The 195,808-nt window shown below is 69.1% G+C and carries 180 protein-coding genes, 4 tRNA genes and 1 other RNA gene (1 of these 185 only partly in view); 70 read left to right on the top strand and 115 right to left on the bottom strand.

Annotated features, from left to right (window positions below):
• Positions 1-505, top strand: the 3' portion of a protein-coding gene (locus B7438_RS02560) for a zinc-binding dehydrogenase (protein WP_085367781.1). 572 nt of this gene lie to the left of the window's left edge; the window shows 505 of its 1,077 coding nt (coding positions 573-1,077); its start codon lies beyond the left edge, outside the window; the stop codon is at positions 503-505.
• Positions 506-596: 91 nt separating this feature from the next.
• On the opposite strand, the gene B7438_RS02565 is transcribed toward B7438_RS02560, so the two are convergent.
• From B7438_RS02565 to B7438_RS02575, 3 genes are all read right to left on the bottom strand, one after another.
• Positions 597-668: transfer RNA gene (locus tag B7438_RS02565), tRNA-Val, on the bottom strand.
• 20 nt (positions 669-688) lie between these two features.
• A tRNA-Cys gene (locus B7438_RS02570) sits at positions 689-762 on the bottom strand.
• A gap of 53 nt (positions 763-815) precedes the next feature.
• Positions 816-888: transfer RNA gene (locus B7438_RS02575), tRNA-Gly, on the bottom strand.
• Between the two features lie 164 nt (positions 889-1,052).
• Here B7438_RS02575 and B7438_RS02580 point away from each other — a divergent pair.
• Positions 1,053-1,125 (top strand) — tRNA-Val (locus B7438_RS02580).
• A gap of 63 nt (positions 1,126-1,188) precedes the next feature.
• Here the strand turns inward: B7438_RS02580 and B7438_RS02585 are convergent.
• Entirely contained in the window at positions 1,189-1,734 is a 546-nt protein-coding gene (locus tag B7438_RS02585) for a type II toxin-antitoxin system PemK/MazF family toxin (RefSeq protein WP_256921837.1), read from the bottom strand.
• Positions 1,735-1,894: 160 nt separating this feature from the next.
• Here B7438_RS02585 and B7438_RS02590 point away from each other — a divergent pair, with 160 nt between their 5' ends.
• Positions 1,895-2,407, top strand: a complete 513-nt coding sequence (locus B7438_RS02590; RefSeq protein WP_143465548.1) for a hypothetical protein — start codon at positions 1,895-1,897, stop codon at positions 2,405-2,407.
• Between the two features lie 325 nt (positions 2,408-2,732).
• Here the strand turns inward: B7438_RS02590 and B7438_RS02595 are convergent, their stop codons facing one another.
• The 3 genes from B7438_RS02595 to zapE form a co-directional block, all read right to left on the bottom strand.
• On the bottom strand, positions 2,733-3,974 hold the full coding sequence (locus tag B7438_RS02595) for an ammonium transporter (RefSeq protein WP_085367783.1): 1,242 nt from the start codon (positions 3,972-3,974) through the stop codon (positions 2,733-2,735).
• Positions 3,975-4,096: 122 nt separating this feature from the next.
• Positions 4,097-5,371 carry an ammonium transporter gene (locus B7438_RS02600; RefSeq protein ID WP_085367784.1) on the bottom strand — a complete coding sequence of 425 codons (1,275 nt, stop codon included), beginning with the start codon at positions 5,369-5,371 and terminating at the stop codon, positions 4,097-4,099.
• Between the two features lie 199 nt (positions 5,372-5,570).
• Complete coding sequence (zapE, locus tag B7438_RS02605; RefSeq protein WP_085367785.1) at positions 5,571-6,620, bottom strand: cell division protein ZapE; 1,050 nt, start codon at positions 6,618-6,620, stop codon at positions 5,571-5,573.
• Between the two features lie 154 nt (positions 6,621-6,774).
• On the opposite strand from zapE, the gene B7438_RS02610 reads away from it, so the two are divergent.
• Positions 6,775-7,674 carry a sulfurtransferase gene (locus B7438_RS02610; RefSeq protein WP_085367786.1) on the top strand — a complete coding sequence of 300 codons (900 nt, stop codon included), beginning with the start codon at positions 6,775-6,777 and terminating at the stop codon, positions 7,672-7,674.
• Between the two features lie 9 nt (positions 7,675-7,683).
• Positions 7,684-8,139 (top strand): SufE family protein, encoded by a 456-nt coding sequence (locus tag B7438_RS02615; RefSeq protein ID WP_085367787.1) that lies wholly within the window; start codon positions 7,684-7,686, stop codon positions 8,137-8,139.
• Here the strand turns inward: B7438_RS02615 and B7438_RS02620 are convergent.
• A complete protein-coding gene (locus tag B7438_RS02620; RefSeq protein ID WP_085367788.1) occupies positions 8,136-9,347 on the bottom strand; it encodes a S9 family peptidase in 1,212 nt (403 codons plus the stop codon). The two genes, B7438_RS02615 and B7438_RS02620, sit on opposite strands and share 4 nt — an antisense overlap.
• A gap of 100 nt (positions 9,348-9,447) precedes the next feature.
• Here B7438_RS02620 and B7438_RS02625 point away from each other — a divergent pair, with 100 nt between their 5' ends.
• From B7438_RS02625 to B7438_RS02635, 3 genes are all read left to right on the top strand, one after another.
• Positions 9,448-10,041: a DUF3000 domain-containing protein gene (locus B7438_RS02625; RefSeq protein ID WP_085367789.1), complete on the top strand. Its 594-nt coding sequence runs from the start codon at positions 9,448-9,450 to the stop codon at positions 10,039-10,041.
• A complete protein-coding gene (locus tag B7438_RS02630) occupies positions 10,034-11,230 on the top strand; it encodes a ribonuclease D (protein WP_085367790.1) in 1,197 nt (398 codons plus the stop codon). Before B7438_RS02625 ends, B7438_RS02630 begins: the two co-directional genes overlap by 8 nt.
• A 71-nt stretch (positions 11,231-11,301) precedes the next feature.
• Positions 11,302-12,492: a thiolase family protein gene (locus B7438_RS02635; RefSeq protein ID WP_085367791.1), complete on the top strand. Its 1,191-nt coding sequence runs from the start codon at positions 11,302-11,304 to the stop codon at positions 12,490-12,492.
• Between the two features lie 84 nt (positions 12,493-12,576).
• On the opposite strand, the gene B7438_RS02640 is transcribed toward B7438_RS02635, so the two are convergent.
• Both B7438_RS02640 and B7438_RS02645 read right to left on the bottom strand, forming a co-directional pair.
• Entirely contained in the window at positions 12,577-12,816 is a 240-nt protein-coding gene (locus tag B7438_RS02640) for a PLDc N-terminal domain-containing protein (protein ID WP_168689584.1), read from the bottom strand.
• A gap of 11 nt (positions 12,817-12,827) precedes the next feature.
• Positions 12,828-13,556: a hypothetical protein gene (locus tag B7438_RS02645; RefSeq protein ID WP_143465550.1), complete on the bottom strand. Its 729-nt coding sequence runs from the start codon at positions 13,554-13,556 to the stop codon at positions 12,828-12,830.
• A 322-nt stretch (positions 13,557-13,878) separates the two neighbouring features.
• Between B7438_RS02645 and B7438_RS02650 the strand changes: the two genes are divergently transcribed.
• Positions 13,879-16,017, top strand: coding sequence for a 3-hydroxyacyl-CoA dehydrogenase NAD-binding domain-containing protein (locus B7438_RS02650; protein ID WP_085367794.1), 2,139 nt, complete (start codon positions 13,879-13,881; stop codon positions 16,015-16,017).
• A 57-nt stretch (positions 16,018-16,074) separates the two neighbouring features.
• On the opposite strand, the gene B7438_RS02655 is transcribed toward B7438_RS02650, so the two are convergent.
• A complete protein-coding gene (locus B7438_RS02655) occupies positions 16,075-16,695 on the bottom strand; it encodes a TetR/AcrR family transcriptional regulator (RefSeq protein WP_085367795.1) in 621 nt (206 codons plus the stop codon).
• Between the two features lie 77 nt (positions 16,696-16,772).
• Here B7438_RS02655 and B7438_RS02660 point away from each other — a divergent pair, with 77 nt between their 5' ends.
• From B7438_RS02660 to B7438_RS02675, 4 genes are read left to right on the top strand one after another with little or no spacing between them, the layout of a single operon-like run.
• The gene (locus B7438_RS02660) at positions 16,773-18,122 is read left to right on the top strand and encodes an extracellular solute-binding protein (protein WP_085367796.1); all 1,350 of its coding nucleotides are present in this window, start codon (positions 16,773-16,775) and stop codon (positions 18,120-18,122) included.
• A complete protein-coding gene (locus B7438_RS02665; protein WP_085367797.1) occupies positions 18,119-19,060 on the top strand; it encodes a carbohydrate ABC transporter permease in 942 nt (313 codons plus the stop codon). The genes B7438_RS02660 and B7438_RS02665 overlap by 4 nt, the downstream gene beginning before the upstream one ends.
• A complete protein-coding gene (locus tag B7438_RS02670) occupies positions 19,057-19,995 on the top strand; it encodes a carbohydrate ABC transporter permease (RefSeq protein ID WP_085367798.1) in 939 nt (312 codons plus the stop codon). The genes B7438_RS02665 and B7438_RS02670 overlap by 4 nt, the downstream gene beginning before the upstream one ends.
• Before the next feature lie 2 nt (positions 19,996-19,997).
• Positions 19,998-22,985 (top strand): glycoside hydrolase family 2 TIM barrel-domain containing protein, encoded by a 2,988-nt coding sequence (locus tag B7438_RS02675; protein ID WP_218775127.1) that lies wholly within the window; start codon positions 19,998-20,000, stop codon positions 22,983-22,985.
• A 73-nt stretch (positions 22,986-23,058) separates the two neighbouring features.
• On the opposite strand, the gene B7438_RS02680 is transcribed toward B7438_RS02675, so the two are convergent.
• On the bottom strand, positions 23,059-24,036 hold the full coding sequence (locus B7438_RS02680) for an aldo/keto reductase (protein ID WP_085367799.1): 978 nt from the start codon (positions 24,034-24,036) through the stop codon (positions 23,059-23,061).
• Positions 24,033-24,413 (bottom strand): MerR family transcriptional regulator, encoded by a 381-nt coding sequence (locus B7438_RS02685; RefSeq protein WP_085367800.1) that lies wholly within the window; start codon positions 24,411-24,413, stop codon positions 24,033-24,035. Before B7438_RS02685 ends, B7438_RS02680 begins: the two co-directional genes overlap by 4 nt.
• A 72-nt stretch (positions 24,414-24,485) precedes the next feature.
• Between B7438_RS02685 and B7438_RS02690 the strand changes: the two genes are divergently transcribed.
• Positions 24,486-25,022, top strand: a complete 537-nt coding sequence (locus tag B7438_RS02690; RefSeq protein WP_085367802.1) for a dihydrofolate reductase family protein — start codon at positions 24,486-24,488, stop codon at positions 25,020-25,022.
• A gap of 44 nt (positions 25,023-25,066) precedes the next feature.
• Here the strand turns inward: B7438_RS02690 and dxs are convergent, their stop codons facing one another.
• Positions 25,067-27,004, bottom strand: coding sequence for a 1-deoxy-D-xylulose-5-phosphate synthase (gene dxs / locus B7438_RS02695; RefSeq protein WP_085367804.1), 1,938 nt, complete (start codon positions 27,002-27,004; stop codon positions 25,067-25,069).
• A 135-nt stretch (positions 27,005-27,139) separates the two neighbouring features.
• Here dxs and B7438_RS02700 point away from each other — a divergent pair, with 135 nt between their 5' ends.
• Positions 27,140-27,829, top strand: a complete 690-nt coding sequence (locus tag B7438_RS02700) for a DsbA family oxidoreductase (RefSeq protein ID WP_143465552.1) — start codon at positions 27,140-27,142, stop codon at positions 27,827-27,829.
• Here the strand turns inward: B7438_RS02700 and B7438_RS02705 are convergent.
• Positions 27,792-28,235: a helix-turn-helix domain-containing protein gene (locus tag B7438_RS02705; protein ID WP_085367807.1), complete on the bottom strand. Its 444-nt coding sequence runs from the start codon at positions 28,233-28,235 to the stop codon at positions 27,792-27,794. The genes B7438_RS02700 and B7438_RS02705 overlap by 38 nt on opposite strands.
• Positions 28,236-28,320: 85 nt before the next feature.
• On the opposite strand from B7438_RS02705, the gene B7438_RS02710 reads away from it, so the two are divergent.
• Positions 28,321-29,001, top strand: a complete 681-nt coding sequence (locus B7438_RS02710) for an SDR family NAD(P)-dependent oxidoreductase (protein ID WP_085367809.1) — start codon at positions 28,321-28,323, stop codon at positions 28,999-29,001.
• A gap of 67 nt (positions 29,002-29,068) precedes the next feature.
• On the opposite strand, the gene acnA is transcribed toward B7438_RS02710, so the two are convergent.
• The 5 genes from acnA to dut form a co-directional block, all read right to left on the bottom strand.
• Positions 29,069-31,882: an aconitate hydratase AcnA gene (gene acnA / locus B7438_RS02715; protein WP_085367811.1), complete on the bottom strand. Its 2,814-nt coding sequence runs from the start codon at positions 31,880-31,882 to the stop codon at positions 29,069-29,071.
• 145 nt (positions 31,883-32,027) lie between these two features.
• The gene (locus B7438_RS02720; protein ID WP_085367813.1) at positions 32,028-34,403 is read right to left on the bottom strand and encodes an HAD-IC family P-type ATPase; all 2,376 of its coding nucleotides are present in this window, start codon (positions 34,401-34,403) and stop codon (positions 32,028-32,030) included.
• Between the two features lie 3 nt (positions 34,404-34,406).
• The gene (locus B7438_RS02725) at positions 34,407-35,180 is read right to left on the bottom strand and encodes a DUF3159 domain-containing protein (RefSeq protein WP_085367816.1); all 774 of its coding nucleotides are present in this window, start codon (positions 35,178-35,180) and stop codon (positions 34,407-34,409) included.
• Between the two features lie 10 nt (positions 35,181-35,190).
• Positions 35,191-35,817 (bottom strand): DUF3710 domain-containing protein, encoded by a 627-nt coding sequence (locus tag B7438_RS02730; protein ID WP_085367818.1) that lies wholly within the window; start codon positions 35,815-35,817, stop codon positions 35,191-35,193.
• Positions 35,814-36,272 (bottom strand): dUTP diphosphatase, encoded by a 459-nt coding sequence (gene dut / locus B7438_RS02735; protein WP_085367819.1) that lies wholly within the window; start codon positions 36,270-36,272, stop codon positions 35,814-35,816. Before dut ends, B7438_RS02730 begins: the two co-directional genes overlap by 4 nt.
• 38 nt (positions 36,273-36,310) lie before the next feature.
• Here dut and B7438_RS02740 point away from each other — a divergent pair, with 38 nt between their 5' ends.
• Complete coding sequence (locus tag B7438_RS02740; RefSeq protein ID WP_085367821.1) at positions 36,311-36,757, top strand: DUF3093 domain-containing protein; 447 nt, start codon at positions 36,311-36,313, stop codon at positions 36,755-36,757.
• 10 nt (positions 36,758-36,767) lie between these two features.
• On the opposite strand, the gene B7438_RS02745 is transcribed toward B7438_RS02740, so the two are convergent.
• Complete coding sequence (locus B7438_RS02745; RefSeq protein ID WP_026307201.1) at positions 36,768-37,061, bottom strand: DUF4193 domain-containing protein; 294 nt, start codon at positions 37,059-37,061, stop codon at positions 36,768-36,770.
• 206 nt (positions 37,062-37,267) lie between these two features.
• Here B7438_RS02745 and sepH point away from each other — a divergent pair, with 206 nt between their 5' ends.
• A complete protein-coding gene (sepH, locus tag B7438_RS02750; RefSeq protein ID WP_085367823.1) occupies positions 37,268-38,413 on the top strand; it encodes a septation protein SepH in 1,146 nt (381 codons plus the stop codon).
• A 53-nt stretch (positions 38,414-38,466) separates the two neighbouring features.
• Positions 38,467-39,747, top strand: a complete 1,281-nt coding sequence (locus tag B7438_RS02755) for an acyltransferase (RefSeq protein WP_085367826.1) — start codon at positions 38,467-38,469, stop codon at positions 39,745-39,747.
• On the opposite strand, the gene B7438_RS02760 is transcribed toward B7438_RS02755, so the two are convergent.
• Positions 39,695-40,831 (bottom strand): alkaline phosphatase family protein, encoded by a 1,137-nt coding sequence (locus tag B7438_RS02760; RefSeq protein WP_256921839.1) that lies wholly within the window; start codon positions 40,829-40,831, stop codon positions 39,695-39,697. The genes B7438_RS02755 and B7438_RS02760 overlap by 53 nt on opposite strands.
• 65 nt (positions 40,832-40,896) lie before the next feature.
• Here B7438_RS02760 and B7438_RS02765 point away from each other — a divergent pair, with 65 nt between their 5' ends.
• Positions 40,897-43,374 (top strand): DNA topoisomerase (ATP-hydrolyzing) subunit A, encoded by a 2,478-nt coding sequence (locus tag B7438_RS02765; RefSeq protein ID WP_085367830.1) that lies wholly within the window; start codon positions 40,897-40,899, stop codon positions 43,372-43,374.
• A gap of 90 nt (positions 43,375-43,464) precedes the next feature.
• On the opposite strand, the gene B7438_RS02770 is transcribed toward B7438_RS02765, so the two are convergent.
• Positions 43,465-45,549, bottom strand: coding sequence for a type IIA DNA topoisomerase subunit B (locus B7438_RS02770; RefSeq protein WP_085367832.1), 2,085 nt, complete (start codon positions 45,547-45,549; stop codon positions 43,465-43,467).
• 212 nt (positions 45,550-45,761) lie between these two features.
• Between B7438_RS02770 and B7438_RS02775 the strand changes: the two genes are divergently transcribed.
• From B7438_RS02775 to alr, 3 genes are read left to right on the top strand one after another with little or no spacing between them, the layout of a single operon-like run.
• Positions 45,762-45,998 carry a hypothetical protein gene (locus tag B7438_RS02775; RefSeq protein WP_055896232.1) on the top strand — a complete coding sequence of 79 codons (237 nt, stop codon included), beginning with the start codon at positions 45,762-45,764 and terminating at the stop codon, positions 45,996-45,998.
• A 54-nt stretch (positions 45,999-46,052) separates the two neighbouring features.
• Entirely contained in the window at positions 46,053-46,736 is a 684-nt protein-coding gene (locus tag B7438_RS20950; protein ID WP_085367835.1) for an alanine racemase C-terminal domain-containing protein, read from the top strand.
• Positions 46,733-47,809 carry an alanine racemase gene (gene alr, locus B7438_RS02785; protein WP_085367837.1) on the top strand — a complete coding sequence of 359 codons (1,077 nt, stop codon included), beginning with the start codon at positions 46,733-46,735 and terminating at the stop codon, positions 47,807-47,809. The genes B7438_RS20950 and alr overlap by 4 nt, the downstream gene beginning before the upstream one ends.
• A gap of 341 nt (positions 47,810-48,150) precedes the next feature.
• On the opposite strand, the gene B7438_RS02790 is transcribed toward alr, so the two are convergent.
• The 5 genes from B7438_RS02790 to B7438_RS02810 all read right to left on the bottom strand — a co-directional run bounded on the left by B7438_RS02790 (position 48,151) and on the right by B7438_RS02810 (position 54,031).
• Positions 48,151-48,867: a type 1 glutamine amidotransferase gene (locus B7438_RS02790; protein WP_085367838.1), complete on the bottom strand. Its 717-nt coding sequence runs from the start codon at positions 48,865-48,867 to the stop codon at positions 48,151-48,153.
• The gene (locus tag B7438_RS02795) at positions 48,864-50,138 is read right to left on the bottom strand and encodes a MurT ligase domain-containing protein (protein ID WP_085367840.1); all 1,275 of its coding nucleotides are present in this window, start codon (positions 50,136-50,138) and stop codon (positions 48,864-48,866) included. The genes B7438_RS02790 and B7438_RS02795 overlap by 4 nt, the downstream gene beginning before the upstream one ends.
• Positions 50,139-50,147: 9 nt before the next feature.
• On the bottom strand, positions 50,148-51,494 hold the full coding sequence (locus B7438_RS02800) for an RNA polymerase sigma factor (protein ID WP_085367842.1): 1,347 nt from the start codon (positions 51,492-51,494) through the stop codon (positions 50,148-50,150).
• A gap of 223 nt (positions 51,495-51,717) precedes the next feature.
• The gene (locus tag B7438_RS02805) at positions 51,718-53,058 is read right to left on the bottom strand and encodes a nitrate/nitrite transporter (protein WP_085367845.1); all 1,341 of its coding nucleotides are present in this window, start codon (positions 53,056-53,058) and stop codon (positions 51,718-51,720) included.
• Between the two features lie 40 nt (positions 53,059-53,098).
• Complete coding sequence (locus B7438_RS02810; RefSeq protein WP_085367847.1) at positions 53,099-54,031, bottom strand: proteasome assembly chaperone family protein; 933 nt, start codon at positions 54,029-54,031, stop codon at positions 53,099-53,101.
• A 109-nt stretch (positions 54,032-54,140) separates the two neighbouring features.
• On the opposite strand from B7438_RS02810, the gene B7438_RS02815 reads away from it, so the two are divergent.
• From B7438_RS02815 to sucB, 3 genes are all read left to right on the top strand, one after another.
• A complete protein-coding gene (locus B7438_RS02815; RefSeq protein ID WP_085367849.1) occupies positions 54,141-55,667 on the top strand; it encodes a leucyl aminopeptidase in 1,527 nt (508 codons plus the stop codon).
• A 109-nt stretch (positions 55,668-55,776) separates the two neighbouring features.
• Entirely contained in the window at positions 55,777-57,150 is a 1,374-nt protein-coding gene (lpdA, locus tag B7438_RS02820; protein WP_085367851.1) for a dihydrolipoyl dehydrogenase, read from the top strand.
• Between the two features lie 64 nt (positions 57,151-57,214).
• On the top strand, positions 57,215-58,786 hold the full coding sequence (gene sucB, locus B7438_RS02825) for a 2-oxoglutarate dehydrogenase, E2 component, dihydrolipoamide succinyltransferase (RefSeq protein ID WP_085367853.1): 1,572 nt from the start codon (positions 57,215-57,217) through the stop codon (positions 58,784-58,786).
• Positions 58,787-58,792: 6 nt separating this feature from the next.
• On the opposite strand, the gene B7438_RS02830 is transcribed toward sucB, so the two are convergent.
• Entirely contained in the window at positions 58,793-60,718 is a 1,926-nt protein-coding gene (locus B7438_RS02830; RefSeq protein WP_143465556.1) for a hypothetical protein, read from the bottom strand.
• A 110-nt stretch (positions 60,719-60,828) separates the two neighbouring features.
• On the opposite strand from B7438_RS02830, the gene lipB reads away from it, so the two are divergent.
• Genes lipB through B7438_RS02845 form a run of 3 tightly spaced genes read left to right on the top strand, consistent with a single transcriptional unit; the run spans position 60,829 to position 63,210 of the window.
• A complete protein-coding gene (gene lipB / locus B7438_RS02835) occupies positions 60,829-61,476 on the top strand; it encodes a lipoyl(octanoyl) transferase LipB (protein ID WP_085367858.1) in 648 nt (215 codons plus the stop codon).
• The gene (gene lipA, locus B7438_RS02840) at positions 61,473-62,462 is read left to right on the top strand and encodes a lipoyl synthase (protein ID WP_179150702.1); all 990 of its coding nucleotides are present in this window, start codon (positions 61,473-61,475) and stop codon (positions 62,460-62,462) included. Before lipB ends, lipA begins: the two co-directional genes overlap by 4 nt.
• Positions 62,463-62,511: 49 nt before the next feature.
• Positions 62,512-63,210 (top strand): DUF4191 domain-containing protein, encoded by a 699-nt coding sequence (locus tag B7438_RS02845; protein WP_085367860.1) that lies wholly within the window; start codon positions 62,512-62,514, stop codon positions 63,208-63,210.
• A 137-nt stretch (positions 63,211-63,347) separates the two neighbouring features.
• Here the strand turns inward: B7438_RS02845 and B7438_RS02850 are convergent, their stop codons facing one another.
• Positions 63,348-63,785, bottom strand: coding sequence for an RDD family protein (locus B7438_RS02850; RefSeq protein WP_085367861.1), 438 nt, complete (start codon positions 63,783-63,785; stop codon positions 63,348-63,350).
• Positions 63,786-63,924: 139 nt separating this feature from the next.
• On the opposite strand from B7438_RS02850, the gene glnA (B7438_RS02855) reads away from it, so the two are divergent.
• Positions 63,925-65,349 carry a type I glutamate--ammonia ligase gene (gene glnA / locus B7438_RS02855; protein ID WP_085367863.1) on the top strand — a complete coding sequence of 475 codons (1,425 nt, stop codon included), beginning with the start codon at positions 63,925-63,927 and terminating at the stop codon, positions 65,347-65,349.
• Between the two features lie 94 nt (positions 65,350-65,443).
• Here the strand turns inward: glnA (B7438_RS02855) and B7438_RS02860 are convergent, their stop codons facing one another.
• The 3 genes from B7438_RS02860 to glnA (B7438_RS02870) form a co-directional block, all read right to left on the bottom strand.
• The gene (locus B7438_RS02860; protein WP_256921840.1) at positions 65,444-65,773 is read right to left on the bottom strand and encodes a hypothetical protein; all 330 of its coding nucleotides are present in this window, start codon (positions 65,771-65,773) and stop codon (positions 65,444-65,446) included.
• Between the two features lie 126 nt (positions 65,774-65,899).
• The gene (locus tag B7438_RS02865; RefSeq protein WP_085367865.1) at positions 65,900-68,923 is read right to left on the bottom strand and encodes a bifunctional [glutamine synthetase] adenylyltransferase/[glutamine synthetase]-adenylyl-L-tyrosine phosphorylase; all 3,024 of its coding nucleotides are present in this window, start codon (positions 68,921-68,923) and stop codon (positions 65,900-65,902) included.
• Between the two features lie 5 nt (positions 68,924-68,928).
• On the bottom strand, positions 68,929-70,266 hold the full coding sequence (gene glnA / locus B7438_RS02870; RefSeq protein ID WP_085367867.1) for a type I glutamate--ammonia ligase: 1,338 nt from the start codon (positions 70,264-70,266) through the stop codon (positions 68,929-68,931).
• A 104-nt stretch (positions 70,267-70,370) separates the two neighbouring features.
• Here glnA (B7438_RS02870) and panB point away from each other — a divergent pair, with 104 nt between their 5' ends.
• A complete protein-coding gene (panB, locus tag B7438_RS02875) occupies positions 70,371-71,222 on the top strand; it encodes a 3-methyl-2-oxobutanoate hydroxymethyltransferase (RefSeq protein ID WP_085367869.1) in 852 nt (283 codons plus the stop codon).
• A gap of 4 nt (positions 71,223-71,226) precedes the next feature.
• Here the strand turns inward: panB and B7438_RS02880 are convergent, their stop codons facing one another.
• Positions 71,227-71,439: an SPOR domain-containing protein gene (locus tag B7438_RS02880; RefSeq protein ID WP_085367872.1), complete on the bottom strand. Its 213-nt coding sequence runs from the start codon at positions 71,437-71,439 to the stop codon at positions 71,227-71,229.
• A gap of 12 nt (positions 71,440-71,451) precedes the next feature.
• Between B7438_RS02880 and map the strand changes: the two genes are divergently transcribed.
• From map to B7438_RS02915, 8 genes are all read left to right on the top strand, one after another.
• Positions 71,452-72,318 (top strand): type I methionyl aminopeptidase, encoded by an 867-nt coding sequence (map, locus tag B7438_RS02885; RefSeq protein ID WP_085367874.1) that lies wholly within the window; start codon positions 71,452-71,454, stop codon positions 72,316-72,318.
• A 38-nt stretch (positions 72,319-72,356) separates the two neighbouring features.
• On the top strand, positions 72,357-73,109 hold the full coding sequence (ppgK, locus tag B7438_RS02890) for a polyphosphate--glucose phosphotransferase (RefSeq protein WP_085367876.1): 753 nt from the start codon (positions 72,357-72,359) through the stop codon (positions 73,107-73,109).
• 206 nt (positions 73,110-73,315) lie between these two features.
• Entirely contained in the window at positions 73,316-73,405 is a 90-nt protein-coding gene (kdpF, locus tag B7438_RS20790; protein WP_247597084.1) for a K(+)-transporting ATPase subunit F, read from the top strand.
• 2 nt (positions 73,406-73,407) lie between these two features.
• Positions 73,408-75,051: a potassium-transporting ATPase subunit KdpA gene (gene kdpA / locus B7438_RS02895; protein ID WP_373270181.1), complete on the top strand. Its 1,644-nt coding sequence runs from the start codon at positions 73,408-73,410 to the stop codon at positions 75,049-75,051.
• Between the two features lie 3 nt (positions 75,052-75,054).
• Positions 75,055-77,187: a potassium-transporting ATPase subunit KdpB gene (gene kdpB / locus B7438_RS02900; protein WP_085367880.1), complete on the top strand. Its 2,133-nt coding sequence runs from the start codon at positions 75,055-75,057 to the stop codon at positions 77,185-77,187.
• 30 nt (positions 77,188-77,217) lie between these two features.
• The gene (kdpC, locus tag B7438_RS02905) at positions 77,218-77,826 is read left to right on the top strand and encodes a potassium-transporting ATPase subunit KdpC (RefSeq protein WP_085367882.1); all 609 of its coding nucleotides are present in this window, start codon (positions 77,218-77,220) and stop codon (positions 77,824-77,826) included.
• Between the two features lie 5 nt (positions 77,827-77,831).
• Positions 77,832-80,333, top strand: coding sequence for a DUF4118 domain-containing protein (locus B7438_RS02910; protein WP_085367883.1), 2,502 nt, complete (start codon positions 77,832-77,834; stop codon positions 80,331-80,333).
• Positions 80,330-81,022 (top strand): response regulator, encoded by a 693-nt coding sequence (locus tag B7438_RS02915; protein ID WP_085367885.1) that lies wholly within the window; start codon positions 80,330-80,332, stop codon positions 81,020-81,022. Before B7438_RS02910 ends, B7438_RS02915 begins: the two co-directional genes overlap by 4 nt.
• Here the strand turns inward: B7438_RS02915 and B7438_RS02920 are convergent.
• The 5 genes from B7438_RS02920 to B7438_RS02940 form a co-directional block, all read right to left on the bottom strand.
• Positions 80,995-81,399, bottom strand: a complete 405-nt coding sequence (locus B7438_RS02920) for a hypothetical protein (RefSeq protein ID WP_085367887.1) — start codon at positions 81,397-81,399, stop codon at positions 80,995-80,997. The two genes, B7438_RS02915 and B7438_RS02920, sit on opposite strands and share 28 nt — an antisense overlap.
• A 49-nt stretch (positions 81,400-81,448) precedes the next feature.
• Positions 81,449-81,831: RNase P RNA component class A (rnpB, locus tag B7438_RS02925), an RNA gene on the bottom strand.
• Positions 81,832-81,855: 24 nt separating this feature from the next.
• Positions 81,856-82,590, bottom strand: a complete 735-nt coding sequence (locus B7438_RS02930; protein ID WP_085367889.1) for a zinc ribbon domain-containing protein — start codon at positions 82,588-82,590, stop codon at positions 81,856-81,858.
• Positions 82,591-82,636: 46 nt separating this feature from the next.
• The gene (locus tag B7438_RS02935) at positions 82,637-83,461 is read right to left on the bottom strand and encodes a Nif3-like dinuclear metal center hexameric protein (protein WP_085367891.1); all 825 of its coding nucleotides are present in this window, start codon (positions 83,459-83,461) and stop codon (positions 82,637-82,639) included.
• Between the two features lie 10 nt (positions 83,462-83,471).
• Positions 83,472-85,592 (bottom strand): cytosine permease, encoded by a 2,121-nt coding sequence (locus B7438_RS02940; RefSeq protein WP_085367893.1) that lies wholly within the window; start codon positions 85,590-85,592, stop codon positions 83,472-83,474.
• A gap of 58 nt (positions 85,593-85,650) precedes the next feature.
• Between B7438_RS02940 and B7438_RS02945 the strand changes: the two genes are divergently transcribed.
• Positions 85,651-86,460: a thymidylate synthase gene (locus tag B7438_RS02945; protein ID WP_085367895.1), complete on the top strand. Its 810-nt coding sequence runs from the start codon at positions 85,651-85,653 to the stop codon at positions 86,458-86,460.
• Positions 86,457-86,939 carry a dihydrofolate reductase gene (locus B7438_RS02950; protein ID WP_085367897.1) on the top strand — a complete coding sequence of 161 codons (483 nt, stop codon included), beginning with the start codon at positions 86,457-86,459 and terminating at the stop codon, positions 86,937-86,939. Before B7438_RS02945 ends, B7438_RS02950 begins: the two co-directional genes overlap by 4 nt.
• On the opposite strand, the gene B7438_RS02955 is transcribed toward B7438_RS02950, so the two are convergent.
• Positions 86,932-87,534 (bottom strand): DUF1345 domain-containing protein, encoded by a 603-nt coding sequence (locus tag B7438_RS02955; RefSeq protein ID WP_085367898.1) that lies wholly within the window; start codon positions 87,532-87,534, stop codon positions 86,932-86,934. The two genes, B7438_RS02950 and B7438_RS02955, sit on opposite strands and share 8 nt — an antisense overlap.
• Positions 87,535-87,641: 107 nt before the next feature.
• Here B7438_RS02955 and B7438_RS02960 point away from each other — a divergent pair, with 107 nt between their 5' ends.
• Positions 87,642-88,946 (top strand): aminotransferase class I/II-fold pyridoxal phosphate-dependent enzyme, encoded by a 1,305-nt coding sequence (locus B7438_RS02960; RefSeq protein ID WP_085367900.1) that lies wholly within the window; start codon positions 87,642-87,644, stop codon positions 88,944-88,946.
• The gene (locus tag B7438_RS02965) at positions 88,943-89,449 is read left to right on the top strand and encodes an N-acetyltransferase (protein ID WP_085367901.1); all 507 of its coding nucleotides are present in this window, start codon (positions 88,943-88,945) and stop codon (positions 89,447-89,449) included. The genes B7438_RS02960 and B7438_RS02965 overlap by 4 nt, the downstream gene beginning before the upstream one ends.
• Before the next feature lie 10 nt (positions 89,450-89,459).
• On the opposite strand, the gene B7438_RS02970 is transcribed toward B7438_RS02965, so the two are convergent.
• The 6 genes from B7438_RS02970 to trpD form a co-directional block, all read right to left on the bottom strand.
• Positions 89,460-90,980 carry a leucyl aminopeptidase gene (locus tag B7438_RS02970; protein WP_085367903.1) on the bottom strand — a complete coding sequence of 507 codons (1,521 nt, stop codon included), beginning with the start codon at positions 90,978-90,980 and terminating at the stop codon, positions 89,460-89,462.
• 3 nt (positions 90,981-90,983) lie between these two features.
• Positions 90,984-92,696 carry an MFS transporter gene (locus tag B7438_RS02975; protein ID WP_085367905.1) on the bottom strand — a complete coding sequence of 571 codons (1,713 nt, stop codon included), beginning with the start codon at positions 92,694-92,696 and terminating at the stop codon, positions 90,984-90,986.
• Positions 92,697-92,796: 100 nt separating this feature from the next.
• Positions 92,797-93,546 (bottom strand): dihydroxyacetone kinase phosphoryl donor subunit DhaM, encoded by a 750-nt coding sequence (gene dhaM, locus B7438_RS02980; protein WP_085367907.1) that lies wholly within the window; start codon positions 93,544-93,546, stop codon positions 92,797-92,799.
• Positions 93,539-94,177, bottom strand: a complete 639-nt coding sequence (gene dhaL / locus B7438_RS02985) for a dihydroxyacetone kinase subunit DhaL (protein WP_085367909.1) — start codon at positions 94,175-94,177, stop codon at positions 93,539-93,541. Before dhaL ends, dhaM begins: the two co-directional genes overlap by 8 nt.
• 26 nt (positions 94,178-94,203) lie before the next feature.
• Positions 94,204-95,205, bottom strand: a complete 1,002-nt coding sequence (dhaK, locus tag B7438_RS02990) for a dihydroxyacetone kinase subunit DhaK (protein WP_085367911.1) — start codon at positions 95,203-95,205, stop codon at positions 94,204-94,206.
• Positions 95,206-95,225: 20 nt separating this feature from the next.
• On the bottom strand, positions 95,226-96,275 hold the full coding sequence (trpD, locus tag B7438_RS02995; protein WP_085367914.1) for an anthranilate phosphoribosyltransferase: 1,050 nt from the start codon (positions 96,273-96,275) through the stop codon (positions 95,226-95,228).
• Between the two features lie 132 nt (positions 96,276-96,407).
• Between trpD and B7438_RS03000 the strand changes: the two genes are divergently transcribed.
• From B7438_RS03000 to B7438_RS03020, 5 genes are all read left to right on the top strand, one after another.
• Positions 96,408-97,046, top strand: a complete 639-nt coding sequence (locus B7438_RS03000; RefSeq protein WP_179150703.1) for a heme-copper oxidase subunit III — start codon at positions 96,408-96,410, stop codon at positions 97,044-97,046.
• A 25-nt stretch (positions 97,047-97,071) separates the two neighbouring features.
• Entirely contained in the window at positions 97,072-97,893 is an 822-nt protein-coding gene (locus B7438_RS03005; protein ID WP_085367918.1) for a cytochrome c, read from the top strand.
• Between the two features lie 39 nt (positions 97,894-97,932).
• Positions 97,933-99,006 (top strand): ubiquinol-cytochrome c reductase iron-sulfur subunit, encoded by a 1,074-nt coding sequence (locus tag B7438_RS03010; RefSeq protein ID WP_085367920.1) that lies wholly within the window; start codon positions 97,933-97,935, stop codon positions 99,004-99,006.
• Positions 99,003-100,622 carry a ubiquinol-cytochrome c reductase cytochrome b subunit gene (locus B7438_RS03015; protein ID WP_085367922.1) on the top strand — a complete coding sequence of 540 codons (1,620 nt, stop codon included), beginning with the start codon at positions 99,003-99,005 and terminating at the stop codon, positions 100,620-100,622. Before B7438_RS03010 ends, B7438_RS03015 begins: the two co-directional genes overlap by 4 nt.
• An 82-nt stretch (positions 100,623-100,704) precedes the next feature.
• The gene (locus tag B7438_RS03020) at positions 100,705-101,526 is read left to right on the top strand and encodes a methyltransferase domain-containing protein (RefSeq protein ID WP_085367925.1); all 822 of its coding nucleotides are present in this window, start codon (positions 100,705-100,707) and stop codon (positions 101,524-101,526) included.
• Positions 101,527-101,542: 16 nt separating this feature from the next.
• On the opposite strand, the gene B7438_RS03025 is transcribed toward B7438_RS03020, so the two are convergent.
• From B7438_RS03025 to B7438_RS03050, 6 genes are all read right to left on the bottom strand, one after another.
• Positions 101,543-102,016, bottom strand: coding sequence for a DUF6194 family protein (locus B7438_RS03025; protein WP_085367926.1), 474 nt, complete (start codon positions 102,014-102,016; stop codon positions 101,543-101,545).
• A 91-nt stretch (positions 102,017-102,107) separates the two neighbouring features.
• A complete protein-coding gene (locus B7438_RS03030) occupies positions 102,108-102,530 on the bottom strand; it encodes a cytochrome c oxidase subunit 4 (RefSeq protein ID WP_085367928.1) in 423 nt (140 codons plus the stop codon).
• A gap of 3 nt (positions 102,531-102,533) precedes the next feature.
• Positions 102,534-104,285, bottom strand: coding sequence for a cytochrome c oxidase subunit I (gene ctaD, locus B7438_RS03035; protein ID WP_085367930.1), 1,752 nt, complete (start codon positions 104,283-104,285; stop codon positions 102,534-102,536).
• Positions 104,286-104,296: 11 nt separating this feature from the next.
• Positions 104,297-105,184: a cytochrome c oxidase subunit II gene (gene coxB, locus B7438_RS03040; RefSeq protein WP_085367932.1), complete on the bottom strand. Its 888-nt coding sequence runs from the start codon at positions 105,182-105,184 to the stop codon at positions 104,297-104,299.
• Positions 105,185-105,327: 143 nt separating this feature from the next.
• Complete coding sequence (gene erpA / locus B7438_RS03045; RefSeq protein WP_085367934.1) at positions 105,328-105,684, bottom strand: iron-sulfur cluster insertion protein ErpA; 357 nt, start codon at positions 105,682-105,684, stop codon at positions 105,328-105,330.
• A 103-nt stretch (positions 105,685-105,787) separates the two neighbouring features.
• Positions 105,788-107,215, bottom strand: coding sequence for a dipeptidase (locus tag B7438_RS03050; RefSeq protein ID WP_085367936.1), 1,428 nt, complete (start codon positions 107,213-107,215; stop codon positions 105,788-105,790).
• Positions 107,216-107,256: 41 nt separating this feature from the next.
• Here B7438_RS03050 and B7438_RS03055 point away from each other — a divergent pair, with 41 nt between their 5' ends.
• Positions 107,257-107,853, top strand: coding sequence for a DUF3043 domain-containing protein (locus B7438_RS03055; protein ID WP_085367938.1), 597 nt, complete (start codon positions 107,257-107,259; stop codon positions 107,851-107,853).
• Positions 107,854-107,855: 2 nt separating this feature from the next.
• Positions 107,856-108,773: a ribonuclease HI family protein gene (locus B7438_RS03060; RefSeq protein ID WP_085367940.1), complete on the top strand. Its 918-nt coding sequence runs from the start codon at positions 107,856-107,858 to the stop codon at positions 108,771-108,773.
• On the opposite strand, the gene B7438_RS03065 is transcribed toward B7438_RS03060, so the two are convergent.
• From B7438_RS03065 to hisD, 3 genes are read right to left on the bottom strand one after another with little or no spacing between them, the layout of a single operon-like run.
• Entirely contained in the window at positions 108,738-109,781 is a 1,044-nt protein-coding gene (locus B7438_RS03065) for a quinone-dependent dihydroorotate dehydrogenase (protein ID WP_085367942.1), read from the bottom strand. The two genes, B7438_RS03060 and B7438_RS03065, sit on opposite strands and share 36 nt — an antisense overlap.
• 26 nt (positions 109,782-109,807) lie before the next feature.
• Positions 109,808-110,290, bottom strand: a complete 483-nt coding sequence (gene nrdR, locus B7438_RS03070) for a transcriptional regulator NrdR (protein WP_085367944.1) — start codon at positions 110,288-110,290, stop codon at positions 109,808-109,810.
• A gap of 54 nt (positions 110,291-110,344) precedes the next feature.
• Complete coding sequence (hisD, locus tag B7438_RS03075) at positions 110,345-111,649, bottom strand: histidinol dehydrogenase (protein WP_085367946.1); 1,305 nt, start codon at positions 111,647-111,649, stop codon at positions 110,345-110,347.
• A 63-nt stretch (positions 111,650-111,712) separates the two neighbouring features.
• Here hisD and B7438_RS03080 point away from each other — a divergent pair, with 63 nt between their 5' ends.
• Positions 111,713-112,273, top strand: a complete 561-nt coding sequence (locus tag B7438_RS03080) for a flavin reductase family protein (RefSeq protein ID WP_085367948.1) — start codon at positions 111,713-111,715, stop codon at positions 112,271-112,273.
• A gap of 7 nt (positions 112,274-112,280) precedes the next feature.
• On the opposite strand, the gene dnaE is transcribed toward B7438_RS03080, so the two are convergent.
• The 21 genes from dnaE to B7438_RS03185 all read right to left on the bottom strand — a co-directional run bounded on the left by dnaE (position 112,281) and on the right by B7438_RS03185 (position 136,342).
• Positions 112,281-115,751, bottom strand: a complete 3,471-nt coding sequence (dnaE, locus tag B7438_RS03085) for a DNA polymerase III subunit alpha (protein WP_373270182.1) — start codon at positions 115,749-115,751, stop codon at positions 112,281-112,283.
• 90 nt (positions 115,752-115,841) lie between these two features.
• On the bottom strand, positions 115,842-116,762 hold the full coding sequence (locus B7438_RS03090) for an RluA family pseudouridine synthase (protein WP_085367952.1): 921 nt from the start codon (positions 116,760-116,762) through the stop codon (positions 115,842-115,844).
• A 2-nt stretch (positions 116,763-116,764) separates the two neighbouring features.
• Complete coding sequence (gene lspA, locus B7438_RS03095; protein WP_085367954.1) at positions 116,765-117,310, bottom strand: signal peptidase II; 546 nt, start codon at positions 117,308-117,310, stop codon at positions 116,765-116,767.
• Positions 117,311-117,341: 31 nt separating this feature from the next.
• Positions 117,342-118,217, bottom strand: a complete 876-nt coding sequence (locus tag B7438_RS03100) for a DivIVA domain-containing protein (RefSeq protein ID WP_085367956.1) — start codon at positions 118,215-118,217, stop codon at positions 117,342-117,344.
• Between the two features lie 150 nt (positions 118,218-118,367).
• Complete coding sequence (locus B7438_RS03105) at positions 118,368-118,664, bottom strand: YggT family protein (protein ID WP_085367958.1); 297 nt, start codon at positions 118,662-118,664, stop codon at positions 118,368-118,370.
• Between the two features lie 112 nt (positions 118,665-118,776).
• On the bottom strand, positions 118,777-119,289 hold the full coding sequence (locus B7438_RS03110) for a cell division protein SepF (protein ID WP_085367960.1): 513 nt from the start codon (positions 119,287-119,289) through the stop codon (positions 118,777-118,779).
• A 63-nt stretch (positions 119,290-119,352) separates the two neighbouring features.
• A complete protein-coding gene (locus B7438_RS03115; RefSeq protein ID WP_085367962.1) occupies positions 119,353-120,054 on the bottom strand; it encodes a YggS family pyridoxal phosphate-dependent enzyme in 702 nt (233 codons plus the stop codon).
• Positions 120,020-121,192 (bottom strand): cell division protein FtsZ, encoded by a 1,173-nt coding sequence (gene ftsZ, locus B7438_RS03120; protein ID WP_085367964.1) that lies wholly within the window; start codon positions 121,190-121,192, stop codon positions 120,020-120,022. The genes B7438_RS03115 and ftsZ overlap by 35 nt, the downstream gene beginning before the upstream one ends.
• Before the next feature lie 154 nt (positions 121,193-121,346).
• Entirely contained in the window at positions 121,347-122,363 is a 1,017-nt protein-coding gene (locus B7438_RS03125; RefSeq protein WP_085367966.1) for an FtsQ-type POTRA domain-containing protein, read from the bottom strand.
• Positions 122,364-122,373: 10 nt separating this feature from the next.
• The gene (gene murC, locus B7438_RS03130; RefSeq protein ID WP_179150704.1) at positions 122,374-123,783 is read right to left on the bottom strand and encodes a UDP-N-acetylmuramate--L-alanine ligase; all 1,410 of its coding nucleotides are present in this window, start codon (positions 123,781-123,783) and stop codon (positions 122,374-122,376) included.
• A 56-nt stretch (positions 123,784-123,839) separates the two neighbouring features.
• Positions 123,840-124,913: a glycosyltransferase gene (locus B7438_RS03135; protein ID WP_085367969.1), complete on the bottom strand. Its 1,074-nt coding sequence runs from the start codon at positions 124,911-124,913 to the stop codon at positions 123,840-123,842.
• A complete protein-coding gene (gene ftsW, locus B7438_RS03140; RefSeq protein WP_247597088.1) occupies positions 124,910-126,154 on the bottom strand; it encodes a putative lipid II flippase FtsW in 1,245 nt (414 codons plus the stop codon). The genes B7438_RS03135 and ftsW overlap by 4 nt, the downstream gene beginning before the upstream one ends.
• The gene (gene murD / locus B7438_RS03145) at positions 126,120-127,661 is read right to left on the bottom strand and encodes a UDP-N-acetylmuramoyl-L-alanine--D-glutamate ligase (RefSeq protein ID WP_085367972.1); all 1,542 of its coding nucleotides are present in this window, start codon (positions 127,659-127,661) and stop codon (positions 126,120-126,122) included. Before murD ends, ftsW begins: the two co-directional genes overlap by 35 nt.
• Entirely contained in the window at positions 127,646-128,758 is a 1,113-nt protein-coding gene (gene mraY / locus B7438_RS03150; protein WP_085367974.1) for a phospho-N-acetylmuramoyl-pentapeptide-transferase, read from the bottom strand. Before mraY ends, murD begins: the two co-directional genes overlap by 16 nt.
• A complete protein-coding gene (murF, locus tag B7438_RS03155) occupies positions 128,755-130,182 on the bottom strand; it encodes a UDP-N-acetylmuramoyl-tripeptide--D-alanyl-D-alanine ligase (RefSeq protein ID WP_085367977.1) in 1,428 nt (475 codons plus the stop codon). Before murF ends, mraY begins: the two co-directional genes overlap by 4 nt.
• Positions 130,182-131,726 (bottom strand): Mur ligase family protein, encoded by a 1,545-nt coding sequence (locus B7438_RS03160; RefSeq protein WP_085367979.1) that lies wholly within the window; start codon positions 131,724-131,726, stop codon positions 130,182-130,184. Before B7438_RS03160 ends, murF begins: the two co-directional genes overlap by 1 nt.
• Before the next feature lie 11 nt (positions 131,727-131,737).
• Entirely contained in the window at positions 131,738-133,486 is a 1,749-nt protein-coding gene (locus tag B7438_RS03165; protein ID WP_085367981.1) for a penicillin-binding protein 2, read from the bottom strand.
• A 20-nt stretch (positions 133,487-133,506) separates the two neighbouring features.
• On the bottom strand, positions 133,507-134,214 hold the full coding sequence (locus tag B7438_RS03170; RefSeq protein ID WP_179150705.1) for a hypothetical protein: 708 nt from the start codon (positions 134,212-134,214) through the stop codon (positions 133,507-133,509).
• Positions 134,211-135,164, bottom strand: a complete 954-nt coding sequence (gene rsmH, locus B7438_RS03175; RefSeq protein ID WP_085367983.1) for a 16S rRNA (cytosine(1402)-N(4))-methyltransferase RsmH — start codon at positions 135,162-135,164, stop codon at positions 134,211-134,213. Before rsmH ends, B7438_RS03170 begins: the two co-directional genes overlap by 4 nt.
• Before the next feature lie 104 nt (positions 135,165-135,268).
• On the bottom strand, positions 135,269-135,700 hold the full coding sequence (mraZ, locus tag B7438_RS03180) for a division/cell wall cluster transcriptional repressor MraZ (protein ID WP_085367985.1): 432 nt from the start codon (positions 135,698-135,700) through the stop codon (positions 135,269-135,271).
• Between the two features lie 252 nt (positions 135,701-135,952).
• Positions 135,953-136,342, bottom strand: a complete 390-nt coding sequence (locus B7438_RS03185; protein ID WP_085367987.1) for a DUF3040 domain-containing protein — start codon at positions 136,340-136,342, stop codon at positions 135,953-135,955.
• A gap of 76 nt (positions 136,343-136,418) precedes the next feature.
• On the opposite strand from B7438_RS03185, the gene B7438_RS03190 reads away from it, so the two are divergent.
• Complete coding sequence (locus B7438_RS03190) at positions 136,419-137,537, top strand: polyprenyl synthetase family protein (RefSeq protein WP_085367988.1); 1,119 nt, start codon at positions 136,419-136,421, stop codon at positions 137,535-137,537.
• Between the two features lie 20 nt (positions 137,538-137,557).
• On the opposite strand, the gene B7438_RS03195 is transcribed toward B7438_RS03190, so the two are convergent.
• On the bottom strand, positions 137,558-137,899 hold the full coding sequence (locus tag B7438_RS03195; protein ID WP_085367990.1) for an Rv2175c family DNA-binding protein: 342 nt from the start codon (positions 137,897-137,899) through the stop codon (positions 137,558-137,560).
• Positions 137,900-138,050: 151 nt separating this feature from the next.
• Here B7438_RS03195 and B7438_RS03200 point away from each other — a divergent pair, with 151 nt between their 5' ends.
• Both B7438_RS03200 and pknB read left to right on the top strand, forming a co-directional pair.
• The gene (locus tag B7438_RS03200; protein ID WP_085367992.1) at positions 138,051-139,187 is read left to right on the top strand and encodes a LysM peptidoglycan-binding domain-containing protein; all 1,137 of its coding nucleotides are present in this window, start codon (positions 138,051-138,053) and stop codon (positions 139,185-139,187) included.
• A 91-nt stretch (positions 139,188-139,278) separates the two neighbouring features.
• The gene (gene pknB / locus B7438_RS03205) at positions 139,279-141,195 is read left to right on the top strand and encodes a Stk1 family PASTA domain-containing Ser/Thr kinase (RefSeq protein ID WP_085367994.1); all 1,917 of its coding nucleotides are present in this window, start codon (positions 139,279-139,281) and stop codon (positions 141,193-141,195) included.
• Positions 141,196-141,282: 87 nt separating this feature from the next.
• Here the strand turns inward: pknB and B7438_RS03210 are convergent, their stop codons facing one another.
• The 3 genes from B7438_RS03210 to B7438_RS03220 form a co-directional block, all read right to left on the bottom strand.
• On the bottom strand, positions 141,283-142,611 hold the full coding sequence (locus tag B7438_RS03210; protein ID WP_143465573.1) for a class II 3-deoxy-7-phosphoheptulonate synthase: 1,329 nt from the start codon (positions 142,609-142,611) through the stop codon (positions 141,283-141,285).
• A gap of 128 nt (positions 142,612-142,739) precedes the next feature.
• Positions 142,740-143,429: a 1-acyl-sn-glycerol-3-phosphate acyltransferase gene (locus B7438_RS03215; RefSeq protein ID WP_085367997.1), complete on the bottom strand. Its 690-nt coding sequence runs from the start codon at positions 143,427-143,429 to the stop codon at positions 142,740-142,742.
• 9 nt (positions 143,430-143,438) lie between these two features.
• On the bottom strand, positions 143,439-144,389 hold the full coding sequence (locus tag B7438_RS03220; RefSeq protein WP_085367999.1) for an ROK family glucokinase: 951 nt from the start codon (positions 144,387-144,389) through the stop codon (positions 143,439-143,441).
• A gap of 146 nt (positions 144,390-144,535) precedes the next feature.
• Here B7438_RS03220 and B7438_RS03225 point away from each other — a divergent pair, with 146 nt between their 5' ends.
• A complete protein-coding gene (locus B7438_RS03225; RefSeq protein WP_085368000.1) occupies positions 144,536-146,365 on the top strand; it encodes a long-chain fatty acid--CoA ligase in 1,830 nt (609 codons plus the stop codon).
• A gap of 12 nt (positions 146,366-146,377) precedes the next feature.
• Here B7438_RS03225 and B7438_RS03230 read toward each other — a convergent pair whose 3' ends face one another.
• From B7438_RS03230 to B7438_RS03245, 4 genes are all read right to left on the bottom strand, one after another.
• Complete coding sequence (locus B7438_RS03230) at positions 146,378-147,223, bottom strand: NAD(P)-dependent oxidoreductase (RefSeq protein WP_085368002.1); 846 nt, start codon at positions 147,221-147,223, stop codon at positions 146,378-146,380.
• A gap of 38 nt (positions 147,224-147,261) precedes the next feature.
• Positions 147,262-147,753, bottom strand: coding sequence for a peptide deformylase (gene def / locus B7438_RS03235; RefSeq protein WP_085368004.1), 492 nt, complete (start codon positions 147,751-147,753; stop codon positions 147,262-147,264).
• A 35-nt stretch (positions 147,754-147,788) separates the two neighbouring features.
• Positions 147,789-149,105, bottom strand: coding sequence for a MinD/ParA family protein (locus B7438_RS03240; protein ID WP_085368006.1), 1,317 nt, complete (start codon positions 149,103-149,105; stop codon positions 147,789-147,791).
• A 128-nt stretch (positions 149,106-149,233) separates the two neighbouring features.
• The gene (locus tag B7438_RS03245; RefSeq protein ID WP_085368008.1) at positions 149,234-152,647 is read right to left on the bottom strand and encodes a pyruvate carboxylase; all 3,414 of its coding nucleotides are present in this window, start codon (positions 152,645-152,647) and stop codon (positions 149,234-149,236) included.
• Between the two features lie 80 nt (positions 152,648-152,727).
• Between B7438_RS03245 and B7438_RS03250 the strand changes: the two genes are divergently transcribed.
• Positions 152,728-153,534, top strand: coding sequence for a ParA family protein (locus tag B7438_RS03250; protein WP_085368010.1), 807 nt, complete (start codon positions 152,728-152,730; stop codon positions 153,532-153,534).
• A gap of 81 nt (positions 153,535-153,615) precedes the next feature.
• Here the strand turns inward: B7438_RS03250 and B7438_RS03255 are convergent, their stop codons facing one another.
• From B7438_RS03255 to B7438_RS03270, 4 genes are all read right to left on the bottom strand, one after another.
• Complete coding sequence (locus tag B7438_RS03255) at positions 153,616-154,161, bottom strand: MerR family transcriptional regulator (protein WP_085368013.1); 546 nt, start codon at positions 154,159-154,161, stop codon at positions 153,616-153,618.
• A 142-nt stretch (positions 154,162-154,303) separates the two neighbouring features.
• A complete protein-coding gene (locus B7438_RS03260) occupies positions 154,304-155,002 on the bottom strand; it encodes a MerR family transcriptional regulator (protein WP_085368015.1) in 699 nt (232 codons plus the stop codon).
• Positions 155,002-155,505: an FHA domain-containing protein gene (locus tag B7438_RS03265; RefSeq protein WP_281727763.1), complete on the bottom strand. Its 504-nt coding sequence runs from the start codon at positions 155,503-155,505 to the stop codon at positions 155,002-155,004. The genes B7438_RS03260 and B7438_RS03265 overlap by 1 nt, the downstream gene beginning before the upstream one ends.
• Positions 155,506-155,518: 13 nt before the next feature.
• Positions 155,519-156,133, bottom strand: coding sequence for a CDP-alcohol phosphatidyltransferase family protein (locus tag B7438_RS03270; protein WP_256921843.1), 615 nt, complete (start codon positions 156,131-156,133; stop codon positions 155,519-155,521).
• A 73-nt stretch (positions 156,134-156,206) separates the two neighbouring features.
• Here B7438_RS03270 and B7438_RS03275 point away from each other — a divergent pair, with 73 nt between their 5' ends.
• The 4 genes from B7438_RS03275 to B7438_RS03290 all read left to right on the top strand — a co-directional run bounded on the left by B7438_RS03275 (position 156,207) and on the right by B7438_RS03290 (position 158,741).
• The gene (locus tag B7438_RS03275; protein ID WP_085368019.1) at positions 156,207-157,043 is read left to right on the top strand and encodes a DUF1295 domain-containing protein; all 837 of its coding nucleotides are present in this window, start codon (positions 156,207-156,209) and stop codon (positions 157,041-157,043) included.
• 65 nt (positions 157,044-157,108) lie between these two features.
• The gene (locus B7438_RS03280) at positions 157,109-157,555 is read left to right on the top strand and encodes a hypothetical protein (protein WP_085368021.1); all 447 of its coding nucleotides are present in this window, start codon (positions 157,109-157,111) and stop codon (positions 157,553-157,555) included.
• Between the two features lie 2 nt (positions 157,556-157,557).
• On the top strand, positions 157,558-157,929 hold the full coding sequence (locus B7438_RS03285) for an RNA-binding S4 domain-containing protein (RefSeq protein ID WP_085368023.1): 372 nt from the start codon (positions 157,558-157,560) through the stop codon (positions 157,927-157,929).
• Positions 157,929-158,741 carry a DUF72 domain-containing protein gene (locus B7438_RS03290; protein ID WP_085368025.1) on the top strand — a complete coding sequence of 271 codons (813 nt, stop codon included), beginning with the start codon at positions 157,929-157,931 and terminating at the stop codon, positions 158,739-158,741. The genes B7438_RS03285 and B7438_RS03290 overlap by 1 nt, the downstream gene beginning before the upstream one ends.
• A gap of 4 nt (positions 158,742-158,745) precedes the next feature.
• On the opposite strand, the gene B7438_RS03295 is transcribed toward B7438_RS03290, so the two are convergent.
• Positions 158,746-159,135: a VOC family protein gene (locus tag B7438_RS03295; protein WP_085368027.1), complete on the bottom strand. Its 390-nt coding sequence runs from the start codon at positions 159,133-159,135 to the stop codon at positions 158,746-158,748.
• An 82-nt stretch (positions 159,136-159,217) separates the two neighbouring features.
• Positions 159,218-160,168 carry a nuclease-related domain-containing protein gene (locus B7438_RS03300; protein ID WP_085368029.1) on the bottom strand — a complete coding sequence of 317 codons (951 nt, stop codon included), beginning with the start codon at positions 160,166-160,168 and terminating at the stop codon, positions 159,218-159,220.
• A gap of 212 nt (positions 160,169-160,380) precedes the next feature.
• Here B7438_RS03300 and B7438_RS03305 point away from each other — a divergent pair, with 212 nt between their 5' ends.
• Positions 160,381-160,761, top strand: coding sequence for a glyoxalase superfamily protein (locus B7438_RS03305; RefSeq protein WP_085368031.1), 381 nt, complete (start codon positions 160,381-160,383; stop codon positions 160,759-160,761).
• Positions 160,762-160,796: 35 nt separating this feature from the next.
• On the opposite strand, the gene B7438_RS03310 is transcribed toward B7438_RS03305, so the two are convergent.
• Genes B7438_RS03310 through B7438_RS03335 form a run of 6 tightly spaced genes read right to left on the bottom strand, consistent with a single transcriptional unit; the run spans position 160,797 to position 165,996 of the window.
• Complete coding sequence (locus tag B7438_RS03310) at positions 160,797-161,684, bottom strand: prenyltransferase (RefSeq protein ID WP_143465558.1); 888 nt, start codon at positions 161,682-161,684, stop codon at positions 160,797-160,799.
• Entirely contained in the window at positions 161,681-162,001 is a 321-nt protein-coding gene (locus B7438_RS03315) for a lycopene cyclase domain-containing protein (RefSeq protein WP_085368035.1), read from the bottom strand. The genes B7438_RS03310 and B7438_RS03315 overlap by 4 nt, the downstream gene beginning before the upstream one ends.
• Entirely contained in the window at positions 161,998-162,384 is a 387-nt protein-coding gene (locus B7438_RS03320; protein ID WP_085368037.1) for a lycopene cyclase domain-containing protein, read from the bottom strand. Before B7438_RS03320 ends, B7438_RS03315 begins: the two co-directional genes overlap by 4 nt.
• Positions 162,381-163,997, bottom strand: a complete 1,617-nt coding sequence (crtI, locus tag B7438_RS03325) for a phytoene desaturase family protein (RefSeq protein WP_085368108.1) — start codon at positions 163,995-163,997, stop codon at positions 162,381-162,383. Before crtI ends, B7438_RS03320 begins: the two co-directional genes overlap by 4 nt.
• On the bottom strand, positions 163,994-164,917 hold the full coding sequence (locus B7438_RS03330) for a phytoene/squalene synthase family protein (RefSeq protein ID WP_085368039.1): 924 nt from the start codon (positions 164,915-164,917) through the stop codon (positions 163,994-163,996). The genes crtI and B7438_RS03330 overlap by 4 nt, the downstream gene beginning before the upstream one ends.
• Positions 164,914-165,996, bottom strand: a complete 1,083-nt coding sequence (locus B7438_RS03335; RefSeq protein ID WP_085368041.1) for a polyprenyl synthetase family protein — start codon at positions 165,994-165,996, stop codon at positions 164,914-164,916. The genes B7438_RS03330 and B7438_RS03335 overlap by 4 nt, the downstream gene beginning before the upstream one ends.
• A gap of 73 nt (positions 165,997-166,069) precedes the next feature.
• On the opposite strand from B7438_RS03335, the gene B7438_RS03340 reads away from it, so the two are divergent.
• Positions 166,070-166,666, top strand: coding sequence for a MarR family winged helix-turn-helix transcriptional regulator (locus B7438_RS03340; RefSeq protein WP_256921844.1), 597 nt, complete (start codon positions 166,070-166,072; stop codon positions 166,664-166,666).
• A 4-nt stretch (positions 166,667-166,670) separates the two neighbouring features.
• On the opposite strand, the gene B7438_RS03345 is transcribed toward B7438_RS03340, so the two are convergent.
• Positions 166,671-168,176, bottom strand: a complete 1,506-nt coding sequence (locus tag B7438_RS03345) for an SDR family oxidoreductase (RefSeq protein WP_085368043.1) — start codon at positions 168,174-168,176, stop codon at positions 166,671-166,673.
• A gap of 71 nt (positions 168,177-168,247) precedes the next feature.
• On the opposite strand from B7438_RS03345, the gene B7438_RS03350 reads away from it, so the two are divergent.
• Entirely contained in the window at positions 168,248-168,589 is a 342-nt protein-coding gene (locus B7438_RS03350; RefSeq protein WP_085368045.1) for an ATP-dependent DNA ligase, read from the top strand.
• Positions 168,590-168,660: 71 nt separating this feature from the next.
• Here the strand turns inward: B7438_RS03350 and B7438_RS03355 are convergent, their stop codons facing one another.
• Positions 168,661-169,572: a sigma-70 family RNA polymerase sigma factor gene (locus B7438_RS03355; RefSeq protein ID WP_085368048.1), complete on the bottom strand. Its 912-nt coding sequence runs from the start codon at positions 169,570-169,572 to the stop codon at positions 168,661-168,663.
• Positions 169,573-169,867: 295 nt separating this feature from the next.
• Here B7438_RS03355 and B7438_RS03360 point away from each other — a divergent pair, with 295 nt between their 5' ends.
• Positions 169,868-171,289 (top strand): MFS transporter, encoded by a 1,422-nt coding sequence (locus B7438_RS03360; protein ID WP_085368049.1) that lies wholly within the window; start codon positions 169,868-169,870, stop codon positions 171,287-171,289.
• On the opposite strand, the gene B7438_RS03365 is transcribed toward B7438_RS03360, so the two are convergent.
• The 3 genes from B7438_RS03365 to B7438_RS03375 are packed head-to-tail and all read right to left on the bottom strand — an operon-like array spanning position 171,286 to position 173,864.
• Positions 171,286-172,251: a DNA topoisomerase IB gene (locus tag B7438_RS03365; RefSeq protein ID WP_085368051.1), complete on the bottom strand. Its 966-nt coding sequence runs from the start codon at positions 172,249-172,251 to the stop codon at positions 171,286-171,288. The two genes, B7438_RS03360 and B7438_RS03365, sit on opposite strands and share 4 nt — an antisense overlap.
• A complete protein-coding gene (locus B7438_RS03370) occupies positions 172,248-173,210 on the bottom strand; it encodes a Ku protein (RefSeq protein WP_085368053.1) in 963 nt (320 codons plus the stop codon). The genes B7438_RS03365 and B7438_RS03370 overlap by 4 nt, the downstream gene beginning before the upstream one ends.
• Before the next feature lie 54 nt (positions 173,211-173,264).
• Positions 173,265-173,864 (bottom strand): DUF1349 domain-containing protein, encoded by a 600-nt coding sequence (locus tag B7438_RS03375; protein WP_085368055.1) that lies wholly within the window; start codon positions 173,862-173,864, stop codon positions 173,265-173,267.
• Positions 173,865-173,933: 69 nt separating this feature from the next.
• Here B7438_RS03375 and B7438_RS03380 point away from each other — a divergent pair, with 69 nt between their 5' ends.
• Positions 173,934-176,396 (top strand): ATP-dependent DNA ligase, encoded by a 2,463-nt coding sequence (locus B7438_RS03380; protein ID WP_085368057.1) that lies wholly within the window; start codon positions 173,934-173,936, stop codon positions 176,394-176,396.
• Here B7438_RS03380 and B7438_RS03385 read toward each other — a convergent pair.
• Entirely contained in the window at positions 176,383-177,900 is a 1,518-nt protein-coding gene (locus B7438_RS03385; RefSeq protein WP_247597092.1) for a bifunctional phosphatase PAP2/diacylglycerol kinase family protein, read from the bottom strand. The genes B7438_RS03380 and B7438_RS03385 overlap by 14 nt on opposite strands.
• Positions 177,901-177,998: 98 nt before the next feature.
• Here B7438_RS03385 and B7438_RS03390 point away from each other — a divergent pair, with 98 nt between their 5' ends.
• Positions 177,999-178,427, top strand: coding sequence for a hypothetical protein (locus tag B7438_RS03390; protein ID WP_085368060.1), 429 nt, complete (start codon positions 177,999-178,001; stop codon positions 178,425-178,427).
• Positions 178,428-178,564: 137 nt separating this feature from the next.
• Positions 178,565-179,830 carry an MFS transporter gene (locus B7438_RS03395; protein ID WP_085368062.1) on the top strand — a complete coding sequence of 422 codons (1,266 nt, stop codon included), beginning with the start codon at positions 178,565-178,567 and terminating at the stop codon, positions 179,828-179,830.
• Between the two features lie 35 nt (positions 179,831-179,865).
• Here B7438_RS03395 and B7438_RS03400 read toward each other — a convergent pair whose 3' ends face one another.
• Together B7438_RS03400 and B7438_RS03405 are read right to left on the bottom strand one after the other, a co-directional pair.
• The gene (locus tag B7438_RS03400; protein ID WP_085368064.1) at positions 179,866-180,522 is read right to left on the bottom strand and encodes a putative glycolipid-binding domain-containing protein; all 657 of its coding nucleotides are present in this window, start codon (positions 180,520-180,522) and stop codon (positions 179,866-179,868) included.
• A gap of 46 nt (positions 180,523-180,568) precedes the next feature.
• Positions 180,569-181,744 carry a citrate/2-methylcitrate synthase gene (locus B7438_RS03405; RefSeq protein ID WP_256921845.1) on the bottom strand — a complete coding sequence of 392 codons (1,176 nt, stop codon included), beginning with the start codon at positions 181,742-181,744 and terminating at the stop codon, positions 180,569-180,571.
• A 63-nt stretch (positions 181,745-181,807) separates the two neighbouring features.
• Between B7438_RS03405 and B7438_RS03410 the strand changes: the two genes are divergently transcribed.
• Positions 181,808-183,091, top strand: a complete 1,284-nt coding sequence (locus B7438_RS03410) for a citrate synthase (RefSeq protein ID WP_085368066.1) — start codon at positions 181,808-181,810, stop codon at positions 183,089-183,091.
• Between the two features lie 36 nt (positions 183,092-183,127).
• Here the strand turns inward: B7438_RS03410 and B7438_RS03415 are convergent, their stop codons facing one another.
• Genes B7438_RS03415 through B7438_RS03425 form a run of 3 tightly spaced genes read right to left on the bottom strand, consistent with a single transcriptional unit; the run spans position 183,128 to position 185,762 of the window.
• Positions 183,128-183,787 (bottom strand): methionine ABC transporter permease, encoded by a 660-nt coding sequence (locus B7438_RS03415; protein WP_085368068.1) that lies wholly within the window; start codon positions 183,785-183,787, stop codon positions 183,128-183,130.
• A complete protein-coding gene (locus B7438_RS03420) occupies positions 183,784-184,809 on the bottom strand; it encodes a methionine ABC transporter ATP-binding protein (RefSeq protein ID WP_085368069.1) in 1,026 nt (341 codons plus the stop codon). The genes B7438_RS03415 and B7438_RS03420 overlap by 4 nt, the downstream gene beginning before the upstream one ends.
• Positions 184,810-184,814: 5 nt before the next feature.
• Positions 184,815-185,762, bottom strand: coding sequence for a MetQ/NlpA family ABC transporter substrate-binding protein (locus tag B7438_RS03425; RefSeq protein ID WP_085368071.1), 948 nt, complete (start codon positions 185,760-185,762; stop codon positions 184,815-184,817).
• A gap of 133 nt (positions 185,763-185,895) precedes the next feature.
• Here B7438_RS03425 and B7438_RS03430 point away from each other — a divergent pair, with 133 nt between their 5' ends.
• On the top strand, positions 185,896-186,447 hold the full coding sequence (locus tag B7438_RS03430) for a hypothetical protein (protein WP_143465561.1): 552 nt from the start codon (positions 185,896-185,898) through the stop codon (positions 186,445-186,447).
• A gap of 51 nt (positions 186,448-186,498) precedes the next feature.
• On the opposite strand, the gene B7438_RS03435 is transcribed toward B7438_RS03430, so the two are convergent.
• From B7438_RS03435 to B7438_RS03470, 8 genes are all read right to left on the bottom strand, one after another.
• Positions 186,499-186,918 carry a VOC family protein gene (locus tag B7438_RS03435; RefSeq protein WP_085368075.1) on the bottom strand — a complete coding sequence of 140 codons (420 nt, stop codon included), beginning with the start codon at positions 186,916-186,918 and terminating at the stop codon, positions 186,499-186,501.
• 67 nt (positions 186,919-186,985) lie between these two features.
• A complete protein-coding gene (locus B7438_RS03440; RefSeq protein ID WP_085368077.1) occupies positions 186,986-187,393 on the bottom strand; it encodes a helix-turn-helix transcriptional regulator in 408 nt (135 codons plus the stop codon).
• 61 nt (positions 187,394-187,454) lie between these two features.
• Positions 187,455-191,000 (bottom strand): bifunctional RecB family nuclease/DEAD/DEAH box helicase, encoded by a 3,546-nt coding sequence (locus B7438_RS03445; protein ID WP_085368079.1) that lies wholly within the window; start codon positions 190,998-191,000, stop codon positions 187,455-187,457.
• Between the two features lie 89 nt (positions 191,001-191,089).
• Positions 191,090-191,425 (bottom strand): nuclear transport factor 2 family protein, encoded by a 336-nt coding sequence (locus tag B7438_RS03450; protein WP_085368081.1) that lies wholly within the window; start codon positions 191,423-191,425, stop codon positions 191,090-191,092.
• Between the two features lie 64 nt (positions 191,426-191,489).
• Positions 191,490-192,059, bottom strand: coding sequence for an HhH-GPD-type base excision DNA repair protein (locus B7438_RS03455; RefSeq protein WP_085368083.1), 570 nt, complete (start codon positions 192,057-192,059; stop codon positions 191,490-191,492).
• Between the two features lie 20 nt (positions 192,060-192,079).
• Complete coding sequence (locus tag B7438_RS03460) at positions 192,080-192,295, bottom strand: SCO4848 family membrane protein (protein WP_085368085.1); 216 nt, start codon at positions 192,293-192,295, stop codon at positions 192,080-192,082.
• A 38-nt stretch (positions 192,296-192,333) separates the two neighbouring features.
• Positions 192,334-193,497, bottom strand: coding sequence for a hypothetical protein (locus B7438_RS03465; protein WP_085368087.1), 1,164 nt, complete (start codon positions 193,495-193,497; stop codon positions 192,334-192,336).
• A 70-nt stretch (positions 193,498-193,567) separates the two neighbouring features.
• Entirely contained in the window at positions 193,568-194,443 is an 876-nt protein-coding gene (locus tag B7438_RS03470; RefSeq protein ID WP_085368113.1) for a LysR family transcriptional regulator, read from the bottom strand.
• Between the two features lie 78 nt (positions 194,444-194,521).
• On the opposite strand from B7438_RS03470, the gene B7438_RS03475 reads away from it, so the two are divergent.
• Positions 194,522-195,796, top strand: a complete 1,275-nt coding sequence (locus B7438_RS03475) for an MFS transporter (RefSeq protein ID WP_143465563.1) — start codon at positions 194,522-194,524, stop codon at positions 195,794-195,796.
• Positions 195,797-195,808 lie beyond the last annotated feature (12 nt).

Below are 195,808 nucleotides of genomic sequence, written 5' to 3' on the forward strand. Positions count from 1 at the left end.
CGTCCTCCTCGCCCTCGCCCGCGGAGCCGGCAGCGTCGCCGCTGTCGGGCGCAACACCGCCGCCCTGGACCGGCTGGCAGCGCTCGACCCCCGCGTACAGCCGGTGCGATCCGTCGGGAACCGCCGCGCCGACGCCGAGGCCATCGTCGCAGCTCTCGGCGGGGAAGCAGACGTCACCCTTGACGCGCTCGGACCGACGCCGACTGCCGACCTCACGATGGCCGGCTTCGACGCACTCGGCCTGGATGGCGCGATGGTGTTGCTCGGCGGGGTGCAGCAGGATCTCCCGATCGTCTACAACGAGGTGATGCGGCGACGGATCACCCTGCGGGGGTCGTGGATGGCGGCGAGCGAGACCGCGTACGCCGTCTGGCGACAGATCAGTTCCGGGGTGTTGGACCTCCGAGGGGTGGACGTCGTCCCCGCCACACTCGACGATCCCGCGACCGTACTCGATCGCGCCGAGCAGACCTCCGGCCTCAGCTTCGTCGCGCTCCGCCCGTGACCGGTGCCGCCAGAGCGCCGATGCGTCGTCCCGCGGAAACGGCAAAACCCTCGGTTTCCCAAGGGTTTCTTCGTGTGGTGCCTTCTCTGTGTGGGCGATACTGGGATCGAACCAGTGACCTCTTCCGTGTCAGGGAAGCGCGCTACCGCTGCGCCAATCGCCCAAGCCTGGATGGTTCCAGGTTGGAGGTGGATACGGGATTCGAACCCGTGTATACGGCTTTGCAGGCCGCTGCCTCGCCTCTCGGCCAATCCACCGTTTGGGTTCACCACCGTTGTGAGAAGCCCGACCTTTCGGTCGGGCTGACTCGAGCGGATGACGAGATTCGAACTCGCGACCCTCACCTTGGCAAGGTGATGCGCTACCAACTGCGCTACATCCGCATTTCGTTCCGCATCTCTGCGGCACTTGAATGACTTTAGCCGATGCCGACGCGGAAAACCAAACCGGGTCATGCAGCCGGGTGTGTCGCGTGCCGGATGTGCGCCGGGCCCCGTTCGTCGGCTAGTATCGAGTCTCGCAGCCGGTTCACGGCAGCGAAACCCCAGGGCGATTGGCGCAGTTGGTAGCGCGCTTCCTTCACACGGAAGAGGTCATCGGTTCGAGTCCGGTATCGCCCACAGCAGGCCACGGGAAACCGTGGCCTTTCCTGTTGCCCCGGTCAGCAGGGAGTGCAGCGCCGCTCAACGCCAGCGGTAGCGGGCGACCAGCGCGTCGCGCACGGTGTCGTAGCGGCGGCGGTCGAGGGCCGTCGCCTCGCGGCGCATCCCGGACTGGTGCACCCGGAAGACGCGGTCGGTGTTGACGTAGCTGGGCCTGCGCTGCGCATCCCACCCTCCCGTGCCGATCGGAACGTACTCCGAACGACCGGGATGCGCCTGGCTGGTGAGCTGGACGGCCAGCACCGTGCCGCCAGGCTCGGCCGCGACGACGAGCACGGGGCGGTCCTTGCCGCGGCCGTCGCGCTCCTCGTACGGCACCCACGTCCAGACGACCTCGCCGGGGTCGGCGTCGCCGTCGGTGGCCGGGCTGTATGTCATCGTCACCCTTCCGATGGCGCGCGGGTCGACCTCGACCGTGGCGGACGAGCCCGTGCGGCCGGGCTCGGCGGCGTCAGCTCGGGATGCCGCCCGGGTCATGGTCGCGGCGGGTGTCGTGTGCTGGGATTTCTTCTGCGTCGGCAGTAGCGCATTCACCATCGCGCGGAGCAGGTTCATCGGGGATGCCATCGGTGGATGGTACCGGAGCGCTGCAGACTTGCCGAATCGAGGAATTGATAGCTAATATTTGTGCGGGTTACATCAGTAATGGTGACCATGCAAAGGAGCACAATGAAGTTCACCTCATTCGCCCAGCGGGCCCGCTTCGGTCGAAATCGCCGCAGCATCAATGGAGCAGTTGCCGCCTGACGTGCGATCGCAAATCGAAGAACTCGAAGCCAACTGGTCCCGGATCGGCGCCGCGTCAACAACCGAGGGCGGCATCGTCACCTTCGACCTCGCCGGCGCTATCGGCAATGGCGTGCCGCGTGAACTCGCACGGGACTTTGCCGAGGGCGTCGCCATTGGAGGCGGTCACGTCGTGAACGACAATGGCGAGTTCCCCTCGCGGCTATCGGCTCGCGCTACCTGCCGTGGCCAGAACGCGTTCTGGTACGACTGGATCGGCTATCACTTCAAGCTGGACTCGTGCATCACACCGAAGGTCGTGAACGCCATCGCAGGCACGGCCGGAGTCGCGGGCGTACTCGGGGCGCTTTCTGCAGCGTTCCCGCCCACGTCTCTTCCTCTCGTCGCAGTCGGCGCGGTCGCGGCGTACTCGGCGTGGTCGATCGATCAGTGCAGCAAGAACGGAACCGGCGTCGAGATGTCCCTCGCCGGCTTCGTCTGCTGGGCGCAATAGCTGGAGGAGACCGTAAGAATAGGGATCGTCATGTTTCGAATCCATTGGATCACCGCCCTTCTGTCCGGCGTCGCACTCGGATTGATTGCTGCTGCGATCTGGCTGTCGATCGCGGCCGGACCCACCACTGAGAGCACCCTCCCCATAGGCGCAATGCTCACCGCGGCAATCGTCATTGCGGCGATTGCGTGGGTATTCGGCACGATCGTCAGCAGAACGGGCTCAAGAAGTCGTTCGAAGCGTTAGCCTCCACGCTGGCGCACGACGGAAACGCCCCGCGGATTGTCCATCGAATCCGCGGGGCGCAGTGCATCCACTGCCAGCGTCAGAGCGGATCGTCACGCCGAACCGGCTCAGCCTGCGACGGCATACCACGCGACGTCGCGCCATCGGCCAGACCATCGCTGGCACCATACCGGAGCCGCGTGAGGCCGATGGTGTGCCGCAGCACCGTCGCGATGACCAGCGACACCACGAACGAGTATGCGCCGACGCCGAGACCCGCGACCGCCTGGGCAACAAACAGGTCGAAGTTGCCGCTGTCGACCATCCCGTCTCCGGTGGCGAACAGGCCGATGTAGAGCAGGCCGACGAGGCTGGCGACGATGTGGATGACGCAGATCGTCATCGGGACGCCGAAGCGTGCGCGGGCGGCCAGGTCGACCATGCTGGCGCAGGCGACGGCGGCCAGGGCGCCGAGCAGCAGGGACCAGCCGATGGTGAGCACGCCGGAGGCCGGAGTGATCGCCACGAGGCCGGCCACCGCGCCGCAGAGCGCGCTGGTGACCGTCGGCCGACGCAGCAGCACCCTGTCGACGATGATCCACATCAGCGCTCCCCCTGCAGACGCCATCAGCGTGTTCAGCGCGATCAGCGGTGCGAAGGCGTCGAGGGCGCCCTCCGAACCGACCGTGAGGCCGAACCAGCCCACCCAGACCAGCGCCCCGCCGACCGCCACCAGCGGCAGGCGCCGCTCTCCGACCACGGGATGGTCGCGGTGACCGCAGGCGAGGATCACCCCCGCCGCTCCGCTGCCCGCCGCCAGGCTGACCGGGATGGCGCCGCCGAAGTCGATCACGTGCATCCCGGAGACCGCCCAGCCGTCGCTGAGCGCGAAGACCGCGTAGCCGGCGGGGAACAGCACCAGCACGCTCCACAGCGCGGAGAACACCGCCCAGGCCCGCAGGGTCACCCGGGAGGCGACAGCGGCGCCGAGGATCGTCACGGCGACGGCGCAGACCGCGATCAGGTAGCCGGCCCTCGCCAGCGGGTACATCGTGGATGCCGCCCCGCTGCCCGGGGTGAACTCCCTGGCGAGCCCCCAGTCCGGCCGCCCGACGACGTGGGCGATGAGCGGATCCCCCGCGAGCATCCCGTAGCCGCCGGCCACCGCCAGGACGACGACGATGGCCGACCCGGTGAGGGCTGCCCTGAACGCCTGGGAGGCCCCGCGCGCGCCGGTCATGCCGCCGTAGAAGAATGCCAGCCCCGGCACGACGGCCATCACGAACGTGGCGCTCACCAGGAGCAGGAGGGCGTCCACCTGCGCGCTCGTGGCTGGCGTCATCCGTCCTCCTCGTCGCGCGAACCGGGCATCAACACACTACTGGCGCGCACGCGAAGCGGGGCGCCGCCCGAAGGCGACACCCCGCTCGCGTGCTGTGGTTACTGCGCTGCTGGTCGGTCCGATCAGACCGTCTCGAGGGCGTAGCCCTCTTCGCCGTGCACGACCGTGTCGACGCCGGCCAGCTCGTCCTCGTTCTTGACGCGGAAGCCCATCGTCTTCTGGATGACCGTTCCGATGATCCAGGCCAGGACGAAGGAGTAGATCATCACGCTGAACGCGCCGATCGCCTGCGCGCCGAGCTGGGCGAAGCTGCCGCCGTAGAGGAGGCTGGAGAAGCCCTTCGTGGCGTCGCCGTCGATGTGGGTGAAGCCGAAGACGCCGATCCAGAGCGTTCCGATGAGACCGCCGATGAGGTGGATGCCCACCACGTCGAGCGAGTCGTCGAAGCCGAGCTTGAACTTCAGGTCGATGGCGACGGCGCAGACGGCACCGGCGACCAGGCCGAGGAGGATCGCGAACCCGGGGGTCAGGATGTTACAGGCCGGGGTGATCGCGACCAGGCCGGTGACCGCACCGGACGCCGCACCGATGGAGGTGGGCTTGCCGTCCTTGAACTTCTCGACGATCAGCCAGCCGATGGTGGCGGCAGCCGGAGCGGCGAGGGTGTTGATCCAGGCGATCGCCGCCACGCCGTCCACTGCGGCCTCCGAGCCGGCGTTGAAGCCGAACCAGCCGAACCAGAGGAGCGCTGCGCCGAGGAGCGTGAGCGGCACGTTGTGCGGCTTCGACATGCCCTTCTGGAAGCCGACGCGCTTGCCGAGCACCAGGGCGAGTGCGAGGCCGGCGGCTCCGGCGTTGATGTGGACCGCTGTACCACCCGCGAAGTCGTTGACGTGCAGGAGGGCGGGCGCCCAGCCGTCGGCCAGGTTGAACACCCAGTACGCGACCGGGAAGTAGACGACCGTGACCCAGATGCCGGCGAACACCATCCACGCGCCGAACTTGGCACGGTCGGCGATCGCACCGGAGATCAGGGCGACGGTGATGATCGCGAAGGTGGCCTGGAACCCGGCGAAGGCGAGGCCGCCCAGGTCGGGGGTCATGCCGTCCTTGCCCATCAGGCTGGACAGGAACCAGTCGGGGGTTCCGAGGAAGTGTGGGATGAGCGGCTTGCCGAACGCGAGGCCGTACCCGTAGAACACCCACAGGACGCCCACGATCGCCATCGCGCCGAAGCTCATCATCATCATGCTGACGACGCTCTTGGCGCGGACCATTCCTCCGTAGAAGAAGGCGACGCCGGGGGTCATCAGCAGAACAAGGGCTGCGGCGACGAGCAGCCACAGGGAGTTGACGGTCCCTGCCTCTGCGTAGTCCGCTGCTGTGTGTAGCAACATACGTTGGTCTACCTCTCTCATGAATGCGCACGGGCCCCGGTCTGGCTGATCGGTGAGCGTTTCGGGGTGTGCCCAGTTTCATCACGGGAGGTTTCCGTGGAGGGATGCTCGTGTTTCGGGTCTGTTACGCATCCACAATGCGTGTAAACATCGTGTTTCGTGCCGCCCGGAATCCGTCGAGCGTCGTCGTCGAGCGTCGTCAGTCGTGCGGGGGGAGCTCTCCGGTGGTCAAAGCGATCATGCGGGAGACGGAGCGCAGGTACTTCTTGCGGTATCCGCCGCCGAGCATGTCCTCGTCGAACACCTCGCTGAGCGGCACCCCGGTCTGCACGATCGGGATCTCCGCGTCGTAGACCCTGTCGATGAACGCCACCAGGCGCAGCGCCGCCATCTGGTCGTGCAGGATGCGCACGCCGGTGAGGCCGATGACGTCGACGCCGTCGAGCAGCTTGATGTAGCGGGAGGGGTGCACGGTCGCGAGGTGCGCGATCAGCGTGTCGAAGTCGTCGCTGGTGACCGTCTCCCCGCGTGCACCGAGGGCTCCGGTGATGCGGTCGTACTCGTCCTGCTCGACGGTGACGGCCCTGCCCTCCGTGTCGCGGCGGCGGTAGTCGAGTCCGTCGATCCGGATGGTCTCGAAGTTGGCGGACAGCGACTGGATCTCGCGCAGGAAGTCGCTCGCGGCGAACCGACCCTCGCCCAGTGCGTTCGGCGGGGTGTTGCTGGTGGCCGCGATCCTGGTGCCGGATGCGACGAGCTCGCCGAGCATCCTGGTCATCATCATCGTGTCGCCCGGGTCGTCGAGCTCGAACTCGTCGATGCAGATCAGTGTGGAGCCGCGCAGCAGGTTGACAGCGCCCGCGTAGCCGAGCGCGCCGACCAGCGCGGTGTACTCGATGAACGTGCCGAAGTACTTGGGGCCGGGAGCCTCACGCCAGAGCGCGGCGAGGAGGTGCGTCTTCCCGACGCCGAAGCCGCCGTCGAGGTAGACGCCCGGCTTGGTCTCCGCCTTCTTGCGGTTGCGGCTGAACAGCCCGGCCGGGCGCTGCGGCTCCCACGACTTCGCGAACGTGCGCAGGATGCCGACGGCCTCCGCCTGCGACGGATAGTCGTGATCGGGACGGTACGACTCGAACGTCGCGTTCTCGAACTGCGACGGCGGGACCAGCGACGACGCGATCTCCGCCCCGGTGATCTGCGGGGCACGGTCGGCGAGGCGCACCAGAGCGCCGGTCTGGTCGATCGTCATGGAAGCTGCACCTTTGTGTCGAAGTCTTACCGCACCGGTTTACGCGCAGATAGCCTGGTACGTAAGTTCGCACAGTGTCGGGGTGTCCAGCCTAAACCGACCGAGCCGATAGTTCCCCTCGCGCCCACGAGGCGCCCCCTGGAGGTAATGCACGATGTCCATCGAGGTCGACCCGTCCCCCGCTTTCGCCGAGTACGCGCATCCCGAACGGCTGGTGAGCACCGAATGGCTCGCCGAACACCTCAGGCAGCCGGCTCTGGTCGTGGTGGAGTCCGATGAGGACGTGCTGCTGTACGAGACGGGGCACATCCCCGGCGCCGTGAAGATCGACTGGCACACCGACCTCAACGACCCTGTTCAGCGCGACTACGTCGACGGCGAGCGCTTCGCCGAGCTGCTCGGCTCGAAGGGCATCGCCCGCGACTCGACCGTGGTCATCTACGGCGACAAGAACAACTGGTGGGCCGCGTACGCGCTCTGGGTGTTCACCCTGTTCGGTCACGAGGACGTCCGCCTGCTCGACGGCGGCAGGGACAAGTGGATCGCCGAGGGCCGCCCGATCACGAAGGACAAGCCGAGCGTCACCCCGGTGGAGTACCCCGTGGTGGAGCGCGACGACACCGTCATCCGCGCGTTCAAGGACGACGTCCTCGCCCACTTCGGGAAGCCGTTGATCGACGTCCGCTCCCCCGAGGAGTACAGCGGAGAGCGCACCGAGATCCCCGGCTATCCGACAGAGGGCGCGCTGCGGGCAGGGCACATCCCGTCCGCCGCGTCCGTGCCGTGGGCGCGGGCTGCCGCTCCGGATGCGACGTTCAAGCGCCGCGCGGACCTCGAGGCCATCTACCTCGGCGAGGCGGGCCTGAAGGAGGGCGACGACGTGATCGCCTATTGCAGGATCGGCGAGCGGTCGAGCCACACCTGGTTCGTGCTCACCCACCTGCTGGGGTTCGAGAACGTGCGCAACTACGACGGGTCGTGGACGGAGTGGGGTTCCGCTGTGCGCGTACCGATCGTCACGGGCAGCGAGCCGGGCGAGGTCCCCGCGAAGTAGCCTTGTCGTATGACTGATCCGGCTTCGACGTCACCCGCCCTCGCACCAGCTCTGGCGGAGATCCGCGACGACTTCCTCGCGCTGGAGCAGCCGGACAGGCTGCAGCTGCTGCTGGAGTTCTCCGAGGAGCTCCCCGACCTCCCCGAGCGGTACCGCGACCATCCGGATCTGTTCGAGCGGGTCGTCGAATGCCAGTCGCCGGTCTACATCTTCGTGGAGGTGGACGAGCACGACATCGTCCACCTCTACGCGACCGCGCCGGAGGAGTCCCCGACCACGCGCGGGTTCGCGTCGATCCTGGCCCAGGGCCTCGCCGGTCTGACCGCCGAGGAGGTGCTGGCCGTTCCGGACGACTATCCGCAGACGCTCGGGCTCACCCAGGCGGTGTCTCCGCTGCGCATCCGGGGCATGACGGCGCTGCTCGGCCGCACCAAGCGGCAGGTGCGGGAGAAGCTGGCGGCCTAGCCTGCGGCTTCTGCCTCTTCCGCCGCCGTCGGCGCAGCCACGTCGATGTGCTCGCTGAGCCAGCCGGCGATGGAGGTGCTCCAGCGTTCCTCGTCGTAGTTCCAGAGCTTGGTGTGCAGGGCGGTCGCGAACGGCACGAGGGTGACGATGTCGCTGCGCGCTGCGGCGAGCGCCCGGGATGCGGTGGACGGCACGAACCCGTCGTCGTCGCTGTGCAGGATCAGCGTCGGCAGGCTGAGGTCGGCCGCGCGGGCGACGAAGTTCATGCTGGTCAGGTCGATCGGCGCTGCCTGGCCGGTGAACGGGCCGCCCCAGGTGGACTCGATCAGGCGCAGGGCGCCCTGGGTGATCGGGTCGGGGAGCCGGAGCATCCTGGCCTGGTATTCGAGGGTGTCGATCCAGTCGATCACCGGCGATTCGAGGATGATGCCGCGGAGCAGGCCGAGCGCCGACGACCGCGTGATGGTCTGCAGCACGACGGCTCCGCCCATCGACCAGCCCATCAGGATGATGGAGGTGGCTCCGTGGTCCTCCGCATATCGGAGCGCCGCGTCGATGTCGTGCCATTCCGTGCCGCCGAGGCCGTAACGGCGGTCAGCGCTGTTGGGGGCGTCCCCGTCGTTGCGGTACGACGCGAGCAGGGTGGTGTACCCCTGGTCGTGGAAGGTGCGGACCGCGCGCAGGCCCTCCTGCCTGGTGGCTCCCCAGCCGTGCACCTGGATGACCCAGCGGTCGCCCGGCCCGTCGTCCGGCGGGAACAGCCAGGCGGGGGCCTCGCCCAGCTCGGTGTCGATGGTGACGCTCTCGACGGGAAGGCCGAGTTCTGACGGTTCGAGGTAGTAGTAGCCGCTGATGCGTCCCCGGCCGGGGCGCAGGTCTCCGAAGGCGACGGACTCCAGCGTGCGGGTCACCGAGCCGTCCTCGCGGGAGATCACGCCGCCGATCTTCGCGTATCCGGTCTCCTCGGCGAACCACAGGCCGTAGCGGCCAGGCACCGACGAGTCCGGCGTCTCGCGCAGCGTCACCGTCCCCGCATCCAGGTCGACAGCCCGGATGCTCTGGTTCTGCGGCCGCTTGCGCACCGGCGTGACCACGGTGCGCGCCACCCTCGTCATGATGAGGACGGCTCCCGCTCCGGCCGCGAGGCCGAGGACTGCGGCCGCGACGACGGCCGTGCGGACGGATTTCGCGAACGTCGAACGCGCCATGCCGTCAGCGTAACCCCGATACGCCGACGGGGTGTTCAGGACTTCCCCAGGCGGCGTGCCTTACCGTCGCCACCCGGCAAAGGACCCTAGTGTTCCTATCGTGCCGACAACACCCTCGACCCCACGCACTCCCCCGGAGTTCGCCGCGGCGTTGGAGACGATCCGCCACGCGACGTCCCGTCCGGAGCTCGTGGTCACCGAGATCCCAGCGCCCGGCCAGCTCGCGCCGTACTCCGTCGCGCTGGCGGCCGACGTGCGGCCGACCAGGCACGGCAGCGACTCCGACCTGGGCACCGGCCGGTTCATCCTGCTCTACGACGAGGCGGAGCCGGAGGCGTGGGGCGGCCCGTTCCGCATCGTCTGCTTCGCGCAGGCGCCGCTCGAGACCGACATCGGGCTCGACCCGTTCCTGGCCGACGTGGCCTGGTCGTGGCTGGTGGATGCGCTGGACGCCCGGCAGGCGAAGTACACCGCGGCGAGTGGCACGGCCACCAAGATCATCTCCACCGGTTTCGGGGAGCTCGCCGCCCAGGGCGACGGGTCGCAGATCGAGCTGCGCGCATCCTGGAGCCCGCTGGAGAGCGACATCTCCGCGCACGTCGAGGGCTGGGGCGAGCTGCTCTGCATGCTGGCCGGGCTCCCGCCGACCGGCGAGGGTGTGAGCCTGCTGACGAGACGGACCCCGCGTGGCTGATCATCACGTCATCGACACCAGGGACGAATACCTCGACGCGGTCGAGACCATCGCGGCGGGCAACGGACCCGTCGCCGTCGACGCGGAGCGGGCCAGCGGCTTCCGGTACTCGCAGCGGGCGTACCTCATCCAGGTCTTCCGCCGCGATGCTGGCACCTTCCTCTTCGACCCTCCCGCCGTCGGCCGTTTCGACGAGCTGAACGCCGCCATCGCCGACGAGGAGTGGGTGCTGCACGCCGCCACCCAAGACCTCACCTGCCTGCGCGAGGTCGGGCTCGACCCGCACCACGTCTTCGACACCGAGCTGGCCGCCCGGCTGCTCGGGATGCCCAGGGTCGGCCTCGGCACCGTGGTGGAGGAGTTGCTCGGCATCCACCTCGCCAAGGAGCACTCCGCCGCGGACTGGTCGACCAGGCCTCTGCCGGAGCCGTGGCTCGTCTACGCCGCCCTCGACGTCGAGCTGCTCCCCGACCTGCGGGATGCGATCGCCGCCCTCCTCGATGAACAGGGCAAGACCGCGATCGCGCAGCAGGAGTTCGACGACGAGCTGGCCCGCGACCTCAAGGTGGTGCGCAACGAGCCGTGGCGGCGCCTGTCCGGCATCCACTCGATCAGGGGCATCCGCAACCTGGCCGTCGCGCGGGAGCTGTGGCTGAGCCGCGACGAGCTGGCCCGCACCACAGACATCGCGCCCGGCCGCCTGGTGCCGGATGCGTCGCTCACCGCCGCGGCGAAAGCCATGCCGGAGACCAAGCGCGGTCTCGCGTCGCTCCGCGAGTTCAACGGCCGCGCCAGCCGCACGGAGCTGGACCGCTGGTGGGAGGCCATCGAGGCCGGCCGCACCACCGACGACCTTCCTGTGATGCGCGGCAACGGGGACACCCTGCCTCCCCCGCGCGCGTGGGCGGACAGGAACCCGGAGGCGGACGCCCGGCTGAAGGCGGCGCGCGCCGCTGTCACCTCCCTCTCCGAGGAGCTGTCGATCCCTGTCGAGAACCTGCTCACGCCGGAGACGCTGCGCCGGGTGGCGTGGGCGCCGCCGGAGTCGCTGGACAGCGCATCCATCGGCGCGGCCCTCGCCCAGTGGGGTGCACGGCCCTGGCAGATTGAGGCAACCTCACAGGCGATCGCCCAGGCCTTTGTGGAAGCCAGCCAAAACGGCCCGGACGCCACGGAAGCGGATTCGTAGAAAGAATCAAACGATTCTTCCGGCGCGCATCGCATCCCTAGGATCGAATCCGACCTGATTTGGGAGGCATTGTGGCCGATAGAACTGATGTCGTCTTCGTCGATGGAGTGCGCACTCCGTTCGGGCGAGCCGGCGAAAAAGGGCAGTACTGGAACACGCGCGCGGACGATCTGGTGGTCAAGGCCATGATCGAGCTGCTGGAGCGCAACCCGAATGTGCCCAAGGACAGGATCGACGACGTGGCCATCGCGGCCACCACGCAGCAGGGCGACCAGGGCCTCACCCTCGGACGCACGGCAGCACTGCTCGCCGGCCTGCCGAAATCGGTGCCCGGCTTCGCCATCGACCGGATGTGCGCGGGCGCCATGACCAGCGTCACCACCCTCGGCTCCGGCATCGCGTTCGGCGCGTACGACCTCGCCATCGCCGGTGGCGTCGAGCACATGGGACGCCACCCGATGGGCTTCGGCGCAGACCCGAACCCGCGCTTCCTCTCGGAGCGCCTGGTCGGCGAGGACGCCCTCAACATGGGCATGACCGCCGAGCGCATCCACGACCGGTTCCCCGCGCTCACGAAGGAGCGCTCCGACCGCTACGCGATGCGCAGCCAGCAGAAGACCGCCGCGGCGTACGCGGCCGGCAAGCTGCAGCCCGACCTGGTGCCCGTCGCCATCCGCTCCGAGAGCGGCTGGGGCCTCGCCACCCAGGACGAGGGGATGCGCCCGGAGACCAACATGGAGTCCCTCGCGACCCTGCGCACCCCGTTCCGTCCGCACGGCCGCGTCTCGGCCGGCAACTCGTCGCCCCTGACCGACGGGGCGACGGCGAGCCTGCTCGCCTCCGGCGACGCGGTGAAGGAGTTCGGCCTGCAGCCGAAGATGCGCATGGTCAGCTTCGCGTTCGCCGGCGTCGAGCCGGAGATCATGGGCATCGGCCCCGTGCCGTCGACCGAGAAGGCGCTCCGCAAGGCCGGTCTCACCATCGACGATATCGGCCTGTTCGAGCTGAACGAGGCGTTCGCCATCCAGGTGCTGTCGCTGCTCGACCACTTCGGCATCGACGACGAGGACCCGCGCGTCAACCAGTGGGGCGGCGCGATCGCCGTCGGCCACCCGCTCGCCGCCAGCGGCGTGCGCCTGATGATCCAGCTCGCCCGCCAGTTCGAGGAGCACCCAGAGGTCCGCTACGGCCTCACGGCGATGTGCGTCGGTCTCGGCCAGGGCGGAAGCGTCATCTGGGAGAACCCCCACTACCGCGGCTAGTCGTGCCCTCCTGCACGACAACGCGAATGCGCCCGATGAAGACATCGGGCGCATTCGTGTTTCCGTGGCTGGCTTCGGCTGGCGCTACTTGGTCGTCCGCGTCACCCGCCCGCGCGTCCGCTCGACCGCAACGGTCGCGAACCAGGCGATGGCGCCGAGAGCGGGCAGAAGGAGCACTGCGAGGAGCCACGCGACTCGCTGCGGCGGCGTCACCGATCTCGAGACCGACACGCTGACGAGCGCCGCAACCACGAGAACAGCCGCGACGAGCGCGATGGCGACCCCGGCAACGTCAAACACCGCGGGAATCTCAGGATTGCTCACCGCAGATCCCTTCAGGAGTTGGTCTGCCAGGCGCGATCGCCGCCGACATTCAACTGTACCCAGACGTTCCAGGTGCCCAGATAGCCGCCGCTCACATCAGCCTGCCACCGCTGATACGCAGCGGAACCGTTCTCGGACTTCTTCCACGAGACGCGGACAGGCGAACTGCACGACGTCGGGTAGACGCAGCGCTGGAACCCATAGCCGCCGTCGATCATCTGATCCGACCCGCCCTGGACCAGGGTGTAGCCCACATTGATCGCGCCGACGAAGATGGTCCCCCACGCGCCATCGATCTGGCAGCCGGTCGCGTTCGAGTAGCCGGACCCGCTCTGATAGCGACACTGCGAGATCGCCCGTCCTTGGGGTCCGCCGCCCTGCTCCACAGCGGGAATCTCGAGCCCGGCGTATGCGACAGAGCCGTCGGCGAACCGCTTCACGTCATACTCGAATCCGTCCTTGACGACACCGCGTTCTTCCGAGACCGGGACGGCATTCGGAGTGCTGGCATCCCACACCTGGCCTGCTCGGGCGCGTGCGATGAGCTCATCTTGCGTCGCGACGGGCACGTCGAACTTCGCGAGCGTTGCGCGAAGAACCTGCGCGTCAGCCGCCGACAGAGGCGACGCCGTCCCTTCGGCAGGCGCTCCCGTAGCGCTCGCTGCGCCCGTCAGCGCGAGGCAAAGAGCCCCCGCTGCCGCCGCGATCGAAAAGAGGGGCCGTCGAATTGCTGTGGTCATTTTCACCTCGTTGTGTCGCATCAGCCTCATTACTGATACGCCGCACTGTAACGTTAATGTTCCAGATGTGACAATTTTACGCATCACAAACGGTCAAATCCGACCCCACGCCGCTCAGCGCCCGTCACCCCAGCCGGACTGTAAGGTTCCGCCAATGCGAAGCACCATCCACGCCCGCGCCGTTGTGCACAGCGGCAAGCGATGTGCGGCACGCCGCCCGGCTCGATAGCCTCCTCCGAGGACATCAGGGCTCTACGACGGCGTCAGTCAGCGCGTGTCGGAGACCCTCACATCACAAAGCGCGCTCGGAAGGCATAAAGACGTGACCGACTATTCCAAGATCGACTTCAGCCCGCTCGTCGACCTCACCTCCGACGAGGTCGTCACCCACTCGTTCGTCAAGGACATCCCGCTGCCGAGCGGCAAGACGCTCGCGCTGGTGACCCTCGACAACGGGCGCGACCACACGCGCCCGAACACGATGGGACCTGCGACCCTCCTCGAACTGGGGAAGACCTTCGACGAGCTGACGGAGCGTGCGGGCCGCGGCGAGATCGACGCGGTCGCCGTCACGGGCAAGCCGTTCATCCTCGCGGCGGGCGCCGACCTCTCCCGGGTGGGCGACATCCCGAGCGTCGAGGTGGCGAAGCTGCTCCCCCAGCTCGGTCACTACGTGCTCGGCAAGCAGGCCACCCTCGGCGTCCCGTCGTTCGTCTTCACCAACGGGCTCGCGCTCGGCGGCGGTGTGGAGATCGGCCTGAACGCCGACTACCGCACCATCGACAGGTCGGCGGCGGCGTTCGCGCTGCCGGAGGTCTTCCTTGGCCTCATCCCCGGCTGGGGCGGCGCGTACATCCTGCCGAACCTGATCGGCATCGAGAACGCCCTCAAGGTGATCGTCGAGAACCCGCTGAAGCAGAACAGGATGCTGAAGCCGCAGGACGTCTTCGACCTCGGCATCGCCGACGCGATCTTCGACTCGGCGAACTTCCTGGAGGACTCGCTGCGCTGGGCGGACAGGGTGCTCACCGGCGAACTCACCGTGAAGCGCCCGAACGTGCCGGGCAAGGTCGAGCGGATGGTCAAGTGGGATGCGGCCATCGGCATCGCCCGCAAGATGCTGGAGAGCCGCATCGGCACCGTGCCGAAGTCGCCGTACGCCGCGCTCGACCTGCTGAAGGCCGCCAAGTCCGGCACCAAGGAGGAGGGCTTCGAGCGCGAGGACGACGTGCTCGCCGAACTCATCTCCGGCGACCAGTTCCAGGCCAGCATCTACGCCTTCAACCTGGTGCAGAAGCGGGCGAAGCGCCCGGCGGGTGCTCCGGACAAGAAGCTCGCCAAGAAGGTCACCAAGGTCGGCGTGATCGGCGCGGGATACATGGCCAGCCAGTTCGCGCTGCTGTTCGTGCGTCGCCTGCGGGTGCCCGTGGTCATCACCGACCTCGACCAGGCGCACGTCGACAAGGGCGTCGCGTACATCCACGACGAGATCGGCAAGCTGCAGGAGAAGGGCCGTATCTCCCCGGATGAGGGCAACCGCCTGCGCGCGCTCGTCACCGGCACGACGGACAAGTCGCTGTTCGCCGACGCCGACTGGGTGATCGAGGCCGTGTTCGAGGAGCTGTCCGTCAAGCAGGACGTGTTCGGGGAGATCGAGCAGTACATCTCCGACGACGCCGTGCTCGCCACCAACACCTCCTCGCTGTCCGTCGAGAAGATCGGCGCGAAGCTGAAGCACCCGGAGCGGCTGGTCGGCTTCCACTTCTTCACCCCGGTGGCCGTCATGCCGCTGATCGAGGTCGTGAACACACCGAACACCGACGAGGCGACCCTGTCGACCGCGATGGTCACGGCGGCTGCCCTGAAGAAGAACGCGGTCATCACCGCCGACACCCCCGGCTTCGTGGTCAACCGCGTGCTGGCGAAGGTCCTCGGCGAGGCGATGCACGCGGTCGACGACGGAACGCCGTTCGAGACGGTCGACGAGGCGTTCGCGCCGCTCGGCCTCCCGATGCCCCCGTCGGCACTGCTCGACCTGGTCGGCCTCAAGGTCGGTGCGCACGTCCTCGACACGCACCACGCCGCGTTCCCCGACCGGTTCTACCGCAGCGAGAACCTGCACAGGCTGGCCGAGCACGGCACCCTCCTGGAGAAGGACTCGAAGGGCAGGGTCAAGGGCATCGACAAGCAGGCGGCGAAGATCGTCTCCGGCGGCAAGAACCCGTGGACCAAGGACCAGATCCTGCGCGGGCTCGAGGACGGCCTCGCCGACGAGATCCACCGGATGCTCGTGGACGACCACGTGGTCGCCGCCCCGGAGGACATCGACCTCTGCATGATCCTCGGCGCGGGCTTCCCGTTCCAGATGGGCGGCATCACGCCGTACCTCGACAGGGTCGGTGCGTCCGAGCGCGTCTTCGGGGACACATTCCAGCATCCCCCCGTGAAGGGCGTCGCGTAGCAGCAGCTGCCAGCGAGATGCCGGTAACTGTGCCGATTTCACCCGATTTCGGCGAAGTTACCGGCTTTTCGTCGTCGCGGGCACGATCACCAGGTCGAGGTAGGCACGCAGTGCGGCCGCCGCATCGATCCGCTCCGGCGTGTACAGCCACTGCAACTGGATGCCCTCCCACAGCGCGATCACGGACGCCGCGGCGAGCGCCGGGTCGACGCCGTCGCGCAGCCGCCCGTCGGCGCGGAGCGCGGCGAACTCGGCCTCGTACTCCGTGCGGAGCGCGTCGTAGCGTCCGAGGAAGTATTCGCGGCCGGGGTGGTCGGCGGTGACCGCCTCGGCGGAGAGCACGCTGTAGAGCGCGATCAGCCCCGGGATGCGTTCGTTGGCCGCCGCCTGCGCGACGATGTGCGTCTCGAACGGCTCGTCGTGCGCCCTGCTCGCCTCCCCGGCTCCGAGTTCGTCGCGGAGTTCGAGCACGGCCAGCAGCACGTCCTCCTTGCCGGAGAAGTAGTGCTGCAGGTTGGAGAGGCTGATCCCGGCCGCCGTCGCGATCTCGCGCAGGGAGCTGGCGTGGTAGCCGCGCGTGGCGAACACGCGGTACGCCTCTTCGACGATCTGGCGGCGGCGCGCTGCGCTCTTCGCGTACGGCCCACGGCGTCGGGGGCGGGAGGTCTGGATGTCCACGAAACCAAATTAGGTCACCCGAGCTAGTTTTGTATATGGTCGGCATACACGTTTCCACTCACGACGAAGTGAAGGACATGACGCAACTCACACGACGAAGTCTCCTCACCCTCGGAGCCGCGGCGGGAGCCACGGCCCTTCTCGCCGGGTGCAGCACCCCCGGCACCACTTCGGTCAACAGCAGGCCGCTCGTGCAGCCGGCAGCGGCCGGCGAGAAGATCACGCTCACGTACTGGGCCTGGCTGAAAGACCTGCAGAGGGTCGCGGACGTGTGGAACGCCACGCATCCGGATGTGCAGGTCGAGGCCGTCTGGATCCCCGGCGGCAACTCGGGCGGATACCAGAAGCTGTACTCGGCGCTGGCCGCGGGAGGCGGTCCAGACCTCGCCCAGGTGGAGCTGCGCTCCGTTCCGGAGTTCATGCTCGTCAACGGGCTGGTCGACCTGGCCAGGTACGGCGCGAACGACTACGCCAACCGCTACGACCCCACGCTGTGGAAGCAGGTCAGCTACGTGGACGGCGTCTACGCCATCCCGCAGGACTCCGGGCCGATGGCCTTCTACTACCGTCCAGACCTGTTCGAGAAGATCGGCGCCTCCGCCCCCGCCACCTGGGACGAGTGGATGCGCACCGGAGCGGAACTCCGCAAGGCCGGCTCCTGGATCGACACCTTCAACTACGCGGACCCGTCCTGGTTCGCCGCGGTCGCCGGGCAGGCCGGCGCATCCTGGTTCGCCGTCGACGGCGACCGCTGGACCATCGACATGACCGACGACGCGACGCTCACCGCCGCCCGCTTCTTCGACACGGCGATCGACGACGGCGTCATCCAGACCGCATACGGCGCGTACACGACGCCGTGGTTCGCCGCCGCCGCCTCGAACACCATCGCCGGGCTGACCAGCGCGAGCTGGGGCGACGCGCTCCTCGAAGGCGTCTCCGGCGGGGAGGGCAAGTGGCGGGTCGCGCCGATGGCCCGCTGGGGCTCCGGCGACGCGGTCGGCTACGGGTCCAGCTACCTCGGAGGGTCGACCGCCGCGGTGCTCGCGAACAGCAAGCATCCCAAGGAGGCGCTCGAGTTCGCCGTGTGGATGACCACGAGCCACGAGGGCATCGACGCGATGATCGCCAACAGCGGCATCGGCTGGTCGCCGTCCGCCGACTACATCGGGGCGAGCAGGCAGAAGCCGTCGAAGTTCTTCGGAGGACAGAACTACAACGAGGAGGTCTTCCTCCCCGCCTCCCGCCAGCAGAACCAGGACTGGTCGTGGTGGCCGATCACGCAGCAGTCGTTCAACATCCTCGCCGACGGCTTCCGGAAGAAGGCGTCAGGGCTGTCCCTCGTGGATGCGATCGCGCAGAGCGAGAAGAACATCATCACCGCGTTCCGCAACAAGGGGCTCAGCATCGAGAAGGTGAACTCGTGAAGGGCGTCCGCACCGCGTGGGCGCCGTGGGTGCTGCTCGCGCCGTTCCTCGCGCTGTTCCTGCTCACGTTCATCCTGCCGATCGTCGTCGCGGTCGGCAGCAGCTTCACCAAGGTGACCAGGCAGGGCGTGTTCGGCGAGAAGGGCGTGACGAGCGAGTTCGCCTGGTTCGCCAACTACGCGCAGGCTCTGTCGAACCCGAACTTCATCGCCTCCATCGGCCGGATGCTGCTGTTCGGCGTCGTGCAGGTCACGTTCATGATCGCGCTCTGCACGGTGCTCGCCCTGCTGCTGGAGTCGGCGTCGGCGCGCTGGCCAGGGATGTTCCGGGCGGTGTACTTCCTGCCGTACGGCATCCCGGGGGTCGTGGCGACCATCCTGTGGTCGTTCCTGTACGTGCCTGGACTCAGCCCGCTGGTCGATCTGGCCGGTGCGTTCGGGCTCCAGGTCGATTTCCTCGGACCGGACACGGTGCTCTGGTCGATCGCGAACATCGTCACCTGGACGTACACCGGCTACAACATGATGATCATCATCGCGCAGCTGAAGTCGATCCCGACCGAGGTGTACGAGGCGGCGAAGGTGGACGGCGCGAGCCCGTGGCGGGTGGCCACGAGCATCCAGTTGCCGCTGATCAAGCCGGCGCTGATGCTGACCACGGTGTTCTCGATCATCGGCACCCTGCAGCTCTTCGCCGAGCCGCAGGTGCTGCAGACGGTCTCCCCCGCGATCGACAGCGAGTACACGCCCAACCTCAGCGCGTACACCACGGCGTTCGCGTACAACGACTACAACGTCGCCGCAGCGCAGGCGGTGCTCATCGCGCTGGTCGCGTTCCTGCTGTCGTTCGCGTTCCTCCGCCTCACGAGCAGCCGCGAGCCGAAGCCCGGCCGCGCATCGCAGCCCACCCTCGCATCGACCACCAGGAGGGCGAAATGACCGCCACAGAGACCCCGACCGGCAGCGTCGCCGCACCGGGCACCTCGTCGATCACCGCGCAGAAGGCGCACGGCACGGGACCGGACCGCTCCGCGGGACGCCGGCCGGGGATGCGCATCCTGGTCACGGGCATCCTGGTCGTCGTCGCCGTCTACTTCCTCGTGCCGGTCTACTGGGTGATCGTCGCGTCCACGAAGACCACGCAGGACCTCTTCGCCACCAACGGCTTCTGGTTCGCGCCGACCTTCGCGCTCTGGCACAACCTCGGGGAGGTGCTCAGCTACGACGGCGGCATCTTCGTGCGCTGGTTCGCGAACTCCGTCCTCTACGCCGGAGTGGGCGCCGTGCTCGCGACGTACTTCGCCGCCGCGGGAGGGTACGCGCTGTCGAAGTACGTCTTCCGCGGGCGCGGCCTGATCTTCGGGCTGGTGCTCGGCGGGGTGCTCGTGCCCGGCACGGCGACGGCGCTTCCGCTGTTCCTCCTGTTCAGCCAGCTCGGCATGGCGAACACGTACTGGTCGGTGCTGCTGCCCTCGCTCGTCTCACCGTTCGGCCTGTTCCTCTGCCGGATCTACGCAGACGCGACGGTCGACACGGCCCTCATCGAGGCGGCCAGGATCGACGGCGCGGGAGAGCTGCGCATCTTCCACACGGTCGGGCTCAGGATCATGGTGCCCGCGCTGGTGACCGTGTTCCTGTTCCAACTGGTCGGCATCTGGAACAACTACTTCCTGCCGCTCGTGATGCTCTCCGACAACACGCTCTACCCGATCACCCTCGGCCTGAACAACTGGCGCAGCCAGACCGACCGGCTGCCCGAGTTCTACGAGCTGACCACCGGCGGCGTGCTGCTGTCGATCATCCCCCTCGCCATCGCCATGATCGTGCTGCAGCGGTTCTGGCGCGGCGGTCTCACCGAAGGAGCAGTGAAGTAGTGCTGACACCCGCCTACCTGTCCGACACCGCGCCCGGACGCGGCGCACGAAGCGCCCCGCGGTCCTGGCTGCACACCGACGCGCCGTCGCTCTCGCTGAACGGCGACTGGGCGTTCCGGCTCTCCCCCACCGCCGCCGTGCAGGACGACGTCGCGGCGACCGACTACGACGACTCCGGATGGGCGCAGCTCCCCGTCCCCTCGCACTGGGTGCTGCACGGAGACGGCGCATACGGACGACCGATCTACACGAACGTGCAGTATCCGTTCCCGATCGACCCTCCGCATGTCCCCGACGAAAACCCGACCGGCGACCACCGGCGGCGCTTCACCCTGCCCGACGACTTCGACGGGGCGGAGCGGGTGCTGCTGCGGTTCGACGGGGTCGAGTCGCTCTACCGCGTCTGGCTGAACGGCGAAGAGGTCGGCATCGGCACGGGATCGCGGCTGGCGCAGGAGTTCGACGTGACCGGCGTCGTGCGTCCCGGAGAGAACGTGATCGTGGTGCGGGTGCACCAGTGGTCGGCCGCCAGCTATCTGGAGGACCAGGACCAGTGGTGGCTGCCCGGCATCTTCCGCGACGTCACCCTGCTCGCGCGCCCGGCCGGCGGGATCGACGACGTGTGGCTGCGCACCGGGTTCCTCGACGGCGCCGGCACCCTGGACGTGGAGTTGACCGCGGCGGCGTCCGCGTACCCGGTGACCGTGCGCATCCCGGAGCTGGGGCTGGAGCAGACCTGGCGGAGCGCGGCGGACGTCACGACGCTGACCCTGGATGCGGTCGAACCGTGGACGGCGGAGACGCCGCGCCTCTACGACGTCACCGTGTCGAACGCGGCGGAGTCGATCGCGCTGCGCACCGGTTTCCGCACGGTCAGGATCGTCGGGGACCGCTTCCTCGTGAACGGCCGCCGCGTGGTCTTCCACGGCATGAACCGGCACGAGACGCATCCGGTGCGCGGCCGGGTGTTCGACGAGGAGCACGCCCGCGCCGACCTGGCCAGGATGAAGCGGTACAACGTCAACGCCATCCGCACCAGCCACTACCCGCCGCACCCCCGTCTGCTCGACCTCGCCGACGAGCTCGGCTTCTGGGTGATCGACGAGTGCGACCTGGAGACCCATGGCTTCGAGGCATCCGGTGCCGAGCACGGCGGCTGGGTCGGCAACCCGAGCGACGACCCGCGCTGGCGCGACGCATACCTCGACCGCATCCGGCGAACGGTCGAACGCGACAAGAACCATCCGAGCATCGTCATCTGGTCCCTCGGCAACGAGTCGGGCACCGGCGCGAACCTGGCGGCCAACGCCGCCTGGGTGCACGACCGCGATCCCGGGCGTCCCGTGCACTATGAGGGCGACTACACCGGGGAGTACACCGACGTGTACTCGCGCATGTACTCCTCCGTGCGCGAGACGGCGGAGATCGGCACGGACGGGTCCCGCTACCCCCTGCTCGGCACAACGCCCGGCCAGGGCGCCCGACAGCGGACGAAGCCGTTCCTGCTCTGCGAGTACGCCCACGCGATGGGCAACGGCCCGGGGGCACTGGATGCGTACGAGCGGCTGGTGCACGAGCATCCTCGCCTGCACGGCGGCTTCGTCTGGGAGTGGCGCGACCACGGCATCCTGACCGAGACGGACGACGGAACCCCGTTCTACGCGTACGGCGGGGACTTCGGCGAGGTGGTGCACGACGGCAACTTCGTGATGGACGGGATGATCCTGAGCGACGACACCCCGACGCCCGGCCTCGCCGAGTACAAGGCGGTCGTGCAGCCGATCCGCTTCGAGGTCGGAGACGGGACGGTGACGCTCACCAACCTGCGCCACACGGCAGACACCTCCGACCTGTCGTTCCGCTGGCGGGTCGAGCACAACGGGCGCCGGGTGGCGCGCGGCGAGCTGCCGGTGGATGCGCTGGCGGCCGGGGAGTCCGTGACGGTGCCGCTGCCGGCGGTGGAGGTCGCCGACGACGCGGAGACCTGGCTGACCATCGACGCCGTGTTGCAGGCCGCGACGCCGTGGTCGGAGGCCGGGCACGTGGTCGCGAGCGGTCAGGTGGACAGGAGCGCTCGCATCCCGAGCGTCGGCGCGCGTCCCGTGGCACCGGCTCTCGTCGCCGGGGTTCCCGCACGGCTGACGCTCGGCCCGGCCGAGTTCGAGGACGGAGCCCTGGTGCGCCTGAACGGGCGCGAGGTGGCCGGTCCGCGCCTGGAACTGTGGCGCGCCCCGACGGACAACGACGAAGGCGCATCCCGTGCGGAGCCCGGCGAGGACGACGCGAGCGTCCCCGGGGTGTCGAGTGCTGCGCTCTGGCGGGCGGCGGGGCTCGACCGGCTGACGCACAGGATCGTCTCCATCGAGCACGCTGAAGACGCCCTCCTGGTGCGCACGCGCGTGTCCGCCGCCAACTCGCCAGCAGCCGTGTGGGTGGATGCGCTCTGGACGCTCGACGCCGACGGCACGCTCACTCTGCGCACCGAGATCGTGCCGTCCACCGGCTGGGACACCGTCTGGCCGCGCATCGGCCTGCGCTTCGACCTGCCGGACGGCGACGCGCCGGTCGACCGCGCCGAGTGGTTCGGCCGCGGCCCGCTCGAGGCGTACCCGGACAGCATGACGGCCGCGCAGGTCGGTCGATACGGCGCGACCGTGGACGAGCTGAACGTCGCGTACGCCCGCCCGCAGGAGACGGGCCACCGGGCCGACGTGCGCACCCTCACGCTCGGAACGGACGGTGCGGACGCCCTGCGCATCACGCTGGTGCCGGATACGGCAGGCCGCCGCCCCGGCTTCAGCCTCAGCAGGCACACGCCGCAGCAGGTGGATGCGGCCGGTCACCCGCACGAGCTGCCGCGCAGCGCGACGACCCACCTGTTCGTCGACGCCGCCCAGCACGGGCTCGGCTCGCGGGCCTGCGGGCCGGACGTCGCCGCCGAGCACGCGCTGCGCCCGCAGGCGAGGACGATCACGCTGCGGTTCGGCTGAGCCGGCCCGCCGAGAACGACCGAGGCCCCGGATCGCGCGCTGGGATCCGGGGCCTCGGTCGTGAGGGTGCCCGCTAGCGGTTGAGCGGCGTCATGTCCGCATACCGGTCCCCCACCGCGGGAGCGACGGCGGCGAGGCGTTCCAGCTGCTCCGGCGACAACTCCAGCTGGTCGGCGGCGACGTTCTGCTCCAGGTTCTCCACGCGGCGGGTGCCGGGGATGGGGGCGATGTCGTCGCCCTGGGCCAGCAGCCAGGCGAGCGCCACCTGGCCGGGAGTCGCCCCGACCTCGCGGGCCACAGCATCCACCTGCTCGACGATCCGGATGTTCGCCTCCAGGTTGTCGCCCTCGAACCGCGGGTTGAAGCGGCGGAAGTCGTCAGGCGCCAGCTCGTCGAGCGTGCGGATCGTGCCGGTGAGGAAGCCGCGGCCGAGCGGCGAATACGGCACGAACCCGATGCCGAGCTCGCGGACCGTCGGCAGGATCTCGGCCTCCGGGTCGCGCGACCAGAGCGAGTACTCGGTCTGGATCGCCGTCACCGGGTGCACGGCGTTGGCGCGACGGATCGTCTCCGGTGCGGCCTCCGAGAGGCCGTAGTGCCCGATCTTGCCCTCGTCGATCAGCTCGGCGAGCGCCCCGACCGTGTCCTCGATGGGTGTGTCCGGGTCCATCCTGTGCTGGTAGTAGAGGTCGATGTGGTCGGTCTGCAGGCGGCGCAGCGACCCCTCGACCGAGAGACGCACGTTCTCCGGCGACCCGTCCAGACCGCGCTCGTCGTTGGTCCTGTGCAGGATCGTGCCGAACTTGGTGGCGATGACCACCTGTTCGCGCTTGCCGGCGAACGCCCGGGCGAGCAGTTCCTCGTTGGCGTACGGGCCGTAGATCTCTGCGGTGTCGAAGAACGTCACCCCGAGGTCGATGGCGCGGTGGATGGTGCGGATCGAGCCGGCGTCGTCGTCTCCTGCGCCGGTGTAGAACGCGGACATGCCCATGCAGCCGAGTCCGAGACGCGAGACTTCGAGCTTCTGCGTGCCCAGTGTGATCTTCTTCATGCGGTTACCTTCTCCTGATAGAGACCGATCTTGTGGTCGATGGCGGCGAGACTGGCCGTGACCTCCTCCAGCTGCCTGGACACGTTCATCCGGTGCACGAGCAGCAGTTCCAGCCGCTCGGCGGTGGTGTCGTCGCCGCGACGTGCGAGCTCGGTGTACTCGCGCATCCGGGCGATCGGCATGGCGGTGAGGCGCAGCTTGGTGAGGAACACGACCCAGTTGACGTCGGCCTCGGTGTACCGGCGGTGCGTGGACGACGCGCGCCCGACAGGCGCGAGCATCAGTCCCTCCCGCTCGTAGTAGCGGAGCGTGTGGGTCGTCAGGCCCGTGCGCTCCGCGACCTCGGAGATCGAGAGTTCCGTCGCTGTATCGGTCATGGTTGCCACGATAAGACTTCGAGTGCACTTCAAGTCAATTCCACTGTCGGATGCTCCTGCTAGCTTCACAGCATGGCTCTCACGAAGTACTACGTCGCGTCCTCCATCGACGGATTCATCGCAGACACCGACGACAGGATCGACTGGCTCCTGCAGTTCGGGTTCGAGGAGTTCGACGAGCACTATCAGCGCTTCATCTCCGGCATCGGAGCCATCGTGATGGGAGCGGCCACCTACGAGTTCCTGCTTGCCGACGACACCACGGAATGGCCGTACGCCGGCCTCCCCACCTGGGTGGTCACGCACCGCGTGCTTCCGCCGATCGCCGGCGCGGACATCACCTTCTTCGAGGGCGACCTCGCCGCACTGGATGCCGAACTGCGCGAAGCGTCGGGCGACCGCGACGTATGGGTGGTCGGCGGCGGGCAGATCGCCGCGCAGTTCGCCGACGCCGGCCTGCTCGACGAACTGCACATCACCTACGTGCCGGTGCTCGTCGGCTCTGGTAAGCCGCTGCTGCCCGTCACCCAGGCGAGCAGCCCGCTGGCGCTCGTCGGCACCACGGCGTTCCCGAGCGGCGCGGTGGAGCACGTGTACCGCGTCGGCTGACAGTAGTTAAGCGGCGCCGCTACGCGGCTCTGCCTCTACCGCCGCTACGCGTCGAGGTGCCGCTCGCTCAGTTCGTCCGCGGGCAGCGGGCGAGCGATCGGGATGCGGCTGCCGAGTACCTGCGCGACCAGGTCGCGGGCGATCTTCTGCGCGGTGAGCCCGGCGTCGTCGAGGATCTGCTCGCGCGTCGCGTGGTCGATGAACTCGTCCGGCAGGCCCAGCTCGTCGACCGCGGTGTCGATGCCCGCCTCGCGCAGGCTCTGCCGCACGCGCGTGCCGATGCCGCCCACGCGGATCCCGTCCTCGATGGTCACCACGATGCGGTGCTCCGCCGCCAGGTCCAGGATGCTCGTGGCCACCGGGACCACCCAGCGCGGGTCGACGACGGTCGCCCCGATGCCCTGCGCGGCCAGGCCGTCCGCCACCTTGAGCCCCAGGTCGGCCATTGGGCCGACGGTCACGATCAGCACGTCCTTGCGGTCGGACTCGTGCAGCACATCCACGCCGTCGTCGGTGCGCCGGACGGCGTCGATGTCCGCCCCGACCGAACCCTTTGGGAAGCGCAGGACCGTCGGAGCGTCCTGCACGGCGACGGCCTCGGCCAGCTCCTCGCGGAAGCGGGCGCCGTCGCGCGGGGCGGCGAGCCGGATGCCGGGCACCACCTGCAGGATCGCGAGGTCCCAGATGCCGTGGTGGCTCGGGCCGTCCGGTCCCGTGACGCCCGCCCGGTCGAGCACGAACGTCACGCCCGCCTTGTGCAGGGCGACATCCATGAGCACCTGGTCGAAGGCGCGGTTGATGAACGTGGCGTAGATGGCGACGACGGGATGCAGTCCCCCGAACGCGAGGCCGGCCGCGCTCGTCGCGGCGTGCTGCTCGGCGATGCCGACGTCGTGCACCCGCTCCGGGAAGCGCTCGGCGAACTTGTGCAGCCCGGTCGGGCGCAGCATCGCCGCGGTGATGCCGACGATCTTCTCGTCCTTCTCGGCCAGCCGCACGATCTCGTCGGAGAACACGCTGGTCCAGGACGGCTTGCTCGAGCTCTCGATCGGCTCGCCGGTCTCCGGGTCGATCTGGCCGACCGCGTGGAACTGGTCGGCCGCATCCCGGAGCGCGGGCTCGTAGCCGCGGCCCTTCTGCGTGATGGCGTGGACGATGACCGGGGCGCCGTAGTTCTTCGCCTGGCGCAGCGCCTCCTCCATCGCCTCGATGTCGTGGCCGTGGATCGGCCCGATGTACTTGATGTCGAGGTTGGAGTAGAGCGCCTCGTTGTTCGAGAACCTGCTGAGGAAGCCGTGCAGTCCCCCGCGGATGCCGCGGTAGAACGACTGGCCGGGTCCGCCCAGCTTGTCGAACGCCTTGCGGCTCGACAGGTAGAGGTTGCGGTAGCTGCGGCGGGTGCGCACGGTGTTGAGGAAGCGGGCCATGCCGCCGATGGTCGGCGCGTACGAGCGGCCATTGTCGTTGACGACGATGATGAGTCTGCGGGTGTTGTCGTCGCTGATGTTGTTCAGCGCCTCCCAGGTCATACCGCCGGTGAGGGCGCCGTCGCCCACCATCGCAATGACGTGCCTGTCGTCCTGGCCGGTCATCGAGAACGCGCGCGAGATGCCGTCCGCCCACGACAGCGAGCTGGAGGCGTGGGAACTCTCGACGATGTCGTGCTCGGACTCGGACCGCTGTGGGTATCCGGCGAGCCCGCCGCGCTGGCGCAGCTGGGAGAAGTCCTGCCGCCCGGTGAGCAGCTTGTGCACGTACGACTGGTGTCCGGTGTCGAAGACGATGGCGTCGCGCGGTGAGTCGAAGACCCGGTGGATCGCGATGGTCGACTCGACGACTCCGAGGTTCGGCCCGAGGTGACCGCCCGTCTTCGCGACGTTCGCAACGAGGAACGCGCGGATCTCCACCGCCAACTGGACGAGCTCCTCTTCCGAGAGCCTGTCGAGATCGCGGGGACCGTGGATGGTCTCGAGGATGCTCATGGTTCGAGTCTAGGCGCGTGCAAATCGAAGGTCGCTCGGAATCGCCAGATCCACCCCATCGCACGCACGTCGATGTGCCTTTTGTACGCCTCGCCGAACACACTCAGAATGACGTTACGAACCAATCGTGAGGTGATGAGTGTGGAACAGAACAGCACGGCCGAACAGGACCAGATCGTCGTCGAGGTCTGGGCGGACCTCGGGTGTCCCTGGTGCTACGTCGGCAAGCATCGGCTCCAGCGCGCGATCGACGCCAGGCCGGATGCGGGACGATTCCAGCTGAAGATCCGCTCGTTCGAACTGAACCCGGACGCGCCGAAGGAGCCGGAGCCCATCGCCGCTGCGTTCATGCGCACGCACGGAGGCGACCCATCGGCCGTCCTCCAGGCGGAGGAGCGCATCCAGGGCATCGCGAACCGCGAAGGCCTGGGGTTCGACCTCGACAGGAAGAACGCCAACACGTTCGCCCTGCACCGCGTGATGCACTTCGCCGAGCAGTCCGGCCGGGGGCTCGAGTTCTTCTCCCAGCTCCAGGACCGGTTCTTCTCCGGCGAGATCGACCCGTACGACGCGGACACTGTCGTCGAAGTCGCGCGCTCCCTCGGCCTCGACGGCGACCGCGTGCGTGAGGTCCTCGCCGGCGACGAGTTCGCCGACGATGTCGTGGCCGACGTCTCCGAGGGCGCCGCGCTGGGCGCCCAGGGGGTGCCGTTCACGGTCTTCGGCCGCCGGATCGCGGCGTCGGGCGCTCAGTCCGTCGCCGTCTACGGTCAGGCTCTCGACCAGCTCACCGCGAGCGTGCAGGCACCGGCCGCATCGGGCTAGGCCTGGCGGACTTCTCCCTGCCGACGCCGGTCAGCTCGTGCGCGCGGCGGCTGGCGGCCACGTCCTCGTGGTGGGTGGCCGCCCAGCCGGCGAGGGTCATCACGGCCTCCAGCAGTGACCGGCCCAGGGGTGTCAGCTCGTACTCGACCCGCGGCGGGACCTCGGCGTATGCCGTGCGGGTGAGGAGCCCATCGCGTTCCAGAGCCTTCAACGTCACCGTGAGCATCCGCTGCGAGATGCCCGGGATGCTCGCCTGCAGATCGGAGTATCGCAGCGGACCGGAGCCCAGCGTGCTGATGATCAGGACCGTCCACTTCTCCCCGATCCGGTCGAGCACCTCACGGATGAAGGCGCTCTCCTCCGGCCAGGCCTGACAGGGCCCGCTGATCGTCCTTGCTCGTGCCATCCCACTGTCCTCCTCCGCGAACGCATGCAGTACATCCAGTCTGCTGCCGCACCACAAGTATGTAAGCCATCGAAAGGAACCAGAAATGCCCACCATCGCCATCGTCGGAGCCGGATCCGGTCTCGGACTGTCCATCGCCAGGGTCTTCGGAAGCCAGGGCTTCTCCGTGGCCCTCGTCTCCCGCACGCAAGCGAAGCTCGACGACCTCGCCGCCCAGCTGACCGCCGCCGGTATCGACGCGGCCGGCTTCGCCGCCGACGTCATGGACCCCGCCTCCGTCGCCGCAGCCTTCGGCCGCATCACGGAGCGCTTCGGCCCCGTCGACGTGCTCGAGTATTCGCCCGCCCCGCACAACCCCGTGCCCGGGCTGCGGAACGCGATCGCCCTCGAAGCCGACCGCGACAGCATCCAGCCGCAGCTCGACTACTACCTCTACGGCGGTATCGCGGCGACAGAGCAGGTTCTCCCCGGCATGATCGAGCGCGGCGCGGGGACCATCCTCTACACGACGGGAGGATCGTCCATGGACCCGCTGGCCGGACACGCCGACTTCGCCGCCACCGCCATCGGATCTGGCGCCCTGCGCACCTACGCACTCACTCTCCACCGGGCCACTGCCGGAACCGGCGTCTACGTCGCCCACGTGCCGATCTTCGCCTGGATCGGATCCGGCGGCCCGGAGACCCAGCCGGACACCATCGCCCAGCACTACTGGAACCTCCACACCACCCGCGACGGGGCGGAGCTGCCGTACGCCGCCGCGTAATCGCGCGACCACCCGAACGAAAAGGGCCGGTGACCATTCGGTCACCGGCCCTTCACTGCTGCACCGCCTAGACGAGGCTCCGCAGCACGTACTGCAGGATGCCGCCGTTGCGGTAGTAGTCCGCCTCACCCGGGGTGTCGATGCGCACCACGGCGTCGAACTCGATGGTCTGCTTGCCGGCGGGCGAGTCTGCACTCGGCTCCGCGACGACGTGGACCGTCTTCGGCGTCGTGCCCTGGTTCAGCTCCTCGAGCCCGGAGATCGAGACGATCTCGGTGCCGTCGAGGCCGAGCGACGCCCAGCTCTCTCCAGCGGGGAACTGCAGCGGTACGACGCCCATCCCGATCAGGTTCGACCGGTGGATGCGCTCGAAGCTCTCCGTGATGACCGCGCGGACGCCGAGGAGGCTGGTGCCCTTCGCCGCCCAGTCGCGGGACGAACCGGAGCCGTACTCCTTGCCGCCGAAGATGACCAGCGGGGTGCCCTGCGCCTGGTAGTTCTGCGACGCGTCGTAGATGAACGACTGCGGGCCGCCCTCCTGCGTGAAGTCGCGGGTGTATCCACCCTCGACGCCGTCGAGCAGCTGGTTCTTCAGGCGGATGTTCGCGAACGTTCCACGGATCATCACCTCGTGGTTGCCTCGGCGCGAGCCGTAGGAGTTGAAGTCCTTGCGCTCGATGCCGTGCTCGTCGAGGTAGCGTCCGGCGGGGCTGTCCGCCTTGATGTTGCCGGCCGGGCTGATGTGGTCGGTGGTGACGGAGTCGCCGAGCTTCGCCAGGACGCGAGCGCCGGCGATGTCGGTGACCGGGGTGGTCTCCAGCGTCATGCCGTCGAAGTACGGGGGCTTCCGCACGTACGTGGACTTCTCATCCCATTCGAACACCGAACCGGTCGGGGTCGGCAGCGACTTCCAGCGTTCGTCGCCCTCGAACACGCTCGCGTACTCGTGGGTGAACATGCCCTCGTTGATCGACGAGTCGATGGTCTCCTGCACCTCTGCGGCGTCCGGCCAGATGTCCTTGAGGAACACGTCGTTGCCGTCCGCGTCCGTGCCGAGCGCATCCACCTCGAAGTCGAAGTTCATCGAACCGGCGAGCGCGTACGCGATGACCAGCGGCGGGCTCGCCAGATAGTTCATCTTCACGTCGGGGTTGATGCGGCCCTCGAAGTTGCGGTTGCCCGACAGGACCGCCGTGACGGCGAGGTCGTTGTCGTTGACCGCCTGCGAGATCTCGTCGATCAGCGGGCCGGAGTTTCCGATGCAGGTGGTGCAGCCGTAGCCGACCGTGTAGAAGCCCAGCTCCTCGAGGTAGCTGGTGAGACCGGCCTTCTCGTAGTAGTCGGTGACGACCTTGGATCCGGGAGCCAGCGTGGTCTTGACCCACGGCTTGGCCTTCAGGCCCTTCTTGGCCGCGTTGCGGGCGAGCAGGCCGGCCGCGAGCATGACGGACGGGTTCGACGTGTTCGTGCAGGAGGTGATCGCCGCGATGGCGACCGCTCCGTGGTCGATCGTGAACTCCGCGCCGTTCTCGGCCAGCGTGACCGGCGTCGGGTTGGACGCGGCCTTGGGAGCGTGGCTGTGGTGGTGGTGCTCGTGGGTGCTCCGCGAGTCCTCCGGGCTCAGCTCGCCGGGGTCGGAGGCGGGGAACGACTCCGAGATGGTCAGGTCGACGATGTCGTGCGAGATCTCGGCGTAGTCGACGAGGTCCTTCTCGAACTGCGCCTTGGCGCCGCTCAGCTCGATGCGGTCCTGCGGGCGCTTCGGTCCGGCAATCGACGGGACGACCGTCGACAGGTCGAGCTCGAGGTACTCGCTGAAGACCGGCTCGACGGAGGCGTCGTGCCACAGCGTCTGCAGCTTCGAGTACTCCTCGACCAGCTTGATCTGCTCCTCGCTGCGGCCGGTGAGGCGCAGGTAGTCGAGGGTCACGTCGTCGATCGGGAACATGGCGGCGGTCGAGCCGAACTCCGGGCTCATGTTTCCGATGGTCGCGCGGTTCGCCAGCGGGACCTCGGCGACGCCCGCTCCGTAGAACTCGACGAACTTGCCGACGACGCCGTGCTTGCGCAGCATCTGCGTGATGGTGAGCACCACGTCCGTCGCGGTCACACCGGTCGGGATGGCGCCGGTCAGCTTGAAGCCGACCACCTTGGGGATGAGCATGGAGACGGGCTGGCCGAGCATGGCCGCCTCGGCCTCGATGCCGCCGACGCCCCAGCCGAGCACGCCGAGGCCGTTGACCATCGTGGTGTGCGAGTCCGTGCCGACGCAGGTGTCCGGGTACGCCAGGAGCTCGCCGCCGACCTCGCGGGTCATGGTGACGCGCGCCAGGTACTCGATGTTGACCTGGTGCACGATGCCGGTTCCCGGCGGGACGACCTTGAAGTCGTCGAACGCGGTCTGGCCCCAGCGGAGGAACTGGTAGCGCTCCCCGTTGCGCTCGTACTCGATGTCGGTGTTGCGCTCCAGCGCGTTCTCCGTGCCGAACAGGTCGGCGATCACCGAGTGGTCGATGACCATCTCGGCCGGAGCGAGCGGGTTGATCTTCTTGGGGTCTCCGCCGAGCGCGGAGACGGCCTCACGCATGGTGGCGAGGTCGACGATGCAGGGGACGCCGGTGAAGTCCTGCATGATCACGCGCGCCGGCGTGAACTGGATCTCGGTGTCCGGCTCCGCTGCCGGGTCCCAGCCCGCGAGGGCCTGGATGTGGTCGGCGGTGATGTTCGCGCCGTCCTCCGTGCGCAGCAGGTTCTCCAGGAGAACCTTGAGGCTGAACGGAAGTCTCTTGTATCCGTCGACCTTGTCGATCCGGAATACCTGGTAGTCGGTCGACCCGACCGTCAGGGTGTCTTTTGCACCGAAGCTGTTTACCGCAGACACGTTGCCCTCTCCTTCATCGGCAGGCCTGGTGACGCATGCCTTCGAATGTCCATCTTGGTTGTCCGTCGAAGTGTGTTTCCAGCAAGGCAATCCTAAGTCGTCCGCTGAAAAAGATATCTTGACGTCAAGATAAATCTACCACGCGTCAGACGCGGTCGAAGACCAGGCCACGCCGCTTGGCGAACCGGTAGAACAGCTCGATTCCCGCCGCTCCCACCGCCCCGACCGCGATCCCCCAGACCAGCTCGGACGACAGCGGCACGTGCATCTGGAAGAACTCGGCCGTGAACGGGATCACGCAGACCAGCACCATCGCGGCGGCCACGGAGCCGAGCAGCGCGAGCCTCGGCCCGCTGAGCGGCCTGGTCAGCACGCACAGGATCCAGAGCGACACGCAGAACAGCGCGATGGTGGTCACGCTCCTCGCCTCCCGCAGCGGGATGCTCCTGTACAGCGGCAGGTACGCCACGATCGCCGTCGCCCCGGCGATCAGCCCGGTCGGGATGGAGTACCTGAGCACGCGGTGCAGCACCCCCGGCGTGTAGATGCGCGCATTCGGCGACAGCGCCAGGAAGAACGACGGGATGCCGATGGCGAGCGTCGAGACGAGCGTCAGCTGGCGAGGGAGGAACGGGAACGGCAGCAGCAGGGCGGCGCTCACCAGCGCGAGCACGATGCCGTAGACCGTCTTCGCCAGGAAGATGTTGGAGACCCGTTCGACGTTCGCGATCACCCTGCGGCCGAAGGCGAGCACATCCGGCAGCCGGTCGAACCTGTTGTCGAGCAGCACCAGCCTGCTCACCGCCTTGGTCGCCGCCGTCGCGCTGCCCATCGCGATCCCGAGGTTCGCGTCCTTGATCGCCATCGCGTCGTTGACGCCGTCGCCCGTCATCGCCACGGTCCTGCCCTGCTCGCGCAGCAGGCCGACGGCCGTGCGCTTCTGCTCCGGGCTCACCCTGCCGAAGATGCTGGCGGTGGTGAGCGCCTCGGCGAGCGCCGCGTCGTCGGCGAGGGTGGACGCATCCACTGCCTCTCCGTCGAGGTGGAGGGTGCGGGCGATCGCGGCGACGGTGACCGGGTTGTCGCCGGACATGATGACGACGCGCACCGCCTGCTCACTGAAGTATGAGAGGGTCTGCCGTGCTTCCGGCCGTACCGTCTCGCTCAGCACGACGAGCAGTGCGGGATGCACGACCCTGCCGTCCAGCGACACGTGCGAGCCGGGTGGCAGCGGCTCTGCGCTGCGCGCCAGGGCGAGCGTGCGCTGGCCGGTGGCCGCGATGGCGTTCGCCTTCGCGAGCTCGTCCTGGTGCGCGGCGAGCACGCGCTCCGGGGCTCCCAGCACCCAGGACGACTCCTCGCCGTCGACGGTCATCACCAGGCCGCTGTACTTGGTGGCCGACGAGAACGGCACCCGCTTCAGCACCCGGAAGCGATCGGAGCGGAACGCGCTCGACAGGATGCCGGATGTGGCGTTGCCCGCGTCGTCGGCGCCGAACGCGGCGAGCGCGATCCTGGCCAGCTCCTCCGGCACGTCCTGGCCGGCGGGTTCCGTCCTGTCGAAGACGAGTTCCCCGGTTGTGAGCGTTCCCGTCTTGTCGAGGCACAGCACATCCACCCTGGCGAGGACCTCCACCGCCGCGAGCTCCTGCACGAGCACCTTGCGGGCGGCGAGCTGGATGGCGGCGACCCCGAAGGCGAGGCTGGTGAGCAGCACGAGGCCTTCCGGGATCATCCCGACCACGGCGGCGACCGCGTCCAGCAGCGCCCGGCGCCAGCGGGCGTCCACGAACAGCTCGCTCCACCCTCCGTATGCGAAGACGCGGCCGACGAGGGTGATCAGGATGACCGGGCCGAGGATCCAGGACAGGTAAACCAGGATGCGGTTGGTCGCGTCGCGCAGTTCGGAGTGCACGAGCGAGTGGCGGCGGATCTCGCTGGTCAGCTTGCTCGCGTACGAGTCGGCCCCCACCGCGGTGACGACCGCGTATCCGGTGCCGGAGGCGACGAGCGATCCGGACAGCAACAGCGCGTCCTCGTCTTTGAAAACGGGGTCTGACTCCCCCGTCAGCATCGACTCGTCGAGCGACAGGCCCGTGCTCTCGACCACGCGGGCGTCGGCGGGGACCTGGTCGCCCGGCCGCAGCACGAGCAGGTCGTCGAGCACGACGCCCTCCACCGGCACGGTGACGACGGCGCCGTCCCTGCGCACCCTGCTCTCCGGCGCGGCGAGCAGTGCTGCACGGTCGAGGACGACCTTGGCCCGCACTTCCTGCACGATGCCGATCAGCGCGTTGACCACGACGACGCCGTAGAAGAAACCGTCGCGCAGGTCGCCGAGCACGATCACCGCCAGGAAGCACACGGTGAGGATGCCGTTGAACAGCGTGAAGATGTTCTCCCGCAGGATGTCGCCGATGGAGCGCGAACTCGGCTGGCGCTGGATGTTGCCGCGACCGTCCCTGTGACGTTCGGCGACCTGTGCGCTGGTCAGCCCCTCCCTGGTTCGCGCATCCAGCATGGCCTACCCCTCTGCTGGCTTCTTCTGCGGAGTCGGGAACTGTCCGCGCACGACGAACCAGGTGATCAGGAGGAGCGGCGCGTAGAGCGGGACCCCCATCAGCAGCTTGGTGAGCGCGAGGGCGCTCGTGGCCGCGTCGGTGTGCGCGAGGTAGAGCGGGACCTGCACGAGCAGCCGCGCGGCGAACAGCAGGAACCAGAAGAAGGTGAGCGCCTGCATCACCCGGAATTTGCTGCGGACGCTGCGCCAGGCGAGCCCGTCGCCCATCAGGTAGCCGGCCGCCAGGCCGATCAGTGGCCAGCGGACGAGCATCGAGATCAGCAGTGCCGCTCCGTATACGGCGTTCGTCCAGATCCCGAGGATGAAGTTGTCCTCTCCCCGCCCGGTGATGAGGGCGAGGATGGCGGAGATGCCGACGCCGAGGAGACCGGCGATGGCCTGGGTCACGGGCGTCTTGCCGATGATGCGGATCGCCGTGAAGATCACCGCGACGGCCACCGAGCATCCGATCGACAGCGGCACGTCCTTGGTGAACGTGAACAGGATCAGGAAGACGAGGCCCGGGATGATCGTCTCGGCCAGGCCGCGGAAGCCGCCGAGCGCACCGAGCAGCGCGACGCCCGTGGGGGTGTCGCTGTCCGCCAGCTGCCCGAGGCCGGACTTCTGCGCCGCGCGGGCGATGGACTCGCCGATGGACGCGGCAGCAGGATTCTCCTGCTCGGACGGGTGCCCGGACGGGCGCTCGTCGTCGTGCTCCCTGCCGGAGCGGTCAGTCACGGTGTCCTGCCTAGAGGGAGGTGTAGCTGTCCGGGCCGGACTCCGGCGCGGTCGGCATCCGGAGCGGGATGAGGTCCCTCGGCGGCATCGGGGAGTTGCCACGGACGACAACGATGCTGCGGAAGAGGTCTTCGACGAGTGCTGCGGCGTCCGGCTTGATGGCCGCATCTCCCGCGATCACGCCGCGGAGGAACCAGCGCGGTCCGTCGACGCCGACGAAGCGTGCGACGCGCGTCTCTCCCGGACCGCCGGCGGGAGCTGCGACCGGGATCTCGGCGACCAGCTCCGGCCCGAACACGCCGTCGCGCTCGGAGGTGCGGCCGCCCTGGCGGTTCACCTGCTCTGTGATCTGCTCGCGGATCTCGTGCCACAGGCCGCTCGACCGCGGCGCGGCGAACGGCTGCACCTGCAGCGTGGAGTTGGCGTAGTCCAGTCCGACGGCGACGACGCGCTGGGTCTCCTCCTCGACCTCGAGGCGGAGGTGCAGGCCTTCGCGCGGGAGGATCTTGACCCCGCCGAGGTCGACGTACGGACGCACGGGGTTGGCTTCGCTCTCGTCGAGCGGGCCCTCCGTCGCGCGATCCTCCGGCGCCGACTTCTCCCAGCTGTCGCCGGTGGTGTCGTTGGTGTCGCTCAAGCGTGTTCTCCTGACTGGGTGGTTCTGTAGCCGGACGACCCGAAACCCGCTGTTCCGCGGTGGCTCTCCGGCAGCCGGTCGACGGGCTGGAAGACGGCCCTGGTGACCGGCATGACGATCAGCTGGGCGATCCTGTCGCCGACGGCGATATCGTACGGCATCGAACTGTCGGTGTTCAGTACGGTCACCCGGATTTCGCCGCGGTATCCGGCGTCCACGGTGCCCGGCGCGTTCACGATGGTGATGCCGTGCTTCGCCGCGAGGCCGCTGCGCGGGACCACGAACGCTGCGAACCCCTCCGGGAGGGCGATGGAGACGCCCGTCGGCACCGTGTGCCGCTGTCCGGGCGCGAGCGTGACGGCCTCCGCCGCGCACAGATCGGCGCCGGCGTCGCCGGGGTGGGCGTAGACAGGGAGGGTGTTCGCGATGATCGGAACGTCAACGGTATCGGTCACGTGTCGAGGGTAGTGCAGAAGTCTGATCGAATAGGAGCATGGACCTGTACCGTGAGCGCCTCTGGCCCGCCCCGTGGCTCTACATCTCGACCGCCCTCGTGATTCCCGCGACCATCCTCGTGTTCGCGCCGATCAACATGATCGTGGGCATCGTCCTGGCGATCGTGTTCTACCTGGCGATCGTCGGGATGATCATGGCCTCCGCCGCGCCCGTCAGGGTCACCAGCACCGAGCTGATCGCCGGGCGTGCCAGCATCCCACTCGAATTCGTCGGGGAGCCGACGGCGTACACCGGGGAGGACGCGTCGCTGCAGCGCGGCCGCCTGCTGGATGCGCGCGCCTGGATGCTCATCCGCGGCTGGGTGAAGCCCGTGGTCAAGATCCCGGTGCTCGACGCCAACGACCCCGCGCCGTACTGGCTGATCTCAACAAGAAACCCGGACCAGCTGGTCCGGGTTCTCGGTGAGGCTCGACTCGCGTCGTGAGCGATCGCTGCTAGGCGGCGCACTCCACGCAGATCGGTCCGAGCTTCGTCTCGTGATCGATCTGCGAACGGTGCTTCACCAGGAAGCAGTTCACGCAGGTGAACTCGTCCGCCTGCGGCGGGAGCACCACGACGTCCAGGTCGAGGTCCGACAGGTCGGCTCCGGGAAGCTCGTAACCACCAGGGTTGTCCGCGTCCTCGACGTCGACAACTCCGGACATCTTGTCCGGGACTCGCTCCTTGAGGGCCTCGATCGACTCGGAGTCGTCTTCGGTCTTTCGCGGTGCGTCGTAATCCGTTGCCATGCCCATCCACTTCTCGTACTTAACGGCCGATTCTTCGCAATCGGCGGCCATAGTTTGCATCATCGGGGTGCGAATAGCAAACCACTCGGGTGCCTCTCGGCTATTGCTCGGTTTTCAACTTCCGGCACGCCACGGTTATTCCCCGGAATCAGGCACTTCCCGTGGCATCCTGGGCCGGTACGTACGCAGCTGGGAAGGCATCCACCATGCAGGATTTAAAGGTCATCGGGGTCGAGAACGGCGCTCTGCTCGCCGTCGGTGACGACGGTGAGCGGTTCCGCATCGCCGTCGACGATGTGCTGCAGTCGAAGATCCGCCAGGTCAGGCAGGAGACGTCGGCCACGGCGCCCAAACTGTCGCCGCGCGAGGTCCAGGCCCACATCCGCTCCGGCATGTCCGCCGAGGACGTCGCGAGCGTCACCGGTGCGCCACTCGACTACGTGCAGCGCTTCGAGGGACCGATCGTCGCCGAGCGCGAGCACATCGTCGCGAGCGCGCTGAGCGTTCCGGTCGTCACCACGGCGGACGTCGATCCGCTCGGCGAGGGCAACACGTTCGGCTCCGTCATCCGCGACAGGCTCGCCTCCCTCGGCGTCGCCGGCGAGCGCTGGGCGAGCTGGAAGGACAGCGAGGCCGGCTGGATCGTCAAGCTGGAGTTCACGGCCGACCAGATCGACCACGACGCCCGCTGGGGCTACGACGCCCGCAAGCACTCGCTCTCGCCGCTCAACTCGGAGGCGACAACGCTCTCCCAGGCGGGCGAGCTGAAGGGCGGCACCCTCATCCCGAGGCTGCGGGCCGTGATGCCGCACGAGGGAGAGCCGGACGAGTCGCGCTTCGACAGCGGAGCATTCACGTTCCCGGAGGCCCCCGACCTGCTCGGCCCGGAGATCACGCAGCCGCTCGAACCGCTGACCTACAACCGTGCCCCGAACGGCGCGAACAACTCGATCGCCGTCTCCGCCATCAAGCGCGCGGACGACGAGACGCCGCGCGACCTGCACCAGACCGCCGACCTGCTGGAAGCCCTGCGCCGTCGCCGCGGTGAGCGCGAGGCCGCCGTGTACGACGAGCCGGTGGATGTGCTCCGCGACGTCCCGGAGGCGGGCGACGCTCCGTTCCGGGTGGTCGACGAGCCGATCGCGATCTTCGACACGCCCGTCGAGCAGGCACCGCCCGCGCCGGAGCAGTCTGCGCCGTCCGCGCCGTCGTCGCAGTCGTCGTCCGCGTCAGACCCGTCCGGATCGTCCGCGTCATCCGCCTCGGCCCGTGCGGGCAAGAAGGGCCGCGCATCCATGCCGAGCTGGGACGAGATCGTGTTCGGTGCCCGCACCGACGACGACCTCGCCTAGTCGCCGTGACCGCCCGGAGCATCCGCTTCGTGGCGGTCGTCTAGGATAATCGGATGCCATCCGCCGACGCCTCCCTGCGCTCCATCGGAGTCGGCCTCCGCGGCCACGACAACGCCCTGGGCTTCATCCGCCTGGTGCTGGCGTTCGTCGTCCTGGTCGACCACAGCTTCCCGCTCGGCGGCTTCGACGAGGGCTTCTCCCGCTACACCGGGGAGCAGGCGAATCTGGGCGCGCTCGCTGTCGGCGGCTTCTTCGCCATCAGCGGCTATCTCATCGCCAAGAGCGGCCTGTCGACCGACCTGCTGCAGTTCCTCTGGCGCAGGGCGCTGCGCATCTTCCCCGGCTTCCTCGTTGTGCTGCTGGTCGCCGCGTTCGCCGTCGGCCCGGTGATCTGGATGCTGGACGGGCACACCTTCCTGTCCTACTTCGCGCTCGCGCCCGGCAGCCCGTGGCACTACCTGGCGTCGAACTGGACGCTGGCGATCGGGTCGTACGGCATCCGGGACATCTTCGCCACGACCACGCCGTACGGACTGCTCACCGGCGCCAGCGTCTTCAACGGCTCGCTCTGGTCGCTGACCTACGAGTGGACCTGCTACCTCGTCATCGCCGTTCTGCTGGTCACGGCCGTGCTGCGCAAGGCGAGGCTCGTCGTCGCCGTCATCGTCGTCGCGCTGTTCGTGGCCCAGATCCTGCAGATCCTCCAGCCGCACGCCGTCGAGTCCGTCTTCCCCCTGCTGACCAGCGAGCTCATGCTGCGCCTCAGCTACCCCTTCATGGTCGGCGCCCTGATCGCGGTGTATTCGCGTTCCGTCCCCCTCGACCACCGCCTCGGCGTGATCAGCGGGATCGTCTACTTCGCGACCCTGTTCACCGGCGGATACGCCGTCTTCGGCGTCCCGGCCGGCGTCTACTTCGTGCTCTGGCTGGGCGCGGTGCTCCCCGCTCCCCTCCGCAGAGTCGGCCGCACCAACGACTACTCGTACGGCGTCTACATCTATGGCTTCCTGGTGCAGCAGACGCTCGCGTACTTCGGTCTGTACAAGCTCGGCTTCTTCCCGTATCTGCTCGGGGCGACCATCGTCACGGCGGCGTGCGCCTGGCTGTCCTGGCACGTCGTCGAGAAGCGGGCGATGATGCTCAAGGACTGGGGCCCCGGCCGCGGCATCGCGCACTGGTATCAGTGGGCGCGCACCGTGCTGCGCATCCGGCCGCGCCATCTGCCGCCCGCTCCGGAAGACCCGAACGAGGCGAGCACGGACGAGGCGAGCGCGGAAGCTTCTAGCCCGCAGCCCCGAAGCGGAGAAGAGGAACCCGCGTCTCGTCGTCGGTGAGCGAGCCGTGCTGGCCGATCATGCCGCGTCCGGTGTCGAGGCGGTCGCGCGAGTCGTAGTACGCGACCCGTTTGCGTGCACCCACGAGCACGTCGCCGATCCGCTGTGCGACCTCCGGATGCACGGTCGGCCCGAACCAGCCGGCGTCGATCGCCTCCTGCCTGGTGGCGATCCACGCCCTGTCGCCCTCGGCGGAGCGCCACCGCTCTGCGACGGTTTCCGCGTCGTCCGCACGGTCGAGGTGCAGGTGCAGGAAGCGCGGCTCCCCCGCGATCAGGCGCACACCGTCGACCAGCTCCGGGGCGGTGTCGAAAAGGACGTGGCCGCTGACCGGAACGTCGACCACACCGTGGTCGGCCGTCAGCAGCACGGCCTGCCGGGGGCCGAGGTGTCGGGCCAGTGAGGCGACAAGCGCATCTAGGGTCTCCAGGGCGGACGTCCACTCCGGCGACTCCCAGCCCTTCGCGTGGGCGAGCTGGTCGAGTTCGGCGACGTAGAGGTAGGTGAGGCCGGGGCCGGGCGTCTGCAGGATCTGCTCCGCCGCGCCGAACCGGTCGGCCATCGTGCGGCCGCCGACGAATTCCGCCCCGCGCAGCACGGCGGCGGTGAAGCCGGAGTCACTGTATTTCGGCAGCCCGATCGCGCGGGTGGCGACCCCCGCATCCCGAGCCTGCTCGAAGACCGTGCGCGACCGCTGCCAGGTGGCGGGGTCGAGGCGGTCGTCCCAGCCGGAGAGCTGGTTGACGATCCTGTCGTTGGCGGCGTCGAGCACGCGGTAGCCCACCAGGCCGTGCTCGCCGGGCATCGTGCCGGTGGCGAGGGTGGCCAGCGCGGAGGCCGTCGTGGTCGGGAAGCCCGCGTCGATGGTCGTCGTCTTGCCGAGCAGCGGGGCGAGGGTGCGGGCGTGGCCCGAGCGGGCGCGCAGCGACGATGCGCCGAGGCCGTCGACCACCACGACCACCACGTGGTCGAGTGGCGGGAGGCCGAGGGCGTTCTGCCCGCCGCCCAGCGCCGCCAGGGAACTTGGCAGAACAGCGGCAAGGCTCGCTCGTGTGGTGAACGCGGCCGGTAGCATGGGGGGCATCCGGCCCAGTTTGTCACACCCGTGACCACCTCGCCGCCCCTCTCTCCCCTCCCGAGATTGCACGAATGACACCAGCAGACGACCAGGCCGCAGCGGGCACCACCGAACGCATCGAAGACGTCGACGTCACGACCGAGATGCAGGGCTCCTTCCTCGAGTACGCGTACTCCGTCATCTACTCGCGTGCGCTCCCGGATGCGCGCGACGGCCTGAAGCCCGTGCAGCGGCGCATCCTGTACCAGATGACTGAAATGGGCCTTCGGCCGGACCGCGGTCACGTCAAGTCCGCCCGCGTCACCGGCGAGGTGATGGGAAAGCTGCACCCGCACGGCGACAGCGCCATCTACGACGCCCTCGTGCGCATGGCCCAGGACTTCACCCTGCGCGTTCCGCTGATCGACGGCCACGGCAACTTCGGCTCGCTCGACGACGGACCGGCCGCCCCGCGCTACACCGAGGCGCGCCTCGCGGCGGCGGCGCTCGCCCTCACGGAGGACCTCGACGAGGACGTCGTCGACTTCGTCCCCAATTATGACAACCAGCTGATGCAGCCGGATGTGCTCCCCGCCGCGTTCCCGAACCTCCTGGTCAACGGTGCGAGCGGCATCGCGGTCGGCATGGCGACCAACATGGCTCCGCACAACCTCATCGAGGTGGTCGGCGCCGCGCGTCACCTGCTCGCGCATCCGGATGCCACGCTCGACGACCTGATGGAATACGTGCCGGGCCCCGACCTCCCCACCGGAGGCACGATCGTCGGCCTGTCCGGCGTCCGGGACGCGTATGCGACCGGCCGCGGCAGCTTCAAGACCCGCGCCAAGGTCACCGTGGAGTCGATCACCGCGCGCAAGAGCGGGCTGGTCGTCACCGAGCTGCCCTACCTCGTCGGCCCCGAGAAGGTCATCGAGAAGATCAAGGACGGCATCAACGCGAAGAAGCTCTCCGGCATCTCCGACGTCACCGACCTGAGCGACCGCCAGCACGGCCTGCGGCTCGTCATCGGCATCAAGACCGGGTTCAGCCCGGAGGCGGTGTTGGAGCAGCTGTACCGGCACACCCCGCTCGAAGACGGCTTCTCGATCAACAACGTCGCGCTCGTGGAGGGCGGCCCGCAGACCCTCGGCCTGCATGAGCTGCTGTCCGTGTATCTCGGGCACCGCATCCAGGTGGTCACCCGGCGCTCCCAGTTCCGGCTCGCCCGGCGCAAGGAACGCCTGCACCTGGTGGAGGGCCTGCTGATCGCGATCCTCGACATCGACGAGGTCATCCAGGTCATCCGCGCCAGCGACGACACCGAGCAGGCCCGCACCCGGCTGATGGATGTGTTCGACCTGAGCACCCTGCAGGCCGACTACATCCTCGAGCTGCGCCTGCGCCGCCTCACGAAGTTCTCCCGCATCGAACTGGAGACCGAGAAGGCCCAGCTCGAAGCGGAGATCGCCGAGCTCGAAGAACTGCTCGCCAGCCGGGACCGCATCAACGCGCTCGTCTCCGACGAGCTGGAGCAGGTCGCCGCGAAGTTCGGCACCCCGCGCCGCACCCTGCTCACCGAGGCGCGCCCGTCCATCGCGACGGCGTCCGCGCGCGGCAAGCAGCAGGTGGTGCTCGAAGTGGCGGATGTGCCCTGCCGGGTGCTGCTGTCCACCACCGGCCGCATCCTGCGCGTCGACCAGCAACCGGGCGACGACGGCGGCCTCGACCGCATCGCTGCTCCGGCGAGGCGCAGCAAGCACGACGCGATCCTGTCGCAGCTGGACACCACGACGCGCACCGAGATCGGCGCCGTCACCAACCGCGGGCGCCTCATCCGGTTCTCCCCCGTCGACCTGCCCGCCGCACCTGTCAACTCGATCCAGCTCGGCGCCGGCGTGAAGGTCGGCGACTACCTGGCGATGGCCGACCGCAAGGAGAAGGTGCTCGCGATCGTGTCGCTCGACGCGCCGAGGGCCATCGCGCTCGGCACCAAGCAGGGCGTCGTCAAGCGGGTCTCCCCCGGCGACTGGGCCAACAAGCCGGAGTTCGAGATCATCGCGCTGAAGGCGGGCGACGAGGTCGTCGGAGCCGTGCAGGGCGACGACACCGACGAACTGGTGTTCGTGGCCAGCGACACCCAGCTGCTGCGCTTCCCCGCCACCGCCGTGCGCCCGCAGGGTCGTTCGGCGGGCGGCATGGCCGGCATCAACCTCAGCGCGGATGCGCGGGTCGTCTACTTCGGCAGCGTGCCGGCCGACGAGAAGGACGAGACCGTCGTCGTCACCATCGCGGCCGGAGGGGACACCCTCCTCGGCGCAGACCCCGGCAGCGGCAAGATGAGCGAGTTCGCCGAGTTCCCGGCCAAGGGCCGTGCAACCGGCGGCGTGCGCTCCCAGCGCTTCCTCAAGGGAGAGACGGAACTGCAGCTCGCCTGGGTCGGCCGCGCGCCCGCCCTCGCGGTCGCCGCCGACGGCGCTGCACGCGCCCTCCCGGACACGCTCGTCCGCCGCGACGCCTCCGGCACCCCGCTCGACATGGTCGTCGCCTCCGTCGGCCGCCGCCTCGCCTAACTCCACCCCACGCCCCAAACAATCGAGCCGGGACTTATGCACGCGACACGCCGTGTCTAGGCGTGCATAAGTCCCGGCTCGATGGCTTCGCTAGGCGTCGATTCGGGAGCGGGAGAGGTCGTCGGCCCCGGCGATGATGAACTCCTTGCGCGGGGCGACGTCGTTGCCCATCAGCAGCTCGAAGACACGGGAGGCCTGCTCGGCGTCCGGGACGCGCACGCGCCGCAGGGTGCGGTGGTGGCGGTCCATCGTGGTGGTCGCCAGCTGGTCCGCATCCATCTCGCCGAGCCCCTTGTAGCGCTGGATCGGCTCCTGGTAGCGCTTGTTGCGCTTCTTCAGGTCGGCGAGCACCGCCTGCAGCTCCGCCTCCGAGTACGTGTAGATCGTCTCGTTCGGCTTGGAGCCCGGGTTTACGACGATCACACGGTGCAGCGGGGGCACGGCCGCGAACACGCGACCCTCCTCGATCATCGGCCGCATGTAACGGAAGAACAGCGTCAGCAGCAGCGTCCGGATGTGCGCACCGTCCACATCCGCGTCGGACATGATGATGACCTTGCCGTATCGCGCCGTCGCCAGGTCGAAGCTGCGGCCGGAACCGGCCCCGATCACCTGGATGATCGCCGCGCACTCCGCGTTGGAGAGCATGTCGGACACCGAGGCCTTCTGCACATTGAGGATCTTGCCGCGGATCGGCAGCAGCGCCTGGTACTCGCTGTCGCGCGCACGCCGCGCGGTGCCGAGCGCCGAGTCGCCCTCGACGATGAACAGCTCGCTGTTGGCCACATCGCTCGACCGGCAGTCCACCAGCTTCGCCGGCAGGGACGAGGTCTCCAGCGCGTTCTTGCGGCGCTGCGTCTCCTTGTGGGCGCGCGCGGAAATCCTGGACTTCATCTCGGCGACGACCTTGTCGAGCAGCAGGGCCGACTGCGCCTTGTCGTCGCGCTTGGTCGACGAGAACCGCTCGGCCATCGCCTTCTGCACCACCTGGGCCACGATCGCGCGCACGGCGGGCGTCCCGAGGATCTCCTTGGTCTGGCCCTCGAACTGCGGTTCCGGCAGGCGCACGGTGAGGACGGCGGTGAGGCCGGCCATCACGTCGTCCTTGTCCAGCTTGTCGTTGCCGACCTTCAGCCTGCGCGCGTTCTGCTCCACCTGTGCGCGGAGGAACTTGAGCATCCCCTGGTCGAAGCCGGTCTGGTGGCTTCCGCCCTTCGGCGTGGCGATGATGTTGACGAAGCTGCGCATCACCGTCTCGTATCCGGTGCCCCAGCGCAGGGCGATGTCGACCTCGCACTCGCGGGTGAGCTCGGTCGGGAGCATCGCGCCGCTGTCGGAGAGCACGGGGACGGTCTCGGTGAACGTGCCGCTGCCGGTGAGCCGCCAGGTCTCGGTGATCGGGCTGTCCGGCGCGAGGAAGTCGACGAACTCGGAGATGCCGCCCTGGTACTCGAAGGTGGTCTTCTCTCCGTCGTCGCTGCGCTTGTCGTCGATGCTGATGCTGAGGCCGGGCACCAGGAACGCGGTCTGCCGCGCGCGCCCCACCAGGTCGTCGGCCTGGAAGTCCGCACCCTTCGTGAAGATCTGCCTGTCCGCCCAGTACCGGATGCGCGTGCCGGTCGCGCCCTTGGCCGCCTTGCCGACCACGCGCAGTTCGCTATTCTTCACGAACGGCGTGAACGGCGCGTCCGGGCTCGGCTCGTTCTTCCCGTCGTCGAAGATGCCGGGCTCTCCCCGGTGGAACGACATGGCCCAGGTCTTGCCGTCGCGGTCGACCTCGACGTCGAGCCGCTCGGAGAGCGCGTTGACGACGGAGGCACCGACGCCGTGCAGGCCACCGGATGCCGCGTACGATCCGCTGCCGAACTTGCCGCCGGCGTGCAGCTTGGTGAAGACGACCTCGACGCCGGACAGGCCGGTCTTCGGCTCGATGTCGACGGGGATGCCGCGGGCCTTGTCTCGCACCTCGACGCTCTCGTCGGCGTGCAGGACGACCTCGATGGTCGACCCGTGCCCGGCGAGCGCCTCGTCGACGGAGTTGTCGATGATCTCCCACAGGCAGTGCATGAGACCGCGGGAGTCCGTCGATCCGATGTACATGCCGGGGCGCTTCCGCACCGCCTCCAGCCCCTCCAGGACGGAGAGATGTCTGGCCGAATAGTCCGAGCTCGCCACGAGCGCTCCTTGCGATTCCGATGCGCCGGATGGATGCCGACGTCACACACTCTCCAGCCTACGGAGTGCCGGCTGTGCGCCCCGTCACCGACACCCGCCTGAGTGTGTGCTACGCGTTCAGCGAAATAGCGGGCGAATCGGGCAGTGTTCCGTCCGGAACGTGGTTCTATATAAGTACCGAGTTCACGGTTGCGATCTGAAAGGAGCATCACATGTCGACGATCACCACGGAGAACGGTGCGGTTGACGAGCTCGCATCGGGGCCGCAACTGACGGCGGCCGACCGTTGCGACAGCTGCGGAGCCCAGGCATACATCCGCGTTGTCGTGAACAACGGCGAGCTCCTGTTCTGCGCTCACCACGGCAAGAAGCACCAGGAGAAGCTCTCGCAGATCGCGCACAGCTGGCACGACGAGACGGCACGTCTCTTCGAAGAGCAGCGCGCGTAACGAGTTCGCGGCACTGCAGCGAGTCACCCAGACATGAGTGGACGGCCGAGGGGCGTGCGTAGGCGCGCCGTCATCGACCTGAACGCCATCCTGGCGAACGCTGCGGCGACCGGGCCGCTCACCGACCTCACCGCCGATCTCCGCGCTGACGCGTACGGACACGGGCTCATCCCCGTGGCACGTGCGCTGTCGGATGCGGGGGTCGGCGGTTTTCTCGTCTCCCGGGTCGAAGACCAGGCCGCTCTGGCGGATGCCGGAGTCTCCGGCGCGCGCGTCGCCGATCCGGATGCCGCTGTCAACCCGCACGTCGCCGGGCCCGAGCTCTTCGGGCTGGCAAGCGGCGGGCGTCCGGCCATGCGGCTCTCCGGCGAGGTCATCGCCGTCAAGCGCGTGCACGCCGACAGCGGCGTCTCCTACGGCTACACCTACCGCACGCGGCAGGACACCACGCTGGCGCTGGTCGCGCTCGGCTTCGCCGACGGCATCCCGCGCGTCGTCTCGAACAAGGCGCCCGTCCGCATCGGAGACTTCGTGGGCCGTGTGACAGGCCGCATCGCGATGGACCAGTTCGTCGTCGACCTCCACGACTTCACCGCCGAGCCCGGAGACGACGCGGTGCTGTTCGGGGACCCGGCCCAGGGCGAACCGTCCGTGGGCGAATTGGCGGACCTCATCGGCATCGCCGCCGCCGTCATCACCTCGCGGCTCGGCCGCCGCATCGAGAGGGTCTACGAATGACCATTGTCGACGCCATCGCCGAGCCGCTGCCGCGCGCGGTCATCGACCTCGCGGCGCTCCGCCACAACGTCTCGCACCTCGCCTCCCTCATCGCACCCTCCGAGCTGATGCTGGCGGTCAAGGCGGACGCGTACGGCCACGGCCTGCTCCCTGTCGCGGAGGCCGGCATCGACGCCGGCGCAGCGTCGCTGGCCGTCCTCGAGATCCCGGTGGGCCTGGTGCTGCGGCAGGCGGGCATCACCGTCCCCCTGCTCGCCTGGCTGCACGGTGCGGACACCGACTGGCGCGCCGGCATCGAAGCCGACATCGAGCTCGGGATCTCGGCACGCTGGCAGCTCGACGCGATCGCCGCCTCCGGTGCCGACCGTCCCGCCGTCGTGCACCTCAAGGTCGACACCGGCCTCAGCCGCAACGGCGCCACCCGCGAAGACTGGCCGGGACTGGTGGATGCGGCCGTCGCGCTGCAGAAGCAGGGCATCGTGCGCATCCGGGCGGCGTGGTCGCACCTCGCAGACGCCTCCATCGCCGACGACGAGGCGGCGCTCGCCCAGTTCCGGGAGGCGGTCGTCGTCGCCGAGGAGCACGGGGCCACGTTCGAGATCCTGCACCTCGCCGCGAGCTCGGCGGGCATCCGGATGCCCGAGGCGCGGTTCGACCTCGTCCGGTTCGGGATCGCCGCATACGGCGTCTCCCCCTTCGACGACAGCACGGGCGCCGACCTGGGCCTCATCCCGGCGATGCGCCTCGAAGCGCCGGTCACCCGCATCCACGTCGGCGGCACCACGCACGCGCGCCTCGGCATCGGCTATGCGGACGGCGTGCCGACCCTCGGCATCGCGAAGGCGCACGTCTCCATCGGCGGACTGCCCTGCCCGGTGCTCGCGGTCGACGCGGACTCGATGCTCGTCGACGTCGGCGCGAACCGCGTGGAGGTCGGCGACACGGCGATCCTGTTCGGTCCTGGCGTCAACGGCGAGGTCATCGCCGAGAAGTGGGCGGACTGGGCGGAGACGATCGCCGACGAGATGCTCACGGGCGTCGCGCAGCGCGTCCCCCGCGTCTACGTCGGCTGACCGCGCCACGCACCCCCACCGCCGCACATCTTTCCCTGCGCTGGCCCGCTCCGTTCAAGCGGAGATTCCAGCCGGACCGCCCCCTATCTCCGCTGCACAGGATGCACCCGCGGCGTGTCGGCTCAGACTTCCTCCTTTACGCAACACCGGAGAATCCGCGCGACACGCCGTCTGCGACTCCGTTCGTGCGGAGAAACGCTCGCGGGCCGGGTGGAACTCCGTTCGAACGGAGTTCGGGCGTGATGGGGGGGGGATGAGCGGCGTGGTAGGTGGTGAGGACAGCCGGTAGGGCAGGCGGGCGGCCAGGCAGCCAGCCGCCGGGGCCCGGGGCCGGACTCGGGCTAGAGCTTCACGCCGAGGCGGTCGGCGATGGCGCGGCGCGCGTTGGCCGCGTAGCGGTCGACGCTCTCGGTCTGCTGCACAGGCGCGAGTTCGGTGCGCAGGGCGGTCGCGAGCATCCGGTCGGCCAGTGCGGGGTTCATCGGCAGCACGGGGCCGTGCAGGTGCGTTCCGATGGCCGCGGCCAGCGCGACGCCCTCGGTCTGGCCGCCGTCGTTTCCGGTGCCGCTGACGACCTGGCCGAATGGCTCAGCACCCTCCAGCGTGGTCGTGGCCGAGTGGTTCTCGAAGCCGGCCAGCGTTCCCTGCGCGGTGCGCACGACGATCTCGCCGACGTGCCTGGCCGCGCCCAGCTGGGCGCGCGTCGGGAAGACGCCCGCCCCGGCCAGACGCTCGCCGTCGGCCGTGACCAGTTCGGTGCCGAGCAGCTGCCAGCCTCCGGCGATCGCCAGGATCGGGATGCCGGCGTCCCGCCAGTCCCGCAGCGCCGGGGCGATGCGCTGCACGTCCGCGAGCACCGCCCGTTGCGACGAGAGAGGGCCGCTGCCGATGTGCACGATGTCCACAGACTCCGGCAGCACGCCGCCGACCGGATGACGGACGACCTCGGCGTCGATGCCACGCCAGCGGGCGCGCTCGACCAGGGCCGTCACGTTCCCGGCGTCGCCGTTGATGCCCAGCTCGGCCGGGTAGAGGTGCAGGATGCGCAACACGCTCATCGTTCGCCGCCCTCCAGGTCGAGGAAGCCGAGCTGCTTGCGGATCAGCATCATCTGCTCGTAGTTGACGATCATGGTCTTGGTGCCGGTCGCCGGCTTCGGCAGCGCGAGGAACGCGGTCAACGCCGGCTTCAGCTCCGGCACGACCTGGTCGACCGGAATGCCCGCGTACGCGAACCGGGTGGCGAACTGCCACGCCTTCGTGCCGGAGACCACATCCACGTGCTCGATCGACGAGAGGTCGATGTCGTAGACCCACGACGGGTCCGGCGTTCCCTCGTCGACGGCCACGAAGACCTGCTCGGGCGGCGCGCTGAGGTAGTCGAGGTTCAGCTGCAGGCTCGGCGGGTTCTTCATCATGATGATCTCGATGTCCTCGTCGCCGACCCGCAGGGTCTCGCCGCGGCCGTAGACCGTGCGCAGCGACGACATCGCGGCCACCACGGCCTCCGGGCGGAACCGGTCGCCGAGCAGGCGGCGGGCCATCGCGGTCGCACCGGCCGCATCCACGGCGTAGTGCAGTCCGCGGGCGGGTAGGGCAACCTGCACGCTCTCGCCGCCGAACGCGAGGCGCGCACTGCGCGCGTCCAGTTCGCTGACGAACACGGACGGCACGGGAAGCGCTCCCGCCGGCACGCCGGACACGTCCTTGACGTTGGCGAGCCCGTTCGGCGACGCGTCGATGATCGACGGTGCCACCGCGAACGTCGACACGTCACGGCCCTCGGCGAGCAGTTCTGCGCCGACCCGCGCGAGGCTGTCGTCGTCGGCGTTCACCACGACGAACTCCGACGAGGATGCGCCGATCGAGCGGAGCATCCCGACCACCCTGGTCGGCTCGAAGAACCGGTTGAGCTGGTCGATCTGCACGTTCAGCAGCAGCGAGCCCCGTGGCTTCAGGATGGTCGCCAGGTCGACGCCGTACGCCTCGTCCACCTCGATCACGCCGACGTCGGCGCGCACGCGTCCGTCCAGCGGGACGGTGGCGAGCAGCGCGGACGCGATCCCCTGCGGGAGGTTGCCCCCCGACGGGTTGGTGAACACGGTCAACCCGTGCTCGCGCAGGATGCCCGTGAGCATGTTCGTCGTGGTCGACTTGCCGTTCGACCCGGAGACGAACACGACGCCGAGAGGAAGCTCGGCGACGGCGCGTTCCAGGAACTTCGGCGCGATCGCGAGCGCGACGCGTCCCGGCACAGCCGAGCCGCCGCCGCGCAGGCGCAGCAGCCAGCGGGCGAGACGACCGGCGACGACCGCTAGCCTGTAGCGCACTCCCCCGGCCTACTCGAGGTAGTCGCGGAGCGACTGCGACCGGGACGGGTGGCGGAGCTTCGCCATCGTCTTCGACTCGATCTGACGGATGCGCTCACGCGTCACCCCGAACGTGTCACCGATCTGGTCGAGCGTCTTCGGCATTCCGTCGCCGAGCCCGAAGCGCATCCGGATCACTCCGGCCTCGCGCTCCGAGAGCGAGTCGAGGAGGCTCTCGAGCTGCTTCTGCAGCATCGTGAAGCCCACAGCGTCGGCCGGGACGACCGCCTCCGTGTCCTCGATCAGGTCGCCGAACTCGCTGTCGCCGTCCTCGCCGAGCGGGGTGTGCAGCGAGATCGGCTCACGGCCGTACTTCTGCACCTCGATGACCTTCTCGGGGGTCATGTCGAGTTCACGGCTCAGCTCTTCCGGCGTGGGCTCGCGGCCCAGGTCCTGCAGCATCTGCCGCTGCACACGGGCCAGCTTGTTGATGACCTCGACCATGTGCACCGGGATGCGGATGGTGCGGGCCTGGTCGGCCATCGCGCGGGTGATCGCCTGACGGATCCACCAGGTGGCGTACGTGGAGAACTTGAAGCCCTTGGTGTAGTCGAACTTCTCGACGGCACGGATGAGGCCCAGGTTGCCTTCCTGGATGAGGTCGAGGAACTGCATCCCGCGACCGGTGTACCGCTTGGCGAGCGAGACGACCAGTCGGAGGTTCGCTCCGAGCAGGTGGCTCTTGGCCCGCTGGCCGTCGCGCGCGACCCACTTGAGCTCGCGCTCGAGCTCACGCGGCATGTTCGGCGTGTTGGCGAGCTTGTCCTCGGCGAACAGGCCGGCCTCGATCCGCATCGCGAGCTCGACCTCCTCCGCCGCGTTCAGCAGGGCGACCTTGCCGATCTGCTTCAGGTAGTCCTTGACGGGGTCTGCCGTGGCGCCGGTGATCGTGGTGGAGTACACCGGGATGTCGTCGTCCTCGTCGACGGCGCGGAGCACGAGTGCTCCCGTCGGCAGGGGCTCGTCGGCCGCAGCGGGCTTGGCGTCGTCGTCGTCCGACTTCTCTTCCGCGTCGTCGCTGTCGTCGGCTGCTGCCTCGACCTCGACCTCCGCGGTCTCCTCTTCGTCGATCTCGACGGCGTCGTCGTCGCCAAGCTCGTCGTCGCCCTTGGCCTTGCTCGCGCCCTTCTTGGCGGTCGTCTTCGCGGCCGCCTTCGCAGGGGCCTTCTTCGCGGGAGCCTTCGCTGCCGTCTTCTTCGCTGCCGGAGCGGCCTTCGCCGCCGTCTTCTTCGCTGCGGTCTCAGTGACCTCGGCCTCGGTGACCTCGGCCCCGGTCACCTCTGCTTCTGGAGCTTTCGTTGCTGCACGGGTTGCCATGTGAACACCTTTCATACCAAGCGGAGGGGCCGAGAATCCGAAGCGCCTTGGCCTGGCTCAGGTTGCGTGCGGACATTACTAAGACCCATGTCAAGTCCTGGGTCTGTGCGCGGTGCAGTTTTCCATGCTCCGAGCCCCTGGATATGAACGGGTCCGATCAACTATTATTGCACGATTCATGGCCGCCCCCGACCATCGGTGCTCCGCCGCCGCCCAGCCGCTTTCAGCCGGCCGCCCCTCGTCCGCGTCTCTTCCACGCGTCAGAGAGTAGAACCCACAACGGGGCCACTTCTATTCCCTCGTCCTCGGACAACAGGCGGCGGGTGCGGCGTCTCGCACGCACCAGGAATCCGACGCCGATGCCCACGATCACGTACTGGATCGCGAACGCCCAGCGGAACGCATCCAGGGCATACAGATCGGATGCTCCCCCCGCAGCGACGCGGGCGGCGTTCTGCCCGTCGAGCGCCAGCCCGATCAGGAACATCATCACGAAGCTGGCGAGGAAGCCGCCGACGTTGACGATGCCGTTCGCCGAGCCGAGGCTGCGCAGCGGGTTGGAGGTGCGGGCGAAGTCGAACCCGATCAGGGAGCCGGGTCCGCCGATCCCGATCGCGATCAGCAGCACGATCAGCAGCCAGAGCGGCGGCGTTCCCGGCCAGAGCAGCACCACGGCCCAGACAACGCCCATCATGGCGACGATCCCCAGCACCAGGTTGCTGCGCCGCAGCGGGTGGCGCGCGGTGAGCACGCCCAGGATGGGACCGGAGATGAGACCGGCGACCACGGCGACGATCAGCAGCCCGGACGCCTCCGCCGGGTCGATCCCGAGCGCGAACACCATGAACGGCAGCCCCCACATCAGGCTGAACACGGTGCCGGAGGACTGGGTGACGAAGTGCGACCAGAAGCCGAGCTGCGTGCCCGGCCGCGCCAGGCTCACCCGCAGCTGCCGGATGGACTCGCCCCAGGTGGCGGGACGCGGGCCCTCCGACGAGCCGACCGGCCTGTCCGAGATCGCGGCGACGATGCCGACGAGCGCGATCACCGAGAGCGATGCGGCGCTGAGGAACGCGGTCGTCCATCCCGCCTGGTGCAGGATGATCGCGAACGGGATGGCGGACAGCACCTGGCCCAGCTGGCCGATGTTGCCGATCCACTGGGACAGCTGCGGCACCAGGCGCCCGCGGAACCACGAGTTGATCAGGCGCATCAGCGAGGTGAACACCGTCGCATCCCCTGCCCCGACCAGGATGCGCCCCAGGATGGCGACCCCGATGGTCGGCGCGAACGCCACGGTTACCTGACCGACGATCATCAGCGCTGTGCCCACCGCCATCAGCCAGCGCGAGCCGACCCTGTCGATCAGCACGCCGACCGGGATCTGCATGGCGGCGTACACGATCAGCTGCACGACGGCGAGGGTCGAGAGCACGGACGCCGTGCTGTGGAAGCGCTCGGTCGCTGCTACTCCGGCGACGCCGATGCTCGTGCGCTGCATGACCGCGATCAGGTAGGCGAAGACGCCGATCCCGAAGATGAGCCAGGAGCGCCGCGAATTCACTCCTCCAGCGTATTACCGACCACGCCGGCCGGGATGCGCGTCAGGACGCGGTGGGCCCGTTCTCCTCGTCGCCGTGGCGGCGGAACGCGAGGAAGTTCTCCAGCTCGGCGGCGATCTCGTCCGCGCTCGGCAGCTCGCCATCGCGGTCGGTCAGCGGCGACCGCAGCTGGTTGTCCTCCATATAGCTGTCGTGCCGCTCCTCGAGCGTTCCGACCAGCCGGCCGAGCTCGGCGTTCGAGTCGACCTGCTCGTCGATGTTCGCGATGAACTCCCTGTCCTCCTGGCGCAGCCGGTCGGTGGGGAAGATCAGCCCGGTGGCCGCGCTGATGCTGTCGAGCGCGGCGATGGCGGCGGCGGGGTACTCGGTGTCTGCCAGGTAGTGCGGGATGAGCAGGATGAACCCGGCGATCGGGTACGACAGCTGCTGCAGCCGGAACTCGAGCAGGTGCAGCGCGTTGGCCGGGACCTGCGTGTGCGGCTTCCAGATCGACATCGAGTCGATCAGGTCGGAGCGGTTGCCGCTGACGGTCACGCCGATCGGGCGCGTGTGCGGCACCGGCATCGGGATGGAGTGCACCCAGGTGACCGACTTCACCTTGAGCCTGTCGATGAGGTCGAGGATGGCCTGCGTGAACCGCTCCCACTGGAAGTCGGGCTCGAAGCCGGAGAGAAGGAGGAACGGCTGACGCAGCTCGTCGTACGCGAGGTAGAGCTTGAGCGTTGCCGGCTGGTAGTCGGTGAGGTGGTCCTGGTCGAAGTAGATGATCGGCCGGCGGGCACGGTAGTCGAGCAGGATGTCGGCGTCGAAGGTGGCGACCACCTCGTTGTCGAGCGTTCCGAGCAGATAGGTGCCCAGCTGGCTGACGCCGGAACCCGCGTCGGCGAACCCGGTCAGGCCCGCGACCAGGTTGAGGCCAGCGGGCACCTCCGAGAGGGCCGCGTTGAGCTCGTACAGGTCACCCGGATCGCGCATATTTCAACTCTAAGCCGCCCGTTCCCGGCGGACCCTGCGAACCGGCCCGGAAGGCACACGCCCACAGCGAACACGGCTGCCGGTGCGTGGCAGCGGCTAGATTCGAGGCATGACCGTCCCTTCTCTCACGCTCTCGTCCGCCTCCGCCGTGTCCCCGTCCGGTGACGTGCTCCTGATCGGCGCACGCGCATCCGGTGGCTCCGTCGACGTTGTGGCGAGCACCGCCGTCGACGCCGCCGTGACGGCCGCGGGCGATGTCGCCGCGCAGCTGCAGGCCGTCGGCTTCGGAGGAGGACGGGACGAGCTGGTCCGGCTCCCCGGCGGCGCCGGTGGGCCGTCGCTCGCGGTGATCGGACTGCCGGAGACCGTGGATGCCGACGCGCTGCGCTACGCGGCGGGCAGCGGCATCCGCCAGCTCGCCGGCACGGCGGCCGTCACCGTCGCGCTGCCCGCGGACGGCGACGAGCAGCTCGCCGCGGTGCTGGAAGGCGCTGCCCTCGGTTCGTACGCGTTCACGACGTACCGTGAGGCATCCAAGGCATCTGTGAAGGCGCCTGTCGCAGCCATCGAGGTCGTCGGGACGCCGGACGACGCATCCGGGGCGGACGCACGCGACGCGCTCGTCGCCCGCGCCGCTGCGGCAGCGGAGGCCGTCGCGCTCGTCAAGGACCTCGTCAACACGCCGCCGCTCGACCTCTACCCCGCGACCCTTGCCGACGCTGCGGAGCGCGCGGCGTCCGGGCTGCCGGTGGATGTGCGGGTCTGGGACGAGAAGCAGCTCGAAGCGGACGGCTTCGGCGGCATCCTCGGCGTCGGCCAGGGCTCGACCCGCCCGCCGCGGCTCGTCAAGGTCACGTACTCCCCCGCCGGAGCGGCCAAGCACCTCGCGCTGGTCGGCAAGGGCATCACCTTCGACACCGGTGGGCTGTCGCTCAAGCCGCCGACCGGGATGGTCGGCATGAAGTACGACATGACGGGAGCGGCCACCGTGCTCGCCGTCGTGCTCGCCGCGGCCAGGCTGGAACTGCCGGTGAAAGTGACCGCGTGGCTCTGCATCGCGGAGAACATGCCGTCCGGGTCGGCGATCCGGCCCAACGACGTGCTGCGCATCCGGGGCGGCAGGACCGTCGAGGTGCTCAACACCGACGCGGAGGGCCGCCTGGTGATGGCCGACGGCCTGGTCGCTGCGAGCGAGGAGCGCCCGGACGCGATCGTGGACGTCGCGACCCTGACCGGAGCGGCGATGGTCGCCCTCGGCACCCGCTACGCCGCCGTCATGGGCGACGACGAGCTGGTCGGAGACGTCGTCGACGCCGCGAAGACGTCCGGCGAACTCCTCTGGCCGATGCCGCTTCCCGGCGAGCTGCGCGCGACCATCAACTCCGAGGTCGCGGACATCGCCAACGCCAACCCCGGAAACACCGCGGGAGGGATGCTGCTCGCCGCCGTCTTCCTCCAGGAGTTCGTCGGGCGCACCGGCGATGCTGAGGATTCGCCGCGCATCCCGTGGGCCCACCTGGACATCGCGGGACCCGCCAAGGGACCCGCCTCTCCCTACGGTTTCACCGGGAAGGGACCGACCGCCGTCACCGTGCGCGCCCTCATCCGGTTGGCCGAGGACTTTTCCCGGAAGTAGTAGGGTCGTATGGGCAAGAAAAATTCTTGCCGCAAACAAACGCCTGCCCACGAGTGACCCCTCGGGGCAGGGTCGTGTCACGAATCCTGATGCGCGAGGGAGTAGCTGGGTGTCTGAGCAGAACTTTGACATTGTGGTGCTCGGCGGTGGGAGTGGAGGCTACGCAGCAGCGCTGCGTGCGGCCGAGCTCGGTTTCACCGTTGGGATGATCGAGAAAGACAAGGTCGGAGGCACCTGCCTGCACCGAGGATGCATTCCCACCAAGGCCCTGCTGCACGCGGCCGAGGTGGCGGACTACTCCCGCGAGTCGTCGAAGTACGGCATCGTCACGGAGTTCCAGGGCATCGACATCAACGGCGTGACGGAATACCGCCAGGGCATCGTCGCCAAGAAGTACAAGGGACTGCAGGGCCTGGTCAAGGCGCGCAAGATCACGGTCATCGAGGGTGAAGGTCGCCTGACCTCCCCCACCACGGTGCAGGTCGGCGACGACACCATCGTCGGCAAGAACGTCATCCTCGCCACGGGCTCGTACTCGCGCTCGCTCCCCGGTCTCGAGATCGGCGGCCGTGTCATCACGAGCGAGCAGGCCCTCGAGCTGGACTTCGTGCCCAAGAAGGTCGCCGTGCTCGGCGGCGGCGTCATCGGCGTCGAGTTCGCGAGCGTCTGGAAGTCCTTCGGCGCGGACGTCACCATCATCGAGGCCCTCCCGCACCTCGTCCCCAACGAGGACGAGACCATCAGCAAGTCGCTGGAGCGCGCGTTCCGCCGCCGCGGCATCGACTACCGCCTGGGCGTCCGGTTCTCCGGCGTGACCCAGAACGACGACGGCGTCGTCGTGACCCTCGAGAACGGCGACACGGTCGACGCCGAGCTTCTGCTCGTCGCCGTCGGCCGCGGCCCGTCGACCGCCAACCTCGGCTACGAGGAGGCGGGCATCACGCTCGACCGCGGCTTCGTCATCACCGACGAGCGCCTCCAGACCAGCGTCCCCGGCGTCTACGCCGTCGGCGACATCGTCCCCGGCCTGCAGCTCGCCCACCGCGGCTTCCAGCAGGGCATCTTCGTCGCGGAGGAGATCGCGGGCCTCAACCCGATCATCGTCCCGGATGTCAACATCCCGAAGGTCACCTACTGCGACCCCGAGGTCGCATCGGTCGGCCTCACGGAGGCCAAGGCCGTCGAGCAGTACGGCGCTGACAAGGTGTCGAGCTACGACTACAGCCTCGCGGGCAACGGCAAGAGCGAGATCATCGGCACCAGCGGCTCCGTCAAGGTCGTCCGCGTCGTCGACGGCCCCGTCGTCGGCGTCCACATGATCGGCGCCCGCGTCGGTGAGCTGATCGGCGAGGCACAGCTCGCGGTCAACTGGGAGGCATACCCCGAAGACATCGCCCCGCTCGTCCACGCGCACCCCACGCAGAACGAGTCGCTCGGCGAGGCCTTCCTGTACCTCGCTGGCAAGCCGCTGCACACCCTTTAGTCCGCCGCCGGTCGGCGCGACTGCAATAAACTACTGAACGAATTGGTTTGAAGGAGACAAGCTCATGAGCGAATCCGTCAGCCTCCCGGCACTCGGCGAGAGTGTCACGGAAGGCACGGTCACCCGCTGGCTGAAGAACGTTGGCGACCGTGTCGAGGTGGACGAGCCCCTGCTCGAAGTCTCGACCGACAAGGTCGACACCGAGATCCCCTCCCCCGTCGCGGGCGTCATCGAGGCGATCCTGGTGCAGGAGGACGAGACCGTCGAGGTGGGCACCGCGCTCGTGACGATCGGCGACGGCTCCGGCGGAGGCGAGGCCCCGGCCGCGCCCGCCGCTGAGGCCGAGGCCGCTCCGGCGGAGGCTGCTCCTGCTGCTGAGGCTGCGCCGGCTCCTGCTGCTGCTGAGGCCGCACCGGCACCTGCTGCTGAGGCGGCTCCGGCTGAGGCCGCTCCGGCCGCCGCACCGGCGCCCGCTGCTGAGGCTGCGCCGGCTCCTGCCGCGGAGGCCGCTCCGGCCCCCGCCGCCGAGGCTGCTCCGGCCCAGGCTGCCCCGGCTCCCGCCGCGGAAGCCGCACCTGCGCAGGCCGCACCGGCACCCGCCGCTGCGCCCGCACAGGCCGCACCTGCCGCTGCTGCTCCCGCCGCCGCACCCGCTCCGGCTGCTGCTGCGGCCCCCGCTGCAACTCCGGCCCCGGCCGCTGCTCCGGCAGCATCCGGTGGCGCGCACGCCGGCAACGCCGGCTACGTGACCCCGATCGTTCGCAAGCTCGCGAACGAGCAGGGCATCGACCTGTCGACCGTCACCGGCACCGGCGTCGGTGGGCGCATCCGCAAGGAGGACATCCTCTCCGCGGCTGCCGCACCCGCCGCCTCCGCTGCATCGTCCTCCGCTGAGGCCGCCCCGGCTCCCGAGGTGTCCCCGCTGCGCGGCACGACGCAGCCGATGTCGCGTCTGCGCAAGGTCGTCGCCGAGCGCGCCGTCGTGTCGATGCAGTCGTCCGCTCAGCTCACATCGGTGGTCGAGGTCGACGTGACCAAGGTCGCGGCCTTCCGCGACAAGGTCAAGGCCGACTTCCAGTCGAAGACCGGCGTCAAGCTGTCCTTCCTCCCGTTCTTCGCTCTGGCCGCCGCCGAGGCGCTGAAGACGTACCCCGTCATCAACGCCACCATCGACGGCGACTCGATCGTCTACCCGGACCACGAGAACATGTCGATCGCCGTCGACACCGAGCGCGGTCTGCTCACCCCTGTGGTGCGCAACGCGTCCGAGCTCGACCTCGCGGGCCTGGCCAAGGAGATCGCGGACCTCGCAGAGCGCACCCGCGAGAATCGTCTGAAGCCCGACGAGCTCGCCGGCGGCACGTTCACGCTGACCAACACCGGTTCGCGTGGCGCGCTGTTCGACACCCCCGTCGTGTTCCTCCCGCAGGTGGCCATCCTCGGCACCGGCATCGTCACGAAGCGTCCCGTCGTCATCTCGGCTGACGGAACCGACTCGATCGCGATCCGCTCGACCGTGTACCTGGCCCTCTCGTACGACCACCGGATCGTCGACGGCGCCGACGCGTCCCGCTTCCTCGTCGCGGTCAAGAACCGTCTCGAGGGCGGCAACTTCGAGGCGAACCTCGGCATCTAGTCACTGTCACGGGAACACCTCCCGCAGACGCCACCCGGCCTCGCTCCTGACCATCAGGAGCGAGGCCGGTTCGCTTTTCGGGGTGCGTGCGCGATCCGGTGCCACGGACACGAGCGCCGCCGCACCCCAGCGCTGCACGAGCTCGACGGCGGCTCCGGCGTAGTCGTACCCGTCGGCGGCCGTCCCGTCCTCGATCGCCGCCCGGTCGGTCGCGGCCATCGGCGAGCCGTCCTGGACGAGCTCGTCCACACACGAGACCTGCCGCACGCGTGCGGTGAAGCACGTGTGGCGGGCCCGCAGCAGATGTGTGGCAGCGGCCACCGGCTCGCCGGGCACGGTGGATTCCGTCTGCGCAGCGGTGGAGTTCGCTCCCCCGGCTGTTGTCGCGCCGTCGGGCTTCGCTGGTGGCGTGGGGAGGTGGGACGCGTCCAGCGAACCTTCTGACGTTGGTGCGCGAGCTGAGGGTGTTGCCCCGCTAGGCGAAGACCGGCCGTTCGACCCGGGCGTGCTGGGCGAGCCGGAGGTTTCGGCTGCGGACGGTGCACCAGTCGCGGAAGATGCACCAGTCGCGGACGATGCACCGGCGCCGGCAGAGGATTCGGACGACGTGTTCTGAGCCGGACCGCCTGGCAGCAGGAGGAGCGCGGCGCCGACGACGACGGCCGGGATCAGCACAATCGCGACGAGTTTCTTCCGCACTGCGAACCAGCTGCGAACACGCTCTGCGACGTGCGCGATGGGTCTGCCGTCCAGGAGAAGGTCGCTGAGCTCCGCGGCCGGTTCGAACGCCGAGACCGGGTTCAGCGCTGAGCTCGACACGGGGTGCACCATCGAGGTTCGCGGAAGCGAGGTTCGCGGAAGCGAGGTTCGCGTCGCAGACATCCGCCCGTTCGAATCGAACGACTGACGCGGAATGGTGTCGTGCAGACGGTCCGACGCCGCTGCGACCTGGCCAGACACAGGCTCGCGGCGGCCTGTGGGCTCAGCGTGACCATTGACCAGGCTGAGGCCCGCGTCGATCAGTTCCGTCGGCAGGGCACGGCCCCGGATCCCGCTGAGGCCCGCGTCGATCAGTTCGCCCTGCGATCGTCGCGGCGCACCCGGTGGCTCGTCCGCCTCACCGGGTGGGAGGGCACTCGGTGCCACAGACGGTGGACGCGGCGCGTGCGGTGTTCCCGACTCCGTCACCCGCACCACGCCCGGCTCGATCGTGGCCAGCACACCAGCCAGCACCCGCTCCCACACGACGGTGGGCGGGTTGTCGCCACCGGAGCGCGGCGGCGCGAGTGCCGCATCCACCGCATCCAGCAGCCGCCAGCCACCCGGCGCAGGGACGGCCGCGCAGAGGTGCTGCGCCACCGCGCGATACGCGAGCCGGTCCGCCGCGGCGCTCGACTCCGTCAGTGGGCAAGCTCGGCGGAGGGCGTCGATGGCCGGACAGCCGTCGCGGCGGAAGACCACGCCCTCGAGGGCGAGGCCGCTCGCCGACCATCCGGCCTCGTGCAGGGCGCCGAGACCGGACGCGACCCCGATCAGGATGGTGGCCGCCTCGTCTGCGCGGATCAGGCGGCGCCGGGCGAGTAGGGCGGCAAGGGTTCCTCCTGGTGCGTGTTCCACGATGAGCCAGCCCTCCGGCAGACCGCGCGCGACCTCGCCGCCCAGAACGCCCACCACGTGCTCCGAGCGGGCGTCGCGTCTGGCCGTGGCCTCCCGCGCTGTCGCGTCCGCAGCATCCACGCCGGTGCGGAGGCAGGCCACCACGGGATGCGCCTGTTCCGGCGCCCGGATCAGCTGCCGCAATTCGTCCGGCTCGGCCGACAGCGTGCCGAGCACCTGCCAGCCCCTCTCCCTCGCCCGGGTGGCGGCGAGGCGGGCGAGGTCGGGCGCGCGGCTCAGCAAGGGTGGGCGGGACGTCTTCGGTGCAGTCGGCATGAACCAATTCCAAAGCATGCGGAACCCTCACGACGCGGCGCACCCAAACCCGTGGACAACTCGCCAAACAGCCGTCCTGTGGAGGGCGCGCAAGCACATAGACTTGCTGCGTGGTCGACTATGTCGTCGCGGGGCTAAGCGCCAACTCCGTGCCGTATTTCGAGGCCCTTCAACAGCAGCGTGCCGTGCACGCCGATGTCGTTGCAGGCCGGGCGCCCGATACTGTCATCCTCCTCGAGCATCCCTCGGTGTACACCGCAGGGAAACGCACAGAGCCCGACGAAAGGCCGACCGACGGGACACCCGTCATCGATGTCGACCGCGGCGGGAAGATCACCTGGCACGGGCCGGGGCAGCTCGTGGGATACCCGATTCTCCGCCTTCCCGAGCCCATCGACGTCGTCGGATACGTGCGGCGGCTGGAGAGCATCCTGATCGACGTTCTTGCAGACGTCGGGGTGCACGGTGAACGCGTGCAGGGACGCTCCGGCGTGTGGATCCGCGGGATCCAGCGCGACGAGAAGATCGCCGCCATCGGCATCCGCGTCGCAGAGGGCGTCACCATGCACGGGTTCGCGCTCAACTGCTCCAACGGGTTCGAGGCGTACGACGCGATCGTGGCCTGCGGCATCCGGGATGCGGGGGTCACCTCGATCAGCCGCGTCCTCGGCCGCACGGTCACCCCGGAAGACGTCGTCCCCCTCATCCAGGCATGCTTCGACAGAGAATTCGACACAGGACTGGAGACCGTCGCGTGAGCGCAGCGCCAGAGGGACGCAAGATGCTGCGCCTCGAAATCCGCAATGCAGAGACCCCCATCGAGCGCAAGCCCGAGTGGATCAAGACCAAAGCGAAGATGGGCCCCGAGTACCGCCAGCTTCAGAACCTCGTGAAGGGCGAGAACCTGCACACGGTGTGCCAGGAAGCCGGCTGCCCGAACATCTTCGAGTGCTGGGAGGACAGGGAAGCGACGTTCCTCATCGGAGGAGCCCAGTGCACCAGGCGGTGCGACTTCTGCCAGATCGACACCGGCAAGCCCGCCGACTACGACACCGACGAGCCACGCCGCGTCGCAGAGTCCGTCGCGAAGATGGACCTGCGCTACGCCACCGTCACCGGCGTCGCCCGCGACGACCTGGCCGACGAAGGCTCGTGGCTGTACGCCGAGACGATCCGCGAGATCCACCGGCAGAGCCCGGGCACGGGCGTCGAGATCCTGGTCCCCGACTTCTCCGGCAACCCCGACTATCTGGGCGAGGTGTTCTCCGCCGAGCCCGAGGTGTTCGCGCACAACGTCGAGACCGTCCCGCGCATCTTCAAGCGCATCCGGCCGGCCTTCCGCTACGAGCGCTCGCTCGACGTCATCACGCAGGGGCGTGCGGCCGGGCTCATCACCAAGTCCAACCTCATCCTCGGGATGGGCGAGGAGCGAGCAGAGGTCAGCCAGGCTCTGCGCGACCTGCACGACGCGGGGACGGACATCATCACGATCACCCAGTACCTGCGACCGAGCCCGCGGCATCTGCCGGTGGCGAGGTGGGTGCATCCGGATGAGTTCGTCGAGCTGAAAGACGAGGCGGAGGCGATCGGGTTCCTCGGTGTGCTCGCCGGTCCCCTGGTCCGTTCGTCGTACCGCGCCGGGCGACTCTGGGCGCAGTCGATGCACGCGAAAGGCCGCGAGGTGCCGGACGAACTCCGCCATCTGGCCGACGCGTCGCTCGGGTTCGCCCAGGCCGTATCCTGACCGCGAACAACGTCACTGCGCGGGCGGCCGAGCCGGTATCCTTGTGACTATGGCACGCAAGGACAAGTCCACCAAGGAGCCCGGTCGGCTCAAGCAGATGTGGCAGGTCTTCCAGATGACCCGCCGCTACGACAAGCGGGCGGTGTTGTACATCGTGGGCGGCATCGTGGCCCCGATCATCGTCGGCGTGCTTCTGGCGATCTTCCTGTCCGACGGCAACGGCTTCACGATGGCGATGTGGATCCTCGCCGGCGTGCTCGCCGGTGTGCTGATCGGCCTGATCATCCTGGGGCGTCGCGCCGAGCGTGCTGCGTACTCGCAGATCGAGGGCCAGCCCGGTGCCGTCGGCGCCGTGCTGCGCAGCTCCCTGAAGCGCAGCTGGCGCGGCTCAGAGATGCCGGTCGCCGTCAACGGCAAGACCCAGGACGCGATCTACCGTGCCACCGGCCGCGGCGGTGTCGTGCTCATCAGCGAAGGCCCGAAGACCCGCACCCAGCGGATGATCGACGAGGAGCGCCGCAAGGTCACCCGCGTGCTGCCGAACGTGCCCGTGACGACGATCAGCGTCGGACCGGATGCGGACGCCACCCCGCTGCACAAGATCCCGCGCGTGCTCGCCAAGATCAAGCCCACCCTGACCAAGGCCGAGGTCATGGCGATCAGCAACCGTCTCCAGTCGCTGGAGAACTCGATGCCGATCCCCAAGGGCATCGACCCGATGAAGGTTCGCGCCCAGCGCGCTCGCTAGAGCCCGCCCGCCCGCCTAACCCGCCCCGCGCATCCATCGAGCCGGGACTTCTGCACCAGCCCGACCGGCGTGTCGCGTGCAGAAGTCCCGGCTCGATGCTTTGGGTGCGGCGGGGAGGGACGGTAGTGGCGGCGCCGTCAGGCCCGGATGAGGACCGTGCCGGCGATCTTGTCGTGGAAGCCGCGCTGGTCGGAATCCCAGACGAGCGCGGGGATCACGATCGCGAGCAGCAGCGTGCGGACGACGGGACGCCAGAGGCCCACCCAGCCGCCGCGGATCGCGACAACGCGCATCCCGAACACCCGGTGGCCGATGCCGCCGCCGATGGTCGGGATGAACAGGATCTGCATGAGCACGAAGATGCCGGTGGTGGCCCAGCCGTTCACGATCCCGTCCGTGCGGAAGAACGCGAAAGAAATCAGGTAGGCGATCGCCCAGTCGATGACGATGGCTCCGATGCGGCGGCCGGCACGCCCGACCGAGCCTCTGCCCGTCTCCGGCAATCCCAGTCGTTCACCGGGATAGCGGCTCGGCGCGATGTTGCCGGAGGCGGAGGATGGCGGGTTCTGTGGCACCAGACGAGTTTACCGGCCACGGGTATGCGTAACACGCCGGAAACATTTGCGTCACTCCGGGGAAACTCCTTCCCCGTACGGTGTTGTCTTGGGCTGCAGGTGCAGTCCACCACCTCAATCCATTTTGGGAGTCCTCCGCATGTTCCGTGATTCTTCCGAGGTGCTCAAGTTCATCAAGGACACCGACGTCAAGTTCCTTGATATCCGCTTCACCGATCTGCCCGGTGTGCAGCAGCACTTCAACATCCCCGCTTCGACCGTCGACGAAGAGTTCTTCTCCGTCGGTCAGCTCTTCGACGGCTCGTCCATCCGAGGCTTCGCGTCCATCCACGAATCGGACATGCAGCTCATCCCCGACGTCTCCACCGCGTACGTCGACCCCTTCCGTGCCGAGCGCACGCTCATCATGGTCTTCGACATCTACAACCCGCGCAACGGCGAGATCTACTCGAAGGACCCGCGCCAGGTCGCCAAGAAGGCCGAGAAGTACCTCGCCTCCACCGGCATCGCGGACACCGCGTTCTTCGCCCCCGAGGCCGAGTTCTACATCTTCGACGACGTCCGTTACGAGGTGAACCAGCACTCGAGCTTCTACTCGGTGGACTCCGAAGAGGGAGCCTGGAACACCGGTCGTGTCGAGGAGGGCGGAAACCTCGCCAACAAGACGCCGTACAAGGGCGGATACTTCCCGGTCAGCCCCGTCGACAAGCAGGCCGACCTGCGCGACGACATCTCGCTGAAGCTGATCGACGCCGGCCTCATCCTGGAGCGCGCACACCACGAGGTGGGCACCGGCGGCCAGGCCGAGATCAACTACCGCTTCGATACGATGGTGCACGCGGCAGACGACATCCTGAAGTTCAAGTACATCGTGAAGAACACGGCTGAGCTGTGGGGCAAGGTCGCGACCTTCATGCCGAAGCCGCTGTTCGGCGACAACGGCTCCGGGATGCACACCCACCAGTCGCTGTGGAACGACGGCAAGCCGCTGTTCTACGACGAGGCGGGCTACGGCGGCCTCTCCGACATCGCACGCTGGTACATCGGCGGCCTGCTCAAGCACGCCCCGGCTGTCCTCGCGTTCACGAACCCGACGGTGAACTCGTTCCACCGCCTGGTCCCCGGCTTCGAAGCCCCGGTCAACCTGGTCTACTCGGCCGGCAACCGCTCCGCGTCGATCCGCATCCCGATCACGGGGACCAACCCGAAGGCGAAGCGCATCGAGTTCCGCGCCCCCGACGCGTCCGGCAACCCGTACCTCGCGTTCGCCGCGCAGCTCATGGCGGGCCTCGACGGCATCAAGAACCGCATCGAGCCGCACGAGCCGGTCGACAAGGACCTCTACGAGCTCCCGCCCGAGGAAGCCAAGAACATCCCGCAGGTCCCCGGCACCCTCGCCGAGGTCCTGGATGCGCTCGAGGCCGACCACGACTTCCTCCTCGCAGGCGGCGTGTTCACCCCGGAGCTCATCGAGACCTGGATCGACTACAAGCGCGAGAAGGAGATCAAGCCCCTCGCGCAGCGTCCCCACCCGTTCGAGTACGAGCTGTACTTCGGCGTCTGACGCTCTGACGTGCGGAAGGCCGCATCCCTTCGGGGGTGCGGCCTTCCGGCGTTTTCGGGCGCGGGAGTGAAATGAGCGCTTCGGCCGTCCGACGTCAGAGGCCGCCGCTGAGCGGGCACTCGACGATGCGTTTTCCGTCGCTGACGACGATGAACGTGTCCGGCTCGACGCTCGGCGCAAAGATGATGCCGCCACCGATGGTGTGGCCGCGCGCGGGCAGTCCGGTGGTGAAGCCGGGGCCGGCGCCGAAGCAGGTGTAGTTGCGACCGGCGTACTGCACCCGGGTGGGGATGGCGCTCGGCCACCAGTCCGCTGTCGCCTCGTGGACCTTCAGGAGGGCGATACCGCCGGAGACGACCAGGGCTGCGACGAGGAACGCGGCGATGAAGACGACGGTTCGACGGGGCGTCCACCAGGTCTGCACACCGTCACGATGCCGGTTGTTCGGCAGGAGATCCCGGACGACACGCCGTCGGGAACTCCGCTCGTGCGGAGAATGCGGCCCGGGGCCGCGATATCTCCGCTTGAACGGAGACGGAGACGGGGGTGGTCAGGCGGTGGGGGCCGGGCGGTCGGGCTGGCCGTAGAAGGAGCGCTCGAAGACGGCTCGGGCTCGGCGAGTGACGGCGAGGTAGTCCTCTTCGAGGCGGCTGGCGGAGCCGGGCGGGTATTCCATCAGGCGGGCGACGCCGTCGAGGGCGACGCGGTCGGAGGGGAGGACGTCGGCCGTCTTGTTGGTCCAGAGGGTCATCGCGGAGCGGGCGCGGGAGGCGAAGACCCAGGCGTCGCGGAGTTTGGCGGCGTCGTCGGTCGTGACGTAGCCGGTCTCTGCGGCGACGCGGAGGGCATCCAGGGTCGACGTGGTCTGCAGGTCGGGGACGGCGGCGGCGTGCTGCAGCTGGATGAGCTGCACGAACCACTCGACATCGCTGAGGGAGCCGCGGCCGAGCTTGAGGTGACGAGCGGGGTCCGCGCCCTGCGGGAGGCGCTCGCTCTCCACGCGCGCCTTGATCCGCTTGACCTCGCGGACCGCCTGCTCGGCGATCGACGCCGGATAGCGCACCTCGTCGGCGACGGTCTCGAAGTCGTCGAGCAGTGCCGCATCCCCCGCCACCCCGCGGGCGCGAAGCAGCGCCTGGGCCTCCCAGGTGAGCGACCAGCGCTGGTAGTAGGCGCGGTACGACTCGAGCGAGCGCACGGGGGTGCCGTTCTTGCCCTCGGGGCGCAGGCCCATGTCCAGGTCGAGCGGGAGGACGTTGTCCTCGGTGAGCCTGCCGAGCTCCGAGACGACCTGCAGGGCGGCGCGGTGCGCGGCCTCCTGGTCGTCGCCGAGCGGACGGAACACGTACATCACATCGGCGTCCGAGCCGAAGCCGAGCTCGCGGCCGCCGAAGCGGCCCATCCCGATCACCGCGAACTCGAACAGGTCGCGGTCGTCGCGGTTGTCGCGGATCGCCTCCAGCACGCCGGCGATCACGTTCTCGGTGACGGCCGTGAGGCCCTGCGCAAGCTCCTCGATGGTGCTGAAACCCAGGATGCCCGAGAACGCCAGCCGCAGCACCTCGCGGCGGCGGGCGGCGCGCAGTGCAGACGCCGCGGACTCCGCCGACGAGTGCCTGCCGAGGATCGCCCGCGTCTCCTCGCGCAGCAGCGCGGCCGAGCGGGGGCGCAGGTCGTCCTCCGACTCCAGCCAGGCCACCGACTCCGGGATGCGCCCGAGCAGCTCCCCCGCGAACCGGGAGCCGGACAGCACCCGCGTCAGACGCTCGGCCGCCCCTGTGGAGTCGCGGAGCATCCGGAGATACCAGTGGGTGGAGCCGAGGTCTTCGCTCAGCCGACGGAAGGTGAGGAGGCCGTAGTCGGGGTCGGCGCCGTCGGCGAACCACTGCAGCATCACCGGCAGCAGGTGGCGCTGGATGGTGGCGCGCCTGGACACTCCGCCGGTGAGCGCACCGATGTGGGCGAGCGCGCCGCGCGGGTCGCGGAAGCCGATGGCGGCGAGGCGCGCCTCCGCCTGCTCGCTGGTGAGCCCGGCCGCGCCGGTGAGCTTGGTGTCCTCGCTCGACGTGGAGGCGACCGCGCTCAGCAGCGGCCGGTAGAACAACCGCTCGTGCAGCCCGCGCACCCGGTGCTTGATCGCGTTCCAGCGCTCGAACAGCTGCTCGGCGCCCGGGGCGAGCCCGGTCGCGCGGGCGAGGACGCGCTGGTCTCCCTCGTCGCGCGGCATCAGGTGCGTGCGTGAGAGGTGCCGCAGCTGCAGCCGGTGCTCCATCAGGCGCAGGGTGCGGTAGTCGCGGGAGAAGTCCGCGGACTCCTCGCGGCCGATGTAGCCCTGCGCTGCGAGGGCGGCCAGGGCGGAGAGGGTGTCGCGCTGGCGCACCTGGTCGTCGGTCCTGCCGTGCACGAGCTGCAGCAGCTGCACCGTGAACTCCACGTCGCGCAGGCCGCCTGGGCCGAGCTTCAGCTGGTAGTGCACCTCGTCGTCCGGGATGTTGTCGGTGACGCGTTCGCGCATCCGCTGCACGGACTCGACGAAGTTCTCCCGGGACGCGCTGCTCCACACCTTCGGGGCGATGGCGGCGACGTACCGCTCCCCCAGGCCCAGGTCGCCGGCGAGCGGGCGCGCCTTGAGCAGCGCCTGGAACTCCCAGCCCTTGGCCCACCTGTCGTAGTAGGCGATGTGCGATTCGAGGGTGCGCACGAGCGCGCCGTCCTTGCCCTCGGGGCGCAGGTTCGGGTCGACCTCCCAGAGGCCGGGTTCGATCGCCGGATCGTGGATGCCGCGCATGGTCAGCATCGCGAGGCGGGTGGCGATGTCGACGGCGCGGCCGGAGCTGACCCCGGCCTCCTCGTCGCCCTCCGCCACGTAGATCACGTCCACGTCGCTGACGTAGTTGAGCTCGCGGGCGCCGGCCTTGCCCATGCCGATGACGGCGAGCCGCGTGGCCCGCACCTCCTCCTCGGGGAACCGTCCCGGCCCGGTCCCGCTGACCTGCCGCCGGGCGATGGCGAGGGATGCTTCGAGGGCGGCGGCGGCGAGGTCGGAGATCGCGGCCGCAACGGCGTCGAACCCGTCGACCGGGTCGTCCTGCTCCAGGTCGAAGCTCGCCAGCTGCACCAGCCGGCGGCGATACCGGATGCGCAGCGCCGTCCAGGCCGCCTCCTCCGTCACCGAGGCGAACCCGTCGACCGCGCCGACCGCATCCAGGAGGTCGTCGCGCAGCTCGGCGGCGGACGGGAGGCGGTCGACCTGCTCGGTCAGCGCATCCAGCTGGTCCGGCTGGCGCAGGAAGAACTCGGCGATCCCCTCCGACGCACCGATCACCCGCAGGATGCGCTGGGCAGCGTCCTGCCTGCGCAGGTACGGGGCGACGCGGTCCGGTGCGCGGCGCACCAGGGCGAGCGTGCAGCCGAGCGCCGTGTCAGGGTCGGCCGCGACCGCGAACGCGGGAAGCGCATCCTCGACCGGCACGCCGGTGAGCGCCGTCAGCTCGTCGAGCTGCGCCCGCACCGAGCTCAGACCGACGAACCCCGACCGCGCGAGCGTGGTCAGTGAGAGCTGGTCGCGCGGCACGGCGCCTAAAGGATCTCGAGGTTGGTGCGCAGCTCGTACGGGGTGACCTGCGCGCGGTACGCCGACCACTCCTGCCGCTTGTTCAGCAGCACGTAGTTGAACACCTGCTCGCCCAGGGTCTCGGCCACCAGCTCGGAGTCCTCCATCAGCGAGATGGCGTGGTCGAGGCTGGCGGGGAGCTGGTTGTAGCCGAGCGCGCGGCGCTCCGCGTCGCTGAGCGCCCAGACGTTGTTCTCGGCCTCCGGCGGCAGTTCGTACTGCTCCTCGATGCCCTTGAGGCCGGCGGCCAGCATGAGCGAGAACGAGAGGTACGGGTTGGCCGCGGAGTCGATGGCACGGTACTCGACGCGCGAGCTCTGGCCCTTGTTGGGCTTGTAGAGCGGCACGCGGACCAGCGCAGACCGGTTGTTGTGACCCCAGCAGACGAAGCTCGGCGCCTCGTCGCCGCCCCAGAGGCGCTTGTACGAGTTGACGAACTGATTGGTCACCGCGGTGATCTCCGGCGCGTGGCGGAGCAGTCCGGCGATGAAGTGGCGGCCGACCGTGGACAGCTGGTACTCGGCGCCCGCCTCGAAGAACGCGTTGGTGTCGCCCTCGAACAGTGACATGTGGGTGTGCATCCCGGAGCCGGGGTGGCCGGAGAGCGGCTTGGGCATGAAGGTGGCGTAGACGCCCTGCTCGATGGCGACCTCTTTGACGACCGTGCGGAACGTCATGATGTTGTCCGCCGTGGTGAGGGCGTCCGCGTAGCGCAGGTCGATCTCGTTCTGGCCTGGGCCCGCCTCGTGGTGGCTGAACTCGACCGAGATGCCGAGGTCTTCGAGCATCCTGACCGAGCGGCGGCGGAAGTCGTGCGCCGTGCCGCCCGGCACGTTGTCGAAGTAGCCGGCGGAGTCGACGGGCTCCGGCCCGTTCTCGTCGAACGCCGACGACTTGAGCAGGTAGAACTCGATCTCCGGATGCGTGTAGAACGTGAACCCGCGGTCCGCCGCCTTCTCGAGCGTGCGCTTCAGGACGTTGCGCGGGTCGGACACCGACGGCTGGCCGTCCGGCGTCGTGATGTCGCAGAACATCCTGGCGGTCGGGTCGATCTCGCCGCGCCACGGGAGGATCTGGAACGTGGTGGGGTCCGGCAGCGCCAGCAGGTCGGACTCGTATGCGCGGGTCAGTCCCTCGATGGCGGAGCCGTCGAAGCCGAGGCCCTCGGTGAAGGCGCCCTCCACCTCGGCGGGGGCGATGGCGACGGACTTGAGTGTGCCGACGACATCGGTGAACCACAGCCTCACGAACTTGACGCCACGCTCCTCGATCGTGCGAAGAACGAAGTCGCGCTGCTTGTCCATCCTGCCCCTTTCGTCAGCCTTCCCAGACTAGTGGTTTCCGCACCCGGATTCAGGCGAGGAACGCACCCCAATCGGTGGTCCTGGCGCGTCATTAGACTGAGGCCATGTCTGACATGTCCCCCATGCCGTCCACCCACCCGACGACGTCGTCGATGCAGTCGCTGAAGAGGGTGCGGACGCGCCACTTCCAGATCGCGAAGGAGGAGGGGACGAAGTTCACCGGCCTGACCAGTTACGACCAGCTGACGGCGCAGATCTTCGACGCGGCCGGAATCGACTTCCTCCTGGTCGGAGACTCGGCGGGGAACAACGTGCTCGGCTACGAGACGACGCTTCCGGTGACCGTGGACGAGCTCATCCCGCTCACCCGCGCGGTGGCCGGAGCCGTCAAGCGCGCGTTCGTGGTGGCCGACATGCCGTTCGGCTCCTACGAGACCGGTCCGCTCGAAGCGCTGCACACGGCCGTGCGGTTCATGAAGGAGACCGGGGCGCACGCGGTGAAGCTCGAAGGCGGCGTGCGCAGTGCAGAGCAGATCCGCCGGATCGTGGATGCGGGCATCCCGGTCATGGCACACATCGGCTTCACGCCGCAGAGCGAGCACGGGCTCGGCGGTCACATCATCCAGGGCCGTGGCGATGGCGCGGAGCAGCTGCTCGCCGACGCGCACGCCGTGGAAGAGGCCGGCGCGTTCGCCGTCGTCATGGAGATGGTGCCCGCTGCCGTGGCCGCGCGCGTCACCGCCGAGCTGCGCATCCCGACCATCGGCGTCGGCGCGGGCCCGGACGTGGACGGTCAGCTGCTGGTGTGGACCGACTGGGCCGGTTTCACCACCGGTCGCATTCCGAAGTTCGTGAAGCAGTACGCGGATCTGCAGGGCGTGCTGACGCAGGCGGCGACGGCGTACAAGGCGGACGTGCAGAACGGCACGTTCCCCGCCGAGGAGCACAGCTTCTAGAGGCTCAGCGGCCTTCCGCCGCGTCTTCCTCTGCCCACTTGGCGCTGTTCTCGCGCAGCTTCTCGAGGGCGTGCTCCGCCTCGGCGTGCGTGTCGAACGGGCCGACCCGGTCGGGAGCAGGAGACAGGAAGCCCTGCTCGACCTGGCCGGTCTTCATGTTGTACCAGAACTTGTGTTCAGCATCCTGGCTGATGCCGTGGTCATTCTCGCCGGTCATAAGCTTGATCCTATGCCCAAGGATTCCGCCGGTCACCTCATTCCCGGACGCGTCACCCCCGAGCGCCGCGTGCCGTCCGGCATCGCCAGGCCCGAGTACGTCGGCAAGAAGGCCCCGGCCCCGTATACCGGCTCCGACGTCTACACGCCTCGCGAGATCGAGCTGATCCGCGAGTCCGGCAGGATCGCCGCGCAGGCCATCGCCCTGGTCGGCGAGAACGTGCGCCCGGGCGTCACCACCGAGGAGCTGGATGTGATCGGGCACGACTTCCTGATCGCCAACGGCGCATACCCGTCGACGCTCGGATACCGCGGCTTCCCGAAGTCGATCTGCAGCTCGGTCAACGAAGTCATCTGCCACGGGATCCCGGACGACACCGTGATCGAGGACGGCGACATCGTCAACATCGACATCACGGCGTACAAGAACGGCTTCCACGGCGACAGCAATCAGACCTTCATCGCCGGCACGGCCACCGAGGAGGTCACCCTCCTGGTCGAGCGCACCAGGGAGGCCCTGAACCGCGGGATCAAGGCGGTCGCCCCCGGCAGGCAGGTCAACGTGATCGGCCGGGCCATCGAGTCGTACGCGAAGCGGTTCGGCTACGGCGTGGTGCGCGACTTCACCGGTCACGGCGTCGGGGCGGCGTTCCACTCCGGGCTGATCATCCCGCACTACGACTCCGCTCCGCTGCACGACGACGTGATGGAGGTGGGCATGGTCTTCACCATCGAGCCGATGCTCACCCTCGGAACGCACGAGTGGGACATGTGGGAGGACGACTGGACCGTCGTCACCCGCGACAGGAGCATGACCGCCCAGTTCGAGCACACGCTCGTGGTCACCGAACGCGGCGCAGAGGTGCTCACCCTCCCTTGAGCGCGCGCCGCGCATCCCGGTACGGGTAGATTCGTGCCATGAGTTCGAAGAACCAGGCAATCGGAATCGACATCGGGGGAACCGGGATCAAGGGAGGTCTCGTCGACCTCGACACCGGAGAACTCATCAGCGACAGGGTCAAGCTGCCCACGCCGGAGGGCGGCAAGCCGGACGACATCGTCGAGACCACCAAGGAAATCGTCGACCGCCTCGCAGCGGAAGACCCGGATGCGGCCGTCGGCGTCTGCTTCCCGGCCATCGTCAGCCACGGGGTCACCCTCTCCGCGGCGAACGTGTCGAAGAAGTGGATCGACCTCCGCGCGGAGGACCTGTTCGAGAAGGCGCTCGCGCGCGACATCCACTTCGTCAACGACGCGGACGCCGCCGGATACGCCGAGTCCCAGTTCGGCGCGGCGAAGGGCAAGAAGGGGCTCGTCATCATGACGACGCTCGGCACCGGCATCGGCTCAGCGCTCATCTACGACGGCGTGCTCATCCCGAACGCCGAGCTCGGCCACCTGGAGATCGACGGCCACGATGCGGAGTCGAAGGCGGCGTACTCGGCGAAGGAGCGCGAGGACCTCAGCTGGGAGAAGTGGGCGAAGCGCCTGCAGACCTACTACTCGACGCTGGAGTTCCTGTTCACGCCGGACCTGTTCATCGTCGGCGGCGGCGTCTCCAAGAACTACCAGGAGTTCCTGCCGCTGCTCGACCTGAAGACCGAGATCGTCCCCGCGGTGCACCGCAACAACGCCGGCATCCTCGGCGCCGCGGCGCTCGCGGTTCGTTAGGACGCCGTATACGTTCACCCGGCCGGCGTTAGGGATGCGTTAGGACCCGCATCCCGCGCCCCGCCAGGGTGTGGACTCTCCTCGGTCGCGTCGGATGGCGCGACATCCTGATGGATGGAGAGAGTCGTGCTGGACGTCGTCTACCTCCTCGGAATCGTCGTGCTCGCGCTTGTCGTCGGGCTCGTCGGCCGGGGGGTCGAGAAGCTGTGATCGTCTTCGATGTGATCAGTGCCCTGCTCGCGGTCGCCGCGATCGCGTACCTGGTCGTCGCCCTGGTGAAGCCGGAGCGCTTCTAGTGGTGGTGTGGCTGTTCGTCGCCCAGCTGGCGACGCTCGCGCTCATCCTCGCCATCGCGTACCGCCCCCTCGGCGACTACCTGGCCCGGGTGTTCACCTCGCAGAAGGACCTCCGCGTCGAACGCGGCGTGTACCGGATGATCGGGGTCGACCCGGCGTCGGAGCAGTCCTGGCCTGCCTACCTGCGCGGCGTGCTCGCGTTCTCGGTAGTCGGCATCCTGATCGTGTACGGGCTGCAGCGGCTGCAGGAGTTCCTGCCGTACGCGCTCGGCCTGCCCGCCGTGCCGGAGGGGCTCGCGTTCAACACCGCGATCTCGTTCGTCACCAACACCAACTGGCAGTCGTACTCGCCAGAGGCGACGATGGGATACACCGTGCAGCTCGCCGGGCTCGCGGTGCAGAACTTCGTGTCCGCCGCCGTCGGCATCGCCGTGGCGGTCGCCCTGGTGCGCGGGTTCGCGCGCCGGTCGAGCGGCACCATCGGCAACTTCTGGGTCGACCTGCTGCGCGCGACCGTTCGCGTGCTGCTGCCCCTCTCGGTGATCGCGGCCGTCGTGCTGATCGCCGGGGGCACCATCCAGAACGTCGCCGGATTCCACGACGTGACGACGCTGACGGGAGCGACCCAGAGCATCCCGGGCGGACCGGTGGCGTCGCAGGAGGCGATCAAGCTGCTCGGCACGAACGGCGGCGGCTTCTTCAACGTGAACTCGGCGCATCCGTTCGAGAACCCGACCGCATGGACGAACCTGGTCGAGATCGTGTTGATGCTGCTCATCCCGTTCTCGCTCCCCCGCGCGTTCGGCACGATGGTCGGCGACCGCCGTCAGGGCTATGCGATCCTCGCGACGATGGGCGTGCTGTTCCTCGGCTCGCTCGCCGCGATGACGGCCTTCGAGCTGTCGAGCGGGTCGATGGAGGGCAAGGAACAGGCGTTCGGCACCCTCGGCTCGACGCTGTTCACCACGACGAGCACGCTCACCTCGACCGGCGCGGTGAACTCGATGCTGGACAGCTACAGTCCGCTCGGCGGCATGATGGCGATGATCAACATGATGCTCGGCGAGGTCGCCCCCGGCGGTGTCGGCGCCGGACTGTACGGGATGCTCGTGATCGCCGTGATCGCGGTGTTCATCGCCGGGCTGATGGTCGGCCGCACCCCCGAATACCTGGGCAAGAAGCTCGGGCCGCGGGAGATCAAGCTGGCGAGCCTGTACATCCTGACCACCCCGACGCTCGTGCTCGTCGGCACCGGCCTCAGCTTCGCCGTCCCGGCGATCAGGGCCGACGTGGAGAAGACCTCGATCTTCAACCCGGGCCTGCACGGCTTCAGCGAGGTGCTCTACGCGTTCACCTCCGCCGCGAACAACAACGGCTCGGCGTTCGCGGGACTCACCGCGAACACGCCGTGGCTGAACGCGGCGCTCGGCACGGCGATGTTCCTCGGGCGTTTCCTCCCGATCGTGTTCGTCCTGGCTCTGGCGGGCTCGCTCGCCGGGCAGGCGAAGATCCCGGCGACAGCCGGCACCCTCCCCACCCACCGGCCGCAGTTCGTCGGCCTGCTGGTCGGGACCGTGCTGCTCGTGTCCGCCCTCACCTATTTCCCCGTACTCGCGCTGGGACCCCTGGCGGAAGGGCTGCAGTAGACCATGACCACCATCACCTCACAGCGGCAGACGGCCCGCGCGTTCTCGTTCGCGCAGCTCGTCGCGGCACTCCCCGGAGCGCTCCGCAAACTCGACCCGCGCTCGATGTGGCGCAACCCCGTCATGTTCATCGTCGAGGTCGGCGCTGCGCTGACCACCGTGCTCGCCATCGCGCAGCCGTTCCTCGGCGGTGCGGACAGCGCGGGCGGCCACAGCGCGGGACAGCAGAACCTCGCGTTCACCTGGGGCATCGCCGTCTGGCTCTGGCTCACCGTGATCTTCGCCAACCTCGCCGAGGCCGTCGCGGAGGGGCGGGGCAAGGCGCAGGCCGCGAGCCTGCGCGCCACCAGGTCGACCACCGTGGCCAACCGGGTCACCGGTTACGACGAGACGGCAGACCCGGATGCGCTCAGCGCCACGGTCGAGCAGGTCGCGTCGAGCGAGCTCCGGCTGGGCGACCTCGTGGTCGTCACGGCCGGCGAGCTCATCCCCGGAGACGGAGACATCGTCCGCGGCATCGCGTCGGTGGACGAGTCGGCCATCACCGGCGAGTCCGCACCCGTCGTCCGCGAGTCCGGCGGGGACCGGAGCGCGGTCACCGGAGGAACGCGTGTGCTCTCCGACCGCATCCTGGTGCGGATCACGAGCAAGCCGGGCGAGACGTTCGTCGACAGGATGATCCGCCTGGTCGAGGGCGCCTCCCGGCAGAAGACGCCGAACGAGATCGCTCTGAACATCCTGCTGGCGAGCCTGTCGATCATCTTCGTGGTGGTCGTGCTCACGCTGGCGCCGGCCGCCGGATACTCGGATGCCGCCCCGACCGTTCCCGTGCTGATCGCCCTGCTGGTCTGCCTCATCCCGACCACCATCGGCGCGCTCATCTCGGCCATCGGCATCGCCGGCATGGACAGGCTGGTGCAGAGGAACGTGCTGGCGATGTCCGGCCGTGCCGTCGAAGCCGCTGGCGACGTGACGACGCTGCTGCTCGACAAGACCGGAACCATCACGTACGGCAACCGCCGCGCTGCTGAGTTCACGCCGGTCGGCGGGGCGGACAGCATGGAACTGATCCGCGCCGCTGCGCTCTCGTCGCTGAGCGACCCGACCCCCGAGGGCGTCTCCGTGGTGGCGCTCGCCGGACAGCTCGGATATAGCCACCAGGGCGACCTGCGCGGCGACATCGTCCCGTTCACCGCCCAGACCAGGATGAGCGGCCTCGACCTCCCGGACGGCACCAGCGTGCGGAAGGGCGCGGCGAGCGCCGTCGTCTCCTGGGTGCGGGAGTCCTCCTCCGCTGCGCCCGGCGCCCTCCGCGACCTCGACGCCGCCGTGGAGCGCATCTCGTCCGTCGGCGGAACGCCGCTGGCGGTGGCGACCAGGGATGCGAGCGGCGTCGCGACCCTGCTCGGCGTGATCTACCTGAAGGACGTCGTGAAGGACGGCCTGGCCGAGCGCTTCGCCGACCTGCGCAGGATGGGCATCCGGACCGTGATGGTCACCGGGGACAACCCGCTGACGGCGAAGGCCATCGCCGCGGAGGCCGGGGTCGACGACTTCCTCGCCGAGGCGAAGCCGGAGGACAAGCTGGCGCTGATCCGGCGGGAGCAGGAGGGCGGCAACCTCGTCGCGATGACCGGCGACGGCACGAACGACGCGCCCGCCCTCGCGCAGGCCGACGTCGGCGTCGCGATGAACACCGGAACGTCGGCGGCGAAGGAGGCGGGCAACATGGTCGACCTCGACTCCGACCCGACCAAGCTGATCGACATCGTCCGGATCGGCAAGCAGCTCCTCATCACCCGCGGCGCCCTGACCACGTTCTCCATCGCGAACGACGTGGCCAAGTACTTCGCGATCATCCCGGCGATGTTCGTCGGGGCGTTCCCCGGGCTCGCTGCGCTCAACATCATGGGGCTGCACTCCCCCGCGTCCGCGATCCTCTCGGCCGTGATCTTCAACGCCATCGTGATCGTGCTGCTCATCCCGCTCGCCCTGCGCGGCGTGACGTACCGGCCGTCGAAAGCGTCGGCGCTGCTCGGCCGCAACCTGCTGATCTACGGTCTCGGCGGCATCGTCGCCCCGTTCATCGGCATCAAACTGATCGACCTGCTGGTCGCGCTGATCCCCGGTTTCTAAGGCCGGATCCAGGAAGAGAGAACGACAACCATGAACGGAATGCGTGGCGCGTGGCGCCACTACTGGGTCGCCATCCGGGCGATGATCGTGCTGACCGTCGCACTCGGGATCGTCTACCCGCTGGTGCTGACCGGCATCGGCCAGGTCGCCTTCCCCGCGCAGGCGAACGGCTCGCTGATCTCGGAGAACGGCACGACGGTCGGCTCCGCGCTGATCGGGCAAGGCTTCACCGACAAGAAGGGCAACGCGCTCGCGGAGTGGTTCCAGTCTCGGCCGTCCGCCGCGGGCGACGGCTACGACGGGGCGGCGTCCTCGGGCAGCAACCTCGGCCCGAACAACCCCGACCTGCTGAAAGCGGTGAAGGAGCGCACCGCCGCCGTCGCGAAGGACGACGGGATCGCCGTCGCCGACGTGCCGATCGACGCGGTGACCGCATCCGGATCCGGGCTCGACCCGCACATCTCGCCCGCGTACGCGCTCGACCAGGTGCAGCGGGTGGCGCACGCCCGCGGGCTCTCCGTTGCAGCGGTCCGCGCGCTCGTCGAGTCTAAGATTCAGGGACGGGACCTCGGCTATCTGGGCGAGCCCACCGTGAACGTGCTCCAGCTGAACATCGCACTGGCGAAGATGGACGAGTAGAAGAAATGCCACGTGGCCACCTGCGGGTGATGCTCGGCGCCGCGCCGGGCGTCGGCAAGACGTACGCGATGCTCGAAGAGGGCAAGCGGCTGCTGGCGCTCGGCAAGGACGTGGTGGTCGCCGTCGTCGAGACCCACGGCCGCGCGGCGACGGCCGGCATGCTCGACGGCCTGGAGGTCGTTCCGCGCCGCACCGTCGAGCACCGCGGCGTCGAGCTGACCGAGCTCGACCTGGATGCGGTCATCGCGCGCGCCCCGCAGCTCGCGCTGGTCGACGAGCTCGCCCACACCAACGCGCCCGGCTCGGAGCACGAGAAGCGCTGGCAGGACGTGGATGCCCTGCTCGCCGCGGGTATCGACGTGATGTCGACCGTGAACATCCAGCACATCGAGTCGCTGAACGACGTGGTGGAACAGATCACCGGCGCCCAGCAGCGGGAGACGATCCCGGATGCCGTGCTCCGCCGCGCCGACCAGATCGAGGTGGTCGACCTGGCGCCGCAGGCGCTGCGCGACCGGCTCGCCGACGGCGAGGTCTATCCGGCCGCCCGCATCGACGCTGCGCTCTCCAACTACTTCCGGCTCGGCAACCTCACCGCACTCCGGGAGCTGGCGCTGCTCTGGCTGGCCGACGAGGTCGACAGCGCGCTGCAGCAGTACCGGGCCGAGCACGGCATCGCGGGCACCTGGGAGGCCAGGGAGCGCGTGGTGGTCGCGCTCACCGGTGGTCCGGAGGGCGACACCCTGCTGCGCCGCGGCGCGAGGATCGCCGCTCGGTCGGCGGGCGGCGAACTGCTGGCCGTGCACGTGACCAGCCAGGACGGCCTCCGCGAGGCCACTCCCGGAGCGCTCGCGGCGCAGCGGGCACTGGTCGAGCAGCTGGGCGGCAGCTACCACCAGGTGGTCGGCAGCGACATCCCGCGCGCGCTGGTCGAGTTCGCGCGTGGAGAGAACGCGACGCAGCTGGTCATCGGCGTCAGCCGCCGCAGCAGACTCGCCGCGCTGCTGACCGGTCCGGGGATCGGGTCGACCGTGATCAGGGAATCCGGCGACATCGACGTGCACATCGTGTCGCACGCGCGGGCCGGCGGCCGGTTCTCGCTGCCGCGCATCCGGGGCGGCCTCACCGCTCGGCGGCAGGTCTACGGGTTCGCGCTCGCCCTCGTCGGCGGTCCGCTACTGACCTGGCTGCTCACCAGCATGCGTTCGTCGGACTCGATGACGAGCGACGTGCTCGCGTATCAGCTGCTGGTGGTGATCGTCGCGCTCGTCGGCGGCATCTGGCCCGCGCTGTTCGCCGCCCTGCTGTCCGGGATCACCCTCGACTTCTTCTTCGTGGCACCGCTCTACACGATCACCATCAGCGAGCCGCTGCACCTGCTTGCACTGGTGCTCTACCTGGTGATCGCCGCGCTCGTCAGCCTGGTGGTCGACCAGGCCGCCCGCAGGAGCAGGGCGGCGAAGCGCGCGGCGGCGGAGGCCGAACTGCTCGCGACCGTGGCCGGCGGGGTCATCCGCGGGGAGAACGCGCTGCAGGCGCTGGTCACCCGCACCAGGGAGGCGTTCGGGCTCTCCGGGGTGCGCCTGCTCGACGGCGAGGACGTCGTCTCCACCGATGGGGAGCCGTCCGACGACGAGCACACCCAGAGCATCCCGGTCGGCACCCGCGGAACCCTCGAACTCTCCGGGCGGACACTCGAAGCGGGCGACCGGCGGCTGCTCGCCGCGATCGTCGCCCAGCTCGACGCCGCCCTGGAGCACCGCGACCTGCAGGCGACGGCCAGCGAACTCGGCCCGCTCGCCCAGGCGGACCGGGTGCGCAGCGCCCTGCTCGCCGCCGTCGGCCACGATCTCCGTCGCCCCCTCGCCGCGGCGACGGCCGCCGTCACCACCCTCCGGCAGACCGACATCACCCTTGCAGGAGCCGACAGGGATGCGCTGCTCGAGACCGCGGAGGACAGCCTCGGCAACCTGGCCCAGCTCGTCACCAACCTGCTCGACGTAAGCCGGGTGCAGGCGGGAGTGCTGGCGGTCTCGCTCGCGCCGACCGACATCGACGACGTCGTGCCCGCCGCGCTCGACGAACTGGGCGTCGGACCCGCCGACGTGGAGTTAGACCTGCCGGACACCCTGCCGCCGGTCGCCGCCGACGGCGTGCTGCTGCAGCGCGTGCTCGTCAACCTGCTCGGCAACGCCATCCGGTTCAGCCCGGCCGATGCGCGCCCGGTGATCGCGGCCAGCGAGTTCGGCGGCCGCGTGCAGGTGCGCGTGATCGACCACGGGCCCGGCATCCCCGGCGAGCGCCGCGACGCCGTCTTCGTCCCGTTCCAGCGGCTCGGGGACACCGACAACGACACCGGCATCGGGCTGGGACTCGCACTCTCCAAGGGCTTCGTGGAGGGGATGGACGGAACGCTCGAGGTGGAGGACACCCCGGGCGGCGGTTTGACGATGGTGGTGGCGCTTCCCGTCGCGTCCACCGTGCAGCACGGAGGAGAGCCAGCGTGAGAATCCTGATCGCCGACGACGACCAGCAGATCCTCCGGGCGCTGCGCATCCTGCTGACCGCCCGCGGCTACGAGGTCAGCGTGGCCACGAACGGGGCGGAGGCGCTCAGCCAGGCCGTCGAGCACCACCCGGACCTGGTGATGCTCGACCTCGGGATGCCCGAGCTCAACGGCATCGAGGTGATCCAGGGGCTGCGCGGCTGGACGTCCGTGCCCATCCTCGTGGTCTCCGGTCGCACGGACTCCGCCGACAAAGTGGATGCGCTGGACGCCGGCGCGGACGACTACGTCACCAAGCCGTTCGCCGCCGACGAGCTGCTCGCGCGCATCCGGGCGCTGACCAGGCGGCAGACCCCGTCGACGGACGAGCCGGTCGTCACCTTCGGCGACATCGCCGTCGACCTGGCCGCCCGGCAGGTGACCAGGCGCACCGGCGGCGCGGAGGAGCCCGTGCGGCTGACCCCGACGGAGTGGGCGATCCTCGACGTGCTCGTGCGCAACCCGAGGAGGCTCGTCACCCGGCAGGCGTTGCTGACGCAGGTCTGGGGGCCGCAGTACACGAGCGACACCGGCTACCTGCGGCTCTACCTGGCGCAGCTGCGCAAAAAGCTGGAACCCGAGCCCGCGCACCCGCGGTATCTGCTGACCGAGCCGGGGATGGGCTACCGGTTCGTGCCGGACCCGGACTGACCCGGCCGGTTCAGATCGAGCTTCGCCACGGTGGTCGCCGGGTCGGTGTCGTCCACCCTGTCGACGATCAGTGCATCCGGTGTGCACTGCCACAGCATCTGCACCGCGCGCACCCCGGCGACGGTGGTGAGCAGCGCGAGTCCCAGCGTCACCGCGAACGCGGCCACCCAGTAGACGAGGTTGCCGACGGCGCTCTGGAACATGTCGGCGCGGGCGGCGAACTCGAACGAGTCGACGGGAGGCGTCACGAACGACGGCATGGTGAAGAAGAACCAGACGCAGAACCAGTAGCCGATCGCGACGAGCACGATCACGAGCGCCGTGAGGGCACTCGCCGTCTCGGCGATCCGTCTGGTGTTCGGCTGCTTCGCTGTCACCCTGCCTCGATCCGTCCCCTCGAGTGTTCCGGTTGGGCATTCCGGTGGAGGAATGGGCCGGCTGTTACGCCGGGTTCTGTCCTGGTGCGTGAACACCGTGGACGGCCATCTATCTCGGGACGACGTTACCGCCGCCCTCTAGCGGTCTACCCGGAAACTCGGCGAGCAGCCTCAACGTTTCCTGTCTGACCTTGCTCCGGGCGAGGTTTACCGAGCCGGCCGGGTCACCCCGGTCGCTGGTGGGCTCTTACCCCACCGTTTCACCCTTACCGCGGAAACGACCCGAAGGTCGCATCCCGTGGCGGTCTGTTCTCTGTGGCACTGTCTCGCGGGTTGCCCCGGGTGGGTGTTACCCACCGCCCTGCTCTGTGGAGCCCGGACGTTCCTCGGCGGCCTGCCGAAGCAGACCGACGCGACCGTCTTGCCGGCCCATTCGACTCCAGACTATCGCAGCGGCTAGAGGCCGGACTCCTCGTTCCTGATCAGGATGGCGCCGCTGTCCGGGCAGAGCACGACGTCGTCGTCCGCCGCGCGGCGGATGACGGACAGGTCGGATTCGGTGAGCTTCACGTTGCTGCCCATCGAGACGCCGCGCACGAGCAGGGCCGCTCCGATGCCGTAGCGGGCGCGCTGCTTCTCGTAGAGCTCGACCAGGTCGGCGGGGATGCCGGACACGATGGCCTCCCTGTCCTTCGCGAGGGCCGTGCGCTGCGCATCCACCTTCGCCAGCTCGTCGGCCTTGGCCGCCTCCAGCGCCTGGACCCTGCTGTCGAGCTCCGCGCGCTCCGCCTCGACGGCGGCGAGGGCCGCCTCCTGCTCCTCGACGCGCTCCATCACCGTAAGCTCGATCTCCTCGAGGTCGTCGCGGCGCTTGCCGAGCGCGGTCAGTTCGGCTTCGAGCGCCTGCACGTCCTTGGTCGAGGAGGTCTGCTGCAGGCGTCCGCTGTCGCGTTCCATGCGCGCCTCGACGACGGCGACATCGGATTCGACGCGCTTCAGTTCTGCGCGGGAGTCCTCGAGTTCGCCTGTGCGGGCGATCCAGCGGGTGCGGAGCGCATCCACGTCGGGCTGCAGCGCTGCGAGCTCGGCGAGCTGCGGGAGGTTCTTGGCGACGTGGTTGAGCTGGTTCAGGCGGGTGTCCGCCGTCTGGAGGCGAAGGAGCTCGTTCTGGTCGGTGGGGCTGGCTTTCACGGTTGTCCGCTCTCTGTGGATGGCTGGTGTGTGCGTGGGGGCGCGATCACTGGAGGATCGCGAAGTCCCACGGGTCTGTTCGCAGGTCGCTGACCTCGACGACGACGCCGGGCAGTTCCCGCCTGAGCTGCTCGGCTGCCGTGTCGAGCCACAGCCACTCGCTCGCCCAGTGGGAGACGTCGAGGAGGGCAGGCCCCCCTCCGATGGCCGCCTGCTCGCGCGCCTCGGACGCCGGGTGGTGGCGGAGGTCTGCAGTGATGTAGACGTCGGCGGCGCGCACCGCGTCCGTGCCGAGCAGCGAGTCTCCTGCTCCTCCGCAGACGGCGACGGTGCTGACCGGCTGCTGGTAGTCGCCCGCCGCCCGGATGCCGCCCGCTGTGGCGGGCAGGATCTCGGCGAGGCGCCGGGCGAGCGCGCCGAGCGTCGTCGGCTCCGCGAGCGTCCCGATCCTGCCGATGCCGGTGTCGCCCGCTCCGCCGGCCGACGGCGCGATCGGCGTCGTGGCAGTGAGCCCGAGCAGCGAAGCGAGCACAGCGGAGGTGCCGTCGGCGACGACGTCGACGTTGGTGTGCGCCGCGATCAGGGCGCAGTCCGCCTTGATCAGCCGTGCGAGGATCGCGCCCTTGTACCTGTCCTCCGCCACGCTCGTCACGCCGCGCAGCAGCAGGGGGTGGTGGGTGAGCAGCAGGTCCGCTCCCCCGTCGACGGCCTCCTCGACGGTCGCGGAGACCGCATCGACGGCGAGCAGGATGCGCTCGACGGGCGCTGCCGGATCTCCGGCGACGAGACCGGGCGCATCCCATGCCTCTGCTCCGGAGAGCGGCCAGAGCCGCTCGACGGTCTCGCGGACGGAAGCAAGCGTATGGGGCACGGGATAGAGCCTACTTGCCGAGGGACAGCGCCGCGGTGTCGATGGAGTCCTCCTGCCGGCGGAGCGCAGGCACACCGGCGACGATCGGGGTCAGCAGGCCGATGCCGAGTGCGACCACGACACCGATGTCCGTCATGCCGAGGTCGCTGCCCGGTGCCACGCCGAACAGCCGGAACAGGTAACCCTCCCAGCGCAGCCACGGCAGGTCGGACGAGATCAGGCCGAGGCCGACCACGGTGGCTGCGGCGAGCATCCCGAGGTTGGTCCAGCGCCAGTCCGGGTACGCTCCGCCGGCGTGCAACAGGGACGGCTGGTGGAAGCGCCGGGTGCGCAGCATCATCTCCGCGACGAACAGCCCCGCCCACGCGGCGACAGGGACGGCGAGCGTCGTCGGCAGGCTCCGGACGACGCTGGACAGGTCGCTCACGGTCGCGGCGAGCACGAACCCGGCGAGCGCGATGGCGCCGCCGACGGCGACCGTGCTCCATCTCCTGCCCAGGCGAGCGCCCAGCGCCTCCAGGGTGAACCCGCCGGAGTAGATGTTCAGCACGAGCCCCGAGATCAGGCCGAGGCCGACGGCGAGCAGCAGCGGCACGGGATACCAGCCCGGGAGGCCGAGCCGGGAGAACGCGCTCACCGGGTTGCTCGCGAAGTCCTCGGCGAGCGCCCTGTTCGACGCGGCGAGCAGGCCGCCGTACGAGATGAGGACGAACGGCGGGAGGGCGGCCCCGAAGGTGGCCCAGAGCATCCCCGTCGCACCCGACGAGGTCGGCCGCTGGTAGCGGGCGACGTCGGCGCTGCTGTTCGCCCAGGCGAGCCCGAGGTAGCTGAAGACGAGCACGGCGCCGGTGATGGCCCTCAGCCAGATCGCGTCGGGCGCGGCGAGCGCGGTCGGCAGGTCGACGAAGCGCCAGGTGACGGCCACCATCACGACGATGAGTACACCGGATGCGATGGTCAGCACCAGCTGCACGCGCGCGACGAGCGCGTAGCCGAAGTATGCGACCGCGAGCGCCGCGCCGATCGTCACCACGATGCCCGCCGTCGTCGGCAGCACGGGGTCGGCCGCCCAGCCCTCCGCGGTGAACAGCGTGCCGGCAGACGCTCCGGCCAGCCACAGCAGCACGGCGCCCCAGAACAGCCTGGTGAGCAGCGCGAGGGCTGCCGGCACCACGTTCCCGCGCAGGCCGAACGTCGCCCGGGACACCACCATCGTCGGCTGCCCGCTCCACTTCCCGGCGAGCGTGCCGAGTCCGAGCGGCAAGAACGACAGCGCCACCCCGACCAGCGTGGCGACCAGCATCTGCCGCAGACTGAGACCCAGGGTGAAGAGGGTCGCACCGACGCCGACGCTGATCAGCGACGACGTCGCCGCGAACCACAGCCAGAAGAGCCGGGATGCGCGCCCCACCCGCCGCTCCACCGGCGTCGGCCGCAGGTCGGCGTCCTCCACCTCGAACGGAGGGGCGGGCACGGGTTCGTCGCCGAACAGGATGCGCTCCCCGGTCGCCACCCGCGCGCTCGCCACCGGAGCCGCGAGCGATCCGGTTGGCAGGCGCACGTCGTCGGCGTCGTCCACCAGGTCGTCGTCGACGGCGTCGCCGACCGGGCCTGCGACGCCGAGGTCGTGGGCGGCGATGGCGCCGGTGCCGACGAGCGGGAGCGGCACGGAGTCCAGGCTCAGCGCATCCGGATGCTCGACAGGCAGCGGGGCGAGCGGCACGACGGGCACGGGCTCCGAGTCCCGCGGCGCGAGTTCGAGAGGCACGAGATCGAGCGGCTCCGGCCTCCGCTGCTCGGCGGGCGGAACCCGCGCGGACGGTGCGATCCACGCGCTGAAGGTCGGCTGGGCGCCGGGCTCGACACGCGGAGTGGGGAGGTCGTCGAAGCTGATGAGCTGGGTGGGGAGGCCGTCGGTGTCCGACAGCTCTTCGGCGTCGGTGCCGATGTCGGCTTCGGCATTCGGCGGGTATTGGATCGGGATCGCGGCGGTCGCGCGGGCCACCAGCACGCTCTCCAGGTGCTCGATCGCCGCGAGCGTGTCGTGGGCAGCCAGGTCGTGGCCGACGAGCTCCTTCACCTCGTCGTCGGTGAGGGAGCCGGGGTCCGGTTCGACCTCGTCGCCTTCCATGACGAAAGCCTAGCGATGTGACAGGTCCACACGCCGGTTCGGGGCTACGATCTACTCGATGAGCGAGACGATCGAGACACCGTACGAAGACCTGCTGCGCGACGTGCTCGCGAACGGCGCCCAGAAGTCCGATCGCACGGGCACGGGAACGCGCAGCGTGTTCGGCCGCCAGCTGCGATTCGACCTCGCGGACGGCTTCCCGCTGATCACCACCAAGCGGGTGCACTTCAAGTCGATCGCCTACGAACTGCTCTGGTTCCTCCGCGGCGACAGCAACGTGGGCTGGCTGCGCGAGAACGGCGTCACCATCTGGGACGAGTGGGCAGACGAGCAGGGCGAGCTCGGACCGGTCTACGGCGTGCAGTGGCGATCCTGGCCGGCCCCCGACGGCAGCCACATCGACCAGATCAGCCAGGTGATCGACACCCTCCGCAGCGACCCGGACTCCCGCCGCATCATCGTGTCCGCCTGGAACGTCGCGGACATCCCGCAGATGGCGCTCGCGCCCTGTCACGCCTTCTTCCAGTTCTACGTCGCGGACGGCAAGCTCTCCTGCCAGCTCTACCAGCGCAGCGCAGACATGTTCCTCGGCGTGCCGTTCAACATCGCCAGCTACGCGCTGCTCACGATGATGGTCGCCCAGCAGGTCGGCCTGGAGCCCGGAGAGTTCGTCTGGACGGGCGGTGACGTCCACATCTACGACAACCACGTCGCCCAAGTGGAGGAGCAGCTGTCCCGCGACCCGTACCCCGCACCGACGCTGCGGTTCGCCAGGAAGCCGGAGAGCATTTTCGACTACCGCTACGAGGACTTCGTGATCGAGGACTACCAGCACCACCCGGCCATCCGGGCGCTGGTCGCCGTATGACGGTCGCGCTCATCTGGGCCGAGGCGCACGACCGCGTGATCGGCTCCGGCGGCGCCATGCCCTGGCACCTGCCGGAAGACCTGAAGCACTTCCGCGCCCTCACCGGCGACGACACCGTCGTGATGGGCAGGCGCACCTGGGAGTCGCTGCCGGAACGGTTCCGTCCGCTCCCCGGCCGCACGAACATCGTGGTCACCCGTCAGGCCGACTGGTCGTCGCCCGGCGCCGTCGTCGCGCACAGCATCGACGAGGCGCTGGCCGCCTCCCCCAATGCGACCACCTGGGTGATCGGCGGCTCCGAGCTGTTCGCGCTCACCGCGCAGACCGCAGACCGCATCGAGGTCACCGAGATCGACATCGCCGTCGACGGGGACACCTGGGCGCCGGAACTCGATCCGACCGGCTGGACCGTCGAGCGGGAGGACTGGCTGACAGCGGCGAACGGGATGCGCTACCGCTTCGTCCACTGGATCAGGTGAGCCCGGCCACCAGATTCACGGTCGTCGCCAGGATCACGGAGCCGAACAGGTACGACAGCAGCGTGTGCCGCAGGATGGCACGCCGGATGTGCGGGTTGCCGATGTTGGTGTCGCTCACCTGGAACGTCATCCCGAGGGTGAACGAGAGATAGGCGAAGTCGCTGTACCGGGGCGGCGCCTCCTGGTTGAAGTCGATGCCGCCGACCGGGTTGTGGTAATACATCCGGGCGTACCGGAGCGTGTAGATGGTGTGCACGAGCGTCCAGGACAGCCCGACGGAGGCGATCGCGAGGAGCGCGAGCCAGGCCTGCGGGGCGCCGTGCACCTGCCGGGCGGCCACCAGCACGAAGACGATGGCGACGACGCCGGCCAGGCTGGCGATCAGCAGCAGCAGGTCGGAGGTCCTGGTGCCCGGATCCTCCCTGGTCGCGTGGCTGCGCGTCTTGTCCGCGTCCATCCGCCAGACGATGGCCCACACCCAGACGATGTAGACCACGCAGGCGGCTGCCCATCCGGTGATCGCCGCGAACGGCCATGCTCCGAGCACCCCGGTGATCATCGCCACGATGAAACCGACCAGGAACGCCGCGCTCATCCGCAGCCTCGAACGGCCGCGCGTCTTCACATCTTCCGCCACACCTGTGATGTTCGCACACGCTCGCCGCGGGAGGCCCACGCCACTGCGGGCGCGGCTACGATCGGATGGTGACTTCCGCGCCATCTGCCCTCGCTGCCCTGTCCCCCGACGCGCTCCGCGCCGCTCACGCCGAATTCGCCGCGGCGTACGACGAACTGCGCAGCGCCGGTCTGAAGCTCGACCTCACGCGCGGCAAGCCGTCCGCCGAGCAGCTCGACCTCTCGAACGACCTGCTGCACCTGCCGGACGGCGCGTACCGGGATGCGGCGGGCACCGACCTCCGCAACTACGGAGGAGCGGCGGGGCTGCCCGAGCTGCGCGCCATCTTCTCGGACGCGATGCAGGTTCCCGTGCCGCAGCTCCTCGCGCTCGGGAACGCCAGCCTCACGGTCATGCACGACGTCATCGTCCAGGCGCTGCTGCACGGCGTGCCGGGCGGCGAGCGTCCGTGGGGCGCCCAGCCGATCAGCTTCCTCGCCCCCGTGCCCGGCTACGACAGGCACTTCACGATCTGCGAGCGCTACGGCATCCGCCTCATCCCCGTCCCGCTGAACGACGACGGCCCCGACGTGGATGCGGTGGCCGCCCTGCTCGCCACCGACGACAGCATCAAGGGAATGTGGTGCGTCCCCGTCTACTCGAACCCGAGCGGGGCGGTGTACTCGGAGGAGGTCGTCCGCGCCCTCGTCTCGCTGCCCGCGGCGGCCGACTTCCGCCTGTTCTGGGACAACGCGTACGCCGTGCACCACCTCACCGACGAGCGCCCGGCGCCGATCGACGTGCTCGCCCTGGCCGCAGAGGCCGGCAACCCCGACCGCCCTCTGGTGTTCGCCTCCACGTCCAAGGTCACCTTCCCCGGCGCGGGCGTCGCGTTCGCCGGCGGCTCGCCCGCCAACGTCGAGTGGATGCTGCACAACCTGTCGGCGCAGAGCATCGGCCCGGACAAGATCAACCAGCTGCGTCACGTCCAGCTGCTCCGCGACGCCGACGGGCTGGCCGAGCAGATGGAGAAGCACCGCGCCATCCTCGAACCGAAGTTCCAAGCCGTGTCCCGTGCGTTCGAGCGTCGTCTGGCGCCGTACGGCGGCGGCACCTGGACGGCGCCGAAGGGCGGATACTTCGTCAGCCTCGACGTGCTCGACGGCTGCGCGAAGCGCGCGGTGCAGCTCGCCGCGGAGGCCGGCATCGCTGTCACCCCCGCCGGTGCGACCTTCCCGTACGGCGACGACCCGCGCGACACGAACATCCGGATCGCGCCGACGTTCCCTCCGCTCGCGGAGCTGGAGACGGCGCTGGACGGGCTCTGCACGGCCATCCTGCTCGCCGAGGCCGAGCTGCTGCTGGCGAACGGCGACGCCGGGCAGGCATGACCGTCTGGACGGTGCGCGCGAGCGTCGAGGACGATTGGCGCGCATACCGCGCCCTCCGGCTGGAGATGCTCGAAGACACACCCATCGCGTTCCTCGAGACGCTCGACCACGCCCGCGCGCATCCGGACGAGCACTGGCGCAACCGGGCGGCGAACCCCACGACGACGAGCCGCCTGTTCGCCGCCGTCGCCGACGACGGCCGCTGGCTCGGCACGATGGGCGGCTTCCACGCCACCGGCGCTCCCGCCCCGCACCTGGTGGGCGTCTACATCACGCCGGAGTTCCGCGGCCGCGCCCACGGCATGGCCGACGCCCTTCTGGATGCGGTGATCGCCTGGGCGCGCCCGCGCGGCTCGCGCCTGCTCCTGCAGGTGCACGAGGCCAACACCCCGGCCCAGCGCTTCTACGCCCGCCGCGGCTTCGCGCTCACCGGCAGCACCGTCCCGTATCCGCTCGACCCCAGCACCCGAGAACTCGAGATGTCCCTCCCCCTCCTCCCCTGATCGCCGGGGGTCAGCGGACCGGACGGAAGCCGAGCGCGAGGTCGGTCAGGAGGCGGGCGCCGAAGCCCGTTGCACCCTTGGAGCGCCAGGAGTCGTCCGTCTCGGAGTTCATCGTGCCCGCGATGTCGAGGTGGGCCCACGGCACGCCGTCGACGAACTCGTTGAGGAACAGCGCGGCCGTCGTCGCCCCCGCGAACGGGCCGCCCAGGTTGGCGATGTCCGCGATGTCGGAGTCGAGCGCCTTGCGGTACTTCTTCTCCAGCGGCAGCTGCCACACCCTCTCGTCCGTTGCCGTGGCTGCGGCGGTGGCCTGGTCGACGAACGCCTGGTCGTTTCCGAACAGCGCGGCGCGGATCGGGCCGAGCGCCATCAGCGCCGCCCCGGTGAGCGTCGCGATGTCCACGATCGCATCCGGCTTCTCCTCGGCCGCGAGCGCCAGTCCGTCGCACATCGCGAGCCTGCCCTCTGCATCCGTGTTCTTCACCTCGATCGTGGTGCCGTTGCGGGCGGTGAGCACGTCGCCGAGCTTGTACGCGCTGCCGGAGGGCATGTTGTCCGTGCACATCAGGAACGCGGTCACGCTCGTGGTGCAGCCCAGGTCGCGGAGGGACGTGAAGGCGCCGAAGATCGCCGCAGCCCCTCCCATGTCCATCTTCATCAGCAGGTGCATCGGATCGGACGGCTTGAGGCTGATGCCGCCCGAGTCGTACATGATGCCCTTGCCGACCATCGCCAGGTGCCCGGTCGGCTCGCCGTTCGGGGTGTACCGGAGCTTGATCATGCGCGGCTCCTCCGCGCTCCCCGCGTTCACCCCGAGCAGGCCACCCGTTCCGAGCTCGATCAGCTGCTGCTTGTCGAACACCTCCACCTCGATGCCGAATCGCTCGGCCAGGGAGAGCGCCAGGTCGCCGAAGTCGGTGGCGGTGAGGTGGCCGGGAGGCGTGTTCGCCAGGTCGCGGGCGACGTTCGCTCCCCGGGCGCTCACGACGCCGCCCGGGATGCCCGCCGTCACCCCAGACGCGTCCACGCCGTCGGCGAGCAGTTCCACCGCCGTGAGCTCTGTCACCTTGGGCTCGCGCTTCAGCTCGCTGAACCGGTAGCGAGCGAGCAGCACGCCCTCCGCCGCCACCTGTCCGACGCGCTCGGCGGGCACGGAGCCGACGTCGGTCAGCCGCAGCCCGACGCGCGCGGACGACGACGCCGCGCGGGCGAAGGCGGCGGCCGCGTCGCGCAGCGCGTCCGCGTCGAGCCCGGAGGCGTCCCCGGTGCCGATCGCGTAGAGCAGCGGCGCCGAGCCGGTCGGCACCAGCAGCGTCTGCCCGGCCTTCCCGTCGAAGCCGGCGCGGGAGAGGGCGTCCCTGCCGAGGCCGATGGACGCATCCACGTCTCCGTCGGAGCCGACCGTGACGCCGACCGCATCCAGGTCGGAGGAGAACGAGGAGACGGCGTCGAAGTCGACGACGCGCTCGGGGACGATCGACGGCACGGGGGTGAACGAGCCGGGGATGAGTTTGTACGCGCTGGAAGTCATGGTTCAGTCCTTCGAGGTTGCGAGGGTGGTGACGGTTTCGCCCTGCTCGGCGACGGGGTCGTCCGGGGACTGGATGTCTTCCGGATCGGACGGTTCGAGCTGCTCGGGCAGGTCGCCGGGGCGACGTCCCGGCATCCTGCCCGCCGGGATGATCGCGAGGAGGGCGATACCGGCGAGACCGAGCAGCGAGATGTTGAGCGCCCGGAGGCGCGCGTCGGCGTTCACGGCGACGGCCTCGTCGACCTGCGCGGGTGTCGCGTCCGTGTTCGTCGCCAGGAAGTCCTTCAGGTGATCGTTGGTGACGAAGTTGGCGTCGTCGAGGTTCACCTGCGAGACCAGCGCAGGCGGCAGGGTCGGGTGGTCGGCGAGGCTCGACGAGAGCAGGCCGCCCAGGATCCCGACCGCGAATACGCTCGCCACCGCGATCCCCACACTGCCGGAGAGGTTGTGCACGAGCCCTCGCCAGGCTCCGACATCCCCGGCGAGCTTCTTCGGGGCAGCGGAGAGCAGCGTGTTGAAGACGAGGGCGACGATCGAGCCTTGGCCGATACCGAGCACGATCAGCCCGACCACCACCACGAACTGCTCCCACTCGTTCCGCACGCTGAACGCGAGGATCACGAGCCCGGCCGCGACCACGATGAAGCCGAACCGGGCGAGCACCCGCGGCGTGAAGCGCTTGTAGAGGGTCGCCACGAACGTGCTGGCCACGAAGATCGACAGCGTATACGGGATGACGGCGATCGAGGTCTCGAAGCTGCTTCTGCCCTGAACCACCTGGATGTACAGCGGGATGAGGAAGTTGGCGGCCGTTCCGACGAAGAGCATCGTCCCCATGCAGATCGTCACGGCGCGCTCCGAACCGGTCGCGAGCACGCGCAGGTCGAAGATGCGCGGCTTCTTCTCCGTCTGTCGCTTGCGCAGCCAGACGAAGAAGAGCTGGCCGCCGATGAGGCCGAGCAGGATCAGCACGGGCGCCGGAGACAGCCCGAGGATGGTGAACGGCGCTCCGTCCGTCGCGAGCACGACGCCCCACGGCTCGAGGCCGCTGAAGCCGAAGCTCAGCAGGATGATCGTCACGGCGGCGATCAGCGCTCCGGTCCAGTCGATCGCGAGGTCGCGCTGCGGCGGAACGACCTTGAAGCGGAAGCTGAGCAGGAAGTTGATCACGCCGAGCGCCACGATCAGCCAGAACGACCAGCGCCAGCCGATGGTGGAGGCGAACGTGCCGGCGATCAGGAGGGCGAGAACACCGGCGGCGGGGATGGCGGCGGCGAGGAGTCCGATGGCGGTCGCCTGCTGCTCGCGCTTGTAGTTGGTGGCGATGAACACCGTGAGCGCCGGGGCCACGAGCGCGATCACGGCGCCGGAGACCGCCTGCGCGATGAATAGCATGGCCGGAGTGACGCTCAGCGCGACCACCGCCATCGCGACCGCGTGGATGACGACCGCGATCTGGAACACGCGCCGCGTGCCGAACCGCGCGCCCACTTTCGCACCGAGCAGGATGAAAGCCGCCATCGCGAAGGTGCCGGCGGTGATCGCCGTGCCCACCGACGTCGCGGCCATGTGCAGGTCGGTGGTGATCCCGTGCATCGAGACGGTGAGGGTGTTGACGGCGAACGACGCCTGGATCTGCGTCAACACGACCACGATGAGCGGAAGCCACGACGTCTTGGCTGCCGTCGTCGGGACTGTGGTAGCGGGTGAGCTCATCGCTCCGCCCTCCTCTGCTGTTCGGTTGTCTCCCTGGTGGGAACTGGCTTCATTCTGGCCGCGAGGAGGGCGGTCTGTCATTACATGTATTTATCCGGTATCAGGCCTCCCCGAAACCGGTCTCGATGAGGGCCGCCAGCGCATCCACTGCGGGCACGCCGTCGTCGTCGGAGGACGCGATCTCCGCCGTCGTTCCCGCCGTGAGACCGAGCGACATGATGCCGAGCAGGCTCTTCGCATCCTTGCCGTTGACGGTGACGGACGCGCCGAAGGTGTTCGCGAGTTTCACGAACTCGGCGGCGGGCCTCGCGTGCAGTCCGTCCTTGTTGCGCAGGACGACCTCGCGCACGTAGCGGCCACCCGGCTCGGCAGATGCGGCAGCGACGGATGCGGGTGCGCCGGATGCAGGCGCGGCACCGGATGCTGGCGCAGCACCGGATGCGGACGACGCCGCCTCCGCCCACGCCGACCGCGCGTCCTCCGCCGCCGCGACGACGGCGGCCAGGTCGGCGCCGCTCTCCGCGGCCACGGCCGCGGCGACACCGCCCTCCACGAACGGCACGTCCACAACGGCCACCTGCGCGCGCTGCTCGTCGGTGAGCAGGTCGAGCACCGTCTCCGCCGTCAGCAGAGCGGAGCCGAGGTCGCTGATGACCACGACCCCCGCCCCGGCCTCGGCATCGCCGACCGCTGCACTGACCTTCGCGAAGCTCGTCCCGATCCCGCCGTCGTCCGTCCCGCCGGCAGCGACGAACCGCACGGACGGCGCCATCTGCCCGGCCAGGGCGACGACCCCCTCCGCCAGTTGCACGCTGTGCGAGACGAACACGATCCCGACGCGCTCAGTCATCGGCTGCCGCCTCCGCCGCAGCACGCAGCAGGAGCGCGGTCGACTGCGCACCGGGGTCCCTGTGCCCGGCCGACCGCTCCCCGAGGTAGCTCGCGCGCCCCTTGCGGGCGACGAGCGGCTCGGTCGCGACGGCTCCGGCCTCTGCGGCGTCCGCCGCCTCGCGCAGGACGTCGGCGGCAGACGCCCCGGCCTCCTGCGCCGACCGGGCAGCATCGACCGCCGGCGTCCAGGCGTCGATCATGGTCTTGTCGCCGACCTCGGCCTTTCCGCGCGACACGATGCCGTCGCGGGCGGCGGCGAGCACGGCGACGAGCGTCGCAGCGTCGATCTCCGTCGCGTCGCCGATCGGGTCGCCCGCCTTCAGGAACGCCGTGCCGTAGAGCGGGCCGGATGCGCCGCCGACGGTGGAGATGAGGGTCATGGCGATCGACCGGAACGCCGCGTTCGGCGTCGCGTCCTCCGGCAGCTTCCCGAGCGCATCCACCACGGCGTGCATGCCGCGATCCATGTTCTCGCCGTGGTCGCCGTCGCCGATCTCGCGGTCGAGCGTGTTCAGCTCGTGCTTGTGCTCGGCGATGACCGCCGCAGCGGCCGTCATCCAGGCCTTCACCCAGCTCGTGTCGAGCGCCATGAGCGCCTCCTCTCCTCGTCGATTCTCTAGAGTCCCCAGCGGAGTGCGGCGGTGTGCACCGGCGCATCCCAGAGGGCGGTCAGTTCGTCGTCCAGCTTCAGCACCGAGATGGATGCGCCCTGCATCTCCAACGAGGTGACCAGGCTGCCGACGAGGGAACGGCCGAGCGTGATGCCGCGTTCGTCCAGGATCTGTGCAGCGCGCCGGAACACGATGTACAGCTCGGACAGCGGGGTGCCGCCCATCCCGTTGACGAACAGCAGCACGGAGTCGCCGGAGGAGAACGGCAGATCGTCGAGGATCGCCGCCATCATCCTGTCCACCAGGGCGTCGGCCGGCTGCACCTTCACGCGCTCGCGGCCCGGCTCGCCGTGGATGCCGACACCGAACTCGATCTCGTCGTCCGCGAGGTCGAAGCCCGGCTCTCCGGCGTGCGGCACCGTACCGGCGGAGAGCGCGAGTCCGATCGACCGGACGTTGGCGTTCACCCGCTCGGCGATGGCGGTGACCCCGGCGAGGTCGTCTCCTCGCTCGGCGGCGGCTCCGGCGATCTTCTCGACGAGCACGGTTCCCGCCACACCGCGGCGGCCCGCCGTGTACAGGGAGTCCTGCACGGCGACGTCGTCGTTGGTGACCACCGAGGTGACCGTGATGCCCTCTGCGGCGACCAGGTCGGCCGCCGTCTCGAAGTTCAGCACGTCCCCTGTGTAGTTCTTGACGATGTGCAGCACCCCGGCCCCGCCGTCGGCCGCCTTGGTGGCCTCGACGATCGGCATGGGCGTCGGGGACGTGAAGACCTCGCCGGGGACGGCGGCGTCCAGCATCCCCTTGCCGACGAATCCGGCGTGGAGGGGTTCGTGACCGCTTCCGCCGCCGCTGACCAGGCCGACCTTGCCCTGCACAGGACCGTCGGCCCTGGACACGAAACGCGGGTCGTGGGACACCTTCACGATGTCCGAGTGAGCTCGGGCGAATCCGTCGAGGGATTCGTCCACGACGTCGGGTACGCCGTTGATGAGCTTCTTCATCGAAACCCTTTCCACTGCTGTCAGTGCGTCGCCGCTATCCATTCCTCGAGCTTCGCGGCCGCAGCCCCGGAGTCGATCGCTTCGGCGGCGATCGCCATTTGCGAACGGAACCGATCCAGGATGGCTTCCTGAACCCTCGACGGGTCGGACGCGAGCTCGTATGCCACGAGCCCTGCCGCCGCGTTGAGCAACACGATGTCGCGCACGGGGCCTGTCTCGCCCGCCAGCACGGCACGTACGACGCCGGCGTTGTACGCGGCGTCCTTTCCGAGCAGATCGCTCATCTTCGCGCGCGGGATGCCCAGATCGCGCGGATCGATGTCGTGCTCAGTGACGAGGCCCCTGGAGACCTCCCAGACATGGCTGTGGCCGGTGGTCGACAGCTCGTCGAGGCCGTCGTCCCCGCGGAAGACCAGCGCCGTCGCCCCTCTGGTCTGGAAGACGCCGACGAAGAGGGGAACGCGGTCGAGCGTCGCGACGCCGACGGCGGACGCCTCCGGCCTGGCCGGGTTGCAGAGCGGGCCGAGGTAGTTGAAGACGGTGGGGACGCCGAGCTGAGCGCGCACGGGCGCCGCATTGGCGAATCCGGGGTGGAAGGCGCTCGCGAAGGCGAAGGTGATCCCTGCGCGTTCGAGCACCTCGGCGACCTTCTCCGCGGGAAGCGTGAGGTCGATCCCGAGCGCCGCGAGCACGTCGGACGACCCGGAGGACGAGCTGGCCGCCCTGTTCCCGTGCTTGATCACCGGCACCCCGGCCGCGGCGGCGACGATGGATGCGGTGGTCGACACGTTCACGGTGCCGAATCTGTCGCCTCCCGTACCGACGATGTCAAGAGCCATCGGGTCGACGGGGAGGGCGACCGCGTGGTCGAGGATCGCATCCCGGAACCCGACGATCTCGTCGACGGTCTCGCCTTTCGCACGCAGCGCGATGAGGAATCCGGCGACCTGGGCCTCCGTCGCCTCGCCGGTCATGACCTGGTCCATCGCCCACGCCGCGTCCGCCACACTGAGGTCTTCTCCGGCGAGAAGCGTGGTGAGCACGGACGACCAGGACTGCATTTCCGACATGTACCGATCCTACTGAGCGGGCGACCAGGTGCGACAACCCGCGTGGAACCGGCGAATTTAGGGCGTCCTAACCAAATTTAACCCCCATTCCGGCCTGTCGGATGAGAAAACCACGGCTTCTTTTCAGCCATAATGGTTACCGTGACGAGCACCTCAATATCTCCTACGGCGAGTGCGCCTACGATCAACCGGCCCAATGTCGTGGCCGTCGGCACCATTGTCTGGCTGGGCAGTGAGGTCATGTTCTTCGCGGGCTTGTTCGCGATCTACTTCACCCTCAAGTCGACGTCTCCCGACCTGTGGGCGGCCGAGACGGCGCACCTCAACATCCCGTACTCGCTGACGAACACGATCATCCTGGTCGCCAGTTCGTTCACCTGCCAGTTCGGCGTGTTCGCGGCCGAGCGCCTGCAGCCCCGTGCCACCGGCTGGAGCCCGGTCAAGTGGGGCATGGTCGAGTGGTTCACGCTCTCATACGCGCTCGGCGCGATCTTCGTCTCCGGGCAGATCCTCGAGTACGCGACGCTCGTCTCCGAGGGCATCTCCCTCAGCTCCAACGCATACGGGTCGGCGTTCTACCTGACCACCGGCTTCCACGGCCTCCACGTCACGGGCGGCCTCATCGCGTTCCTCCTCGTCATCGGCCGCGCGTTCGCGGTCAAGACCTTCGGCCACAAGGAGGCGACGAGCGCCATCGTCGTCTCGTACTACTGGCACTTCGTCGACGTCGTGTGGATCGGACTGTTCGCGGTCATCTACATCATCAGATAGAACAACAGGAGCTGACCCCACCACCATGCGTCCGAATATCCGTACCAAGACGAAGACAGTCCGCAAGGGCGGCCGTCGTCATCCCCTCGCCACCGTCGCGCTGATCGCCGTCGGCCTCGGCCTCACCGGAGGCGCGTACGCGGCGTTCAACACGACCACCGCCTCCGCAGAGACCCAGCAGGTCCAGGCAGCGTCCCAGGACACGGTCGACCAGGGCAAGAAGCTCTTCCAGTCGAACTGCGCCACCTGCCACGGCCTCGACGCCCAGGGAACGGTCAACGCGCCGAGCCTCATCGGCGTCGGTGCCGCCTCCGTCGACTTCCAGGTCGGCACCGGCCGCATGCCGATGCAGATGCAGGGCCCGCAGGCCCCGGAGAAGCCGGTCCAGTTCACCGACGAGCAGGTCAAGCAGCTCGCGGCGTACGTCGCCTCCCTCGCTCCCGGCCCGTCCATCCCGGAGCAGAAGTACCTCGACGGCAAGGGCGACGCCGCGAACGGCGCCGAGCTCTTCCGCATCAACTGCGCGATGTGCCACAACGTGGCCGGCGCCGGTGGTGCACTCACGGAGGGCAAGTACGCTCCCCCGCTCACCGGCGTGAGCGCCCAGCACATCTACGAGGCCATGGTCACCGGTCCGCAGAACATGCCCGTGTTCAACGACCTCAACATCACGCCCCAGGGCAAGGCCGACATCATCACGTACCTCAAGTACATCCAGAACAACCCGTCGCCCGGCGGCTTCGAGCTCGGTTCGCTCGGCCCGGTCGCGGAGGGTCTCTTCCTCTGGATCTTCGGACTCGGCGCCATCGTCGCGCTGACCGTCTGGATCACGGCGAAGTCGAACTAGCCGGTACTCGGGACATGTCACAGCGTAAGAAGGAGAACAATGGCACACGACGATAACAGCGGTCACGAGCTGACCTCTGCCAGTTCGTCAGCCGTCGACGTGCACAGGACGGGCGACCCGGGAACGGCGCTGATCATCCGCGACGAGCTGGAGAACCCCGGCTTCCCGCCGCACCGGCCACGCGTCACCGACCTCGACCCGAAGAAGGAGCGTCGGGCAGAGCGGACCGTCTACACGCTGTTCTACCTGTCGATCGTCGGAAGCGTCTGGGCCGTCGCGGCATACATGGCCTTCCCGATCAACGACAACGACCCGGGTTCCGTCCGTCTGAACAACCTGTTCATCGGTGTCGGGATCGCGCTCGCCCTCCTCGCCATCGGTATCGGCGCCGTGCACTGGGGCAAGGCCCTCATGCACGAGAAGGAGGGCGTCGACCTCCGTCACCCGGTCCGTGGATCGGAGACCACCACCGAGCGCGCGGCCGAGATCTTCCGCCAGGCAGACGAGGAGTCCGGCTTCAGCCGTCGCGTCCTCGTCCGCAACAGCCTGATCGGCGCCCTCATCGCCTTCCCGCTCCCCGCCGTCGTGCTCTTCCGCGGACTCGCTCCGATGAACGAAGACCCGGTGGAGCTGCTCTCGCAGACGATGTGGGCCAAGGGCACGCGCCTCACCCGCGACCCGTCCGGCACGCCCATCAAGGCGTCCGACGTCACGCTCGGCAGCGCCTTCCACGTCATCCCCGAGGGGCTGAACGAGAAGGAGAACCGTCTCGAGGAGAAGGCAAAGGCCGCTGTCCTCCTCATGCGCCTCAAGCCCGAAGACCTCCACGTCTCCAAGGGCCGCGAGGACTGGAACTACGACGGAATCGTCGCGTACTCCAAGATCTGCACGCACGTCGGGTGCCCCGTCGCACTCTACGAGCAGCAGACCCACCACCTTCTGTGCCCGTGCCACCAGTCGCAGTTCGACATCACGCACGAGGCCGAGGTGATCTTCGGCCCGGCCAAGCGTCCGCTGCCGCAGCTGCCGATCACCGTGGACGCCGATGGCTATCTGGTCGCTCGCAGCGACTTCACCGAGCCTGTCGGCCCGAGCTTCTGGGAGCGTCATTGAGCACCACGACCGCCGCACCTGCCGCGGCACAAGCACCGGCCAAGAAGGGCGGGTTCACGGCAGCAGCCGCGAACTACCTGGAAGACCGCACCAGCATCTCGGGCGCCGTCAAGGAGTTCGGTCGCAAGATCTTCCCCGACCACTGGTCCTTCCTCCTCGGTGAGGTCGCCCTCTACTCGTTCATCGTCATCCTGCTCTCCGGAACGTTCCTGACGTTCTTCTTCCAGGCGTCGATGGCCGAGGTCGTCTACCACGGCTCGTACGTCCCGCTGAAGGGCGTCGAGATGTCGGCCGCGATGTCGAGCACGCTCAACATCTCGTTCGAGATCCGCGGTGGACTGCTCATGCGCCAGATCCACCACTGGGCTGCTCTGCTCTTCGTCGCCGCCATCGGCCTGCACATGCTCCGCATCTTCTTCACGGGTGCGTTCCGCAAGCCGCGCGAGCTCAACTGGGTGATCGGCTTCGTGCTCTTCATCCTCGCGATGGCAGAGGGCTTCACCGGATATTCGCTCCCCGACGACCTGCTCTCGGGCAACGGCCTCCGCATCATCGACGGTCTGATCAAGGGTCTCCCCGTGGTCGGCACCTGGATCTCATTCCTCCTCTTCGGCGGCGAGTTCCCCGGTACGGCGATCGTCGGACGTCTGTACACGCTGCACATCCTGCTGCTGCCTGCGCTGGTGCTCGCGTTCATCGCGCTGCACCTGATGTTCGTGGTCATCCACAAGCACACCCAGTACGCGGCTCCCGGCCGCACGCAGGGCAACGTGGTCGGCTACCCGGTCCTCCCGGTCTACGCGGCCAAGGCCGGCGGATTCTTCTTCATCGTGTTCGGTGTCGTCGCCCTCATGGCGTCGTTCTTCACCATCAACCCGATCTGGAACTACGGCCCGTACGACCCGTCACCGGTCTCCGCGGGAACGCAGCCCGACTGGTACATCGGCTTCGCCGACGGCGCTCTGCGCCTGGTGCCACCGGGCTGGGAATTCGTCTGGCTGGACCGCACCTGGTCGTTCAACATCATCGTGCCCGTCGCGATCCTGGGTCTGTTCATCGTGACCGTCCTGATCTACCCCTTCATCGAGGCGTGGATCACGGGCGACAAGCGTGAGCACCACATCCTGGACCGTCCGCGCAACGCAGCCACCCGCACCGCCATCGGCGCGGCCGGTGTCACGTTCTACGCGGTCTTCTGGGCCGCGGCCAGCTCGGACATCATCGCGACGCACTTCAAGCTCACGATGGAGGGCGTCATCCACGCCCTGCAGGCCCTGCTCATCCTCGGCCCGATCATCGCCTACTTCGTCACGAAGCGCGTCTGCCTCGCGCTGCAGAAGAAGGACCGCTCGATCGCGCTGCACGGCTACGAGTCCGGCCGCATCGTCAAGCTCCCCGGTGGCGAGTTCATCGAGGTGCACGAGCAGCTCGACGAGTACGAGCTGTGGCGCCTGGTCAGCTTCGAGAGCTACGAGCCGCTGATGATCCGCCCGAACAGCAAGGGCAAGATCACCGTCGGCAACCGGATGCGCGCAAGCATGTCCCGCTGGTTCTTCGAGGACAGGATCGTCCCGCCCACCAAGGGCGAGCTCGAGTCCGGCCACGGACACCACTGAGCCGCACCAGCTCCACCGACGTGAAAGCGCCGGCCGCGATCTTCGCGCCGGCGCTTTCGCGCATCCAGACGAGAGGCCGAGAATGAGCACGACCGACGGCGATCCGCTGTCCCGGCTGGCGGGCTGGCTGCGCTGTACGGTCTGCGCGGAGCCGCTGGAGCCCGCTGGACGCCTCAGGCTCGCCTGCGTGCGTGCTCATAGCTTCGACGTGAACAAACGCGGCTACGTGACGCTCCTGCCCGCGGGATCCAAGGTGCAGGGCGACAGTGCCGCCATGCTCGACGCCCGGGATGCGGTGCTCGAGAACGACACGTACGCCCTGGTCGCCGCGGCCGTGTCAGGCGCATCGGCCGGCCCCCGCATCCTCGACGCCGGAGCGGGCACCGGTTACTACCTCCGGGCGGCGCTGGCCGAGCATCCGGAGGCGCGCGGTCTCGCGATGGATCTCTCCCCCGCCGCCGTCGCTCGCGCCGCCCGCAGCTCCGACCGGATCGACGGACTGGTCGCCGACACCTGGCAGCCGCTCCCGGTGCGCACCGGCGCGGCCGACACGGTGCTCGACGTGTTCGCCCCGCGCAACCTGCCCGAGTTCCACCGGGTGCTCCGGCCGGGCGGCACGCTCGTCGTCGTGGTGCCCCGGGCCGATCACCTGGCCGAGCTGCGCGCCACCGGCGCCATGCTCGACGTTCCCGCCGACAAGGCGGACGACCTGATCGCGTCCGCGGAGCCCCTGTTCGCCCTCCAGACGCGCGAACACGTGGCCCAGGCCCTGACACTCGACGACGCTCTGCGCGCGGCGCTGGTCGGCATGGGACCCTCCGCACACCACGGGAGCGCTTCCCCCGTCGAGGACGTGGAGACGGCGACCCTCTCCGTCGACGTCCTCCGCTTCACGCGACGCTAGCCGCCGCTAGCTGCCGCTAGCTGCCGCTTGCCCGGCGGCGCTCGACGCGCTGCCGGTCGGCGTCGTGCGCATCCCGGAGTGCGGCGATGGTGCGCGCCGTCGTGCGTTCCCCCGGGTTCACCACCGCGACCCAGCCGTATGCGCCGTACAGCGGATGCGGCAGGAACACGTCGGTCTCGCCGTAGTCGACCGTCTCGGCGTCGATGTCCTCCGGCGCGGAACCAACGAGCTCGGTGAACAGGCGCGGCCCCGTATGGATGTTCAGCCTCCACCGGTCAGGATCGGACAGCCGGGAGGCGGTGTCGTCCGGGTAGTCCTTCGTGACGATGGTGGCGTACGGCTGCCTGTTCTGCGGCACCGCGCCATCCGGGGCGTAGTAGAAGAAGTGGTCGCCCCAGGACAGCTCCGGATGCTCGCTCCCCGGCTGCGGTGCCAGTTCCAGCACTCCGGGCAGGCTCCGGAGTTCGGCGAGGATCAGCTCCATGCTCATGCTCCCAGTCTCGCGCGTCCCCCGGGAACGCGAAAGCGCCGCACCCCGAACGGGATGCGGCGCTCCGTGCATGCTGGCGCGTGCCGATGACTCAGCGCGCGAAGTATCCGCGGTAGTACTCGTAGGTCCACCCGACGATGCAGATGAGCGCGAACGCGACACCGATGAAGCAGATCCAGAAGCCGACCGCGAGGCCGAGCATCACGAGACCGGCGCCGAAGGCGAGGGCCACCGGCCACCAGCTCCACGGGCTGAAGTGCCCGAGCTCCGGGTCGCCGTCGTCGATGTTGGCGTCGAGGCGGTCCTCCGGGAGCTCACCGCCCTGCGAGGCGTGCGAACGGCCGACGTAGAAGGCGATGAAGGCGGCCAGGATCGCGCTCAGCAGCAGCGCGACGGTGCCGACCCACTCGACCTTCATGTGCATCGGGTCGAGCAGGCTCCACACCGTGTACACGATGGCGGAGAGCAGGAAGAAGATCGACAGAATCCAGAAGAGGATCGCGTTGGCTCTCATGGGTTACTTCACCTCGTTGTTCGCGATGTCGAGCACGGGGGCGTCAGGAGCGTCCTTCGCACCGCCGACACCGATCGGGATGCCGGCCTCCGGGTGGTTCAGGTCGAACGCGGGAGACTCCGAACGGATGCGCGGGATCGACGTGAAGTTGTGGCGCGGCGGCGGGCAGCTGGTGGCCCACTCGAGCGAGCGGCCGTAGCCCCACGGGTCGTTGACCGTGACCTTGGGAGCGTTGCGCGCCGTGAGGTACACGTTCACGAAGAACGGGATCATCGAGACGGCCAGGATCCCGGCGCCGATCGACGACAGCTGGTTCATCCAGGTGAAGCCGTCGGACGGCAGGTAGGTGGCGTACCGACGCGGCATGCCGACGACACCCAGCCAGTGCTGCACGAGGAACGTGGTGTGGAAGCCGATGAACAGCAGCCAGAAGTGCCACTTGCCGAGGCGGTCGTTGAGCATCTTGCCCGTCCACTTCGGCCACCAGAAGTAGAAGCCGGCGAACATCGCGAACACGACGGTGCCGAAGACCACGTAGTGGAAGTGGGCGACGACGAAGTACGTGTCGGACACGTGGAAGTCGAGCGGCGGGGAGGCCAGGATGACGCCCGTCAGACCACCGAACGTGAAGGTGATCAGGAAGCCGATCGACCAGAGCATCGGAGACTCGAACGTGAGCGAGCCGCGCCACATGGTGCCGATCCAGTTGAAGATCTTCACACCGGTCGGGACGGCGATGAGCATCGTCATCAGCGAGAACCAGGGCAGCAGGACCGAGCCGGTCACGTACATGTGGTGCGCCCAGACGGTGACGGACAGGGCCGCGATGGCGATCGTCGCGTAGATGAGGGTCTTGTATCCGAAGATCGGCTTGCGGCTGAACACCGGGAAGATCTCGGACACGATGCCGAAGAACGGCAGCGCGATGATGTAGACCTCCGGGTGCCCGAAGAACCAGAACAGGTGCTGCCAGAGCAGGGCTCCGCCGTTGGCCGCGTCGTAGATGTGCGCGTCGAAGACACGGTCGGCCGCGAGGGCGAACATGGCGGCGGCGAGGACCGGGAAGGCCATCAGCACGAGGATCGAGGTGACCAGCGTGTTCCAGGTGAAGATCGGCATGCGGAACATGGTCATGCCGGGGGCGCGCATCGTGATGATGGTGGTGATGAAGTTCACCGCGCCGAGGATCGTTCCGAAACCGGACAGACCGAGGCCGACCACCCACAAATTGCCGCCGATTCCTGGCGAGAACGTTGTACTCGATAGTGGCGCGTATGCGAACCAGCCGAACGATGCAGCACCCTGCGGGGTGAGGAAGCCGGCGACCGCGATCAGCGAGCCGAAGGAGTAGAACCAGTACGCCAGCGCGTTCAGACGCGGGAACGCGACGTCAGGAGCACCGATCTGCAGCGGCATGAGCACGTTGGCGAAGCCGGCGAACAGCGGCGTCGCGAACATGAGCAGCATGATCGTGCCGTGCATGGTGAAGAGCTGGTTGTACTGCTCCTTGGTCTGTACGACCTCCAGTCCGGGCTCGAACAGCTGAGCACGGATGATGAGCGCCATCACACCGCCGATGAGGAAGTAGATGAACGACGAGATCAGGTACATGTACCCGATCGTCTTGTGGTCGGTCGACGTGATGTAGTTCACGAGGATGTTGCCCTTGCGCTCCACCTGGTTGGCGCCGAGGGCCGGATTGGCCTTCGGTGCCGGCGCCGTGGTGGCCGCTGGGGCCGGTGCTGTCGTCGTCATTCGTGGATGCCCTACTCGTTACCCTTGGGAGCGCCCGTTCCGGGCAGGTTCTGATTACGGTCGTACTCGGAGCCCAGCTGGCCCTCGAAGCCCTTGTCGCGGAGGCTCTTGATGTGGGCGTCGTACACGTCCTGCGGAACGATCTTCACGTTGAAGAGCATCGCAGAGTGGTACTCGCCGCAGAGCTCGGCGCACTTTCCGACGAAGGTGCCGGTGCGGCCGGTCGTCTCGAAGTACATGTAGTTGGTCTTGCCCGGGATGATGTCTTTCTTGTAGAGCATCGCGGGAACCCAGAACGAGTGGATCACGTCGCGCGAGTCGAGCTGGATCGTGATCTTCTTGCCCTCGGGCAGGTACAGGGTGGGGATCTCGCCCTCCTGCACGGAACCGGGGGTGGCGCTCGCGTCGTCCGGCTGCACCTGGATGCCCGGGTCGTAGACGTTGTCGCTCACGTAGTTGAAGTCCCACGCCCACTGCTTGGCGTAGACCTGGATCTTGAGGTCCGGCTTGGCGTACGGCTGCTCGATCGCGTTCTGGTCCCTCGCCGTGAAGGCGAAGAAGCCGAGGACGAGGATGAGCGGCACGATCGTGTAGAAGATCTCGATCGGCATGTTGTAGCGCATCTGGACCGGGAGACCGGTCTGACCCGTACGGCGGCGGTACACGATGACCGCCCAGACGATGAGACCCCAGACGATCACGCCCACGATGAGGAGGACGATCCAGCTCGTCACCCACAGACCGCTGATGCGCTCGGTGTGGTTGGTGACGGGCTCCTTACCCTCGACGAATCCGGGAAGGAATCCGTTCAGCTGTGCCTGCGTGCATCCCGCAAGAACGACGACGAGCGTCGCTGCGATCGGGATGGCAGCCCATCGGAGACGGCGATTGTGACGCACCGGTGACCTTTCGAGTGACTCATGGACAGTTCACACGTAACTGTATTTGGCTGTATCCACCCTACTCCGCCGCACGCGCCGATTTGAACAGAAAGGGCCGCCCCGATGGGGCGGCCCTCAACCTTTTCGTGTGTTATAGCGACTCAGTGGAACGAGTCTCCACAGGCGCACGAACCGGATGCGTTGGGGTTGTCGATCGTGAAGCCCTGCTTCTGGATGGTGTCCTCGAAGTCGATGGACGCGCCATCCAGGTACGGGACGCTCATCTTGTCGACGATGACCTCGACACCGTCGAAGTCGACGGTCGCGTCGCCGTCGAGCATGCGCTCGTCGAAGTAGAGCTGGTAGATCAGGCCGGAGCATCCACCGGGCTGGACGGCGACGCGCAGACGCAGGTCGTCGCGGCCCTCCTGCTCGAGCAGGCTCCTGACCTTGCTCGCCGCGGCATCGGACAGCCCGACGCCGTGCGCCTTCGTCTCGGTCAGCGTTGTGTCGGTCATGGGACTCCTCTTACGGGTCTTGTTCGGACTTCTGGACGAAATCTGGGACGATTCTACGTCGGAAAACCGGGAAATCGCCCCGCGCATTCCGCAATCGGCGCGACTACGCCCCCGTGCGGCCGTCGAGCCGCGCGAGGAGCAGGGCCTCGGCGAGGATCGCGCGCTTGAAGACGCCGAGGTGCAGGGACTCGTTCGGGCTGTGCGCACGGGAGTCGGGGTCTTCGACGCCGGTGACCAAGATCTGCGCCTCCGGGAACTCGCGGACCAGGTCGGCGATGAACGGGATGGACCCTCCGATGCCGGTCTCGACCGCTTCCTTGCCCCAGGCGTCCGTCATCGCCCGCTTGGCCTCCGTCGCCGCCCAGCCGTTCGTGTCGACCAAGAACGCCTCCCCGGTGTCGACGTCGTCGATGGCGACGTGCGCCCCGAACGGCGCGTTGGCGCGCAGGTGGCGCTCCAGGGCCGCGTACGCGTCCGCAGCCGGCTGGCCGGGAGCCACGCGCGCGCTGATCCGCACGGAGACGCTCGGCAGCAGGGTGTTGGATGCGTTGGCGACGCTCGGAGCGTCGATGCCGGTGACCGTGATGGTCGGCTGCGACCACATCCTGGACAGGATGGGACCGGTGCCGATCGGCGTCACACCGTCGAGCAGCGCCGCCTCCTCGCGGAACTGCTCCTCGCTGAGGGCGGGCGGCTCCGCCGCGTCCGACCTGGCGGTGAAGCCGTCGACGGCCACGGAGCCGTTGTCGTCGTGCAGGGTGGCGAGCAGCTTGACCATGGCGAGCATCGCATCCGGTGCTGCTCCCCCGTACATGCCGGAGTGCGACGCGTGCTCGAGGGTGGAGACGGTGAGCCGGAAGGTCACATTGCCGCGCAACGACACGGTGAGCGCGGGAGTGTCGACGTCGACGTTGTCCGAGTCGGCGACCACGATCACGTCTGCTTCGAGCGCCGCCTTGTTCTGCTCCAGGAAGTTCGCGAAGGAGCGGGAGCCGAACTCCTCCTCCCCCTCGATGAACACCGCGAGGCCGAGGTCGAAGTCGTTCCCGAGCGCATCCACCAGCGCCCGCACGCTCGCGACGTGCGCCATCACGCCCGCCTTGTCGTCCGCCGCCCCGCGGCCGTACATCCGGTCCCCGCGCACGGTCGGCTCGAACGGCGGCGTGTTCCAGTCCTCGTCCTTGCCCTGCGGCTGCACGTCGTGGTGGGCGTAGAGCAGCACGGTCGGGCGGCCGTTCTTCGCCGCCCGGGTGGCGAGCACGGCGGGCTGGCCGGACTCCTCGCCGTCTCCGATCGGCGCGCGCTTGATCTCGACGCTCTCGAACGCCCCCGTGTCGCGCAGCAGCGTCGCGACGGCGTCGGCGCTGGCCGCGACGTTCGCCGGGTCGAACGCCGACCAGGACACCGACGGGATGCGCACGAGCGCCGCCAGGTCGGCGACGGTCGACGGCAGGGCGGCCTCCACGCTGGAGCGCACCGCCTCCTCCGCTGCTGTGGGTTCGGTGGGCGGGGTCTGCTGTCCGTTCGTCATGACGGTAATCTTAAGCGGACCCCACTATCGAAGGCTTGACGTTGGCAAAACGAGAGAACCCGCAGGCGACCAAGGCAGAAGCCCCGGCCGTCGAGACCGCAGAAGAGACGGAAGAGCGTCTGAGGCAGGGCAAGGGCGCCCCGACCCCGACCCGCCGTGAGCAGGAGGCCGCCCGCAAGCGCCCCCTGGTGCCCGAGGACCGCAAGGAGGCCGCCCGCCAGGCCCGCGCGAAGACCGCCGAGGCCCGCGAGAAGGCGCGCGTCGGCATGGCCGCCGGCGACGACCGCTACCTCACCGCGCGCGACCGCGGCCCGCAGCGACGCTACGTGCGCGACTACGTGGATGCGCGTTTCAGCATCGGCGAATACCTCATCCCGGTCATGCTGCTCGTGATCGTGCTCTCCTTCCTTCCCGGGTACTTCCAGGTCTACGGCCTGCTCGCGCTCTGGGCGTTCTTCGCCATCGCCGTGATCGACTGCTTCGTGCTCGGCATGCTGGTGCGCAAGCGCCTGCGCGAGAAGTTCGGAGAGAGCAAGGTCGAGCGCGGCGTGCGCTGGTACGCGGCCATGCGTGCTCTGCAGCTGCGCGTCATGCGCCTGCCGAAGCCGCAGGTCAAGCGCGGCCAGTACCCCAGCTGACCGTGACGATCGTCGCAGCGGCGGACGGCTCCGCACTGGGCAATCCGGGTCCGGCAGGGTGGGCGTGGTACGTCGACGACACCACCTGGGCGGCCGGCGGATGGCCGCACGGCACGAACAACCAGGGCGAGCTGATGGCCGTGATCGACCTGCTCGACTCCACGGCGCACCTCGACGAAGACCTGCGCATCCTGTGCGACAGCCAGTACGTCATCAACGCCGTCACCAAGTGGATGCCCGGCTGGAAGCGGAAGGGCTGGCGCAAGGCCGACGGCTCCCCCGTGCTCAACCGCGAACTGCTGGAGCGGCTGGACCGCGCTGTGCAGGGTCGCCGGTACACCTTCGAGTGGGTCAAGGGCCACGCCGGTCACGCGCTGAACGAGGCGGCCGACGTGCGCGCCCGCGCGGTCGCGACGGCGTACCAGAAGGGCGACCCCATCCCGATCGGACCGGGCTGGCCCGGCCGTTCGCGCACGGACGAGGCGACGGGAGAGGTCATCGAGGCGACCGGGACCGGCGGCCCGGCTCAGGAGAGCGTCGAGCTCGACCTGTTCGCCGACCTGGCGCCCGCGGAGACCGACGCAGAAGTCGTCGCCCGGCTGGAGCAGGAACTGCTCGATCCGGCCGTGCGCGCGGACGCCTCGCGCGTCGCGGCACTGCTGCACCCCGACTTCGAGGAGATCGGCCGCTCCGGACGCCTCTGGGGACGCGATGCCATCGTGCAGGAGCTGTCGGCGGAGACCGACGAAGCCGCAGCGGGTTTCGAGCTGCTCGGCACCGAGGCGCTCTCCCCCGAGATCATCCTGCTCACCGCCCGCACCGTGGATGCGCGTGGCAGCTCGCTGCGCAGCTCGCTGTGGCTGCGGGTCAACGGCCGCTGGCGGCTACGCTTCCACCAGGGGACGCCGGAGGCGGAGTAGCCCGCGGTTGATCTGCCTCGCCCACAGCGGGCCGAGGTAGAGGAACGCGGTGTATCCCTGCACCAGGGTGGCGCCGGCATCCAGTCGCGCCTGCACGTCGGCGGCGGACTCGACGCCGCCCACCGAGATGACGCACAGGTCGGCCGGGACGTTCGCGCGGATCAGCCGGAGGACTTCGAGCGACCGGTCGGCGAGCGGGGCGCCGGAGAGGCCTCCCGCTCCCGCGGCCTCGACGACGGCCGGGTCGGTGAGCAGACCCTCGCGCGAGATGGTCGTGTTGGTGGCGATGATGCCGGCCAGGCCCAGCTCGACGACCAGGCCGGCGATCTTCACGACCTGCTCGTCGGTGAGGTCCGGCGCGATCTTGACCAGCAGCGGCTTCTGCCCCGCCACCTCCTTCACGGCCGCGAGCAGCGGGGAGAGGAGCTCCAACTCCTGCAGTCCGCGGAGGCCGGGCGTGTTGGGTGAGCTGACGTTGACGACGAGGTAGTCGGCGACCGGAGAGAGTGCGCGGGCGCTGGTCAGGTAGTCCGCGGTCGCATCCTCGACGGCGACGACCCTGCTCTTGCCGATGTTCACGCCGAGCACCGGGCGGCGGCGGCTGCGCACGACGCCGAGCAGACGGTTGGCCGCGACGGCGGCGCCCTGGTTGTTGAAGCCCATCCTGTTGATGACGGCGCGGTCCGGGATCAGACGGAACAGGCGCGGCTTGTCGTTGCCCGGCTGTGCGATGGCGGTGATGGTGCCCACCTCGACGTGGCCGAAGCCCAGCTGGCCGAGACCGATGACGGCCTCGCCGTTCTTGTCGAACCCGGCGGCGACGCCGAACGGCGAGTCGAACCGCAGTCCGAGCGCCTCGACGGCGAGCGACGGGTCCGGCGCGGTGAACCGGCGCACGAGGCGGCCGAGACCGAGCACAGGGAGAGCTCGGATGACCAGGAACGCCAGGTGGTGAGCGCGTTCGGGATCGAGCTTCGACAGGACGAGGGAGAAGAGTGTGTGATACATGCCTGTACGAGGATACCGGGCGTGGGTCAGGCTGTGCCCGCCTGCGCATCCACCGGGGCGCCGTGGTGCTCGATGCGCAGCTGCTGGATGGCGTCGTCGAAGTCGTCGAGGGAGTCGAAGCCCTGGTAGACGCTCGCGAACCGCAGATAGGCGACCTCGTCCAGCTCGCGGAGCGGAGGGAGGATCGCGAGGCCGATGTCGTTCGCCTCGATCTGCGACGCACCGGTGGAGCGGATGGTCTCCTCCACCTTCTGCGCCAGCACGGCGAGGTCGGAGTCCGTCACCGGACGGCCCTGGCACGCCTTGCGGACGCCCAGCACGATCTTCTCCCTGCTGAACGGCTCGGCGACCCCGCTGCGCTTGATCACGCTGAGGCTCGCCGTCTCCGTGGTGGAGAAGCGCCGGCCGCACTCCGGGCACTGCCGGCGCCGACGGATCGAGAGGCCGTCGTCGCTCGTGCGGGAGTCGATGACACGGGAATCCGGGTGGCGGCAGAAAGGGCAGAACATGGTGACACCGATTCTACCGTCCGGCAGACCCCATCCGGGGGATGCTGCGGTGCTCTAGAGGAAACGCGCGGTCACTGCCTCGCCGTGGGCGGGCAGATCCTCGGCGCCGGACAGGGCGACGATGCGGTCGGCGACCTGCTGCAGGGCAGGCCGGTCGTAGCGGATGACCTGCTGCGGGCGCAGGAACGAGTACGCACCGAGTCCGGACGAGAAGCGCGCCTGTCCGCCGGTGGGCAGCACGTGGTTGGAGCCGGCGAGGTAGTCGCCGAGGCTCACCGGGGAGTGCGGGCCGAGGAAGATGGCGCCGGCGCTCTCGATCCTGGCGAGCACCGCATCCGGGTTCTCGGTCTGGATCTCCAGGTGCTCAGGACCGTACGCGTTGCTGAACGCGGCGGCGGCGGCGAGGTCGTCGACGAGCACGATGGCCGACTGCTGGCCGGACAATGCGGTGCGCACGCGCTCGGAGTGCTTAGTGGCGGCGGCGATGGTCTCCAGTTCAGCGGCGACGCGGTCGGCGAACGCGGGGCTGTCGGTGACGAGCAGGGACGCCGCCGCCTCGTCGTGCTCCGCCTGGCTGACCAGATCGGCCGCGACGAACCGCGCATCCGCCGTGTCGTCGGCGATGACCAGGATCTCGGTCGTCCCCGCCTCGGCGTCGATGCCGGTCTGGCCGCGGACGACGCGCTTGGCGGCGGCGACGTAGATGTTCCCCGGTCCGGTGATCACCTGCACGGGATCGAGCCCGATGTCTTCGACACCCCAGGCGAGCGCGCCGATCGCGCCTGCTCCGCCCATCGCGTACACCTCGTCGATGCCGAGCAGCCCTGCCGCGCCGAGGATGGCCGGGTGCACCGCTCCCCCGAACTCGCGCTGCGGAGGACTGGCCAGAGCGATGGATGCGACCCCGGCGACCTGCGCAGGAACCGCGTTCATCACGACGCTCGACGGGTAGACGGCCTTGCCGCCCGGAACGTAGAGCCCTGCGCGCTCGACCGGCTGCCAGCGCTGCACCACCGTTGCTCCCGGTCCGATGCGGGTCTCCGCGGCCGGGGGCACCTGCGCCGCCGTCGCCTCGCGCACGCGGGCGATGGCCTCTTCGAGCGCCTCCCGGACGTCGGCGGGAAGGTTCTCGACCGCGCGGTCGATGTCCTCCTGCGGCACCCTGATCGACGCGGGCGCTCCCCCGTCGAACCGCTCCGCCTGCGCGGCGAGGGCGGAGGAACCATGCGCCTTCACGTCGTCGATCAGACCGGAGGCGACGTCGAGTGCGACGGACACATCCACGACGGGACGGGGCACGAGGCGCTGGAACGCGGCACGGGTAGGCTGGATTCCGCGGAGATCAATGGTGTGCATCATGACCAGACAAGACTATCCGCAACCCGGAATACCCAGGAGCCCACCCGTGCTTGTTGTATACGTATGAATAGTTCGCCGCAGTTTCAGAACCCGACCCCCGAGCAGGCGCCGCGGCCGTCCGACCGCATCGAGCCGGATGTCACGCCCGACCTGACCGCGTTCCGCCAGTCGTTCCGCCGGCATGCGGCGGGCGTCGCGATCATCACCGCTCTCGCACAGGACGGCACCCCCGTCGGCTTCACGGCCACCTCGCTCGCGTCGCTGGCCGCCGTGCCGCCGCTGGCGACGTTCAACATCGCCCGCTCGGCATCGAGCTGGCCGGCCATCTCCGAGACCGACCGCGTGGTCATCCACATGCTCGGCGTGCGCAACCGTGCCGTGGCCGAGAAGCTCGCGGGCGACAACGCGCTCCGCTTCGACGGCGACCACTGGTACCCGGGCCCGCACGGCCTCCCCATCATCAAAGACGTGACCAGCTGGATGGTCGGCCGCATCGTCGAGCGCGTCTCCGTGCACAACAACGCGGTGGTGGTCGTCCAGATCGAGGACGGCGAGGTCGGAGACGACGACGCCGCCCTGCTCTACCACGAGCGCCGCTACCTCACCCCCGGCGAAACCGCCTGACCGGCCGCTAGACGAGGCAGTTGGGGCCGAGGAGGCCCTTCAGCTCGCCGTAGAGGTCGGCGCTGATGGTGACCGGCTTGGGGACCTCGAAGACGCGCGCGACCTGGCCCTTCACGAGGCGCAGGCGCACCTCGTTGTCGCCCGGGTGCCTGGCGAGCACCTCGGCGAGGGTGGTGACCGTGTCCGTCGTGGCCCGCTGATCCGGCATCGTGATCATGAGGGGCCCCGTGCCGACGCTCTGACCGAGATCGGGCGTCATCAGGCTGAACGCGTGCAGGTTCATCCCGTCGTCGCGGAGGCTGACCCTGCCGCGCACCACGACGATCGCGTCGCCCTGCAGCATCGGCGAGAACTCCTGGTACGCCTTGCCCATGAACATCACGGTCAGCTCGCCGCCGAAGTCCTCGACCTGGATCATCCCGTACTGGTTGCCGGAGGCCTTCGCCACGCGGTGCTGCACGCTCGTGACGAGACCGGCGATCGTGACCGTCTCGCCGTCCTGGATGTTGTCGGAGCCGACGAGGTCGGCGATCGACGTGCTCGCCAGCTTGGCAAGCGGCAGTTCCAGCCCGGCCAGTGGATGGTCGGAGACGTACAGCCCGAGCATGTCGCGCTCGAAAGCCAGCTTGTCGCGCTTGCCCCACTCCGGCCGATCCGGGATGTGGTGCTGCGACGCCGTCTGCTCGTCCTCGCCCCAGAGGCTGTCGAAGTCGAAGCCGACATCGCCGTTCGCCTCGTTGCGCTTGATCTTCACCGCGGACTCTACCGCGTCCTCGTGCACCTCGACGAGCGCGCGCCTGGTGTGGCCGAGCGAGTCGAACGCGCCGGCCTTGATCAGCGACTCCACCGTGCGCTTGTTGGCCGCGTGGATCGGGACCTTGGTGAGGAAGTCGTGGAAGGAGTCGAACCTGCCCTTGGTCTCCCGCGCCTCCCGCACGCCCTCGACGACGTTCGCGCCCACGTTGCGCACGGCGCCCATCCCGAAGCGAATGTCGGTGCCGACGGCGGCGAAGTAGAGGTTGGACTCGTTGACGTCCGGCGGGAGCACCTTGATGCCCATGCGGCGGCACTCGTTGAGGTAGAGCGCCATCTTGTCTTTGGAGTCTCCGACGCTCGTCAGCAGCGCGGCCATGTACTCGGCCGGGTAGTGGGCCTTGAGGTAGGCGGTCCAGTACGAGATGACCCCGTACGCGGCGGAGTGCGCTTTGTTGAACGCGTAGTCGGAGAACGGGAGCAGGATCTCCCAGAGCTTGTTGACCGCATCCATCGAGAACCCGTTGTCGCGCATACCGCCCGCGAAGCCCTCGAACTGCTTGTCCAGCTCCGACTTCTTCTTTTTGCCCATCGCGCGGCGCAGGATGTCCGCCTGGCCGAGCGAGAAGCCGGCGACCTTCTGTGCGATCGCCATCACCTGCTCCTGGTAGATGATGAGGCCGTAGCTGGTGGACAGGATCTCGGCGAGCGGTTCGGCCAGCTCGGGATGGATCGGCGTGATCTCCTGCAGCCCGTTCTTGCGCAGCGCGTAGTTCGTGTGCGAATTCGCGCCCATCGGCCCAGGACGGTACAGGGCGATGAGCGCCGAGATGTCCTCGAAGTTGTCCGGCTTCATCAGCCGGAGCAGGGAGCGCATCGGGCCGCCGTCGAGCTGGAACACGCCGAGCGTGTCTCCGCGGGAGAGCAGGTCGTACGCGCCGCGGTCGTCGAGCTCGAGGTCTTCGAGGACGAGCTTCTCTCCGCGGTTGGCCTCGATGTTGTCGAGGGCGTCGTTGATGATCGTGAGGTTGCGCAACCCCAGGAAGTCCATCTTGATCAGCCCGAGCGACTCGCACGCCGGATAGTCGAACTGCGTGACGATCTGGCCGTCCTGCTCGCGCTTCATGATCGGGATGATGTCGATCAGCGGGTCGGACGACATGATGACGCCCGCCGCGTGCACACCCCACTGGCGCTTCAGGTTCTCCAGCCCCAGGGCCGTGTCGAAGACGGTCTTGGCCTCCGGGTCGCTCTCCACGACCGCCCGGATGTCCACCGCCTCCTTGTAGCGCGGGTGGCTCTTGTCGAAGATCCCGGTGAGCGGGATGTCTTTGCCCATCACGGGCGGCGGCATCGCCTTGGTGAGCTTGTCGCCCATCCCGAACGGGAAGCCGAGCACGCGCGAGGAGTCTTTGAGAGCCTGCTTGGCCTTGATGGTGCCGTACGTGACGATCTGGGCGACGCGCTCCTCGCCGTACTTCTCCGTGACGTACTTGATCACCTCGCCACGGCGCCGGTCGTCGAAGTCGACGTCGAAGTCGGGCATGGAGACGCGGTCGGGGTTGAGGAAGCGCTCGAAGATCAGTCCGTGGCGCAGCGGGTCGAGGTCGGTGATGCGCATGGCGTACGCCGCCATCGAGCCTGCACCGGAGCCACGGCCGGGGCCGACCCTGATGCCGTTGCGCTTCGACCAGTTGATGAAGTCGGCGACCACCAGGAAGTATCCGGGGAAGCCCATCTGCGAGATGACGCCGATCTCGTAGTCCGCCTGCTTGCGGACCTCCTCGGTGATGCCCTCGGGGTAGCGCTCGTGCAGCCCCTTCTCGACCTCCTTGACGAACCAGCTCTGCTCCGTCTCGCCCTCCGGCACCGGGAAGCGCGGCATGTAGTTGGCGGAGGTGTCGAACTTCACGTCGCAGCGCTCTGCGATGGCGAGCGTGTTGTCGCAGGCCTCGGGGTGGTCGCGGAACAGCTGACGCATCTCTTCCGCGCTCTTCAGGTAGAACTCGTCGGCGTCGAACTTGAACCGGTTGGGGTCGTCGAGCGTCGAGCCGGACTGCACGCAGAGCAGCGCGGCGTGGCTCTTCGCGTCTGCGGCGTGCGTGTAGTGCAGGTCGTTGGTGGCGACGAGCGGGATGTCCAGCTCCTTCGCCAGCCGGATGAGGTCGGCCATGATGCGGCGCTCGATGCCGAGCCCGTGATCCATGATCTCGGCGAAGAAGTTCTCCTTGCCGAAGATGTCGCGGAACTCGGCGGCCGCCTTCTTCGCCTCCTCGTACTGGCCGAGACGCAGCCTGGTCTGCACCTCGCCGGACGGGCAGCCCGTGGTGGCGATGATGCCCTTGGAGTAGCGGTTCAGCAGCTCCCTGTCCATGCGGGGCTTGAAGTAGTAGCCCTCCGTGGACGCGAGCGACGACATCCGGAAGAGGTTGTGCATCCCCTCCGTGGTGGCCGCGAACATCGTCATGTGCGTGTACGCGCCGGAGCCGGAGACGTCGTCGCCGCCACCGTCCCCCCACCGGATGCGGGTGCGGTCGGTGCGGTGCGTGCCCGGCGTGAGGTACGCCTCCGTGCCGATGATCGGCTTGATGCCGGCCTCGGTGGCGGTGCGCCAGAAGTCGAAGGCGCCGAACATGTTGCCGTGGTCGGTGACGGCGACGGCGGGCATGCCCTGCTCGACGGCGGCGTCGACGAGCGGTTTGATGCGCGCTGCACCGTCGAGCATCGAGTACTCGCTGTGGACGTGGAGATGGACGAAGGAGTCGGTCGGCACTGTTTCTCCGGGTCGAGGTGAGGGCTTAAGACTACGTCGGACCTACGACGCGCGGAGCACGTCGAGAGCGTGTTGCAGATCCTCCGGGTATGTCGTGGTGAAGGTCACCCACTCCCCCGTCGACGGATGCTCGAACGCGAGCTGCACGGCGTGCAGCCACTGCCTGGTGAGGCCGAGCCTGGCCGACAGCGTCGGGTCTGCGCCGTACATGGCGTCGCCGACGCAGGGGTGCCGCTGGGCAGCCATGTGCACCCGGATCTGGTGGGTGCGCCCGGTCTCCAGGTGCACCTCGAGCAGGCTGGCGGACGGGAACGCCTCGATGGTCTCGTAGTGCGTCACCGACGGCTTCCCGCCGGCGACGACCGCGAACTTCCAGTCGGACTTCGGGTGGCGGCCGATCGGCGCATCCACGGTGCCGACCAGCGGATCGGGGTGACCCTGCACGACCGCGTGGTAGATCTTCTCGACGGTGCGGTCGTGGAACGCCCTCTTGAGGTGCGTGTACGCCCGCTCGGACTTGGCGACCACCATCAGGCCGCTCGTGCCGGCGTCGAGCCGGTGGACGATGCCCGCCCGCTCCGCGGCACCGGAGGTGGAGATGCGGAAGCCGGCGGCGGCGAGGGCGCCGAGCACCGTCGGTCCCTCCCAGCCGGCTGCCGGATGCGCTGCGACGCCGACGGGCTTGTCGATCACGACGATGTCGTCGTCGTCGTGCACGATCGTGAGCTCTGGCACCGCGATCGGGACGATCTTCACTTCGGTCTTCGGCTGCCAGCTCACCTCGAGCCAGCTCCCGGCGGAGAGCCGGTCGGACTTGTCGACCTGGCGGCCGTCGACGCTCACGCCGCCCGCCTCGGTGATCTCGGCCGCGAAGCTGCGGGAGAAGCCGAGGAGCTTGGCGAGGCCCGCATCCACCCGGGAGCCTTCGAGGCCGTCCGGGATGGGGAAACTCCGGGATTCCATGGCTAGCCGGCTGGCTTGTCGTGCGGGTCGGGCTCCGCCTCGGCGGCGACGGCTTCCGCCTCCGCCTCCTCTTCGTCGTCCGTGCGCTTGCCGTCCAGGCCGATGCCGCGGATCGTGAGGATCAGGAACAGCACCATGCTCGACACGATGGCCACGTCGGCGAGGTTGAAGATCGCCGGCAGGAGCGGGATCTGCAGGAAGTCGACCACGTGGCCGACCCCGAAGCCCGGCTCCCGGAAGAGCCTGTCCGTCAGGTTGCCGAGCAGGCCGCCGAGCAGCAGACCGAACAGGACCGCCCAGGCCGCTGACCGGATGCGCGGGGCGTACCAGATCACGAAGCCGAGGACACCGACGCCCACGATGGAGAAGATCCAGGTGGACCCGCTGCCGATGGAGAACGCAGCTCCCGCGTTCTTGACGAAGTTGAACTGCAACAGCTGGCCGAGCACCTCGACCCGCTGACCCTCATACAGGTTCTGCACCACCAGGACCTTGGCGATCTGGTCGACGAGGTACACGACGAGCGCGACGACGCCGAGGACCGCCAAGGCCCGGATGCTGACCTTGGCGCGGGAGGTACTAGCCTCCAAAGCCGGGGAAGACCGGGGGCTGCTGGCCCTGGTCCTGGCCGCTGGCGTTGTCGCCTGCGTTGGCGGAGACCGGGGCGGGGACCGCACCGGAGTTGACGTTGGCCGACGCGTCCTGCGAACCGGCGCGCTGCGCTGCGTAGCTGCCCGTGCCGGAGACCGACGAGCTCTCGAGGTCGCGGAGCTGGCCCTCGATGTAGCCCTTCAGCTTCTCGCGGTACTCGCGCTCGAACGAGCGGAGGCCGTCGATGCGGCTCTCGAGTGCCGTGCGCTCCTGGTCGAGGGCGCTGATCTGCGCGCGCTGCTTCGACTCGGCCTCTGCGACGATGCGGGCGGCGGTGGCGTGCCCCTCCGCGATCAGCGAGTCGCGCTTCTCGATGCCCTCGCGCACGTGCTCCTCGTGCAGGCGGCGAGCCAGCTGCAGGAGGTTGTTGGTGCTGTTCGGGTCGGAGGCGTTGGCGTCCGGCGCGGTGTACGCGGCCGATGCCCCGCCCGCTGCCGCTGCCGCTGCGACGGGAGCCGCTGCGATCGCGGGGGCGGCCTGAGCGGCCTGCTGCGCTTCCGCGAGGCGCTGCTTGAGCTCCTCGTTCTCCTTCTGCAGGCGAGCGACCTCGCCGTTGTCGGCCGCGGGGGCCGCCGCGACGGGAGCCGGGGCTGCGCCGCCCTGACCACCGCTGCGCTGCAGTTCGGCGATGCGCGAATCGCTCGCCACGAGGCGCTGCTTGAGCTCCTCGTTCTCCTGGTTCAGACGACGCAGTTCGACGACGACCTCATCGAGGAAGTCATCGACCTCGTCCTGGTCATAGCCCTCACGGAACTTCGTCGGTTGGAACCGCTTGTTGACTACATCTTCCGGAGTCAGCGCCATGGCAAGCCACCTTAGATCTTGGGGTACGAACAAAAATTGCGTTCAGCCAACGCTAGCAAAGAGCGCTGGGGGTGCGCACTCCGCCGTCGCTCATCGGTCGTCGGCTCGTCAACACTACATCCCGAGCAACGCCCGACTGGCGACCGACTCTCAGGTAAGTCCGACAGTCACGTACAGGCCGATAATGACCACCAGCATGGTGAGGCTCCAGCCGAAATCGATCGCGATCGGCCCCATCGACAGCGGCGGGATGATCCTGCGGAAGAACTTGATCGGCGGGTCCGTCACGACGTATGCGGACTCCGCGAGCACCAGGCCGAAGCCGCGGGGGCGCCATCCCCTGCTGAAGGTCCGCACCAGGTCGAGCACGAAGCGCGCCCAGAGCACGAAGAAATAGATCAGGAGCAGGTAGTACGCCACAGTGGCGACGATCGCGAGGACAAACACGAGTCTCAGTATGGACGAAAGCGCGCCGCCCCAGCTGGGAACGGCGCGCTCTCGGAGTGTCTGCGGCTATCGTTTCGCTCTCGGCGAAGCGGGCTCAGGCGTGGGTGAGGACTCAGGCCTGGGCGAAGAAGGAGGCGTCGACCTCCGCGTCCTGGCCGCCGTGCTCGCCGGAGACGACGACGTGCGACGGGGACAGCAGGAAGACCTTCGGCGTCACGCGCTCGATCTTGCCGTAGAGGCCCTGCGAGAGGCCGCTGGCGAAGTCGATCAGGCGGCGCGCGTCTCCTTCGCTCATCTGCGACAGGTTGATGATCACCGGGATGCCTTCGCGGAAGGATTCGGCGATCGCCTGCGCGTCGCGGTACTGGCGGGGGTGGACCGTGAGGATCTCGTTCATTTCCTGTACCGAAACATTCCGTGCGGTGGACGATTTGCGCAGCGGGGTCACCGGAGCGCGACCGGCCACGGGAGCGACCGGTGCAGGGTGGGGGACGGGCGCGACGGGKGCCGGGTGCTGCTGCGGCGCCTGCTGGCGCTGCGGCTGCTCCTGAGCCTGCTCGTCGTACTCGAGCTCTTCGTCGGCGAGGCCGAGGTAGACCATCGTCTTCTTCAGCGGGTTGGACATGCGATCCTCCGTGTAGACCTGTGCGCCGTCGCTTTCCAGGCACGACGAACTTTCTCTTCGAGATTAACCGGGCTGCGGGCGATTCCCGGTAATGGCGGTGCCAATGCGAAGGTGTGTCGCCCCTTCCGCGATGGCGTCCGCGTAGTCCTGCGACATCCCGGCGGAGATGCTCACCGCATCCGGCGCGATCCGGCGAACACGCTCGCTCGCCAGCCGGACGCGCTCGAACGCCCGCCTCGGCTGCTCGTCGATCGGAGCGACGGCCATCACACCGAGCAGACGCAGCCCCGGTGTGGCGAGGACGTGGTCGACCAGCGGTTCGAGATCGCGGTCGGCGACGCCGCCGCGTGCCGGGTCGTCGGTGAGGTTGAGCTGCACGAAGCAGTCGACGTCCGACTCGTCGGAGCGCAGAGCATCCACCAGCGACACGCGGTCGACCGAGTGGATGACGGACGCGTACGCACGCGCCTGCCTCGCCTTCTTGCTCTGCAGCTGCCCGACGAAATGCCAGCGCAGGTGGAGGTCGGCGAGCTCCGCCGCCTTGGCCTGCGCCTCCTGGTGGCGGTTCTCCCCCACGTCGTGCACGCCGAGCCCGGCAAGCTCGCGCACGAGCGACGCCGGATGGAACTTGGTGACGACGATCGTCGTCAGTTCCTCCGGCGAACGCCCGGCGGCGCGGGCGGCATCGTCGATGCCGGCCCGCACGGCGCCGAGCCGCTCGGCGAGCGGGCTACTTGAGGAAGTCGGGGATGTCGAGGTCGTCATTCTCGTCGTCGAAGGCTGGGTCCTTGGGCGCGGCGTCGGACACGGGGCTCTCCCCCGCCGACCAGGCGTCCGTGGACGGGGATGGGATGTCCTCGGCGTCGAGCGCCGCGGTGCTCGCCAGTCCGTCGTCGTCTCCGGCCTCCACGAAGGTGGTGCGGCGCGCTTCGGCGAGCTGCGTCTTGGCGTTCGGCTCCCCTCCGTCGAAACCGGCGGCGATGACCGTCACGCGCACCTCGTCACCGAGGGTGTCGTCGATGACGGCGCCGAAGATGATGTTGGCCTCCGGGTGCACGGCCTCCTGGACCAGACGCGCGGCGTCGTTGATCTCGAAGATGCCGAGGTTCGAGCCTCCCTGGATGGAGAGCAGCACGCCGTGGGCTCCGTCGATGCTCGCTTCGAGCAGCGGGGACGCCACGGCGAGTTCCGCCGCCTTGATGGCACGGTCGGCGCCGCGCGAGGAGCCGATGCCCATGAGCGCGGAGCCCGCGCCCTGCATGACCGACTTCACGTCGGCGAAGTCGAGGTTGATGAGGCCCGGGGTGGTGATGAGGTCGGTGATGCCCTGGACACCGGCGAGGAGCACCTGGTCGGCGGTGGAGAACGCCTCGAGCATGCTGATCCCGCGGTCGCTGATCTCCAGCAGCCGGTCGTTCGGCACCACGATGAGGGTGTCGACCTCTTCCTTCAGGCGCTGCACACCGGCCTCCGCCTGCTCCGAGCGGCGCTTGCCCTCGAAGCCGAACGGCTTGGTGACGACACCGATGGTGAGCGCGCCGATCGACTTGGCGATGCGCGCGACGACGGGCGCGCCGCCCGTGCCGGTTCCGCCGCCCTCGCCCGCGGTGACGAAGACCATGTCCGCGCCGGCGAGCGCTTCCTCGATCTCCTCCGCGTGGTCTTCCGCCGCGCGGCGGCCGACCTCGGGGTCCGCTCCGGCGCCGAGCCCGCGGGTGATCTCACGGCCGACGTCGAGCTTGACGTCCGCGTCGCTCATCAGCAGTGCTTGCGCATCCGTGTTGATGGCGATGAACTCGACGCCGCGAAGCCCGAGTTCGATCATCCGGTTGACGGCGTTGACGCCGCCACCGCCGATGCCGACGACTTTGATCACGGCGAGGTAGTTCTGGTTTGATGTCACGTCCGGCCTCCACTGGGAACCTTCAACCTCAAGTCGAGGCTTAAAGTTATGCTCAGTATGCAATTCTTGATTCGACGTTAGGTGCGCACGGGCTCAGCCCCCGTAGCGCGCGGGGCGTGTCGGAAAAGTCGGCACGCATCCGGGCGATCTCGCCCTATCCCGTCGTCACGCTGTGCGGCGACGAGACATCGAAGGTGCTCGCGGTGGATGCGCTCTTCAGCAGGGCGGACAGGTCCGCCGCCTTCAGATCCGAGTCCTCCGCGCTTCCCCACACCACTTTCGCACCGCTGTCGCGCAGAGTGAAGCTCACATCGTCCGCCGTCGTCGCCGAGATGGTGTCCACCCGCGCGAGCAGGTCGGCGGGAAGCGCTCCGAGCACCTCGGCGGCCGCCGCGAATCCCGACTTGGCGTCGCGCTCCGCCGCAGCACCGGAGGCGGTGATCAGCGGGTAGCCGTCCTGCCTGGCCTGCGCTGTCGCGATCGACACCTTCGCCGCATCCACCAGGGTGAAGGTGTTCCCGCTCTGCAGTACGCCGATCGGCTGGCGTTCGACGATCCGGACGACGATGGTGTTCGGCGGGTGGCTCTCGACGCTGTAGCTCCTGATCAACGGGAACGCGGCGAGGTCGCCGCGGATCGCCCCCTGGTCGACGAGCGGGAGAGGCTTGCCGAGCTGGTCGGAGAGCGCCTTCTTCACCGCGGAGACGTCGAGCCGGGAGGTTCCCGTGACGTCGATCGTGCGGAGCGCCATCAGCGGGGAGAACGCGGTCAGCGCGACACCGAGCACGAGCGCGACCACCACGCCGGCGGCGGAGAACCAGGCGATCTTCCTGCGCCTGGACCGCTTGGTGAAGCGGCGGACCTCCCCGCGCTCGACCTTCGCCCTCTCCTTCCTGGCGCGGCGCAGCTCGCGGCTGATCTCGCGGTTGGAGGGAAGGCGGTCGTACGCGTCCGCGTGGCTGTTGGACGGCTGCTGCGTGGGCTGCTGCGCCGTCTGCTGTGTCTTCTTCTGGGCGGCGGGCTGCTCATCCACCCGCTGCGGGATGATCGGGATGGGCTCGATCGTCGCCGTGCTGCGCGGAGCCCTCCGCTCCGGCGCCTGCTGGGTCGGCGGTGCGACCGGCGGCTGCGCGGAGACAGCCGACGGGTCGAACCCCTGGGGACGCTTCACGACGGGACGGCTACTCTCGGACGCGCCGGAGCGAGTCGAGCAGCTGCGGGACGATGCGGTAGACGTCGCCGCAGCCGAGCGTGATGACGAAGTCGCCGTCGCGGGCGATGTCGGCCGTGTGGTCGGCGGCGGCCTGCCAGTCCGCGATGAACGCGACGTGCTCCGGATGCGCGAAGCGGTCGGCGACGAGCGCGCCCGTCACGCCGGGCTCCGGGTCCTCCCTGGCGCCGTAGACGTCGAGGACGACCGTCTCGTCCGCGTACGTCTCGAGCGTCTCCGCGAACTCCTGCGCGAACAGGCGGGTGCGGCTGTAGAGGTGCGGCTGGTGCACGGCGATGATCCTGCCGGAGCCGACGACCGTGCGCGCAGCGGACAGGGCGGCGGCGACCTCGGTCGGGTGGTGGGCGTAGTCGTCGTAGACGCTCACGCCGCCGACAGTGCCGTGCAGCTCGAAGCGGCGCTCCGTGCCGCCGAACTCGGCGATGGCGGCGAGCGACGCTGCTGGCTCGAAGCCGAGTCCGGTGAGCACGGCGAAGGCGCCGGCTGCGTTGATCGCGTTGTGACGGCCGGGGACGCGCAGCTGCGCGGAGTATTCCGCACCGTCGTAGGAGAGCGTGAAGGCGACGGGGCCGTCCGTGACGATCGAGTGGACGCGGACGACCGCATCCTGGGCCTCGCCGAAGGTCACGATGCGCTTGTCCGGCGCCTCGGCGCGCAGCTTCGCCGTGACGTGGGTGGCACCCGCGTCGTCGGACGAGACGACCACCAGCTCGCTCGCCTCGCGGGCGAACGTGACGAAGGCGTCCTCGAAGGCCTGCAGGGAGCCGTAGTGGTCGAGGTGGTCGGGATCGACGTTGGTGATCAGCGCGACCGCCGTGTCGTAGAGGAGGAACGAGCCGTCCGACTCGTCGGCCTCGACGACGAACAGTTCGCCGGAGCCTGCCTGCGAGCTCTTGCCGAGCGACTCGATCACACCGCCGTTGACGAAGCTCGGGTCTTCGCCCAGGCCGAGCAGACCCGTGACGATCATGCCGGTCGAGGTGGTCTTGCCGTGCGCGCCGGCCACGGAGACGAGACGCTTGCCGTGGATCAGCCAGGCGAGCGCCTGCGAGCGGTGCAGCACCGGCAGTCCCTTGGAGAGGGCGAGCTGGTACTCCGGATTGTCCTGCCAGAGCGCACCGGTGACCACGAGCGTGTCCGCGTCGCCGACGTTCGCCGCGTCGTGCCCGATCGCGATGGTCGCGCCGAGCTCGCGGAGGGCGAGCACGTTGGCGGACTCGCGGGCGTCCGAACCGGTCACCGTGTACCCGGCCTCGAGGAACAGGCGGGCGATGCCGCTCATGCCCGAACCGCCGATGCCCACGAAGTGCAGGGAGCCGAGCTCGTCGGGGAGCGTCATGGTGAGGTCGGGTTTGATCACGGGAACTGCTTTCGGTCGGGACGGAATCGCACCATCAAGTATGAACGGTACGCGCCTTAGAGCGCGCTTCGGATGAGCGACACCATGCGGTCGGAACCGTCACGGACTCCCGCGCTCGCGGCGCGTGCTCCCATCTCCGCGACGGCACGGCCGTCGCCGTCGCCGAGCAGAGGGAGCAGCTTCTCATCCACCCACGACGGGAGGAACGCGGCGTCGTCGACGAGGATTCCCCCGCCGGCCTGCACGACACCGGCCGCGTTGAACCGCTGCTCGCCGTTCCCGACGGGGAACGGCACGTAGACGGCGGGGATGCCCAGGGCGGCGAACTCGGACACGGTCGCCGCTCCTGCGCGTGCGACCGCGACGTCGGTCAGCGCGAAGGCGAGGTCCATCCTGTCGCAGTACTCGATCAGGCGGTAGCGCTCGATGCCGGGGTCCGTCAGCTCGCCGCGGCCGCCCTGGATGTGCAGGATCTGGTACCCGGCGGCGACGATGGCCTCCGCACGGTCTGCGATGGTCCTGTTGATCCGGCGGGCACCGAGAGAGCCTCCGGTGACGAGCAGCGTCGGACGAGCGGCGTCGAGGCCGAACTCGGCGGCGGCGAGCGGCCGTGCTGCCGCCCTGTCCAGCTCCTCGATCTCCACGCGCAGCGGCATGCCGACGAAGGTGGCGTGCGGGAGCTTGGTGCCGTCGAACGCGACGCCGACGTGGGAGGTGTACCGGGCGCCGAGCCGGTTGGCGAGCCCCGGCTTCGCATTCGCCTCGTGCAGCACCAGCGGCACACCGGCCTTCCGCGCCGCGGAGTATGCGGGAGCCGACGCGTATCCGCCGAAGCCGACGACGGCGTCGATGCCGCGCTCCCGGATGAGGGAGGTCACGGTGCGGATCGTTTTGCGGTACTCGCCGGGGAACCGCAGGGCCGCAGCGTTCGGCCTCCGCGGGAACGGCAGCTTCGGGATGGTCGCGAGCTCGTACCCGCGGTCGGGCACCAGCCGGGCTTCGAGGCCCTCCGCCGTGCCGAGCACGAGCACCTCCGCTGAGGGATCGTCGCGGCGGAGCCGGTCGGCGACGGCGAGCAACGGGTTCACGTGGCCGGCGGTTCCCCCGCCGGCCAGAAGGTAGCTGGTCACTCCGCCGAGCCGTTCGCGACGCGCTCGCGGCGCGCCTCCCGGCCGGTCTCCCGGGCGAAGGACAGGACGATACCGATGGCGATCATGGAACTAATCATCGCAGTGCCTCCCGCAGAGATCAGTGGGAGTGGCACGCCGAGCACCGGGATCACCCCCAGGACGACCGCGATGTTCACGAACGCCTGGCCGATCAGCCACACCATGATCGCCGCCGTCGTCACCCGCGCGAACGGGTCGGTGGAGGCGTGGATGATGCGCAGGAACACGATGGCGAGCAGCACGAACAGGATGAGCACGACCGCCGCGCCGATGAGTCCGAGCTCCTCGCCGATGATCGCGAAGATGAAGTCGGTGTCCGCCGCGGGGAGCCAGGACCACTTGGAGTGGGAGTTTCCCAGCCCGACGCCGAACACGCCGCCGGAGGCGAGCGCGTAGAAGCCGTTGTCGATCTGCCAGTTGACGTCGGGGTTGGCCGCGGACGATCCGCCGAAGAGCGCGGCGATGCGGCCGAGCCGCGACTCGCTGGAGATCGCGACGAGGAACGCGAGCACGGCGATCCCGAGCGTCCCGACGGCCAAGTGCCTGAGCCGCACACCGGCGAAGAACAGAGCGCCGAGCACGATGGCCGCCATGATCATGGTCGTTCCCAGGTCGCCGCCGAGGGTGACGAGCAGGATGGCGCCTCCGCCGATCGGCACGACGGGCACGGCGACGTGCTTCCACTGCCAGAGCATGTCCTTCTTGCGGGCCAGCACCACGCCCAGCCAGACGACAAGCGCGACCTTGATCGCCTCGGACGGCTGAAGGGTCTGCGATCCGACCTTCAGCCAGTTGCGGTTGCCGCCGATCTCCATCCCGAGCGGGGTGAAGAGCACGAGCAGCTGCAGGAAACAGGCGATGGCGAGGAAGAACCAGATGGTCTTCTTCCAGAACCTGCTGGGCAGGCGCGAGACGAGGAACATCAGCGGCAGGCCGATCAGCGCGTACGCGCCCTGGGACCAGAACCGGGAGAAGAAGTTGTCCGTGTCGTTGTGCGACTCGACCGACGACGACGACAGCACCATCACCAGGCCGAACACCACCATGAACAGGGTGATGCCGAGCAGCAGGAAGTAGTTGGCCGATTCGGCCTGGACGGCTTTGCCGAGCGAGATCCGTGCCGTCAGACCGGCGAGCTTCGACGAGGAGGCTCCGGATTTCCCGAGATCAGGCCTCTCCAGGGTGCGAGGCGGATTGGTCACCCGCCTCACCTCCAAAGAACTCGTTGACGGCCGCCTGGAAGCGGCGGCCTCGCTCTGCGTAGTCGGAGAACTGGTCCATCGACGCCGCAGCAGGAGCGAGGAGGACGGTGTCCCCCGCCTGTGCGACGCCGCCGGCCAGCCTGACCGCCGTCGGCATCACATCATCAGTCTCGTCGGCGTCCACCTCGTAGACGGGCAGGCCGGGGGCGTGTCGCGCGAATGCCGAGCGCAGCGCATCCCTGTCGACGCCGATCAGCACGACGGCGCGGAGACGACCGACGTGGGCGCGGACCAGCTCGTCGATGTCGACGCCCTTGAGCAGGCCGCCCGCCACCCAGACGACGGACTCGTACGCGCGCAGCGACGCATCCGCCGCGTGCGGGTTGGTGGCCTTCGAGTCGTCGACCCAGTGCACGCCGGCCTCGATGCGCACCAGCTCGATGCGGTGGGCGTCCAGGCGGAACGCGGACAGCACATCCCGGATGGCGATGGGCTCGACCCCGTAGGACCGGGCGAGCGCGCTGGCCGCGAGGATGTTGGCGACGACGTGCGGGGCGGCGAGCCCGGCCTCGCGCAGTTCGTCGAGCGTGGTCAGCTCGATGGCGGTCGTGAACCGGTCTTCGAGGAAGGCGCGGTCGCAGAGGATGCCATCGACGATGCCGAAGTCGCTCGGGCCGGGGACGTCGAGCCCGAAGCCGATGGCGCGCGCGCCGTCGATCACCTCGGCCTCCTCGACCATCTCCCGCGTCGCGAGGTCGGCCTTGTTGTAGACGCAGGCGACCTGGGCGTTCTGGTAGACCTTCGCCTTCGCCGCCTTGTACGCGTCGAGCGAGCCGTGCCAGTCGAGGTGGTCGTCCGCGATGTTCAGGCAGGCGGCGGAATAGGGAGACAGCTCCCCTCCCGCGTTCCTGTTCACCCAGTGCAGCTGGTAGCTGGACAGCTCGACCACGAGCACGTCGAAGCCCTGCGGGTCGCGGATGGCGTCGAGCACCGGGATCCCGATGTTGCCGCACGGGGCGGCGCGGTATCCGCCGGCGACGAGCATGGTCGCGGTGAGCTGCACCGTCGTGGTCTTTCCGTTGGTGCCGGTGACGGCGATCCAGTCGGCCGGCGCGCCCACCTTGTCGCGCAGACGCCAGGCCAGCTCGACGTCTCCCCAGATCTGCGTGCCGCGGCCGTCCGCCCAGGCGAGCAGTGGATGGTCGGGGTGGAAGCCGGGCGATGCGATCACGAGCTCGGGGTCGAACTCGGTCAGGCGCGCGGGCGGCGCGCTCAGGTCGGACTCCTCCAGCAGCTCCGCCCCGATGACCTCGAGCAGCATCGCGCGCTCGTCGTCGGCCTTCGCCGTGACCACGAGCACCTCTGCGCCCAGCTCCGCCAGGGTGTCCGCCACCGAGAAGCCGGTCACGCCGAGGCCGTACACGGCGACGCGGAGGCCGCGCCAGTCCGCGTGCCAGCTGTTCAGTGCCGCCAGGCGGTCGTCGAGGTCCGTCACGTCGCCAGCCATTCGAGGTAGAAGCTTCCGACCCCGGCCGCGACCAGCAGGCCGCCGATGATCCAGAACCGGACGACGACCGTCACCTCCGCCCATCCCTTCAGTTCGAAGTGATGGTGGATCGGGCTCATCAGGAAGATGCGTTTGCCGTGGGTGAGTTTGAAGTACGCGCGCTGCACGATCACCGAACCGGCCTCGATGACGAACAGGCCGCCGATGAGGACCAGCAGCAGCTCCGTGCGGCTGAGGATCGCAAGGGCGGCGACGGCGCCGCCGAGGGCCAGGGATCCGGTGTCGCCGAGGAAGATCTGCGCAGGCGACGTGTTCCACCAGAGGAACCCGACGACGGCGCCGACGATGGCCGTCGCGACGATCGCCAGGTCGAACGGATCGCGCACGTCGTAGCACTTGGCGACGTTCGCCGGATCGAGCTTGATGTTGGAGCAGGACTGGATCGACTGCCAGAAGCCGATGATGATGTACGCGCCGATGGCGAGGATGGATGCGCCGGACGCCAGCCCGTCGAGACCGTCCGTGACGTTCACGCCGTTGGACGTGGCCGCCACGATGAAGTTGATCCAGATCAGGTACAGCCCGTAGCCGACGATCACGCCGATGGCGCCGAATTTCGTGATCGACATGAAGTCGATCGGCAGGTCGCGGATGAGCGAGACGCTCATCGTGGCCGGGGTGTCCCCGTTGCCGTTCGGGAACATGATCGCGAGGAACGCCCACACCGTCGCGACGACCACCTGGCCGGCGACCTTGGCCCAGCCGGTGAGGCCGAGGCTGCGCTCACGTCTCGTCTTGAGGAAGTCGTCGATGAAGCCGACGACGCCGAGCCCCACCATGAGGAACAGCACCAGCAGTGCGGACACACTCGTGCCGTCGCCGGTCAACAGCAGGGCGACGAAGTAGCCGAACAGCGTGCCGAGGATGACGACGATGCCGCCCATGGTGGCGGTGCCGCGCTTGGCGTGGTGGCTCTGCGGTCCGTCGTCGCGGATGAACTGGCCCCACTGCAGGCGGCGGAACAACCGGATGAAGACGGGTGTGAGGAACAGGGTGAACGCCATCGACAGCGCACCGGATGTCAGCAGAGCTCTCACGAGAACAATTCTCCCAGTCGATCGCCCAGAAAGCGGAGCCCTGCGGAGTTCGACGACTTCACGAGCACCGTGTCGCCCGCGCCCAGGGAGCCCTGGAGGTGCTCGAAGGCGGCGTCCGGCGTGTCGAAGTACTTGGATTCGCCATCCCACGACCCTTCGTTGATGGTCGAGATGTGCATCCGGCGCGCGGCGGGGCCGACCACGATCAGCTGGTCGATGTTGAGGCGCACGGCGAGCAGACCGATCCTGTCGTGCTCCTCGCCGGAGAACTCGCCCAGCTCGCTCATCTCGCCGAGCACGGCGACGGTGCGTCCGCCGGGCTCCGCGATCTGCGCGAGGGTCTTGAGGGCGGCGGCCATCGAGTCCGGGCTCGCGTTGTACGCGTCGTTGATGACGGTGACGCCGCGGGCTCCTCCCATGACCTCCATCCGCCAGCGCTCTGCACGGGTCACGTTCTGCAGCCCGGTGACGATCGCGTCGATGCCGACGTCGAGCGTGTGCGCGGCAGCAGCGGCGGCGAGGGCGTTCATCACGTGGTGCTCGCCGAGCACGCGGAACTGCACGGCACGGCTCTCGCCGTTCGGCAGGTGCAGCTCGAAGGACGTGCCGCGAGCGCTGGACACGATGCCGGTCGCACGCACGTCGGCACGCTCGTCCAGCCCGAACCACAGGACGCGCGCAACGGTCTTGTCGGCCATCGACGCGACCCGCGGGTCGTCCAGGTTCAGGATCGCGACGTCGGAGTCGAGCAGGTCGCTGACCATCTCGGTCTTCGCGGCGAGGGTGGCCTCGATGCCGCCGAACTCCCCGGCATGGGCGAGCCCGACCTTGAGCACGATGCCGATGTCCGGGCGAGCCATGCGCACGAGCCTGGCGATCTCGCCGATGCCGCTCGCGCCCATCTCCGCCACCAGGAACTCGGTCTGCTCGGTCACTTCGAGCATGGTGACGGGAGCGCCGACCTCGTTGTTGAACGAGGCGCGCGGCGCGATGGTCGGGCCGACCGGCTCCAGGATCTCGCGGAGCAGGTTCTTGGTGGTCGTCTTGCCGTTCGAGCCGGTGACGCCGACGATCTTCAGCAGGCCGAGGGCACGGACGCGCGCGATCACCTCGGTCGCGAGGTCGCCGAGCGCGACGACGGTGTCCTCCACCACCAGCTGCGGAACCGGACGGCTCCACTCCGCGGTGTCGAGGGCGTGGTCGACGACGATGAGCGATGCTCCCGCATCCACCGCCTGCGGCACGAACAGGTGCCCGTCGGTGAACTCGCCGCGCTTGGCATAGAAGATGGTGCCGTCGACGACCTCGCGGGAGTCGGTGGTGGAGAGCCCGTCGACGACGGTCTCCTCGGTCGCTCCCGTGCCGTCGAGCACGAGGGAGCCACGGGTGGCGGAGGCGATCTCCGCCAGCGTCAGGCCGATCATCAGAGCCACCCTGCCTCTCGGAGCGCCAGCTTGGCGTCGTCGCGTGCCGAATACGGGATGCGCTCCCCCGCTACTTCTTGGTAGTCCTCGTGTCCTGGGCCCGCGTAGAGCACAACGTCCCCTTCTCCGGCGAGGGAGAGGGCGGTCCGGAAGGCGGCGCGGGGGTCGGCGACCTCGTACAGCTCCAGGTCGGGGACGGCTCCGCGCGCTCCGTCGAGGAGCGTCTGGCGGATGGCCGCCGGGTCTTCCCAGCGCGGGTGGAAGTCGGTGATGACCACCGCATCCGACCCTCTGGCCGCGATGGCCCCCATGTCGGTGCGCTTGGTGGTGTCCCTGTCTCCGTCCGCGCCGAAGACCATCACGATCTTGCCCTCGCTGACCTTGCGCAGCGCGCTGAGGGTGGACAGGAAGGCGTCGGGGCTGTGGCCGTAGTCGATGAACACGACGGGGCCGCGGTCTCCGGAGATGCGCTCAGCGCGGCCGGGGATGTACGCGTCGATGCCGCCGTCGCGGTCGAGGGCTGCTCCGATGGCGTGCAGGTCGTAGCCGGACTCCACCAGCATGATGATCGCGAGCGCCGCGTTCGCCGCCATGTACGCGCCGAGTAGCGGAACCCGCGACTCGAGTCTGGCGCCCTCCGGGCCTTCCAGGACGAACCCGGTGTGCTCCAGCGTCTCGTCGGTGACGGTCATGGTCCACTCCGCGTCGGCGCCGGGCGAGGTCGACAGCGTGGTGACCGGGATGCGCGACTGCTCGACCAGGGCGCGGCCCCAGTCGGAGTCGACGGTGATGACGCCGCGGCGCGCGCGGTCGGGCTGGAACAGTTCGAGCTTCGCCGCGAAGTAGTCGTCCATCGCGTCGTAGTCGTCGAGGTGGTCGTGGCTCAGGTTGGTGAAGCCGACGACGTCGAAGACGATCCCGTCCACGCGGTGGCGGCTGAGCGCCTGCGCCGAGACCTCGATGGCGACGGCCCGGACGGCCTCCTCGCGCATCCTGGCCAGGAGGGCGTGCAACTCGCTCGCCTCCGGGGTGGTCAGCTTGCTGGTGATCGCCGTGCTGCCGATCCTGCGCTCCGCGGTGGAGCTGAGGCCGGAGACGACGCCCAGCTGGCCGAGGATCGCGTTCAGCAGGTACACGACGCTGGTCTTGCCGTTGGTGCCGGTGACGCCGAACAGCGTCGCCGCGTTCTCGTCCGTGCGGTAGATCCACGCGGCGACAGCGCCGAGCGCTGCACGCGCATCCTGGGTGACGATGACGGGCAGGCCGCTGTCTGCCGCAAGCTCCGCTCCCTCCTCGTCGGTCAGGATCGCGACGGCGCCGGCCTCAGCGGCCTTGGCCGCGTAGCTCGCGCCGTGGGCGTTGCGCCCTGGCACGCCGACATAGAGGTCTCCTGGCTCGATCGCCGTCGTCGCGAGTGCGACTCCGGTGACCTCGACAGCATCGAGATCGCCGCGCCATTCCAGCCCGAACTCCCTGGCCAGCTGTGCGAGCGGTCGGGCGACGGGATGTTCGGGGCGCAGGGACGTAGGCGCCGGTCCTGTCACGGGGCTCACTTTCAGTAGTACGGAGGGTAGTCGGCCGGGGTGGACGTCGAAGGCTTCACCCGGTAGGTCTTCAGCACCTGACTCATGATCGTGTGGAACAGCGGAGCGGCTGCTGCCGACGAAGTAATGGTAGTCGGGTATCCGAGGTTGACCGAAACGACGTACTGCGGATCGTCGACGGGAGCGACGCCCATCACCGAGACGTAGTACGACGGGAGGTAGCCGCCGTTGCCGTCCGGCTGCTGCGCCGTTCCGGTCTTCGCAGCGACCCGGTAGCCGGGGATCTGCAGCTGTTTCGCGAGCTCTCCGCTGGTCACGACGCTCTCCATCATCCCGAGTGTCGTGTTGGCCGCGTCGGCCGAGACGACCTGCGTCGGCTTCCGGTTCGGAGCGTCGACGACGGTGCCGTCCGACTTCGTGCATCCCTCGACGAGCGACAGCGGGATGCGCTTGCCGCCGTTGGCGAGGGCCTGGTACGCGCCGACCATCTGCACCTGGGTCGCGGAGACGCCCTGGCCGAACATGGTCGCGTACTTGGTCTGGTCGTCCCAGTCGGCCACCGGGTTCAGGATGCCGTCGGACTGGCCGGGGTACGGCACGCCGGTGGCGTCGCCGATGCCGAACTTCTTGAGGTAGTCGTAGCGGGTCTGGTCGGTGAGCGCCTTGCCGAGCAGGGACATCCCGACGTTGGACGAGTTCATCAGCACGCCGGTGAGGGTGAGTCGTTCCGGGTCGTGGTAGCCGGAGTCGTGCAGGTCGGCGCCCTGGCCGGAGACGAAGCGGTACGGTGCGAGCACTTCGCTCGTCGGGCTGGCCTTGCCCTGGTCGATGAGCATGCTCGCGGTGAGCGCCTTGAACGTCGAGCCCGGCTCGTACGGCGTGGTGAAGGGGAGCAGACCCCAGTACTGCGAATCCGTCGCGTCGATGTTGTTCGGGTCGAGGGCCGGCCACTGCGCGATCGCCTTGATCTTGCCCGTCTTCGCCTCGGCGACCGTGACGAAGCCGAACTTCGAGCCGGTGGATGCGACCTGCTGCGCGAGCGTCTGCTCGGTGAACCACTGCAGGTCGCGGTCGATGGTGAGCTTGAGCGTCCCGCCGTCCTTCGCGGGCTTCTGCGTGACGGTGCTGCCGGGGATCGCGACGCCGTCTGCGCCGCGCTGGTAGGTCTGCGACCCGTTCTCGCCGGCGAGGCAGGTGTTCTCGCTGTCCTCGAGTCCGCCGAGGCCTCCGGCCGAGACGAAGCCGAGGAGGTTGCCGGCGACAGCGCCGTTCGGGTAGGTGCGCGCCGGCACCTTGGTGAAGGTGAGCCACGGATACGGGAGCTTGTCGAGCTTGGTGAACGCCCCGACGTCGATGCCCGTCTTCACGAGCGCGTACTGCGACTTCGGGTTGGCCTTGAGCGCGTCCTCGATGATCTTCTGCACCGCGGCGCCGCCCTGGCCGGTGATCGCGCCGATCTTGCCTGCCGCCTCCACCATCTTGGCCTGGCCGTCTTTGCCGGCCACCGCGTCCTTGGGAGAGACGGCGGCGGTGTACTTGTACACGGTGTCCGCCAGCACGGTGCCGTTCGCGTCGACGATGCTGCCTCGTGCCCCGAGGAGCTTCGTCTCGACCTCTTTGGCGTTGACGGACTTCTTCTGCAGCTCGGCGGCGTTGACGACCTGGATGTCGACCAGTTTGCCGCCCAGGATGCCGACGGTCGCCGCGACGGCGACGACGGTGATGGCGGTCCTGCGCCGCATCATCTTTCTCGTAAGCACGATTGGAACTCGTCCCCGCGTCAGTGCGTCACCGGGGTCGGCAACGCTCCGTCCAACGGTATGGGCGGAGGTGTCGCCGCCTTGTCCGGCGCGCTCGTGCCTCCGGAATTCCCAGTTTCGACGCCCGTCGCCGTCGCGCCCGCTGGCTGGCCGGTGCCCTGGCCCGCGCTCTGCCCTGCGGCCGCGCCGCTGAGCGGCGTCGCCGTGGCGTTGGCGGCCGGGGTCTTCGCCGCGGCGAGCGGCACGCCGGCGAGCAGCGAGTTCGGGACGAGGTTGCCCTGACCGCCGGTCACCGTGCCCGCCGCCCCGTTGGCCGGGATCGGGGCGCCGAGGACTGCGCCGTCGGACAGCCGGAGGTAGACGGGGTTGCTGTTGGTCACCATCCCGAGCGCGTTGGCGTTCGCCGCCAGGTTCTGCGGGGAGGAGAGCCGGTTGAGGTCTTCCGACGCGGCCTGGTACGAGCGCTGCAGTTCGGTCTGCTTGTCCTGCAGCGTGTTGAGCTGGTACGCACCCTGCGAGACGGCGATGCTCATCAGCAGCTGCGCGACGACGACGCCGAACAGCACGCCGACCGCGATGATCGCGTAGACGGTGCGCGGGCGGGCGCGGCGCTGGCTCCTGGTGGTGACGACCTCGAGGTGGCTCGGCCGCTCCTCGACCTCCTGCTGCGGTGCTGTGCGGCCGATCCAGCCGACGGATGGGCGCTTCTCGGCCAGATTGGTGCTCACGAGCCCCTCCTCACGCGTTCGGCTGCACGGAGACGAACGGGTGTCGCTCTCGGGTTGGCCGCCTTCTCTTCGTCATTCGCCAGCTCGGCGCCGCGGATCAGCAGCTTCAGCTCCGGCCGGTGCTCCGGCAGCTCCACCGGCAGTCCGGCTGGGGCGCTGGAGGTGGACCTCGTCTGCAGCTCGCGCTTCACGATCCTGTCTTCGAGCGACTGGTACGCCTCGACGACGATGCGGCCCCCGACCGCGAGCGCATCGATGGCGGCGGGAATCGCCCGCTCGAGCACGGACAGCTCCTGGTTGACCTCGATCCGCAGCGCCTGGAAGACGCGCTTGGCCGGGTGTCCCTGACGCTGGACGGCCACCGGGGTGGCCTTGGTGATCACGTCGACCAGCTGGGCCGACCGCACGAACGGCTCGACCTCGCGGGCCGCGACGATCTTCTGGGCGTAGCGCGCCGCCAGCTTCTCCTCGCCGTACTCACGGAAGATGCGGCGCAGGTCCGCCTCGCTGTACTCGGCGAGGATCGTGGCTGCCGTCAGCTCGCTCGTGCCGTCCATGCGCATGTCGAGCGGCGCATCCTTCGAGTACGAGAAGCCGCGCTCCACCCTGTCCAGCTGCAGCGATGAGACGCCCAGGTCGAAGAGGATGCCGTGCACCTCGTCGATGCCCAGCCCGTCGAGCGCATCCTGGATGCCGTCGTAGACCGTGTGCACCAGGTGGATGCGGTCGCCGAACCGCGCCAGCCGCTCCCCCGCGATGGCGAGGGCGTCCGGGTCGCGGTCGAGGCCGACCAGGGTGACGTCGGGGAAGCGCTCGAGGATGCCGGCCGAGTGCCCTCCCATGCCGAGGGTGGCATCGACGAAGACGGCTCCCGGCTTTTCGAGGGCGGGGGCCAGCAGCTCGATGCAGCGCTCGAGGAGTACCGGGGTGTGAATCTGATCGTCGGTCATGATGCGAGAGGACCGGCTCCTGAATCCTGATCCCCATCCATTCGGTACCTGGCGCCGGGGAAGTGCGTCAGGGCGATGAATGGCTGGGAGTCAGGCGTCAGGGGCTAGAAGAGTCCCGGAATCACCTCCTCTGTGGTGTTGGCGAATGTTGCTTCCTGCTCGGCCAGGTAGGTCTCCCATGCCTGTGCGTCCCAGATCTCCGCGCGGCTTCCCGCGCCGATCACGACCAGGTCGCGATCGAGTCCCGCATACGAGCGGAGGGCCGTCGGCACCGTCACGCGGTGCTGCTTGTCCGGAACCTCTGCGCTCGCCCCGGAGAGGAAGACGCGGAGGTAGTCGCGGGCCTGCTTGCTCGTCACCGGCGCCTGGCGGATCTTCTCGTGCAGCGCCTCGAACTCGCGCTGACTGAAGACGTAGACGCAGTGCTCCTGGCCGCGAGTGAGGACGATGCCGGACGCGAGTTCATCCCGGAATTTGGCCGGCAGGATGATGCGCCCTTTTTCGTCGAGTTTGGGGGCGTACGTACCGAGAAACATCGGTGACTCCCCCCACTCTTCCGGCCAAGGTTGCGGTGTGGCTCCACTTTACTCCACAACCATCCACAAAATCAGCAACTTCGGGAATAAATCCCCGTTGTGGGGTCAAACTGTCGCAGAAAATCAAGGATTATCACGGTGGAGGAAAGTGGATGGATTTGAGACGCCAGTGGCGTGAAAAGGGCACAAAAAAAGGGCCGATCCGAAGATCGGCCCGAAAAGGGAGTGCGGTGGAGCGCGGTGGGTGGCGGGCTAGCCCTGCCCGTCCTGGCGCTTGTCCCAGCGGTCGTTGAGCTTGTTCATGAACCCGGCCTGGGCCGCCTTGCCCTGCTTGGCGCCCCGGGAGGACGACGACGTGGCCGCATCCGGATCCGGCGCGATGCGCTTGCCGGGGGCGATGGCCAGCAGGACGCCGGCGAACATCACCACGAAGCCGAGGATGCCGACGAGCGGCTGCTGCACGAAGACCCCGGTGACCAGGGTCCCGATGCCGACGACGGCGATCAGGATGCCGAGGACGATAGACCGGTATGCGGGGCGAGCTCGCGTGCCCCCGACCTTCGCGACGAAATCTGCGTCGTTCTGATAGAGGCTGCGCTCCATCTCTTCGAGGAGGCGCTGCTCATGTTCCGAAAGCGGCATCCGTTTCCCCCTCTTTCCCGGGTTCGTGGCGTTGTGAGCCTGATTCTAGTCCCGCCGCGATGGCTAGGCTAGGCGTGTGTCAGAAAGCATTCGGTTCGTCGACCTCATCCAGTCCAGAATCGATGGGTTCCTCGATGCACGCGCATCCATTCTCGTCTCCATCGCGGACGAACTCTCCCCGATCGCGGCTTACTCCCGGGATTTTCTCAGCGGCGGCAAGCGTTTCCGCGCACTGTTCTGTTTCTGGGGCTGGCAGGCGGTCCGATCGGCCGGAGACGATGACGTCGAGGCGCCCATCACACCGGGCGGTCCGCTCGACGCCGTGGTCTCCGCCGCGAGCGCCCTGGAGGTGTTCCACGCCGCAGCGCTCGTGCACGACGACATCATCGACAACTCGGACACCCGCCGCGGCGCACCGGCCGCCCACCGCCGCTTCGAGGAGCTGCACGCGACCAACCGCTGGCAGGGCTCCGGCGCCGCCTTCGGCACGGGGGCTGCGACCCTGCTCGGCGACCTGCTGCTGATCCTGAGCGACGAGCTGTTCGACGAATCGCTCACCGAGGTGGTCAGCCCGTCGGCCAGGCGGGCGGCGCGGGCCGAGTTCAACAGGATGCGCATCGACGTGATGGCCGGTCAGTACCTCGACATCTTCGAGGAGATCGGCTGGAGCAGCCAGCCGGACACCGACCAGCTGGAGCGCGCCGAGCGCGTCATCGTCTACAAGTCGGCCAAATACAGCATCGAGGCTCCCCTGCTCATCGGCGCGAGCCTCGCCGGGGCGACGCTCGGCCAGCTCGACGCCCTGCGCTCGTTCGGCCTCCCGCTCGGGATCGCGTACCAGCTGCGCGACGACCTGCTCGGAGTGTTCGGCGACGCGTCCGTCACCGGAAAGCCGAGCGGCGACGACCTCCGCGAGGGCAAGCGCACGGTGCTGATCGCGCTCACCAGGGAGGCCATCCCGAGCGGAGCGCGCTCCACCCTCGACGAACTGCTCGGCGACCCGTCGCTGACGGCGCAGCAGATCGAGACCATGCAGATGACGATCCGGGCATCCGGAGCCGTCGACAAGGTGGAGAAGCTGATCGCCGACAACGTGGCCAGGGCGATCGAGGCGCTCGAGTCCGCACCGATCGGCGCGCAGGCCAAGGCTCAGCTGCGCGAGCTGGCCGTGACGGTCACCCGCAGGAACTACTGACGCACCGGAGGGGCGACCACTCAGGCGAGAGCCTGGGCGACCCTCCGCACCTCGGCCTTGCGGCCGGCGCGCAACGCGTCGATGGGAGCGGCCCCGAGGGTCTCCTCCTCCTCGATCAGCCAATCGACGGCCTCTTCGTCGTCGAACCCTGCGTCGCCGAGGACGATCAGGGTGCCGCGGAGCTCTCCGAGCGGCTGGCCGTCTTTGATGAAGTCGGACGGGACCTTGAGGACGCCGTCGATGCGCTTGGCCGCGAGGTGGCGGTCGTCGATCAGGCGGCGGACCCGGCTGACGCCCAGTCCGAGGGAGTCGACGAGGTCGGGAATGGTCAGCCACTCGCGGGCTGGGGCTTGCTCAGTCACGTCTCAAGCCTCCCACGAGACGGGGCGGAGCGTGAGCGCATCCAATTGTTACGATCATGTAAACTCAAATCACATCCGTCACACTAATTGACTCCTTATTCATTGTGTGTCAGCGTGGAGGCTCGCAACACAGCACGGAGGTGGAGGTTCTATGTCGATTCTCGACAGCAGCGCCGAATCAACGACGGACACTCCGACGCGCGCTCAGCGCCGCACGACGCGCTCGCTCTTCGGCACCGTGCCCATCGCCATCGCCAGCTCGGTGGCCGTCACGCTCGGACTGGTGACCCCCGCCCACGCAGAAGTGCAGAGCGGCGAGGCGGAGCGCGCCAAGGAGAAGGCGCCGCAGAAGACCGGCGCGAACTCCACCGTGAGCTCCATCGGCGGCGGCCAGACCGCATCCACCGCCCGAACGGCCGTCGCATCCGCTCCCGCGAGCTACCGCGTGCAGAACGGAGACACCGTCTCGGGTATCGCCGGTCGCTTCGGCCTCTCCACCGCGAGCATCCTCGCCCTCAACGGGCTCAGCTGGAAGAGCCTGATCTTCCCCGGCCAGGTGCTCGCCCTCAGCGGAGGAGCCGTGGCCACCCCCGTCACCGCTCCGTCGCCCGTTCCCGCCGCGAGCAAGTACAAGGTCGCGTCCGGAGACACCATCAGCGGCATCGCCGCCCGGTTCGGCGTGGCGACCAGCGCCGTCCTGAGCGCCAACGGCCTCAGCAGCTCCAGCCTCATCTTCCCCGGCCAGCTCGTGACCATCCCCGGGATGGCGACCGCCGCGGTGAACACGCCGCACGCCGTGGCCCCCGCTCCCGCGCCGGCTCCGGCTCCGGCGCCTGTCGCTCCCGCCCCCATCCCCGCCCCGGCCACCGGCGCCGTCGTCGCACTGACCGACGAGATGCGGGCGAACGCCGCCGTCATCGTGCAGGTCGGCCGACAGGAGGGCGTGAGCGACCAGGGCATCGTCATCGCTCTCGCCGCCGCCGCCCAGGAGTCCGGGATGCGCAACGTGCGCTACGGAGACCGCGACTCGCTCGGCCTGTTCCAGCAGCGCCCGAGCACCGGATGGGGCACGCCCGACCAGATCCTCGACCCGCGTTTCGCAGCGACCGCCTTCTACGGCGGCCCGCACAATCCGAACGCGGGACGCACCCGCGGTCTGCTCGACATCCCCGGCTGGACGTCGATGACCGTGACCCAGGCCGCCCAGGCCGTCCAGATCTCCGCGTACCCGGACGCGTACGCGAAATGGGAGGCGTCGGCGCGGGCCTGGCTCGCCCAGCTCGGCTGATCGGGCGCCGGATGGTCACAACGCGATCACGGCCCGGCCGTTCACGGTGTTTTGCAGGCTTCGCGCAGACCCCTTTCCCTAAACTCGACTCGTGACCACGAGCCAGACCGATCCCATGATCGGCCGTCTTATCGACGGCCGCTATCAGGTGCGCTCGCGGATCGCCAGAGGCGGCATGGCGACGGTGTACCTCGCCACCGATCTGCGCCTCGAGCGCCGGGTCGCCATCAAGGTCATGCACGGCCACCTCGCCGACGACAGCACCTTCAAGAGCCGCTTCGTCCAGGAGGCGCGCTCGGCCGCCAGGCTCGCGCATCCCAACGTGGTCAACGTGTTCGACCAGGGCCAGGACTCCGACATGGCGTACCTGGTGATGGAGTACCTGCCGGGCATCACCCTGCGCGACCTCCTCAAGGACTACGGCAAGCTCACCCCCGAGCAGACCATCGACATCATGGAGGCCGTGCTCTCCGGGCTCGCCGCCGCGCACAAGGCGGGGATCGTGCACCGCGACCTCAAGCCGGAGAACGTGCTGCTGGCCGACGACGGCCGCATCAAGATCGGCGACTTCGGCCTCGCCCGCGCCGCGAGCGCCAACACGGCCACCGGGCAGGCGCTGCTCGGCACCATCGCCTACCTCTCCCCCGAACTCGTCACCCGTGGTGTGGCCGACGCGCGCAGCGACATCTACGCGCTCGGCATCATGATGTTCGAGATGCTGACCGGCGAGCAGCCGTTCAAGGGCGAGCAGCCCATGCAGATCGCGTACCAGCATGCCAACGACGCCGTGCCGTCGCCGAGCAGCAAGAACCCCTCGGTTCCTCCCGAGCTCGACGACCTTGTGCTCTGGGCGACGGCGAAAGACCCCGACCAGCGTCCGAAGGACGCCAGGGAGATGCTCGACCGTCTCGTCGAGGCGGAGAAGGCGATCAGGGGCGAGACCGCGTCCTTCCAGCCCACGATGGTCATGCCTCCGGCGTTCGGCCCCGGCATCGCCGACGGCGACACCCAGATCATCAACCCCGCCGTCCGGCAGCAGGTCGCATCCACCACCCCGAGCAGCATCGACACGCTCACCGCCACGGCGAAGCGCAGGAGGGGCAAGGGATGGTGGCTGTTCGCGCTGGTCATCCTGCTCGCCGGCGTCGCGGGCGGCACGGGCTGGTACTTCGGCTCGGGGCCCGGCTCGATGGTGCAGATCCCGAACGTGGCGAGCAAGACTCCCGAGGCGGCGGCGGCCCAGCTGAAGGCGCTCGGCTTCCAGACGGCGCTCGGGCAGGAGTACAGCACCACGATCGCGACCGGCCTGGTCTCGAACACCGATCCTGAGCCCGGCGCGTCCGCGAACCGCGGCAGCACCGTCACCATCAAGGTCTCGCAGGGGCCGAAGCCGATCGACATTCCCGCCCTCGCCGGCCAGCCGATCGACAAGGCCAAGACGCTGATCACGAGCGCGGGCGCCCAGGTCGGCCCGATCGCGGAGCAGTTCGACGCCAAGGTGCCGAAGGACACGGTGCTCGCCGCCTCGACGGCGGAGGGCGCCGACCTGTCCGGCGGCGGCAAGTACTTCGAGGGCGCGAAGGTGAGCCTCGTGGTCTCGGCCGGCCCCATCCCGTCGGTGGCCGGCAAGTCGGTCGCCGACGCGACGGCGATCCTCAAAGACGTCGGGCTGCTCGTCGACGCCGGCCCGCAGAGCTACAGCGACACGGTCCCCGAGGGCGACGTCATCCAGGCCCAGGCGCAGAGCGACGCCCCGGTGAAGCCGGGCGACACCCTGCTGCTCGAGACGTCGAAGGGCCCGGAGCCCGTGCCGGTGCCCGACGTGGCCGGCAAGACCTGGATCGACGCCAAGAAGATGCTCCAGGACGCCGGCTTCCAGCTCGACTACGACAAGACAGCAGACATCCTCCCGGGTGTCGCCATCGTCGCGAGCACCAACCCGGCAGCGGGCACCGACGTCACGAAGGGCTCGACCGTCAAGGTCGCGTTCAAGCCCATCTTCGGCTGATCACGCAATCGAGCCGGGACTTATGCACACTCGCGGACGGCGTGTCGCGTGCATAAGTCCCGGCTCGATGGCTTCGGCAGGGTGGGGTCAGCGGGCCGCGAGCTCCTCGGCGACGAGGAAGGCGAGCTCGAGCGACTGCATGTGGTTGAGGCGCGGGTCGCAGAGCGACTCGTAGCGGGTCGCCAACGTCTCCTCGTCGATGTGCTCCGAGCCGCCGAGGCACTCGGTCACGTCGTCGCCGGTCAGCTCCACGTGGATGCCGCCCGGGTGCGTCCCCGCGGCGCGGTGCGCCTCGAAGAAGCCCTTGACCTCGTCCACCACGTCGTCGAAGCGACGCGTCTTGTAGCCGTTCGGAGTCGTCAGGCCGTTGCCGTGCATCGGGTCGGTGACCCACAGCGGGCGGGCGTCGGACGCCTTGATCGCTTCGAGCAGTGGGGGAAGCGCATCCCGGATCTTGCCGGCACCCATCCGCGTGATGAACGTCAGACGCCCTGGCTCGCGGTTCGGGTCGAGCTTCTCGATGAGCTCCAGCATCGTCTCCGGGGTGGTCGACGGGCCGAGCTTCACGCCGATCGGGTTGCGCACCCTGGACAGGAAGTCGACGTGCGCTCCATCGAGGTCGCGCGTGCGCTCCCCGATCCAGATGAAGTGCGCCGACGTGTTGTACGGGGTGCCCGTGCGCGAGTCGATGCGCGTCATCGGACGCTCGTAGTCCATGAGCAGGCCCTCGTGGCTGGAGTAGAACTCCACGCGCTTCAGCTCGTCGAAGTCGGCGCCTGCCGCCTCCATGAACTTGATCGCGCGGTCGATCTCCTTGGCGAGGCCCTCGTAGCGCTGGTTGGCCGGGTTCGCTGCGAAGCCCCTGTTCCAGCTGTGCACCTGGCGCAGGTCGGCGAAACCACCCTGCGTGAACGCCCGGATGAGGTTCAGCGTAGATGCGGCCGTGTGGTAGCCCTGCACGAGCCTGCGCGGGTCGGCCTGGCGCGACTCCGGCGTGAAGTCGTAGCCGTTGACGATGTCGCCCCGGTATGCGGGCAGCGTCACGCCGCCGCGCGTCTCCGTGTCGCTGGAGCGCGGCTTGGCGAACTGCCCGGCCATGCGTCCCATCTTGATGACAGGCATGGATGCGCCGTAGGTCAGCACCACGGCCATCTGCAGCACGGTCTTGACCCTGTTGCGGATCTGGTCGGCCGTCGCGCCTGCGAAGGTCTCTGCGCAATCACCGCCCTGCAGTAGGAACGCCTTGCCGTCTGCCGCGCGGCCGAGCCGCTCGCGCAGCTGGTCCACCTCGCCCGCGAAGACGAGAGGGGGCAGCGTGGCGATCTCCGCGGAGGCCGCTGCCGCCGCATCTGGGTCTGGCCAGGTCGGCTGCTGCTTGATCTCGAGCGTGCGCCAATAGTCCAGGCCCTCGATCACAGACTCGTCAGCCAAAACGACGGGATCGGAGGTGTCTAGCACTGGTCTTCCGCTCAGTTCAGGGCGTGCCTCGAAATCGGCATGCCGATGGGTGGTTTCGGCGCACGGGCGGCGCCGGGTACTTGAGCCTACCGTGAAAGCGCTGCGCGCTTTTCCTTCACGCTACTGGCGTAGACATCCACGTACTCCTGCTCGCTCAGCGCGTGCAGCCGGTACATGATCTCGTCGGTGACCGAGCGCAGGATGAACCGGTCGCCCTCCATCCCTTCGAACCGGGAGAAGTCGATCGGTTCGCCGATGATGATGCCGATGCGGCCGATCTTCGGCAGGCGCGTTCCGATCGGCATGATCTTCTCGGTGTCGACCATCGCGACGGGGACGACGGGCACCTCGCCCTCCAGGATCATCCTGGCCACGCCGGTACGGCCGCGGTAGAGCTTGCCGTCCGGGCTGCGCGTTCCCTCCGGATAGATCCCGAGGATCTCGCCGCGCGAGAGCACGGCGAGGCCGGTGTTGAGCGAGTCCTCCGACGCCTTCCCGCCGGAGCGGTCGATCGGGATCTGGCCGGTCGCGGTCATGAACGACTTGGTCGCCCAGCCTTTGAAGCCCTTCCTGGTGAAGTAGTCGCTCTTGGCGAGAAAGGAGACGTGCCGGTCGACGACGAGAGGCAGGAAGATCGAGTCGATGAACGACAGGTGGTTGCTGGCCAGGATGACGGCGCCGTTCGCCGGCACGTTCTCGAGCCCGACGACCCACGGGCGGAAGATCCCCTTCAGCAGGGGGCCCGCGATCAGGTGCTTCATCAGCCAGTAGAACACCGGCTCAGCCTAACGTGCGGTCGCGTGCAACCGTGCGAGGTCGGCGGCGCCGACCACTCCGGCGTCGTTCACGAGCTCGGCGATGCGGAACTCCGGCTCCGGGTGGAAGCCGCGCGCTGGGAGGTTCTCCAGGTAGGCGAGCCTGATCGGCTCGAGCAGCAGCTCCCCCGCCTGGGCGACGCCGCCGCCGAACACGAACAGCTGGGGGTCGAGCACGGCGCCGAGGCTCGCGCACGCCTGGCCGAGCCAGTCGCCGAGCTGGCGGAGCGCTGCGAGCGCGCCGGGGTCGCCCGCCATGATCAGCTCGCTGATGTCGGTGCCGCTGAGCGAGCCCTTCCTGGAGCGCACGTCCGCGAGGGTCTGCCCGATGCCGCCCGCGTCAGCGAGCTCGTTCGCCATGCGCTGCAGGGCGCGGCCGGAGCCGTACTGCTCGATGCACCCGTGGGCGCCGCAGCCGCACGGCAGGCCGCCGGGGACGACGCGCATGTGGCCGACCTCCGCCCCGGCGCCGAAGCCGCCGCGGAACAGCCGGTCGCCGCTGACGATCGCGCCGCCGACGCCTGTGCCGATCGTGAGGATCACCATGTCGCTGACCAGGCGTCCTGCTCCGTAGCGGAACTCGGCCCATCCTGCGGCGTTCGCGTCGTTCTCGATCAGGATCGGCAGGTCGAGGCGCTTCTCGAGCTTCTCCCGGAACGGCTCGTTGCGCCAGTTGATGTTGGGGGCGTAATAGACGGTGGACTGCGCGGCGTCGATGAAGCCGGCGGCGGCGACTCCGGCCCCCGCGATCTCCTCCGGGCCGTCGGAGAGCCGCTCGATCATCTCGACGACGGCGTTCTCGATCTCGTGCGGCTGTGCTGCGTCGGTGGGCACCCTGTCCTCCCGGATGATCGTGCCCAGTTCGTCGACGACTGCCCCTGCGATCTTCGTTCCGCCGATGTCGATACCGATCGCGTGCACAGACAGCCTTTCGTTCAGTTGCGGGTAACGCGCGGGAGTCGGCGAGCGCCAGAAGACTCACATCCGCACCATCTAGAGTGTAGTTACCCAGTTCGGCGGAAGCCATCTGGCCGCCTGATGTCCACCCCGGTACCGAGGGAGCTACCGTGAAACAGTTCGATTCACCCGCCATCGTTCCAGCAGACCCAGAGGCGAACGCCACCGACCTTCTGGTCGATCGTGTCGCTGCGACTCCGGATGCGCCCCTGTTCAGCCTCCCGGACGGCGACGGCTGGAAGGACCTCACGGCGGCGGAGTTCCTGCGCCAGGTCGTCGCCCTGTCGAAGGGCTTCGTGCAGGCGGGGATCCAGCCGGGCGACAAGATCGGGCTGATGTGCAAGACCCGCTACGAGTGGTCGCTGATCGACTTCGCCGTCTGGTTCGCCGGCGGCGTGCTCGTCCCGATCTACGAGACCTCCTCTCCCGCCCAGGTGCAGTGGAACATGAGTGACTCCGGCGCCATCGCCGTGATCCTGGAGACGCCGGAGATGTTCGCCAGGTTCGACGAGGTGCACGCCGACCTCCCGGACATCGGCAACGTGTGGCAGATCCACCTCGGCGACCTGGACAAGCTCGCCGCATCCGGCACGGCCATCCCGGACGGCGAGATCGAGCGCCGCAGGAACCTCGCGCGCGGTGACGACATCGGGACGCTGATCTACACCTCCGGCTCGACCGGCAGGCCGAAGGGATGCGTCCTCACGCACTCCAACTTCGTCGAGCTGTCCCGCAACTCGGCGGAGGCGCTCAAGGAAGTCGTGATGCAGCCGGGTGGCGCATCAACTCTGCTGTTCATCACGACCGCGCACATCTTCGCGCGCTTCATCGCCGTGCTCTGCGTGACGGCCGGGGTGAAGGTCGGCCACCAGGCGGACACCAAGCAGCTGCTTCCCGCGCTCGCGAGCTTCAAGCCGACATTCCTCCTCGCCGTCCCCCGGGTGTTCGAGAAGGTGTACAACTCGGCCGAGCAGAAGGCGGAGTCCGGCGGCAAGGGCAAGATCTTCCGCAAGGCCGCCGCCGTGGCCGTCGAGCACTCCCAGGCCGTCGAGGCCGGAGCCGTGCCGTTCGGCCTGCGCCTGCGCTTCGCGATCTTCGACCGGCTGGTCTACAGCAAGCTCCGCGCCGCGATGGGCGGCAGGGTGAAGTACGCCGTGTCCGGCTCCGCGCCGCTCGGCGCGCACCTCGGCCACTTCTTCCACAGCCTCGACATCAAGATCCTGGAGGGCTACGGCCTCACCGAGACCACGGCGCCCGCCACGGTGAACCGGCCGGACACGTTCCGGATCGGCACGGTCGGCCCCGCGCTCCCCGGCGTCTCCCTGCGTCTCGCGGACGACGACGAGATCGAGGTCAAGGGCATCAATGTCTTCAAGGAGTACTGGAAGAACCCGGAAGCGACGGAGGCGGCGTTCGACGACGGCTGGTTCCGCACGGGTGACCTCGGCTCGTTCGACGACGACGGCTTCCTCACGATCACCGGCCGCAAGAAGGAGATCATCGTCACCGCGGGCGGCAAGAACGTCTCCCCCGCTGCACTGGAGGACCCGGTGCGGGCGAACCCGCTGGTCAGCCAGGTGATCGTCGTCGGCGACCAGAAGCCGTTCATCGCAGCGCTGGTCACGCTCGACACCGAGATGCTGCCCACCTGGCTCGCCAACAACGGCGAGGACAAAGACATGACGCTCGCGGAAGCGTCGGTCAACCCGGCCGTCTACGCCGAGATCGAGCGGGCCATCGAGGCGGCGAACGGCAAGGTCTCCCGCGCGGAGTCCATCCGGAAGTTCGTGATCCTGTCGACGGACCTCACCGAGGCGAGCGGACACCTCACGCCGAAGCTCAGCATCAAGCGCAACGTGATCCTGGCCGACTTCGCCGACGTGATCGACGGGATCTACAGCGGAGCCCCGGCGACGCAGGGCATCTCACTGGCGCACTAGCGCAGCGGCAGGTCAGACCTCGTCCCGCCAGGTGTGCTCCGGCTCATAGCCGAGCACCCTGCGGGCCTTGGCGATCGACAGCAGCGAGTCGTTGACCCCCAGTTCGCCCTTCAGGGGCACGCCGGGGAACACCTCGGCGACGAGCTCGGCGTTCGGGCGGGTCATCACGGTGTCGGCCGCGGCGATGATGAAGCGGTCGAACCCGGTGGTGTCCCATTCCAGCGCCCGCAGGATCGCCTGCGCGCCGTCTCTGGCGTCGATGTAGCCCCACAGGTTCCACTTGCGCGCCTGCGCGTCCGCATCGAAGCCGGGGAACGCCGCGTAGTCCTCCGGGTTCATCACGTTCGAGAACCGCAGCGCCACGATCTTGAGCGCTGGATCCCAGCGCACCAGCTCGATGGCCAGCTGCTCCTCGAGGTGCTTGACCAGCGAGTACGTGCTCTCCGGACGGGCCGGGTAGTCCTCGTCCACCGGGATGTACGGCGGCGGCACGTCGAACGGCAGGCCGAGCACGGTCTCGCTCGACGCGTACACGATGTTCCGGATGCCCGCCCTGCGCGCCGCCTGGAACACGTTGTACGTGACCCGGATGTTGTTGTGGAAGGTGGCGACGTCGCTCAGGATGCCCGGTGCGGGGATCGCGGCGAGGTGCACGATCGCGTCGAAACCGTCGTGCACGTCGTTGACACCGAGGATCGCGTCGATGGTCTGGCCGTAGTCGGTGAGGTCGACGCGGACGAAGCCGGGACCGCGCTCCCCCGTCGCATCCAGATTGACGACGGTGTTGCCCGCCGCCCTCAGCTCGCGGACGACCGTGCGCCCGAGTTTTCCTGATCCACCGGTGACCGCGATACGCATGTCGCCAGTCTAGGGGTCAGACGGACCCAGACGGCCGATCAGAACCAGTCCGACTCGCGGACCTGCTTCATCGCCTCGCGCCTGCTGTCCTTGTCCAGCCGGTCGAGGTAGAGCTTTCCGTCGAGGTGGTCGGTCTCGTGCTGCAGCGCCTGCGCCATGACGCCGGTGCCGGACACCTCGATCTCGTTGCCGTCGAGGTCGATGCCGCGCACCGTCGCCGACGGGTAGCGGGCGGTCTTGAACCAGAGGCCAGGCACGGACAGGCAGCCCTCGTCCACCAGCTCCGGCTCTCCGGACACCTCGACGAGCACCGGGTTGATGACGTAGCCGATCTCGCCGTCGACGTTGTAGCTGAACGCGCGCAGGTTCACGCCGATCTGCGGGGCGGCGACGCCCGCTCGCCCGGGCGGCAGCACGCTGTCCACCAGGTCTTCCACCAGGCCGCGCACGCCGTCGTCGATGTCTCCGATGGGCTCGGACACGGTCTTCAGGACGGGGTCGCCGAACAGGCGGATCTGACGTTCGGTCACAGCTGTCTCCTTGGCAGGGGCACGGGATGCGCGGCTCAGGCGCGGGTGGTGGGCAGGCCCTCGACCACCAGGGCGGCGAGCGTGCGCGCCGACTGCTTGGTCAGGGGCTTCAGGTCTTTGTACGACACGACGGAGCCCGCGGCCAGCTGCGGGTCGTACGGGATGCGCACGACGTCGCGGACGCGCGACAGGAAGTGCGACTCGATCTCCTCGAGCTTCACCAGGTTGGTTCCCTGGGTGGCTGTGTTGAGCGCCACGACGGCGTTCCTGACGAGGTCGCCGTAGCCGTTCGCCTCCAGCCAGGTCAGCGTCTCGGACGCGAGACGCGCCTCGTCGACGCTGCCGCCGGAGACGATCACCACGGAGTCTGCGCGCTGCAGGGTGGCCCGCATCACCGAGTGGACGATGCCGGTTCCGCAGTCGGTGAGCACGATCGAGTAGAACCGGGCGGACAGGTCGGCGACCACGTTGTAGTCGTTCTCATCGAACGCCTCCGAGAGCAGAGGGTCGGTGTCGGAGGCGAGGATGTCGAGCCTGGTCTCATCGCGGGAGACGAGGGCGGAGAAGTCGGTGAAGCCGCCGATGCTCGCGGCCTTGTGCACCACATCCCGCACCGTTGCACGGGTCTGCTTGGGGACGCGCTCCGACAGGGTGCCGCGGTCGGGGTTCGCGTCGATCGCGACGATGCGGTCTTCGCGGGCATCGGCCAGCGCCATCCCGAGCAGGGTGGTGACGGTGGTCTTGCCGACGCCGCCCTTGCGGGTGAGCACGGGGACGAAGCGGGTGCCGCCCTCGAACTGCTTCTGGATGCGGTGGTCGAGCTCCTTGCGGGCGCGCGCCTTGGCGGAGTCGCCGAGGTTGACCATCCGGAAGGTGACGTTGTAGACGAAGCGCTGCCAGCCGCCCTCCGGGCCGGGGCGGGTGTTGCGGTTGACCTCCAGCAGGCGGTCGGCGGTGAGCATGGCGGCCGGCTCCGGCTGCTGCGAGTGCTCGCCGCGCAGACGCCCGCGGCGGGACTGCGAGAACGGGTCGGACGACGGCAGATCCGGCACGTCGCGCTGCGCATCCTGGGCGGCGTCCGCTGCGATGGTGCCGGTGGGTCCCGTGGTGTGCCGGGAGGCGACGATGGCGACCGACATGGTGGTCGGCTCGGCGGGCGACGCGACGAAACCGGGGTCCACGGGGACCTCGTCGATCGCGACGGCGGCCTCGTCCTCCGGCACCTCGGGCGCCGGGGCGGGCGGAAGGTCGACGGCGATGCTGAGATTCTCCGGAACCGAGATGGTCAGATCGTCGTCAGGCGACACGAGCGCGCCCGGTTCGGGGCGCTCGGGCTTGAGGTTGTCTGGCACGGATCACGTCTCTTTCTGCCGCTGCACGCGGCGCCCACCAGTTTAGCTGGCCGCCGCGCACAGCAATCGAGTCCGGACTTATTCACGCGACACGCCGGGTGAAGCGTGAACAAGTCCGGACTCGATTATCAGGGGGGGGTTAGGCGGGCGACGACGACCAGGAGGTCGCCCGCATCCACCTGCTGGGTCTTCGGGATGGCGAGGCGCTCGATGGTGCCGGCGATGGGGGCGGTGATCGCCGCCTCCATCTTCATCGCCTCGATGGAGGCGACGGCCTGCCCTGCTGCCACCGTGTCACCGACCGCGACCTGCAGGGTCACCACTCCGGAGAACGGGGCGGCCACCTGGCCGGGCTTGGCGCTGTCGGCCTTCTCGGCGGCCTTGGACTCGACGACGATGCCGCGGTCACGCACGAACACCGGCCGGAGCTGGCCGTTGAGCGTGGTCATGACCGTGCGCATCCCCTTCTCGTCGGCCTCGCCGATGGCTTCCAGGCCGATGTAGAGGCGAACGCCCTTGTCGATCTCGATGACGTGCTCCGTGCCCTGCTTGAGGCCGTAGAGGTAGTCGAGCGAGTCGACGACGGACAGGTCTCCGAAGAGCTCCCGCATCTGCTCGTAGATGCGCGTGGGAGCAGGGAAGAGCAGACGGTTGAGCGTCGAACGGCGCTCCTCGCTGGAGCCTTCCAGCGCCTTCGCGTCGGCGGCCGAGAGGTCTTCGACGCCGACCTTGACGGTCTTGCCCGCGAGCACCTTGGTGCGGAACGGCTCCGGCCAGCCGCCGGGCAGCTCGCCCAGCTCGCCGGCCATGAAGCCGACCACCGAGTCCGGGATGTCGTAGTTCTGCGGGTTCTCGGCGAAGTCGGCCGGGTCGGCGTGCACGGCGGCGAGGTGCAGCGCGAGGTCGCCGACGACCTTCGACGACGGCGTCACCTTCGGGATGCGGCCCAGGATCTGGTTCGCAGCCGCATACATGTCCTCGACCAGCTCGAAGTCCTCTGCGAGGCCGAGCGCCTTGGCCTGCTGACGCAGGTTGGAGAGCTGGCCACCGGGGATCTCGTGCTTGTACACCCGGCCTGTCGGGCCCGGCAGGCCGGACTCGAACGGACGGTAGACCTGGCGCACGGCCTCCCAGTACGGCTCCAGCGCGTTCACCGAGGCGAGCGAGATGCCCGTGTCGCGCTCGGTGTGTGCGAGGGCCGCGACGAGGGCGGACGCGCTCGGCTGGCTGGTGGTGCCCGCCATCGGCGCGCTCGCGACGTCCACGGCGTCCGCACCTGCGCGGCTGGCCGCGAGCAGGGTCGCCAGCTGGCCGCCCGGGGTGTCGTGCGTGTGGACGTGCACCGGGAGGTCGAAGCGCTCGCGGAACGCGGAGACGAGCTTCTCGGCCGCAGCGGGACGCAGCAGGCCCGCCATGTCCTTGATCGCGAGGATGTGCGCGCCGGAGTCCACGATCTGCTCGGCGAGCTTCAGGTAGTAGTCGAGCGTGTAGAGATCTTCGTTCGGGTCGAGCAGGTCGCCGGTGTAGCAGACGGCCACTTCGGCGACGGCGGTTCCCGTCGCGAGCACGGACTCGATCGCCGGACGCATCTGCGACACGTCGTTGAGGGCGTCGAAGATGCGGAAGATGTCCACACCGGTCGCGGCGGCCTCACGGACGAACGCATCCGTCACCTGGGTGGGATACGGCGTGTAGCCGACCGTGTTCCGGCCGCGCAGCAGCATCTGGATGTTCACGTTCGGCAGCGCTTCGCGCAGGGCGGCCAGGCGCTCCCACGGGTCCTCGCCGAGGAAGCGGAGCGCGACGTCGTACGTCGCCCCGCCCCAGGCCTCGACGGACAGGAGCTCCGGCGTCATGCGTGCCACGTACGGAGCGACGGCGAGCAGGTCGCGGGTGCGGACGCGCGTGGCCAGCAGCGACTGGTGCGCATCCCGGAACGTGGTCTCCGTGACGGCGAGGGCCGTCTGGTTGCGGAGGGCCTGCGCGAAGCCGGCGGGGCCGAGCTCCAGCAGCTTCTGGCGCGAGCCGGACGGTGCAGGAGCGCTCAGGTCGATCTTCGGCAGCTTGTCGACCGGTGCGTGGGTCTCCGGGCGGGCGCCGTTCGGCTGGTTGACCGTGACGTCGGCGAGCCAGTTGAGCACCTTCGTGCCGCGGTCCTTGGATGCGCGGCCCTTGAACAGCTCAGGGCGCTCCTCGATGAACGAGGTGCTGACGTCGCCGGCGATGAAGTCCGGGTCGTCGAGCACGGCCTGCAGGAACGGGATGTTCGTGGCGACACCGCGGATGCGGAACTCGGCCAGACCGCGGCGCGCGCGGCTGACCGCAGCGGCGAAGTCGCGGCCGCGGCAGGTCATCTTGGCGAGCATCGAGTCGAAGTGCGGGCTGATCTGGGCGCCCGGGTTGATCGTTCCGCCGTCGAGGCGGACGCCGCCGCCACCCGGCGAGCGGTACGTGGTGATCTTGCCGGTGTCCGGGCGGAAGCCGGCGGTGGGGTCCTCCGTGGTGATGCGGCACTGCAGGGCGGCGCCGCGGATGTGCACCGTCTCCTGGCTGAGGCCGAGGTCGGCCAGCGACTCCCCCGCCGCGATGCGCATCTGCGACTGGACGAGGTCGACGTCGGTGATCTCCTCGGTGACCGTGTGCTCCACCTGGATGCGCGGGTTCATCTCGATGAAGACGTGCTCGCCTGCGCGCTCGCCTGCGGTGTCGAGCAGGAACTCGACGGTTCCGGCGTTCTCGTAGCCGATCGACTTCGCGAACGCGATCGCGTCGGCGTAGAGCGCCTGGCGGGTGGCGTCGTCGAGGTTCGGCGCCGGAGCGATCTCGATCACCTTCTGGTGACGGCGCTGCACGGAGCAGTCGCGCTCGAACAGGTGCATGGTCGCACCGTGCGAGTCGGCGAGGATCTGCACCTCGATGTGGCGCGGGCGCAGCACGGCCTGCTCCAGGAACATGGTCGGGTCGCCGAACGCGCTGTCCGCCTCGCGCATCGCCTCTTCGAGGGCTCCGCGGAGGTCGTCCTTGGTGTTGACGCGGCGCATCCCTCGTCCGCCGCCGCCTGCGACCGCCTTGGCGAAGATCGGGAAGCCGATCTCGTCCGCCTGGGAGATCAGGAGGTCGATGTCCTTCGACGGGGGCGTCGACTTGAGCACGGGGACGCCGGCAGCGATGGCGTGCTCCTTGGCCGTGACCTTGTTTCCCGCCATTTCGAGCACGCGCGGCGGCGGGCCGATGAACGTGATGCCGGCCTCGCGGGCGGCCTCCGCCAGCTCGGGGTTCTCGGAGAGGAAGCCGTATCCGGGGTAGATCGCATCCGCGCCGGACTCCTTCGCGACGCGGATGATCTCCTGCACATCGAGGTACGCACGCACCGGGTGGCCCGGCTCGCCGATCTGGTACGCCTCGTCCGCCTTGAGGCGGTGCATGGAATTGCGGTCCTCATACGGGAACACCGCCACAGTTTGAGCGCCGAGCTCGTAAGCGGCCCTGAAGGCCCTGATGGCGATTTCACCGCGGTTGGCAACGAGGATCTTACGGAACATGGGGACCTTTCGAGCAGGGGGCTACGCCACACAGCAAACGGTTAGGTTCTCTAAGACTAGTGAAGGTAACGTGGCTTCTTGTGCACGTACTCAGCGTTAGTTCCCTCAAGGGCGGTGTCGGAAAGACCACAGTGACGCTTGGACTGGCCTCCGCGGCGTTCGCCAAGGGGCTCCGAACGCTCGTGGTCGATCTCGACCCGCAATCGGACGTGTCCACGGGCATGGACATCCAGGTGGCAGGCCACCTCAATGTCGCCGATGTCCTGGCATCCCCGAAGGAGAAGATCGTCCGTGCGGCGATCGCCCCCTCCGGCTGGACGAAGGGCCGCAGCGGCAAGATCGATGTCATGATCGGCAGCCCGTCCGCGATCAACTTCGACGGCCCGCACCCGAGCATCCGGGACATCTGGAAGCTGGAGGAGGCGCTGGCGAACGTCGAGCACGACTACGAGCTCGTGCTGATCGACTGCGCCCCGTCGCTGAATGCGCTCACCCGCACGGCCTGGGCGGCCAGCGACCGCGTCGCCGTCGTCACAGAACCAGGCCTGTTCTCCGTCGCCGCCGCCGACCGTGCACTGCGTGCGATCGAGGAGATCCGCCGCGGCCTCTCCCCCCGCCTGCAGCCGCTCGGCATCATCGTGAACCGGGCCCGCGTCCAGTCGCTGGAGCACCAGTTCCGCATCAAGGAGCTGCGCGACATGTTCGGCCCGCTCGTGCTCTCCCCTCAGCTGCCGGAGCGCACGTCGCTCCAGCAGGCGCAGGGCGCGGCGAAGCCGCTGCACGTCTGGCCGGGCGAGAGCGCGCAGGAGATGGCGCACAACTTCGACATGCTGCTGGAGCGCGTGCTGCGCACGGCCCGCATCGGCGAGTACGCGGTCGCGCCCTAGCTAGCCCTGCCGGAAGCCGGACACTCGCCTGAGGAGTCGGCTGACCCTCCGCGCGTGCGGAGGGTGCTGAGGATTCGGGGCTCAGGAGGCCTTGGAGGCGCGACGAGCGGCGAGCTCGTCCATGGAGTCGGTCTGGGTGTCGAGCTCGACGAGGCTCGACTCGACCTCGCGGAGGACCTTGCCGACGGCGATGCCGAAGACGCCCTGGCCGCGGCTGACGAGGTCGATGACCTCGTCGTTGGACGTGCAGAGGTAGACGCTCGCTCCGTCGCTCATCAGCGTGGTCTGGGCGAGGTCGTTGACCCCGGATTCGCGCAGCTGGTTGACCGCGGTGCGGATCTGCTGCAGCGAGATGCCGGTGTCGAGGAGGCGCTTGACGAGCTTCAGAACGAGGATGTCGCGGAAACCGTAGAGGCGCTGCGAGCCGGAGCCCGCCGCACCGCGGACTGTCGGTTCGACGAGACCGGTGCGAGCCCAGTAGTCGAGCTGGCGGTACGAGATGCCTGCTGCGCGGGCGGCGACGGCTCCTCGGTAGCCGTTCGCGTCGTCCATCTCGGGGAGGCCGTCGGTGAACAGCAACCCCAGATCGTACCGGGCCGCGTCGTTGTCACGACTCAGTTCACTCATGGGTTCGCCTCTCGCCCGATCTTGGGATGCGCATGTTCGACAGGCGCATCATCCACGGTACCCATGCTCAGGGTCGCGGGCAACGACATTCGCAGTTTGACTATCGGCGTGTCGAGCCGATCCGTCAGTGGGGGTCGCGCGGTCACGGCTGGATGCGCGACAGAGCCGACCGGATGATGCTGCCGCGCACCACATCCAGCTGTCCGGCGATCTCGCGGGCGAGCTCGGCGGTCTGCGCCCTGCTCGACACGTCGTTGCGCCGGGCGATCGGCACGAGGGCCGTCTCGATGAGCCCGAGTTCGCGCTGCGCTGCGGCCCGGAAGCCGCGCAGGTGGCGGGGTTCGATGCCGTGCCGCTGCAGCTCGACGAGCGCGCGGAGCACGGCCAGCGTCTCCTCGCCGTAGACCTCGGCGGGAGCGATGACGGAGGCGGTGATCGCGTCCTGCAGGAGCTCCTGGGTGGCCTGCGCCTCGCGCAGCAGCTCGCCGCGCTTGAACCGCCTGCCGGTCGGCAGCATCGACGGCCCAGCACTGGGGGCTGCGCCCGGCATCGGCGGGTTGAGGCCTGCATCCAGGTCGGCCAGATACGCCTTGATGACCTTCAGCGGCAGGTAGTGGTCGCGCTGCATCCCGAGCACGACGCGCAGTCGCTCGACGTCGTCCGGCGAGAACTTGCGGTACCCGGATGCTGTGCGCGCCGGGGACACGAGCCCGCGCTCCTCGAGGAAGCGCAGCTTCGACGACGACAGGTCGGGGAACTCCGGCGTCAGACGCGCGAGCACCTGGCCGATACTGAGCAGCGCAGGCGAGCCAGCCCGTGCGCTCGCTGCTTGCCGTGCCACTAGTTCGGGGCCGACGCTGCGAGGTCGAGGCGCGAGGCGTAGAACGTGAGGCGGAACTTGCCGATCTGCACTTCGGCGGAGTCGGAGAGCAGGGCGCTCTCGATGCGGACCCCGTCGTAGTACGTGCCGTTCAGCGATCCGAGGTCGCGGACCTCGAACGCCGTGCCGCGACGCGTGAACTCCGCGTGGCGGCGGGAGACGGTCACGTCGTCCAGGAAGATGTCGGCGTTGGGGTGTCGCCCTGCGCTCGTCACATCGGCGTCGAGCAGGAAGCGCGCGCCGGTGTTCGGACCGCGGCGGACGATCAGCAGAGCCGAACCGGACGGCAGGGCCGCGATGGCCTCCTGCTCCTCCGGTGAGATCTCCCCATCCATCGGGTACATCTTCGACACGAACTCCTCGCCGAAGCGTGCGGTCGTGTCTTCGTTCCCCGCGGCTGAATTACGCAGGGGGTTGTTCTCGGCGTCATCCGCCGGCCCATTCGGGTAAGTCTCGTCAGGCACCGTCAACCTCCTCTTATTCCAGCGTATCGGATCGTCCGGCCCCGTCGTCCGCCGGAAGGCGGATTACGCGGGCTGTTTCTCCGATATACACAAAACCGGCCCACCAGTAGAGGAAGGCCCCCCACAGCGCGAACGCCCAGCCGAGCGGCAGGGAGAAGGGCGCGAGAGCATCGAATGCCTCTCCGAGCATGAGAAGCGGGAGCGCCCAGAACAGGCAGAATGTGGCCACTTTCCCCAGGTGATGCACGGGAAGCGGGCCGAAGCCGTGGTTCGCGAGGATGACCCCGAGCACCGCGAGCATTACATCCCGCGCCACGATGATCGTCACCAGCCACCACGGGATGACGTCCCGCCAGGCCAGCCCGATCAAGGCTGCGAAGATGTACAGGCGGTCGGCGGCCGGGTCGAGCAGCTGGCCGAGCCTCGACACCTGGTTGAGCCGTCTGGCGAGGAAACCGTCGAGGAAGTCGGTGATGCTCGACACCACGAGCACGAGCAGCGCGAACGCATCCTGACCGTCGATCACGAACGCCAGGAATACCGGCACCAGGGCGAGCCGGAAGAAACTCAGGATGTTCGGGATCGTCAGGACCCGCGAACTGACCTCGCGCGCACCGACACCATCCACGGGATACGAGTCTAGTGATTCCGTTCTCCGTGCCGGGAGGCTCCCCGGCGCGCGGCGAATGCGTGCATAAGATGTGGGCGTGGAGCCATTCATCGTCAGTCTCTGGATACTCGTCGGCGTCTGCGTCGTCACCTGGGTGCTCTCGCTCATCACCGGCGAGCACTCCTGGGTCGACCGCATCTGGTCGATCGTGCCCGTCGCATACGTCTGGGTGTACGCCGGATTCGCCGGACTGCAGGATGCGCGGCTCGACCTGATGGCGATCCTCGTCACCCTCTGGGGCATCCGGCTCACCTTCAACTTCGCGCGCAAGGGCGGGTACGCGCCGGGCGGAGAGGACTACCGCTGGGCGGTGCTGCGCGGCAGGATGCCCGGATGGCAGTTCTGGCTGTTCAACCTATTCTTCATCGTGATCTACCAGAACGTGCTGCTGTTCCTCATCACCCTCCCCGCCTGGACCGCCTACCTGCACCAGACGCCGCTCGGCGTGCTCGACATCGTCTGCGCCGTGGTGTTCCTCGCGTTCCTGGTGGGCGAGACCGTGGCCGACCAGCAGCAGTGGAACTTCCACCAGTGGAAGAACGCGGAGAAGGCGGCCGGTCGCGACCCGCAGCCGCGCTTCCTGCAGAGCGGGCTGTTCCGCGTCTCCCGGCACCCCAACTTCTTCTTCGAGCAGGCCCAGTGGTGGGTGCTCTTCCTGTTCGGCTGCGTGGCGGCCGGGTCCATCCTGCAGTGGACCGTGATCGGGCCGCTGCTGCTGACCGGGCTGTTCATCGGGTCGACGGTCTTCACCGAGAGCATCTCGGTGTCCCGCTACCCCGAGTACGCGCAGTACCAGCGGCGCACGTCGCCGATCGTGCCGTGGCCGCCGCGGCGCAACGGCGACGAGCCGGCACCCGCTGCTCCGTGACCGCGGCGCGACGGCCCCGGCGTGCCAGCCGCGCGAAGGTCGGAGCGAGCGCGTACCGTTGACGCATGTCCTGCATTCGGTTCAACACCCCGGCCCAGCGTCAGGCGATGCGTGAGCACCGACCGGCGATGCTCACCGCGGAGGAGGCGGCGGCACTGCACCCGTCTCCCCCGGTCACCGAGAGCAAGATCCGTCGGCTGAGGCTGCTCGCCTCCGACCCGAACCCCAAGATCCGGGAGAGCGTCGCGAGCAGCTACAACACCCCGGACGACCTCTTCCTCACCCTCGCGAACGACCCGGACGCCGGCGTGCGCGGCTGCGTCGCGAAGAACGAGGCCACCCCCTGCGACATCCTCCGGATGCTCGCGGACGACCGCTCCGAGACCGTGCGCGGCTGGGTGGCGATCAACTACTTCGTGCCCGCCGACGTGATGGACAAGCTCGCCACCGACAGGAGCAAGACCGTCCGCAGCCTCGTGAAGTGGAAGAGCCAGCTGGCCGAAGCGGTCTGATCGTGGCCGAACCTGCGAGCGTCCGCGTCGACTCCTGGGCGTGGGCCGTGCGCCTCTACAAGACACGCTCCGCCGCATCCACTGCCACCAAAGCCGGGCACCTGCGGGTGAACGGCGACAAGGCCAAGCCGGCGACGCCGGTCAGGATCGGCGACGAGGTGCGCGCGAGGGTGGGCGACACCGAGCGCATCCTGATCGCCAAACGGCTGATCGTGAAGCGGGTGGGCGCCGTCGTCGCCGCCGAGTGCTTCGACGACCTGACTCCCCCGCCCCCTCCGCAGGTGGAGGCGCCGTCCGCCGTGCTGCGCGAGCGCGGCGCCGGGCGTCCGACCAAGCGGGACAGGCGCATCCTGGATCAGCTGCGGGGGCGCTGATGGCGGTCGCTAGGATCGGGATCTCCGGCTGGACGTATGCGCCGTGGCGCGGCACGTTCTACCCGAAGGGACTTCCGCACCGCGCAGAGCTCGAATATGCAGCGGAGCGGCTCGACTCGATCGAGATCAACGGCAGCTTCTACGCCCTGCAGAAACCGGCGAGCTACCGGCGCTGGGCGGAAGAGACGGCCGACGACTTCGTGTTCTCCGTGAAGGGCGGGCGGTACATCACGCACATCCTGCGGCTGAAGAACGCGCGGGAGGCGGTGGCGAACTTCTGCGCGTCCGGCGTGCTCGCGCTCGGCGCGAAGCTCGGGCCGATGCTCTGGCAGGTGCCGCCGAACCTCGCGTTCGACCCGGAGGCTGTGACCGCGTTCCTCGCGATGCTCCCCCGCACGACGACCGCCGCTGCCGCCCTCGCGGCGGAGACGAGCCTGGACGAGGACAGGACGTTCCTCGACCCGGGCGCGGAGCGGCCCATCCGGCACGCGATGGAGGTGCGGAACCCGTCGTTCGACGTTCCGGAGTTCACCGCCATCGCGCGGGATGCGGGGGTCGCCATCGTCGTCGCGGACACCGCAGGGCGCTTCCCCGTGATCCGGGAGACCACCACGGACTTCCAGTACGTGCGGCTGCACGGCGACGAGGAGCTGTACACGAGCGGGTACACGCCGGAGGCGCTCGCGCGCTGGGCCGCGGACATCCGGGGCTGGCTCAGCGACGGGCTGGACGTGTACGCGTACTTCGACAACGACGCGAAGGTGCGCTCGCCCGTCGACGCGATGGCGTTGCGGGCGCTTCTAGCTGACTGAGAGCTCAGTCCTCGATCACGGACACCACGTTGCCGGCCGGATCGCGGAACCAGGCGATGTTCGGGCCGCGGTCCACCTCTTTGCCGCGCAGGACGCCCTTGGCGTCGGTCGGCAGGTTCGGGTCGTCGTAGATGTCGGTCTTCACGCCCTTGGCGTTGAGGTCGTCGACGGCGGCGTCGATGTCCGGCACCACCAGGTTCAGGATGGTGAAGCTCGCCGGGGTGTGATCCGGCTTCGGGTAGATGAACACGTGACCGCCGGCCGGCAGGGCGAGGTCGAGGTTGCCCATCGGGCCGTCGGTGATGTTCAGGCCGAGGGTGTCGCCGTAGAACGCCTTCGCCGCAGGGATGTCGTCGACGCTGAAACCGCTGAAGATGTCGAGTGAAGTGACCATGTGCCCACTCTGCTCCCTCGCGCCTGCCGCGTCCAGGGGCCGAGGTCTTGGTGCCCGACATCCTGGGTCCCAGCATCCGGGGTCAGACGAACCGGATGCTCTCCTGCAGCCGGGTGCGCAGCTCGAACGCGCGGTCGACGCTCTCCCTGCCCGCCGCGTTCGCGCCGTTGCGGAGCACCTGCGGCAGCAGGGACCGGCGCACGAGCAGCGATCCGGAGAGCCGGCCGCGCTCGATGCGGTCGTACGGAACGGCCAGCGCGTCGTCCGGGACGACGATGATCAGGCCGGTGAAGCGCACGCCGACCTGGCGCGAGAAGGTCTTGGAGTCGCGTAGGAGGTCGTGGAACGGCTCCTCGTCGCGGTCGACCGCCTCACCGACGATGTCGCCCTTGGAGAGCTTCACCTCGCTGCCCCAGTCGGCGGAGCGGATCGCGAACAGGCCGGCCGGGCCGAGCACCACGTGGTCGAGCTTCGCGTCGGAGCGTGGATGCACGGAGACGTCGTTCCAGATCGTGAACCCGATGCCGAGCCCGGCGACGGCGCGCGCCGTGGCCTCCTCGGCGAGCGCGACGGCGAGCAGATGGCGGATCTCGCGCGGTGCCGAGCGGACCAGCCCAGGATCGTACGGGTCGTCGAGCTCGGTGCCCCTGCCCATCCACTCGCGCATCAGGTGCAGGTAGCGTTCGCGGGCCTGGCCGCCGGGGTGGCCGTAGCTGCGGGCACGGACGGTGGCGCCGCGGGACTGGGATCGGGTGGCGTGGAAGGTGGCGCTGAAGCCGTTGCCCGCCGCCCCGTCGACGCTGACGTCGCCGGCGTATGCCGCCTCGCCGCGGTCGTAGCGGGCGCGGTCGTCCGGCTCTCCGACGAGCTCCCAGGCGTCCTGCACCGCCTGGAAACGGGCGGCCGTGCCGCCAGTGTCCGGGTGCGTCTCGCGCAGGAGCCTGCGGTAGGCGCGGCGCAGCTCCTCGTGGCTGACGGTGGATGCGACGCCGAGCACCTCGTATGGAGTGGGCGAAGCCGGGCTGTCGCTCATCGCTCGTTCGTCTTTCTCGGCCGGTGTGGTGCGTGCTGTTGCTGCGCGTGTCTTCCGACGATACCGTCCCTGCGCTGTGAGCTTCCTCCCCAGCGGCCGGGAGAGAGATGTTATCCACAATTTCCCATTGAGGCCGGTTCTTGTCCGCATTGCTCTCTAGCGTGGAAGTACGAAGAAAGAACAGGGCAGCACCCGACAGAAAGGCACCGATCATGGCCATCACAGACTGGCGCATCGAGCTCATCACCATCCCGGTCACCGACGTCGACCGCGCGAAGGCGTTCTACGTCGACCAGGTCGGCTTCACTGCCGACCACGACCACCGCGTCTCCGACACCCTCCGGTTCGTGCAGCTCACCCCTCCCGGCTCCGCGTGCTCGATCGCGTTCGGCGAAGGACTCACCGACATGGAGCCCGGCAGCCAGCGCGGACTGCAGATCGTGGTGCAGAGCGCCGACGACGCCCTCGCGCACCTTCGTGAGAACGGGGTGGCGGCGGAGGGCGTGGCCGACCTGGACTGGGGGCGGTTCGTGACGTTCTCCGACCCGGATGGGAACACGTGGGCGCTGCAGGAGCTGCCGAAGCGGGGGTGAGCCCGGGGGCGGGGCGGCGGCCCGCGGCGGGCGCGTCAGGCGGTCAGCGTCACGTACAGGATGAGGAGCATCGTCACGACGAAGCCGCACGCGTAGTTGATCCAGAGGAAGCGGCGCCAGCCTCGGTTGGCCGATGCGGAGTCCTCATCGCTCACCGACCAGAACGGCGCGGCGGCGACGATGTACGGGATGGCGAGGACGGCGGCGATCGGTCCCGGCCACGCGGTCAGCAGCATCGCGAGGCCCGCGAGCGCCCAGGCCGCGATGGCGAAGCGGGTGGTGCTGCGCGCACCCAGCACCGTTGCGATCGAGGAGATGCCGCCCTCCCGGTCGGGCACGACGTCCTGCACGGCGCCGAACGCGTGACTTCCGATCCCCCAGAGGAAGAAGGCGAGCAGCACCGCGAGCAGCTGCGGGGTGAAGGCGGCGCCCGCCAGCACCAGCCCATACACCGCCGGGCTGACGAAGTGGGTGCTCGAAGTGACCGAGTCGAGGAACGGGATCTCCTTGAAGCGGAGGCCCTTCACCGAGTACGCGATCACCGCGAACACGCTCACCGCGAGCACCAGCCACGACAGCGGGGAGCCGACCATGACCAGATACACGAGGAACGGGAGGTTGGTGACGGCGGCGGCGATCAGGATGCGCCTGTGCATCCCGCGGTCGAGCACGGCGCCCTCCGCGCCTCCCTTGCGGGGGTTCCGCAGGTCGGACTCGTAGTCGAAGACGTCGTTGATCCCGTACATCGCGAGGTTGTACGGGATGAGGAAGTACAGGGTGCCGAGCACGAAGGTGAGGTCGAGCTGCCGGGTGGTGAGGAGATAGGCGGCGGCGAACGGGAAGGCGGTGTTGATCCAGCTGAGCGGGCGGGAGGCGAGCACGAGCTGGCGGAACGGGGAGGACGTCTGGGCTGCCATCGTCATTCCGGTCTCCGCTTCCGGACGAGGAGCCAGAGGGCGGGAAGCAGCAGGAGACCGGCCAGCGGGTACGCGAAGTCCTCGATGGGCACGAGCCCGATGCGGGTGCCGCTGATCGTGGTCTCGCCGTACGTCATCAGGCCGGAGCCGATCATCACGTTGTCGAAGACGGCCGTGAGGACAGCCAGCAGCACACCGGCGATCAGGACGGGCAGCCACCAGCGGCGGACGATGGCTGCGCGGTCCCTGGCCGTGGCGAGCGCGACGGCCAGGACGACGAGCGCGAGTGCGAGGAAGGCGAGGCTGAGGAGGAGGTAGGTCATGCGCGCCCCCGATCGCGGAGGCGGTCACGGTCGCGGGCGAGGTTGCGGTCACGATCGCTGCCACGGTCGCCACGCCGGTCGAGCACAAGACGGGCGCCGGTAATCAGGACCATCGTGAGGTAACAGAGGAAGGCGAGGAAGAAGACCTCCTCGAGCGGGAGCTCCGGGGCGAGCACGATGCCGGTCATGTAGCCAGACTCTCCGCGGGCGAAGACGTGCAGGCCGATGCCGGCCAGGTCCCAGGCGAGGAAGAACAGCACCCCGGCCACCAGCACGATCGTGGCGCGGCGCGCATCCCGCCAGAAGAACAGGCGGAAGCGGTGGTCGATCAGCACCATCGCCCCCAGTGACAGGAGGATGAACAACAGATACAGGATGCTCACGCCACCGACTCCGAGCGGGTCTCCGCAGCGAGCGGCTCCGGCAGGGGTCCGGTGCTGGTGTCGCCGCGGAGACGCTTCAGCACCAGCTCGGCGCTGATCAGGCACATCGGCAGGCCGATGCCGGGGATCGTCGATCCTCCGGCGTAGAGGAGGCCGTCGACCTTCGCTGAGGCGTTGCGTCCGCGGAAGAAGGCGCTCTGCCGCAGTGTGTGCGCCGGTCCCAGGGCTCCACCCCGCCAGGAGTTGAGATCGGTGGCGAAATCGTCCGGGCCGACCGTGCGGCGCACGATGACGCGGTCGGCGAGGTCCGGGATGCCCGCCCAGGCGGCGACCTGTGCGATGGCGGCGTCCGCCGTCCGCTCCACCAGGCGGTCGCCCGTGCCGTTGACGCCGCCCGAACCGATGGAGACGTCGGCGGGCACGGGGACGAGCACGAACAGGTTCTCGCTGCCGTCCGGGGCGACGGTCGGGTCCGTCTCGCTCGGCTTGCAGACGTAGAGCGACGCCGGATCCGGGATGGACGGCTCCGCGCCGTAGATGCGGTCGAAGTTGTCCGCCCAGTCCGTGGTGAAGAAGAGGTTGTGGTGCGTCAGCTCCGGGAGGGCTCCGCGGACGCCGAGCATCACCAGCACGGCGCCGGGGCCTGGGTCGCGGTGCTCCCAGTACGACTCCGGGTATGTGCGCAGCGCCTCGGGCAGCAGGGTGGTCTCCGTGAAGTGCAGGTCGGCGGCCGAGACGACGGTGTCTGCAGGGACGAAGTGCAGGCCGCCGGACGCATCCCGGTACTCCACTCCGGTGACCCTGGCGCGGGCGGCGCCCGGCTCCGTGCGGATCGCCGTCACGCGGGCGCCGGTCTGCAGGTGGGCGCCGTCGGCGCGGGCGATCGCCGCGATCCTGTCGATGATGGTGCCGAACCCGCCCTGCGGGTAGCGGACGCCGTCCTCCAGGTCGAGGTGGCTCATCAGGTGGTACATGCTCGGCGCCCTGTCGGGCGACGTGCCGAGGAACACCGCGGGGTAGCCGAGGATCTGGCGGAGCCGGGTGTCCCGGACCGTCCGCGCCGCCCGACGCTCCAGAGACTCCAGCAGCAGACGGCCGAGGCGGCCGAGCTTGGTCATCAGGTCGCGGGAGAACAGCGGGCGGAAGGAGGCGAACGTTCCATAAAGGAAGCGGTCGACCGCCATCCGGTACGTCTCGCGGGCGCTGGCGAGGTAACGGTCGAGGCGGGGGCCGGAGCCGGGCTCGACGGACTCGAAGAGCGCGCGGTTGGCCGGGTAGTCCGCCCGCACATCCAGGGGCGCAGCTCCGGACTCCGAGAACACGCGGTATCCGGGATCCAGGGTGACGAGATCGAGCTGCTCGGCAGAACTGGTGCCGAGCAGCCGGAAGAAGTGGTCGAAGACCTCGGGCATCAGGAACCATGACGGCCCGGTGTCGAAGCGGAAACCGTCCGCCGACCAGGTTCCCGCTCGGCCGCCCAGCTGGTCGTGCTGTTCCAGGAGCGTGACCCGGTGGCCGTCCACCGCGAGGAGGGCGGCGGTCGCGAGACCGGCGATGCCTCCGCCGATCACGACGACCGACGCCGGGGCAGCGCTGGGGCGGTCGCCGGTCATCGCGACGACCCCGCGCCCCATCCGGCCGTCGCGCGCATCAGGATGGCGAGCTTCGTCCTGGTCGGGACGCTGACACGCGTCGACAGCAGCAGTGGGGCCGGCGTCGACCGGATGCGGTCGGTCAGCTCCGCGAACAGGCCGTGCGCCGCGGCGATGGCGCGGCGGCAGTTGTCCGGCAGTTCCGGGATGGCGTCCTGGGCGGCACCGAGGTCGCGCTCGATGTCCACGACGAGCTCCAGCTTCTGCCGCTCCGTGAGCCTGCCCGGATCGATGCCGGGGAAATAGCTGCGGCCGAGCTCCGTCCAGTCGACGGCCAGATCGCGGAGGAAGTTGATCTTCTGGAAGGCGGCGCCGAGCCGGCGGGCGCCGCTCTCCAACCGCATCCGGCGGTCGGTGGCGACCTGCTCGTGGGAGAGGAACGCGCGCAGGCACATCAGCCCGACCACCTCGGCCGACCCGTAGATGTATGCGCTCAGCTCGTCCGAGCTGAAGTCCACCGGGCTGAGGTCGCGGCGCATCGACGCGAAGAACGGCGCGGTCAGCGACGGCTCGATCCCGACGGCTCTGGCCGTGCACGCGAACGAGTGCACCACGACGTTGGCGCTGTACCCGGTGCGCATCGCCCGCTCGGTGTCCGCCTCGAGGGCGTCGAGCAGCGCACGTTGGTCGTCGACGGCGAGACCGGCCTCCGCCGCCGCTCCGTCGACGATCTCGTCGGCGATCCTCACCAGGGCGTAGATGTCCTCGACCTGGGGGCGCACCTCCGGGGAGAGCAGCTTGGTCGCCATCCCGAACGACGTGGAGTACTCGTGGATGATCGTGGCGGAGCTGGTGTGCGCTGCCCGCGTGTAGAGGGACAGATCGGTGGGGGCGGCCGGTCGGGCACCGCCGGCGGTGGTGAGCTCGGCCTCCCTGGTCACGCGATCCTCCCGACGCAGGAGCGGGCCACCGCCGAAAGCTCGTCGGTCAGCGACAGAGGGAGCCCGGGGACGGCGAGGGCCGCGACGGCGGCGTCCGCGTACTCGGCGACGAGCCCCTCCACGAAGGCGCGCGAACCGCACGCGTCGAGCAGGGCCGCGAGACGGCGACCGTCGTCGTGATCGAGGTCCGGCCGTCCGAAGTGCTGCTCGATGGTCGGCCAGGCCGAGGTCGCGCGCGCGTACGCGATGAGGGAGGTCTCCTTGCCCTCGCGCAGGTCGCTGACGATGCTCTTCCCGGTGGCATCCTCCTCGCCGAACACGCCGAGGAGGTCGTCGCCGAGCTGGAAGGCGATGCCGAGCAGCCTGCCGTACTCACCCAGCGCCGCCAGCACGTCGCCGCCCGCCCCCGCGAGCATGGCGCCGGCGGCGAGCGGCCCGGCGAACGAGTACGCGGCCGTCTTGCGCTCGGTCATGGCGAGCACATCCGGCAGTCGCGCCTCGTCCAGGCGCAGGCTGTACGACACGTCCGACAGCTCCCCCGCCGCCGTGACGAAGATGCTGTGGTCGAGCAGGTCGAGCAGCGCCGTGCGGGTCGGCGACGGCACATCCAGCCGGGCGATCAGCGAGGCCGCGGCGTGCAGCAGCAGGTCGCCGGCGAGGATGGCGGCGGTCTCGCCCCAGAGGGCGGCACGCTCCCCGTCGATGCCGCGGGCGGCCGCATCCCCGGCGAACTCGCCGGCCACGTTGGGGCGTCCTCGCCGCACCGTGTCTCCGTCGATCACGTCGTCGTGCAGCAGGAACGCGGTGTGCAGCAGCTCGAAGGCGACGGCCGTGTCCACGGCGTCGGCCGCGGTCGCGACGCCGGAGGCCTCGCCGCCGATGGCGTCGAAGGCGCTCAGCACGAAGCCGGGACGGATGCGCTTGCCTCCCTCGCTGGCGCTCCGCGCGCTGCTCCACAGACGCTGGTATTCGCTGCCGTACCGCGTCGCCTGCTCCGACCGCTCCGTGAAGAAAGCGGCGAGCCTGGCATCCACCTCCGGCAGACCGATGCGCGGTGCTCCCTGATGGATCTGGGTCATCCTACGCTCCTTTGTCTAGCCAAGTAAGTAAATAACTTAGCACGCTTCTTACTAGCGGGCATAGGATGTGCGCATGGGTTTCAATGAGGACGCGCGCCGCGTCTCCGGGTCGATGCTCGACCCCCGCGTGATCGACCCTCGGCAGGAACTCGTCCGCCACGACGACCTCACCGAGGTCGACCTCGAGCGGGTCGTCGTGCTCCTCACCGCGCTCAAAGACTGGCGGGAGGCCGAGCAGAAACTCAGCTTCGAATCGCGCAGCAAGATGAAGCTCAACGACACGGACATGAAGGCGCTGCGGTACATCATCGCGTCGGCGAACGCCGACGTCGCCGTCACGGCGGGCGCCCTCTCCGAGCACCTGCACATCTCGACGGCCTCGACGACCAAGATGCTCGACCGGCTGGAGCGTGCAGGCCACATCGAGCGGCGTCCGCACCCGACCGACCGCCGCGCGGTGACGGTCGCGATCACGGAGGAGACGCACCGCGAGGTGCGCCGCGTGATGGGGAGGCAGCACGCACACCGCTTCGAGGTGGCCAGAGGCCTGAACAGCGACGAGCGCGAGATCGTGATCCGGTTCCTCACCGACCTCGCCGCGATCCCGCAGCTCCCGGAGGATCCGGAAGACGCCGAGGAACCGGAAGCGGCTGAGACCCCCGCGCGCTGAGCCATCAGCCGGCCGGCTCCCTCGCCGGCGCCGGCGCCGACTCCGACGATGGCTCCTCCGCAGCCTCGGCCACGATCCTGTTCGCCATCCCGTTGAAGATCACGCCGTGGAACGGCAGGATCGCGAACCAGTAGAGCCGCCCGGCCAGCCCCTTCGGGAAGAAGATCGCCCTCTGCCGATAGCGGGAACCCTCCCCCTCCTGTTCCACCAGCATCTCCAGCCAGGCCTTCCCCGGCACCAGCATCTCGGCGCGCAGCCGCAGCTCCCTTCCCCTGTCGATCCGCTCGACCCTCCACCAGTCGAGCGCGTCCCCGGTCTGCAGCCGGTCGGCGTCGCGTCTGCCGCGGCGCAGCCCGACGCCGCCGACCAGCTTGTCCATCCAGCCGCGCAGCGCCCACGCCAGCGGGAACGAGTACCAGCCGCGTTCCCCGCCGATCCCTTCGACGACGCGCCACAGCCGGTCGGCGGATGCGCTGCTGCTGCGCTCCCGCACGTCGGTGTACACGGTGTGGCCCGCCCAGTCCGGGTCGCTCGGCAGCGGGTCGCTCGGCGCGTTGCCGACCGTCGAGTTGCGCCAGCTCGTCTCGACGTCGCCGTCGCGCATCCGGGCGAGCGCCAGGCGCACGGCGGTGCGGTAGCCCGTGAGTCCGCCCTCCGGCGGCGGGATGACCTCGTCGATGTCGTGCTCACGCACCACGCAGTCGTACTGCAGCGACTCGATGATCGGCACGGCGAGGCTGCGCGGGATGGGCGTGACCAGGTTCACCCACTGCGACGCCAGCCACGGCGTGAACACCGGAAGCGACGCGATCGGACGCTGCCGGAGACCGGCCTCCAGCGCGAACCCGTTCATCATCTGCCCGTAGCGCAGGATGTCCGGCCCGCCGATGTCGTACGCCCTGTTGATCTCCGGCGGCAGGTCGGCCGCGGCGATCAGGTAGCGGAGCACATCCCGGATCGCGATGGGCTGGATGCGGTTGCGCACCCACCGGGGAGCCGGCATGTACGGCAGCACCTCGGTGAGGTGCCTGATCATCTCGAATGACGCGGAGCCGGAGCCGATCACCACCCCCGCCTGCAGCACGACCGTCGGCACGCCGGAGTCGAGCAGGATGCGCCCGACGGCCACCCGGGAGCGGAGGTGCCTGGACAGCTCGCCCTCCGGGTGCAGCGCCCCGAGGTAGACGATGCGGCTGACGCCCGCGGCAGCGGCCTCCTCGGCGACGATGCGCGCGGCGTCGGCCTCCTCCTCGTCGAAGTCCCCCGACGCCCGCATCGAGTGGACGAGGTAGTAGACGACATCGACGTCTTTCATGGCTGCTGCGACGGCATCCCGGTCGTGCAGGTCGCCCTCCGCCACCTCCACCTGCTGCAGCCAGGGCACGTCGGTGAGTTTCTGCGGCGAGCGCGCGAGCACGCGCACGGTGAATCCGTCGGCGAGCAGCCGGGGCACCAGCCGGCCGCCGATGTAGCCCGTCGCTCCGGTGACGAGTGCGCGTCTGCCTGTCATGCTGCGACCATACGCTCGTGTCCCGGCGCCGGATGCGCGCGGTGCGTTCGCCCGTCCTGTAACTTCGAGGCATGGGAAAGCTTGTCTACGCTGGAACGACGGAGATCGGTTTCGACGATCGGGTTCTTGCGCATCTGCAGATCGTCGTCGGCCTGAAGCTGCGACGCAAAGAGGGGTTCTTCTTCTCCTGGCGTGACGAGCAGGGCGTCGGAGACGGCCGCAGCGCCATCTGGATCGACCCGTCCGTTCCTCTGCTGTTCCGCTACAGCGGCGGCCGCCCTCCCAAGATCAACAAGGTGTGGCTGGAAGCGCTCACCCTGTCGTCCAACAGTGCCCAGGGTCTGCAGCTGACCGAGGAGATCGGCGCGCTCGGCGCCGACGAAGTCAACGCGGACACTCCTCCCGGCCGCTGAGTCCCGGAGCGACGACGAACGAACCCCGCGCCAGGCGCGGGGTTCGTTCATGTCTGTCGCCCTCAGCCCGCTCAGCGCAGGTACTCGAGGAGTTCGGGGCAGCGGAGGCGCTTGAGGCTGCGGGTCTCCAGCTGGCGCACGCGCTCGCGGGTGATGCCGTAGACCTCGCCGACCTCATCCAGCGTCATCGGCTTCTGGCCGTCGAGCCCGAAGCGCATCCTGACCACCTTCGCGTCGCGCGGGGGCAGGTCTTTGAGGCGCTCTTCGAGGTCGCGGTGGCGGAAGCCGACCTCGACGGCCTCTGCGGGCGTCGGGAAGTCGTCGTCCTCGATGAGGTCGCCGAGTTCCGCTCCCTCGTTCTCGCCGACCGGCACCGCGAGCGACACCGTCTCCGAGTCGCTCATCTGCAGCTTGTGCACCTCGGCGGGCGTGAGGTTGGACGCTTCGGCCATCTCCTCCAGCGTGGGGGTGCGGCCGAGCTCACCGCCCAGGTCGCGCCGGATGCGGTCGAGCTTGTCGATCTTCTCCACCGTGTGCACGGGGATGCGGATGAGCCGGGCGGTGTCCGCGATGCCGCGGAGGATCGATTGGCGGATCCACCAGGTGGCGTACGTCGAGAACTTGTTGCCGGTGCGGTAGTCGAACTTCTCCACCGCGCGCACCAGGCCGAGGTTGCCCTCCTGGATGAGGTCCATCACCGGCAGGCCGCGGCCCGCGTACCGCTTGGCGATGCTGACCACGAGGCGGAGGTTCGCCTCGATGAAACGCTCGAACGCGCGCTTGCCGTCGTCGGCGAGCCACTGCAGCTCGCGGCGCTCCACCGGGGTGAGGCCGGGCCGCTTGGCGAGGCGCTCTCCGGCGAGCACGCCGATCTCGATGCGCTTGGCCAGCGACACCTCTTCTTCGGCGGTCAGGAGGCGCGTGCGCCCGATCGAGTTCAGGTAGTCGCGCACCGGATCGTTGGTCACTTCGAGGACTGTCATGTCTCGTCTTCCCATCACTCGTGTTCATTTTTTCGCTCTGCATCACTGCGGTGCGAGTCCCGCGGTCGGGCGGGGAATCTTCTGACAGGTAAGCAAATCGGCTTGACCCCCAACAAGGGGTTGACAAGGGTGGTAGCCAGACGCTAGGCGTGTCGGAAAGCGCTTCCAATGCATCCATTTGTCAAGCCCCTGCTGGGATCGGGATGCACGTCGTATCGTGCGCGACGTGAGCGCGCATACATCGAATACCCAGGAACCGTCGCTGAAGACGATCGAAACGACCATCCCGGCGAGGATGGACAGACTTCCCTGGTCGAAGTTCCACTGGCTCGTGGTGATCGGTCTCGGCACCGTGTGGATCCTCGACGGGCTGGAGGTGACCATCGTCGGCGCGATCGGCTCCCGCCTGACCGAGCCGTCCAGCGGTCTCGGGCTGTCCACCGCCGACATCGGTCTCGCCGCCGCCATCTACGTCGCCGGCGCCTGCGTCGGCTCGCTCGTGTTCGGCTATCTGACCGACCGCTTCGGCAGGAAGAAGCTGTTCATCGTCACGCTCGGCCTCTACCTGGTCGCAACGGTGCTCACCGCGTTCTCCTTCGCGCCGTGGATGTTCTTCCTGTTCCGCTTCTTCACCGGCGCGGGCATCGGCGGCGAGTACGCGGCCATCAACTCGGCGATCGACGAGCTCATCCCCGCCCGGCGCCGCGGCCTGGTGGACCTCGCGATCAACGGCTCGTACTGGCTCGGCACGGCGTTCGGCGCCGTGCTCACCGTCTTCCTGCTGAACACCGACATCTTCGCCGCCGACATCGGCTGGCGCATCGCGTTCGGCCTGGGCGCGGTGCTCGGTCTGGTGATCCTGCTGGTCCGCCGCAACGTGCCGGAGTCGCCGCGCTGGATGTTCATCCACGGTCGCGACGAGGCGGCGGAGAAGTTGGTCGGCGAGATCGAGCACGACGTGGAGGAGGACACGGGGAAGCACCTCGACGCCGTGCCCACGGACAAGGCCATCCGGATCAAGCAGCGCAGGTCCACCGGGTTCGGCGAGATCGTGCGCGTTGCGATCACCCGCTACCCGAAGCGGTTCGTGCTCGGGCTCTCGTTGTTCATCGGCCAGGCGTTCCTCTACAACGCCGTGTTCTTCACGTACTCGCTCGTGCTGACGAAGCTGCTCGGGGTGCCGGACGACGTGGCCCCGTGGGCGCTCGTTCCCATCGCGATCGGCAACTTCCTCGGCCCGGCCCTTCTCGGGCACCTCTTCGACTCGGTCGGCCGCCGCTTCATGATCACCCTCTCCTACGTCGGAAGCGGCGTGCTGCTGGTGGGCACCGCTCTGATGTTCGACGCGGGCATCCTCGACGCGTTCTGGCTGACGGTGTGCTGGATGGTGGTGTTCTTCTTCGCCTCCGCCGGCGCGAGCAGCGCATACCTGACCGTCAGCGAGGTCTTCCCGATGGAGACCAGGGCGATGGCGATCGCGTTCTTCTACGCGGTCGGCACCGGCCTCGGCGGCATCATCGGGCCGATCCTGTTCGGCCACCTGATCGAGGACGGCATGCACGCGGTGGCCATCGGGTACTACATCGGCGCGGGGCTGATGATCGCGGCGGGACTGGTCGAGCTGTTCCTGGGCGTGGATGCGGAGGGCAAGTCGCTTGAGGACATCGCGGCGCCGCTGTCGTCGGAGGGTGCGGCGGAGGACGCTCCGAAGCGCTAGGCGAGCAGTTCCAGCAGCGCGGGCTCCGGTGCGCGGCCGTTGGACAGGTCGATCACCTCGCCCTGCCGGTAGCGGTCGAAGATGCGCGGGTCGATGTAGCTGTTGCGCGCGATCGCCGGGGTGTTCCCGAGCGCATCCGCTGCCGCGGCGACCGCGGCGGTGATGCGCTTCGTCCGCTCCCGCTCCGTGCCGCCCGTTCCGAGTCCGGCGAGCGTCGCCGCCGCCGTGATCGTGCCGTGCAGCGTGCGGAAGTCCTTCGCGGTGAACTCGCCGCGCGTCTGCCGCCGGATGTACTCGTTGAGCGATGCGGGACGGATCGTGTGCCAGGTGCCGTCCTTCCAGGACAGCAGCCGCGAGCGCTGGCCGCGCGCGGCGACGATCTCGGAGAGCAGGGCCGCCACATCCGGATCGGTGATCGTGCTCGTCCACTTCTGCGCGCTCTTCGCCGGGAACGTCAGCGTGACGTCGCCCCCGTCGATGGCGACGTGGCGGCAGAGCAGCGTGGTGAGTCCCCTGCTGCCGTTGGCGTGCAGGTACTCCTCGCTGCCGATCCTGAGCGAGCCGAGGTCGATGATCCTGAGCGCCGCCGCCAGGATCCGGTCCCTGCCGAAGCCTTCCTGCCGCAGGTCCATCGTGACGCGGCGGCGCGCGGCGGGCAGCGTCTCGGCCAGCTGGGCCGCCCGCTCGAACTTGACCCTGTCCTGATGCAGACGCCAGGACTCGTGGTAGAGGTACTGCTTCCGCCCGGCCTGGTCGTAGCCGACGGCCTGGATGTGCCCCCGCGCGTCCGGCGAGATCCACACGTCCTGCCAGGCGGGCGGGATCACCAGCGACCGGATGCGCTCCAGCTCGCGCTCGTCGACGATCGTGTTGCCGGCCTCGTCCTGGTACGTCGGCGCCTTCTTCGTGCTGATCCTGCGGTAGCCGGGCCCGGACGGGTCGCTGCGGCGGAGGCGCGTCACGCGGGCTTCTTGGCGGCGGTCTTCGCCGTCTTGCCCGCGGTCGCCGAGCCGGAGGACTTCGCTGCGGACTTCGCGGTGGCCGATTTCGCGGACTTCGCGGCGGCGGACTTCTTCGCCGTCGACGTCTTCGCCGCGGACTTCTCCCCGCCGGAGCCCTTCGCGCCACCCGAACCTCTGCTGCGCTCGACGCTGCGCTGCAGCGCCTCCATGAGGTCGATCACCTCACCGCCGCCCGAGCTCTTCTCCTCCTGCTCGCCGAACGTCTCCGCCGTGTCGATGGTGTCGCCCTGTTCGAGCTTCGCCTCGATCAGCTTCCGCAGCTCATCCTGATATTCGTCGCTGAACTTCTCCGGCTCGAAGTCGCCGGCGAAGCTCTCCATGAGCGCGGCGGACAGGTCGAGTTCCCGCTGGGTGATGCGCGGACTGTCCTCCAGCGACGGGAAGCTCGCCTCGCGGACCTCGTCGTTCCACAGGAGCGTCTGCAGCACGAGCACATCCCCGCGCACCCGCAGAGCGCCGAGCCTGGTCTTCTGCCGCAGCGCGAAGTTGACGATGGCGGTGCGCTCCGAGTCTTCGAGGGTGCGCCGCAGCAGCGCGTACGCCTTCAGCGACTTGGAGTCCGGTTCCAGGTAGTAGCTGCGGTCGAACATCAGCGGGTCGAGCTGATCGTTCGGCACGAACTCGACCACGTCGATCTCCCTGCTGCGCTCAGCGGGCAGCGACGCCAGGTCGTCCGGGGTGAGCACGACGGTGCGCTCCCCGTCGTCGTACGCTTTCGCGATGTGCTCGTACGGGATCGTCTTGCCGTCGATCTCGCACACCCGCTTGTACCGGATGCGCCCGCCGTCCGCGTCGTGCACCTGGTGCAGCGCGACATCGTGATCCTCGGTCGCGCTGTATACCTTCACCGGCACGTTGACCAGCCCGAAAGTGATCGCACCCGTCCATATGGCCCTCATGCCCCCATCGTGACCGTGGACGGCGCGATTTTCAACCAGTGATCGAGGTTTGGCCTATGAACCGTCCCTGAGGTTGCCCGGCACCGTGTTCGCGTACCGGATGGTGTCGAACCGCGCGACGCAGGTGTCGCCGAGCGGAGCCTGCGCCATGAACCCGACGTTCACGTCGCCGTCCCAGTCCAGCCGGAAGACGCGGACGAAATCCCAGGTGACCCCGTCGGCCGACGAGTGGAACGCCCATCCCGCGCCCGTCTTGACCACCCGCAGGTAGACGTGGTCGGCGGTGACGACGGTGGAATTGCAGTCGTCGGAGAACCCGTTGGTGACGACGGAGACGACCATCGCCTCCCCCTGCGGTGAATACTCGAAGCAGAGCTTCGCCCAGTGATCCTTGTCGCCCCAGATGGCGAGCACACCCGCATCGAACGTGCTGCGCGGGTGCTGCACGCTCACCCGGGCCGACAGCGTGAAGTCCTCCGTCGGCACGAACCCGAGCGACGTCGCGGCGTGCTGCTGCGGCCCGCCGAGCGCACTGTTCGTCCAGTCGGTGCCCGCGGCGGCGGTCAGCGTCAGCTGGCCGGGACCCGCCTGCTCGGCGGTGCCGGTGCCGTTGCTCCAGGTGAGAGGGGGAAGTGATTCGACGACGAAAGACATGTGTTCAAGGCTAGGGGTTCGCACCCCCACCAGGTGACGCGCCCCGCGTCCCGGCGTACGATCTGTCGCATGGCCGCCACTGACACCGAGTCCGTCGAGATCGATGGGCATCGGCTGAAGCTGACCAATCTGGACAAGGTGCTGTACCCGGAGACCGGTACCACCAAGGCCGATGTGATCGGGTATTACAACGCCATCGCCGAGGTCATGCTGCCGCACATCCGGGATCGGGTGGTCACCCGCAAGCGGTGGGTGCACGGGGTGGGGACGCCGGATGAACCCGGCGAGGTGTTCTTCCAGAAGAACCTGGATGCGTCGTCGACGCCGTCGTGGGTCAAACGGAGGACGATCACGCACAAGAGCCACTCCAACGACTATCCGCTGGTCAACGACAGAGCGACGCTGATCTGGCTGGCGCAGATCGCATCGCTGGAGATCCACGTGCCGCAGTGGCGGGTGTCCAGGAACGGCACGCCGAAGAATCCGGACAGGCTGGTGCTCGACCTGGATCCCGGCGAGGGGGTCACGCTCGCCGACTGTGCCGAGATCGCCGTGCTCGCCCGCGGCATCCTCACCGACATGGGGCTCGACCCGATGCCGGTGACCAGCGGGTCCAAAGGCATCCACCTGTATGCGGCGCTCGACGGCAGCCAGACCAGCGAGCAGGTCTCCGCCGTCGCCCACGAACTCGCCCGGGTGCTCGAAGCCGACCATCCCGACCTCGTCGTGAGCGACATGAAGAAGGCGCTGCGGGTCGGCAAGGTGCTCGTGGACTGGAGCCAGAACAACGCGGCCAAGACCACGATCGCGCCGTATTCGCTGCGCGGGCGGTTCCGCCCGACCGTCGCGGCGCCCCGCACCTGGCGGGAGCTCGCGCGGAAGGACCTCGCCCAGCTCGACTTCACGGAGGCGCTCGCCCGCGTGAAGCGGAGGGGCGACCCGCTCGCCGACCTGTCCGCCGGGCACCTCGACGAGGAGGTGCACGGCGCGGCGGAGGACAGGCTGACGACCTACCGCAGCAAGCGCGACGCCGCCAAGACGCCGGAACCTGTTCCGGAGAAGCTGCAGCACTCGACCAGCGGGCGCACGTTCGTGATCCAGGAGCACCACGCCCGTCGCCTGCACTGGGACTTCCGCCTGGAGCACGACGGCGTGCTGGTCAGCTGGGCGCTTCCCAAGGGCCCGCCGACCGATCCCGGACAGAACCATCTCGCCGTGCACGTGGAGGACCACCCGCTCGAATACGGTGCGTTCGAGGGCGATATCCCGCACGGCGAGTACGGCGCAGGGCATGTGACGATCTGGGATGCGGGCGACTACGACCTCGAGAAGTGGCGCGACGACGAGGTGATCGTGACCCTGCACGGCACGAAGGGCGGCGGGCTCGGCGGCGACAGGAAGTTCGCACTCATCCACACCGGCGGGGCGGGCAAGGCGGAGCAGAACTGGCTCATCCACCTGATGAAAGACGATGCGGCGAAAGGCCAGGGCACCAAGCCCGCGAAGGCCGCCAAGGCCGACGCGCCCACCCGCACCACACCTAACCGCACCACACCCGCCAGGCTCTCCGCCAAGCCCATCTCCCCCATGCTCGCCACTCTCGGCTCCGAGAAGGACGTGCACGACGAGTCCGAGTGGGCGTTCGAGATGAAGTGGGACGGCATCCGCGCCATCGCGGAGGTGCGCGGCGATGCGCTCCGGCTGAGCACCCGCAACGGCAACGACGTCACCGTCGCATATCCGGAGCTGCGCACGCTCACCGAGGTCGCCGACGGGCACGAGCTGGTGCTCGACGGCGAGATCGTCGCCCTCGACAAGACCGGCCGCCCCGACTTCGGCCTGCTGCAGACCAGGATGGGCCTCACCAGGCCGTCCGACGTGGATGCGGCTGTCAGCAGGGCGCCCGTGCATTACATGGTCTTCGACCTCCTCGAACTCGACGGCGAGAACTGCCGCGGCAAGACGTACGACGAGCGTCGCGCTGCCCTCGAAGACGTCCTCCGCCCGCCGAAGGGCGACCCCGTGCAGGTGCCGCCCGCGTTCGACGGCGACCTCCGGCACGCCGTGGATGCGAGCAGGGAGCTCGACCTCGAAGGCGTCATGGCCAAGCAGCGCGACGCAACATACGCCACCGGCCGCCGCTCCCGCACCTGGATCAAGATCAAGCACCACCGCACGGAGGAGGTCGTGATCGCCGGGTGGAAGCCGGGCAACGGCCGGAGGGCGAACACCGTCGGGTCGCTGCTGCTCGGCATCCCGGACGGCGACGGGTTGCGCTACGTCGGCAAGGTCGGCACCGGGTTCACCGACGCGATGCTGGACGACCTCGCGAAACGCCTGGCAGCGCATCCACGGAAGACCAGCCCGCTCACCGATGTGCCGTCCGCCGACGCCCGGGATGCGCACTGGGTGCGGCCCGAACTCGTCGGCGAGGTGGAGTTCGCCGAGTGGACGCCGACGGCCAGGCTGCGTCAGCCGTCGTGGCGCGGGCTGCGGCCGGACAAGTCCGTCGAAGACATCAACGTGGAGTGACCGGCGAGTAGACGCGGAGGCCGCCGGGCACGAGGGTGACGTTCAGGCGCTTCGCGCCGTCGTCGTCCGTGCCGCCTGGCGTCTCCGTCGACGCCTCGCCGTCGTGCGCATATCCGGGGTCGTCGTCGCGGGAGCGGATGGTCAGGCCGGTGCTGGTGAACGCGTCCAGGACCGGCGGGCCCTGCAGGAACGGCAGGCGCGCGACCAGTGCGTCCACCCGGCCGCCGAGGGCCAGCGCGACCGTCCCGCGCGTGCGCGGCTTACCGCCGGCGAACAGTACGCGCACGTCGAGCACGCCGTCGTCGAGGCGCCTGCGCTCGATCGGGGCGGCGGTGACCGGGTAGTAGCGGCCGACGCCGACGAAGACGGACCAGATCGTGCGGCGTCCGCCCTCGATCTCCACGCGCAGCGGACTGGTGCGGCGGACGACCCGGATGGCGGCGACCAGCGCAGCCAGCGGCTTGCCGATGCGCTTCTCGTACTTCTCCCTCTCCTCCACGAACGACGGGTAGATGCCGACGGACAGCGTGTTGAGCACGACGACGGGGTCGCCGGTAGCGAAGCGGAGCTCGGCGATGTCGACCGCCCTGCCGGTTCCGGTCTGCAGGGCGTCGATGGCCGTGTCGACACTGTCGAGCATCGCGGCCTTCGCGAAGTGGTTGAACGTGCCGCCGGGGAACACGAGCAGCGGGAGGTCGTGCTTCCGGGCGATCGTCGCCAGTGCGCCGACGGAACCGTCCCCACCGTAGATGCCGATGACGCGCGGCGGGTTCGGGGACGCGAGAGCCGCATCCACCAGCTCGGCGAAATCGTCGCCGTCGGACAGCTCGTGCACCGTCGCCTTCGGGAGGCGCTCGGCGAGCAGCGGCCGGGGGTCCGGGCGGCCGAGCCCGCGGCCGGAGCCGGGGTTGACCAGGATGAACGCTCCGTCCCCGTCGGCGAGCGCTGGAAGGTCGATGGTCGTGGCCGTCGGCGGTTCCGCGTTGAGCAGCGCGGAGGGCTTCGGCGCAGGGACGACCGCCTTGAGCGCGAGGGCGACGCCCGCGCCGATCGCCGCGCCGCCGACCACGTCGGAGAACCAGTGCGCCCCGGTGTGCAGCCGCGAGTATGCGACGCCGGCGGCCACCGGGGCGAGGGCCGCACCGGCCACCGGGGATTCGAGGGCAGCGCCGGTGGCGAAGGCGACCGCGCTGGCGGTGTGCCCGGACGGGAACGACGGCGACGTCGGCGTGCGCTGCAGCCGCCTGCTGATCGGGATGGACGTGAGCGCCGGCCGCTCCCCGCCGACCAGCCGTTTGCCGATCAGGTTGGCGACCAGGCTGGCGATGCCGAGCGACGCCAGGCCGCGCACAGCGGCACGCGGGCGGCCGAGCAGTGCGAGGACCGCAGCGGCCACGAACCAGAGCTTGCCGTGGTTCGCCGCCGAGGAAACGCGACGCCAGAAGGTGTCGACCCCCCTGCCGGTCTTCCGCGCGTTCACCCGCTGCGCCACTCGTTCGTCCACGCGTCGCACTCGCACTCGCCACATGTCCCCCACCATAGCCTCGCCGCGAACCGTGCCGTTTTTCTGGCTGGGGGTCCCTCGGCGCTAGGATCGTGGACGTGAGCACACACGTTGAAGAACCACGCACCGCAGACCTCGACGACGAGCACGGCAGCCTCGTCCGCAGCCTGAGCGCTGTGCTGCCCGGCCCGGTCGGCAAGCTCATCGCGACGCTGGTCGCACTGGTGTCGGCGGTCTTCTTCGTGATCAGCCTGGTCTTCACCTGGAGCGGCGACCCTGACGCGTTCCTCCCGCTCTTCCAGGTGTTCGTGGCCGGCACGGTCGTCTCGCTCAACGCGCTGTTCGCGTACAGGACCTTCAGCTACGTCATCACCCTCATCGGCGCTGTGCTCTGGCTCTGGGTGTCCGTCACCCCGTTCGAGCCGTTCTGGCAGACCCTCCTGCAGGGTGTGACCGTGATGATCATGGCCGCCGGCGTCGTCTTCTCCACCGCTGCCGTTGCGCTGAGCAAGAAGCCGCGGTTCTGAGCGGCGAGCCTTCAGGCCCCCGCACCGGCCGCTCCGAAGCGGACCACCCAGCTCCCCGCACGTCCGAACCCGGACGGCCGACCGAGCTTGACGGCACGACGCTCGCGCGCCGCCGTCACTTCGTCGACCTCTCGCCGCTGAAAGAGTCCCCCGCCTTCGCCCGGCTCTGGGTGGGCGGCTCGATCGCCGGCATCGGCGGCCAGATGACCATCGTCGCCGTCGGCCTGCACATCTACGACCTCACCCAGTCGACGCTCGCCGTCTCGCTGGTCGCGCTGTTCGCCCTGCTGCCGATGGTCGTGTTCGGACTCTACGGCGGCGTGCTCGCCGACGCGTTCGACCGCCGCCTCGTCGCACTGGTCACCGCCATCGTCGCCTGGGTGTCGACGGCCGGCATCGCCGCGTTCGCCTGGCTGGACATCCAGGTGGTGTGGCCGCTGTACGTCCTCACCACCATCAACGCGGTCGCCACGGTGGTCATCGGCGGCACCAGGCAGGCCATCACTCCGCGCCTCCTCCCCGCCAGGCTGCTCCCCGCGGCGAGCGCCCTCGGCGGCATCGGCTTCGGCGTGCAGGTCACGATCGGCCCGGCCCTCGCCGGGCTCCTCGTCGCGAGCGTCGGCATCAGCTGGACGTACACGGTCGACGTGGTTCTCTTCACGGCGGCGTTCCTCGGCATCTTCACCCTGCCGAAGATCGTCCCGGAGGGCGAGCAGCAGCGCGCGGGCATCGCGGGCGTGCTCGACGGCCTGCGCTTCCTGAAGACGGCGCCGAACCTGTCGATGACGTTCGTGCTCGACCTGATCGCGATGACCTTCGGCCAGCCGCGCGCCCTCTTCCCCGCCGTCGGCGCCCTGCTGATCGGCGGTGGCCCTGTCACGGTCGGCATCCTGACCGCGGCGGGCGCCGTCGGCACCCTCCTCTCGAGCGTGTTCTCCGGACGGCTCGGACATGTGCGCTGGCAGGGCAGGGCGGTCGCGCGCGCGATCATCGTCTACGGAGCGTGCATCCTGGGCTTCGGGATCGTGCTGGCGGTGATCGCGTTCGCCGGGCTCGGCGGCAGCGGCCAGAACTTCGCCGACGCGAACCTCCCGGCGCTGATCCTCGCCGCCCTGCTGCTCGCCGGGTCGGGCGCGGCCGACAACATCAGCTCGATCTTCCGCATGACCATCCTGCAGGCGTCGGCACCGGATGCGATGCGCGGCAGGCTGCAGGGCGTGTTCACGGTGGTCGTCACCGGCGGCCCACGCCTCGGCGACCTGTACATCGGACTGCTCGCGCTCACCGGCGCGCTGTGGTTCCCTCCCCTGCTCGGCGGGCTGGTGATCATGGTGCTGGTAGCGACGGTGGTGCGGGTGCAGGGCGCGTTCCGGCGGTACGACGCGCTGGCGCCGACGCCGTAGGGGGTGGGCTGCGCGGTGGCTCGCCCTGTGCGGCGCTACGCGCGGGTCCGAGTCCGAATGCGCCGGGCGAGTTGCGGGTAGTCGATCACGATGCCGTCCGGGTCGACCGTGAGGTCGGCAGTGAAGTCGCGGCTTTCACTGCTGTAGCGGACGACGGCATGGCCGGCCTCCTCGTCGTACGGGGTAGCGCTGTACAGCTGCTCGCTGCGGCTCACCGCGAGCGACGGCAGCGCCACCCACGCCATCACGAACCTGGTCTCTGCGACCGCGCCCCGGTGCGCGCCGAGCCGCAGGATCGGCATGGTGTTCGTCACCGGGCAGAGCGCGAGGTCGCAGTCCAGCGCTCCGTCGAATGCGCCGTCCGCCGCCTCTCGGGCGTCGATGCCGGGATCGGCCAGCTCCTCGTCGTGGTAGACGCCGATGCCCTCCTGGGTCGCCTCGCTGGTCCAGCGGCCGTGCGCATCCCGGGCGAGCGCCAGACGGCGGGTGAAGCCGCGGCCGAACACGGCGACGTCGAGCCTGCTGGTGACCCAGTCCGGCCCGGTCTCCAGCGACCAGCTCGTGACGTAGTCGGTGCTGCGGGACGTGCCCAGCGCATCCAGCCGGTCGGCCGCGAGCGTGATCGTGGCCGCCTCCAACCGCTCGGGGTCGTCGTCGCCGACCCACTCGACCTGCCTGACCGCTCCGCGCATCCCGACCACCGCCTCGGTACCAGGATGGTCCTTCCTGGGTCCGCGCTCAAGCCGCGGATTGCGCTGGCAGCGGCGCGGGCGCCGGCGGCCCGACGTACCGGGACGACGGCCGCACGATCTTGCCCTCGGCCGCCTGCTCCAGGATGTGCGCCGTCCAGCCGACCACGCGGGCCGACGCGAACGTGGGCGTGAACATGCTGCGCGGGATGCCGCACGCCTCCATCACCACGGCCGCGTAGAACTCGACGTTGGTGTGCAGCTCCCTGCCCGGCTTCAGCTCGTCCAGCAGCTCCTGCACCCTGCGCTCCACCTGCACGGCGAACGCCACCCTCTGCCCGCCGAATCCCTCGGCGATGCCGCGCAGCATCCGGGAACGTGGATCCTCCGTGCGGTAGACGGCGTGCCCGAACCCCATGATGCGCCCACCGGACTCGACGGTGCTGGTCACCCAGTCGTCGATGCGGTCGGGGGTGGCGATCTCGTCGAGGGTGTCGAGCGCCCTGCTCGGCGCGCCGCCGTGGAGGGGTCCGGACAGCGAGCCCATCGCGCCCGTCACGGCGGCAGCGAGGTCGGCGCCCGTGGAGGCGATGACGCGCGCGGTGAACGTCGATGCGTTGAAGCCGTGGTCGATCGCCGCGGTCATGTACGCGCTCACCGCGTGCTCGCTCCGCGCATCCGGGACCCGTCCGGTGACGAGGTAGAGGTAGTTGGCGACGTGCCCCAGATCGTCGCGGCTGGGCAGCGGGGTGCGGCCGGACGCGAGCGCGTGCAGGGCGGCGAGCAGCACGGGCGTGATGGCGCTGACGCGGATCGCGTCGGCGATGCGGGCGTCGGCGTCTTCGTCGTACAGGGGCCGGATGCGGTCGGTAGCTGCGACGGCGGCGAGCGCCATGCGGACGCCGGCGAGGGCGTCCGGGGTCCCGGTGGTGAGTCGCGCGATGGCGGGGAGCAGTTCCGCGACCTCGTCCGGGATGGCGCGGGCGGCGGCGATGCGGGCGCGGAAGGCGGTGAGCTCGGCGGCATCCGGGAGCGTGCCGAACAGCAGCAGATGCCAGGCCTCCTCGAAGCTGCGCTCGGCGGCCAGCTCGACCGCGGAGTACTGGCGGTAGTGGTAGAAGCCTTCGTGCCCGCGCACATCGCCGAGGGCGGTCTCCGCGGCGACCACGTTCGTGAGGCCGCGGGGAACGTCGATGAGGGTGTCGTCCATCCGTGCGTTCTGCATAGTATGAGCATGCGCATGGATTCTGGGTGCGTCAATGTTGATTGGATCAATGTGGGGAGGGCTATGCAGGAGGAGTCTGACGGCGTGCGTGAGGGCGGTGGGGCACTCGGCGACGACGGCACGCTCGGCCCTGCGCTCCCCCGGCTCACGGCGGAGCAGACCGCCGAGCGGCTCGGCGTGAAGCTCGAGACCCTGTACGCGTACGTGGCGCGCGGCCGGCTCGACCGCATCCGGACCCCGGACGGGTCGACCTTCGACGCGCTCGACGTCGAACGGTTCGCGGCCGACAGGAGGCGGCGGCCGGTGGCCGGTCCGCACGGGCACTCGGACGGGCGCCCTCTCATGGTGGTGGACACCTCGTTCGCGCTGATCGAGGACGGCGAACTGTTCTACCGCGGCAGGAACGTCGGCACGCTCGTCGGCGAACGGTTCGAGACCGTCGCGCACTGGGCGCTGACCGGAGAGTGGGATGCGGGCGCGCGGTTCCCCGCCGCCGCCGGACTGACCTCCGCCCGCCGGGTGGGCGATGCCCTGCCAGACTCGGCGACCACGCGCGACCGGCAACAGGTGGCGGTGACCGCGCTGGCCGCCGCCGACCCGCTGCGATACTCCCTCGACCGCGCCACGGTGGTCGGGGCGGCAGAGGGACTGGTGGCCGGGATGGTGGATGCGCTGCCCGCCCGCGGCGCGCTGGACCCCGCCGCCGCATCCCTGGCCGCGCGCCTCTGGGCCGCCATGACCGACGTACCGCCGACGTCGCTCGCCGCACTGAACGCCGCGCTCGTGCTCCTCCTCGACCACGATCTCGCCGTCTCCACCCTCGCCGCCCGGGCCGCGGCGTCGGCGCGCGCCAACCCGTATGCGGTCGTCACCGCCGGGCTCGGCGCCCTCGACTCGCCCCTGCACGGCAACGCCAGCCGCGCCGCCCACCGGATGCTCGCCCGCGTCGTCGCCGGAGAACCGGCCGAGCGCGTTGTCGCCGACACGGTGGTCGCCGGGCGCGGTCCCGTCCCCGGGTTCGGCCACGTCCTCTACCCGCAGGGCGACCCGCGGGCGCGCATCCTGCTCGGGATGCTCGGGGACACCTCCGCAGCCGCAAATGCCACCGCAGCCGCAGATGCCTCCGCAGCAGTCGACGACGTCGCCGCCATCGTCCACCGCCGCACCGGGCTGCGCCCCAACATCGACCTGGCCATCGCCGCGCTGGCCATCGCATCCGGGATGGCCGACGACGCGGGCGAGGTCGTCTTCGCGACCGCCCGCGCCATAGGCTGGGTCGTGCACGCCCTGGACGAGTACGAGCAGCCGCCGCTACGCCTGCGCCCCGTCGGCCGCTACGTCGGCTGACCGCGCCTCAGCGCCGTACCCCCAGCGGCGCAGCACTCAGCGCCGCAGCGCCTTCCGCGCCAGCCAGTTCCCGAGGAACTGCGCCGCCTGCACCAGCACCACGATCGTGATCACCGCGATCCACGTCACCGCCCAGTTGTACCGCTGGTATCCGTACGAGATCGCGAAGTCTCCGAGTCCGCCGCCGCCGATGCTGCCCGCGATGGCCGACAGGTCCACGATCGCCACGAACACGAACGTGTATCCCAGGATGAGCGGGCCGAGCGCTTCGGGGATCAGCAGCGTCGTGATGATCCGCCACGGGCTCGAACCCATCGCGCGTGCCGCCTCGATCACGCCGGGGTCGATCGTCACCAGGTTCTGCTCGACGATGCGGGAGATGCCGAACGTCGCCGCGATCGTCATCGGGAAGATGGCCGCCGGGGTGCCGAGGAACGTCCCGAGCACCAGCTGCGTCAGCGGCGCGACCGCCGTCATGAAGATGATGAACGGGATGGGCCGGATGAAGTTGACCACCACGTTCAGCACCGCGGAGAGCACCCGGTTCTCCAGCAGCCCGCCGCGCCTGGTCGTGTAGAGCAGCACGCCGAGCGCGAGGCCCAGGATGCCGCCGAGGACGAGCGTCGCCACGACCATCCAGAGCGTCTGCCCGATGGACTGGACGAAGACCGGCCACAGGGTGTCCCAGTCGTTCATGCCGCCACCTCCTCCACCTCGGTGACCTGGCGGAGGTCGGCGATCAGCGCATCCACCCCGGCGTCGTCGCCGATCAGTTCCAGGGTGAGGCTGCCGAACGAGCGGCCCTGCAGCGCGGAGATGCCGCCGTAGACGATCTCGAACCGCACGTTGTGCCTGCCGACCGCATCCGACAGCACGGCGCCCAGCCGCCCGTCGTCGTGGATGCGCGCGGAGACGATGCGTCCGGCGTGCTTGCCGCGCAGACGCTCGACCTCCGTCTCATCCGGCCGGTTCTTGAGGACCGTCCCGACGAAGCGCTGCGCCGTGCCAGTCTGCGGGGCCGAGAACACCTCGAACACGCTGCCGGTCTCGATCACCCGGCCGGAGTCGAGCACGGCGACGCGGTCGGCGATCGAGCGGACCACCTCCATCTCGTGCGTGATGACCACGATGGTGACACCCAACTCGTCGTTGACGCGCTTGAGCAGCCGCAGCACGTCGGCCGTCGTCTCCGGGTCGAGCGCCGACGTGGACTCGTCGGCGAGCAGGATCGCCGGGTTGGTCGCGAGCGCGCGGGCGATGCCGACGCGCTGCTTCTGGCCGCCGGAGAGTTGGTCGGGGTAGACCCACGCCTTGTCGGTGAGTCCGACGAAGGCCAGCAACTCCGCGACCCGCTCTTTGCGCTTGTCCTTCGGCCAGCCGGCCACCTTGAGCGGGTACGCGACATTGCCGAACACCGTGCGCGACCGGAACAGGTTGAACTGCTGGAAGATCATCCCGATCCCGGCCCGGACAGCACGCAGCTTCGGTTCGGGAAGCTGCGTGATGTCCTGGCCGTCGATCAGGATGCTGCCGGACGTCGCCCGCTCGAGCGCGTTGATGAGGCGCACCAGCGTGCTCTTGCCCGCCCCCGAGTATCCGATGATGCCGAAGATCTCACCGCGCTCGATCGCGAGGCTGACACCGTCGACCGCCGTGATGGTCGTGTCGCCGGAGCGGAACGCCTTCGAGACGTCGCGGAACTCGATGATGGGGCTCATCCGCGCTACTTCGCCGCCTTGATGGTGGTCTCGAGCTTGTCGAGGATCGAGAGGAGGTCGGACTGCGGACGGTCGACAATCACCGCGGTGTTCTTCGACTCGGCCAGCACCGCGTCGGTGACCGCCGTGGTGTGGTAGAGCTCGGCGATCTTCAGGTACGTCTTGTTGTTCTTGTCGGCCTCGCGGGCGACGAACGCGTTGATGTACGGCTCGGCGGCGTCGCTCTTGGGGTCGTCCTGGAACAGCGCGGTCGTGGGGTCGATGCCCGCGGTGAGCGCGAAGTTGTTGTTGACGATCGCGCCGTCGGCGGAGTCGAGCGCGGGGGCGGTCTGCGCCGCATCCACGGGGATGACGGAGACCTTCGAGTCGGACGCGACGATGTCGGCGGGGGTCGCCAGGGTGCTGCCGCCGTCCTTCAGCTTCAGCAGCCCGGCCTCCTGCAGCACGAGAAGCGCGCGGGCTTGGTTGGTCGCGTCGTTCGGAATGGCGATCTTCGCGCCCTGCGGGATCTCGTCCAACTTCGTGTACTTCTTCGAGTACAGCGGAAGCGGCACGACGAGGGTCGAGGCGACCGGCACCAGGTGCTGGTTGGCGTTCACGTTGTAGTTCGCGAGGAACTGCAGGTGCTGGAACAGGTTCAGGTCGATCTGCTTGTCCGCGAGCGCCGGGTTGGCCTGCGTGTAGTCGCGGAAGCCGACGACCGTGATGTCGATGCCCTCCTTCGCCGCCGCCTTCTTCAGGATCGGCCAGTAGGGCGCCGCCTGCTCGGTGGTGCCGATCTTCACGCTCACCCGCTTCTCCGCGCCGCTCGATGCCGGAGCCGACAGGTTCACGACGACGAGCACCACGGCCACGACGATCGCGACAACAGCGATCCCGATGCCGACGATCCAGCCGGTCTTCGACTTCGGCTTCTCCGGCAGGGATGGGGTGGGCGGGGTGGCCTCGGACATGGCTGTGCCTCTCTTGTGAAGGGGTGGGGGTGTGCCGGCGAACGGTTGGCGGCTATTCGAGCCTGCCTGCTGTGCGCCGGATGCCCAAACCGTGTTCCGAAATGTGACAGACCGCGTGGGGTAGGCTGGTGGAATGTCAGATTCCTGGTCCCAGACGGTGGCGGCGAGACTCTTCGGGTGGGCGGCCGCAGCCCTGGTGCTGGTCGGGGTGGTGTGCGTGCTCCCGCTGCTGCTGGTCGACGCCGGCCCGGGCGACGACCACGGTGCCCGCGTCGCCGGGGCCGCGTTCAGCACGGTGGTGATCGTCGTCTGCACGGTGCTGCTGGGCGGTTTCACGCGCATCCGGGTGTCGGTCGACAGGCGCGGCCTGCGGGTGACGCTGCCGCTGCTGTTCGGGGTGCGCGTGAAGAGCATCCCGTTGTCGCGCGTGGCGACGGTGTCGGCCGAGGACGACCTGCGGCCCGCGCAGTGGTGCGGGTGGGGCTACCGGGTGATGCCCGGGCGCTCGGCGATCGTGCTGCGCCGCGGACCGGCGCTCGTGGTCGGAACGACGGCTGACAAGTATTTCGCGGTGACGCTCGCCGACCCGGAGACTCCGGCGGCGCTGCTCGCGTCACTCACGGCCGGCGGTGCGGCCGGCGCTGCTGGCCCCGTCGACCCGGCCGAGGCAGCGAAAAGCCAGTAACTGTCGCGAAACCGCACCGATTCCGCGCAGTTACTGGCTTCTCGTTTCCGGTCAGGCGTTCTGCGGCTGCATGGCGGCCTGGATGCGCACCATGTTGCCGGACGGGTCGCGGAACGCGCAGTCCCGCGGACCCCAGGGCTGGTCGATGGGCTCCTGCAACACCTCGGCTCCGGATGCGCGGACCCGCTCGAACACGCCGTCGATGTCGTCGGTGCGGAACACGATGTTCTGCAGGACGCCCTTGGTGATCAGTTCGAGGATGGTGTCGCCGTCGGCTTTCGACCGGCCGCCGTACGGGTCGGAGAGCACGATCTCCAACCCCGGCTGGTCGGCGCTGCCGAGGGTGATCCAGTGGTGGCCGCCCGACTCGACGTCGCGCACGACATCGAGCCCGAGGGCGTCCCGGTAGAAGCTGAGCGACTCTTCGGGGTCGCTGACGGTGATCTGGTAGTACTGCAGTGAAACGGTCATGGGTCCACTGTAGAAATCCCGGCGCGCGGACGCTTCTCCAAACCTGCTCGATGAGGCGAGATGCGGCTCAGGCGGAGGCGGACTTCACGGGTCGGGTGCGCTGCTTCGCCACGCACGACGGCATCGCCTCGACCGCCTGGTGCTCGCGGGCGCGGTACGCCGTGGGCGACATCCCGACGATCTCGCTGAATTTGGAGCTGAACGACCCGAGCGACGTACAGCCGACGGTCATGCAGGCGTCGGTCACGCTCATCCCGGACCGGAGCAGCGCCATCGCGCGCTCGATGCGGCGGGTCATCAGGTAGCTGTACGGGGTCTCGCCGTACGCCGCCCGGAAGCGGCGGGAGAAGTGCGCGGGAGACATGAGGGCCTTGCTGGCGATCGTGGGCACGTCGAGCGGCCGCGCATACTCGCGGTCGATCAGGTCGCGCGCCCTGCGCAGGTGCACGAGCGTCTCGATCTCCTCCGGTGACACGCCACGAGCGTAGCACCGCGCCCGCACAGCGGTCCGGGCCGATCCCGCGCCGCCCACGCGCTCACGCGTCCTGCTCGACCAGCCGGATGAACGCGCTCAGCTCGGTGAGGCCGGTTGGTGTGTGCGGCAGGTATTCGGTCAGCTCGGGCGAGTGGACGAGGTACGCCGCCCATTTCGCGCGGGACACGGCCACGTTGAGCCGGTTCTTCATGAGCAGGAACGACATCCCGCGCGGCACGTCCGCCGACGACGACGCCGCGAGGCTGACGATGGCGATGGCGGCCTCCTGGCCCTGGAACTTGTCCACCGTCCCGACCCGCACGCGCTCCAGCCCCGCATCGTCGAGAGCCGCGCGTACGGCGGCGAGCTGCGCATTGTACGGCGTGACGACGATCACGTCCTCCTCGCCGAGCGCATCCCGTTCCCGGCCTGCACTCGGGTCGGTCCACGCGCGCCCGAGCACGTCCTGCACGATGGCGACCACCACGGCCGCCTCCTCCGGCGATTCCGTCGAGTTGCCGACGTGCTCCACCGGGACAGGATGCAGCCCGGCCCTCACCCCGTCGAGCGACCGAAGCGCCGCCTCCGGATGCGCGTGCAACTTGCCTTCGTAGGACAGCCGGGACACCGCGGCCGCCAGCTCGGGATGCATCCGCCTGCTCTCGGCGAGGAAGTACCCGAACTCGGGCGGCAGCACGTCGTGCCCGTCGCTCACCCAGCCGAGGGCGGAGCCGTCGATGGGTTCCGGATGCTGGCCCTGGCTGACCTGCGGAAGCTGCTGCGGGTCTCCGAGCAGCAACAGGTTGGCCGCGGACACCCCTGCGCCGATGGTGGACGCGAGCGAGAACTGCCCGGCCTCGTCGACCACCAGCAGGTCGAGGCTGTCGCGCGGGATGCGGGCGGCGTTCGCGAAGTCCCACGCCGTACCTCCGACCACGTAGCCCGTCGCCTCGTTGTCGAGGGCGAACAGCAGCTGGCCGTCGTGCTCCAGCGGGGTGAAGGCGTGCGCTTCCCTGTCGCTGTCGCCGCCGGGGACCTTGCCGACGAGCCGCGCATCCAGCCCAGCCGCGACGACGCGGTCGAGCAGGTTCTCGACGACGGCGTGCGACTGCGCCACGACGCCGATGCGCCAGCCGTGCCGCTGGACGAGGCCGGCGATCACGTGCGCCCCGAGATACGACTTGCCGGTGCCGGGAGGCCCCTGCACGGCGAGGTAGGAGCGGTCGAGGTCGAGAAGGCTCGCGATGACGGCGTCGATGCGCCCGCTGCCGTCGTCCGGGCCCTCGGGAGCGAGGCGGCCGGAGCGGGTGCGGGGTGGCGTGCGCCGCAGCACGTCGACCATCGCGTTGCGCGGCCACCCGACAGCGCCGGATGCGTCAGCAGCGCCGGATTCGTCAACGGCGTCCCTAGCGCGCTGCGACTCGGCGGTGGCGCCAGCATCCCCCGCGCGCCGCGCCTCCAGCAGGTCGCTTCCCCACTCGCGGATCGCCTCGGCCAGGCGGCGCGCATCCGGAGGCCCGGCGGGCGTGAGCGCGTTCGGCAGGTCGTCGTACGGCAGCACGTCTTTCGGCAGGGTCTCCCGCACCACCACGGCGCCGTCGTCCGTCGCCGCGATCACGGCGACAGACCGCACCGCCCGCGCGCCCGGCTGGGAGCGCGGCTGGCGGAACGGACCGGGGTATTCGTAGAGCAGGAACGGCCCGGTGCGCTCGCTGACCCGGATGGCGCTCCCCGGCCCCCACCTGCCGCTCAGCAGCAGCTCCCGGCGTTCGACGCGCTGGCCCTCGTCCTGGTACCAGTCGCGCAGCACCTGTGCGGACTCGACCACCAGCACATCCCGGTTGTCCGCCCACTCCTCCACCGGCTGGATGAGCCGGGAGAAGTGGGACTGCCAGAAGCTCTTCTGCTCCCTGCGGTGGAAGTCGATCGCGGCTGCCGCCAGCGCCATCGCCTCCCTGTCCGGCGTGCGGTGCGGGTCGAGCGGGTCGCCCGCGTATGCGAGCAGCCCGGCGCGCAGCGGCGACTCCTCGGGAGCGATCTCGAGATCGTCGACCGGCGCCTGGCCGATCGGGACGCCATTCTCCTGCGCCCGCGCGATCAGCCAGTCGCGGAGCCGCAGCGTGGACACGCAGTCGTACCTGTTGTAGTCGCCGATCGCATCCAGGATGGGCTGCGCCTCGTCTTCGCGGCCGACCGCGATGAGGTCGCGCGCGTTGGCGTACTGGGTGATCGAGTCCGCGCCGTTCGTCACGTCGCTCTCGCGCAGCTCGTCGCCCATGTAGAGCGGTTCCAGCTTCTTGATCGAGTAGGAGCGGGAACCGACCCGCACCGCCTTGCGCACCAGAGGGTAAAGGTCGACCATCACGTTGTCGCGGAGCAGGGCGTCGACCTCCTCCTCGCCGACGCCGTGCCGGGCGGCGAGGGCAAGCAGGTGCGTCTGCTCGTATGCGGCGTAGTGGTAGATGTGCAGGTTCGGGTAGCGCTGCCTCCGTTCGCGCACGAACGCGAGGAACGCCTCGAGCGCCACCCGCTCCGCGGCGAAGTCGTGCGCCCAGAACGCCGTGAATTCGGCGTTCTCGTCCACCAGCCCGAACAGGTAGTCGAGGTTCCAGCGCTCCCCCGCGCCCTCGGTGTAGAGCGGGTCGCCCTCGAAATCGAAGAAGATGTCGCCCGCATCCGGATGCGGCAGCACGGCGAGGACCGGCGCGTTGAAGACCCGGATCGGCGGCGGCTCGCCCTCGACGGCATCCCGTTGCAGGCGCGCCTGCTCGCGCAGACCGTCGAGCGTTCCCTCCGGCACCCCGTCGATCTGGCCGGTGGATGCTGCGAGCTGGTCGATCGTGAACACCCCGGCCTCGAACAGCCTCGCCCGCTGGGTGACGCGCATCCCGGCGACCAGCAGCACGTCCCTGGTGGCCTGGATCTCGGCGTCGCAGGTGTCGCAGCGCCCGCAGACGGTGAAGCGCGGGTCTCCCCAGGCGACCGGACCCTCCTCGGCGAGGTGCTGCTCGATGATCCAGAGCAGGCGGGCGCGCCGCTTGCGGTAGACGGGCTCGATTTCGGACACCCTGTGCTCGCTGACGGAGCCGTCGCCGAGCAGCAGCTCGACCGTGTCCTCCACGTCGACCCCGATGCGCCGCAACTGGCCGGCGTATGCGGCGAGCTGCAGCAGCGCGGTGACCCTGGCGCTACGGGCGAGCTTGGAGTCCTGCACCCGGTAGCGGCCGTCCGGGCGGCGGACGATGAAGTCGGCGAACCCCACGAACGAGCCGTCGAAGAAGGTGGCCTGGAACACCACTTCGGCCGAGCGGGCGAAGGCGTCGGCCGTCGCGGCGACCGCGGCGGCGAGACTGTCGGCGTCGAGGCGATCCGGACGCTCGATCTCGGCCACCCCTGTGCCGAACCGCTCGCGGTAACGCTCCAGGATGTGCTGCTCGTGCTCATCCCCCAGCCGTGACGACCGCACGTACATCGGATCTTCGACCTCGTCGGTCTTCTCGATGCGGCCGAGCTTCACGTCGAGCGTGCGCAGGAAGGCGAACTCGCACTTCGACGCCTCGGTCAGGTCGCTGGCGCTCGTGACGATGACCCCGTCGAGAAGGAACACGTCCGCTCCTTCCGGCGACGCCGACGGCCCCTGCGGCCGCCGCTGTCTGCGAGCCTATCCGGAACCACCGACACTGCCCGGCGGCCTGCCTAGGCCGTGATCGTCATCCGCTCGATGCCCGCGGAGCCGACCAGGAAGGTGAACGTCGAGGGTCCGTTGAACCCGTCTCCGCCGACCAGCGCCGTCACAGCGACCCCGTCCGGCACCGCGCTGAACTGGAGGTCGTCGAGCGTCACGGCCGAGCCGATGAACTCGCCGTCGCTCCACCCGCGGATCGCCTCTCGGCCGGTGAAGACGCGGCCCCAGTCGTCCACGCTGCCGGTCGGGGCGAACGTGTCGATGAAGCGTTCGGTGTCGTGCGCGTTCGCCGCGTCGATCGCCTCGGCGACGACGGGTGGGATGCCTTCGCGGCTCTCGTCGGTCATCGCCCCAGTGTGGACCGCATCCCGGGCTGCGCGCCAGTGCCCGACGCGACGGTCCCGGTCAGCCTCAGCCCTTCTTCGCCGCCGCCTTCGCCGCGCGCTTGAACTCGCGCACCTTCGTCAGAGACTCCGGGCTCACGATGTCCGCAACCGAACGAAACGAGCCTTCCGTTCCGTAGTCCCCCGCCGCCTCGCGCCAGCCGGGCGCCGTCAGCCCGCGCTGCTTGCCGAGGAGCGCGAGGAAGATCTTCGCCTTCTGCTCCCCGAAGCCGGGCAGCGCCTTCAGTCTGCGCAGGATCTCTGGGCCGTCTGGGTCGCCCTTCGTCCAGATCGCGGAGGTGTCGTCTCCCCAGTCGTCGACGATCGCCGCGGCGAGCGCCTGCACGCGCCCCGCCATCGAGCCGGGGAACCGGTGCACCGCCGGCGTCTGCTTCATCACCTCTGCCAGCTTCTCCGGCTCGACGGACGCGACCGTCGCCGGGTCGAGAGAGCCGAGCCTGTCCTGCAGCTTCGCCGGACCGGAGAACGCCGTCTCCATCGGGATCTGCTGGTCGAGCAGCATCCCCAGGATGAGCGCGAAGTCGGACTGGTCGAGGACGGCGTCAGCCTCGGGGTCGCCGGTGATGTTCACAGCCATGAGTTCATGGTGCCATCCGGTCAGGCGACCAGCAACAGCACCCCGGCCACCAGCGACACCAGCGCGATCAGCAGCGCGACGCCCATCAGCACTCCGTGGACGATCAGGAACGGCGTCGGCGTGCCCGCCGCATCCCGTGCCCTGGTGTCTTTGGCGACCCTGGCGAAGAACCGGGGCCACGCGAACACGTTGAAGGCGGCGTTGACGAACAGGACGATGGCAGCGAAGACGGTCATGGTGTCTCCAGCCTAGGAGACGGTGGATGCGCGTCCGCTCAGTCGAGCCGGTGCCGCGGGCGTGCCGTCTCCGACAGGGTCGGCCGGTCCGTCCAGCGCAGCTCGACCACCTCGTTGGCCTGCGACGTGTAGAACACGTGCTGCGTCGAGCTGGCGTGGTCGACGAACGCCGACGGGGTGGATGCGGCCGGCGGCTGCCCCGCACCGGTCAGCGGGTCCTCGTGCCACCCGGTCGGATCCCGCCACAGCTCGTGGATGAGGTGGTCCGCTCCGGCGTAGACGACGTGCTGCGTGGGGACGGGGACCGCATCCGTCGCCTCGAACGCGTACGCGGACACGCTCGTGCCCGCCAGCACCGGGCCGGCGCCCAGCGGCCCGGTGAGGTTCTCGACCGACCAGCTCCCGTCGTAGCGGTACTCCCACACGTCGCCCGCCGTGTCGACGACGTCCACCTGGCGCGTGCCGTCCGCCGCGAATCCGTAGCCGCGGTACGCGTCGTCCGCGAACCCGCCCGGCCCGTCGAGCCCCGCGCCGATGTCGACCGGCTCGCCCCAGGTGAGGTTCGCGGTTCCCGTGTACTCGTAGAGGCGGCCGTCGTCGCCGAGGTAGTCGACGTGCATGGTCCCGCCCGGGGAGAACGAGTACCCGCCGGGAGCCCGCGCGCAGACCGGGCCGCCATGATCCGAGGTGAGGTCTTTGTGCACCCAGCTCGGGTCGCCGTCGTCGCGCGACTTCCTGGTGAGCACGTGCACGTGCCTGTCGATGCCCTGGAAGACGACCACCTGCGCGCGCCCCGACGCGTACTCGAAGCCCTGCGCGACCTTCCGCGCCGGCTGCGAACCGGAGTCGGCAGTGAGGTCGTTCGCGTGCCAGCCGTCGTCCTGGTACAGCTCGCGCAGGCGTCCGTCGCCCGCCGTGCCCAGATAGAGGACGTGCTGCGTCCCTTCCAGCACGAACAGGTAGGCGCGCGGGGCCGATGACGCGTGCGGTCCTCCGCTCTCCGCCAGCAGGTCTTTCTCGTGCCAGACGTCGTCCGTCCCGCAGTACAGCTCGTGCAGCACGCCGGTGCTGTCCGAGACGCCGGTGCCGCCGAGGTAGATGACGTGCCGCGTCCGGTCGTCGGGGAAGTCGTACGCCGACGGGGCGAAGATGCCGGGCGGGAGGTGGAACGTGTCCGTCAGGTTGCGTGCTGTCCAGCCCATGATCTGCTCCGATCCGGATGCGGCGTGAGACGGGGAAAGAGTACGCCAACGCGCGGTGCGGTGGATAGGGTCAGTGCGCCCCGAACCGTTCGCTCAGCAGGTCGAGCAACGCCACGGCCGCCGCACTCGGACGCGTGCGCGCCACCGCGCTGAGCACCCAGTCGATGCGCTCGGTGAGTGGGACCACCACCGTCCCGTCCGCCCGCAGCACGGTCAGCTCCGGCATCACGGCCACGCCCAGGCGCGCGGCGACGAACCGCGGGATCTCCCCCAGGTCGGACAGCTCGGTCGACACCCGCCTCGCGATCCCGCGCTCGTCGAGGGCGCGGTCGAGCGTCGCCCTGTTGCCGAACCCCTCCCGCGCATCCACCCAGCGTTCGTCGGCGAGCTCGGCCAGCGACACGCTCTGCGCGCCGGCCAATGGATGCTCCTCCGGCAGCACGGCAACGAACGGCGACACCGCGAGATCCCGGTAGAGCAGGTCGGGCACCCGGCCGGGCAACCCGAGGAAGGCCACGTCGATCCTGCCGAGCCGCACATCCCTGGCCAGCCCGGTGGACCCGCTGGGCGACGGCCCGAGCCGCAGATCGACCAGGGGATGGCGTTCGTGGAACTCGCCCATGATGCCCGGCAGGTCGATGGTGGTGAGATTGGTGAAGATCCCGACCCGCACCTCTCCGCGCAGGCCGCCCGTGCTGTCGGCGAGCAGGCGCATCCGCTCGGTGGCCTCGAGGGTGGTGCGGGCCGCATCCAGCACCTGGCGGCCGAGCGGCGTCAACCGCACCCGGTGCCTGTCGCGCTCGAACAGGTCGCCGCCGAGCTCGCGTTCCAGCGAGCGGACGCCGGCGGAGACGGTGGACTGGGCGGCGAACACCCGGTCGGCGGCGCGGGTGAAGTTGAGTTCGTCGGCGACGGCGACGAAGTATTCGAGCTGGCGGGTGTCCACGGGGTAATCGTAGTGGTCGATCACCAGCATCGGGGATATTCGTTGGACTCGATTGCCGGGTGGGAGCACGATAGCGGTATGGCACTCATGACCTCCCCCACCAGCGCATCAAGCAGCTCCCGCGCATCCGGCGCCTCCGACGAACCCGGCGAACCCGGCGCATCCCGTGGGCCGTGGCGGCTTCGTCACGGCGCCGGGTTCTGGGTGATCGCGGCGGCGTTCCTCGCGGTGATGGCGTTCTCCACCCTGCCGACCCCGCTCTACGCGCTCTATCAGCAGCGCGACGGGTTCCCGACCTGGGTGGTCACTGTCGTGTTCGGTGCGTACGCGATCGGCGTGCTCGCGAGCCTGTTCCTGATCGGCCACATCAGCGACTGGGCCGGACGCCGCCGGATGATCCTCGTCGCCATCGCCCTCGAAATCGTCGCCGCCGTGCTGTTCCTGTTCTGGAACGACATCCCCGGCCTGCTGGTGGCGCGCGTCATCTCCGGCGTCGGCGTCGGGGCGCTGACGGCCAGCGCGACCGCACACCTCAGCGAACTGCGCTCCACCGCCCGCCCGGAGGAAGGTCCCCGCCTCGCCGGAACCGTCTCCACCGTCGTGAACACCGGCGGACTCGCCATCGGCCCGCTGATCGCCGGAGCGTTCGCGCAGTTCCTGCCCGCCCCGCTGGTGCTCCCGTACGCGGTGTTCCTGGTGATCCTCGCCGTCGCCGCGGTGACGGTCGCCCTGGTGCCGGAGACGGTCGAGCGTGCAGAGGAGTGGCCCGCATACCGGCCCCAGCGGATCTCGCTGCCACGGGATGCGCGGAGCACCTTCTCCGCCGCAGCCGTCGCGGCGTTCGCGGGCTTCGCGGTGTTCGGTCTCTTCACTTCGCTCGCGCCGACCGTGCTCTCCGGCGTGCTGCACGAGACCTCGCGCCTCGTCGCCGGCGCCGTCCCGTTCTCGGTGTTCGCGGCGTCGGCGGTGTCGCAGATCGCGTTCGCCCGGCTGTCCTCCCGCGCCCAGCTGGTGCTGGCCGTCCCGCTGGTGGTGCTCGGCCTCGCCGGTCTCGCCGTGGGTGTGCTGGTCGCCGGACTCTGGCTGTTCGTGACGAGCGGCGTGGTCGCGGGCGCTGGTGTCGGCCTGCTGTTCCGCTCCTCCATCGCGGTCGCGGCGTCGCTGTCGTCCCCGGATCACCGCGGCGAGGTGCTCGCGGCGATCTTCCTCATCGCGTACGTCGGCCTCGCCGTGCCGGTGCTGCTGGTGGGCGTGGCGCTGATCGTGTGGCCGGTGGTGCCGGTGCTGGTGGTGTTCGTGATCGTGGTGGGCGCGCTGTCGCTCGCCGGCGGCCTGCGGATGCTGCGCCGCTGAGCGGTGCGGGGC

Origin of the sequence: Leifsonia sp. NCR5 (assembly GCF_002105485.1) — a bacterium.
In the GTDB taxonomy this organism is placed as follows: Bacteria; Actinomycetota; Actinomycetes; order Actinomycetales; family Microbacteriaceae; genus Leifsonia.

Excerpts from the sequence above, each read along its gene's own strand:
- B7438_RS02585 (WP_256921837.1), bottom strand. The coding sequence starts at position 1,734 with ATGGCATCCCCGATGAACCTGCTCCGCGCGATGGTGAATGCGCTACTG.
- B7438_RS02590 (WP_143465548.1), top strand. The coding sequence starts at position 1,895 with ATGGAGCAGTTGCCGCCTGACGTGCGATCGCAAATCGAAGAACTCGAA.
- B7438_RS02595 (WP_085367783.1), bottom strand. The coding sequence starts at position 3,974 with ATGACGCCAGCCACGAGCGCGCAGGTGGACGCCCTCCTGCTCCTGGTG.
- B7438_RS02600 (WP_085367784.1), bottom strand. The coding sequence starts at position 5,371 with ATGTTGCTACACACAGCAGCGGACTACGCAGAGGCAGGGACCGTCAAC.
- zapE (WP_085367785.1), bottom strand. The coding sequence starts at position 6,620 with ATGACGATCGACCAGACCGGCGCTCTGGTGCGCCTCGCCGACCGTGCC.
- B7438_RS02610 (WP_085367786.1), top strand. The coding sequence starts at position 6,775 with ATGTCCATCGAGGTCGACCCGTCCCCCGCTTTCGCCGAGTACGCGCAT.
- B7438_RS02615 (WP_085367787.1), top strand. The coding sequence starts at position 7,684 with ATGACTGATCCGGCTTCGACGTCACCCGCCCTCGCACCAGCTCTGGCG.
- B7438_RS02620 (WP_085367788.1), bottom strand. The coding sequence starts at position 9,347 with ATGGCGCGTTCGACGTTCGCGAAATCCGTCCGCACGGCCGTCGTCGCG.
- B7438_RS02645 (WP_143465550.1), bottom strand. The coding sequence starts at position 13,556 with ATGACCACAGCAATTCGACGGCCCCTCTTTTCGATCGCGGCGGCAGCG.
- B7438_RS02660 (WP_085367796.1), top strand. The coding sequence starts at position 16,773 with ATGACGCAACTCACACGACGAAGTCTCCTCACCCTCGGAGCCGCGGCG.
- B7438_RS02670 (WP_085367798.1), top strand. The coding sequence starts at position 19,057 with ATGACCGCCACAGAGACCCCGACCGGCAGCGTCGCCGCACCGGGCACC.
- B7438_RS02680 (WP_085367799.1), bottom strand. The coding sequence starts at position 24,036 with ATGAAGAAGATCACACTGGGCACGCAGAAGCTCGAAGTCTCGCGTCTC.
- B7438_RS02685 (WP_085367800.1), bottom strand. The coding sequence starts at position 24,413 with ATGACCGATACAGCGACGGAACTCTCGATCTCCGAGGTCGCGGAGCGC.
- B7438_RS02690 (WP_085367802.1), top strand. The coding sequence starts at position 24,486 with ATGGCTCTCACGAAGTACTACGTCGCGTCCTCCATCGACGGATTCATC.
- dxs (WP_085367804.1), bottom strand. The coding sequence starts at position 27,004 with ATGAGCATCCTCGAGACCATCCACGGTCCCCGCGATCTCGACAGGCTC.
- B7438_RS02700 (WP_143465552.1), top strand. The coding sequence starts at position 27,140 with ATGAGTGTGGAACAGAACAGCACGGCCGAACAGGACCAGATCGTCGTC.
- B7438_RS02705 (WP_085367807.1), bottom strand. The coding sequence starts at position 28,235 with ATGGCACGAGCAAGGACGATCAGCGGGCCCTGTCAGGCCTGGCCGGAG.
- B7438_RS02710 (WP_085367809.1), top strand. The coding sequence starts at position 28,321 with ATGCCCACCATCGCCATCGTCGGAGCCGGATCCGGTCTCGGACTGTCC.
- B7438_RS02720 (WP_085367813.1), bottom strand. The coding sequence starts at position 34,403 with ATGCTGGATGCGCGAACCAGGGAGGGGCTGACCAGCGCACAGGTCGCC.
- B7438_RS02740 (WP_085367821.1), top strand. The coding sequence starts at position 36,311 with ATGGACCTGTACCGTGAGCGCCTCTGGCCCGCCCCGTGGCTCTACATC.
- B7438_RS02745 (WP_026307201.1), bottom strand. The coding sequence starts at position 37,061 with ATGGCAACGGATTACGACGCACCGCGAAAGACCGAAGACGACTCCGAG.
- sepH (WP_085367823.1), top strand. The coding sequence starts at position 37,268 with ATGCAGGATTTAAAGGTCATCGGGGTCGAGAACGGCGCTCTGCTCGCC.
- B7438_RS02755 (WP_085367826.1), top strand. The coding sequence starts at position 38,467 with ATGCCATCCGCCGACGCCTCCCTGCGCTCCATCGGAGTCGGCCTCCGC.
- B7438_RS02760 (WP_256921839.1), bottom strand. The coding sequence starts at position 40,831 with ATGCCCCCCATGCTACCGGCCGCGTTCACCACACGAGCGAGCCTTGCC.
- B7438_RS02765 (WP_085367830.1), top strand. The coding sequence starts at position 40,897 with ATGACACCAGCAGACGACCAGGCCGCAGCGGGCACCACCGAACGCATC.
- B7438_RS02775 (WP_055896232.1), top strand. The coding sequence starts at position 45,762 with ATGTCGACGATCACCACGGAGAACGGTGCGGTTGACGAGCTCGCATCG.
- alr (WP_085367837.1), top strand. The coding sequence starts at position 46,733 with ATGACCATTGTCGACGCCATCGCCGAGCCGCTGCCGCGCGCGGTCATC.
- B7438_RS02790 (WP_085367838.1), bottom strand. The coding sequence starts at position 48,867 with ATGAGCGTGTTGCGCATCCTGCACCTCTACCCGGCCGAGCTGGGCATC.
- B7438_RS02800 (WP_085367842.1), bottom strand. The coding sequence starts at position 51,494 with ATGGCAACCCGTGCAGCAACGAAAGCTCCAGAAGCAGAGGTGACCGGG.
- B7438_RS02810 (WP_085367847.1), bottom strand. The coding sequence starts at position 54,031 with ATGCGCGATCCGGGTGACCTGTACGAGCTCAACGCGGCCCTCTCGGAG.
- B7438_RS02815 (WP_085367849.1), top strand. The coding sequence starts at position 54,141 with ATGACCGTCCCTTCTCTCACGCTCTCGTCCGCCTCCGCCGTGTCCCCG.
- sucB (WP_085367853.1), top strand. The coding sequence starts at position 57,215 with ATGAGCGAATCCGTCAGCCTCCCGGCACTCGGCGAGAGTGTCACGGAA.
- B7438_RS02830 (WP_143465556.1), bottom strand. The coding sequence starts at position 60,718 with ATGCCGACTGCACCGAAGACGTCCCGCCCACCCTTGCTGAGCCGCGCG.
- B7438_RS02845 (WP_085367860.1), top strand. The coding sequence starts at position 62,512 with ATGGCACGCAAGGACAAGTCCACCAAGGAGCCCGGTCGGCTCAAGCAG.
- glnA (WP_085367863.1), top strand. The coding sequence starts at position 63,925 with ATGTTCCGTGATTCTTCCGAGGTGCTCAAGTTCATCAAGGACACCGAC.
- glnA (WP_085367867.1), bottom strand. The coding sequence starts at position 70,266 with ATGGACAAGCAGCGCGACTTCGTTCTTCGCACGATCGAGGAGCGTGGC.
- panB (WP_085367869.1), top strand. The coding sequence starts at position 70,371 with ATGTCTGACATGTCCCCCATGCCGTCCACCCACCCGACGACGTCGTCG.
- B7438_RS02880 (WP_085367872.1), bottom strand. The coding sequence starts at position 71,439 with ATGACCGGCGAGAATGACCACGGCATCAGCCAGGATGCTGAACACAAG.
- map (WP_085367874.1), top strand. The coding sequence starts at position 71,452 with ATGCCCAAGGATTCCGCCGGTCACCTCATTCCCGGACGCGTCACCCCC.
- ppgK (WP_085367876.1), top strand. The coding sequence starts at position 72,357 with ATGAGTTCGAAGAACCAGGCAATCGGAATCGACATCGGGGGAACCGGG.
- kdpB (WP_085367880.1), top strand. The coding sequence starts at position 75,055 with ATGACCACCATCACCTCACAGCGGCAGACGGCCCGCGCGTTCTCGTTC.
- kdpC (WP_085367882.1), top strand. The coding sequence starts at position 77,218 with ATGAACGGAATGCGTGGCGCGTGGCGCCACTACTGGGTCGCCATCCGG.
- B7438_RS02910 (WP_085367883.1), top strand. The coding sequence starts at position 77,832 with ATGCCACGTGGCCACCTGCGGGTGATGCTCGGCGCCGCGCCGGGCGTC.
- B7438_RS02940 (WP_085367893.1), bottom strand. The coding sequence starts at position 85,592 with ATGGAAGGCGACGAGGTCGAACCGGACCCCGGCTCCCTCACCGACGAC.
- B7438_RS02945 (WP_085367895.1), top strand. The coding sequence starts at position 85,651 with ATGAGCGAGACGATCGAGACACCGTACGAAGACCTGCTGCGCGACGTG.
- B7438_RS02950 (WP_085367897.1), top strand. The coding sequence starts at position 86,457 with ATGACGGTCGCGCTCATCTGGGCCGAGGCGCACGACCGCGTGATCGGC.
- B7438_RS02955 (WP_085367898.1), bottom strand. The coding sequence starts at position 87,534 with ATGAGCGCGGCGTTCCTGGTCGGTTTCATCGTGGCGATGATCACCGGG.
- B7438_RS02960 (WP_085367900.1), top strand. The coding sequence starts at position 87,642 with ATGGTGACTTCCGCGCCATCTGCCCTCGCTGCCCTGTCCCCCGACGCG.
- B7438_RS02965 (WP_085367901.1), top strand. The coding sequence starts at position 88,943 with ATGACCGTCTGGACGGTGCGCGCGAGCGTCGAGGACGATTGGCGCGCA.
- B7438_RS02970 (WP_085367903.1), bottom strand. The coding sequence starts at position 90,980 with ATGACTTCCAGCGCGTACAAACTCATCCCCGGCTCGTTCACCCCCGTG.
- B7438_RS02975 (WP_085367905.1), bottom strand. The coding sequence starts at position 92,696 with ATGAGCTCACCCGCTACCACAGTCCCGACGACGGCAGCCAAGACGTCG.
- dhaM (WP_085367907.1), bottom strand. The coding sequence starts at position 93,546 with ATGACTGAGCGCGTCGGGATCGTGTTCGTCTCGCACAGCGTGCAACTG.
- dhaL (WP_085367909.1), bottom strand. The coding sequence starts at position 94,177 with ATGGCGCTCGACACGAGCTGGGTGAAGGCCTGGATGACGGCCGCTGCG.
- dhaK (WP_085367911.1), bottom strand. The coding sequence starts at position 95,205 with ATGAAGAAGCTCATCAACGGCGTACCCGACGTCGTGGACGAATCCCTC.
- trpD (WP_085367914.1), bottom strand. The coding sequence starts at position 96,275 with ATGTCGGAAATGCAGTCCTGGTCGTCCGTGCTCACCACGCTTCTCGCC.
- B7438_RS03000 (WP_179150703.1), top strand. The coding sequence starts at position 96,408 with ATGGTTACCGTGACGAGCACCTCAATATCTCCTACGGCGAGTGCGCCT.
- B7438_RS03005 (WP_085367918.1), top strand. The coding sequence starts at position 97,072 with ATGCGTCCGAATATCCGTACCAAGACGAAGACAGTCCGCAAGGGCGGC.
- B7438_RS03010 (WP_085367920.1), top strand. The coding sequence starts at position 97,933 with ATGGCACACGACGATAACAGCGGTCACGAGCTGACCTCTGCCAGTTCG.
- B7438_RS03020 (WP_085367925.1), top strand. The coding sequence starts at position 100,705 with ATGAGCACGACCGACGGCGATCCGCTGTCCCGGCTGGCGGGCTGGCTG.
- B7438_RS03025 (WP_085367926.1), bottom strand. The coding sequence starts at position 102,016 with ATGAGCATGGAGCTGATCCTCGCCGAACTCCGGAGCCTGCCCGGAGTG.
- B7438_RS03030 (WP_085367928.1), bottom strand. The coding sequence starts at position 102,530 with ATGAGAGCCAACGCGATCCTCTTCTGGATTCTGTCGATCTTCTTCCTG.
- ctaD (WP_085367930.1), bottom strand. The coding sequence starts at position 104,285 with ATGACGACGACAGCACCGGCCCCAGCGGCCACCACGGCGCCGGCACCG.
- erpA (WP_085367934.1), bottom strand. The coding sequence starts at position 105,684 with ATGACCGACACAACGCTGACCGAGACGAAGGCGCACGGCGTCGGGCTG.
- B7438_RS03050 (WP_085367936.1), bottom strand. The coding sequence starts at position 107,215 with ATGACGAACGGACAGCAGACCCCGCCCACCGAACCCACAGCAGCGGAG.
- B7438_RS03065 (WP_085367942.1), bottom strand. The coding sequence starts at position 109,781 with ATGTATCACACACTCTTCTCCCTCGTCCTGTCGAAGCTCGATCCCGAA.
- nrdR (WP_085367944.1), bottom strand. The coding sequence starts at position 110,290 with ATGTTCTGCCCTTTCTGCCGCCACCCGGATTCCCGTGTCATCGACTCC.
- hisD (WP_085367946.1), bottom strand. The coding sequence starts at position 111,649 with ATGATGCACACCATTGATCTCCGCGGAATCCAGCCTACCCGTGCCGCG.
- B7438_RS03080 (WP_085367948.1), top strand. The coding sequence starts at position 111,713 with ATGAATAGTTCGCCGCAGTTTCAGAACCCGACCCCCGAGCAGGCGCCG.
- dnaE (WP_373270182.1), bottom strand. The coding sequence starts at position 115,751 with ATGCTCGACGGTGCAGCGCGCATCAAACCGCTCGTCGACGCCGCCGTC.
- B7438_RS03090 (WP_085367952.1), bottom strand. The coding sequence starts at position 116,762 with ATGGAATCCCGGAGTTTCCCCATCCCGGACGGCCTCGAAGGCTCCCGG.
- B7438_RS03100 (WP_085367956.1), bottom strand. The coding sequence starts at position 118,217 with ATGGCGCTGACTCCGGAAGATGTAGTCAACAAGCGGTTCCAACCGACG.
- B7438_RS03115 (WP_085367962.1), bottom strand. The coding sequence starts at position 120,054 with ATGACGACCTCGACATCCCCGACTTCCTCAAGTAGCCCGCTCGCCGAG.
- murD (WP_085367972.1), bottom strand. The coding sequence starts at position 127,661 with ATGGCTGGCGACGTGACGGACCTCGACGACCGCCTGGCGGCACTGAAC.
- murF (WP_085367977.1), bottom strand. The coding sequence starts at position 130,182 with ATGATCGGCCTGACGCTGGCGGAGATCGCCTCCGCCACCCGTGGCTCC.
- rsmH (WP_085367983.1), bottom strand. The coding sequence starts at position 135,164 with ATGACCGACGATCAGATTCACACCCCGGTACTCCTCGAGCGCTGCATC.
- mraZ (WP_085367985.1), bottom strand. The coding sequence starts at position 135,700 with ATGTTTCTCGGTACGTACGCCCCCAAACTCGACGAAAAAGGGCGCATC.
- B7438_RS03185 (WP_085367987.1), bottom strand. The coding sequence starts at position 136,342 with ATGCCGCTTTCGGAACATGAGCAGCGCCTCCTCGAAGAGATGGAGCGC.
- B7438_RS03200 (WP_085367992.1), top strand. The coding sequence starts at position 138,051 with ATGTCGATTCTCGACAGCAGCGCCGAATCAACGACGGACACTCCGACG.
- B7438_RS03230 (WP_085368002.1), bottom strand. The coding sequence starts at position 147,223 with ATGCGTATCGCGGTCACCGGTGGATCAGGAAAACTCGGGCGCACGGTC.
- B7438_RS03245 (WP_085368008.1), bottom strand. The coding sequence starts at position 152,647 with ATGTTCCGTAAGATCCTCGTTGCCAACCGCGGTGAAATCGCCATCAGG.
- B7438_RS03255 (WP_085368013.1), bottom strand. The coding sequence starts at position 154,161 with ATGAGTGAACTGAGTCGTGACAACGACGCGGCCCGGTACGATCTGGGG.
- B7438_RS03280 (WP_085368021.1), top strand. The coding sequence starts at position 157,109 with ATGTCCTGCATTCGGTTCAACACCCCGGCCCAGCGTCAGGCGATGCGT.
- B7438_RS03290 (WP_085368025.1), top strand. The coding sequence starts at position 157,929 with ATGGCGGTCGCTAGGATCGGGATCTCCGGCTGGACGTATGCGCCGTGG.
- B7438_RS03295 (WP_085368027.1), bottom strand. The coding sequence starts at position 159,135 with ATGGTCACTTCACTCGACATCTTCAGCGGTTTCAGCGTCGACGACATC.
- B7438_RS03300 (WP_085368029.1), bottom strand. The coding sequence starts at position 160,168 with ATGAGCGACAGCCCGGCTTCGCCCACTCCATACGAGGTGCTCGGCGTC.
- B7438_RS03305 (WP_085368031.1), top strand. The coding sequence starts at position 160,381 with ATGGCCATCACAGACTGGCGCATCGAGCTCATCACCATCCCGGTCACC.
- B7438_RS03310 (WP_143465558.1), bottom strand. The coding sequence starts at position 161,684 with ATGACGATGGCAGCCCAGACGTCCTCCCCGTTCCGCCAGCTCGTGCTC.
- B7438_RS03315 (WP_085368035.1), bottom strand. The coding sequence starts at position 162,001 with ATGACCTACCTCCTCCTCAGCCTCGCCTTCCTCGCACTCGCGCTCGTC.
- crtI (WP_085368108.1), bottom strand. The coding sequence starts at position 163,997 with ATGACCGGCGACCGCCCCAGCGCTGCCCCGGCGTCGGTCGTCGTGATC.
- B7438_RS03335 (WP_085368041.1), bottom strand. The coding sequence starts at position 165,996 with ATGACCCAGATCCATCAGGGAGCACCGCGCATCGGTCTGCCGGAGGTG.
- B7438_RS03340 (WP_256921844.1), top strand. The coding sequence starts at position 166,070 with ATGGGTTTCAATGAGGACGCGCGCCGCGTCTCCGGGTCGATGCTCGAC.
- B7438_RS03345 (WP_085368043.1), bottom strand. The coding sequence starts at position 168,176 with ATGACAGGCAGACGCGCACTCGTCACCGGAGCGACGGGCTACATCGGC.
- B7438_RS03350 (WP_085368045.1), top strand. The coding sequence starts at position 168,248 with ATGGGAAAGCTTGTCTACGCTGGAACGACGGAGATCGGTTTCGACGAT.
- B7438_RS03355 (WP_085368048.1), bottom strand. The coding sequence starts at position 169,572 with ATGACAGTCCTCGAAGTGACCAACGATCCGGTGCGCGACTACCTGAAC.
- B7438_RS03360 (WP_085368049.1), top strand. The coding sequence starts at position 169,868 with ATGGACAGACTTCCCTGGTCGAAGTTCCACTGGCTCGTGGTGATCGGT.
- B7438_RS03370 (WP_085368053.1), bottom strand. The coding sequence starts at position 173,210 with ATGAGGGCCATATGGACGGGTGCGATCACTTTCGGGCTGGTCAACGTG.
- B7438_RS03375 (WP_085368055.1), bottom strand. The coding sequence starts at position 173,864 with ATGTCTTTCGTCGTCGAATCACTTCCCCCTCTCACCTGGAGCAACGGC.
- B7438_RS03380 (WP_085368057.1), top strand. The coding sequence starts at position 173,934 with ATGGCCGCCACTGACACCGAGTCCGTCGAGATCGATGGGCATCGGCTG.
- B7438_RS03400 (WP_085368064.1), bottom strand. The coding sequence starts at position 180,522 with ATGCGCGGAGCGGTCAGGCAGGTCGAGTGGGTCGGCGACGACGACCCC.
- B7438_RS03405 (WP_256921845.1), bottom strand. The coding sequence starts at position 181,744 with ATGCAGAACGCACGGATGGACGACACCCTCATCGACGTTCCCCGCGGC.
- B7438_RS03410 (WP_085368066.1), top strand. The coding sequence starts at position 181,808 with ATGCAGGAGGAGTCTGACGGCGTGCGTGAGGGCGGTGGGGCACTCGGC.
- B7438_RS03415 (WP_085368068.1), bottom strand. The coding sequence starts at position 183,787 with ATGAACGACTGGGACACCCTGTGGCCGGTCTTCGTCCAGTCCATCGGG.
- B7438_RS03420 (WP_085368069.1), bottom strand. The coding sequence starts at position 184,809 with ATGAGCCCCATCATCGAGTTCCGCGACGTCTCGAAGGCGTTCCGCTCC.
- B7438_RS03425 (WP_085368071.1), bottom strand. The coding sequence starts at position 185,762 with ATGTCCGAGGCCACCCCGCCCACCCCATCCCTGCCGGAGAAGCCGAAG.
- B7438_RS03430 (WP_143465561.1), top strand. The coding sequence starts at position 185,896 with ATGTCAGATTCCTGGTCCCAGACGGTGGCGGCGAGACTCTTCGGGTGG.
- B7438_RS03435 (WP_085368075.1), bottom strand. The coding sequence starts at position 186,918 with ATGACCGTTTCACTGCAGTACTACCAGATCACCGTCAGCGACCCCGAA.
- B7438_RS03450 (WP_085368081.1), bottom strand. The coding sequence starts at position 191,425 with ATGACCGACGAGAGCCGCGAAGGCATCCCACCCGTCGTCGCCGAGGCG.
- B7438_RS03455 (WP_085368083.1), bottom strand. The coding sequence starts at position 192,059 with ATGGCTGTGAACATCACCGGCGACCCCGAGGCTGACGCCGTCCTCGAC.
- B7438_RS03460 (WP_085368085.1), bottom strand. The coding sequence starts at position 192,295 with ATGACCGTCTTCGCTGCCATCGTCCTGTTCGTCAACGCCGCCTTCAAC.
- B7438_RS03465 (WP_085368087.1), bottom strand. The coding sequence starts at position 193,497 with ATGGGCTGGACAGCACGCAACCTGACGGACACGTTCCACCTCCCGCCC.
- B7438_RS03475 (WP_143465563.1), top strand. The coding sequence starts at position 194,522 with ATGGCACTCATGACCTCCCCCACCAGCGCATCAAGCAGCTCCCGCGCA.